The 230,686-nt window shown below is 61.3% G+C and carries 188 protein-coding genes and 19 pseudogenes (1 of these 207 cut by a window edge); 116 read left to right on the top strand and 91 right to left on the bottom strand.

Annotated elements, in window-relative coordinates; translation table 11 throughout:
- From H4I97_RS19095 to H4I97_RS19070, 6 genes are all read left to right on the top strand, one after another.
- Window positions 1-301, top strand: the end of a protein-coding gene (locus H4I97_RS19095; RefSeq protein WP_182308441.1) for an ABC transporter permease. The gene continues 707 nt to the left of window position 1, outside the view; the window shows 301 of its 1,008 coding nt (coding positions 708-1,008); its start codon lies off the left edge, out of view; it ends in the stop codon at window positions 299-301.
- A gap of 1 nt (window position 302) precedes the next feature.
- The gene (locus H4I97_RS19090) at window positions 303-1,436 is read left to right on the top strand and encodes an ABC transporter permease (protein ID WP_182308440.1); all 1,134 of its coding nucleotides are present in this window, start codon (window positions 303-305) and stop codon (window positions 1,434-1,436) included.
- 7 nt (window positions 1,437-1,443) lie between these two features.
- Window positions 1,444-3,117: an ABC transporter ATP-binding protein gene (locus H4I97_RS19085; protein ID WP_182308439.1), complete on the top strand. Its 1,674-nt coding sequence runs from the start codon at window positions 1,444-1,446 to the stop codon at window positions 3,115-3,117.
- Between the two features lie 23 nt (window positions 3,118-3,140).
- Window positions 3,141-4,514 carry an alpha-glucosidase/alpha-galactosidase gene (gene melA / locus H4I97_RS19080; RefSeq protein WP_182308438.1) on the top strand — a complete coding sequence of 458 codons (1,374 nt, stop codon included), beginning with the start codon at window positions 3,141-3,143 and terminating at the stop codon, window positions 4,512-4,514.
- A 256-nt stretch (window positions 4,515-4,770) separates the two neighbouring features.
- Complete coding sequence (locus H4I97_RS19075; RefSeq protein WP_182308437.1) at window positions 4,771-5,073, top strand: cupredoxin domain-containing protein; 303 nt, start codon at window positions 4,771-4,773, stop codon at window positions 5,071-5,073.
- Between the two features lie 328 nt (window positions 5,074-5,401).
- The gene (locus H4I97_RS19070; RefSeq protein WP_182308436.1) at window positions 5,402-5,890 is read left to right on the top strand and encodes a hypothetical protein; all 489 of its coding nucleotides are present in this window, start codon (window positions 5,402-5,404) and stop codon (window positions 5,888-5,890) included.
- 4 nt (window positions 5,891-5,894) lie between these two features.
- Here the strand turns inward: H4I97_RS19070 and H4I97_RS19065 are convergent, their stop codons facing one another.
- Together H4I97_RS19065 and H4I97_RS19060 are read right to left on the bottom strand one after the other, a co-directional pair.
- A complete protein-coding gene (locus H4I97_RS19065) occupies window positions 5,895-6,533 on the bottom strand; it encodes a response regulator (RefSeq protein WP_182308435.1) in 639 nt (212 codons plus the stop codon).
- Window positions 6,534-6,535: 2 nt separating this feature from the next.
- Window positions 6,536-7,876 (bottom strand): sensor histidine kinase, encoded by a 1,341-nt coding sequence (locus H4I97_RS19060; RefSeq protein ID WP_182308989.1) that lies wholly within the window; start codon window positions 7,874-7,876, stop codon window positions 6,536-6,538.
- 322 nt (window positions 7,877-8,198) lie between these two features.
- Here H4I97_RS19060 and H4I97_RS19055 point away from each other — a divergent pair, with 322 nt between their 5' ends.
- Complete coding sequence (locus H4I97_RS19055; protein WP_182308434.1) at window positions 8,199-8,804, top strand: hypothetical protein; 606 nt, start codon at window positions 8,199-8,201, stop codon at window positions 8,802-8,804.
- A gap of 207 nt (window positions 8,805-9,011) precedes the next feature.
- On the opposite strand, the gene H4I97_RS19050 is transcribed toward H4I97_RS19055, so the two are convergent.
- On the bottom strand, window positions 9,012-9,473 hold the full coding sequence (locus tag H4I97_RS19050) for a cupin domain-containing protein (protein WP_182308433.1): 462 nt from the start codon (window positions 9,471-9,473) through the stop codon (window positions 9,012-9,014).
- 108 nt (window positions 9,474-9,581) lie between these two features.
- Between H4I97_RS19050 and H4I97_RS19045 the strand changes: the two genes are divergently transcribed.
- The 3 genes and pseudogenes from H4I97_RS19045 (at window position 9,582) to H4I97_RS19035 (ending at window position 12,693) form a co-directional block, all read left to right on the top strand.
- Entirely contained in the window at window positions 9,582-11,141 is a 1,560-nt protein-coding gene (locus H4I97_RS19045; RefSeq protein ID WP_182308432.1) for a winged helix-turn-helix domain-containing protein, read from the top strand.
- Between the two features lie 168 nt (window positions 11,142-11,309).
- Window positions 11,310-11,444, top strand: a pseudogene (locus H4I97_RS24610) (putative inorganic carbon transporter subunit DabA); the annotation flags it as partial.
- Window positions 11,445-11,784: 340 nt separating this feature from the next.
- Window positions 11,785-12,693 (top strand): nucleotidyltransferase and HEPN domain-containing protein, encoded by a 909-nt coding sequence (locus H4I97_RS19035; protein ID WP_182308988.1) that lies wholly within the window; start codon window positions 11,785-11,787, stop codon window positions 12,691-12,693.
- A gap of 177 nt (window positions 12,694-12,870) precedes the next feature.
- Here H4I97_RS19035 and H4I97_RS19030 read toward each other — a convergent pair whose 3' ends face one another.
- The 11 genes and pseudogenes from H4I97_RS19030 to H4I97_RS18980 all read right to left on the bottom strand — a co-directional run bounded on the left by H4I97_RS19030 (window position 12,871) and on the right by H4I97_RS18980 (window position 19,074).
- A complete protein-coding gene (locus H4I97_RS19030) occupies window positions 12,871-13,293 on the bottom strand; it encodes a type II toxin-antitoxin system VapC family toxin (protein WP_182308430.1) in 423 nt (140 codons plus the stop codon).
- Entirely contained in the window at window positions 13,290-13,544 is a 255-nt protein-coding gene (locus tag H4I97_RS19025; protein ID WP_182308429.1) for a type II toxin-antitoxin system prevent-host-death family antitoxin, read from the bottom strand. Before H4I97_RS19025 ends, H4I97_RS19030 begins: the two co-directional genes overlap by 4 nt.
- Before the next feature lie 179 nt (window positions 13,545-13,723).
- Window positions 13,724-13,861, bottom strand: a pseudogene (locus tag H4I97_RS19020) (PIN domain-containing protein); the annotation flags it as partial.
- The gene (locus H4I97_RS19015; protein ID WP_182308427.1) at window positions 13,851-14,297 is read right to left on the bottom strand and encodes a helix-turn-helix domain-containing protein; all 447 of its coding nucleotides are present in this window, start codon (window positions 14,295-14,297) and stop codon (window positions 13,851-13,853) included. The pseudogene H4I97_RS19020 and the gene H4I97_RS19015, both read right to left, overlap by 11 nt.
- Before the next feature lie 169 nt (window positions 14,298-14,466).
- Window positions 14,467-15,251: pseudogene (locus tag H4I97_RS19010) on the bottom strand (protein NO VEIN domain-containing protein).
- Window positions 15,252-15,275: 24 nt separating this feature from the next.
- Entirely contained in the window at window positions 15,276-15,599 is a 324-nt protein-coding gene (locus tag H4I97_RS19005) for a helix-turn-helix domain-containing protein (RefSeq protein ID WP_182308426.1), read from the bottom strand.
- Window positions 15,550-15,829: pseudogene (locus H4I97_RS19000) on the bottom strand (type II toxin-antitoxin system RelE/ParE family toxin). The gene H4I97_RS19005 and the pseudogene H4I97_RS19000 overlap by 50 nt, the downstream one beginning before the upstream one ends.
- Window positions 15,830-15,878: 49 nt before the next feature.
- Window positions 15,879-17,089, bottom strand: a pseudogene (locus H4I97_RS18995) (hypothetical protein); the annotation flags it as partial.
- A gap of 194 nt (window positions 17,090-17,283) precedes the next feature.
- Window positions 17,284-18,426: a tyrosine-type recombinase/integrase gene (locus tag H4I97_RS18990; RefSeq protein WP_182308425.1), complete on the bottom strand. Its 1,143-nt coding sequence runs from the start codon at window positions 18,424-18,426 to the stop codon at window positions 17,284-17,286.
- A complete protein-coding gene (locus H4I97_RS18985) occupies window positions 18,416-18,835 on the bottom strand; it encodes a type II toxin-antitoxin system VapC family toxin (RefSeq protein ID WP_182308424.1) in 420 nt (139 codons plus the stop codon). Before H4I97_RS18985 ends, H4I97_RS18990 begins: the two co-directional genes overlap by 11 nt.
- Window positions 18,835-19,074, bottom strand: coding sequence for a type II toxin-antitoxin system Phd/YefM family antitoxin (locus H4I97_RS18980; RefSeq protein WP_182308423.1), 240 nt, complete (start codon window positions 19,072-19,074; stop codon window positions 18,835-18,837). Before H4I97_RS18980 ends, H4I97_RS18985 begins: the two co-directional genes overlap by 1 nt.
- A 181-nt stretch (window positions 19,075-19,255) precedes the next feature.
- Here H4I97_RS18980 and H4I97_RS18975 point away from each other — a divergent pair, with 181 nt between their 5' ends.
- From H4I97_RS18975 to H4I97_RS18955, 5 genes are all read left to right on the top strand, one after another.
- Window positions 19,256-20,398 carry an RHE_PE00001 family protein gene (locus tag H4I97_RS18975; RefSeq protein WP_182308422.1) on the top strand — a complete coding sequence of 381 codons (1,143 nt, stop codon included), beginning with the start codon at window positions 19,256-19,258 and terminating at the stop codon, window positions 20,396-20,398.
- 333 nt (window positions 20,399-20,731) lie between these two features.
- The gene (locus H4I97_RS18970) at window positions 20,732-21,520 is read left to right on the top strand and encodes a Hachiman antiphage defense system protein HamA (RefSeq protein ID WP_182308421.1); all 789 of its coding nucleotides are present in this window, start codon (window positions 20,732-20,734) and stop codon (window positions 21,518-21,520) included.
- Window positions 21,507-25,025: a DEAD/DEAH box helicase gene (locus H4I97_RS18965; protein WP_182308420.1), complete on the top strand. Its 3,519-nt coding sequence runs from the start codon at window positions 21,507-21,509 to the stop codon at window positions 25,023-25,025. Before H4I97_RS18970 ends, H4I97_RS18965 begins: the two co-directional genes overlap by 14 nt.
- Before the next feature lie 99 nt (window positions 25,026-25,124).
- The gene (locus H4I97_RS18960) at window positions 25,125-27,512 is read left to right on the top strand and encodes an AAA family ATPase (RefSeq protein WP_182308419.1); all 2,388 of its coding nucleotides are present in this window, start codon (window positions 25,125-25,127) and stop codon (window positions 27,510-27,512) included.
- Entirely contained in the window at window positions 27,509-29,416 is a 1,908-nt protein-coding gene (locus H4I97_RS18955; protein ID WP_182308418.1) for a UvrD-helicase domain-containing protein, read from the top strand. The genes H4I97_RS18960 and H4I97_RS18955 overlap by 4 nt, the downstream gene beginning before the upstream one ends.
- Before the next feature lie 27 nt (window positions 29,417-29,443).
- Here the strand turns inward: H4I97_RS18955 and H4I97_RS18950 are convergent, their stop codons facing one another.
- The 4 genes from H4I97_RS18950 to H4I97_RS18935 form a co-directional block, all read right to left on the bottom strand.
- Window positions 29,444-33,421 (bottom strand): tetratricopeptide repeat protein, encoded by a 3,978-nt coding sequence (locus H4I97_RS18950; protein WP_182308417.1) that lies wholly within the window; start codon window positions 33,419-33,421, stop codon window positions 29,444-29,446.
- A gap of 172 nt (window positions 33,422-33,593) precedes the next feature.
- Window positions 33,594-37,103, bottom strand: a complete 3,510-nt coding sequence (locus tag H4I97_RS18945) for a hypothetical protein (protein WP_182308416.1) — start codon at window positions 37,101-37,103, stop codon at window positions 33,594-33,596.
- 403 nt (window positions 37,104-37,506) lie between these two features.
- A complete protein-coding gene (locus H4I97_RS18940) occupies window positions 37,507-38,853 on the bottom strand; it encodes a hypothetical protein (protein WP_182308415.1) in 1,347 nt (448 codons plus the stop codon).
- Window positions 38,837-40,411, bottom strand: a complete 1,575-nt coding sequence (locus H4I97_RS18935; RefSeq protein ID WP_182308414.1) for a hypothetical protein — start codon at window positions 40,409-40,411, stop codon at window positions 38,837-38,839. Before H4I97_RS18935 ends, H4I97_RS18940 begins: the two co-directional genes overlap by 17 nt.
- A 408-nt stretch (window positions 40,412-40,819) precedes the next feature.
- Between H4I97_RS18935 and H4I97_RS18930 the strand changes: the two genes are divergently transcribed.
- A complete protein-coding gene (locus H4I97_RS18930; RefSeq protein ID WP_182308413.1) occupies window positions 40,820-41,494 on the top strand; it encodes an XRE family transcriptional regulator in 675 nt (224 codons plus the stop codon).
- Window positions 41,495-42,103, top strand: coding sequence for an RES family NAD+ phosphorylase (locus H4I97_RS18925; RefSeq protein WP_182308412.1), 609 nt, complete (start codon window positions 41,495-41,497; stop codon window positions 42,101-42,103).
- On the opposite strand, the gene H4I97_RS18920 is transcribed toward H4I97_RS18925, so the two are convergent.
- Entirely contained in the window at window positions 42,090-42,299 is a 210-nt protein-coding gene (locus H4I97_RS18920) for a transposase (RefSeq protein ID WP_244658867.1), read from the bottom strand. The genes H4I97_RS18925 and H4I97_RS18920 overlap by 14 nt on opposite strands.
- Before the next feature lie 296 nt (window positions 42,300-42,595).
- Between H4I97_RS18920 and H4I97_RS18915 the strand changes: the two are divergent.
- Window positions 42,596-42,730 (top strand): annotated as a pseudogene (locus tag H4I97_RS18915) (transposase domain-containing protein); the annotation flags it as partial.
- A gap of 85 nt (window positions 42,731-42,815) precedes the next feature.
- On the opposite strand, the gene H4I97_RS18910 reads toward H4I97_RS18915, so the two are convergent.
- Window positions 42,816-43,685 carry a DMT family transporter gene (locus H4I97_RS18910; protein WP_182308987.1) on the bottom strand — a complete coding sequence of 290 codons (870 nt, stop codon included), beginning with the start codon at window positions 43,683-43,685 and terminating at the stop codon, window positions 42,816-42,818.
- A 202-nt stretch (window positions 43,686-43,887) separates the two neighbouring features.
- Here H4I97_RS18910 and gcvA (H4I97_RS18905) point away from each other — a divergent pair, with 202 nt between their 5' ends.
- The 13 genes and pseudogenes from gcvA (H4I97_RS18905) (at window position 43,888) to H4I97_RS18845 (ending at window position 56,428) form a co-directional block, all read left to right on the top strand.
- Window positions 43,888-44,799, top strand: a complete 912-nt coding sequence (gene gcvA, locus H4I97_RS18905; RefSeq protein WP_182308410.1) for a transcriptional regulator GcvA — start codon at window positions 43,888-43,890, stop codon at window positions 44,797-44,799.
- A gap of 508 nt (window positions 44,800-45,307) precedes the next feature.
- Window positions 45,308-45,964, top strand: coding sequence for a GntR family transcriptional regulator (locus H4I97_RS18900; RefSeq protein WP_182308986.1), 657 nt, complete (start codon window positions 45,308-45,310; stop codon window positions 45,962-45,964).
- A 365-nt stretch (window positions 45,965-46,329) separates the two neighbouring features.
- Window positions 46,330-47,039, top strand: a pseudogene (locus H4I97_RS18895) (GntR family transcriptional regulator).
- Complete coding sequence (locus tag H4I97_RS18890) at window positions 47,036-47,947, top strand: dihydrodipicolinate synthase family protein (RefSeq protein ID WP_182308409.1); 912 nt, start codon at window positions 47,036-47,038, stop codon at window positions 47,945-47,947. The pseudogene H4I97_RS18895 and the gene H4I97_RS18890 overlap by 4 nt, the downstream one beginning before the upstream one ends.
- A complete protein-coding gene (locus H4I97_RS18885; RefSeq protein ID WP_182308408.1) occupies window positions 47,940-49,457 on the top strand; it encodes an aldehyde dehydrogenase in 1,518 nt (505 codons plus the stop codon). Before H4I97_RS18890 ends, H4I97_RS18885 begins: the two co-directional genes overlap by 8 nt.
- On the top strand, window positions 49,454-50,797 hold the full coding sequence (locus tag H4I97_RS18880) for an NAD(P)/FAD-dependent oxidoreductase (RefSeq protein WP_182308407.1): 1,344 nt from the start codon (window positions 49,454-49,456) through the stop codon (window positions 50,795-50,797). The genes H4I97_RS18885 and H4I97_RS18880 overlap by 4 nt, the downstream gene beginning before the upstream one ends.
- A 77-nt stretch (window positions 50,798-50,874) precedes the next feature.
- The gene (locus H4I97_RS18875) at window positions 50,875-51,726 is read left to right on the top strand and encodes a glycine betaine ABC transporter substrate-binding protein (RefSeq protein ID WP_182308406.1); all 852 of its coding nucleotides are present in this window, start codon (window positions 50,875-50,877) and stop codon (window positions 51,724-51,726) included.
- Between the two features lie 88 nt (window positions 51,727-51,814).
- Complete coding sequence (locus H4I97_RS18870; protein WP_182308405.1) at window positions 51,815-52,906, top strand: quaternary amine ABC transporter ATP-binding protein; 1,092 nt, start codon at window positions 51,815-51,817, stop codon at window positions 52,904-52,906.
- Between the two features lie 10 nt (window positions 52,907-52,916).
- Complete coding sequence (locus H4I97_RS18865; RefSeq protein ID WP_182308404.1) at window positions 52,917-53,765, top strand: ABC transporter permease; 849 nt, start codon at window positions 52,917-52,919, stop codon at window positions 53,763-53,765.
- A complete protein-coding gene (locus H4I97_RS18860) occupies window positions 53,762-54,619 on the top strand; it encodes an ABC transporter permease (RefSeq protein WP_182308403.1) in 858 nt (285 codons plus the stop codon). Before H4I97_RS18865 ends, H4I97_RS18860 begins: the two co-directional genes overlap by 4 nt.
- Window positions 54,620-54,642: 23 nt before the next feature.
- Window positions 54,643-55,647: a 4-hydroxyproline epimerase gene (locus H4I97_RS18855; RefSeq protein WP_182308402.1), complete on the top strand. Its 1,005-nt coding sequence runs from the start codon at window positions 54,643-54,645 to the stop codon at window positions 55,645-55,647.
- A 221-nt stretch (window positions 55,648-55,868) separates the two neighbouring features.
- Entirely contained in the window at window positions 55,869-56,120 is a 252-nt protein-coding gene (locus H4I97_RS18850; protein WP_182308401.1) for an antitoxin, read from the top strand.
- Window positions 56,117-56,428: a type II toxin-antitoxin system RelE/ParE family toxin gene (locus H4I97_RS18845; protein WP_182308400.1), complete on the top strand. Its 312-nt coding sequence runs from the start codon at window positions 56,117-56,119 to the stop codon at window positions 56,426-56,428. The genes H4I97_RS18850 and H4I97_RS18845 overlap by 4 nt, the downstream gene beginning before the upstream one ends.
- A gap of 110 nt (window positions 56,429-56,538) precedes the next feature.
- On the opposite strand, the gene H4I97_RS18840 is transcribed toward H4I97_RS18845, so the two are convergent.
- The gene (locus H4I97_RS18840) at window positions 56,539-57,321 is read right to left on the bottom strand and encodes a pyrroline-5-carboxylate reductase (RefSeq protein ID WP_182308399.1); all 783 of its coding nucleotides are present in this window, start codon (window positions 57,319-57,321) and stop codon (window positions 56,539-56,541) included.
- A gap of 2 nt (window positions 57,322-57,323) precedes the next feature.
- Window positions 57,324-58,043 (bottom strand): GntR family transcriptional regulator, encoded by a 720-nt coding sequence (locus H4I97_RS18835; protein ID WP_182308398.1) that lies wholly within the window; start codon window positions 58,041-58,043, stop codon window positions 57,324-57,326.
- Window positions 58,044-58,243: 200 nt separating this feature from the next.
- On the opposite strand from H4I97_RS18835, the gene H4I97_RS18830 reads away from it, so the two are divergent.
- The 12 genes from H4I97_RS18830 (at window position 58,244) to tpa (ending at window position 69,661) form a co-directional block, all read left to right on the top strand.
- Entirely contained in the window at window positions 58,244-59,077 is an 834-nt protein-coding gene (locus H4I97_RS18830) for a substrate-binding periplasmic protein (RefSeq protein WP_182308397.1), read from the top strand.
- 75 nt (window positions 59,078-59,152) lie between these two features.
- A complete protein-coding gene (locus tag H4I97_RS18825) occupies window positions 59,153-59,923 on the top strand; it encodes an amino acid ABC transporter ATP-binding protein (protein WP_182308396.1) in 771 nt (256 codons plus the stop codon).
- 12 nt (window positions 59,924-59,935) lie between these two features.
- On the top strand, window positions 59,936-60,604 hold the full coding sequence (locus tag H4I97_RS18820; RefSeq protein ID WP_182308395.1) for an amino acid ABC transporter permease: 669 nt from the start codon (window positions 59,936-59,938) through the stop codon (window positions 60,602-60,604).
- 11 nt (window positions 60,605-60,615) lie between these two features.
- Complete coding sequence (locus tag H4I97_RS18815; RefSeq protein ID WP_182308394.1) at window positions 60,616-61,284, top strand: amino acid ABC transporter permease; 669 nt, start codon at window positions 60,616-60,618, stop codon at window positions 61,282-61,284.
- Between the two features lie 36 nt (window positions 61,285-61,320).
- Window positions 61,321-62,199 carry a 4-hydroxy-tetrahydrodipicolinate synthase gene (dapA, locus tag H4I97_RS18810; RefSeq protein ID WP_182308393.1) on the top strand — a complete coding sequence of 293 codons (879 nt, stop codon included), beginning with the start codon at window positions 61,321-61,323 and terminating at the stop codon, window positions 62,197-62,199.
- A gap of 61 nt (window positions 62,200-62,260) precedes the next feature.
- Window positions 62,261-63,493, top strand: coding sequence for an NAD(P)/FAD-dependent oxidoreductase (locus tag H4I97_RS18805; RefSeq protein ID WP_182308392.1), 1,233 nt, complete (start codon window positions 62,261-62,263; stop codon window positions 63,491-63,493).
- 12 nt (window positions 63,494-63,505) lie between these two features.
- Window positions 63,506-64,204, top strand: a complete 699-nt coding sequence (locus H4I97_RS18800) for an SDR family oxidoreductase (RefSeq protein WP_182308391.1) — start codon at window positions 63,506-63,508, stop codon at window positions 64,202-64,204.
- 7 nt (window positions 64,205-64,211) lie between these two features.
- Window positions 64,212-65,681, top strand: a complete 1,470-nt coding sequence (locus tag H4I97_RS18795) for an aldehyde dehydrogenase family protein (RefSeq protein ID WP_182308390.1) — start codon at window positions 64,212-64,214, stop codon at window positions 65,679-65,681.
- A complete protein-coding gene (locus H4I97_RS18790; RefSeq protein ID WP_182308985.1) occupies window positions 65,678-66,709 on the top strand; it encodes a proline racemase family protein in 1,032 nt (343 codons plus the stop codon). The genes H4I97_RS18795 and H4I97_RS18790 overlap by 4 nt, the downstream gene beginning before the upstream one ends.
- A complete protein-coding gene (locus H4I97_RS18785) occupies window positions 66,706-67,458 on the top strand; it encodes an SDR family NAD(P)-dependent oxidoreductase (RefSeq protein ID WP_182308389.1) in 753 nt (250 codons plus the stop codon). The genes H4I97_RS18790 and H4I97_RS18785 overlap by 4 nt, the downstream gene beginning before the upstream one ends.
- Before the next feature lie 4 nt (window positions 67,459-67,462).
- Window positions 67,463-68,215, top strand: coding sequence for an SDR family NAD(P)-dependent oxidoreductase (locus tag H4I97_RS18780; RefSeq protein ID WP_182308388.1), 753 nt, complete (start codon window positions 67,463-67,465; stop codon window positions 68,213-68,215).
- 63 nt (window positions 68,216-68,278) lie between these two features.
- On the top strand, window positions 68,279-69,661 hold the full coding sequence (gene tpa, locus H4I97_RS18775) for a hypotaurine--pyruvate aminotransferase Tpa (RefSeq protein WP_182308387.1): 1,383 nt from the start codon (window positions 68,279-68,281) through the stop codon (window positions 69,659-69,661).
- Between the two features lie 497 nt (window positions 69,662-70,158).
- On the opposite strand, the gene larB is transcribed toward tpa, so the two are convergent.
- The 11 genes and pseudogenes from larB to H4I97_RS18720 form a co-directional block, all read right to left on the bottom strand.
- Complete coding sequence (gene larB / locus H4I97_RS18770) at window positions 70,159-70,869, bottom strand: nickel pincer cofactor biosynthesis protein LarB (RefSeq protein ID WP_182308386.1); 711 nt, start codon at window positions 70,867-70,869, stop codon at window positions 70,159-70,161.
- Entirely contained in the window at window positions 70,866-71,672 is an 807-nt protein-coding gene (gene larE, locus H4I97_RS18765; RefSeq protein ID WP_182308385.1) for an ATP-dependent sacrificial sulfur transferase LarE, read from the bottom strand. Before larE ends, larB begins: the two co-directional genes overlap by 4 nt.
- The gene (gene larC / locus H4I97_RS18760; RefSeq protein WP_182308384.1) at window positions 71,669-72,949 is read right to left on the bottom strand and encodes a nickel pincer cofactor biosynthesis protein LarC; all 1,281 of its coding nucleotides are present in this window, start codon (window positions 72,947-72,949) and stop codon (window positions 71,669-71,671) included. The genes larE and larC overlap by 4 nt, the downstream gene beginning before the upstream one ends.
- A 14-nt stretch (window positions 72,950-72,963) precedes the next feature.
- Window positions 72,964-73,494 carry a nickel pincer cofactor biosynthesis protein LarC2 gene (gene larC2 / locus H4I97_RS18755; RefSeq protein WP_182308383.1) on the bottom strand — a complete coding sequence of 177 codons (531 nt, stop codon included), beginning with the start codon at window positions 73,492-73,494 and terminating at the stop codon, window positions 72,964-72,966.
- Complete coding sequence (locus H4I97_RS18750) at window positions 73,494-75,278, bottom strand: hypothetical protein (protein WP_182308382.1); 1,785 nt, start codon at window positions 75,276-75,278, stop codon at window positions 73,494-73,496. Before H4I97_RS18750 ends, larC2 begins: the two co-directional genes overlap by 1 nt.
- 299 nt (window positions 75,279-75,577) lie before the next feature.
- Window positions 75,578-76,354, bottom strand: a complete 777-nt coding sequence (locus tag H4I97_RS18745) for an amino acid ABC transporter ATP-binding protein (protein WP_182308984.1) — start codon at window positions 76,352-76,354, stop codon at window positions 75,578-75,580.
- A 27-nt stretch (window positions 76,355-76,381) separates the two neighbouring features.
- Window positions 76,382-77,671 (bottom strand): amino acid ABC transporter permease, encoded by a 1,290-nt coding sequence (locus H4I97_RS18740; RefSeq protein ID WP_182308381.1) that lies wholly within the window; start codon window positions 77,669-77,671, stop codon window positions 76,382-76,384.
- 1 nt (window position 77,672) lies between these two features.
- Window positions 77,673-78,925, bottom strand: a pseudogene (locus H4I97_RS18735) (amino acid ABC transporter permease).
- Window positions 78,926-79,037: 112 nt separating this feature from the next.
- On the bottom strand, window positions 79,038-80,054 hold the full coding sequence (locus H4I97_RS18730; RefSeq protein ID WP_182308380.1) for an amino acid ABC transporter substrate-binding protein: 1,017 nt from the start codon (window positions 80,052-80,054) through the stop codon (window positions 79,038-79,040).
- Between the two features lie 114 nt (window positions 80,055-80,168).
- Window positions 80,169-80,642, bottom strand: a complete 474-nt coding sequence (locus H4I97_RS18725) for a RidA family protein (protein ID WP_182308379.1) — start codon at window positions 80,640-80,642, stop codon at window positions 80,169-80,171.
- A gap of 14 nt (window positions 80,643-80,656) precedes the next feature.
- The gene (locus H4I97_RS18720; RefSeq protein WP_244658923.1) at window positions 80,657-81,847 is read right to left on the bottom strand and encodes a MalY/PatB family protein; all 1,191 of its coding nucleotides are present in this window, start codon (window positions 81,845-81,847) and stop codon (window positions 80,657-80,659) included.
- Between the two features lie 159 nt (window positions 81,848-82,006).
- Between H4I97_RS18720 and H4I97_RS18715 the strand changes: the two genes are divergently transcribed.
- Window positions 82,007-82,894 carry a LysR family transcriptional regulator gene (locus H4I97_RS18715; protein ID WP_182308983.1) on the top strand — a complete coding sequence of 296 codons (888 nt, stop codon included), beginning with the start codon at window positions 82,007-82,009 and terminating at the stop codon, window positions 82,892-82,894.
- A gap of 109 nt (window positions 82,895-83,003) precedes the next feature.
- On the opposite strand, the gene H4I97_RS18710 is transcribed toward H4I97_RS18715, so the two are convergent.
- The 6 genes and pseudogenes from H4I97_RS18710 to H4I97_RS18685 form a co-directional block, all read right to left on the bottom strand.
- Window positions 83,004-83,684, bottom strand: coding sequence for a cupin domain-containing protein (locus H4I97_RS18710; protein ID WP_182308377.1), 681 nt, complete (start codon window positions 83,682-83,684; stop codon window positions 83,004-83,006).
- A complete protein-coding gene (locus tag H4I97_RS18705; protein ID WP_182308376.1) occupies window positions 83,671-84,711 on the bottom strand; it encodes an alcohol dehydrogenase catalytic domain-containing protein in 1,041 nt (346 codons plus the stop codon). Before H4I97_RS18705 ends, H4I97_RS18710 begins: the two co-directional genes overlap by 14 nt.
- Window positions 84,708-85,871 (bottom strand): flavin monoamine oxidase family protein, encoded by a 1,164-nt coding sequence (locus H4I97_RS18700; protein ID WP_244658866.1) that lies wholly within the window; start codon window positions 85,869-85,871, stop codon window positions 84,708-84,710. Before H4I97_RS18700 ends, H4I97_RS18705 begins: the two co-directional genes overlap by 4 nt.
- Before the next feature lie 14 nt (window positions 85,872-85,885).
- Window positions 85,886-86,095: pseudogene (locus H4I97_RS18695) on the bottom strand (hypothetical protein); the annotation flags it as partial.
- A 147-nt stretch (window positions 86,096-86,242) separates the two neighbouring features.
- Window positions 86,243-87,166 (bottom strand): transcriptional regulator GcvA, encoded by a 924-nt coding sequence (gcvA, locus tag H4I97_RS18690; protein WP_182308375.1) that lies wholly within the window; start codon window positions 87,164-87,166, stop codon window positions 86,243-86,245.
- 218 nt (window positions 87,167-87,384) lie between these two features.
- Window positions 87,385-88,419 carry a LacI family DNA-binding transcriptional regulator gene (locus tag H4I97_RS18685; RefSeq protein ID WP_182308374.1) on the bottom strand — a complete coding sequence of 345 codons (1,035 nt, stop codon included), beginning with the start codon at window positions 88,417-88,419 and terminating at the stop codon, window positions 87,385-87,387.
- 158 nt (window positions 88,420-88,577) lie between these two features.
- Between H4I97_RS18685 and H4I97_RS18680 the strand changes: the two genes are divergently transcribed.
- The 13 genes and pseudogenes from H4I97_RS18680 to H4I97_RS18620 form a co-directional block, all read left to right on the top strand.
- Window positions 88,578-89,552 (top strand): sugar ABC transporter substrate-binding protein, encoded by a 975-nt coding sequence (locus tag H4I97_RS18680; RefSeq protein WP_182308373.1) that lies wholly within the window; start codon window positions 88,578-88,580, stop codon window positions 89,550-89,552.
- Between the two features lie 103 nt (window positions 89,553-89,655).
- The gene (locus H4I97_RS18675) at window positions 89,656-90,705 is read left to right on the top strand and encodes an ABC transporter permease (RefSeq protein WP_182308372.1); all 1,050 of its coding nucleotides are present in this window, start codon (window positions 89,656-89,658) and stop codon (window positions 90,703-90,705) included.
- A gap of 10 nt (window positions 90,706-90,715) precedes the next feature.
- Window positions 90,716-91,714, top strand: a complete 999-nt coding sequence (locus H4I97_RS18670; protein WP_182308371.1) for an ABC transporter permease — start codon at window positions 90,716-90,718, stop codon at window positions 91,712-91,714.
- 10 nt (window positions 91,715-91,724) lie between these two features.
- Window positions 91,725-92,549, top strand: coding sequence for an ATP-binding cassette domain-containing protein (locus tag H4I97_RS18665; protein ID WP_182308370.1), 825 nt, complete (start codon window positions 91,725-91,727; stop codon window positions 92,547-92,549).
- 108 nt (window positions 92,550-92,657) lie between these two features.
- A complete protein-coding gene (locus H4I97_RS18660; RefSeq protein WP_182308369.1) occupies window positions 92,658-93,557 on the top strand; it encodes a sugar phosphate isomerase/epimerase family protein in 900 nt (299 codons plus the stop codon).
- A 10-nt stretch (window positions 93,558-93,567) separates the two neighbouring features.
- Window positions 93,568-94,593 (top strand): Gfo/Idh/MocA family oxidoreductase, encoded by a 1,026-nt coding sequence (locus tag H4I97_RS18655; RefSeq protein ID WP_182308368.1) that lies wholly within the window; start codon window positions 93,568-93,570, stop codon window positions 94,591-94,593.
- 30 nt (window positions 94,594-94,623) lie between these two features.
- Complete coding sequence (locus H4I97_RS18650; RefSeq protein WP_182308367.1) at window positions 94,624-95,796, top strand: Gfo/Idh/MocA family protein; 1,173 nt, start codon at window positions 94,624-94,626, stop codon at window positions 95,794-95,796.
- An 82-nt stretch (window positions 95,797-95,878) separates the two neighbouring features.
- On the top strand, window positions 95,879-96,820 hold the full coding sequence (locus tag H4I97_RS18645; protein ID WP_182308366.1) for a sugar phosphate isomerase/epimerase family protein: 942 nt from the start codon (window positions 95,879-95,881) through the stop codon (window positions 96,818-96,820).
- Entirely contained in the window at window positions 96,817-97,110 is a 294-nt protein-coding gene (locus H4I97_RS18640) for a putative quinol monooxygenase (RefSeq protein ID WP_182308365.1), read from the top strand. Before H4I97_RS18645 ends, H4I97_RS18640 begins: the two co-directional genes overlap by 4 nt.
- Complete coding sequence (locus H4I97_RS18635; protein WP_182308364.1) at window positions 97,110-98,039, top strand: sugar phosphate isomerase/epimerase family protein; 930 nt, start codon at window positions 97,110-97,112, stop codon at window positions 98,037-98,039. Before H4I97_RS18640 ends, H4I97_RS18635 begins: the two co-directional genes overlap by 1 nt.
- Window positions 98,040-98,055: 16 nt before the next feature.
- Entirely contained in the window at window positions 98,056-99,978 is a 1,923-nt protein-coding gene (locus H4I97_RS18630; RefSeq protein ID WP_182308363.1) for a bifunctional 5-dehydro-2-deoxygluconokinase/5-dehydro-2-deoxyphosphogluconate aldolase, read from the top strand.
- Complete coding sequence (gene iolD, locus H4I97_RS18625) at window positions 99,975-101,813, top strand: 3D-(3,5/4)-trihydroxycyclohexane-1,2-dione acylhydrolase (decyclizing) (RefSeq protein ID WP_182308362.1); 1,839 nt, start codon at window positions 99,975-99,977, stop codon at window positions 101,811-101,813. The genes H4I97_RS18630 and iolD overlap by 4 nt, the downstream gene beginning before the upstream one ends.
- A gap of 11 nt (window positions 101,814-101,824) precedes the next feature.
- Window positions 101,825-102,361, top strand: a pseudogene (locus tag H4I97_RS18620) (5-deoxy-glucuronate isomerase); the annotation flags it as partial.
- A gap of 278 nt (window positions 102,362-102,639) precedes the next feature.
- Here the strand turns inward: H4I97_RS18620 and H4I97_RS18615 are convergent.
- A complete protein-coding gene (locus H4I97_RS18615) occupies window positions 102,640-103,167 on the bottom strand; it encodes a DUF192 domain-containing protein (protein ID WP_182308361.1) in 528 nt (175 codons plus the stop codon).
- 380 nt (window positions 103,168-103,547) lie between these two features.
- On the opposite strand from H4I97_RS18615, the gene H4I97_RS18610 reads away from it, so the two are divergent.
- The 12 genes from H4I97_RS18610 to H4I97_RS18555 all read left to right on the top strand — a co-directional run bounded on the left by H4I97_RS18610 (window position 103,548) and on the right by H4I97_RS18555 (window position 118,435).
- Window positions 103,548-104,975, top strand: a complete 1,428-nt coding sequence (locus tag H4I97_RS18610) for a phospholipase effector Tle1 domain-containing protein (RefSeq protein ID WP_182308360.1) — start codon at window positions 103,548-103,550, stop codon at window positions 104,973-104,975.
- A gap of 106 nt (window positions 104,976-105,081) precedes the next feature.
- Entirely contained in the window at window positions 105,082-105,450 is a 369-nt protein-coding gene (locus H4I97_RS18605; protein ID WP_182308359.1) for a hypothetical protein, read from the top strand.
- Between the two features lie 1,008 nt (window positions 105,451-106,458).
- The gene (locus H4I97_RS18600) at window positions 106,459-107,124 is read left to right on the top strand and encodes a Spy/CpxP family protein refolding chaperone (protein WP_182308358.1); all 666 of its coding nucleotides are present in this window, start codon (window positions 106,459-106,461) and stop codon (window positions 107,122-107,124) included.
- A 66-nt stretch (window positions 107,125-107,190) separates the two neighbouring features.
- Window positions 107,191-109,608: a heavy metal translocating P-type ATPase gene (locus H4I97_RS18595; RefSeq protein ID WP_182308357.1), complete on the top strand. Its 2,418-nt coding sequence runs from the start codon at window positions 107,191-107,193 to the stop codon at window positions 109,606-109,608.
- Between the two features lie 218 nt (window positions 109,609-109,826).
- The gene (locus H4I97_RS18590; protein WP_182308356.1) at window positions 109,827-110,078 is read left to right on the top strand and encodes a DUF2933 domain-containing protein; all 252 of its coding nucleotides are present in this window, start codon (window positions 109,827-109,829) and stop codon (window positions 110,076-110,078) included.
- Window positions 110,075-110,755 (top strand): methyltransferase family protein, encoded by a 681-nt coding sequence (locus H4I97_RS18585; protein ID WP_182308355.1) that lies wholly within the window; start codon window positions 110,075-110,077, stop codon window positions 110,753-110,755. The genes H4I97_RS18590 and H4I97_RS18585 overlap by 4 nt, the downstream gene beginning before the upstream one ends.
- Window positions 110,752-111,459 (top strand): ABC transporter ATP-binding protein, encoded by a 708-nt coding sequence (locus H4I97_RS18580; protein WP_182308354.1) that lies wholly within the window; start codon window positions 110,752-110,754, stop codon window positions 111,457-111,459. Before H4I97_RS18585 ends, H4I97_RS18580 begins: the two co-directional genes overlap by 4 nt.
- A gap of 4 nt (window positions 111,460-111,463) precedes the next feature.
- Window positions 111,464-113,830, top strand: a complete 2,367-nt coding sequence (locus H4I97_RS18575; protein WP_182308353.1) for an ABC transporter permease — start codon at window positions 111,464-111,466, stop codon at window positions 113,828-113,830.
- Window positions 113,831-113,833: 3 nt separating this feature from the next.
- Complete coding sequence (locus H4I97_RS18570; RefSeq protein WP_182308352.1) at window positions 113,834-115,051, top strand: efflux RND transporter periplasmic adaptor subunit; 1,218 nt, start codon at window positions 113,834-113,836, stop codon at window positions 115,049-115,051.
- Window positions 115,052-115,726: 675 nt separating this feature from the next.
- Window positions 115,727-116,128, top strand: a complete 402-nt coding sequence (locus H4I97_RS18565; RefSeq protein ID WP_182308351.1) for a hypothetical protein — start codon at window positions 115,727-115,729, stop codon at window positions 116,126-116,128.
- A 26-nt stretch (window positions 116,129-116,154) separates the two neighbouring features.
- On the top strand, window positions 116,155-117,753 hold the full coding sequence (locus tag H4I97_RS18560) for an ABC1 kinase family protein (RefSeq protein ID WP_182308350.1): 1,599 nt from the start codon (window positions 116,155-116,157) through the stop codon (window positions 117,751-117,753).
- A 58-nt stretch (window positions 117,754-117,811) separates the two neighbouring features.
- A complete protein-coding gene (locus H4I97_RS18555; protein ID WP_182308349.1) occupies window positions 117,812-118,435 on the top strand; it encodes a methionine adenosyltransferase in 624 nt (207 codons plus the stop codon).
- Window positions 118,436-118,581: 146 nt separating this feature from the next.
- On the opposite strand, the gene H4I97_RS18550 is transcribed toward H4I97_RS18555, so the two are convergent.
- From H4I97_RS18550 to H4I97_RS24605, 10 genes and pseudogenes are all read right to left on the bottom strand, one after another.
- Window positions 118,582-119,637 carry a type II glyceraldehyde-3-phosphate dehydrogenase gene (locus H4I97_RS18550; protein WP_182308348.1) on the bottom strand — a complete coding sequence of 352 codons (1,056 nt, stop codon included), beginning with the start codon at window positions 119,635-119,637 and terminating at the stop codon, window positions 118,582-118,584.
- 4 nt (window positions 119,638-119,641) lie between these two features.
- The gene (locus H4I97_RS18545; RefSeq protein WP_244658865.1) at window positions 119,642-120,655 is read right to left on the bottom strand and encodes a hydroxyacid dehydrogenase; all 1,014 of its coding nucleotides are present in this window, start codon (window positions 120,653-120,655) and stop codon (window positions 119,642-119,644) included.
- A 142-nt stretch (window positions 120,656-120,797) separates the two neighbouring features.
- A pseudogene (locus H4I97_RS18540) lies at window positions 120,798-121,444 on the bottom strand (methyltransferase family protein).
- On the bottom strand, window positions 121,441-121,668 hold the full coding sequence (locus H4I97_RS18535; protein ID WP_182308346.1) for a DUF2933 domain-containing protein: 228 nt from the start codon (window positions 121,666-121,668) through the stop codon (window positions 121,441-121,443). The pseudogene H4I97_RS18540 and the gene H4I97_RS18535 overlap by 4 nt, the downstream one beginning before the upstream one ends.
- 17 nt (window positions 121,669-121,685) lie before the next feature.
- Window positions 121,686-123,758 (bottom strand): copper-translocating P-type ATPase, encoded by a 2,073-nt coding sequence (locus tag H4I97_RS18530; RefSeq protein ID WP_378144003.1) that lies wholly within the window; start codon window positions 123,756-123,758, stop codon window positions 121,686-121,688.
- Window positions 123,755-124,693 (bottom strand): ribose-phosphate diphosphokinase, encoded by a 939-nt coding sequence (locus H4I97_RS18525; RefSeq protein ID WP_182308345.1) that lies wholly within the window; start codon window positions 124,691-124,693, stop codon window positions 123,755-123,757. The genes H4I97_RS18530 and H4I97_RS18525 overlap by 4 nt, the downstream gene beginning before the upstream one ends.
- Window positions 124,690-126,198: a thymidine phosphorylase family protein gene (locus H4I97_RS18520; RefSeq protein WP_182308344.1), complete on the bottom strand. Its 1,509-nt coding sequence runs from the start codon at window positions 126,196-126,198 to the stop codon at window positions 124,690-124,692. The genes H4I97_RS18525 and H4I97_RS18520 overlap by 4 nt, the downstream gene beginning before the upstream one ends.
- A pseudogene (locus H4I97_RS18515) lies at window positions 126,195-127,576 on the bottom strand (MBL fold metallo-hydrolase). Before H4I97_RS18515 ends, H4I97_RS18520 begins: the two are co-directional and overlap by 4 nt.
- Window positions 127,573-127,938 (bottom strand): DUF5676 family membrane protein, encoded by a 366-nt coding sequence (locus H4I97_RS18510; protein WP_182308343.1) that lies wholly within the window; start codon window positions 127,936-127,938, stop codon window positions 127,573-127,575. Before H4I97_RS18510 ends, H4I97_RS18515 begins: the two are co-directional and overlap by 4 nt.
- 72 nt (window positions 127,939-128,010) lie before the next feature.
- On the bottom strand, window positions 128,011-128,568 hold the full coding sequence (locus H4I97_RS24605) for an EF-hand domain-containing protein (RefSeq protein WP_244658864.1): 558 nt from the start codon (window positions 128,566-128,568) through the stop codon (window positions 128,011-128,013).
- A gap of 451 nt (window positions 128,569-129,019) precedes the next feature.
- Here H4I97_RS24605 and H4I97_RS18500 point away from each other — a divergent pair, with 451 nt between their 5' ends.
- The 5 genes and pseudogenes from H4I97_RS18500 to H4I97_RS18480 all read left to right on the top strand — a co-directional run.
- Complete coding sequence (locus tag H4I97_RS18500; RefSeq protein WP_182308342.1) at window positions 129,020-129,784, top strand: hypothetical protein; 765 nt, start codon at window positions 129,020-129,022, stop codon at window positions 129,782-129,784.
- Between the two features lie 1,015 nt (window positions 129,785-130,799).
- Window positions 130,800-131,885 carry a copper-containing nitrite reductase gene (gene nirK, locus H4I97_RS18495; RefSeq protein ID WP_244658863.1) on the top strand — a complete coding sequence of 362 codons (1,086 nt, stop codon included), beginning with the start codon at window positions 130,800-130,802 and terminating at the stop codon, window positions 131,883-131,885.
- 577 nt (window positions 131,886-132,462) lie between these two features.
- On the top strand, window positions 132,463-132,810 hold the full coding sequence (locus H4I97_RS18490; protein ID WP_182308341.1) for an ATP-binding protein: 348 nt from the start codon (window positions 132,463-132,465) through the stop codon (window positions 132,808-132,810).
- A gap of 207 nt (window positions 132,811-133,017) precedes the next feature.
- Window positions 133,018-133,923: a tyrosine-type recombinase/integrase gene (locus H4I97_RS18485; protein ID WP_182308340.1), complete on the top strand. Its 906-nt coding sequence runs from the start codon at window positions 133,018-133,020 to the stop codon at window positions 133,921-133,923.
- A 1-nt stretch (window position 133,924) separates the two neighbouring features.
- Window positions 133,925-134,722: pseudogene (locus H4I97_RS18480) on the top strand (IS91 family transposase); the annotation flags it as partial.
- Between the two features lie 602 nt (window positions 134,723-135,324).
- On the opposite strand, the gene H4I97_RS18475 reads toward H4I97_RS18480, so the two are convergent.
- On the bottom strand, window positions 135,325-136,254 hold the full coding sequence (locus H4I97_RS18475; RefSeq protein ID WP_182308339.1) for a LysR substrate-binding domain-containing protein: 930 nt from the start codon (window positions 136,252-136,254) through the stop codon (window positions 135,325-135,327).
- Between the two features lie 135 nt (window positions 136,255-136,389).
- Between H4I97_RS18475 and H4I97_RS18470 the strand changes: the two genes are divergently transcribed.
- The 10 genes from H4I97_RS18470 (at window position 136,390) to H4I97_RS24590 (ending at window position 143,349) form a co-directional block, all read left to right on the top strand.
- Window positions 136,390-136,860 (top strand): TRAP transporter small permease, encoded by a 471-nt coding sequence (locus H4I97_RS18470; RefSeq protein WP_182308338.1) that lies wholly within the window; start codon window positions 136,390-136,392, stop codon window positions 136,858-136,860.
- The gene (locus H4I97_RS18465; protein WP_182308337.1) at window positions 136,857-138,155 is read left to right on the top strand and encodes a TRAP transporter large permease; all 1,299 of its coding nucleotides are present in this window, start codon (window positions 136,857-136,859) and stop codon (window positions 138,153-138,155) included. The genes H4I97_RS18470 and H4I97_RS18465 overlap by 4 nt, the downstream gene beginning before the upstream one ends.
- 76 nt (window positions 138,156-138,231) lie before the next feature.
- The gene (gene dctP, locus H4I97_RS18460; RefSeq protein ID WP_182308336.1) at window positions 138,232-139,221 is read left to right on the top strand and encodes a TRAP transporter substrate-binding protein DctP; all 990 of its coding nucleotides are present in this window, start codon (window positions 138,232-138,234) and stop codon (window positions 139,219-139,221) included.
- Window positions 139,222-139,294: 73 nt separating this feature from the next.
- Window positions 139,295-140,395, top strand: coding sequence for an NAD(P)/FAD-dependent oxidoreductase (locus tag H4I97_RS18455; RefSeq protein WP_182308977.1), 1,101 nt, complete (start codon window positions 139,295-139,297; stop codon window positions 140,393-140,395).
- Complete coding sequence (locus H4I97_RS18450) at window positions 140,370-140,675, top strand: (2Fe-2S)-binding protein (RefSeq protein ID WP_378143992.1); 306 nt, start codon at window positions 140,370-140,372, stop codon at window positions 140,673-140,675. Before H4I97_RS18455 ends, H4I97_RS18450 begins: the two co-directional genes overlap by 26 nt.
- A complete protein-coding gene (locus H4I97_RS18445; RefSeq protein ID WP_182308335.1) occupies window positions 140,668-142,077 on the top strand; it encodes an FAD/NAD(P)-dependent oxidoreductase in 1,410 nt (469 codons plus the stop codon). The genes H4I97_RS18450 and H4I97_RS18445 overlap by 8 nt, the downstream gene beginning before the upstream one ends.
- Window positions 142,074-142,421 (top strand): RidA family protein, encoded by a 348-nt coding sequence (locus tag H4I97_RS18440; RefSeq protein ID WP_182308334.1) that lies wholly within the window; start codon window positions 142,074-142,076, stop codon window positions 142,419-142,421. Before H4I97_RS18445 ends, H4I97_RS18440 begins: the two co-directional genes overlap by 4 nt.
- Before the next feature lie 146 nt (window positions 142,422-142,567).
- Window positions 142,568-142,711, top strand: coding sequence for a hypothetical protein (locus tag H4I97_RS24600; RefSeq protein WP_244658862.1), 144 nt, complete (start codon window positions 142,568-142,570; stop codon window positions 142,709-142,711).
- 47 nt (window positions 142,712-142,758) lie between these two features.
- Entirely contained in the window at window positions 142,759-143,088 is a 330-nt protein-coding gene (locus H4I97_RS24595) for an AAA family ATPase (RefSeq protein WP_244658861.1), read from the top strand.
- 63 nt (window positions 143,089-143,151) lie between these two features.
- Window positions 143,152-143,349, top strand: coding sequence for a hypothetical protein (locus H4I97_RS24590; protein WP_244658860.1), 198 nt, complete (start codon window positions 143,152-143,154; stop codon window positions 143,347-143,349).
- Window positions 143,350-143,380: 31 nt separating this feature from the next.
- Here the strand turns inward: H4I97_RS24590 and H4I97_RS18430 are convergent, their stop codons facing one another.
- Window positions 143,381-144,283 (bottom strand): LysR family transcriptional regulator, encoded by a 903-nt coding sequence (locus H4I97_RS18430; RefSeq protein WP_182308333.1) that lies wholly within the window; start codon window positions 144,281-144,283, stop codon window positions 143,381-143,383.
- Window positions 144,284-144,380: 97 nt separating this feature from the next.
- Here H4I97_RS18430 and hglS point away from each other — a divergent pair, with 97 nt between their 5' ends.
- The 4 genes from hglS to ydiJ are packed head-to-tail and all read left to right on the top strand — an operon-like array spanning window position 144,381 to window position 151,623.
- Window positions 144,381-145,781 (top strand): 2-oxoadipate dioxygenase/decarboxylase HglS, encoded by a 1,401-nt coding sequence (gene hglS, locus H4I97_RS18425; protein WP_378144440.1) that lies wholly within the window; start codon window positions 144,381-144,383, stop codon window positions 145,779-145,781.
- A gap of 25 nt (window positions 145,782-145,806) precedes the next feature.
- The gene (gene amaB, locus H4I97_RS18420) at window positions 145,807-147,336 is read left to right on the top strand and encodes an L-piperidine-6-carboxylate dehydrogenase (protein ID WP_182308331.1); all 1,530 of its coding nucleotides are present in this window, start codon (window positions 145,807-145,809) and stop codon (window positions 147,334-147,336) included.
- A gap of 12 nt (window positions 147,337-147,348) precedes the next feature.
- Entirely contained in the window at window positions 147,349-148,584 is a 1,236-nt protein-coding gene (locus H4I97_RS18415) for a pyridoxal phosphate-dependent aminotransferase (RefSeq protein WP_182308330.1), read from the top strand.
- Window positions 148,585-148,596: 12 nt separating this feature from the next.
- Window positions 148,597-151,623 (top strand): D-2-hydroxyglutarate dehydrogenase YdiJ, encoded by a 3,027-nt coding sequence (gene ydiJ / locus H4I97_RS18410; protein ID WP_182308329.1) that lies wholly within the window; start codon window positions 148,597-148,599, stop codon window positions 151,621-151,623.
- 36 nt (window positions 151,624-151,659) lie between these two features.
- Here ydiJ and H4I97_RS18405 read toward each other — a convergent pair.
- Window positions 151,660-152,081, bottom strand: a pseudogene (locus tag H4I97_RS18405) (saccharopine dehydrogenase family protein); the annotation flags it as partial.
- Window positions 152,082-152,714: 633 nt separating this feature from the next.
- Between H4I97_RS18405 and H4I97_RS18400 the strand changes: the two are divergent.
- The 5 genes from H4I97_RS18400 to H4I97_RS18380 all read left to right on the top strand — a co-directional run bounded on the left by H4I97_RS18400 (window position 152,715) and on the right by H4I97_RS18380 (window position 159,283).
- Window positions 152,715-152,972, top strand: coding sequence for a DUF4212 domain-containing protein (locus H4I97_RS18400; RefSeq protein WP_182308328.1), 258 nt, complete (start codon window positions 152,715-152,717; stop codon window positions 152,970-152,972).
- A 14-nt stretch (window positions 152,973-152,986) separates the two neighbouring features.
- Window positions 152,987-154,753: a sodium:solute symporter family protein gene (locus H4I97_RS18395; protein WP_182308327.1), complete on the top strand. Its 1,767-nt coding sequence runs from the start codon at window positions 152,987-152,989 to the stop codon at window positions 154,751-154,753.
- Window positions 154,754-154,844: 91 nt separating this feature from the next.
- Window positions 154,845-156,671 (top strand): DUF294 nucleotidyltransferase-like domain-containing protein, encoded by a 1,827-nt coding sequence (locus H4I97_RS18390; protein WP_182308326.1) that lies wholly within the window; start codon window positions 154,845-154,847, stop codon window positions 156,669-156,671.
- Between the two features lie 13 nt (window positions 156,672-156,684).
- Window positions 156,685-157,209 (top strand): hypothetical protein, encoded by a 525-nt coding sequence (locus H4I97_RS18385; protein ID WP_182308325.1) that lies wholly within the window; start codon window positions 156,685-156,687, stop codon window positions 157,207-157,209.
- Between the two features lie 13 nt (window positions 157,210-157,222).
- Window positions 157,223-159,283 carry a 3'-5' exonuclease gene (locus H4I97_RS18380; protein ID WP_244658921.1) on the top strand — a complete coding sequence of 687 codons (2,061 nt, stop codon included), beginning with the start codon at window positions 157,223-157,225 and terminating at the stop codon, window positions 159,281-159,283.
- An 89-nt stretch (window positions 159,284-159,372) separates the two neighbouring features.
- Here H4I97_RS18380 and H4I97_RS18375 read toward each other — a convergent pair whose 3' ends face one another.
- Window positions 159,373-159,579, bottom strand: coding sequence for a hypothetical protein (locus H4I97_RS18375; protein ID WP_182308323.1), 207 nt, complete (start codon window positions 159,577-159,579; stop codon window positions 159,373-159,375).
- A 93-nt stretch (window positions 159,580-159,672) separates the two neighbouring features.
- On the opposite strand from H4I97_RS18375, the pseudogene H4I97_RS18370 reads away from it, so the two are divergent.
- Window positions 159,673-160,645: pseudogene (locus H4I97_RS18370) on the top strand (3'-5' exonuclease).
- A 139-nt stretch (window positions 160,646-160,784) separates the two neighbouring features.
- On the opposite strand, the gene H4I97_RS18365 reads toward H4I97_RS18370, so the two are convergent.
- The 8 genes from H4I97_RS18365 to H4I97_RS18330 all read right to left on the bottom strand — a co-directional run bounded on the left by H4I97_RS18365 (window position 160,785) and on the right by H4I97_RS18330 (window position 174,278).
- Window positions 160,785-162,326, bottom strand: coding sequence for a hypothetical protein (locus H4I97_RS18365; RefSeq protein ID WP_182308322.1), 1,542 nt, complete (start codon window positions 162,324-162,326; stop codon window positions 160,785-160,787).
- A 54-nt stretch (window positions 162,327-162,380) separates the two neighbouring features.
- A complete protein-coding gene (locus tag H4I97_RS18360) occupies window positions 162,381-166,247 on the bottom strand; it encodes a hypothetical protein (protein ID WP_182308321.1) in 3,867 nt (1,288 codons plus the stop codon).
- A gap of 420 nt (window positions 166,248-166,667) precedes the next feature.
- Complete coding sequence (locus H4I97_RS18355) at window positions 166,668-167,756, bottom strand: ABC transporter ATP-binding protein (protein WP_182308320.1); 1,089 nt, start codon at window positions 167,754-167,756, stop codon at window positions 166,668-166,670.
- Window positions 167,757-167,765: 9 nt separating this feature from the next.
- The gene (locus H4I97_RS18350; protein WP_182308319.1) at window positions 167,766-170,012 is read right to left on the bottom strand and encodes a glycoside hydrolase family 2 protein; all 2,247 of its coding nucleotides are present in this window, start codon (window positions 170,010-170,012) and stop codon (window positions 167,766-167,768) included.
- A 12-nt stretch (window positions 170,013-170,024) separates the two neighbouring features.
- Window positions 170,025-170,840, bottom strand: coding sequence for a carbohydrate ABC transporter permease (locus tag H4I97_RS18345; RefSeq protein WP_182308318.1), 816 nt, complete (start codon window positions 170,838-170,840; stop codon window positions 170,025-170,027).
- Complete coding sequence (locus tag H4I97_RS18340) at window positions 170,837-171,733, bottom strand: carbohydrate ABC transporter permease (RefSeq protein WP_182308317.1); 897 nt, start codon at window positions 171,731-171,733, stop codon at window positions 170,837-170,839. The genes H4I97_RS18345 and H4I97_RS18340 overlap by 4 nt, the downstream gene beginning before the upstream one ends.
- Before the next feature lie 101 nt (window positions 171,734-171,834).
- Window positions 171,835-173,103: an extracellular solute-binding protein gene (locus tag H4I97_RS18335; RefSeq protein WP_182308316.1), complete on the bottom strand. Its 1,269-nt coding sequence runs from the start codon at window positions 173,101-173,103 to the stop codon at window positions 171,835-171,837.
- 134 nt (window positions 173,104-173,237) lie between these two features.
- Entirely contained in the window at window positions 173,238-174,278 is a 1,041-nt protein-coding gene (locus H4I97_RS18330) for a LacI family DNA-binding transcriptional regulator (protein WP_182308315.1), read from the bottom strand.
- Window positions 174,279-174,728: 450 nt separating this feature from the next.
- Here H4I97_RS18330 and H4I97_RS18325 point away from each other — a divergent pair, with 450 nt between their 5' ends.
- On the top strand, window positions 174,729-175,463 hold the full coding sequence (locus H4I97_RS18325) for a class I SAM-dependent methyltransferase (protein WP_182308314.1): 735 nt from the start codon (window positions 174,729-174,731) through the stop codon (window positions 175,461-175,463).
- 259 nt (window positions 175,464-175,722) lie between these two features.
- On the opposite strand, the gene H4I97_RS18320 is transcribed toward H4I97_RS18325, so the two are convergent.
- The 5 genes from H4I97_RS18320 to dsbD all read right to left on the bottom strand — a co-directional run bounded on the left by H4I97_RS18320 (window position 175,723) and on the right by dsbD (window position 179,713).
- Window positions 175,723-176,343 (bottom strand): DsbA family protein, encoded by a 621-nt coding sequence (locus tag H4I97_RS18320; protein ID WP_182308313.1) that lies wholly within the window; start codon window positions 176,341-176,343, stop codon window positions 175,723-175,725.
- A 1-nt stretch (window position 176,344) separates the two neighbouring features.
- Complete coding sequence (locus H4I97_RS18315) at window positions 176,345-177,049, bottom strand: L,D-transpeptidase (RefSeq protein ID WP_182308312.1); 705 nt, start codon at window positions 177,047-177,049, stop codon at window positions 176,345-176,347.
- Window positions 177,046-177,861, bottom strand: a complete 816-nt coding sequence (locus H4I97_RS18310; protein WP_182308311.1) for a TlpA disulfide reductase family protein — start codon at window positions 177,859-177,861, stop codon at window positions 177,046-177,048. The genes H4I97_RS18315 and H4I97_RS18310 overlap by 4 nt, the downstream gene beginning before the upstream one ends.
- Window positions 177,858-178,259, bottom strand: coding sequence for a thioredoxin family protein (locus tag H4I97_RS24585; RefSeq protein ID WP_244658859.1), 402 nt, complete (start codon window positions 178,257-178,259; stop codon window positions 177,858-177,860). The genes H4I97_RS18310 and H4I97_RS24585 overlap by 4 nt, the downstream gene beginning before the upstream one ends.
- A 98-nt stretch (window positions 178,260-178,357) precedes the next feature.
- Complete coding sequence (gene dsbD, locus H4I97_RS18305) at window positions 178,358-179,713, bottom strand: protein-disulfide reductase DsbD (RefSeq protein ID WP_244658858.1); 1,356 nt, start codon at window positions 179,711-179,713, stop codon at window positions 178,358-178,360.
- 106 nt (window positions 179,714-179,819) lie between these two features.
- On the opposite strand from dsbD, the gene H4I97_RS18300 reads away from it, so the two are divergent.
- Both H4I97_RS18300 and H4I97_RS18295 read left to right on the top strand, forming a co-directional pair.
- Complete coding sequence (locus H4I97_RS18300) at window positions 179,820-180,479, top strand: response regulator transcription factor (protein WP_182308310.1); 660 nt, start codon at window positions 179,820-179,822, stop codon at window positions 180,477-180,479.
- Window positions 180,479-181,903 (top strand): ATP-binding protein, encoded by a 1,425-nt coding sequence (locus H4I97_RS18295; protein WP_182308309.1) that lies wholly within the window; start codon window positions 180,479-180,481, stop codon window positions 181,901-181,903. The genes H4I97_RS18300 and H4I97_RS18295 overlap by 1 nt, the downstream gene beginning before the upstream one ends.
- An 86-nt stretch (window positions 181,904-181,989) precedes the next feature.
- Here the strand turns inward: H4I97_RS18295 and H4I97_RS18290 are convergent, their stop codons facing one another.
- From H4I97_RS18290 to H4I97_RS18280, 3 genes are all read right to left on the bottom strand, one after another.
- Complete coding sequence (locus H4I97_RS18290) at window positions 181,990-183,366, bottom strand: aspartate aminotransferase family protein (protein WP_182308308.1); 1,377 nt, start codon at window positions 183,364-183,366, stop codon at window positions 181,990-181,992.
- A 23-nt stretch (window positions 183,367-183,389) separates the two neighbouring features.
- On the bottom strand, window positions 183,390-184,886 hold the full coding sequence (locus H4I97_RS18285) for an NAD-dependent succinate-semialdehyde dehydrogenase (protein ID WP_182308307.1): 1,497 nt from the start codon (window positions 184,884-184,886) through the stop codon (window positions 183,390-183,392).
- A 181-nt stretch (window positions 184,887-185,067) separates the two neighbouring features.
- Window positions 185,068-185,550, bottom strand: coding sequence for an Lrp/AsnC family transcriptional regulator (locus tag H4I97_RS18280; protein ID WP_182308306.1), 483 nt, complete (start codon window positions 185,548-185,550; stop codon window positions 185,068-185,070).
- Between the two features lie 107 nt (window positions 185,551-185,657).
- Here H4I97_RS18280 and ehuR point away from each other — a divergent pair, with 107 nt between their 5' ends.
- The 10 genes from ehuR to doeB all read left to right on the top strand — a co-directional run bounded on the left by ehuR (window position 185,658) and on the right by doeB (window position 195,289).
- Complete coding sequence (gene ehuR / locus H4I97_RS18275) at window positions 185,658-187,043, top strand: MocR-like ectoine utilization transcription factor EhuR (RefSeq protein ID WP_449250810.1); 1,386 nt, start codon at window positions 185,658-185,660, stop codon at window positions 187,041-187,043.
- Between the two features lie 123 nt (window positions 187,044-187,166).
- Complete coding sequence (gene ehuA / locus H4I97_RS18270) at window positions 187,167-187,952, top strand: ectoine/hydroxyectoine ABC transporter ATP-binding protein EhuA (protein ID WP_182308305.1); 786 nt, start codon at window positions 187,167-187,169, stop codon at window positions 187,950-187,952.
- Window positions 187,953-188,014: 62 nt separating this feature from the next.
- Window positions 188,015-188,866: an ectoine/hydroxyectoine ABC transporter substrate-binding protein EhuB gene (gene ehuB, locus H4I97_RS18265; RefSeq protein ID WP_182308304.1), complete on the top strand. Its 852-nt coding sequence runs from the start codon at window positions 188,015-188,017 to the stop codon at window positions 188,864-188,866.
- A 100-nt stretch (window positions 188,867-188,966) separates the two neighbouring features.
- Window positions 188,967-189,626: an ectoine/hydroxyectoine ABC transporter permease subunit EhuC gene (gene ehuC / locus H4I97_RS18260; RefSeq protein ID WP_182308303.1), complete on the top strand. Its 660-nt coding sequence runs from the start codon at window positions 188,967-188,969 to the stop codon at window positions 189,624-189,626.
- 2 nt (window positions 189,627-189,628) lie between these two features.
- The gene (ehuD, locus tag H4I97_RS18255; protein WP_182308302.1) at window positions 189,629-190,291 is read left to right on the top strand and encodes an ectoine/hydroxyectoine ABC transporter permease subunit EhuD; all 663 of its coding nucleotides are present in this window, start codon (window positions 189,629-189,631) and stop codon (window positions 190,289-190,291) included.
- Window positions 190,291-191,076: an ectoine utilization protein EutA gene (eutA, locus tag H4I97_RS18250; RefSeq protein ID WP_182308301.1), complete on the top strand. Its 786-nt coding sequence runs from the start codon at window positions 190,291-190,293 to the stop codon at window positions 191,074-191,076. The genes ehuD and eutA overlap by 1 nt, the downstream gene beginning before the upstream one ends.
- Window positions 191,073-192,077: a hydroxyectoine utilization dehydratase EutB gene (eutB, locus tag H4I97_RS18245; RefSeq protein ID WP_182308300.1), complete on the top strand. Its 1,005-nt coding sequence runs from the start codon at window positions 191,073-191,075 to the stop codon at window positions 192,075-192,077. The genes eutA and eutB overlap by 4 nt, the downstream gene beginning before the upstream one ends.
- Window positions 192,074-193,063, top strand: coding sequence for an ectoine utilization protein EutC (eutC, locus tag H4I97_RS18240; RefSeq protein ID WP_182308299.1), 990 nt, complete (start codon window positions 192,074-192,076; stop codon window positions 193,061-193,063). Before eutB ends, eutC begins: the two co-directional genes overlap by 4 nt.
- 32 nt (window positions 193,064-193,095) lie before the next feature.
- Window positions 193,096-194,277, top strand: coding sequence for an ectoine hydrolase DoeA (gene doeA, locus H4I97_RS18235; protein WP_182308298.1), 1,182 nt, complete (start codon window positions 193,096-193,098; stop codon window positions 194,275-194,277).
- Window positions 194,278-194,281: 4 nt separating this feature from the next.
- On the top strand, window positions 194,282-195,289 hold the full coding sequence (gene doeB, locus H4I97_RS18230) for a N(2)-acetyl-L-2,4-diaminobutanoate deacetylase DoeB (RefSeq protein WP_182308297.1): 1,008 nt from the start codon (window positions 194,282-194,284) through the stop codon (window positions 195,287-195,289).
- 53 nt (window positions 195,290-195,342) lie between these two features.
- On the opposite strand, the gene H4I97_RS18225 is transcribed toward doeB, so the two are convergent.
- The 7 genes from H4I97_RS18225 to bglB all read right to left on the bottom strand — a co-directional run bounded on the left by H4I97_RS18225 (window position 195,343) and on the right by bglB (window position 204,403).
- Window positions 195,343-196,428, bottom strand: coding sequence for an ABC transporter ATP-binding protein (locus H4I97_RS18225; RefSeq protein ID WP_182308296.1), 1,086 nt, complete (start codon window positions 196,426-196,428; stop codon window positions 195,343-195,345).
- Window positions 196,429-196,437: 9 nt separating this feature from the next.
- Window positions 196,438-197,490, bottom strand: a complete 1,053-nt coding sequence (locus H4I97_RS18220) for a carbohydrate ABC transporter permease (protein ID WP_182308295.1) — start codon at window positions 197,488-197,490, stop codon at window positions 196,438-196,440.
- Window positions 197,487-198,509, bottom strand: a complete 1,023-nt coding sequence (locus tag H4I97_RS18215; protein WP_182308294.1) for a carbohydrate ABC transporter permease — start codon at window positions 198,507-198,509, stop codon at window positions 197,487-197,489. The genes H4I97_RS18220 and H4I97_RS18215 overlap by 4 nt, the downstream gene beginning before the upstream one ends.
- A 131-nt stretch (window positions 198,510-198,640) precedes the next feature.
- Window positions 198,641-199,909, bottom strand: coding sequence for an ABC transporter substrate-binding protein (locus H4I97_RS18210; RefSeq protein ID WP_182308293.1), 1,269 nt, complete (start codon window positions 199,907-199,909; stop codon window positions 198,641-198,643).
- Window positions 199,910-199,989: 80 nt separating this feature from the next.
- Window positions 199,990-202,473 (bottom strand): hypothetical protein, encoded by a 2,484-nt coding sequence (locus H4I97_RS18205; RefSeq protein WP_182308292.1) that lies wholly within the window; start codon window positions 202,471-202,473, stop codon window positions 199,990-199,992.
- A complete protein-coding gene (kduI, locus tag H4I97_RS18200; RefSeq protein ID WP_182308291.1) occupies window positions 202,470-203,306 on the bottom strand; it encodes a 5-dehydro-4-deoxy-D-glucuronate isomerase in 837 nt (278 codons plus the stop codon). Before kduI ends, H4I97_RS18205 begins: the two co-directional genes overlap by 4 nt.
- On the bottom strand, window positions 203,303-204,403 hold the full coding sequence (gene bglB, locus H4I97_RS18195; protein ID WP_182308290.1) for a beta-galactosidase BglB: 1,101 nt from the start codon (window positions 204,401-204,403) through the stop codon (window positions 203,303-203,305). Before bglB ends, kduI begins: the two co-directional genes overlap by 4 nt.
- A 110-nt stretch (window positions 204,404-204,513) precedes the next feature.
- On the opposite strand from bglB, the gene H4I97_RS18190 reads away from it, so the two are divergent.
- A complete protein-coding gene (locus H4I97_RS18190) occupies window positions 204,514-205,575 on the top strand; it encodes a LacI family DNA-binding transcriptional regulator (RefSeq protein ID WP_182308289.1) in 1,062 nt (353 codons plus the stop codon).
- A 67-nt stretch (window positions 205,576-205,642) separates the two neighbouring features.
- Here H4I97_RS18190 and H4I97_RS18185 read toward each other — a convergent pair whose 3' ends face one another.
- The 3 genes from H4I97_RS18185 to H4I97_RS18175 all read right to left on the bottom strand — a co-directional run bounded on the left by H4I97_RS18185 (window position 205,643) and on the right by H4I97_RS18175 (window position 208,177).
- Window positions 205,643-205,921, bottom strand: a complete 279-nt coding sequence (locus H4I97_RS18185) for a helix-turn-helix transcriptional regulator (protein WP_182308288.1) — start codon at window positions 205,919-205,921, stop codon at window positions 205,643-205,645.
- 17 nt (window positions 205,922-205,938) lie between these two features.
- A complete protein-coding gene (locus H4I97_RS18180) occupies window positions 205,939-207,261 on the bottom strand; it encodes a HipA domain-containing protein (RefSeq protein WP_182308974.1) in 1,323 nt (440 codons plus the stop codon).
- Window positions 207,262-207,421: 160 nt separating this feature from the next.
- Window positions 207,422-208,177: a DeoR/GlpR family DNA-binding transcription regulator gene (locus H4I97_RS18175; RefSeq protein WP_182308287.1), complete on the bottom strand. Its 756-nt coding sequence runs from the start codon at window positions 208,175-208,177 to the stop codon at window positions 207,422-207,424.
- Window positions 208,178-208,417: 240 nt separating this feature from the next.
- On the opposite strand from H4I97_RS18175, the gene H4I97_RS18170 reads away from it, so the two are divergent.
- The 8 genes and pseudogenes from H4I97_RS18170 to H4I97_RS18135 all read left to right on the top strand — a co-directional run bounded on the left by H4I97_RS18170 (window position 208,418) and on the right by H4I97_RS18135 (window position 220,416).
- Window positions 208,418-209,383, top strand: coding sequence for an ABC transporter substrate-binding protein (locus tag H4I97_RS18170; protein WP_182308286.1), 966 nt, complete (start codon window positions 208,418-208,420; stop codon window positions 209,381-209,383).
- 109 nt (window positions 209,384-209,492) lie between these two features.
- Window positions 209,493-210,509 carry a quaternary amine ABC transporter ATP-binding protein gene (locus H4I97_RS18165; RefSeq protein WP_182308285.1) on the top strand — a complete coding sequence of 339 codons (1,017 nt, stop codon included), beginning with the start codon at window positions 209,493-209,495 and terminating at the stop codon, window positions 210,507-210,509.
- Between the two features lie 67 nt (window positions 210,510-210,576).
- Entirely contained in the window at window positions 210,577-212,541 is a 1,965-nt protein-coding gene (locus H4I97_RS18160; RefSeq protein WP_182308973.1) for an ABC transporter permease, read from the top strand.
- Complete coding sequence (locus tag H4I97_RS18155; protein WP_244658855.1) at window positions 212,538-213,446, top strand: phosphotransferase family protein; 909 nt, start codon at window positions 212,538-212,540, stop codon at window positions 213,444-213,446. Before H4I97_RS18160 ends, H4I97_RS18155 begins: the two co-directional genes overlap by 4 nt.
- Window positions 213,443-215,884: a GcvT family protein gene (locus tag H4I97_RS18150; protein WP_182308284.1), complete on the top strand. Its 2,442-nt coding sequence runs from the start codon at window positions 213,443-213,445 to the stop codon at window positions 215,882-215,884. Before H4I97_RS18155 ends, H4I97_RS18150 begins: the two co-directional genes overlap by 4 nt.
- A 10-nt stretch (window positions 215,885-215,894) precedes the next feature.
- Window positions 215,895-218,312 carry a GcvT family protein gene (locus H4I97_RS18145; RefSeq protein ID WP_182308283.1) on the top strand — a complete coding sequence of 806 codons (2,418 nt, stop codon included), beginning with the start codon at window positions 215,895-215,897 and terminating at the stop codon, window positions 218,310-218,312.
- Complete coding sequence (locus tag H4I97_RS18140) at window positions 218,309-219,223, top strand: choline/ethanolamine kinase family protein (RefSeq protein WP_182308282.1); 915 nt, start codon at window positions 218,309-218,311, stop codon at window positions 219,221-219,223. Before H4I97_RS18145 ends, H4I97_RS18140 begins: the two co-directional genes overlap by 4 nt.
- Before the next feature lie 129 nt (window positions 219,224-219,352).
- Window positions 219,353-220,416 (top strand): annotated as a pseudogene (locus tag H4I97_RS18135) (YeeE/YedE family protein).
- A 1-nt stretch (window position 220,417) separates the two neighbouring features.
- On the opposite strand, the gene H4I97_RS18130 reads toward H4I97_RS18135, so the two are convergent.
- From H4I97_RS18130 to H4I97_RS18080, 11 genes and pseudogenes are all read right to left on the bottom strand, one after another.
- A complete protein-coding gene (locus tag H4I97_RS18130) occupies window positions 220,418-221,332 on the bottom strand; it encodes an MBL fold metallo-hydrolase (RefSeq protein WP_182308281.1) in 915 nt (304 codons plus the stop codon).
- Between the two features lie 28 nt (window positions 221,333-221,360).
- Entirely contained in the window at window positions 221,361-222,623 is a 1,263-nt protein-coding gene (locus H4I97_RS18125) for an NAD(P)/FAD-dependent oxidoreductase (protein ID WP_182308280.1), read from the bottom strand.
- Between the two features lie 95 nt (window positions 222,624-222,718).
- On the bottom strand, window positions 222,719-223,849 hold the full coding sequence (locus H4I97_RS18120) for a c-type cytochrome (protein WP_182308279.1): 1,131 nt from the start codon (window positions 223,847-223,849) through the stop codon (window positions 222,719-222,721).
- Window positions 223,833-225,103 (bottom strand): annotated as a pseudogene (gene soxC / locus H4I97_RS18115) (sulfite dehydrogenase). The gene H4I97_RS18120 and the pseudogene soxC overlap by 17 nt, the downstream one beginning before the upstream one ends.
- Before the next feature lie 20 nt (window positions 225,104-225,123).
- Window positions 225,124-226,815 (bottom strand): thiosulfohydrolase SoxB, encoded by a 1,692-nt coding sequence (soxB, locus tag H4I97_RS18110; protein WP_182308278.1) that lies wholly within the window; start codon window positions 226,813-226,815, stop codon window positions 225,124-225,126.
- A gap of 120 nt (window positions 226,816-226,935) precedes the next feature.
- The gene (soxA, locus tag H4I97_RS18105; protein WP_182308277.1) at window positions 226,936-227,799 is read right to left on the bottom strand and encodes a sulfur oxidation c-type cytochrome SoxA; all 864 of its coding nucleotides are present in this window, start codon (window positions 227,797-227,799) and stop codon (window positions 226,936-226,938) included.
- A gap of 30 nt (window positions 227,800-227,829) precedes the next feature.
- Window positions 227,830-228,159 (bottom strand): thiosulfate oxidation carrier complex protein SoxZ, encoded by a 330-nt coding sequence (soxZ, locus tag H4I97_RS18100; RefSeq protein WP_182308276.1) that lies wholly within the window; start codon window positions 228,157-228,159, stop codon window positions 227,830-227,832.
- 22 nt (window positions 228,160-228,181) lie between these two features.
- Entirely contained in the window at window positions 228,182-228,601 is a 420-nt protein-coding gene (soxY, locus tag H4I97_RS18095) for a thiosulfate oxidation carrier protein SoxY (protein ID WP_182308275.1), read from the bottom strand.
- A gap of 28 nt (window positions 228,602-228,629) precedes the next feature.
- Window positions 228,630-229,103: a sulfur oxidation c-type cytochrome SoxX gene (gene soxX, locus H4I97_RS18090; protein ID WP_182308274.1), complete on the bottom strand. Its 474-nt coding sequence runs from the start codon at window positions 229,101-229,103 to the stop codon at window positions 228,630-228,632.
- A 120-nt stretch (window positions 229,104-229,223) separates the two neighbouring features.
- Window positions 229,224-229,788, bottom strand: a pseudogene (locus H4I97_RS18085) (SoxW family protein).
- A gap of 18 nt (window positions 229,789-229,806) precedes the next feature.
- A pseudogene (locus H4I97_RS18080) lies at window positions 229,807-230,542 on the bottom strand (cytochrome c biogenesis CcdA family protein).
- Between the last annotated feature and the right edge of the window lie 144 nt (window positions 230,543-230,686).

Below are 230,686 nucleotides of genomic sequence, written 5' to 3'. Positions count from 1 at the left end.
CAAGGGACTTTCGGAAGGCGCCGTCATCCTGCGGCATGCCGTTCCGAATGCGCTCCATCCGCTGGTCATGTACCAGGGCGTCGTTCTGCCCTACATGCTGACGGGTGAGATCGAGACGGCGATCATCTTCTCGCTGCCGACGGTGGGGCCGGCAATCGTCGGCTCAATGGCGGTGGGGGATGTCTACGTCACTGCGACGTTCATGATGGTGCTGGCCGCGACCTTGATCGTCGGCAACATTATCGCCGACATGCTGCTGGCACTGCTCGACCCCCGCGTGCGCGAAACGGGGAGGGCGTGAGATGGCGGCACTCGAGGAAATCCGGCCCGATCCGGTCGCCGCGGAAACGGTTGCACGAACGAGTGGCAATGAGAGCTACTCGGCCCTGGTCTGGCGCCGCTTCAGGCGCTCGCTGACCGGTATGATCGGCCTGGTGCTGGTTGTGCTACTGATGATCACGGCGCTGTTTGCCGAATTCTTCTCGCCGATGAGCCCGATGGCGACGGATGCGAGCTTCTCGCCGCCCCAGACCATCAGTTTCCGGGACAAGGACGGGCGGCTCAGCATCTTCCCGCGGGTCTACGCGAACGCGGAGACCGAGGAACTGGATCCGGTCACCTTCCAGCCGATCGTCGGACCGGATTACGACAAACCGCGCTATCTCGGTTTTTTCGTCCGGGGAAGCGAGTACCGGCTTCTCGGCCTCGTGCCGACGGACCGGCACTTCTTCGGTTCGACCGATGGTGAGCCGGTGCATCTCCTTGGGACCGACAAGTTCGGCCGTGACGTGCTCTCGAGAGCGATCCACGGCTCTCGTGTTTCACTCGCCATTGCGCTCAGCGTGGTGCTGATCGTCACCGTCGTCGGCACAACTGTGGGGCTGGCGTCCGGCTATTTTGGCGGGGTCGCGGATGCCTGGATCCAGCGCTTCGTCGAGATTGTGCTCGCCTTCCCGCAATTGCCGCTCTACCTTGCACTTACCTCCCTCATCCCGGTCACGGCGCCGACCCATGTCTTTCTCACCTTCGTTGTCGTGGTGATGTCGGCGCTCGGCTGGGCCCAGATGTCGCGGGAGGTTCGCGGCAAGACGCTGGCGCTTGCCCGCATCGACTATGTGCGCGCGGCCATAGCGATCGGCGCGACGGATCGCCGGATTATCTTTCAGCATATTCTCCCGAACGTGATGAGCCATGTGATCGTAGCCGTCACGCTCAATATCCCGAGTGTGGTGCTCTTGGAGTCCTTCCTTGGCTTTCTTGGCTTTGCCGTCAAGCCACCGCTCGTTTCCTGGGGGCTGATGCTACAGGACACCGCGACCTATTCGGTCATCGGCTCCTATCCGTGGATCCTGGCACCGGTCGGTTTCGTGCTCGTGACGGTCTTTGCCTTCAACGCGCTCGGTGACGGGCTGCGCGATGCCGTCGATCCGTACTGAAGGGAGAATGGTCATGGCACTTGCGGCAATCGAAAATCATGCCCCGGCGATGCGCTTCGACAGCGTCGAGCGGTCCGACGCCCCGATCATCGATGCGCGCAATATTGGCGTGACCTTCCGGGTCGAGCACGGGTCGGTCGAGGCGGTAAAGGACATCTCCTTCCAGCTCTACCGCGGAGAGACCATCGCGATCGTCGGCGAATCCGGTTCCGGTAAATCGGTCACCGCCCGCACCGTGATGGGCCTGCTTTCGAAGCGTGCCGTGGTGTCTCCGGCCGCAAAGGTCGCCTTCAACGGCACCAATATCCTGACGTTCTCGCCACGCGCCCGCCGGGCGCTGCGTGGCGACCGGATATCGATGATCTTCCAGGAGCCGATGAGCTCCCTTAATCCGCTCCACACTGTCGGCAGCCAGATCGTCGAGGCGATCCGTGTGCATGCGAAGGTGAGCCGCAGACAAGCGGAAGCCCGGGCGCTCGAACTTCTGAAGCAGGTACAGATCCCTGAACCGGAAGCGCGGCTGAGGCAGTACCCCCACCAGCTTTCGGGCGGGCAGCGGCAGAGGGTCATGATTGCCATGGCTCTTGCGAACGATCCGGATGTGCTGATCGCCGACGAGCCGACGACGGCGCTCGACGTCACCGTTCAGGCACAGATCCTGAACCTCATCCGCACGCTCCAGCAAGAGCGCGGCATGGCTGTGGTGCTGATCACGCACGATCTGACCATCGTCCGCAAGTTCTCCGACTATGTTTATGTGATGCAGCATGGCGAGATGCGCGAGCACAACACCACGAAGCGCCTGTTCGAGGCGCCCCGCCATCCCTATACGCGGCGACTGCTCGCCTCCGAACCGCAAGGGGCTGCCATGCCGCTTCCGGCGAACGCCGAGCCGCTGCTGACGGCGCTTGATGTTCGGGTCAGCTTCACGATGCGCCATGGCGGCCTCTTCAGGCCGGACCTCAGGGAATTGGTTGCCGTCGACAGTCTCGGCCTGATGCTTCGCCGGCACGAGACACTCGGCATCGTTGGTGAATCCGGTTCCGGCAAGACGACCTTCGGGCAGTCGCTCCTGAGGCTGAATGAGCCGAGTGCCGGTGAGATCCGTTTCGACGGGGAGCGCATCGACGGGCGCTCGCGCAAGGAGATGCGCCCGCTGAGGTCGCGCATGCAGGTCGTCTTTCAGGACCCGTTCGCCTCCCTCAACCCGCGCATGACGATCGGGCAGATCATCGAGGAAGGGCTGATCGTCAACGGGCTCGGGCAAACGCGAGGTGAACGGCTCGACCGGGTCAAGGACGCACTCGATGCTGCCGGCATGCCGACGGATATTCTGTCGCGTTTCCCGCACGAGTTCTCCGGTGGGCAGCGCCAGCGCATCGCGATCGCCCGCGCCGTGGCGCTTGAACCCGAGTTCATCCTGCTCGATGAACCGACGTCGGCGCTCGATCTCTCGGTGCAGGCGCAGATTATCGAGCTCCTGCGAAAGCTCCAGGCGGAAAGGGGTCTCAGCTATCTCTTCATCTCGCATGATCTCAAGGTGGTGCGCGCACTCTGTCACCGCGTCATCGTCATGCAGCACGGTCGCATCGTGGAGGAGGGGCCGGTAGAGGATGTGCTCTCAAGCCCGAAGACAGAATACACACGGCGGCTCGTCAGGGCGGCCTTTGAAATCGCATGATTTCCCATTGCCGGAGGTAAGACATGGCAGGACATCCCAGGATCACATTCATCGGTGCGGGCTCGACGGTGTTCATGAAGAACATCATCGGCGACGTACTGCAGCGCCCGGCGCTCGCCGGCGCGACGATCGCGCTGATGGATATCGATCCGCAACGTCTCGAAGAGAGTGCGCTCGTCGTCAACAAGCTGATCGCCACGCTCGGCGTGAAGGCCAGGGCTGAGACCTACAGCGACCAGCGCAAGGCGCTCGCCGGTGCCGATTTCGTCGTCGTCGCCTTCCAGATCGGCGGCTACGAGCCGTGCACCGTTACCGATTTCGAAGTGCCGAAGAAATACGGGCTGCGCCAGACGATCGCCGATACGCTGGGCGTCGGCGGGATCATGCGGGGCCTGCGGACCGTGCCGCATCTCTGGATGATTTGCGAGGACATGCTTGCCGTCTGCCCCGACGCGATCATGCTGCAGTATGTAAACCCGATGGCGATCAACACCTGGGCGATCGCCGAGAAATACCCGACGATCCGCCAGGTGGGGCTTTGCCATTCGGTCCAGGGTACGGCGATGGAGCTCGCTCACGATCTGGACATTTCCTACGAGGAGATCCGCTACCGCTCGGCCGGCATCAACCACATGGCGTTCTTCCTGGAGTTCGAGCATCGGCAGGCGGACGGCAGCTACCGCAATCTCTATCCGGAACTCGTGCGCGCCTACCGCGAGGGGCGGGCGCCCAAGCCCGGCTGGAACCCGCGCTGCCCGAACAAGGTGCGGTACGAGATGCTGACGCGGCTCGGTTATTTCGTAACGGAGAGCTCCGAGCATTTTGCGGAGTATACGCCCTATTTCATCAAGGAGGGCCGTGAGGACCTGATCGAGAGGTTCGGCATTCCGCTCGACGAGTATCCGAAACGTTGCGTCGAGCAGATCGAGCGTTGGAAGGGGCAGGCGGAAGCCTACCGCTCGGCGGAGACGATCGAGGTCACCCCGTCGAAGGAATATGCCTCCTCGATCATCCATTCGGTCTGGACTGGCGAACCTTCGGTCATCTACGGCAATCTGCGCAACAATGGTTGCATTTCCTCGCTGCCGGATAATTGCGCGGTGGAGGTGCCGTGTCTCGTCGACCGCAGCGGCATCCAGCCGACGTCCGTCGGCGCACTGCCGCCGCAGCTGGCGGCCCTGATGCGCACCAACATCAACGTCCAGGAGCTGACGGTCGCAGCACTGATGACGGAAAACCGCGAGCACATCTTCCATGCCGCGATGATGGACCCGCACACCGCGGCCGAACTCGACCTCGACCAGATCTGGTCGCTCGTCGACGATCTCCTGCTCGCGCACCGGGATTGGTTGCCCGGCTGGACACAGTCTCCGGTGCGGCAGGCGAAGGCGAGCTGACGAGGCGCGTAGTCGGTGACAATGTATGAGCGGCCCATTTCGTTGGCCGCTCGAACTCTCCGGAAGCAAAGGACGAGATGAGGCTTCAGCACAGCGTTCGCTAATCGTGTGATCGCGATCCTACCGGAGAGGACGATTGAATGGTATTCTGCTCTGTACCAAGGGATAGCCCTGTGCTGTCGCCAAAGACATCTTGTCGAGGAATGAACCGGGCGGCGGGATATCGCAACCTCCCTGGACGAGGAGGAACACTCAAATGCGTATCGCTCTTACGATTGCGATGCTTGTCCTTGCACTGCCGGCCTATGCTGCCGGTCATTCCGTTGAAATCAAGGGGATGAGATTCAGTCCGGCGAGGCTGCAAGTTGCGGTTGGGGACACCGTCACCTTTACCAATGCAGATTCCGTCCGCCATACAGCCACGGCGCTGGACCGCTCCTTCGACACCGGAAGGCTTGCGACGGGCAAGACCGCGACCGTGAAGATCACCACGGTCGGAAAGCATGATTTCAGGTGCATGATTCACCCGTCGATGAAAGGCACGATCACCGTGAAATAGCGGTCTGACGGGTCGACCGGTTTCAGCTCTTGCACCGGCGGGTTCAATCGAACCGGCCTTGCGGGACAGTGTGGAGGCGCCCGGCACGGATGGTCGAATGGTGATTGCCTTGCTGCCGGACAAACAGCCAGGCCGCGTCGAAGAGGAAGCATTTGCCAAGGGAGGGTGGAGGCCCGCTGTCAGTTGCGACTGGACCTAGGTCCGAGGATGGCCGGACCAACGTCCGGACGACGGTGAGGAAACGTCCTACGACCGGCATTCGGGAAGACAGGGAATGGTCACTCGTGTAAAAATGACAGCCAAGTCTCGAGAAGCCAGGACCGGACGGATGTCGAAGCCTGAACACCTCCCGTTGAAAGATACCCGCCTGATCATCCGTCGAATGCCCGCTGTTGCCTGGCTCCGACTGGCAGTCGTTTATGTTGCCGTTACTGCCCCCATTACCCTTGATTTTTCGTCCTCCGGCATCGGTTTGACGCCAGCCGAGGCGAGCGCCAAGAACGGGGGCGGAAATGGCGGCGGTAACGGTGGTGGCAATGGTGGAGGAAACGGAGGTGGAAACGGCGGAGGCAATGGACACGGAAGTGAATCCCGATCTTCAGGGGGAGGCGGTCGCTCCGAGGAGGCAACGGGACAGGCGCAAGAGGCAGACGAGGTCGATCCTTCACTTCCCGCCATCGGGTTTCGTCACAAGCGAGGCATAATGGAAGTGGTCGTGAACGGGCGATATATCATGAAGGATGCACGAGGCCGAACGATCGTGAACCGGCTGGCAACCACCTCGGATAGACGTCGGATCGAAGCGCTCCTGCAATAGTCGGTCAGGTTTGGCGCGCGTCGCGCAGCGCCATTGCTGCTTCAGTGCGGTTGGTGACACCGAGCTTGGTCAGGATCTGGGTCATATGGTGTTTCACGGTCTTTTCCTGAAGATCGAGTTCGATAGCCACATGCTTGTTGCTCATGCCGACGGCGACCAATTCAAGGACTTCCATTTCACGGGGTGTGAGGCTTGCGATGAGCGCGGACTTGCTGGGCATCTCGGAGCGGGCGGAAATCAGCCGCGCTGACAATGTCGGTGCGACATAGCCGTCTCCCGCTGCGACCGTGCGGATAGCCTCGGCAAGGGTGAGAGCGCCCACGCCCTTCAGGACATAGCCGACCGCGCCGCGGGCAAGCGCCGTGGTGACGTCTTCGCTCGTCTCCGAGACGGTGAGCATGACGATCCTTTGCGCGGGCGCGACGTCCAGAATAGCGGGGATTGCGTCAAGGCCGCCGTCCGGCATGGATATGTCCATCAACAGAACGTCGGGCTGCAAGTTCTCGGCGATGCGGACCGCATCCGCGCCGGAACTGCCTTCAGCAATGATCTCGAACCCGTCGATCTCCGAAAGGCTTCGTGTCACCCCCTCCCGGAAGAGTGGATGATCGTCCACGACCGCGACGCGAATCCTGGTGTCCATGGCTACTTCGTTTCCTCAATGCTCGTCGTCAAGCGCAGGACGGTGCCGGCCTTAGACGAGGTGATTTCGAATGTTCCCCCGAGACTTTCGACCCGTTCGCGCAAGCCCGCAAGCCCGAGACTGGTCGGCCGGACCTGATCCAGATCGAAACCGGGGCCGCGGTCGGCAACTTCGACGATGAGGAGTCCGCCGTCGATACGCTGGGAGACAGCCTGCCCGATGCCGCCGGCATGGCGGTAGGCGTTGTTGAGCCCCTCCTGCACGAAACGGTAGATGCAGATCTTGGCGGCAGCCGAAAGGCGTTCGGGCGGTATCGAAACCGACAAATCCACCGATGTTCCGGTTCGGATCCGATGGGCCCGGATGGCTTCGCGCAGAATGTCGGGGAGACTTGCTCCTTCAATCTGGGGCAGCACGAGGCCGCCGCAAATCGTCCGGATTTCCTGCATGGCCTCATCGAGACTGGCCTTGATCGCGACGATTTCTTTCCTGCTCGGCTCGTCCGATCCGGTCGACCTTCGCAGGGCCTCACCGTCGAGGCGGAGGGCAGCATAGGCAAGAAGCTGGGCCGGGCCATCGTGCAGATCCGCCCCGATGCGGCGAAGATATCCTTCGTTGAGCGTCGTTGCGCGTTGTGTGGCGCGCTGCACGCGGTCCCGCAGGGCTTGGTTCTGCAACAGCGAACGGGAGAGATCTTCGACGCGTTCCTTCAAATCATGACGCTGGCGTTCGATCGTCCTGCTTCCGCGCAGCACGATTGCCGACAAGAGAACGAAGAAGACGAGGGTAAAGGCTGCAACGGCGAACCACGTGTGCAACCGGGTCCGGAAAAGACTCTGCTGGAACTCGTCGGCGGCTTCGTGGAATTCGGAGACGGCCACGACCTCTCCGGACCACGGCTGCAGGACCGGGTTGTAGATCTTCAGAACAGGCAGCGTCGGCCCACTCTGGCTGGTTTCCTCGCCTGCGGGTGCGAACTGCGCGACCATCTGGCCGGAAAAGGCCGTCTTCAGCATATCGCTGAGGACGTGCCTGGTTCCGGTAATGGCCGCATCGTTTGCATAGAGGACCGTTCCATCCGATCGCCAGAGGCGGAACAGAAGAAGGCGGTTGCCGAGGGCGCCTTGCCCGAGCGTTTCATCGAGTGCGCGTGTCGTGGTCTCGTCGAGGACTTCATTGCGCTGCATGTCCGGAAGAAGCGGTGCAATTACGCTGTCGACGTAGAGTGCCGTCGTTGCCGCCGCATTGCTGGTGACGGTATCCTCAATCCGGTCCGAAACGAAAGCTCCGATCAGGACCATGGCGCATACCGAAACGGCGCCGCCGATGCTGAGGAACTGCATGGCAAGCGATTGGGAATTCCAACGAGAGAGAAGATTGCTGATGCGCACCGGGTGCTCGAGTCGAGTGCCGAAACATGCGGAAAGATGATTGTTTGAGGTTAGGGGAGCTGGCTGCGACTGGCAAGACCTCTCCCTCTTTTCCGCCCCTCCTCCCGGCGCTTCCGGACCTTTGATCGGGGAGAGCCCCGGACTTAGGTCCGAGCCGGGGTGGTATTGGACGGGGGCCGATACCATGCGGGCGCGGCGGGGATTAGTCTCTTCGGAGTAGTTCGTGCCTCCTCACGAGGAACCGAACTATGTGATCAATTCGAGGAGATACCCAATGGCTATCAACAACACGATCGTTCGGAGTGTTCTTGCACTCGGTCTGGCAGTGGCCCCTGCGGCTGCCGGCATGACGGGGTTTGCGACCACTGCCTTTGCGAAAGGCGGCAACGGTGGCGGTAACGGCGGCGGCAATGGTGGTGGCAATGGCGGGGGACATGGCGGGGATCATGGCGGCGGAAGCGGAAAATCCTCGTCCGGACACTCGGGCGAACGCGGCAAATCCATGCAGAAGGGACAGCGCACCTCCAAGGTGTCCGTCACCAAAGACGTGGCGAAAACGCCCGGCTTGCGCTCGCTCAATCGCAACTATCACGCCTACCTGAATTCGAGCGACCCGCGCATGACGGCGGTAGCTGCCTATGCAATGGCCTATGCCGAGTTCGAGGCGACCTATGGGGTCGACGCAATCCCGACCGATCCCGAGCTGAGTGACGAGGCACTGCGCGAAGCGCTTGCCGGCTTTACCAAGGACGGGGTTGTCACCGATGCGATGCTGGATGAGGCGAAATCCATCCTCGGCGTCGGTCCTGAAGTCGGAAAGATCGATCAGATCCGCGACACGCTCCCTACCGACGAAGATGAACTGGAAACAACTGAGTGACGCAAATGCGGCAACCGCGCGCTTGCGGTTGCCGCAGCCCTTCGCGCGAGCGGCGGGAGGGGGGACGAGTGTTGGGCCGATGACGCTGCCCTTGACGCGCAGGCCGAGACGAACGAAGTGCGCGTCGCCGCAACACGGACAGTCAATGTCCAACATGTTCGAAAGCTTTACTGGAATCAGGCCTCGGCCTGGCGCTTACACTCAAGCCTACGTGCGCGTGGTTAAGGCTGAGAGCTGATCGGTGTCGTAGCGGTCTCGCAGATCGGCGAGCGCTTCTGGCTCCGGCGCGCCCTGTGCGGCAAGTTTCGCGAGTTCTTCGAAGTAGTGCTCATGGCCGGGCGGTGAGACTGTCATCAACACACGGGCAGGTTTGTCGCTCACATTGGTAATGTTGTGAGGCACGCCCGGCGGGATGAACAGATAAGTTCCCCGCGTCGCGCGGACCACCTTACCGCCGACATGCCACTCACATTCGCCCTCGAGCAAGTAGAAGGTTTCCTCTTGCACTCGGTGAACATGCAGCCCCGTGGCGAACCCCGCAGGAATCGTCCAGTCGAACATGCTCGTATACTTGGTATCTTCGCCGGTGACGAGGAAGTGCATGGGATGACCACGCAGTATGACCCCGCTCTTTTCTTCGGGCATGCGGATGATGGCTTTGACGCTCATTTGTTCCTCCATCGGCCAGGTGCTCGCTTGTGCAAGGACCTTTTCAAGATCGGTGCTCGACGTGGGAAAGTCGTGAAATCGTTCCTAAAAATCTGCTAAAAGTGTCGAATGACCAGTGGGAGCGACATCTACAAGTTTGGTCCGTTCCGCCTCGATCCAATTGCGGGTATCTTGTATCGAGGGGACGAACCTACCATGCTTGGGCGTCGCGCGGTCGCGCTGATGGGTCGGCTGCTCGAAAACGCCATGACACCCGTATCGAAAGACGCGCTGGTCGAGGCGGCTTGGGGCGGACTGGCAGTCGCGGATAACAACTTGACGGTGCAGATCGCGGCCTTGCGCAGGGTGCTGGCGAAAGAGGATGCCTCAACGTGGATCGAGACGATCCCGCGGCATGGTTATCGATATGTCGGACCAGCCATTGTAGCAAATGTTCCGGACACGTCAGCCACCGACCAAGGCGCATCGGCACTGGCACTGCCGGATAAGCCCTCCATTGCGGTTCTGCCGTTCTCGAACCTGAGCGGCGATCCGGAGCAGGAGTATTTCGCCGATGGAATGGTCGACGACATCATCACCGGCCTTGCACGCATAAAGTGGCTTTTCGTCATCGCGCGCAATTCTAGTTTCGCCTACAAGGGGCGCACCGTTGACGTGAAACAGGTCGGCCGCGAGCTTGGCGTGCGTTATGTTCTGGAAGGTAGTGTGCGCAGGTCTGGCGGCAAGTTGCGGGTGATCGGGCAGATGATCGATGCGTCGACCGGAGCCCATGTATGGGCCCAGCGCTACGACCGCAGCTTCGGAGATATTTTTGCGATACAGGACGAGATCGCGCTCTCAGCGGTGGGTGCGATCGCGCCGAGCATGCGAAACGCAGAGATCGAACGCGTCAGGCGGAAACGACCTGAGAGCCTTGGTGCCTACGATCTGGCGCTCCAGGCACAGCCCGACGTTGATTCAGGGATGCCGGAACAAGTCACAAGAGCGCTGACGCTTCTTGAGCGCGCCATTGCTGTCGAGCCTGCGTACGCGCTGGCGCACGGCAATGCCGCCATGTGTCATCACTGTTTGTTTCTTCGCGCCGGCTTACGGGAAGCCAACCGTGCCGCTTCGATCCGTCATGCCCGTTTAGCGATCCTTCATGGAAAGGACGATGCGGCCGCATTGACACTTGCGGGCTTCTCCATGGGCATGGACGCGCATGACCGCGCGGCGGCTTTCACTGCACTGGAAGCCGCGCTCGCTATCAGCCCATCGTCAGCGCTGACCTACATCCTTGGCAGCGTCATTCTGGGATGGGGCGGAGACGCCGAACGGGCGATCGAATGGAGCGAACGCGGTATGCGGCTGAGTCCGTTCGACCCCTGGGCTTTCGCTGCGTTTGACGCGCAGGCGATGAGTCATTTCCTGCGCGGCCGCTATGAGGATAGCTGTCGCGCGGCCTACAAGTCCGTCCAAGCCAATCCCGCACACAGCATTACTTATGTGCAGCTGGCCGCCGCGCTGGCCAGACTTGGCCGGTTGGATGAAGCAAGGGCGGCGGCCGCGCGGGTGCTTGAGCTTCAGCCGTCTTTTCGCTTCGGTCGGCAGTTTGCTGGCGTAAACTGTGCGCAGGAGCTCGCATCAACACTCGGCGACGCCCTGCGCGACGCCGGATTGCCGGAATAGCGTCGCGGCCTGCAATGCGGCCGCAGCTGCACGGAAGGCAAGAATACTCGGCACCGGTCCACGTGTCGTCGGTTCGAACCCTCGCGTTCCGATGTGTCTACCAGCGTCTTATTCCTTGCCCGCTCGGCGTTATGTTGTTTTTCAAAAACAGTATAACGCCGGAGTCGAGCCGCCGTCGTGGTTGCGGGCCGGATCAGCGTGCTTTGTTTCGGCTCCTCGGTCGCGCCGCAGTTATTCGGGGTCGGCAATAAGCTGTTGCACAACGTGATCGGCGGCTTTGGCGTGCTCAAAGGCAATGGCGGCAATTGGCCCGATGAACCCTGCGCATCGGGTGAAATGCTTCTTCCGGTCCAATTGCTCGGAATGGACGACAGCTCGGCATCGCTCAAGGGCCATCGTGATGCCGCGGAGCAGGCGGCGGCCCGACGGTGCTTCCTCGGATCAGCAGTTCATCTCTCTGGCGGAAAGGGAGATCCTGTGGGAACGTCAGACAGTTGCTGTTGCGACCTGCATTGTGCAAAACGAATGTGAAGGCGATTTTGCAAACCCTTCGTTGAAAGGTGCAGAGGCTTTTGGCACTGTGGCTTGCCGCGCAAGCCGGAAAAGCTATTCGAATCAGACACGGAAGGGGTGTTGATTGCTGATGAAGACAAGCATCGCCCACCTGCCGCCGGTCAAACAGCGCGAACTTGGCCGTGTGGTCGAGATCATTCTCGAGGAGTTCGAGGATGCGCTGAAGGGAGCCGTCTCCGAGGCGAAGAAGCGCGGACGCGTGCTGAAAATCATTCTGTTCGGTTCCTATGCCCGCGGCACGTTCGTCGACGAGCCGCATACCCGGAAAGGATACCGATCGGATTTCGATCTTCTTGTCATCGTGAACAATCGCAAGTTCACCGACTTTGCCGCCTACTGGAACAAGGCAGCGGATCGGCTGATGCGGGATCCGGGGATCAGTACGCCGGTCAGCTTCATCGTCCATTCGCGCAGGGAGGTGAATAGCTACCTGAAAGAGGGACAGTATTTCTTCTCGGATATCCGCAAGGAAGGCATCGTTCTTTATGAGCTTGACGACGAGCCGCTCGCCGAACCGAAGCCTCTGAAGCCCGCTGACCGTTTGCGGGTGGCGAGGGAGCATTTCGGCGAGCGATCATTATTATCGGCGACCTTCTTGAAAGGTGCTCAATTCTATCTTAGCGAAGGGCACGTACGCGTGGCTGCTTTCGAATTGCACCAGTCACTTGAACAAGCCTATTCCTGCGTTCTCCTGACGCTCACCAATTACGGCCCACCATCACACAACATCAAGTTCCTCCGCTCACTTGCTGAGGATCAGGACCAGCGTCTGGCGGACGCGTTCCCACGCGATCAGCACCGGGAGCGAGCCTGGTTCAACACGATCAATGAGGCTTATGTGAAGGCGCGCTACTCAAAGCATTTCGAGATCAGCGAGGAAGCGCTTGCGTGGCTTTTGGAGCGAACGGCGGTTTTGCTCGAACTGGTCCAAGGTGTCTGTTCTGAACATTTGGAACGCTTGGAGCGGGACGCCAGGTAGCCAGCCTTCGCCGACTTTCTGAGAAGTCCAGCCGCTCCCTGGTCCTTTTGACGATGATCCAACCTGCTCCGGCCGGAGCAAATGAGAGCGACAAGGCAATCTTATCATTCATTTTATGTCGAGGACGGGCGGTGCGGTTTGGCGTCCAAACTCCGGATAAAAGCGCTCCGCGCCGATTCAAGCCAGCCAGGGATCGACGACAATTACACCGGTTCCTTCGAAGTCCTTCACGTTGCGTGTAACGACCGTCAGGTTACGAACCAGGGCCGTGGCGGCGATCAGCGCATCGGCTTCATTGCGTCGGTCGGGAACGTGTAAATGCGCGCAACGGGTGGCGACGGCGTCGTCGATCGGCAAGATACGCCCGGAAAACTCGGGCCGGACGCGATCGTCAAGCCATGAGCGCAGACGCGCACCTTGTCTCGCGTCCCGACGCTGCACACCAAGCACGCCCCGTTCCAGCTCGAGAATGGTAATCGCCGAGATGTAGAACCGGATCGCATCCTCCGCTTCGATCCAGGCCAGAACGTTGGGATCAGCCTTGCCGTCTCCGATCTTGCGAAGCTCGGAGACGACATTGGTATCCAGGAGGAAAGTCAAGACAGGTCAACCTCGCGAGGTCTGATGGTGATCCGTGTGGGCGCAAACTCGATGTCGGACAGACCCGGCATGGAAAGGGCAGCAGTAAGGCTGCGACGCGTTCCGGAAAGGCGCTCGAACTCCTCATAGGTCATCAGGACGTGCGAGGGCCTGCCGCGATCCGTGATGATCACGGGTCCGCTCTGTGCCGCCTTCTTGGCGCTGCTGACATCATGGTTGAGCTCGCGGCTCGAAAGCGTTGTGACGGTCATCGCACACTCCGATGTAGGTATGTCACTACATATAGCACATTTGCCGGCCACGACAAGTTTCGGGGGACGAAATATCCGAGGCGGCAGGATGGAGGCGGGGTGGTCCATGGAGCGCGGTCGAGCCGTTTCGGTAAAGTAGAGGCGGGCATCAGCGCGAAGCTGCCTCACCGGACGCTTACCATCCACTCATCATGGATGTCGTCGGTCCAGCGTGCCTCGACGAGGTCGTCGAAGGCGCCCTGGATTAGGACGTTGCGCAGATGAAAGGGATAGAGGGCGCAGGCGTCGTAGACCGCGACGGGCGGTTTAGAGGCCATGGGTTTGGATCAGGTCCTCGGTGTCCTCGGCAAGCGCGTCCACCGCGGTCTGCCGGGTGTCGAGCCTGGATTTCAGCGCGAGCACGTCTTTCAAGAGGGCGCGGCGGTGTTTGCCCACATAGCGGAATGGCAGATCTCCCCGATCCATGCGCAGGACGACGAGTGGTCGCGAGATGCCAAGGATGGCCGAGGCTTCGGTCGGGCTCAGTTCCTGATCTTCGGTCAGTACGGCGACGCGTTCGCCGCGCAGCATATGCGCCAGAAGCGCTTCGACAGCCGCGGTGGCCGATGGCGGTATCGAGAGCGTCTGTTTCCTGCCACCTTCGTGACGAACGTGAAGTTCCAGCTTGTCGCCCGCAGCCAACTTCGGCAAGGGCGAGGCTGTCTTGCGGTCACGATCCGACAATCCGACGAAATGAACGATCTGGCTGGCCATGGCGATGTCTCCTTGATCGCCAATATAGTGCGCATCATCCGTAACTGCAATAACTGAAACCTTGATGAGCTGACACGTCTGGGGTGCCCGGGTCGCTAGGTCCCCCTGCCTCAATGATGTCGGCAATTTCCCAAAGGTGGTCCACAGGATCGCCGCTCCGTAGCGACCTTCAATTGAAGGCAGCTTGATATTGCGTTGCGATCAGCGAAGCATGGGCTTCGAGTGGGGGCCGGAGCTCGAATGCACGGGCTTCGCGGGAAAAGTCGAACAGACGTACCAGGCTCCATTCATTGCGCCGGGCATTCGAAACCTCGAGCTCGTTCCTTGAGATGTAAAAGGGCGTACGCTCCCACCCGTTTGTCGTCTTGACTTCGAGGAGCGAGCCGCCCCATTCGGGGCGAAACTGGCAATATCATAACCGGCGCCGTCACCGTCCTCCTGAGATACCCAACGGACTTTCGCGGCAAGATCTCTTCGACCTGAGGCTTGAAGATGGGCGCCTTCATGATGGAAAACGCGCTCTTCACCGGCCTTTCCAAGGGCGCGGTTTCTCTCATCCTTTCCCGCCACATCAAATCTGCGCGCGATTGCTTCGACCTGTGACAACTCGGACGGAGGTGGGGCATTCTGCAACGTCGGCGGCACACCGAAGAACAAGGGCGGCGCCTCAGCAAAATCTTGGACCAACCTGGCCGCGCCTGTTGCCTCGAACGAGGGGTTCTTCGCAAGCCGCCTCGAAATGGCCTCCGCCAGCGTCATCTGAAAGTTGAAGCGAGGCTGATACCCAATGATATACGGCAGTCCGAAGCCGACCAAGGCAGCCGAGATATTGCAGTTCTTGAACTCGATCGAACCCTTGGACCGGCCGAGCATCTGCTGAAGGCCTCTGTTGTTCATCGCCTTATTGTAGGTTCGACCAGCCAGATCATCTTTCAGCTGCTCAGGAGTTCGGATCTTTAGGCGCGGTGCGGGATCTCGTTATGCAAGTATCTGCAATCCGTGCTTCTGAACGAGCGACAGGAGCTTGAGCGCCGGCCCGCTCGGCCGCTTGGCCCCGGTTTCCCATTTCTGAACCGTCGATGGGCTCGTGTTGAGATAACAGGCAAAGACTGGCTGGCTGACATGGCTGCTCTCGCGCAGCGCCTTGATTTCGCCGGGCGTCAGTTCCTGCGGAACGACGAGGCAGTTCTCATCGAAGGTCCGCATCGTTTCCTTGTCGATGGTCCCAGCCGCGAACATGCCCTCGACCGCACTATGGATCGCCTCGAAGGCGTCGCTCTTGAACTTCCGTTTGGTCGCCATGGTCTATCTCCAACAGTGCGCGGGTCTCGATTTCCGCTTCCAGGTCGGGGTTCGTCTTTCGACGGTAAAGATCGGCGAGTCTCCGGAATGCCAGAAGCTCGTCATCTTCGATGTTCGCCCGGCCTGACCGAGGGCACCTGATGGATTGCCTTTGCCAGGGCATTGTCGGAGATCCGCGCCTTCTTCGCCGCCTTGGCGAACCACGCTGTCTTGAACACTCGTTCTGTCATTGGACTATATGGCACCAAGTGCTATATCCATCAAGGTTTGAAGGGAACGCTATGCTGCCTCCCATACCTGATTCAGAATTCGGGCCGCAAGGGCGGCCTTGTCCTGAGGCAGGAAGCGGCCGTAGTACTGCTGCACCACGTCGGGCGTGTCCTGGATCGCGTAGCTTGCCTGTTCGTAGGATCCGGTCTGCTTGAGGATATGGGTCGCCAGAATATCCCGAAGGTTGTGCGGGCCGTGCGGCAGCAGGCCGTTGATGGCGCCGCGACCGGTATAGGGATTATAGATCCCATAACGCTGGATCACAGTCCGCCATGCCTCGTAGAATTTGGCGGAGTCGTATGCTGCATCCAGGCTGGTCGTCTTCACGGTCTTGACGAACAGCGTGCCGGGATCCTTTGCTGGGCCGAGCGGGATACCGCGATCACGATCGATGTACGCTTCGAGGTATGTGTAGAGATCGAGCAGGTCCGGCAGGATCAGCCTAAACGGCTTTTGCCCGAAGAAGGATGAACCGGAATTCTTGAAGGCAACCGACGGGATGAGCACCTCCCATCCGCCTTCCCGATCGCTCCAGCGGAGCTCGCCGCATTTCATGTCTTCCAGCCGTCGCTCGGAGGTCGGGAAGTGGCCACGAGGGCAGACGCGAAGCTGGCGGAGATTCTTCTGCCGGAGACCCAGAAGCAGTCCGAGCCGAAGCAGCAGGAAGCATCGCACAGCCTCCGCGGCCGCCCGAGGGTAGCGATCTTCGTCCGGCATGCGCTTCACGATCTCGTCGGTGATTTTGCGATACTCCGCCAGTGGGCTGTCTGCCTCCAGGATGCACATGATCGGCTCAAAGGGATCACGGTGCACACGCATCACGCGCTGGATTTCCTTGGAGCGATTGGCGGCATGCCGATGGAAGGCGTCGCAAGCGCCGTGCCAGTCGCGGGATGCGAATTCGATCTCTTCCGGCGTGATCAGGCCTTCGATCGGCCTGACAGTGTTCAGAAGTTCCCGATGCTGGCGGACCCAGCCAACCTCCGAGCGCGTAAGGGCCTGTGCGACCGTCAACATGTCTTCTTCCCACTTGGTGTAGAAGCCACGTCGCTGCTCCCGCCATTGCAGATACCAGTCCAGACGCCCGGAAAGATCAGGAGGCCGAAGGTCAACTGGCTGAGCGGGATGCCGCGTCCCTTGACGGGCCCGGTTGGCGAGGCGGCCAAAGCCCCGAACATCAGACCGAGATGCTCGATCTTCTGCGACGCGGTCTCCTCGCCCAAACCGTGGCCGATAACCGCAGTATACAAGGATCGCGCCGATCAGGTAAAATCGTAAACCCCGTTGGTCGATGGTCCTTCTGATCGCGCGCTTGACGATGCTCTTTGGAGACCTGCTGTCTCTGCCGGCGGCGATGCGCTTCAATCCATGCAAGCCGGAAAAGCGATCATGGGCGGTGTTGGCAGCGCGGTCTTCAGAGCATCCTGGCGGCCTTGCCACTTCGCCGGGCCGCACTGTTATAGTAGCTCGACGCCTGCTGGGCCGATCGATGCCGCGACTGCTCCATCGCCTCGGGCAGGGGAATGCCGCGGTTGGCCGCTTCGGTGAGATAGCCGGAGCGAAGCCCGTGCGCCGAAAACTCCCGCGAATCCAGCCCAGCGTCTGTCGTCCGCTGCTTAACGATGTCGTTGACCGCCTTCGGATCGAGCGCCTGACGAGAGACGTTTCCCCAGCGGTCGATCGCCCGAAACACACTGCCGCCGCCGATATTTGCCGCCGCCAGCCAGGCGTTCAGCGCCTCGACCGGGCGTCCAGTCAGATAGACGACTTCGTCCTGGCTGGCGCCGGAATTCTTGGTACGGCCGAGATGGATCGACAGGGAGGGGAGGGGGACACCCTCCTCACCCTCGACAGGCGGCTCGATCGTCAGCTGCTCTTTGCGCAGGCCGGCCACCTCGCTGCGTCGGCGGCCGCCAGAAGCGAAGGCGACCATTAGGATCGCCCGGTCGCGGACGTCGCGTAGGTTGTCGCCGCCGCAGGTCGCCAGCAGTTTCGCCAGCACGTCGCCGGTGATTGCCTTGGCGCTCTTGCGCTTTCGCGGCCGCGGCACGGCGCGGACGGCCAGCCGGACGGCAGATTTCAAGGCAGGGGAGGCGAAGGCGCCGTCGAGGCGGCGCCATTTCGTCAGCGTCGACCAGCTGGCGAGACGCCGGCGCACGGTATCCGGTGCATGAGGACCGGTCGATCTCAGAAAGCCCTGGTCGCGAAGTCCTTGCTGGACATTGGCTGGCATGCCGTGGTCCGGATCGGTGTCTCGCTTTTTCGTGTCCCACAGATGGTGGGCGACGAATTTCAGGAGCAGCGCCTCGGGTGCCGGCCAGGGGAGGGGGCTTCCCGTTGCAGCGTATGACCAGGCTTCGAGATAGGCGAGATCGGATGTCAGTGCCCGCAGCGTGTTGGCGCCCATGCCCTGGTTGACCAGATGCCGCAGCGTTTCCACGTCTTGGTCGGTGAGGATCTCGGCAAGTTTGTCGCGCCGCTCCATCGGCAGCACGGCGGCGATCGTGTCCAGCGCCGCCACCCGTGCCGAGATCGGCGCTGGAAGATCAATGCTCATTCGCAGATGGTCCGAAGAGGGCAACGCCTTCTGCGCGTGCCGCTTCCGCCAATCGGCGGTCAAGCGTGGCAAGAGGCAGTTGCTCCAGCAGCGCGATGGCGAGATAGGCGGCGTCGTAGGAGCTCAGACGATATTTTCGCGACAGGCGCACCACCTCGGTGTCGTCGCCGGGACCGACAAGTTGCAACGGCAGTCCGCGAAACCGCGCCAGTGCGGAATGAACAAAATCGTCCGAAATCCGGCCGCGCTTTTCCGCGCTCAACAGAATGCTGCGGATCTCGTGGCGCAGCAGATCGGGTGCCACCGCGTCGTCTTCAGCCAGGCGCGCCATTGCTTCCTCGGCGAGTGCGTTTTCCTCGTCCGGCAATAGCCAGGCGCCGGCGACCGAGGCATCGACGATGAAGGCCATCAGCGACGGCCTTCCTGCTTCCAGTCCTGGACTTCTTGGCTGGTGACGGGCTTGGCTTGGGCGCGCAGCGCCCGCACCGCTTCGATCGCCGCCAGGCGCTGACGACGCTCGTCAATGGCGACCAGACGGGCGATGGGATCGTTGCCACGGGCGATGACGATGTCCTCGCCGGCCTCGACCCGCGCCAACAGCTCGGACAGATGGGTTTTGGCCTCGGCGACCTTGACTGTGACGGTCATGGCAATTCCTCTTTAAAGAACATCTTCAGCGCAGGATAGACGTGACGGCAGGGTTGGTCAATGGGTGGACTATCTCACTTCCGATAATGGTTACTTATCGGTGGTGAGGCCTCGTCTCGGCATCATCATGCTGTGACGGACTCTATTTATCATGTAGCGTCCGTTTAGCAAATCATTTACCATGTTTTCAATGCGTTACGATTTATCGAATTTGCCCATCGCAAGCCTGCTGCGACCGATTTCGGACGCCGCATCCGTTCTGTCGCGCCTCGACGAGCGGATCGCCCGCTCGCCGGTCGGCGTGGGCTGGATCGAACGCATGCACTTCACTGATGCCTGTGCCTCGCTGTGGATCGATGGCGAGCTCGTCCATCTCGAAGACGTGGTGCTGCACGATGCCAGCCATGACATCCGCACCCCGACCCATGAACTGACCATCGCCCGCGACGTCCTGCGCACCCGCCGGCGGATCGCGGCGCAGCCGCCCGGCTGGGCGCTCACCCCGGACGGTCTCCGCAGCCTGCGCGGGCAGGCGTGGCCTGCACCAATGCTTGGCGTCGACCGCACCGTAGCGACCACCGGCACGGAGCTGGACGCTGGTCCAGTCGGAGGAGGGGAGGGGGAAGAGGCCGAAGGCGGCACAAGCGCCCTCGACGCTGAGTTTGCCGCCATCGACGTGGTGCTGGCCCGATCAGAGGCTGCGATCGCGGAAGCGAGGACGCCGGGCCGGGTCGGCGCCCGCGAAAAGGATCCGCTGGTCTACGATCTCGACTGGGACGAGGACGCGCGGCTGGACGAATGGCGCGTCGTGCTGGCCGAGACCGAGCGAATACCACCGGTGCTGCGCGCCGCGCTGTTGCTCGATGCCTGGAACGAGCTGCAGGTTCTGCAGCACGCGCCCTGGCTGGGTCGGCTGTTGGCCGGCGCTGTATTGCAAGAAGAAGGACTCACGTCGGCGGCCCATCTGGCCACCATCAATCTCGGCTTAAAATCCATCCCCGTCGAGCGCCGCCGGCATCGCGCTCGCGACACTCGCCTGCTGGCGATCGTCCATGGACTCATTGCGGCGGCTGAGCTTGGATTGAAGGAGCATGATCGGCTGGCGCTCGCTCGGCAGATGTTGGAGCGGCGCCTGGTCGGCCGGCGATCGTCCTCCAATCTGCCGGGCCTGATCGAGCTGGTGATGACCCGGCCGCTGGTCTCGGCCGGCATGGTGGCCGAGATACTCAAGGTGACGCCGCGGGCGGCGCTCAGGATCGTCGAGGCGCTGGGCTTGAGGGAGATGACCGGGAGGGGGAGGCTTCGGGCGTGGGGAATATTGTAGTCATCTTGCAGAACGTGGCTTTCATTGGCAACCGGGTAAAGAACCTGTGATTTCCAGCGAACCAATGTGCCCCCGTGGGCGGATGTCTGCGGCTGAACGATTTGCCAATCTGCAAGGCATCCTCGAAAAGGTCCGCCAAGAGCGGGGAAGCAAGCAGGCCCTAATCTCTGGGGTTGTTTCAAAAGTCACTAAAGACGCGGAAACGTTGCAAGTATATACTTCGACGGGAATCAAAATCGGTCGCGGGGCGTTACTTTCTAACAACTGATACGACGTGGTCGTTCAAGTAGCGAAAGTAGAGTGTTTTCGTCGGCGCTATTGGGGAGGCGTGGCGTGGCGCTGTACGGAGAGTGGTGCGACACCACGAAAGAAAAGAACGAGCGCAAGGAGTATTGGTGCCTCGTCGAAAAGGCAGGTGGGCGCGACGCAATTCGTGAATCACTCGCGGAGACCGTCCGATCTCACTACGACCGCCTTGATCGGATAGCCGATGACGTCGCGCGTCTCGGGTATGCCGGCGCCGCAGAAATTCTCCGCGCAGAGCTTCCGCAAACGGATAGGGGCCGATCCGGCGATCTCGGCGAGATCCTTGCGACTGAGCTGGTCGAGGAGGAAATCGGTCTCCGCGTTCCTGTGCGCCGGCTTCGTTACAAGGACGGTCGCAATATGGCGATGCGGGGCGACGACTTCATTGGTGCTGGCTATGGCGGTGACGGTGACGATCGGGGCCTTTGGCTGCTAAAGGGCGAAGCCAAGAGCAACAGGGTGCTGGGGAGAGCAACCGTCACTGCGGCGCGGAAGGTTCTCAACCGCGATAGTGGCCGCTGCACGCCAGACTCGCTCCTATTTGTCGCAAATCGCCTGTTGGAGAGCACCGACGACGACGATGTCGCGCTGGGCCGCGCAATTCGCGACGAAGTAGGCCTCAAGGCGCTGCGGCCTGGCCGCATCAATCACATGCTGTTCACGATGTCGGGTAACGCGCCTCCTGCCGCCTTGAAAGAGGACCTCGACGCGGCAAGCACCAATCGAGATCAGTTTGTGGTGAACCTCCGCATTGAGGATCACCAGGACTTCATCAGGGAGATGTACGAAGAGGCGGAAGACCTTGGAGACGATTGACGAACTGCGGATCTTTCTGACCGCCGCGACCCAGGAAGGAATCTTGCGTCGGTTGCTTTACCGAGGCGCCGCTTGGTCGTTGATGCGGACCGATGGCGTGTTGCCGGCTGACGCGCCCGCGCTCGGCGCGACGATCGAAGTGGACTTGGCCGAGCACGGCTTTGCGCTGCTACGTGGCGCGATGGCGCTTCGCACCGGTGAAGGCGCATCGCCGCTAACCAGCAAGGCTTTCGAGCGAGCAGCCAATGCGTTCGAAGCCCTTATCCGCAACGGCGACCCCGAAGCGCCGGATCGTGGATTTCGCAGGACAATCGCGGCGGCCGCCTATCATCTCGCCGGCTATTCGGCAGTTGCGTACTCCCTGTTCAACGAGGTTCCCGGCGACCTCAACGTCGCACCCGGCGAGACCGCGGTCATGTTGCTCATCCTGCGCGACCTTGATCGGCTTCGCGCCTATGTCCGCGACTGGCTGAATGACGAAACGCATGGCGATGCGCAGATGTCGGCCGAGCTGCGCGGCGAGGAAGCCGATCGCGATGAGGTGCTGGCAACCATTCTCAACACCACGATCTGCCGCGCCTTGGCGCACTTCGAGTTCGCACTTGCCACCGGCGATGACGAGCCGCTGCAGACGGCCCGCAACCTCTTGGCCACGGCCGTCAGCCTAGCGGATAATGCCGAGAACGTGCCGCTCTGGTGGATTTCGAACCTCTGCCGTCATTTGATCGATGATCTGTGGGCACACTCGCTGCACCAGAATCTGCCGATCGATCCGCCGGACGGGGCTGAGGAGCGCTACCCGGAGCTTCGGCAGCTCTTCATCGGCTCCTTGTTCGCCCGCAAGAATTCCGAGGTTGAGTTATGGCCGTCTCAGCGTGAAGCGGCGCGTCGGTCGACGGACATAACCGACGATCTCGTCGTGGCGCTTCCGACCAGCGCCGGAAAGACGCGCGTCGCCGAGATCGCCGCGCTGATGACGCTATCCGCAGCGCGTCGCGTCCTGATCGTCACGCCGCTGCGCGCGCTGTCGGCGCAGACCGAGCGCTCGTTCCGGAAGACGTTCGCTCCTCTGGGGTTCAGCGTTTCGTCGCTCTACGGTGCAAGCGGATTGTCGGCCGGTGACGAGGATGCGCTCCGGTCGCGCGAGATCATCATCGCGACACCGGAGAAACTAGACTTCGCGCTTCGCAGCGATTCGAGCTTGATCGACGACGTCGGCCTCATTGTTCTCGACGAGGGGCACATGATCGGCCCGAGCGAGCGCGAGATTCGCTATGAGATGCTGGTTCAGCGGTTGCTACGGCGCGGCGATGCCGCCGATCGGCGGATCGTTTGCCTGTCCGCTATCCTTCCAAGTGGCGATGAGCTGGATGATCTGACCGCTTGGATACGCTCGGACCAACCCGGGGAGCCGGTGCGATCAGATTGGCGGCCGACGCGCCAGCGTTTCGGAATGCTGAAATGGCGCGGGCGTGATGCCCGCCTGACGCTCGATCTCACGGCGAACGGACCATTTATTGATCGATTTGTGGTCCAGAAGCCGCCGCTGGGCCGGGAGAAGAAGCCGTACCCGCGCGAGGCCGGGCATCTCACCCTGTTCGCGGCGTGGGAGTTTGCGGGTCAAGGCAAGCGGACCCTGATCTTCTCCACGCAGGCCAATTGGGTCGAGGGCTATGGCAAGCGTGTGGTTGACCTGTGCCGACGCGGATATCTGGAGCCGCTTCTCGACGACGAGGGCCCGATTGCAAGGGCGCTGGAGGTCGGGAAGGAATGGCTCGGCGAGGGCCATCCCGCCGTGGCCAGCCTGAAGCTCGGCGTCGCCATCCATCACGGTCGCCTGCCAAGCCCGTTTCTGAGGGAGCTGGAGATCCTGCTGTCGGAGGGTGTGCTGAAGGTCATCGTCGCATCTCCGACCTTGTCGCAAGGCCTCAACCTCAATGCCGCGGTTCTGCTTGTGCCTGCGCTTTACCGCTCGGGCGCGCTGATCACTGGGGAAGAGTTCGCAAATGTCGCCGGACGAGCAGGCCGAGCGTTCGTCGACGTCGAGGGTCTGATCGTCCACGTCATGCTCGACCGAGTAGACTGGCGCAGCGGCGAGTGGCGGCAACTGGTCGCCTCGTCGAAGGCGCGGACATTGCAGAGCGGGCTGATCCAGATCGTGGCCGAGATCCTTGAGCGCCTGACGCGCGAAGGCATTCTCGCGCGGGCTGATGCCTGGGAATACCTGGCGAATTCAAGGGACGGCTGGAAATCGGAGGCGGAGGAAGCTGCGGTTGCGGCCGAGCTGGCCGATCCTGGCGCTGACGAGGATGATGAAGATGAAGACGAAGAAGGTGATGGTGGCGGGGACGAAGAGGAGAACATCGAGGAAGAACCGCTGTCTCAACTCGTCGAGCGTCTTGATGCGACCGTCTTCGGTTTGATCGAAGCTCTCGACGCTGATCGAGCGGATCTGCCGCGGCTGCTGGATGAAGCGCTCCAGGGGTCGCTTTGGGCGCGCCAGATTGCCCGCGAAGGCGAAGCGACAGTGGCGCAGCACCGAAGGGTTTTCGAAGCCCGAGCCAATTTGATCTGGAGCGTCACCACGCCACACGCGCGCAGGGGGCATTTCGCTATGGGCGTCGGGCTTGAGGCCGGCCTGGCCATCGACACCATGGCTGACGAGTTGGGAGCGCTCGTCGATCGAGCCGACGCGGCGTCGCTGCCGGGTGATGTCGACGAACTTTCGGACGCGCTCGCCGGCCTCGCCGAGCGGCTGCTCGTCATGCGTCCGTTCATCCCCGACAAAAGGAATGCGCTCCCAGCAGATTGGCGAAGGATTCTCAGCCAATGGGTTTCGGGTGCGGAGGTGACCGAGATCGGTCCCGACAATATGCGCGTTGTCGAAGAGGCGTTCACCTATCGGCTTGTCTGGGCGCTCGAGGCGATCCGCACGCGTCGTCTCTCGCTCGGGTGGGCGCCAGACATTATTCCCGGCGGCGGAGCGGCAGCTTTGGAGACGGGCGTGCCGCGCTTCATGATGTCGATGCTGATCCGCGCCGGTCTACCGTCGCGCCGGGCTGCGATAGCCGCCATCGATAGCACCGAGCCGGTCTTTGTCACGCCAGCCGAGATGCGAGCTTGGCTGGAGTCCGACGAAGTCACCGCCTTCACCGATCTCGGCGATTGGCCGACGCCGGATACTGCGGCGTTATGGGCGCGATTCAGAACTGAAGCCCTGAGCGGCGGCATTCAAAAATGGAATGTCGAGCCCAACAAGCGCCTGCTCGATGTGCCAGCTGGCGCGCGGGCGCCCGGGCCGGGTCTGTATCGGATCATCACAGATGCCGGCGACGGTCAGACCTGGCTCGCAACACCGGACTATCGACGGCTGTTCGCGTTCAAGAAATCTGCTGTCGATCCGAAGCCCAGCTTGTTCTCGGGTCGGGTTCCGGGCCGGACGACGTTGGTCGACGTGCTGCGAATTGGACGAGGCAAGATGCGATGGCCACGCGCCGACGCTTAGCCAACGACTAAGCGACTGCCGCTGTCGGTCAAAGACAAGTATAACGCGTAAGCGACCTGCGGGTAATGATACCGCAGACAGGGATTGGGGGCGCTGGCAGTGCATATTGAGTTCTTAGAGATCGCCAATTTCAGGAAGTTATTGTCGACGCGGGTCGACCTTTCTAACACGACTACACTTTTCGTGGGAGCAAACAACAGCGGCAAGACGTCGGCGATGCTTGCACTACGACGATTCTTGTCGCCGCGCCGCTGTCCGTTCGAGATGCATGATTTCACGTTGTGCCATTGGCCCACGATTATCGCCTTGGGCGACGCATGGATAGCTGCCCGGAACGCGGAGGAGATCGTCGACCTAGTCGTTGATCCCTGGGTTAGCGCATTGCCGACTCTGGACCTGTGGCTGCACGTCGAAGCGGGGGAGATGCACCACGTTCGTGACCTCATCCCGACCTTGGATTGGGAAGGGGGAAGACTCGGCGTCCGGCTGCGCTACGAGCCGAAGGACCTTGCGCTATTGTACAAGGAGTTCATGGGTGCGGTGAGCGATGCGGAGACGATGCTGGCGGCAGCCATCGCGGCCGCCGCGGCGGATAATCCCGACGCTGATCCACCTGCTACTCCGCCCAAGCTGACGATCTGGCCCGAAAGTCTGATCGATTTCCTGAGCAAGCGTTTGTCGACGCACTTCACCATTCGTGCCTATTCGCTGGATCCAGGTCAGCTCGTCGCTCCTGCAAAATCTCTGGCGCGGGCGCAGGCCCTTCCGGTCGGATCTCGGCCGATCGAAGGTGACCCGCTGAGCGGCTTGATCCGTGTTCATGACATACCGGCGCAGAGGGGCTTCGGTGAGGAGCAGCAGGTCGCGGAGAATGATGATGCCCCTGTGTCGGCAAGCGGCAGTCGGCTGTCCGATCAGCTCAGAAGCTATTACGCCAAACACCTCGACCCGACGAAGGGCCCTGATCCGAAAGACCTCGGCGCGTTGCAGGCGATAGAAGCCGCCCAGGACGCTTTTGACAAGCGGCTGACCGAGAGTTTCAAGGCGGCGTTCACCGAGGTCGAGGGTATGGGATATCCTGGCGTGACCGATCCACGTCCGCGCGTCTCGACGCGCTTGAAAGCTATCGACGGTCTCAACCACAATGCGGCGATCAGCTTCGAGGTAGACGTCATTGCCGAGGACGGCGTGACGACGCCCGTGTTGCGGTTACCCGAGGCAAATAACGGCCTCGGCTATCAGAACCTGATCTCGATGATATTCCGGTTGATGAGCTTTCGTGACGCCTGGATGCGTGTCGGGAAGGCGTCAACCGGCGCGACGGTGACCACGACCGAGCCGCTCCATCTCGTCCTGGTCGAGGAACCGGAAGCGCATTTGCACGCGCAGGTCCAGCAAGTCTTCATCAAGAAGGCTTATGCGGTGCTGCGCGCGCACGAGGACCTCGGCGACAGCCAAAAGCTGCGCACCCAGTTGGTTGTTAGCACCCATTCGAGCCATGTCGCGCACGAGACGTCGTTCTCGTGCCTGCGCTATTTCCGGCGACTGCCCGCGGGTATGGCCGCGAAAGTGCCGGTCTCCACTGTTATCAATCTGTCGGAGGTTTTTGGCCCGGGCAGTGAGACCGAGCGTTTCGTGACCCGATACCTTCGGGCCCAGCACGCGGATCTGTTCTTCGCCGACGCGGCCATTTTGGTGGAGGGACCGGCCGAACGCATGCTCGTCCCGAATTTCATCCGTGCGCACTACGACGAGCTCAACCAGTGCTACATCACCCTGCTTGAGATCGGAGGAAGCCACGCGCATCGTCTCAAGCCTTTGATTGATCACCTCGGCTTGCTGACCCTGATCATCACCGACCTAGATACGCTGGATAAAACGGGCGGTGCCTCCGTCCAACCCGCGAAAGGCGCCGGTCAGAAAACCAATAATGCGACGTTGAAGACATGGGTGCCAAAGCTCGACGACGTCGATGAGCTGATGCGAGCTGATGGCGCGACGAAGACGCTGCATGAAGACGACGACCCGCTATTTGCTGTGCGTGCCGCGTATCAGATCCCAATGGGTCTGACGTCCCCGGGTATTATCGGGCCGGAGGTCGCATATCCGTATACGTTTGAGGACGCGCTCGCGTTCGACAACCTCAGCTTCTTCGCCGAACTGGATGGGACCGGCCTGGTCCGCAAGTTTCGCGACGCGATCGCTGATGGTGGCGGGGCGGCCGCGATCGGCGGGAAAATGTACCTCGCTCTCAAGAACGGCAAGAAGGCTGAGTTTGCGCTCGACGTGATGGAGGTTGAGAATTTCGACACGATCGTCGTGCCGCGCTACATCGCCGAGGGACTTGAATGGCTACTCGCGCAGCTCAAGAAAAAGCAGGTAGAGATCCTGCCTCTGGCCAAAGAGGCGCCGCCAGAGGAGGAGGTCGAGGCTAACCCGCCGGTCGAAGAGCATGCCGTCGCCGAAATCGAGGGGGCTGACGCATGAGCGCGGTCGACGACAAATTCGATTCCGAAGCCGATGAAACGATCCTCGCCTGCCTGAACATCGAGAAGCCGAGGAGCTTCTTTCTGTATGCCGGCGCCGGATCGGGCAAGACGCGGTCGCTCGTCGAGGCGATCCGGACGGTGTGTAAGGAGCAGGGCAGGCGATTGTCGCTATCCGGTCAGAAAATCGGGGTGATTACCTACACCAATGCCGCCTGCGACGAGATCAAGCAACGGCTCGAGTTCGATCCTCGCGTAGAGGTGTCGACCATTCACGCGTTCGCGTGGTCGCTCATTGCCGGCTACGACGGTGACATTCGAGGGTGGCTTTCGACACGGCTCCTAGCAGATATCGCAGACCTGGAAGAAGCACAGGCGAAGGGTCGGGCAAATAGCAAAGCCGCGTCGGACCGCGCTCGCTCGATAGAAAGCAAGCGGCGGCGTCGCGAGAACCTCGCCGAAATTACGCGATTCGTTTACAGCCCGACGGGCGACAACCGCACGAGGGACTCTCTGAGCCACGCAGAGGTTATCGCCATGACCGCCGATTTTCTCGGCGCGAAGCCTGGTTTACGCCGGCTGCTGGTGACCCGCTTCCCCATTCTGCTTATCGACGAGAGCCAGGACACGAGCCGGAGGCTCATGGACGCGCTGCTCGATGTCGAGGCGGGATACCGGGAAGCCTTTTGCCTGGGGCTCTTCGGCGATACGATGCAGCGCATTTACGCCGACGGTAAGGAGCGTTTAGCGGAGGCGATCCCGCAGGCCTGGGCTAGACCGAGGAAGCGGATGAACCATCGTTGTCCCAGACGAGTCATCACGCTCATCAATAAAATTAGACGAGATGAGGATGGCGAGGAACAGCAGCCGCGGAGCGATGCGGAGCAGGGCGTTGCTCGGCTGTTCGTCGTCTCGCAGGCGATCGCCGACAAGAGCGCAGCCGAGGCCGCCGTAGCTGCACGGATGGCGGAGATCACGGGCGATCCGAGTTGGGCGGAGGGAGCCGAAGCGATCAAGACGCTGGCGCTGGAGCACCTGATGTCCGCGCGCCGCTTTGGCTTCGAACAATTCTTCGAGCCTCTGTACGCGGTCGAGCGCATCCGCACGAGCTTTCTGCAGGGGACAGGCGCGGGCATCGGACTTTTCACACGCGAGATATTGCCGCTGGTCGCGGCCCTGCGTGCGGGAGATCGATTTACCGTCGCGGCGGCCGTTCGTCGCACATCGCCACTCCTCGAGCGCAAAGCGCTTGAAGCTGCCGGCGAGAAGCAGGTCGAGATTCTCAGCAAGGTCAAGGCTGCCAGCGATGGGCTGCTGGCCTTGGTGAATGCGGATGAGAAGCCGACTGCGCGTTCGGTCTTGCGCTATGTCGCCGAAACGAACCTCTTCACCATCCCCGAGGTGTTGGCCCCGTTTTCCGTCGCCGATGCCATTGTCCCGGAAGGCGATGCTCATGCGGCCGGTGACGCCGGCGACCAGGAAGAGGAAGTCGACGTCAAAAGCGAGTTGGGTGGTTGGCGGCTGGCGCTTGAGGCGCCCTTCGACCAAATCGAGCGATATGATCGCTACGTTCGTGGTGTATCGCAGTTCGACACGCACCAGGGGGTGAAGGGGCTGGAATTTCCTAGGGTAATGGTAGTCGTTAGCGATGATGAAGCGCGTGGCTTCATGTTCGCCTATGACAAGCTTTTCGCAACGAAGGCGAAGAGCAAGGCGGATATTGAGAATGAAGCGGCCGGAAAGGAAACGACCATCGATCGGACTCGGCGACTGTTTTATGTGACCTGCAGCCGCGCCGAGCAAAGCCTTGCCGTTGTGTACTACGCTTCGGATCCAACGCTGGCACGCGACGCGATGATACGGCAGGAGTGGTTCGAACCTGACGAGATAGAACTGATCGCCTAAAGGCGGCGGCAACCGTTCTAGCCGATCCTATCGGAGGCCCTGAAGCATGCTGACGAGCTCTCCATCCAGCGGAATGGCCACGTGCTGACGCATTGCCAGCGTCAGTTCCGCAAGCCCGCGTGTGCCGGATCGGCCTAGCTTCTTGAGAGCCTCGATCGTCTCGAGGGCTGCGTTCGGACTTCGCAGGCGAAATCGTTGGGATTGGACGGCGTTTTCCCACTGGGCCATGGCCCACTGATACGCCATTTCCATGATCTTGCCGGAGGCGTCGGCCGCCCGCATACCGATCAATCTGATCACGATCATGAACAGGTCGTCTGCCGAGAGCGGGCATTGGTTCACGGCCGCCGAATACACTACGCCCATGGCATTGCTCTCGTTGTCGTTATCGGGGCGCGTGATCCTTTCAGCGCGGAATTGTTCAACGTCCTCCGGCGCAAGTGCTGGCGGCGTGAAGGAGGTCTGTAGCTCAAGAAATTCCGGAACTATCGCGTACCGCCCGGCAAAGATTTGGTACCCGATAAACATCAGCGCTGACGACGTCAGGAAGCGTTGGCGCTTAGTAAGTGCGCTAGTCGCCAGAGGCGGGACACGCCCTCGGGGAGAGTTATGCGGATTGATTTGGAACGTTAGAGAATTCATCCAAACGCGCCCAGCGGCGACCTTGTGAACAGCATCGCAGAATAGCGATGCGTCGCCCCGGACAAAGCTCAGCTTCAACCGTTCCTCATTGAACACATAGTCCGCGAGGGTTGGGATTCTCTCATCCCATTGCGATGATCTCAGGCGGTCACTGATCGCCGAGCCTGCGTCCAATTGGCCTTCAAGCTGCGAAAGCAACAACCAGACAAAGTCCAGCGGGCCGCTGGTGAGACCCTGGATGCCCGGGTGAGGGCTCGGGTTGCTGTTGAGACCCGGCACCATAGCGTATTCGAAATTGGGATCCGGGCCTTCCGGCCGCAGTCGATCCAGCATGGTGGCAACCGTATGGGGGATGGAAGCACGCAGCGCCTTTTGCCGAAGTCCCGCGTTTTCGTCGACTTCCTCCAGTTTCGACATCGACCGATCGAGAAGGTCGATGACCCGAGGTCCGTAACGATCGTAGAATGCTTCCATTGCTGCATCGGCCAGCAGTCCGGTCGACATGAGCTGGAAGTCGGGCTGCTCAATCTCCGCAGCGATCCCAGCGGCCTCCTCAAAATACCGGCTTGCGGCTTCGTGGCGCCCCAAATGCGAATTGCCCATGGCGATCTCGCGCAAGAGGTGGGCCATCTCGACATCCCGCTTCTGAGTACCAGTTAAAAGGGCATCTGTTATTTCCAATTGCTCTTCATACCGACCTACTCGATACAGAATCCTTGCCCGGTTCCTCTGGATTGACCACCAGTGGCTGGGTAAGGCCTCGAATGCTTCCGCTAGAACCTCGAGACCGCGCTCGGCATCGCCGACGTCTTCATCGCTGATTGTCGCAGCGGTTTCATACGCCGCGGAGGCCACATCAAAATCACCAAGTTCACGAGCTTTTGCGGCCAACTCCAGATATTGCGACACCATGGGCGCAACATCGCGCCCGCCGTTCGAAAGGGCGAACCGCCAAGGCCCACGGACCGCGATCGCCTTATCTCCAGGCGTGGAGGTAACTTCGGTGAGGAAGAACCGCCTGTCCTCGGGCTCCAGTTCAGCCATTTCGTCCAGCATCCTGAACAGGCTTTCCATGTTCTGAATCAGTGTGATTTGGAAAGCGAACAGCGATCTAACTATGTCGTCGGCGGTCCTCGGCATTCCCTTCGCATGTTCAAAATTGGTCTCGACCTGCCTCAGGACCGCGCTGCTATGACGGAGGGAGGCAATACGAGCGACCATGCCCGGCAATTTGTCGAACGTTCCTTGTGCGATTGACAGCTTTGTCAATACGCCGAGATAAAGAATGCTAGCGTAATCCTGGTCGGGGAGATCGCGCAGCTCCTCTTCCAGAGCCACTAGGGTCGGCGCCAGCTTCTTTTCATCACGTTTCGCTGCCAGCAAAATGACCTGCAGGGCTCTCAAACGCGCGGAAACTTCCGGTGCCTTGGGATAGATCTTCCGATCGACCCCATGGACGAGCAATACTCCGCACGCGAGAGCAATCCGTGGCAATTCCGATCGGGGCGCTGAGAATGTGGCAGCGAAAATGGCATTGAGGATATCCTCGGCTTGTCCAATCAGGGCGTTAAGCAGCGCTCCTTCCACCACATTGACGTCAATCATAGCGGTTGAAATTCGTAATCGCGCGATCTCGGCGTTCAAGCGAACGACCACATCCGGATCGAATGTGTCCGTTCCCAATCTCGAGACGAGCGACGAGGCTCTGAACGTGTCCAGAGCGATCGTATCGATCCAAGGGCCGATGAGGCGATCAAAGGCGTTGCCGGGGCTGGATAGTGGAGGTTTCTTTCCGCCAAGGGAGATTGCAAACTGCCGTGAGAACGGTCCGATGCTTAGAGTGAGCCGCGCGAGGAGATTCAACGCGTCCTGCGGCAGCTCTCCGAGCAGTCGAATGCGGATTTCCTGTCGGAGGCACTCGATGTCAGAATCCGTTCCGGAGAGCGCCGCGAGGTTAACCACGTCTTCCTTCGGCCACCCGCGTTGGCGAAGCCCCAATACTAACGCGTGCGCAAGCTGTGGGTGGCCGGCTGTTGAACCAACATAGGCGTACCTGCCGAAGACGTTGGGGTCGCCACCTTCCATTGCCACAAGGTCGTGCACCTCTTGCTCGGCGAAATCACCGACGGCGACCAGAGCCTCTATATCCAAGCCAAGCTGAGCCAACCGTATAGATGTCGGAACATGATGGGACGTAATGATGACCCTGGTCCCGCTTCGACGTGCCGCCGCCATCAAAGTCTGTAGTGCACCTTGCACTTCAGGCGACGCTACATAGCCGAGGTCATCGAGGATGACGTCGGAAGAAACTGAGCCCGTCAGCTCTGTAGCCACGCGTCTGATCTTGGCGCCGGTGGCGGTCGCGTCTAAATTGGTGAGGCGGGCGACCTGCCAATTGCTGCCTGATCCGGCGGCGCTTATAGCGGCCAGTGTGCTCTTGCCGTAGCCTGTGCCCGCGTGAAGCCAGGCAGCCCCATGACTCTCCAAACTGCTATGCACGGCAACGACCAGCGCTTCTCGGGCCACCGCTTGGTAGAGTGGTTGAGAGACTGGTTCAAGGGGCTCCGATCTCGCTACGAGCTTCGTAGAACCGTCGTTGAATGCCCCCTCCAGCATTCGGTTCAACAGAACGGTCGGAACACTGGTCTTCACAACTGAATCGAAGAGCAGGATCAGATCCGCTTTTGTCAAAGGTGGGCGTGGCGCGCTAACGACGGTGTCTAGTATGCGGCTTATGATCTTCGTCGCGAAGGTATCGGCGAACTGGGTGGGTTCGTTTTTCTCATCGCATCGGTAGACGGCAAATTCGAGTAGGCTTTGCTTCAGGTCGTCAAGCGGCGGCTCGCCGCATCGCCAATAGATCCTCTCGAGCAAGCCCGACCGCAGTTCGTCTGCCGACGCAGTGTTGAGGAAGGCCTGGGCAGCTAGCTTCAATGGCAGTTGCCTCAAGCGGGCGCGAAGTGGCTCGACATCGGCGCCGGCTGCGGCTTCCTGCCAATACAAAAGCCCCGGCATGTCCGAAACTAAGTCTTTGTTGGCGGCCTCTCGGCCGATTGACGCAGTGGTAAGGTATTCAATTGTGAGCGACTTGCCGGGATTTCTAGTCTTGAGATCGAAGAAGGAATCGATCGTGTCGATCACCGCCTTCGAATTGAGGGTTATCGACGCCGTCGTCGCCTTCACCTGAACCGAATTGAGCCGGTTGGCGGCCAAGGTTGCGTAGTCCTCGGCTACTTCGAGATAGAGGAGCCCGTTTTGCGACAGCGTCGTCCATGCGAGTGCGCTCGCATAGAGCTGGTATGCGTATCCACGCAGACTCTCGACTGCTTGCTTTGTAGGATTTCCCTGTACGAACTCGTCCATACCGCAGTTAGACTCGCGTGCACCCAACATCCCATTCTACACGCGAGCTCGGCTGCAGGTCATAGTTGCTGGGGCCAATTCACAGCTTTGCTGCAAATATCCGCCGGAGACGCGCACGATAGCAACCGTTACTACGCATTTGCTATGGTCCGCTTGGTTTAGATGACTTCTATCATTCGGCCGCTTTCTTCCTTCCACGTTTGGCAGGTTTAGGCGCCACGTCTTTCTCGCCGGCCGCAGGTGCCGGGTCGTTCTTGGTAGGCGGAGGCGCCGGGTCCTGCCTTGCCTGCTTAGGGTGGCCAGCAAAGACGTGCATTCTGCGGTGCCTGTCGAGATTGACTTGGCGCTGCCATTCCAGTGTCAGTGTGCCTCTATCGGGAAATTTTTCACTAGGCTCATAAGACACTTCAATTGGAAGTGCATTCGGGTATCTATGAAACGAAACCTCTGTCAAGATTTCCTTCGGAAAAAGCCACACCTCGCTCGAGGCGAGGTCGAACTCATAAACCGGGGTATCGTTCACGTGGAAGACGTACGGGCCGGGATAAGGCTTTTCTCTGATTTCGATTGCCACTCCAGAGGGCAGTGAGCTTTCCTTCAGCCAACTGGATCGCCGCCATTTTTCGAGAAATTCGATCTCGCCGAAAGAGGGTACGACGAGCAAAGGTGAATCGCCCTCGGCCGATATTGCGCGGGAGCTGCGGAGGAACTGATCGACGAAGTCCTGCTCGGTGGCGAAATCGGTTCGTACGATGAGATCGATTGTTCGGGCGCTGTCGTAGATCGCGCCCAGCAGGTTTTCGGCCACCCCTGGTGACAGGTACTCTCCCCAATCGGTGTCCGAAGAATGCCCGGTGGTGTCATCAAGTTCTACGAGATCCAGCTTTGAGAAATTGCCGACGCGAAAACGTGCTTTCGTCAGCGTATCTTCGGTCCAGCTCAAGGACTTGAACGGTGCCAGCGGAAATTGCGAGTTCTCTTTGGAAAACGGGCTGATTGACGAAGCCCTGGCTATCGCCCGAAGACGTTCGTTCGATATCTCGAGCGTCCGTATCAGGTCTGTTCGATGAGTGTCGGCTTCCGCGGATAGTCTTGACAAGAGCTTTCTCAAGGCGTCGAGGCGGTACTTCAGTTCGCCCTCGATTTTCGCGTCAGGTGTTTCAGTGACAACTGCGAAGACACCCGCTACCTTGGCCGGATCGATGCCTTCGATTTCCGCAACAGCGGAGCCTGCGGCATTTTTAAGCCGCTCGACCGCGTTGAGATCTTTCAGGAACGGCTCAAACCGCGCTATCGCGGCGGCAATCACATCGTCATCCCCGTTGCAGCGGCTTGCCGCGAACACCAGTTCTGCGATCGAGACGACATCGATGCTGGCGCCCGATCGAACATAAGAGCGGCCTGGAATCATGGGATTACTTGTGTGAGAATCAAATCTATCAGCGATACTTTCGAGCGTCGATCTGTAGGACGCCTTGGCACGTGGCTGCCGGATATGGGAGCGGACGAAGTAGCCGAGGTAATCACCCATATCAGTCATGAACGCCCCGCCGCGCGAACGCTCTCCATCGGAGGAGCGACCTCCGCGCATCATCCTCTTTGCTGCTTCCAAGGTACTGGATTCGCCGGGAGGCGCTGCATGGAGGCTCCATTGAAGGAGAAAATCTAGCGCAAGCACGCAAGTGTCTCGCCACAAGTTGAGCAAGACATGCCGAAATACTGCATCCTCCGTAATCGCCTCGTTTGGTTCGCCGTGTTCGGCGAGAAGAGACGAGACCGATGGCCAGTCCATTTCGAGGAGTGGCCGGGATAGAAGAGCCCGTTGCACCGGGTTCCAAAACGCGTGTCGACCCCCGCGGTCGTCGATTCCGGAATTCCACCGAAGCAGTTCGTCTACCCAATGTTCCACTCCGTCGCGGTCGCCGCGGATGCTGGCCTGTAGTGCGAAATCGGCGGTGAGAAGCAGATGCTGATGAAAGCCCGGGAAGAGCTTTCCGAGTTCAGTCCAAGTCGTCGAAGCCTTTGCCTTCGGCGAGAGGCGATAATTCAAGAGAGAGGTCCACGATCCGACGAAGGTGCGGAGGTGGTCGAGATAGAGATCCCGCTTTGGCTGCTTGAGGATAGCGCCCTGCTGGGCGCCGTGCTCCAGGCCCTGTTCATCGGCTTGCAACGACCACCAGTCAGAAAGCCTGAACACGAGGACGCCTTGCGTCGTAATAACTTCATCGAGGGTAGCTTTTGAAGGAAGGGCCAGCACTGAATCGAGAAGTCCGCCGCCGATGTGCGCGATCGCGGAGAACGCCACGCGGTCTTGCTCAGCAATGCGGAGTACCTCCTCGAACGCAGTGTGAAAGGAGCGCGTCCAGCGGGTGAAGACCCGGACGCCGAGGCCCTTTTCAAGCAGCGCGTAGTTGATCGGCTCACCGTTCAAGTCGACGGTCTCGGCCAGGGAGAGCAATTCTCCATAGAGATCGGCGACACTCTCCAGATTCTTCTGGAACGTCCTGGAGTCCCCTCCCCTTAGGTCGGCTATCGCGTTGGTAATGAGCGCCGCCAGTATCTCCGATGTGTCAGAGATAGGCGTGTCCTGAAGTGCTGGACGGAAATCAAAAGCACGGGAGACTGCCCACCTCTCAGCAGTGCTGAGATCCTTGCCGTGTTCGATTGTCACGACATCGACGACCCCCTCATACCACTGTCCAAGATGCGGGGATACCCACAGATGGGGCACATCGCGGTGCCGATTTTTTCGACCTCGGAACTTGGGTTGCTGCAGCCGCCACACTTTGAACAACTGCAAGAGAACTCTCGAGTTGACGTCCACAAGTTCGGAACGCGTCGGGACGGTGACCTGAGCTTGGACCTTTCCGCCATCGTGGCGCCACATACTGATTTCCGGTTCCGATCCAAAGGTGTCGTCGGTTTTGTCCTGCCACCCCAGGCCCATGAATTTGTAGATGGCGAGGTCCGAGCGGAGCTCACCTGGAAAGATATCGAGGAAGGTCTGCCGCCGGATGGCGGCCTCGAAATTGGGGCGATGTAGAAGCACGTATACCTGCTGCATGAACGCGCAGATCACGATGAGGTTGAAAACGAGCCATACGACTTCTATCGCGCCAGCAAGCGGCGGAAGTTCTATGCCCGCAAGCACCGAAACGGCTTCGTATCCTACAACCCATATGAGATAGAGTGCGGAACTGAGGGTGATTAGGACGACGCGGGTTTCCTCCATGAAAAAACGCGCCGTGTTTTCTGCCAGCTTCTTGCCAGATAGGACAAACTCGTGAAGGACCACAGCAAGCGGAATGATCAACGCGAGGACCGTCGCTTGCACAGTTGCGGATATCGCGTGAAAGTCCGAAATGTCTAACGGATCTTCTGGCGAAACGTCGAATGTCGATGCTACCTTCCAAGGGTTGACGTAGGGCCAGAACGCAGTTCCGGCGGTAGCAAGGAAAATCACGATAACGTAAATTTTTCTATGGCGGTCGATGTGCCCTAGAATGCTGCGCCATCGACCATAGCGATAGAGTGCGTAGCGCTTGTTTTTGCGTTGAAGCGACGCGATCTCGAGAGCGGCTGCTCCGCGAATTGAATGCCGTCCCCAGGGAAGGATCGCATAAACGATCAGCAGCGCGACGTTATAGCCGATGACCAGTGCGTGCCGCGCCTTGTTCAACATGCTGAGGGGCTCCTATGGAATGATTCCGCAAGTTAGAAGTTCGGCGCCTGCTGGTCTATCAAGTTGCTTTTAGCGGTGCACACACAAAGTGAGAGACTCGGCGCCGAGGAGACACTTGTCGTGATCAGATAGGCGGCTATCGCCCTCCCTTATCCGCGAAGGACGACCTCGGAACGCTACTAAAAGGTATTTCTGCATTTCAGTTGGAAGTCTCAATTGATATTAAAAAACTGCCTGCTTGAAGGCCAGGGTAATAGCGGGTCGATGGCTCTGCTCCCATCAAGTCCTTTTGAGGACTTGTTCGTTCGTGCCGTCGAGATTTCATTGAGTTGTACTTTTTTGACGGGACACGCTTCTCTGAAGTCGAGCGCTTCAAAAGCTCCAAAAATCTATAGCGCTGAAGTTAAACCCAAGCGTACCTGAGATCGTGGTTCCACAATATTTCGGTCAGCCCTAGCCGAATGGCATGGGCTGCGGCAAGCGCCAACGCCTGATAATGTCCCATGCGAAGGTTCGTCGCTAAAACCTCTTCGTTACCGTCCATCATGTATCCGATATGCGCCAAGTCGTTCTTTTCATCCTGGCCGATTAGTTCCACCTGGACCCAGACAAATCGTCGAGGGAGCTTTTTTACGGTCTTGGCATCTCTTGCTGCGTGAACCAGCCTGCTTGCCTTTGCTCCGTAGGCTTCATTGGCAGCGTGCCTCAAGGATTGCGTTCCCGTGAAATCGGGGTGACGGCGTTTCCACGCCTCCCAACGGCCTCTTGAGATATCAATAGGGACTACAGGTTTGTCGGGCGTACCGGTCGCCATGGCCTCTGCAATATGGGTATTCCAGGTTTCGAGATCCTTGAGCAACGGCTCATCTCTCAGTGCGGGTCGAATACGGCGATACTCGGACTGGGAGAGGCAAGGAACTGTAACTGCAACGCCTTCGACCTCGTTGAAGGTAACGCTATTGCGGCGGGGGCGGTGTTCACCATAGAATTCACTGTGCGCTCCCATTGACACGGCAGGCTTCACGTAGGTACGCCCATCCCAATTGAACACGGCATCCATTTGGGCCACCTTCCCGGCCGCTTGCCCATGCTTGCCTTGAACAAACTCGGTCATGTGGCGTTCGGCGAGATCGTTCCAACATTCTCGGAGCGTTTCAAACTCGCGAAAAGGTCGCTCACTATGCATAGTCACACAGTCAATTGGCCACAGGGCGTAAGTGTCGAAGCCATCGCTGTGCAAATAGCATCCTGCCACAACCACCGCATCGATCTCGTTCGTATCATTTTTCGCTCGCCCAACAACGTGATCAAGTAACTCCTCATGACCCATCGTCGTCAGCCCGTTGTTGATGACAAGCATAACCGTTGTTGCGCTCGGGTCGATTTCGCTTTTTGTCTGCTTTAACTGGCCGCTTGCCGATCGCACCGCGTTCTTGATTGGCGCACGCATGATATTGGCGTAGGTGCGCCGTCCGCTATCGTCTAGTTTCGTCGGATCAACGACGATGACGGGCTTGTCGATATCGAGGGGCCGAAAAAGCTTGGCAATCTTGGCCTGTGCCTCCGGCTTATCCAGCCGCTCGTCCTCAAGAAGCTTGAGCTCAATGATCGAGTTTCCCAAAAGGTAGTCAGAGTTTCGAAGAGCTCTGCGATCTTCATCGGGATGGGCCCGCTTTCCGCCTGCAGACATCACGACGAAATCGATGTCGGCCTCTTCGGATAGTGGTCGTATTCTAGGTAGGTTGAGCATGGCGTTCCACCTCCAAGAGGCGACTCATGATCATCGTCGAACCATCTGCGAGGTCTTTGATATACGTTTCGTACCGTTCGGGCGGGAGGATCGTCAATTCCCGCAAATCGAGCCGTGTCGAAACGAAGCGGGACCGTCCGTCCGATGTTTCCCGTTTCATATCCGCGTCGACCACCCAAACGATGATCTGAGATGCCAGCAACACATAGTTCGCGTGCACCGCCTGTATCTGGTCGCCGACATGCGCCGGCAGATCACCCTCCACCTCAAACCCGAGAGGCGTAAGCAACTCCTCGTCGGTCAAAAGGGTATAAACCGAACCGATTTCCTCTACTTGAGAGAGAAGATCAGAGAGACTGATTTTTGGCTCATCTGCCACCCCAATATGCTTGACCACGGTAGTCAACATGCCGGAAGCAGTCAGTCCCTGAAGGACAAAATCGCGGGGAGCGCCGTTCACGTTGCCCGAGACCCGATGTCGGATCGTTCCGATCGCAGCGGTCCCCGGACGGATCTCGATCGTGGCATCCTTATGCACAAGCGCATCTGCCATGAGGAAATAATTCCGCCATTCCGTTGGGCTTAAAAGGGGTGTGTCGGGCTTCATCGTCTGCGACTGGAAGCTGAAGTTGCTACCACGTATGACAATCTCAAAGCCATCCGTCACGATCCGTGCGGCAAGATCATCGGTCTTCTGCGACGGGGCGAAGAAGATCTCGCCATCGAAAACGGCAGGTTCGGCGAAGCGATCGCGGCGGATCGTTAGGACGCAGGTATCAGCCCGCTCCGGCTGAATTTTGACCTCGCCTTCTTCTGGAATGTCATCCTTTTCAAGAGTGATCCCGAAACGGGTCGAACTCACCTTCACGTCTCTTACCTTGACGGGGATAATGCCAAGGAAGACATCGGCCAGTTCGTTCTTAGAGTTCACGTCAAAGGTGAGATTAATTTTCCCGCCTTCCTGGCCGAGCACGCACAGCTCCTTGTGTTTTGCCGCCTCGTAAGCAGTTACGCTTGGGCCGATGGCATCGAGAAGCGCCTGCTTGAAGCTCTCGCCATCTGTGCCGATCGTTCGACCCTCGCCACTGGCGGTAAGATACAAGGTGGCACGATTCACCTGAAACCGCTTGGCGGCGTGTTCCTCGCGCAGCTTTTTGAGCACCTTGGCGAGGGCATCGCCGCGCATCTCGATAAGATGGGCCGAGGTCGCCTCTAGGGTCTCCTTGCTGATCTTCAAAACGTAGATGAACGAAGGCCGGCGGTCCTTGGCCAGCCGCTCGATTGAGGACAGGCGAAGCTTGATGCGGTCATTGGAGTCCCACATCGTCTTTTGCTGGACAACGCAGGAAATCGGGTTGCTTCTGGCATCAAGGATGCCGGGATTTTTATGGTCGAGATTGAACTCGACGATGAAATCCCACCCACTGCGGTCGCGATCAGCCTTATTGCAGATTAGTTTTGCATCCGAGCAAAGGGCCTGGAAGGTATGCTCGCCTTTGTTTCCCAACTCATCGCTGTTGAGTGGATTCTGCTCGTCGTCGTCATCTTCGTTATTCATGAGGCCTCAGCAAATCACACTCGTACCTGAAATCTTGGGAAAGCAGTATCGTCCCCAAGCCGCAGCTCAATCAAGCCTTGGTCAACGGCGTCGACTCTGATTGGCTGCCTGTCGGCGATACCATTGGCGGCGGTACCCGACTTCGCACGCCATCTAGAGAACAAAAACGCATGACAAGAATATCCAACGCTTCGAATTGAGCCCATAAAACAGTTGGTTAATCGAACTTTCCAAGGCGTCCTAGGTTCATATCCCTTCAAGGCGGGGGTGCAACGGATGCCGAAACACGAGGCCGTTTCGCGAAAGACCGCTGCGTGGATGGAAAAGTCTTATGCATCTTTACAAACTTAACAAACTTGACCAGTTGTCTCGTGTCGCCTATCTTTAGATCACGGAAGGTTGGTTGTCATGCCCGTCACGAAAACAACAGCAAGCGAGCTCAAAGGCGAAGCTCCTAGCATCGCATTCTCGATGAAATTACCCCGGAAGGCGGATTTCGAGAAAGCCCTCCTCAAGCAGTATACCAAGGCTGTCGAACTCAGCCAGAAGGCTGGTCACCAAGTTAGCTTCCGCGTCGTTGTTGATCCACTCGCCGGGGCGCAGACGATTTCGATTGTCGAGGAAGACCCGTCGGAAGCGGAACATGCATTTCCGGTGGAAGAGGCTTCCAAACCGGACGAAGAACTCGCCGCTGCTTTGGCAGCTGCGCGGGAACGCGGTCGCCGTCGTGTCGCGGAGATCCTGAGCGATGATGATATGCTGAGCGCAGACGCGTTTTCGGATCTCTTGGGCGTTTCGCGGGTCACGGTCAACACGAAGCGTCAAAGCGGACAAGTGCTTGGCCTGGACGGTGCCAAACGTGGTTTTCGTTTCCCGGTGTGGCAACTCGATGACGACGGTCGCCCTTATGCCGCGCTACCAAGACTGCATGAAATCTTGGCAGGATCTTGGGCGGTCTACCGCTTTCTAGTCTCGCCACATGGGGCGCTTGACGGTCGCACGGGACTCGATGCCTTGAAGCGAGGTCGGGACGCCGATGCGATTGCCGCAGCCGAAAGTATCTCCCGCGGTGACTTTCGCTAAATGACCGGTATCAAGCCGCCTGCCGGTTTCGAACATTCGTCGCTCGATCTCGAAGTCGTTCTTCCAGGGTCTCGTTTCGGCCGGATCTATGCGAGCGCCTTTCCCGACCCGTTGGGTTTTGGAAAGACGCCGAGCCGATTCAGCGATCCACGCCGGCGGGACGCCGCAGGGCGGTTTGGTGTGCTCTATTTGGGCGATACACTCAAAGTGTGCTTTCTGGAGGCCGTGCTTCGCGACCGCCGCGACGGTCTGATTGGAGATCTCCCGATTGAGGAGAACGAAATTCATGCACGGCGGTTCGCTGAGATCGAAGCGACAGAACAACTTCGACTTGTCGATCTACGCGATGATCATGCTGTCAGAATGGGAGTTCCGACAGACGTCGCGAAATCCTCGCGCCAAAGCTTGGCGCGTGCGTGGTCGCTGGCGTTTTACGAGCACAAGTCCCTACCAGACGGTATCATCTATCCTTCGCGGCTCAACGGACACACGAACATCGCGGTATTCGGACGCGCCGTTTCAAAACTCGCTCCGGTACGGATCGTGCCCCTAGTAGGAGCGACGGGCCTTGCCGCTGTGATCCATGACCTACGGGTCAGCTTGGTTTGAGAAACCAGCGACAGAGGCGCCAATATAGCGCGGCGACAGGAAGAGACGGCAGGATCCCGATTTCCCGCGCAAATGCCGAGACGTTCACGCTCGGCTGACAGGCTTGCTCGACCGCAGTGGCCTTGAACTCGTCCGACCAGAACCGCCGCAGCTGCCGCGGAGCACCATCAAGGCGACTTGGCACTGCCTCGATCATTCGTATCATTCCAAGGCTAGCCATCGACCCAGACATAGATCCTCACAGTCAGAGAAGTCGTATGTCCGAAATACTTCGCTCAGCATCACCCGCGCCAGATGGGGTCTCCTTGCCGCTCTGATGTCCGCTGTCAACGTTGCAGACGTGTCGAGTCGCTCGTTCCGTAGGAACGCTTGCGGTGGATAGCTTGCGCATTGGTGGAGGCGGAACTGAAAGACGTCGGTGATCAAGCTCTGATACGCGGGTTGCCGTCCCTGTCAGAAGACGCACTCGGCATAGTTCGTCGGTCGGAATAAACCTGCAAGCTCAACGCCGTCGATCCGCTGGCTTATCTTACCGCTACACTCACTGCCGTCGTGAATGGACACAAGCAGGGCCGGATTAAGGAGCTGCTCCCTTGGATGCACAAAAGCCGGGAACGTCGGGTCTAGGGGCTCAGACAAAAAAAGACCCGCCACGAATGGCGGGCCAAGCGCCGCTCCTGGGAGTCCCAAGCGGCGGGGGATGGTTTCGACGTCAGACCGGAACCGGTTCGGATTTGCTCCGCTTTCCAGAGGCTGCCAGGGCAAGCCCCACCAGCACGAGAGCTACGCCTGCTGCAAACATCACGCCCAGCGGATCGCCGAACAGGAAGGCGCTTGCGGAGATGCCGAAGACTGGTTGCAGGTACTGGACGCTGGCCGCGACGCGGGCGGGGACGACCTTGAGAAGATAGAGCCAGAGGATCAATCCGACGACCGTCACCATCACACCGAGGTAGACGATGGCGAGCACCGAATGGGGTGTAAGTTCGATAGAGTGATCCGTCATTTCCCATGCTGCGAGTGGAAGCATGGTCACGAGCCCGGCCAGCATGTTCCAGGCTGCGACAGGCATGAGGCCGTAGCGGTTCGTAAGCTCCGCGCTCCAGATGTAGTAGATCGCAATGCCAACGGCCGAGACAAGCATCCATATCACGCCCGACGCTGTCGTCCGGGACATGTCATCGACACCGGGACCACTGCCGACGGCCACAAGGGCGAGGCCTCCGAAGGCTGCCATCAGACCGCACCAGTGCACCCAAGTGACCGGTTGCTTGAAGCGTATGGCAGCCAGAATGACCATAAAGATCGGAATGGTCGCGGATAGAATGGTGCCGACCGAGGCGGAAGTTCCCTGAACACCAAAAGACTGCGCGACGTTGCCAAGCGTAATGCCCATAACACCGAGACCCACCACGGACGGGATGGCCTCCCTTGGCAGTTTCAGCTCCTTGCGTGCGAGGAACATGAAGAGCGGCACTGCGACCATGAAGCGGAGGGAGGTGAAGGTCATTGGCGGGATTGTGCCAAGGCCGAGCTTGGTGATCGGTATAGACAGCCCCCACATGAGGGCAAGAAGCAGCATGGCAAGCAGGCTCTTGCCCGAGATCGAGTAGCTCGGCGCATATGTGTTTGCGATGACGACCGCTTCACTCTGGACGTGTGACAAAGGCTGGACCCATAACAGGATTGGTGTGTGTTCAACCAACGTGTAGTGTTCCTGACACGCTTCGAACAAACCATTTGTTCTCACAGCACGCGTGAGCGTTGGTCACCTATGGATTATCATGTCGGACAATCTTCCTCCTTTGCAGACACTTCGCGCCTTTGAAGCGGCCGCTCGACGCCTCAGCATGACATTGGCGGCTGAGGAACTGCATCTGACCCACGGTGCGATCAGCCGGCAGATCAAGTCGCTGGAAGACGATCTGGGCGTGCCTCTTTTCCGCCGTCTGACCCGTCGGATCGAATTGACCGAGGTTGGGCAGTCCTTCTACGGCACCGTCACGCGGCTCCTCTCCGAACTCGGACGCGAAGCCGAAGAGATACGGCGCAGAAGTGACACAAACCGTCTTGTCATCAGTTGCGGCATTTCCTTCGCCAGCAAATGGCTCACACCGCGTCTTCACCGGTTGATGGCGGAGCATCCGCATCTCGATGTCCATCTCGAAGTGACCGACGCAGCCGCCGACTTCTCGTCCGGGCATGTCGATGTCGCGCTGCGCTATGGTGCCGGGCAATACCCCTACGCCTCCGCCGAGCGTGTCATGAATGAATACGTGTCTCCCGTCTGCTCCCCGGATTGCCGTGAGAAGATGGGCGGGTTGCACCGCGTCGAGGACATCGCAAGGTGCCAGCTTATTCATGAGATTGGGATGCTCACGACTTGGGAGCGCTGGTTTGCAGCGATGCGGCTCCCGTTTCCGGGCACGCGCGGTCCTGGCTACAGCCATGGCAGCATGTCGATTGACGCTGCCATCCGGGGTGCCGGTGTCGCACTCGGACGCAGTGTTCTTGTTGCCGAGGACCTTGCCGCCGGAAGGCTCGTGTCGGTGTTCCCGCAGGCAAAGCTGGATGTCGAATGGGGCTATGATCTGCTCTACAGGACTGGCAACCGAGACCATCCGAAAGTGGCGGTATTTCGCGACTGGATCGACGGAGAGGTTCGCCTTTCTTCTGGCCTTGAATCTCAGCGTTAGAGTTTATCGCAGCGAAGAGAGACACGCCCGTAGACCGTTTGGGAACATGGCCATCATACTTAAGGTGGCGGTGGAACACCGCTCTGACGTCCGTTGTCAATGCTCTGGGCGTGTGCAACCGCTCGTTTTGACGAACGACTATTCATGGTGATGATCGCGTATGGGTGGAGGCGGAACTCAAGGATGTCGGTGATCAAGCTCTGATGCGCGGGTTGGATACCGCATTCCCGATTGTGCGTCCGGATACGCGTCGGCGGCGAGCAACGCTTCCAGCATCTGCAGATATTCATCACGGCTGAGGTGGGCTTCGAGTTTTCTGTCGACCTCCTCATGTGATGTTCTCGATTGTTCCTCTATGACACGCTTGGCTTTCGGTCGTGCCGCCGTGGGCGAGACTCATTGATGTTCCGGTCCGAAGCCTGTGTACTTTCCATACACGCCGATTTGACAGCCCTTTGTCCTCATGCCACGAGCTACCTTGATGGTTCTCTGGACTGGAGCTTCGGGTTTGAAGGGTGGAAAGAGCGGTCTGTACGAAGATCTCAAACGACAGATTCTGACGATGGAGCTGGATCCGGATCAGGATCTGGATGAGGCCAGCCTGAGCGAGCAGTACGGATTGTCGCGGACGCCGGTTCGGGAGATTTTCCGCACGCTCGAGGGCGAAGGGTATATAGACATCCGCGCCAATCGCGGGGCGCGCGTGAGCCCGATGAGCCACGAAAGTCTCAGGCAGTTTTTCATGGTCGCTCCGCTCGTCTATGCGGCGATTGGGCGACTGGCTGTACAGAATTTTCGGCCGAAGCAACTGGATGAGCTTTGCGCGACCCAGGAGCGATTCCGAGCCGCCAGCCAGAGTGGCGACGCGACAGCGATGGTCATCGAGAATAACAGATTCCACGAAATCATCGGCGAGATGTCCGGCAATCCTTATCTGCAGCCTAGTCTTCGTCGTCTGCTGATCGATCACGCACGGATTGGCAAAACCTTCTTCCGTCCCCGAAACGAGGACATGCAGGAGCGGTTGCGCCTGGCGGTAGAGCATCATGATGCATTCATAGAGGCGATACGCGAGCACGACGAAGACCGTTTTGTGAAGCTGGTATTCGATCATTGGGAACTTTCAAGAGCCAACATGGAGCTCTTTGTGGCCCCCGGGAGCTGAAGGCGGACTTCTTGCCTGAGGCAGCTCCACAGTCTTAGTGGCTTCTCCGCGCATCCGCGTTCGACAATCGATCTTCCTAAATTACTCCCTGAAGTCGGGCGGCTGAAGAGGCGCGCTCGGCTTCTCGGTGGGCGCAGTCCAGTGCCAGAACTCCGATTCTGCGCCCGGGCTCCGGCCAATCTACCTGATGGGCCGTCGTTCGCAAGTGATGGAAAATATTGCTCTTTTAGATTTCCTGTCTAGGGATCCTGAGATTGAGTTTTCTCGAAATACTATTTGTGTAATCTGCGTATACAATTCTATTGACTCGTGACGGGTCTCGTGAGAGCTTTTTCTCGAAGGGGAAATTCACTCGGGAGGCTCGGATGAATGGCAGCAAACACGGGCTCTACGAGGAGCTCAAGCGCCAGATTTTGACGCTCGAACTTGAGCCCGACGATGTGCTCGACGAAGCGAGCCTGAGTGAACAATTCGGCCTCTCCCGTACACCGGTTCGCGAAGTCTTCCGGCGTCTTGAGGGGGAGGGGTATGTCGACATTCGCGCCAATCGCGGTGCGCGCGTCGCGCCTATGAATCACCATGCTCTGCGCCACTTTTACCTCGTGGCGCCGATGGTCTACTCGGCCATTGGCAGACTGGCAGTCCAGAACTTCAAGCCTCGGCAACTCGCTGATCTGCGCGAAACGCAGGAGCGCTTTCGGCAAGCTCATCTCGAGGATGATCCGCTCGCACTGGTTCTGGAGAACAACCGCTTTCACGAAATCATCGGCGAGATGTCGGCGAACACATACCTGCTCCCCAGCCTCAAGCGCCTGCTCATCGACCACGCCCGGGTCGGATACACGTTCTTCCGCCCCGCGACGACGAAATGCGAACTCGACTGATTACAGCCGTTGAGCATCACGACGCATTCATTGAGGCGATTGCCTCTCATCGAGAAGACGCCGTCGTCGAGCTGGTGTTCGCGCACTGGGAGCTGTCCCGCGGGAACTTGGGAATGTTCGTGGCGGCAAATGCAATCGAGGCCGACTTCGGCAACGAAGGTTCAGCCGTGTTCATGGAGAAAGCGTCTTGAAGTTCGAAGGTATCTACACGCCTGCCATCACGCCCCTGACGCCTGACGGCGAAATCGATCGCCCCGCCTTCGCGGAGGTTCTCGAGTCGCTGGTGGAGGCGAAAGTCCACGGGATCATCATTGGAGGGTCCACGGGAGAATACTACGCGCAGTCGCCGCAGGAGCGTCTGGATCTCGCAGCCTATGCCAGGCAGGTGCTCGGCTCCCGCCTTCCACTGATCATCGGAACCGGAGCAACGCGGACCGAAGATTCGGTCATGTATGCGGCAGCAGCCCGGGAAATCGATGCCGACGCGATCCTCGTGACGTCTCCGCCTTATGCCTTGCCGACGGAGAAGGAGAACGCCGTCCATGCGCTGACGGTGGATCGCGCGGCGAACCTTCCCATCATGCTTTACAACTATCCGGCCCGAATGGGCGTCATGATGGGCGACGAATTCTTCGCCCGGGTCGGCAAGTCGAAGAATGTGAAGGCAATCAAGGAGAGTTCGGGCGAAACCTCGAACCTTCACCTCTTGGCGCGGAAGTACCCCCACATCGCACTCTCCTGCGGATGGGACGATCAGGCTCTTGAGTTCTTCGCATGGGGAGCGCGTAGCTGGGTTTGTGCCGGCTCGAACTTCCTGCCGCGTGAGCATGTCGCCCTCTACGAGGCCTGCGTCCTCGAGAAGAACTTTGACAAGGGAAGGGCCATCATGTCGGCCATGCTGCCGCTGATGGACTTCCTGGAGACGGGCAAGTTCGTTCAGTCGATCAAGCATGGCTGCGAGATCATCGGCCTCAAGGCTGGTCCTGTCCGTGCCCCACTGCGCGGCCTCACCTCCGAAGAAAAGCGAACCCTCCAGACAGTCGTCGCTACCGTGAAGCGTACCGTCGCCCAGATTACCTCGGGAGCCAATTATGCATGAACCCTTGACCGCGGCCGAATACAAGGCAATCGCTGCCACCCTTCAGTTCCCGTCGGGGGCCTTCATCGACGGCGCGTCCAGGCCCGCCAGCTCGGGCAAGGTTTTCGAGACCACAAACCCGGCGACAGGCGAAGTGCTGACCGAAGTCGCAGCCTGCGGCGCAAGCGATGTCGATTTCGCCGTTTCGAAGGCGCGTGAAGCCTTTGAAGATGGCCGTTGGCGGCAGCAGTCGCCCGCAGAGCGGAAGGCCGTGCTGCTTCGTCTGGCGCGCCTTCTGGAAGACAACCGCCACGAACTTGCGGTGATGGAAAGCCTCGACAGCGGCAAGCCCGTCCGCGAGTGCCAGACAGTCGATATCCCGGATACCATCCACACCATCCGCTGGCACGCCGAGCTGATTGACAAGATCTACGACAACACGGCGCCGGTGGGCGCAAACGCGCTGACCATGGTGGTCCGGGAGCCGGTTGGCGTCGTCGGCTGTGTCCTGCCGTGGAACTTCCCCCTGCTCATGCTCGCATGGAAGATCGGTCCGGCACTGGCCTCCGGCTGCTCGGTCATCGTCAAGCCGGCTGAGGAAACCTCTCTGACGACCCTGCGGGTTGCGGAACTCGCGATCGAGGCGGGCCTTCCGAGCGGTGTCTTCAATGTGGTGACGGGCGGCGGCAAGGAGGTCGGGGAACCGATCGGCATGCACATGGATGTCGACATGGTGGCCTTTACCGGGTCGACTCCGACCGGCAGGCGCTTCCTGCGCTATGCGGCAGACTCCAACCTAAAGCGCATCGTGCTCGAATGTGGCGGCAAGAACCCGGCCGTTGTCCTGGCCGATGCCGAGGACCTCGACCTTGTTGCCGAGCAGGTCGTGAACGGTGCTTTCTGGAACATGGGGGAGAATTGCTCGGCAACCTCGCGGCTCATCGTCCAGGAAAGCGTAAAGGACGAACTGCTGAAGCGGATCGGCGAATACATGCGCGAGTGGAAGACAGGCGATCCGCTCGATCCGGAGAACAGGATCGGCGCGCTGGTCAGCAAGGCGCACTTCGACAAGGTGTCTTCGTTCTTTAAGGACGTGAAAAGCGAAAGCCTGGCGGTCGCACATGGTGGGCAGACGCTTGAAGGCCGTTACATCGAGCCCACTATAGTCGACGGTGTTGATCCGCAGAGCAGGCTGTTCCGGGAAGAGATATTCGGACCGATCCTGTCCGTGACGACGTTCAAAACCGTTGCCGAAGCCGTCGCGCTCGCCAATGACACAAACTATGGGCTGACTGCGTCTGTTTACACCGCCAGCCTGAAGAATGCGATCCGGCTGTCACGGGAGATCCGGGCCGGAGTGGTGACCGTCAACTGCTTCGGGGAGGGCGACGCCAGCACTCCGTTCGGCGGCTACAAGGAGTCCGGCTTTGGCGGGCGCGACAAGTCTGTCTTCGCGCATGACAACTACTGCGAACTGAAGACCATCTGGATCGATCTTTCTGACCGCGCGGTGGACGAGACAATCCGATGAGCACTCACCCCGTAAAACGTCTCCCCATTGAAAATGGCAGGTCCGGGTGGGAGGCGATCAGCAAGCGGTTCTTACCCATCCGGAGCCTGGAAGGAGACGTCACTGCGGACTGGCTGATCGTCGGAGCAGGCTATGCGGGACTTTCGGCGGCCCGGCGTCTGCGACAGATCAGGCCTCAGGACCGGATTGTCATCTTGGAGGCGAGCGAGGTGGGAAAGGGCACCGCCGGACGCAATTCGGGCTTCATGATCGACGTGCCGCACAGTCTGTCTTCCAGCGAGTATTCGAACGGGGGCCTCGACGCGACGCGAATCGAAATGCAGCAGAACCGTGCTGCCATCGCATTTGCCACGGAAGCGGCGGAAGAATACGGGATGACCCGGGAGACGTTTGATCCCGCAGGTAAAATCAATGCGGCGGCCACTTCGCGCGGCATGAAACTGAATGCGAGTTTTGGTGAATCCTTGCGATCAGCGGGCGAGAAGCACTCCTATCTCGACGCGCGGCAGCTCCGGGAAATCACCGGAACGGATTACTACCTCGGAGGAATCTACACCCCAGGCGCCGTACTCATTCAGCCAGCCGACTATGTCCGGGCCTTCGCCGCCGGCCTCTCGACAGACGTGACAATCCTCGAGAACTCCCCTGTGCGATCACTGACACGTTCGGGTGCGAGCTGGGTTGCGGCATCCGATCGAGGACGTGTTTCCGCACCGAAGGTCATCCTCGGCGTCAACGGACACATCACTGACTTCGGCTTCTATCAAGGGCGGCTGATGCACATCTTCGCTTACGCCTCGATGACAGCAGCAATTCCGGAGGATGTGGCCAGGAGAGTCTGCGGGCAGGATCGCTGGGCTCTGCTCCCCGCAGACGCCATGGGAGCAACGGTGCGCAAGATCACCAGCGGTGGCCAGTCCCGCATCGCACTGAGGACCAAGTACACCTACGAGACAAAGTTGGAGACGCCCGACTGGCGGATGCTCCGCATGGCCGAAGCGCATAAGAAGGCGCTTGTTGCACGCTTTCCGGGTCTCGCGACCATTCCGCTCGAACACAGTTGGTCCGGGCGGCTGTGTCTCAGCGTCAACCACGTCCCGGCCTTCGGCGAAATTGAGGAGGGGCTCTTCTCCGCCTGCTGCGAGAACGGGCTCGGTACAGTGAAGAGCACGCTCGCGGGAATGCTGGCGGCAGAGCTGGCGACGGGAACCGGGTCTCGGCAACTTGAGGAATTCATGGATCACAAGGTGCCCCGGCGTCTCCCGCCGGAACCGCTTGCATGGCTCGGCGTCAACTCGGTGATCAGATTGCAGGAATTGCGTGCAGGGCGCGAGGGATGACCCATCGCCGCGCAATAAGTGGGGCTAGGCGCTGGACCAGCCTTCAGAACAACGGGAACTAAATGAGGAGAATGACGATGAAGGGTGTGTGGAGGGCGCTGAGCGCCGCTGCAATGATTGGCATGACAGTGTTTTCCGCTCAGGCGGAAGAGAAGTCGATCAAGGTCGGAACGATGTCCTGGGAGGACCTGACACCGATCACTGGCATTACGAAGAAGGTGCTTGAGGACGCTGGCTACTCAGTCGACGTCGTCTCCTTCTCGGAATGGGGCATCGCCTACGCGGCGCTCGCCAAGGGCGACGTTCAGATGCTTGCATCCCAGACCGACTATGTCGCTCAAGACTACTGGGACAAAAACAAGAACAAGCTCGAGAAGATCTCGCCGGTTTCCCATGGTCTGTATCAGGCGATCGCCGTGCCGACTTACGTCGACATCAATTCGCTGGAACAGTTGAACGAAAATGCTGACAAGTTCGGCGGCAAGATCGTCGGCATCGAGCCCGGTTCCGGTTTGATGCGTGATGCGTCGACTGCGGTGAAGGAATACGACCTCAAGCTCCAGCTCGTCGAGGGTAGCACTGCGGCGATGACTGCAGCGTTGAAGGCGGCCTATGATCGCAAGGAATGGATCGCTGTGACGGTCTGGGAGCCATCGTGGATGGTTCAGAAATATCCGGTCAAGTATCTCCAGGACCCCAAGGGCGTGTTCCCGCCGCCGCAGAGCTATTACTGGATCGGCCAGAAGGGCTTCTCCGAAGCCTATCCGCATGCACGCGAGGTGATCGCCAGCGTCTATGTCCCGCTCGCCGACATCACTGCGATCAACGGCGCGGTCAACGATGGCAAGACCATGGACGAGGCCGTTGCTGATTGGACTGCAGCCCATGCCGACCTGCTGAAGCGCTGGGGCAACATCAAGAGCGAATAATGCGTATGTATGCGGGCCGGAACACTCCGGCCCGCATCCGCAAACCTGAATTTTGAAGGTCGGCTAGAGCCGGACCCAGGGGAACGCGATGATCAACGCAACCAAAGATGCGGGCGAAGTGCTCGTAGAATGCCGGAACGTCTGGAAGATTTTTGGCGGGCGTGCGGCTCAGGCCGTCAAGGCCGTGGAGGAGCGTGGGCTCTCGAAGCGACAGATACTCCAGGACTTCGACTGCGTCGTAGGCGTTTCGGATGCAAACTTGCAGGTTCGCCGGGGCGAGATCTTCTGCATCATGGGCCTCTCCGGGAGCGGCAAGTCCACCTTGATCCGCCTGCTTAACCGTCTCATCGAGCCAAGCATGGGAACCATCACCGTCAAAGGTCGCGACGTTGCGAAACTGAACGCAGCGGAGCTGCGTGAGATGCGCGCGCGAAACATCGGCATGGTCTTTCAGAGTGTGGCTCTTCTTCCTCACAGAACGGTTCTGGAAAACGCAGCCTTCGGTCTGGAAGTGCGCGGTGTGCCGAAAGACAAGCGCAACAGCATCGCCCAGGCCGCGCTTGAAAAGGTCGGCCTCGCGGACTGGACGTCGAGACTGCCGCGGGAACTCTCCGGCGGCATGCAGCAGCGCGTCGGGCTGGCGCGTGCACTTGCTGCGGATCCCGAAATCATCCTCATGGACGAGCCGTTTAGTGCGCTGGATCCCCTGATCCGGCGGCAGTTGCAGGACGAGTTCCGTGAGTTGACGAAGTCGCTGGGAAAATCGGCCGTATTCATCACCCACGATCTCGAGGAGGCGATCCGCATCGGCGATCGCATCGCGATCATGAAAGACGGCGTCATCGTGCAGGTCGGCACTGCAGAAGATATCGTGACCAGCCCCGCTGACGACTACGTATCCGAATTCGTTGCAGGCATCTCCAGAGTTCACCTGGTGAAGGCGCATACCGTCATGCTGCCCGTTGCAGAATTTGCGAAGTCTCATCCCGACGTCGACATCGAATCACTCCTTACGGCCTCGCCGGAAGCAGATATCGGGTCGCTGATCGACCTCACGATGCAGTCTCCGCGAGACGCCCTTGCTGTCGTGGAAGACGGAAAACCAGTGGGTATCGTCACGGCAAGAAGTCTCCTCCGCGGCGTCGCTGGCACCCCTGACAGCGCTTGCGGCGAGGTGTGAGGGCTGGACCATGGAAATCGAAACGATCACTGACGCATTCGACACGTGGACCGACAATGCCCTGAGCTGGATCGGTGACAACGCCGAATGGTTCTTCGACTCGATCCGGGCGATTCTGGAAGGTACTTACGACGGCATACTCTGGGTACTGCAGCTTGCGCCGTTCTACGTCCTCGCGGTTCTCGCCGGACTGCTGGCGTGGCGTGTGATGAACCTGCCTGCTGCCATCCTGACGACCTTGGGTCTCCTCTTGTGCGCCATCATGGGCCTATGGCCCGAGACGATGAGCACTCTGGCACTGGTGGCGACCGCAACTGTTCTCGCTTTGGTGGTGGGCATTCCCGTCGGTATCCTCGCGGGGTTCGCCACGTCTCTTGATCGGTTCCTGGAGCCGATGCTCGACTTGATCCAGACTTTGCCGCCCTACATCTACCTTCTGCCTGCAATCGCATTGATGGGATATGGACCCGCGACGGCCTTGGCCGCCACCTTCATTGTCGCCATGCCACCTGCCATTCGACTGACTTCGCTCGGGATCCGCATGACACCGCCCGTGTTCATCGAACTCGGACATGCCAGTGGCATGACTTGGTGGCAGATGTTCGTGAAAATTCGACTTCCCTTTGCCTTGCCCAGTATCATGGCAGGCGTGAACCAGAGCCTGATGATGGCCTTTGGCATGGTCGTTATCGCTGGCATCGTCGGGTCCGGCGGACTTGGCGAGACGATCTATGGTGCCGTTCGAACGCTCGACATTGCCACTTCGATCAACGCTGCGATCGCGATCGTGGTCGTAACGATGGTGCTGGATCGCCTCACGCAGAGTGCGGCGAGAGAAACGAAGGCAGGTGCACGATGAACCCGGACGTCTTGAAGTTCTCTCCGGGATCATATCTGGCGCCTGGCGTAGACTGGCTCAATGCGAACTTTCACCCGCTGTTCAGCGCAATTACCCGCTTGATCGAAGCCGTGCTGGGCACGATCGAAGCAGCACTTCTGTTCGCGCCGGCTGCCGTTGTCATTGTCCTCGTGGCACTTGTGGCCGGATGGCTTGCCGGCTGGCGGCTGGCGCTTGTCGCTGCTGCCTCGCTCGGCTTCTGTTATCTGTCAGGACTCTGGCTCGCATCCATGCAAACGCTCGCGCTCGTAACGGTATCTGTAACCTTGTCGGTCGCGATCGCATTTCCGCTCGGCATCCTGGCGTCACGCTACAAGGCGCTTGAGGTTTCCCTGCGTCCGGTTCTCGACATCATGCAGACCGTGCCGCCCTGGGTTTATCTTATTCCGGCAGTGATGATTTTCAGTCTCGGCAGGGTTCCTGCGATCATCGCGACCATCGTCTACGGCGTGCCGCCGATGTTGCGACTGACGACGCTCGCCTTCAAGCAGGTACCCCGTGATCTTCTGGAACTCGGTCAAGCGATTGGGGCACCACCGCGCGCGATCCTCGTCAAGATCGAGATACCCGCTGCGACGCCCACACTCTTGGTCGGTCTGAACCAGTGCATCCTTCTGTCCTTGGCGATGGTGGTGCTGGCTGGACTTGTTGGAGCAGGCGGACTGGGTGCAGAAGTCACTCGCGGCCTGACGCGGATGGAGATGGGACTTGGCCTGCGCGCCGGCCTTGCAATTGTTGCGGTCGCCATTCTGCTTGACCGGGTGTCCAAGGGAGCACTGCAGGGCCGGACGACGAGAGCCGTCAGCCCTGCCTGAACGACTGTGAAAGCACATCCGTCATGCGCCACAGCTTTTTCTGCATCGATGCGCACACCTGCGGCAATCCGGTGCGTCTCGTGGCGGGCGGGGCTCCGCTTCTGCCACATCTGCCGATAGCGGAGCGCCGCGCCATCTTCGTCCGCGAACATGACTGGATCCGTCAGGCCTTGATGTTCGAGCCACGGGGGCACGACATCATGTCGGGGGCGATCATTTATCCCGCCTATCGGACCGACTGCGATTTCGCCGTGATCTTCATTGAAGTCAGTGGCTGTCTTCCCATGTGCGGAGCCGGCACCATGGGCCTGGTGACGGCGGCCCTCGAGGAGGGGCTGGTCACCCCACGCAATCCGGGACGGCTCTCGATCGAAACGCCAGCGGGCCGCGTCGATATCACTTATGATAAGCCGGGAGACTTTGTCGAAAGCGTTCGGATGTTCAACGTAGCGAGCTATCTGCACGCCGCTGACGTCGAGGTCGAGGTGCCAGGTCTCGGCCGACTGACCGTCGATGTGTCCTATGGCGGAAACTACTACGCCGTCGTCGAGCCGCAAGCGGCGTGGCCCGGGTTTGATGGCGTGAATGCGAGCGACATCGCCGAGTTCAGCCGCCGGCTTCGCACCGCCTTGGCTATGGTTTGTCATCCTACCCATCCGGAGGATTATACCATTTCCGGTGTGCACCACGTGTTGTGGTTCGATGTGGCAAAGAACGCCGAAGCAGACGGGCGCGGGGCGGTCTTCTATGGTGACAACGCCATCGACCGATCGCCAGGCGGTACCGGAACATCCGCGAGGATGGCCCAGCTTTTCGGGAAGGGCCGGCTCATCGTCGGTGAAACCTTCCGCCAGGAGAGCCTTATCGGGACAGTGTTCGAGGGACGCGTGGAAGCCGAAGTCGCCGTCGGCGAGTTCAAGGGTATCAAACCGAGCGTCGGCGGATGGGCGCGGATCACTGGCCACAACACGATTTTCGTCGATGACCGCGATCCGCTGGCTCATGGTTTTCAACTGAGCAGAATGTAATCGGAAGCGTCCGGGTCTGATCGGATCTTTGTTGGAGTGCGCCATAGAGGGAATCGCATGAGAAGGAAGTGGGCTGCATGTGTTTTGGGCGGTTGAAGGGTTCAGATCAATTGTTCGAAATAGCAGATCCCTCCAAGCGACAGCGGATCAGAGCGTCGCGGCGGTGGCCACATACCCACATATGTGCTAATGTGGGCTTCCTCAGTTCAGGAGCACGTTAGATGAGCCGATTGACGATCGATATAACAGACCAACAACATCAAAGCCTGAAGGCGCTGGCCGCTTTGCAGGGCAAGACAATCAAGCAGTATGCACTTGAGCGCCTCTTTCCCGGTGACATAGATGGAGAACGAGCCTGGGAGGAGTTGAAGACGTTGATGAACACACGCGTCAATGAGGGGCTCGCCGGAAAACTGTCGACCAAAACCTTAGGTGAGATCCTCGACGAGGAGATTGCCGAGGGTCGCGCTTGACGGCCTACATTCTTACCGTAGAGGCGGAATCGGATCTACGTTCGGTAATCCGCTACACGCGTGCGCAATGGAGCGTCGCCCAAGTACGCCGCTACGTCTCGGCTTTGGAGCGAGGAATCGCAAACCTTGCCGAGGGCAAAGTTCCTTTCAAGGATATGAGCGCGCTTTATCCGGCGTTACGGATGGCGCGATGCCAACATCATTACGTCTTCTGTCTGCCTCGAGAGGATGCGCCCGCCCTCATCGTGGCGATTCTTCATGAACGAATGGATCTCATGAAGCGTTTGGCTGATCGTCTGAACGAATGATGTTTCGACGAAGGGGAATTTAGCTGAGCGCGAGAACGATAAACCGCTCTTATCACGTGGCTAAAAAGGGGGCGCCAGTTCTGTTCCCTTCAAGGCGTGAGAACTTAAGCTCAGCTTGAAATTCGTTCCAGCACTTGCCCTAATGCCCGCTTCAGGGCGCCCGTGCCGCCGTTGCGATCGAACTCCTGAAACACCTGCTCGTTCAGTCCACCCCCGGTCGCAAACTCGCGACTGAGATCGATGTAATGGCGGTCCTTGCCGGCAAGAACGGCAGTCTCGGAGAGGCTGGCGAAGAGCGGCGCAAGATAGGCGCGGCCCTTTTCCTCCGGCAAGCCATTTTCCGCGAGCCATTCGGTCGTACGGTGCATGATCCCGAAATACGTGGCCATCAGGGCACTGGCTGCGGCAAGCAGGTCGTATTCCTTCTTGGTCTCGCATTCAACGGCGTTACCGAGCACGTTGAAGAGGGCGGCGGTATCCACGTCCGGCGGATAGACGGCGGTGACGCCCTTGCGGCGCGCGACGAAGGGCAGGGGGATCGCCTGCGAGAGGCGGACATCCGCGCGGATCCAGTCGAAAAGCGTCTCCCGGCTCGTTGCCGCGATCACGCTAATCACCTTCTGCCCATCGCGGAACGCCAGGGGGCGGATGACCTCGTCCGCGATCTGCGGGCGGATCGCAAGCACGACCGTGTCGCAGCTGTCGACAATCGCCTGATTGTCGCCTGAGACGAGCACCTGCGGGAAATCAGCGGCGAGTTTCGCCGAAATATTCGCGCTGCGGTGGGACACCATGACGTGCGGCACGGCGGCAGGTTCCGTGAGCAGGCCGCGCACCATGGCATCGGTGATGGCGCCGGTCCCGATAAACCCGATCTTCTGGGGCAGGGGCATGGCTATTCCGCTGCAACTCGAGAGCCAAGGGAAACGTCGGTCGTGTAGTTTTCGCGCAGAAAGCGGATAAAGTTGTCCTGGAATTGGCGCGTATGGGAATGCGCCAATTCGTCTGCGCGTTCTACATCCTTTGCGCGTATGGCCTCCAACATCAAACTATGCTCGTCGGTAAGCAGATAGCCATCGCCGGTCCGCTCAAGATATTCGAAATGCAGGTGGAGCATGCGTTGGCCCTGGTTCAGGAGTCGCTCGTAGAACGACGCGAGATAAGGGTTCTTGCCGGCATAGGCGATCGCCATGTGAAACTGCTTGTTGGCCTCCGACATTTTCAGATGCACATTGGTCTTCACTGCCGTCTCGAAGTCCTTCTGGCGTTTTGCGATAATCTTCACGTCCGCGTCGGTACGCAATGCTGCGGCGAGGCGCGTGTTCATACGCTGGGCTACGTCGAGTGCCTCGACGTACTTTGGAAAGCTCGCCACTTCGATCGGTGCCACGATCGTGCTGCGATTTGAAAGCGTTACCACCAGGTCCTCGCCTGCCAGCCGGATCAAGGCTTCCCTCACCGGCGAACGCGACATGTCGAAGCGTTCCGCCAGCGTCGTCTCGTCAAGGAGCTGGCCGGGTGGCAGGGTCAGCGCCAGAATCTCCGCCCTCAGCGTATCGTAGACATTTTTCCAGCCGGTGCCCCGCACCCGCTTCATTTCAATTTCGTCAGACACGTACGTCCCCTTTCAGAGTTCGCGGTCATTGGGCCAGAAAAACAACGTGTCGGCAATTTAAAATTTCCGCTTGACTTTGTCGACTACAAGACGACATATTTTTGTCAGTCGACATGGAGCCGACATTAAAAAGACTTGAAGACCGGCCGAAGCCGACGGGTGGAACCGCGCGTCTCACGCGCTCAAAATGGGGAATGCATATGCTCTCGAAGATGATCACGTCCGCTCTGCGGGCGACGGCCGCGCTCGCTCTAGTGGCGGGTCTTTCGACCACGGTGGCCTCGGCGCAAACAGCGGAAGGATACTGGCAAGGTGTCCAGAAATCGGGCACGCTGCGCTGCGGCACCGCCGTTGCTCCACCCTACGTCATGCGCGATCCTGCAAGCGGCGAATACTCTGGCTTCTTCGCAGATCTCTGCCGCGAATTTGCCGACGTGCTGCAGGTCAAGGCTGAGTTCGTCGACACCACCTGGGACAATATCGTGGCCGGTCTTCAGGCCGGAAAGTGGGATCTCTCCCTTGCCCTGAACCGTACGCCGACGCGCGCCATGGCGGTGCAGTTCTCCATCCCCGCAATGGAGTACCAGATCTCGCTCGCCTACAATAAGGAGAACCCCAAGATTCCGGCGGGCGCCGCCTCGGTTGCCGATATCGACAAGGAAGGCGTAACGCTCGCCGTCATGTCGGGTACCGCTCAGGACAAGGCGATTTCCGCCGCTGTCAAGACGGCGACAATCCTGCGCCTTCCGACCAACGACGAAACGCGGCTTGCGGTCGTGTCGCGTCGCGCCGACATCCTCGTCGATGCTTCCGACACGAACCAGCTCTTCACCCAGTCGAACCCGGATTGGGCGGTGGCGATGAACCCGACGCCGGCGCTTGCGAAGCAGGGTGTGGCCTTCGGCCTGCCGCATCAGCTTTCAGCGGCGGACGTCGAAGTGGTCAACATCTTCCTCGAAGAACGCGTCGCGACCGGCCACGTGGATGAACTGATCCGCAAGGCGGTTGATGAGGTCCTAAAGGCCGGCAACTGAGCCCGGCAAGTGAGCCATGTGGGAGCCGCCGCGGGGCGGCTCCGCTTCCCTGTCTCGTGGAGGAGAGTTTAGGCGATGTCGGATACAGCGGCGCTGGTGAAGATCGAAGGACTGCACAAGAGCTATGGCGGCGTCATAAAGGTGCTGCAGGGGCTGGACATCGAGATGAAGGCTGGCGACCGCGTCGTCGTTATCGGTCCTTCCGGCGGCGGCAAGTCCACTTTGCTGAGAGTGCTCATGGGACTCGAAAAGATCGACCAGGGCACGATAACCTTCGGCGGCAAACCTTACATTTCGGCAAACGGCAGCGGCAAGACCGCGATCGATACCAAGGTCCGGCGCTCGATCGGCATGGTCTTTCAACACTACACGCTGTTTCCGCACCTCGATGTCATCGGCAACCTGATCCTGGCGCCGGTAAAAGTCAGGGGCGAAAGCAAGGCCGCCGCGCGCGAACGGGCGATGGCGCTGCTCAACCGCTTCGGACTGGCCGCGAAGGCCAACGCCTATCCGGCCCAGCTCTCCGGTGGACAGAAGCAGCGTGTGGCCATCGCCCGCGCGCTGATGCTCGATCCGAAACTCATGCTCTTCGACGAGGTGACCTCGGCGCTCGATCCCGAACTCGTGGCGGAAGTCGAACAGGTGATCCTGCAACTTGCTCAGCAGCAGATGCCGATGGTCATCGTGACCCACGACATGTGGTTCGCAAAACATATTGCCTCTCGCGTGATCTTCTGTGCCGGCGGCGTAGTGGTCGAAGACGGTCCGCCCGAACAGGTGCTCGGTGCGCCGAAGGAAGAGCGCACGCGCGACTTTATCGAGCGAGTCTTTCACATCAAGCATTGAGGGGGGTGGACGATGAACTACAGTTTCGACTTCGCGTCTGTCTTTCGCAACTTCGGACCGCTCTGGGACGGTCTCTTCGTTACGATCCAGCTCACGATCGCGGCCAATGTCATCGGCTTGACGCTCGGCTTCCTGCTGGCGTTGCTCGTCATGAGCCGCTGGGCGGTGATCCGGCTTCCGGTCACGCTCTTCATCGAATTCTTCCGCTGCACGCCGGCGATCATCCAGATCGTCTGGTTCTTCTACTGCGTGCCAATACTGTTCAACGTGTTCCTCGGTTCGGTCACGATGGGCATCCTGGCACTCGGCCTTAATCTCGCGGCCTTCAATGCCGAGGCCTATCGGGCTTCGATCCAGGCAGTTCCGCGGGAGCAGCTCGATGCCGGAATCGCGCTTGGTTTAAACCCGTTCCAGCGCATTCTTTACATCGTCCTGCCGACGGCGGTCCGCAACTCGATCCCGGTCCTGCTGACAAATGGGATCGGCATCTTCCAGCAAAGCGCGCTGGTCGCCATCGTCGCCGTCCAGGAGCTGATGTACCAGGGCAAAACGCTGGCCACCCAGACCTATCGCCCGATCGAGACCTTCACCATCGTCGCGCTGGTCTATTTCGCCGTGTCATTCCCGGTCTCGCAGATCGTCGGCTATCTCGAACGCCGACGCGAAGTAATAGCTAGCTGAGGAAACGCGCAATGATGACCTTCAACTTTGCCATCGTGCTCAGGTTCCAGGAAGCACTTCTTCTCGGCCTCTGGACCACACTCAAGCTCACCCTGATCTGCATCGTCCTCGGCTGCGTACTCGGCTTCATTCTGGCGCTTGCGCGAACCTCGAAGAGCGCCATCCTGCGAGGCGTGTCCAGCGTCTATGTCGAGTTCTTTCGCGGCACGCCCGTGCTTGTACAACTGTTCTGGATATTCTTCTGCCTGCCGCTCGTTCTCGGCGTCGAGCTTTCGAACATGGCATCGGGTATCATCGCGCTGACGCTCTATATGGGTGCCATCAGCAGCGAGACCTTCCGGGCTTCACTCAAGTCCGTCGGACGCGAGCAACTGGACGCCTGCGTGGCGCTAGGGCTTTCACCCTGGGTGCGGACGACAAGCGTCGTGTTACCGCAGGCGGTGCTGCGCGCCGCGCCGACACTGCTTTCCAACTGTGTCAGCCTCTTCAAGGAAAGCGCGCTCGTCTCGGCCGTCGGCATGGCGGACCTGATGTTTGTCGGCCAGAATATTTCCAACAATACGGCCCGGCCGGTCGAAGTGCTGACGATTGTCGCCCTCATCTACTTCGTCATCGCCTTCCCGCTGACGCGCGCCGTCACGGTCATTGAACAACGCATCCTCAAGCGGCTGGCCGTCTGACCTGCCCGCCAACCGAACACCCGAATGGAGAAATAAATGAAACTCTCTGGCGTTATGCCCGCTCTCGTCACGCCCTTCGACCAGAACGGCAAGATCGACTTCAAGGCCTTCGAGAACCTTCTTGTCCACCTGCGCGAAGCAGGCGTGACCGGCTGGGTGCCGAACGGGTCGACGGGCGAATATTTCAGCCAGTCGACTGACGAGCGCCGCGAGGTGCTGCAGTTCGTCAAGGACTTTGCCAAGCCTGGTGAAATACTGATCGCCGGCACCAACGCACCCGCCACGCGAGAAGTCATCGAACAGACCGCCATGGCAAAGGAGATCGGCTACGACACGGTCCTGCTCGCGCCACCCTTCTACACACGCCCGACCCAGGAAGAGCTCATCAAGCACTACGAGACCGTGCTTTCCGCAGTCGATGTCAATCTCGTGCTCTACAGCTATCCGGCCAAGGACGGCTCGGACATTTCCTTCGAGCTGATGGATCATTTCGCCGACAACCGCCGGGTAATCGGCATCAAGGAAAGCTCGGGCGTTCTGCAACGGGCGATCGACATTGCCAGCCGCTATGAAGGCAAAATACAGCTGGTCAGCGGCTCGGACGACATCGCACTCGACTTCATGTTCTGGGGAGCGGAAAGCTGGATCTGCGGCCCGTCTAACTGCATGGCCAAGGCCTGCTGCGATCTCGACCGGACCTACAAGGCCGGTAATCTCGGCAAGGCCCGCGAGATGATGATGACACTCTACCGCGCGATGAACATCCTCGAGTCCGGCAAGTTCGTCCAGAAGATCAAGTATGGCTGTGAATTGCAGGGATTGCCGGTCGGCGAATGCCGTGCGCCGCTTGGGCCACTGACGGACGACGAAAAGGCAGAATTCCGCGCCGCCATGGAACCGATCCTCAATTGGTAAGCCGCGCGGCCGGGCGGTGAAACGCCGTCCGGCCATGACCAGCACTATGGAGAGAACCAGCATGACCACTGTGGTCGTCGGCGCAGGCATTATCGGGACCACCATCGCGTACGAACTGCAAAGGCGGGGGCGACGGGTAATCCTGCTCGACAAGGGCGAAATCGGAGGCGGTGCGTCCTACGGCAACATGGCCTCGATTGCGGTCACCGAGTTCATGCCGGCCTCGCGGCCGTCGATCTGGAAGCAAATCCCCGGCTGGATGCTGGACCCGGAAGGCCCGGTCCGTGTCCGCCCGGGCTATATGCCAAAACTTCTTCCCTGGTTCGCCCGCTTTGTCGCGGCGTCGCGGCCAGGAAAGCTGCGCCAGCTCGAAGCCGACGGGGCTGTACTGTGCAAGCGCGTCTACGACGACCTGCTGCCGCTGTTGCGCGAGACCGGCCTGGAAGGGGAACTGACCGAGGAGGGCTGCCTGTCGCTCTACAGCGACGAGGCGGAGTTTCGCGCCGATCGCGAGCATATCGAGATCCTGGAGCGTTTCGGCTTTCCGTTCAAGCGCCTGACGGGTTCTGAGGCACGGGAACTGGAACCGGAACTGTCGGAAAATATCGGCGTAGCCGTGCACTTTCCCGAAAACCGCAGCCTGCGCGACCCGCATCGACTTGTGCAGGCCCTTGCTGATCGCTTCCTCGCACGCGGTGGCGAATTCCGCCGCGGCGCAGTGGCGGGCTTCGACCGCTCCGGCCGCATCACCGCCGTCCGCCTTGTCGGAGGTGACCCGATCGCTGCCGATGAGGTCGTGATCTGCGCTGGCGCCTATTCCGGCCTGTTGTCGAAGATGCTTGGCGAGCCGATACCGCTCGAGACCGAGCGCGGCTATCACACCCAGATCATGTCGCCCGGCATCTCGATGCGTCACTCGATTATCTGGCCTGCTCGCGCCTTCATGGTCACGCCGACGGCGGGCGGTATCCGCGTCGGCGGCACGGTGGAGATGGCTGGGCTCGATGCAGCACCCGATTACCGCCGTTCGAAGATAACGGTGCGGCGTGCGCAGGCGGCCTTGCCGAACCTGCGCTGCGAGGATTTTTCCGAGTGGATGGGTCATCGTCCTGCCTTTCCGGACACCGTTCCCGTGATGTCCGCCTCGGCGAAGGTGCCGGGTGTGTTTTACGCCACCGGGCACGGCCATCTCGGCGTCACCTACGCGGCAACGACCGCACGCCTTATGGCCGATCTAATCACCGGGGCGACGCCACCCATCGACATGCGTCCCTATCGCATCGACCGCTTTTGAAAGGAGCTCTCCATGACAAAAAAGGTTTGTCTGATCACCGGCGGCGGTAAGGGCATGGGCGCGGCCGTTGCGCGCGAAATGCATGCACGCGGTTATAAGCTCGCCCTGATGTCGCCGTCAGAGAACTGCGAGACACTCGCCGCCGAACTGGGCGGCGTCGCGCGGCGCGGTGTGGCCCAAAGCGGCGATGATCTCAAGGGCATTTTTGATCTGGCGATGTCGACGCATGGCAGGATCGACGCGGTGCTCAACCACACGGGTCATCCGCCGAAGGGCGACCTCCTCGACATTACCGACGAGAACTGGGATCTCGCCAACGACATGATCGTCAAGTCGGTCATTCGCATGGCTCGCCTGGTGACGCCGGTGATGGAGGCGCAGGGCGGCGGCTCCATCGTCAACATCACCACCTACGCGGCATTCGAGCCTTCCCTGTGGTTCCCTGCCTCCTGCGTCTACCGAGCCGGCGTCTCGTCATTCACCAAGCTCTATTCCGATCGCTACGGCCCGAAGAACATCCGGATGAACTGCCTGCTTCCAGGCTTCACCGACAGCCTCGATGTCGGAAAATTCGCGGATCTGACCGCGCTGAAGCGCATTGGCAAGGTCGAGGAACAGGCCAAGGCCGCAGCTTTCCTGCTCAGCGATGATTCAAGCTACATCACCGGCCAGAGCCTTCGGGTCGATGGCGGTCTAACGCGTCACATGTGAGGATAGCATGCAGAACAAGCTTTTCATCGATGGCCAGTGGGTCGCGCCTGCAGACGGAACCATGCTCCCGGTGATCGATCCGGCAACCGAAGAGGTCTTTCACCATATTCCCGCCGCCGGTGCGGCCGAGGCCGAGGCGGCCGTGAAGGCGGCCCGCGAGGCCTTCGATAACGGGCCTTGGCCGCGTCTTTCCGGCAAGGAGCGCGCAAAATATCTGCGCGCTATGGCGCAAGGGATCCGCGACCGTCTGCCGGAACTGGCGCGCCTGGAAACCCGTGACAACGGCAAACCGCTACCTGAATCCGAATGGGACCTGGCAGACGCAGCCGGCTGTTTCGATTTTTATGCCGATCTTGCCGAGGAACTGGATGGCGAGGTCGAGGAGGTCAAACTGGCCGATGCGCGCTTCGTCTCGAAGGCCGTGCGCGAGCCGCTCGGCGTTGCCGTCGCCATTGTTCCCTGGAACTATCCGCTGCTCATGGCCTCGTGGAAGGTCGCGCCCGCGCTTGCGGCCGGCTGCACGATGATCCTGAAGCCCGCCGAGACCACGTCGCTGACGGCGCTGGAGCTTGGCGCGATCGCCGAGGCCGCCGGGCTGCCGAAGGGCGTCTTGAACATCCTGTCCGGCAAGGGGTCGGTCGTCGGCCAGGCGCTCGTCGATCACCCGCAAGTCGACAAAGTCGCTTTCACCGGTTCCGGCCCGGTCGGCTCGCGCATCATGGCCGCTGGCGCCAAGGATATCAAACGCATCAGCCTCGAGCTTGGCGGCAAGTCGCCCTTCGTCGTCTTCGCCGACAGCGACATCGAGAAGGCCGTCGAATGGATCATGTTCGGCATTTTCTGGAACCAGGGCCAGGTCTGCTCGGCCACCTCACGAGTTCTTGTCGAAGCGCCTCTCTACCCGAAGCTGTTGGAGCGGCTGATCGAGGAAGCGAAGAAGATCAAGATCGGCAACGGTCTCGACGAAGGCACGCTGCTCGGCCCGCTCGTCAACAAGGGCCAGTACGAGGATGTCCTGCGTCACATCGATCGCGCCGTCGAGCAGGGTGCGACGGTCGCCTGCGGCGGCAAGCACGAGGGATTTAACAGAGGTTTCTGGGTCGCACCGACGATCCTCACCGACATGGCGCTCGACAGCGATGCTTGGGTCGAGGAGATCTTCGGCCCCGTCGTCTGCATCCGTCCCTTCGAGACGGAGGACGAGGCGATCCACCTTGCCAACGACAGCCGTTTCGGCCTTGCCGCTGCGGTCATGTCGGACGACGACGCGCGCGCCGAACGCGTCGCGGCCGCTTTGCGCGCCGGCATCGTGTGGATCAACTGCTCGCAGCCGACTTTCACCGAGGCGCCGTGGGGCGGCTACAAGCAGTCCGGCACCGGCCGGGAACTCGGTCGCTGGGGCCTCGACAACTATCTGGAGACCAAGCAGATCACTCGCCTCGTGAGCGATGAGCCTTGGGGATGGTATCTGAAATGACCTTCGACAAGGCGCTCGATATCCTTCTTGTCCATTGCCAGGGCGAAAGCGGCAATGTTCTCCTCGGTGGCGCGCCCGATGTTCCGGGCGCAACCATTCTCGACAAGCTGAACCATCTGAACAATGTGGATCCGACCCTGCGGCTATTCTTGACGCGCGAGCCGCGCGCCCAGGTGGTCCACACGACCAACCTGCTTCTGCCACCGACCCGGCCGGATGCCGATGCAGCTTTCATCGTGCTGCAGCCGGATCGTGCTCACCCGATGTCGGGCTCCAACTGCATCTGCGTGGTGACCGCGCTTCTGGAAACCGGCCGCGTCGTGATGACGGAGCCGGAAACCATCGTCCGGCTTGACACGGCGGCCGGGCTGATTGTCGCTCGGGCGCGGTGCGAAAACGGCCGCTGCCTGTCGGTGAGCCTCGACAACGTCCCGGCCTTCGTCCATCAGCTCGATGTCGTCATCGAGACACCGAAGTGGGGCCGGATCATTGGCGATATCGCCTTCGGCGGCGTCTTCTATGCGCAGATCGACGTCGATCAGGTCGGGCTGAAGATCGTGCCGGAATCGGCCCGTGCGCTTGCGGAGGCGGGCACCGAAATCAAGGCGCTTTTGGCGGAGCAGGTCAAGGTAGAGCATCCGGAAATTCCCGGCCTGAACGAGATCGCCTATGTGATGTTCCGCGACTATCAGCCGGATGGCTCAGTCGTCACTTGCACGACGCTCAAGCCGGGCAGGGTGGATCGATCGCCCTGCGGCACGGGCTCGTCGGCCAATTTGGCAATCTTGCATGCGCGAGGTCAGGCCAAGACCGGCGACAAACGAATCTCGCGCAGCATTATTGGTGGCGAGTTTACCGCCGAAATTCTTGGCGAGACGATGGTCGGAGGTCATCCTGCCGTTCTGCCCCGGATTACCGGGCAAGGCTATGTCTTCGGCCGTCAGCAATTGCGGCTCGATCCGCAGGACAGTTTCGCAGAAGGCTTTGCCCTCTCGGACACCTGGGGCCCGCAGGTGGGTGAGCTATGAATTTGTCTGGCCAATCCATCCTCGTGACCGGTGCGACCGGTGCCATTGGTCAGGCGATCTGCCGCGCGCTCGTGGCCGATGGTGCGAATGTCGTTGTTCACTATAGTCGAAATCAGGCCGCCGCAGAGGCGCTGGTCAGGGCACTGAACGGGCGAGGCTCGTGTATACAGGCGGACTTAGCGGCCCTCGAGGGCCCCGCGACCCTCTGGGATCGGGCCATAGGCATTGCCGGCAAGCTGACAGGTCTGGTCAACAACGCCGGCATTCGCTCTGAGGTCTCCGTGGATGCGTCGATGGATGAATGGCAGCAGGTTTGGGCGCGTGAAATGCGGGTCAATTTCCTGGCGGCCGTTGATTTATCGAAGCTTGCAATCGGTCATTTCCGCAGGCATTGCGGCGGACGGATCATCAACATCGCGAGCCGTGCAGGTCAGCGCGGTTACGCCTCCAGCTCCATGGCATACGGCGCTTCGAAGGCTGCTCTGATCAACCTCACCAAATCGATTGCACAAAGCCACGGACATGAGGGCGTGACGGCGGTGGCTCTGGCCCCCGGCTGGGTACGCACCGACATGGCTGGAGCGTATATCGCCGAACACGGCGAAGCAGCTGCGCTCGCCGGCATCCCCGTCGGTCGGCTCGCCGAACCCGATGAGATCGGTGAACTCGTTTCATTCGCCTTCCGACCTTGGCAGGTATCGCTCAACGGCGCGGTGCTGGACATGAACGGCGGCAGCTATCTGAGGTAGATCCATGCGCTTCAAAAATAAGGTTGTCGTTGTGACCGGAGGTGCGGGTGGTATCGGAAGCGCAATCAGCGCGCGCTTTGCGTCCGAGGGTGCGCACGTCATCGTCACCGACATGGACGGCAAGCGAGCAGATGCGACGGCAGGAGAGATCGTGGCGAAGGGCGGCAAGGCGCGAGCCTTTGCGAGTGACATCTCCACCCCCAGCGGTTGCCTGGCCATCGTGGACAACATCATGGCAGCCGAAGAACGTATCGATGTCCTCTGCAACAATGCCGGCATCAACCGTCGTGGCAGTCTGCTTTCGCTGACGCCGGACGACTGGCGTCTGAGCTTTGCCGTCAACGTCGACGCGATGTTCCACCTCTGTCAGGCGGCCCTTCCGCATATGATCGAGGCCGGCGGCGGCGCGATCGTCAACACCGCGTCGCAATGGGGTCTTCACCCGGCGCCGGACCATATCGCCTACAACGTGACGAAGGCGGCGGTGGCAAGCTTTACGCAGAACCTTGCCCGCGATTACGCACCATACAAGATCCGTGTCAATGCTGTCTGCCCCGGCGAAATACACACCCCCATGCTCGAGGCAGGGGTAAAGCGCTCCGGCCGTACTATCGCGGATCTCGACAAGCTCGTGCCGTTCGGCCGCATCGGCCAGCCCGAAGAGGTCGCGGCTGTCGTCGCCTTTCTGGCCTCCGACGAAGCTGCCTTCATGTGCGGCTCGCTGGTGGAAATCACTGGCGCACAAGCGGTCGCCTGACCAATGCAGTTGGGGCAGCGGCCTCGATTGGACTCATCGCTCGAACGAAGCACGGAGGCTTCCATGTCCCTCAACCTGAAGCAAAACGACCTTTCTCACGTGGTTGCCGCCGACCGCGAGCATGTCTGGCATCATCTGAGCCAGCACAAACAGTATGAAACTGCCGATCCAAGGGTGTTTGTCGAGGGGAGGGGCCTGAAGCTCTGGGATGCGAATGGCAAGGAATATCTCGACGCCGTCTCCGGTGGCGTCTGGACGGTCAATGTCGGCTATGGACGTGAGAGCATTGCCAATGCTGTGCGCGACCAGCTTATCAAACTGAACTACTACGCCGGGGCGGCCGGCAATGTGCCTGCAGCACTCTTCGCACAGAAGCTGATCGAAAAAATGCCGGGCTTGGCCCGCGTCTATTATTCGAACTCGGGTTCTGAGGCCAACGAGAAAGCCTTCAAGATGGTTCGGCAGATCGCTGCGCGCCATCACAACGGCAAGAAGTGGAAGATCCTCTACCGCGAACGGGACTATCACGGCACGACCATCGGAACGCTCGCGTCGTCTGGCCAACCGCAACGGGCCGAGCAATATGGTCCCTATCCTGATGGTTTCATCATGGTTCCGCACTGCCTCGAATACCGCAAACAATGGGATGTCGAAAAGTATGGCGAACGGGCCGCGGATGCTATCGAGGAGGTAATCCGACGTGAAGGACCGGATACAATCGGCGCGATTATCCTTGAGCCAGTGACTGCGGGTGGTGGGGTCATTACGCCGCCCGAAGGCTATTGGCAACGCGTCCAGGAGATCTGCCGGAAACACGAGATTCTGATCATCATTGACGAGGTGGTCTGCGGCTTGGGCCGCACGGGCTCGTGGTTCGGCTATCAGCAATACGACATCAAGCCGGATATCGTGACGATGGCAAAAGGTGTGGCATCGGGTTATGCGGCGATCTCCTGCACGGTCACGACTGAACGCGTCTTCGAGATGTTTAAGGACGCGCCGCAGGATTCGATGAGCTATTTCCGTGATATCTCGACGTTCGGCGGTTGCACGGCCGGACCAGTCGCAGCTCTCGAAAACATGCGGATCATAGAAGATGAAGGGCTGCTGGAGAACACCACGCGCATGGGCGAGCGAACCTTGGCGAACCTCAACGCACTGATGGAAAAGCACAGTGTGATCGGCGATGTGCGCGGTAAGGGCCTCTTCTGCGGTGCCGAACTCGTTGCCGATCGACAGTCCAGAGAACCGGCGGATGAGAAGCTGGTCCAGGCCGTCGTCGCGGATTGCCTCGGCCAAGGGGTTATCATTGGCGCGACAAACCGTTCTTTAAATGGGCTCAATAACACATTATGCCTGTCGCCGGCTCTGGTCGCGACGTCCAACGATGTCGACCGCATCACCGACGCTATTGACCGTGCATTGACAAATGTATTCGGCTGCTGAAAAGCAAACGAACCGGCATGTTCATCGATCGATATGAGAGAAGTGCGTGCCGCTGTCGGCCCATCATCAGAGACGGAATTCGGGTCGGCCGCTTGAAAGGTCGGCAGACGTCGTCGCCATGATCGCTACGTGGAAACCCGTTCCGCCTGCACGAGCGGCATCATCGAATTCGCAAGCCGGATTGTGGCGCGGAGCGGACTCTTCGCCATGGCCGACGAATACGAAATAGCCCAATCCTATGATGTCCGTTCATGCGATAGATGGCAATCGAGGCGATCGAACTCCCGAGAACGTTCCTGACGAGCGCTGAGCCGAGGTTCTCGATCGCCACAAAATGATTGACGTCAAATGCATAACGGACACCCAGTACATAGGCGATCAAGAGCGTGCCAAGCAGGGTGGGCCTATCGGAGAGAGGTCCAAGTCCCTTTCCAGGATATTAGCCGCGACCAAAGGCATGGACAGTGGCAATGTTCGTTTTGGCGCAAAAGGGCTGGTCATCGAAAAGGCCACGCATGCGAACGTACCTCGCGCTCTTGGACCGCCGCTTGGCGGATCATGTTGAGAGCGCGAAACGCGGCACAGGCCGCGCCGTAGCCATTGTCGATGTTGACGACCGTCAGTCCCGGCGCGCACGAGGCCAGTGCAGCATGCAGGGCAGTCTCGCCTCCATTGGAAACGCCGTAACCGGTCGAGGTCGGCAGGCAGATGATGAGACCCGGCACGAGACCGCCCAGGACGCTCGGAAGCGCGCCGTCCATGCCTGCGACGGCCACCATGACGGGAAAGGTCCGCAATTCCTCGACCCGCTCCAGGAGCCGCCACAGACCTGCCACGCCGATGTCGATGAACTGTTTCGTCGGCGCGCCGAGATAGGTCAGCGTGCGTATGGCCTCGGCCGCTTGCGGCATGTCGGAAGTGCCGGCCGATATGACTGCGATCTGGGGCGCTTCCTGTTCGGCCGGTGGGTTCCAGTTCAAGTATGCTGTCCGGGAGATTGGATCGTAGTCCAATCGTTCGAGATAGGCGGGCGCGATGCGGCCGAAGACCTCCGCCTCGAGCCTAGTCAACAGACACCGCGTGCCGCGCTCCAGCACGTGGTCCATGATCGTGGCAAGCTGCGCATCGGATTTCCGGGCGCAGAGTATCGCTTCATCGAAGCCCACGCGCTCCGGGCGCTGGAAATCCAGCCGCACTTCTTCGCTCATGCATTTCGCTCCCGCAAGAAAGCGCTGCCGCGGGCATATGCCTGGAAGTCGACCGGCTTTGAGCCTCCGAAAGCCTCTGAAATGCGGCTCGCCAGGCGCGCGCGACTGCCGTCCGAGAGTTGCGACAGCGTCGGTTCATCCAGTTCGACAACCACGCCGGCCTGCCGCACCCGGCAACGGACCGTGTCCGGTGAGAGCTCGCGCCGCAGCAGCATCTCGACCTCGTCCACGGCTTGCAAGATCTCCGGTTCGATCCTGAGAGCCGTTTCAATGCGACTCGAAAGGCAGGGCGCCGAAGGCAGTTCGGCGAGATCGGCAAGATTATGCGCGGCCGCCATCGCCCGGACATCAGCTTTGGACATGCCGGCCTCCACGAACGGATGGCGCACGCTGTTGGCCTCGGCCGCCTTGAGGCCGGGGCGCCAGTCGCCGAGATCGTCCGTGTTCGTTCCGGAGAAGAGCTGGGCGTCCGAGAGCGACGACAGGGCGCCGTAGAGATCTGATTTGCAGAAGAAGCAACGGTTGGAGGGATTGGCGAGATAGCGTTCGTCGGCAAACTCCCCCGCATTGATGATCCGCAGGTCCCAGCCATGGAGGACTGCATAGTCTTTGACCCGCTGCGTGGCGCTCACTGGAACGGCGGCCGAGGCGGCGTGGAACATGGTCACATCAGCGCACATCCGACGATGGGCCACGAAGGCGAGCGTCATGCTGTCGACTCCGCCAGAAACCGCGATGGCAGCCGGACGGGCGCTGTCGAACACGGCATTGAGGCGGGCGATTAAGCTTTCTGTTGTGGTCATGCCTTTTGCTCCAGCGCCTCGGCCTCGGCCCGGCGGCGCAACTCGGCGCGAGCTTTGTGGCTCTGATCAAAGGTTTGCGCGTCGTCCATTTCCGCTTTGGCCGTCGGCCCGCCGGGCCGGTCGGCAAGCTTCACCCTTATGCCGTCGGTGGTCGTCACCGCTCGCCGCGGCAGGACCGTGCGCGTATCGATCCGGCTGCGCAGGCCGAGCGTCGTCGTCTGCCGGAGGCAGAGCAGGCCGATCACGTCGATCGCATCGGGGCGCACGAGAACCTGAACCGAGGCCATAATGCGGCCCTTCTTGCCGAACGTCGGCGTCTGGGTCACGTCGATGACGCCGTCGGCCGCGCGAATATGGTCGAGGGCGACCGCCAGTTCCTCGCCGGTCTGGTCGTCGATCTCGAACTGGATGACGCCGACCTGTTGCTGGGCTGCTTCATTCGAAAAGGCCAGCACGCGCAGCACATTGCTCATGCCGGGAAGGCGCCTTGTGCCGAAGCCGATGCCGGTGCGATCGAGCACACGGGGGGAGGGGCCGGTACCGGACGAAGGCGCAAGATAGCGCAGGATCGCCGCGCCCGTCGGTGTGACGCGTTCTCCATGGCGGCCGTCGTCATGGAAAGCGAACCCGCGCAGCAGCAGCGTCGTAGCGGGAGCTGGAACGGGCAGCCGGCCATGGTCGGTCTCCACCCAGCCGCGTCCAAGTGGCAGCGATCCGACCGACCAGCTTTCGGCGCCTACGGCCTCGATCAACGTCGCTGCCGCCACAATATCGGCAATCGAATCCCAGTTGCCGACTTCGTGAAAGGTCACGTCGTCGACATCTGTGCCATGCACCGCAGCTTCGGCCTGAGCGAGCTCCTGGAAGATGGCAATGGCTGCACGCTTCACGTCCTCGGGCAACGCGCTGCCATCGAGCATGGCGCGAAGGTCGCGCCAATGGGTGTGGTGGTGACCGTGATCGTGTCCTTGGTGGTCATGTTCGTGATGATGGCCATGGTCGTGAGCATGATGGTGGACATCTCCGTGCCCGCGATGATGGTGATCGGCGTGAGCACGAGGATTCTCCTGTTCGGAGCCGACGTTTCTTACGTCAAAGCGGCTGCCGGTCAGCACGCCGTCGTCGTGAGCCAGGAAAGCGGCTTGCACGTCCGCCTCCAGGCCGGCCAGACGTAGGTTCGTCTCTACGGTGTCAGCCAGCTCGGGCCATGCGCCCAACATCGCGGCGACGAACATATCGCCGGCAATGCCGCCGAGGACATCAAGATGGATATGCATGAGACCCAACTCCTTCATCGTTCCGAAAGCTGCCACGCGGACAGGTCGACGCCCAGGGTCTCGCCAGGTTCCTCCGATCCGACGGCGGTCTCGATCGCTGCCTTCAGGACCGCGATCGATATCGGCAGACGGTCCTTCATCTGCTCTGCAATCGCCACAAGGTCATCATGCTCGGCTTTGGCCCGCATGAACACGCCCTCGTTCAGGATGCGTTTGAGGCGCAGTGGAAAGCTTTGTTCGCCGCCGCTCCACATGAGTTGAAGTTGGGTTCGATAACGCCTGATGTCGAAGTGTTTGTGCTGGGAATCAAGAATCCGATAGCCCCAGATTCCAAGATCGCCGACCAGAAGGCCGGCGAATTCCGGTTCGTCTTCAGCCTTGATGTCGACCAGCAGGACATAGGACGGGCGTCCCTTCTTGCCGAGGCTGGGAAGGAGCTGGACATTCTTGGCGCCCATTTCGGTCATCTTCTCGATGACGTGCCCGAGCAGTTCGCCGGGCGCGTCGTCGATCTGGGCCATCAGGAGGATGACGTCGGATGCCATCAGAGCGCCATCGTTTCGACCGCGACCAGTGCGGCGGCCTCGGCCTTGGCCTTGGTGCCGGGGATGCCGGCTGAAATCAGTCCGGCCGATTGCGCTTCGCTCGCGGCATCCGAAGCGCTCATCTTGCCCATCGCGGCCGCGACCACGGCCGGGATGGTGACGTTCATGATCACATTGCCCGCGAGCAGCAATTCGCTGGCGATCGGGGCAAGCGTCGTCAGGAAGGGGGCGCGTTCCTTGCCGATCCCCTGCGCGACCTCGGGAATGACGGTGTCGATGATGCCTTCTATATGGATTGTCTGGTCGCCAACGGTGACTTCGGCGTCGAGCGCCGGATCGAAGGCAAGCCAGCGCGCCGCCATCTTGCTTGAGCGCCGCGCACCCTTGTCAATCTTCGTGAAATGAACCTTGATATTGGTGCCCTTCACCCTGCTCAGGAATTCCGATCCACGCGTCTCCACTAGAAGCTGGCGCTCCTCGTCCATGGCACGGACGATGTCGCCGACGGACTTACCTGCCATGAGATCGTCATAGCTGCGTGCCGCGCGGGCATGGAGCGCCTTGGTGACCATCGGGGTGGATGACATGATCAGCGCATCGGTGACCGGTCCATTGCAAATCTGCGTCGCCTTGCGGGCAACGATGTTCATCGCCACCATCGCGGTTTCAGGGTCGAAGCTGAAGCCTAGGCGCCGCTTCCGCAGGGCATGCGCCACACTCAGTTCGGTCGAGCCGTCCTGCAACAGACACATGAGCGCGATGACCGCGTCACCGCAGATGTGGCCGAGCGGCGGATTGACCGGGCCGGCGCCGCCACCGCATATGCCCTCCTCGAACACCGAGATGATTTCATCGAGCGCCATGATACCAATGACGGTCGGGCCGCCGATATCCTTGAGGATGAGGCCTAGATCACCGATCAACCTCGCGGTCTCAACCTCCTTTCCGGTAATGCGGACATGCAGTTTTTCCGGCAGACCGGCAGTGCGAACGGCGGATCGTCCGGCGACGAAGGCGCTGGTGACCTTGCCGTAAGGACCGTATTCCTCCGCCACATCCGCGTCCGGGTGGATAATCTCCAGGATGGCAGCAGCGCCGAACAGTGCCGAGAGGAACTTCTGGCTGGGCATGCCGGCGCCGGACATGGCATCCATCATCGCCTTGGTGCCGACGGCTGCGCCCCGTTCGGCCATGCCGGGAAAGATGAAGTCCTCGCCAAGGGCACCGTGGCCGACCATCACGCCGCCACCCACACCTTCCGGGATGTCGCGACCCTGGATCGGGGAGAGCTCGCCCTTCATCATCGCGTCATAGACGGCGGCAACGGCGGCGAAGCCGGAGATCTTATTGTTCATCTTCGCCGTCGGCACGGCAGCAAGACCCGAACGGCTGACGCCTGCGATCATCCGTGCTGATGAGCCGAGCTTCCGGTTGCCAGCCGGAATGCCGACCTGAGCATTGGCGCCGCAGAGATAGAGCAGTGTTGCGGCGATCAGCGCCGCATTCGCGCCATCTGCACCCGCTGCCTTGGCCATCCCGATGGCCTTGGCTAGAAGATCGTCTATCGGCTGGCGTACGGCGTCGGCGAACTTGACCTCGGGGCTGATGCCGCGACGCAGTTCGGTAGCGATGACATTGCAGACCGCGACGACCGGAATATTGAGCATGCCATGCCCGCCGGTCAGTGCCTCGACGCGGTCGCTGGTCAGCCAGCCCGGATTGGTATTGGCGGCCATCACCGAGGCCAGGATTACCTTCTCGCGTTCAGCCGACGATGCCGACATTGTTCTTCTCCCTTGTTGTTCCTGCCGGAGGGTGATCAGGATCCACAACAGCCACGCGCTAAACCGTTGGGGTTGGGCACGTTCCCTTTGAAGGCGACGCCGTTGCGGGCTATCGTCCTTCAATGCACCGGACATCACATCCTGCAGGGCCCACCGGCGCCTCAGGCAAATATCACGACATCATTATTGCGATAAGTGGCAGTAATTCATCGATCCATGAGCATTGCTCATAATGCTTCCTAAGACACGACCCTTTCGATTGGCGGCCCTTCCCGCATGTTCACCTTCCGCAAAGTGTTTCAATGCCCGAGGATCTGGCCGAGAAACATGCGCGTGCGTTCCGACTGTGGCGCGCCGAAGAATGTCCTGGGCTCGTTCTCCTCAACGATCTGCCCCTGATCCATGAAGATCACCCGGTCGGCGACAGCCTGGGCAAACCCCATTTCGTGGGTGACGCAGAGCATGGTCATGCCCTCGTCGGCGAGCGCAATCATGGTATCGAGCACCTCCTTGATCATCTCGGGATCGAGGGCCGAAGTCGGTTCATCAAACAGCATGACGCGGGGCTTCATGCACAACGCCCGGGCGATCGCCACGCGTTGTTGCTGCCCGCCCGAGAGCTGGCCCGGATATTTGTGCGCCTGATCGGGGATCCTCACCTTCTCGAGGAAGTGCATGGCGAGATCCCTGGCCTCCCTTTCCGGCACCTTGCGGACCCAAATCGGGGCGAGGGTGCAGTTCTCAAGGATGGTCAGGTGCGGGAAGAGATTGAAGTGCTGGAACACCATCCCGACTTCGCGACGGACTTCCTCGATCTTCTTCAGGTCATTGGACAGTTCGATGCCGTCGACGACTATCTTGCCGGACTGATGTTCCTCGAGCCGATTGATGCAGCGGATCATCGTCGATTTGCCGGAACCGGACGGTCCGCAAATGACGATGCGCTCTCCACGCCGCACGGTCAGATCGATGTCGCGAAGCACATGGAACTCGCCGTACCACTTGTTCATGGCCGCGATTTCGACGGCAATATCTGCAAGCCTGAGCGGGTCGTCGTGGAAGGACGTCGTTTTCATCACGGTGTTGGTCATTGTGCGATCCTCCTACCGATGGTCCGTTTTCAGCCGGCGTTCGAGATACATCGAGTAGCGCGACATGCCGAAGCAGAAGACGAAAAACACGGCGCCGATGAAGATGAAGAGTTCCCAGTAGATCCCTTGCCAGTTCGTATTGGCGCGGATGGCTGCGGCGAGGGCGATCGGGTCGAGCAGGCCAATGAACATGACGAGAGTCGTGTCCTTGAAGAGGCCGATGAAGGAATTGACGATGCCGGGGATCGAGATCTTGAGCGCCTGCGGCAGAATGACGAGCCGCTGGGATTTCCAGTAGTCGAGGCCGAGCGCTTCCGCCGCTTCGTACTGGCCTTTCGGTAGCGCGGCCAGACCGCCGCGAACGACCTCGGCCATATAAGCGCTGGCAAAGAGCGTCACCATGATCACCACGCGCAGGATCAGGTCGAAGTTCGTGCCGGGCGGCAGGAAATAGTTGAGCAACAACGAAGCGGTGAACAGAAGCGTGATCAGCGGCACGCCGCGGATGAACTCGATAAACGTGACACTCATCAGATGGATGAGCGGCAGGCTGGAGCGACGCCCGAGTGCGAGCAAAATCCCAAGCGGCAGCGACATGGCAATGCCGGTCACGCCGATGATGATCGACAGCAGGAACCCGCCGACGTCGCGGGAGGCGACGGCGTCAAGCGACATGGGAAGGGCGATGTTGAGGCCCGACGAGACTGGCTGGACGGCATAGATCCACCAGAGCGCCGCGCTCAGGATGGCGATGCCGACGGCGAGCCCCTGGCCGGTGCGTGCCGCGCAAGCGAAGACCAGAGCGGCAAGCGCAAAGCCCAGATAGACGGCAACCGGAAACCAGAGGCTCCCACCCCAGATCAGCCAATAGGCGAGACCGGGATAGAGGGCTGTAAATGTAAGCAGACGCTGGGGCACCCCACGGAAAAGGATCGGTGCCAGCGCCGCAAAGAGCAGCACGAAAGCCAGAACTGGTCGCCAGTAGAGATGCGCGGGAAAAAAGCCGAACAGAAGCTGTGGCCACCGGTCGCGGATGACGCCCCAGCACGCGCCGGGCGCATCACCCAAGAGTTGACGACATTCGGTGAGCGAGTTCGCCCTCCAGATGGAGTTGCCGAGCCATGGTGCGACCGCCAGCCCAAGCCAAGCGACGACAAATACGGACACCAACGTCAGACAGGTACTGAGCCAGCCGTTGAACAGGTTCTTTCTCATCCAGGCCAGCACACCGCCCTGGCCGCCGGGTCTTGGCGATGGGGCTACCAGCTCCTGGCGCACCCAGGAAGCGTTATGCATGTTCATCTCAACGCTCCTTCACCCTGACGCGATTGTTGTAGATGTTCATGACGCTGGAGATGATCAGGCTGATGGCGACATAAATCAGCATCATCATCAACATGCCTTCGAGCTCCCGCCCGGTCTGGTTTATCGTGATGCCGCCGAGTGTCGAGCGAAGCTCCATATAGCCGACAGCCAGCCCAAGCGACGTATTCTTGGTGATGTTGAGATATTGCGAGATCAGCGGTGGCACGATGATCCTCAGCGCCTGCGGAAGGATCACCAGTCGCATTGTCCGGCCGGCCGAAAGTCCCAAAGCATACGCCGCTTCGGTCTGCCCGCGGGAAATCGCAAGGATGCCGGAGCGGACGTTCTCCGCGATGAAGGCGCCGGTATAGACGCTGAGCCCGATCCAAAGGGCGATCAGCGAGTTTCGCAGTTGCAGACCACCCGTGAAGTTCAAGCCTTTCAAAGCCGGATAATCGAGGTGGAAGCCGAGAGCGTAGATGAGAGTGATCATCGGCAGTGCGAATAGGCACAGGCTCTTCCACCAGGTCGCCGGACGCTGTCCGGTTGCGCTTTGGAGCCGTTGCGCCCGCTTGACCAGCCCCGATGGGCCAGAAACGAAAACGCGAGCACGCCGAGGATCGCCAGGTAGTTGAGGTCGAATGAACCGAGGGCGGAGCTTGCTTGACCGGGGCTGCGGGAGAAGTCGGGGACGGGCAGATAGATGCCACGATTGGTGACCGCGATACTGTCCCAAAACAACATCGAGGCGGTGGCATTCTCGCCGCGAAATGCATTTGGTGCCGGCATCGCTTCCGACATGACCGCAGCGACGACGATGATCCAGAGCAGGGCCGGCACGTTGCGGAAGCTCTCGACATAGATGGTCATCAGCCGGGCGACGATCCAGTTGTTCGACAGCCTGAGAACGCCCGCCAGCACGCCAAGAACCGTCGCCGTGACGCAGGCCATCGCAGCAACGATCAGCGTGTTGAGAAGTCCGACCAGCGCTGCGCGGGCATGGGTGCTTGTGCTCGAATAGTCGATAGCGTGTGGCGCGATGTCGTAACCGGCTGTGCTCCACAGGAAGTCAAACGAAAAGTCTTTTCCCAGTGCCGCGAGATTGCGGATCGTGTTGTCGACCAACCAGGCGGCCGCAAGCAAGAGTGTGCAGAAGGCGATGACCTGGATTGTCCGGGCTCTGTACCGGGCGTCATTGAAGAGCATGCTCAGATGAAACGGCTGGCGCGGAGCGTCGCTGGCGATAGTCATGGGTAATCTCCCTCGATCTTCACCGTGCAAGTTTCGGCGCATCGGCTGCGGTCGCGGCAAACGAGAACGGGAAAGGAAAGGGCGCGGGACCAGCCCGCGCCTGACGGCGCTCTTAACGGAGCGGCAGCCCGTACATCAGGCCGCCATCGGTCCAAAGGGCGTTGAGACCGCGGGCAAGTGCGATCGGCGTCTTGTCGCCGAGGTTTCTCGCAAACATCTCGCCGTAATTTCCCTCGGCTGCGATTGCGCGCCTTGCCCACTCGCCATCAAGGCCGAGCATCTCGCCGAGCTTGTCTTCCCTGCCGAGCAGGCGATTGATGTCCGGATTGTCGGATCCGTCGGAAAGCTCGTCGACGTTCTCAGCGGTAATGCCGAGTTCTTCGGCAGAAATCAGCGCGTTCAAAGTCCAGCGAGCAACGTCGACCCACTGGTCATCGCCCTGGCGGACCAAGGGACCCAGCGGTTCTTTTGAAATGACTTCCGGAAGGATGATGTGATCCTGCGGTGTTTTGAAGCTCGAGCGCGTGGAGGCGAGGTCCGAGCCGTCGGACGTGTAGACATCGCAGGCGCCGGCCAGATATTTCTGCTGGACATCGGCATTGTTTTCGACCGGCACCGGTTCATACTTCATGTTGTTCTTGCGAAAATATTCCGCAAGATTGAGCTCGGTGGTGGTGCCGGTTTGAATGCAGACCGTAGCGCCATCCAGATTCTTCGCGCTTGTGATGCCAAGCGATTTCGGCACCATGAAAGCCTGACCGTCGTAGTAGTTTACGCCGGCGAATGAAAACTTGAGGTCCACATCGCGGGAAAAAGTCCAGGTGGTGGTGCGCGACAGAATGTCGATTTCGCCGGAGGCAAGCGCGGTGAAACGCGTTTGTCCCGTCGTCGGGATGAAATTGACAGCGTTTGGATCCTTCAACACGGCTGCGGCGATCGCCCGGCAGTAGTCGACGTCCATGCCGTGCCAGGCGCCGGAGGCGTCGGGGGCAGAAAAGCCCGCCTGGCCGCCTGTCACGCCACAGTTGAGCTTACCGCGCGCTTGAACATCGGCCATCGTGCCGGCAAAGGCCACACCCGACACCAATGTCGCCGCGGCAACCGTGGTCAGCAACAAAGTCTTCTTCATTCCCATTCTCCCAGTTTGTGACCCAGAGGACGGCGGCCTTCTTGCCGGTTCTCCGCCCGTGGATCGGTTAAGTTCCCGATGTCGTCATGGCCCGTCGGGCCCGCGCTCAAGCGCTTATTGTTCTTGGTCGATCTCGAGGATGGCCTCGATCTCAACAGGTGCATTCATGGGCAAAGCGGCAACGCCAAGAGCGGAGCGCGCGTGTTTGCCTTTGTCGCCAAGAGCGTCGACCAAAAAGTCCGACGCTCCGTTGGCAACGAGGTGTTGTTCCGTGAAGTCTGGAGCCGAGGCCACGAAGACGGTGATCTTGACGATCCTTGCGATGCGCTCGAGGCTTCCGAGATAGGTCCGAGCCTGGGCGAGCACGTTCAAGGCACACTGTTTTGCCGCGAGCGCCCCGTCCCCGACGTCGAGGTCCCTTCCGAGAAGCCCCGTCGCAATCAGTTTGCCGTCCGCCAACGGCAGTTGACCGGAGGTGAGGACGAGACGTCCGGTTCCGATCACCGGCAAATAGTTGGCCACCGACTTCGCTGCGGCGGGAAGCTCGACGCCCAGTGCCGCCAGTCGTTGTTCGATCGTCTGAGACATCTGTCTTTCCCCGCTTAGAGTTCTGCGACGGCGGCTGTGATGCGCCGGATGGCTTCGTCGACGGTCGAGCGCGGGCAACCGAGGTTCACGCGCATGAAGCCATGTCCCTCGATGCCGAACTTCTGACCCTTGTCGAGCCAGACGCGAGCCTTGGTCAGCATGAATTTGTCGAGAGCGACCGCATCCATTCCCAAGCCGCGGCAATCCATCCAGGCCAGGTAGAGCGAATCCGCCGGCAAGACCTTCAGACGAGGATCGACGTTGTTGATCGCACCGGCAAAGTGCGCGTGATTTGTGCGGAGGTAGGTGAGCATCTCTTCGAGCCAGGGCTCGCCACACGCATAGGCAGCCTCTGCCGCCACCATGCCGAGGACATTGACGAGTTCGAACACGTTGCGCGCATACTGGCGCTGCAGTTCGTCGCGGATCCGCTTGTTCGGCACGAAGACGTTGGCGCTCTGAAGACCGGGCAGGTTGAACGTCTTGCTCGGCGCCGTGCAGGTGATGCTGTTTTCGGCAAACTCTTCGCCGAGGGAGGCGAACGGAATATGCTTCTTCGCGGGATTGAGGATCAGGTCTTCGTGGATCTCGTCGGAGATGACCAGGACTCCATTGCGGGCGCAGATTTCGCCCATCGTCCTGAGTTCGTCCTCGGACCAAACATTGCCGGTCGGATTATGCGGGTGGCTGAGGATGAAGAGCTTGGTATTGGACCGGATCGCAGCCTCAAAGATCTTCTCGTTGAAGCGATAACCGTCGCCAGTGAATTCGAGTGGCGCATAGGCTAGGTGCCGGCCGTTCAACAGGACGTCGTTATGAAAGTGCGCATAGACCGGCGGCTGGATCAGGACGCTGTCGCCCGGCGCCGAGAACGCCTGCACGGCAGTCTTCAGCGTTGTGATGATGCCGGAGGTTTGGAGAATCCATTCCTTCTCAATGTTCCAACCGAAGCGCCGCTGCTGCCAGCCGACGACGGCATCGAGATAGGGCTTGGTCGCGCCTCCGGGATAACCGAAGACGCCGTGAGCGACGGCCTCATGAAGCGCATCGATGACGGCCTGCGGCGCCTTGAAGTCGGTGTCGGCAACCCACATCGGCAGGGGATCGGCGGCCGCTTCGTCAGGCGACAGCAACTTTTCGGCATAGGCCCATTTCATCGAGTTGCTGGTCTTGCGGTCAATGATCTCGTCGAAGATCGATCGCATCGGATCGGCGTCGGGATGTCGTGCAGTTGCCAGCTTCGTCACAGCGGTTTCCTTTTCGTCTCGGCTGCCGGGGCAGGATCTGGATTGACGAAGAGGTTACCTGCGATACATTATGAACGGAAATGGTAATATTTCATGCAAACATGAATGGACGACATAATGCTTGACCGGCAGCACCTATCGATCCTCCGGGAAGTCAACCGCCGCGGCAGCGTCACTGCCGCGGCGGAGAAGCTCAACGTCAGCCAGTCTGCGCTGAGCCATACGATCGCCAAGTTCGAGGAACGGCACGGCGTCAAGATCTGGATGAAAACTGGCCGTGGCCTGCGCTTGACGCAAACGGGCGAATACCTGCTTTCCGTCGCCGAGCGCGTCCTGCCGCAGATGGAGCACGCCGAACGGGTTCTCAACGACTTTTCCCTCGGCAGGAGGGGCGCGCTTCGAGTCGGCATGGAATGCCATCCCTGCCAGCGATGGCTGACGAGAATGGCGACTCCCTATCTGACGCGGTGGCCCGACGTGGATTTCGACGTGCGGACCGCCTTTCGCTTCGATGGGGTCGCCGCCCTCCTCGGCTACGAGATCGATCTCTTGATCACGCCCGACCCGGTCGAGATGCCGGAGTTGCAATTCACACCCGTGTTTGACTACGAATTGGTCTTGATGGTGCACGAGGCGCATTCTCTCGCCGGCAAGGGCAAGGTGCAACCGCAAGATCTGCTTGATGAGGAACTGATCACCGTTCCCGTCACACTGGAGCGCCTCGACATCTACACGCAGTTTCTGGTTCCCGCGCATTGCCGGCCCCGTCAGCACCGCACGGCCGAAACCGTCGACCTTATGCTGCAACTCGTTTCGGCGGGCAGGGGGGTGACGGTTCTTCCGGACTGGCTGCTCAAGGAGGATGCGGCGGGGATGCCAATCCGAGCGCTCAGTCTCGGAGATGCCGGCATACAGAAGAGCATCAATCTCGGCGTCAGGCGTGGCGAGGAGACGATCTCCTATATCGATGGATTCCTCGAGCTGGCCCGGGAGATGGGGCGTTGATGCTTGCCGCGAGCTTTCTGTTGTTCGCCCACATTCATGCTGCTGCAGAACGATGGCTCGACACTCCCCTATGCGTGTCCCTTGAGTCGCTTAGCTCTCGGCGCGTTGGCTACGAGGGCATCTCCAGCACATCGGTGTGCTGAAGAGGGGCGTCCTTGGTCCAGATTTCGGCACCGTTCGGGCCCGTGATCGCCTCAAGCGAGCTGCCTGCCGGCAACCTGCCCCAGCATTGCGGCTCTAGCATCTCGCCCTGAAAGGTCAGGCTGCCGGACAGGACCAGAAATTCGAGGCCACGGCGATTTTCGACCGCTATCACAGAACGTGGCCGCCACTCTTCGATCGAAACACGTTCCTTCCCGTCATCGAATAGGACACGCGCTGCGTTGGCTCCTTCGCGCAACGGTGCCGCACCAACCTCACCAGGTTGGCGGACAATCTGCGCGGTGTCACCCTCGCGAAACTGCCAGAGCCGTACGAAAATCGTGCAGCCGGTGTCGGAGGCGGGCACATGAGAGGTGCCGGGCGGGTTGCGGAAATAGCTTCCTGCCGGATAATCCCCATGCTCATCCTGAAACGTTCCTTCGAGCACGAGAATTTCCTCGCCGCCGCTGTGGACATGGCGCGGAAAGGCGCTGCCCGGCGCGTAGCGCACGATCGACGTCGCGCGAGCGACCTCATTGCCGATGCGGTAGAGCATCCGCCGGTCGACGCCGGCGGCGGGGCTTGAGATCCAATCAAGTCGAGTGGAGTGAACGATGACCGGCTTTGTCAGATCGTCATTGATGCGCATTCGATCGGTCTCCCATTGTCAGCACGATCCGGAATTTCGCGTCGCCGGATCTCATTCGTTCGACCGCTTCCTGGGCGCGCTCCAGCGGCATGGTTTCGATCATCGGCCGCACGCCGGCCAAGACGCTGAAAGCAAGCGCTTTCTCGTTTTCGAACGGCGATCCGGTGATCGAGCCGATGACGCCGCGTTCGGCGCCCACCAGATATCCGCTCGAGACCGGCAGCGGATCCTCGCCGACGCCAAGCACGACGAGGCGACCCGCCGGCGCGAGGCCAGGGATCAAAGCCGCAACGGCGTCCGGGCTGGCGATCGTGGTCAGGATCGCCCTGGCGCCGCCCAACGTGTTCAGAGCCTCGCTAGCGTTTTCCTTGTTCGTATCGATGTAGCGATGGGCGCCAAGCGCGATCGCATCCCGAGCAATGTCTTCGCCCCGGCCCACCGCCACGACCCTAAAGCCCATGTTGCGGGCATATTGCAGCGCCATGTGCCCGAGCCCGCCTACTCCAAGAATGGCGACGGTATCGCCGGCCTCGGCGCCCGACTTCTTCAAGGCATTGAACGTCGCAATACCAGCGCACAGGATGGGTGCTGCCTCCTCGGACGAGAGCTCGCCCGGGATGGAAACGAGGCCCGTCGCCGGTGCGATCATCATGTCGGCATATCCACCGTCGCAGGAGGATCCGAGGACGGGTTGGTTGCGGCAGAGGTTGAAACGGCCGCGGCGGCACTCGCTGCACTCGTTGCAATGGCCGCCGAGCCGGCCGACGCCGACGCGCTGGCCGCGCTTCCAGATCGACGGTGCATGCGGACCGAGCGCGACGATGCGGCCCACGACCTCGTGTCCGGGAACGCGCGGGGGCTGTAAGGCCCGGTCTGCCCTGTCGATGTCGCTGGCGTCGGCCCCGCAGACGCCGCAGACCTCGACCGCAATCAGCACCTCGTTGTCGCCCGGCACGGGCGTTGGCCGCTCCACCAGTTCAAGTTTGCCCGATGCTGAGATCTGCATCGCCCGATAGGTTGTTTTCATGACCTGCTCCTATCCACGCATCCCAAATCAAGCGATGAACGATCTCCGTCTCGCCTGCTGATCAGGGTCATGGCCGCGCCTTCACCAGCTTCGATGGCGCCAGCCAGATAACCGGGATCGTTGATTGCCGTTTCGCTGCCGGCCAAACTGATCCAGTTCCGCCAAGTCTGATCGACCCATTCGCGCCGACCACCTTGAGGGTGATCGCCAGCGATTTGGTCCAAGGGCGTGGCAGTCAGCGGATCGTCGGCCCAATCCTTGATAAGCGTCGAAATCGGATCCAGGGCTTCTGGGCCGAAAAGTTGGGCGAGCTGCGCGATCGAGGCATTGATGATGGCGTCGCGGCCCGCCTGGTTTCGAGTTGGTGCCGCGACGCCGACGAAGCCAAAGAGGGCCGCTTTCCCGGTCGACGTCGTCGCATCGTGGATCTCGACCAGCGGGCCGACCATACTGCGCGCCGCGCCCGAAAGCCCGGCTTCGCGCCAGAAGGGCCGATCATAGAGAGCGAAGACCTTCGCATGCGGCGCCATCCAGGTCGGCGTGTCGCGCCAAAGCTTCTGAACCTGATCCGTCGGTACGGGATCGAAAATAATCGTCTCGGCGAGCAATCGAGGCGGCAGCGCCAGGACCACATGACAAGCCTCGATGTCGTTGGCCGAGCCGTCTCCTCCTCTGAACCGCACCTTGACGCCAGCTGCAGTTTTCTCAATCCGGGTCACTTTCGTGGCGAGCCGCAATGATGCTCGCGGCAAGCGGCCGGCCAAGGCCGAGACGACGGCTCCGATACCGCCGGCCAGCCGCATCGAAATCGGCGGTTGCCGCATTGTGTCGTAACGCTCGGGTGCCGTCTCGCGAGAGCGCTGAAACACCATCGCGCCATCGGAATATTGGGGAAAGAACGGGAGCTCCAACTTGCGGGCAAATTCACCCACCGCTGGATTTATATCGGGCCAGAACCAGGACGGGCCGAGATCGAAACCGTCTTGCGAGACATCGGTTTTCGGGTCAGCCGTGAGGATACGGCCGCCCAGCCGATTTCGGGCCTCGACCAAAGTGAAGTCGAGCCCGTTGCGATGCAGGTGGTAAGCTGCCGTGAGTCCCGCTAGGCCGCCGCCAACGATGACAACTGCGTTGGACGGCATTGCGGTCATTGGAGCCATAGGTGGTTTCCTGTGAGTGCGCTTTCGAGATAGGCCTTTGCGTCATCCACGCTGTTGAACCCATGGAGAACCTGCACGGCATCGTCGCGGATCAGAAGCTCCTTCGAGCTTGCTCCGGCGACTTCGGTGAGGAATGTCTCCTTGTATTTCTGATAGACGCCCACGGCAGCGCGGCGGTTCTCGACGGCAATCTGAAGGGTAATTTCGAGATAAGCCACGGTCATCCTTTCGGGTTTCGCTTGGCGCATGTGGCGAGGAGATCTCCTCGCGAGAATGCTCACGCGCCGTTTGATGCGCCCGCGTGGCCGGTTTGACAAATGAGAGTTTCTTGCGCGCGGCAAAGAAAATCTTTGGCGCTCCGTCGCGACGCCTCAGGGTCGCGCAGCGCCGGCCTCTTCTAGCAGCCAGTCGCGAAAGGCCTGCAGCTTCGGCAGCGATGCATACTGCGCCCGGTAGACGACGTAGTAGGCAAGCTTCGAGGGGACGGCTACTTCAGGGAAGAGCCGCTGGAGCCGCCCCGCAACCAGATCGTCATGGGCCAGGATGCTGCGCGCCAGAGCCACGCCACGTCCCTCGATCGCGGCTTGCAGGACGGCAGCGGAATTATCGATCCTCATTCCCCTGTGCGGCTGGGTGTCGAATACGCCGGCGGCCCGCAGCCAGAGGTCCCATGTCACGAAACCAATCGCCGGATCCACGGACAGATCGTGGATGAGCGTTTGACGCGTGAGATCGGCGGGGACGTCGAGTCTCCCATTTTCTGAAAAGCTGGGCGAACAGACCGGAAAGACCTCCTCGTCCATGAGCTTCCCGGCGATCAGGTCCGGCCAGGTTCCGTCTCCATAGCGCACGCCAATATCTATGCCGTGCGCCTTGTAATCGACCAATCTCAAGCTCGTCTCGAGCCGGATGTCAGTCTCCGGACATCTCGCCTGGAAGCGGTCGATACGGGGCAGCAGCCATTTGGCGGCGAAAGCAGGACTGACAGTTACGTTGAGGATGCCGCTCGTTGCGGACTCACGAAGGCGCTCCAGCCCAATAGCCAGCTGGTCGAGCCCCGCCCTGATGTCGGGCAGGGCACGCTCGGCTGCTTCTGTCATGGTGAGCCTCGCCTTTCCCGTGGTGCTGCGGTGAAAGAGCGGCAATCCCAGCCAGTCCTCCAGCCCCCGCACCATCTGTCCAACTGCGGCCGCGGTGACGCTGAGTTCTTCGGCTGCGCCAGCGAAACTGCCATGTCGCGCACTCGCTTCGAAGGCGCGTAGGGCGTTGAGATAGACTGGGGATTTCCTGTTCAAGATGCCTTCTTAGGTTTTGAGAGCGAGCGTTGCCGAAGGATATAAGCCACCTATTCGTCCGGCGCTATCCGCCGGATCCCATCGTGTCAACGCCGGGTCAGACGGGTAGGATTTGGGAAACCGCCAACGGCCACAAACGACTAAGTGAGACGACTCGTGGTGCCGGTGCTTTACGGCTGAATCTGTGTAACATTATGATTTTTGGAGATTTCGGAATTTTAAATGTTTTCTGGCGTCACGATGTCGAAACCAACTGTGCGATGGATCGTGCTACCTGCAACATCCTGATTGATCGTCTCGATCATCGTCTGGACGAGGGTTGCGGACGTTTGCTCCAGCGGATGGCAAAGGGCCGCGGTAATAAGACCTTCCGATAGGCCCTTTCGTGTCTCCGGACCGATATCCCGGCACACTAGACGAATACTACGGCGCCGCTCCTGGGGTGCTTCTCTAAGTGCCCGCAAGATACCGGAGATGCCGCCGCCGACAATCAGTATGCCCGTGAGGTCATCGGTTGTGGCCAATAATTCCTTAACCATCCGGTAGGCCTCGTTCGGCTCCTCATGCGTGGGGCGGCTGTCCTCGATTGTAAGATACGGTGCATGTTCCCGTATGTACGACCGGAAGCTTGCGTCAGCGACATCCTGACATTGATAACGGTGGTTGCCAATGAAGACGGCGATCCGCCCGGGATCAGGGGTCATATGCGAAATAAGCCATGCCGCCGTCCGCCCCATTTTCCAGTTGTCAGCGCCAACATAAGCGGCTTTGTCGCGCGCCGACTGATCGGTAATATAGGCGGTGACCGGCTTGCGCTTGTCATGCAACTCACTGATGGCCTGGGCGATAACCGGATGATCGGCGGCAATCACAGCGACGGCGTCACAATCCGCGCCGAGGGCTTTAAGCCGACCTGCGATATTTTCTGGCGTTAACAGATCCACGAAATCGATGACTGGATTGACGACTTCGTCACGCCTGGCATGGCATGCTTCGACGATTTTCTTGCCAAAGAGTTGGTAAAGCTCACGGCTGGATTGCTGCAGCAGAAAGCCAAGGCGGTATTTCGGGGCTGATTTGCGTAGCCGATCCTCGATCGCGCCTGCGGCGTAGAAGCCTATTCGCTCTGCCGCAGCCTGGACGCGTTGCATTGTCGTCCCTTTGACCGAGGCACTTCCAGCAAGAATCCGGTTCACAGTCGCGATGGACACGTCCGCCTCTTTAGCAAGATCGGCGATGGTTGGTCGACGCATGATCGTTCCTCTTTTGCCACAGTAGTTATATCATTATGAATGATATGAAGTGACACTTTTTGTATGCTCAGTATGATTTGCCGTTCCCGGAATTTCAAGCAGTGATATGTTTCTCCTCACGGTTACGCCAGGGGGCGCGACCATGGGAGGAGATCGAAATGACGAAATTTCGCCGTCTTGCGGCAACGGTGTCAGCTGCCGCCATCATTACCTGCACTGCAACGGCTGTCATGGCGGCCAACATTTTCGTTGTCGGCGGCAAGCCGGACGATCCGTTCTGGTCGATCGTAAAGCGCGGCGCCGAGGATGCCGGCAAGGTCGTCAAGTCACAGGGTGGCAAGGTGACCTGGCTCGGACCGCAGAACTATGACAATCTTGGCGTCGATGCGGCGGAATTGATCCGCCAAGCCATCGACCAGGGAGCCGATGCGATCGTTGGTCCGGACTGGGTGCCGGAGGCGATGGATCCGGCGTTCAAAGCCGTTGTTGAAAAAGGCATTCCGCTGGTCATATACAACGCTGGCGGCATCGAGGCCGCAGGCCGTCTCGGAGCGATGAACTATGTCGGCTCCAACGATTACCTGTCAGGCAAGGCTGCTGGTACGTATTTCGCCAAGCACGACCTGAAGAACGCCGTCTGCCTCAATACGCTGCCGGGTGCGGCAAACATCGAAGCTTTTTGCAAGGGCATGATCGACGGCGTCACGGAGGGTGGCGGTGCCGGCTCGGCATTGCCGTTGCCGGCAACATCCTTCGGCTCGGCCACGGCGGTGGCGCAGGCGCTCAAGGCGCATTTGCTGCAGAATCCGGAGATCAACGCCGTGTTCGCCATCGGCAACGTTGACACGAATTCGGCGGTCAACGGGGTCACGCAGGCGGGCAAGAAGGATCAGGTCAAAGTCTGTGGCATGAACATGGACGAAACAATCCTGAACAACATCAAGAACGGTACCCAGCTCTGCGCCATCGACCAGCAGGGATATCTGCAGGGATATCTGGCGGTGTCGATCCTGAACGGCAATGTCAACTACGGTCTTACCGTGCCGACCCGCGAAATCCTGACCGGCCCCGGCGTGATTGACAAGGAAAACGTCGATGCAACCCTTGCAGGAGTGAAGGCCGGCGCCCGGTAACGGTTGGCGATCGTCGCGAAGCTGCCGGCAGTTGGGTCGGCAGCTTTCATTCTCTCAACCTGTCGATCGTCATCCATCGTTCGGCTTCATTTGGTGGTATCAAATGAACACGACAAACAGTGTCCATGCCTCTGCGGTTCATTCCGGTGGCGAAAACATCAGGGCGTCGCTTGGGCAGTTCTCCCGCCGCCCGGAGGCGGGATCGCTTCTGGGATTGATTGCCGTGTTCGTCTTCTTCGCGCTCGTCGGCGGCAAGGTCTTTTTGTCTGCTGCCGGGTACGCGAGCTGGCTTAACGTCGCGGCCGAGATCGGCATCGTCGCGCTGCCGATCGGGCTTTTGATGATCGCAGGCGAAATGGACCTCTCGATCGGCGCGGTGATCCCCGCGTCATCTCTCACCGTTGCGATAATTTCCGGCCATTACGGCCTGCCCGAGATTGTCGGCATTTCCGCCGGCCTGGGCGTCGGGTTGATTGTGGGTTTTTTCAACGGTCACCTGGTCAATCATACCCGCGTACCGTCTCTGATCGTGACGATCGGCTCGATGTTCGGCGTGATGGGCATTACGTTGGGTTTCACCGTGCTCATCGCCGGAAGCACGGGCGTGTCACTTGTGCCGAGCGCGACCACCAAGGCGCTACTTGGCGATTTCATCGGCGGCATGTTCCAGGTGACGATCTTCTGGTGGGTTCTGTTCGTAGTGGGCTTCTTCTACCTCCTGCACGTCTCTCCCGTGGGCAACTGGGTATTCGCCCTCGGAGGCGACCAGATCTCGGCCCGCAACGCCGGTATTCCGACGGAAAGACTGACGGTCGCGCTCTACATGCTGTCGGGCTTTTCGGCTGCCTTCGTCGGCGTCAGCCAGGTGCTTGTCTACCAAAGCGCGCAGGTGCTTGCCGGGCAGTCGTTCATCTTCAATTCGATCATGTGCGTGGTCATTGGCGGCGTGCTTTTGACCGGTGGTGCAGGGTCGGTCGTGGGCATCGTCCTCGGCACGCTCACCTTCGCGATCGTCAATCAGGGGATATATTTCACCGGCATCGACCCGAACCTCGGCAGCGTCATCATTGGTGCGCTCCTGCTGCTCGCGGTCATGATGAACGACAAGTTCCGGCTGATTGCGATGTCCTATGCCGCGAAAAAGAAGAAGTGAGGGTGGGAAGATGAATGGATTTTCCCTTGGATCAATTGTTCGCCGCCCGGAATTCGGCGCCGCGCTGAGCTTCGTTGTGGTGATTGCCTTCTATGTCGCCTTCGGTGGCGTGAGTTTGGGCACGCTCTTTGGCTCAGCAAGCTGGATCAACTTTGCAGCCAATCTCGGGATTGTCGCCTTACCCGTTGGTCTCCTTATGATTGCTGGCGAACTCGATATTTCGATCGGCGCGATGATCCCGGCCGGCTCGATGACGATCGCCATTCTGTCAGGCTATTACGAGTTGCCGATTTTGATCGGGGTATTCGGGGCGCTTGCTCTCGGTATCGCGGTGGGATTGATTAACGGTTTGCTGGCTGTGCGTACCAGCGTGCCGTCGCTGATCATCACGCTCGGCACTCTGGTCGCTGTTCAGGGTCTCGTGCTTGCCGGCTCCGTCATTCTCACAGGGGCCGCCTCCGTTCCGCTTAATGCGCCGGACTGGGCCAAAATGATCTTCGGCCAACTTATCAACGGCAAATTCCAGGTGATCATCCTGTGGTGGCTCGGGCTGACGGTAGTGTTTGGTTTCATGTTGCACGCCACGCGCTACGGCAATTGGATCTTCGCGATGGGCGGAGACGAGATAAGTGCGCGCAATGCCGGGATCCCGACCAGACGGCTCAAGATTGCCCTCTTTGTCCTGTCGAGCACTGCCGCTTCTTTCGTCGGTATGTGCGGAGCGATCCTGTTCAATTCGGCGCAGGTCTCCGGCGGGATGAGCTACATCTTCAACACAATCGTTTCGATCGTCGTGGGTGGGGTGCTGCTCACCGGCGGTTTCGGTTCTGTTGCCGGCGTCTTCATTGGCGCTTTGACCTTCGCCGTCGTCAATCAGGGGATCTATTTCACCGACATCGACCGCAACTGGTCCAACCTCATCATCGGCGTGATGCTCATGGCCGCGGTCCTGATGAACAATACCTTCCGGCAGATGGCGCTGAGCTTCGCGCCGAAGAAAAAGAAGTGAGTGCTCTACCATGTCTGAGAATGCTCCCATCCTGGAACTCCAAAATGTCGACAAGAGCTTCGGTCCAATCGACGTCCTCCAAGACATCTCGCTCCAGGTCCGCGCAGGGGAGGTGCTCTGCCTGCTCGGCGACAACGGCGCCGGCAAATCGACGCTCATCAAGACGCTTGCCGGCGTTCACAAACCGACGCGCGGCACCATCCTGATGGACGGCCAGCCGGTCGAATTCAGCGGACCGCGCGAGGCACAGGAAAAGGGTATCTCCACCGTGCATCAGTTCGGCGGCACCTTTCCGCTGATGTCAATCGGACGTTCCTTCTTTGTCGGCGCCGAACCCACCAAAGGCTGGGGTCCCTTCAAGATCTATGATCGGAAGACAGCCAACGAGATTGCCGTCAGGGCCGTGCAAAACTTCGGCATCACCCGCATCGATGATGGCGATCGCCTCGTTGGGGGGCTTTCAGGCGGCGAACGCCAGTCGCTTGCGATTGCCCGTGCCGTGCATTTCGGCGCGCGTGTTCTGATCCTTGACGAGCCAACCGCCGCGCTTGGTGTGAAACAAGCCGCACATGTGCTCAGGATCGTCAACGAGGCGAAGCGACGGGGCCTGGCGGTGATTTTCATCACGCACCAGGTCATGCATGCAATGGCGGTCGGTGATCACTTCGCCGTGCTCATCCGTGGGGCAATCGCCGCTGATTTCCGCAGAGGCGAAAAGACCCGTGAGGAGATCACCGACTTGATGGCGGGTGGGGAAACTATGGCGGACCTCGAGGCCCAAATCGAAACCTATATGTCGACCCACGAGGGTCAGCCGCCGCCGCCAGCGCAGTAGACGCTGACGGCACCACAAACGAATTGCGCAACGCGCCCGGCTCCGACGGCGGCTCAAAGCTCCGCTTTCGAAGAGGGGAGAATTGCGTCCAGAATTCTGGAGATCAAAATGAAGATTGCACTGGACCCTTTCATGCATCGGCATCTCTCACTCGAGGAGCTGCCCCGTAAAGTCAAGGAACTCGGCTACGACTGGATCGAGCTGTCGCCCCGGGCCGATTTCCTCGAGTGGTTCAAGGCGCCTCGGGTCTTCCCGGAGCGTATCCGGTCCTTCAAGCAGGCCCTTAGAAGTGCCGAGGTCGGCATCGCTTCACTGCTTCCGATGTACCGCTGGGCCTCGAACGACGAGACCGAGCGGCAAGCGGCGGTGAAGCACTGGAAGCGGGCGATCGAAATCGCCGTCGAGATGGAAGTCGACACGATGAACTCGGAGTTCGGCCGCGGGCCGCACCCCGACAAGGGCTCGTGCTACTGCTGCCATACCGGTTCGATGATCGAGGCCTGCGAGGATGCCTGGTGGCGCTCGATGGAAGAGCTCGTTCCGCTCTTCGAGCGCGAGGGCATCAACCTGCATGTCGAGCCGCATCCGGAAGACTGGTGCGAGACGCTGCAGCCGGCGCTCGACATCATCCGCACGGTCAACTCGAAGAACGTGAAGTTCCTCTACTGCGCGCCGCACACCTTCTATTTCGGTGACGACACGAAAGCGATGCTGCGCGAGGCGAAGGACGTGCTGGCTCATGTGCATGTCGGCGACACCTTCAACCACAAGGCCTCGTCCGGTCTTCGCTACATCGTCAACCCGCCGGGCTCGACCGCCCGCGTGCACCAGCACCTCAATATCGGCCAGGGCGAAGTGCCATGGGACGACTTCTTCGGCACGCTCGCCGAGATCGGTTTCGACGGCATCATGACCTCCTGCGTCTTCGCCTGGGAGGACAGGGCCGACGAGTCCGGGCGGTTCATGTGCCGGGAAATGAACAACTACATCGACAAGTATAAAAAGTGAGGCTTTTCCAATGACTTTACGGGTCGGCGTCATCGGCACGGGCATGATCGGGCAGGATCATATCCGCCGTCTTACGGAGGTTCTCTCCGGGGTCGAAGTGGTGGGCGTTACTGATATCGATCAGGCCCGGGCCGCTGCGGCGGCCCCCGGTGGGGCAGAGGTGTTCGCCAATCCTTCGGCGCTCATCTCATCCAGTAACGTACAGGCCGTGGTCATCTGCTCCTGGGGCCCGGCGCATGAGGAGCAACTGCTCGCGGCAATCGCCGCCGGCAAGCCCGTTTTCTGCGAAAAGCCTTTGGTGACGTCAGAAGCCGCTGCGCTTCGCGTCATGGAAGCCGAAGCGGCCCATGGTCGGCGGCTCGTGCAGGTAGGCTTCATGCGTCGCTTCGATGCGGACTATCGCCGCCTCAAAGCAGTGATCGACGGCGGGAGGCTGGGCGCGCCGCTGATGTTCCATTCCGTGCACCGCAATGCCTCGGTGCCCGGGGGGCTATACACGTCCGACATGCCGTTGAACGACACGCTAGTGCATGACGCGGATATCTCCCGCTGGCTCCTGTCCGACGAAGTTGCCGGCGTGGAGGTGCGTGTGCCGCGTCGTTCCTCGCGTGGTGGCGAATTGCGTGACCCGGTGTTCGTGCTTTTGCACATGGCGTCCGGTGCGCTCGTCGATGTCGAGATTTCGGTAAACATCGCCTATGGCTACGACATCCGCGGCGAAGTCAGCTGCGAGACGGGCGTGGCCGCGCTGCCGAACCGCCCGGCCACTGTGATTTCGGATGCCAACGGCATCCGTCAGGCGATCCCCGAGGATTGGCGGGAACGCTTCATCGAAGCCTACGACCAGGAGTTCCGGGAATGGATCCTGGCGGCCTCGCATGGCACCGCAACCGGTCCCTCGACCTGGGACGGCTACGCGGCCACGCTGGTGGCCGATGCTGCCCTACGCGCTGCCTTCAGCAACAGCTTTGAAGCGGTCAAAATGATCGCGAAACCCGGCCTTTATGGGCCACCGGCCGCTTTGGCGGCGGAATGAACGGATAGGCTATTTCAGGAAGATGATCGCATGATCAATGGAGAAAGAACGATTGCCCGTCCCTTGCGTTGGGGCATGGTCGGTGGAGGCCGTACCGGACAGGTGGGCTACAAGCACCGAACGGGCGCCCAACGAGACGGCACATACCAGCTCGTCTGCGGAGCCTTTGACCTAGATGCCGAGCGTGGACGCGACTTCGGCACCAGGCTGGGAGTGGCCGGGGACCGTTGCTACGCCGACTATAAGGCTCTGATCGCGGGTGAAAAAGCACGCGAGGACGGCGTCGAAGTCGTCTCGATCGCGACGCCGAACTTCACCCACTACGAGATCACCAAAGCCTGCCTGGAGGCCGGCCTAAACGTGATCTGCGAAAAGCCGCTGTTCTTCACCGTCGCCGAATGCGAGGAGGTTGAGAGGCTTGCCGCCGAAAAAGGCCTGATTGTCGGTGTGACCTACGGCTTCACCGGTCACCCACTGGTTCATCAGATGGCCGCGATGGTCAGGAACGGCATGCTCGGCGAGATCCGCATCGTCGACATGCAATACACCCATGGCTTCAACGCCGGCGACGATGTCGGTGCCGGCGAGGCCGTGAAATGGCGCACGAACCCCAAGACGGCCGGCCCGACTTTCGTTCTCGGCGATATCGGCACGCACCTCTACTATCTCTCCGAGGTGGTGCTACCGCACATGAAGGTTGAAAAGCTACTCTGCGACCGCAAGGCGTTCATACCGACCCGTGCGCCGCTCGAGGATCATGCGACAGTCCTGATGCACTATGACAATGGTGCGCGCGGCCGTCTCTGGGTTTCGTCCGTCAACGCCGGCAATATGGGGTCCCAGCGCTACCGGTTCGTGGGCTCCAAGGCCAGCGTCGAATGGTCGGACAGCCACCCTGACCAGCTGTTCTACGACGTACAGGACGAGCCGAACCGCATTCTTCATCACGGCATGCCGTATCTCGAAGAGGAAAGCCTTGCCGCCGACCGCATGGGGGCGCTGCACACCGAAGGCCTCGGCGACAGCTGGGCGAACATCTATCTGTGGATCGCCCAGGCGATCGACGCGAAGACGCGCGGCGACGAAGCGTTCCTGAAAACCCATCACTACCCGGACATCAAAGCCGGCACCGAAGGTGTCCGCTGGCTGGAGAACTGCGTCCGTTCGGCTGACGCCGGCGCTGTCTGGGTCGATTTCAAGTGAGTTACTGCGGGGGCGCGCGAACCTCCTCCAACTCCTCCCGAGCGCGCTCCCTCTTTTTCTCGAACCTCAGAAAGACGACACCATGAAACTTTCAATTTGCACCGACGTGATGGGCAATCTCTCCTTCACCGAGATGCTCGACAAATGTGTCAAACTCGGCGTCGAAGGCATCGAAATGACCGGTGGCGGCTGGTCCCGCGCGCCACATTTCCGGGCCGACGAACTCCTTGCCGATAAGGGACTGCTCAAGTCCAAACTGAAGGAAATCGAGGCACGCGGCCTTGAGATCGCTGCCCTCAATTGCTCGGCCAATCCCCTCGATCCGGGCGAGATGGGAAAGCGCCATCGAAGGGAGATGGAGCAGACGATCCATCTCGCTGGTGAGATCGGCGTGAAGACCATCGTTACCATGTCCGGCCTGCCGGAAGCCGCTCCCGGCGACATGGTTCCGAACTGGCTAGTCTACACTAAGAGTTGGCCGGAAGAGATGCCCGAACGCGACCGGTATCAATGGGAGGACCGAGCCTTCCCGCTGTGGCACGACTTGGTGAAGCTCGCCAAGGAAGTCGGTGTAGAGAGATACGCGCTGGAGAACTTCTCGGCGATGCTCGTCTGGAACCCCGAAACGCTGTTCCGTCTGCGCAACGAAGTTGGCCCGACCGTCGGCATGAATCTCGACCCGAGCCATTTGTTCTGGAAGGGCGCCGATCCGATCGCGTCCGCCCGTGCGCTCGGCAGTGCTATTCACCATTGCCATGGCAAGGACACACGTATCGAGCGCGGGCTCGCCGACGTTAACGGTCTGCTGGAACTCAAGGATGTGACGGACGTCGCCAACCGCACCTGGAACTACGTCGCCGTCGGTGCAGGCCATGACCTGCAATGGTGGAAGGAGTTCTTCTCTGTCGTTCGCATGGTCGGCTACAACGGCTGGGTCAGCCTTGAGATGGAAGATTTCACGATGTCGACGGACGCCGGCATCCAGTCTTCGATCGATGCTTTGCAGGCAACGATCAGCCGATGACAGGACCGTACAAGTTCATTGTCACGATCGAACTTGTTCCGGGGACGCGGGACGAGATTCTCGCCCGCGCTCCGGAGGTGCAGGTCGCTACAAGGGTGGAGGACGGTTGTCTTTCCTTTGATTGCTTCACATGCACTGATGATCCGAACCGGCTCGTTTTCATCGAGGCCTGGAAAGATGAAGACGCCTACGCGCATCATCTTTTGCGGGATCATACCCAACGCTTCCTTGAGTTTTGCGAACCACTTCACCGTTCATTCACTTTTGAAACAATTGCGGCCACAACCTGATGTGCAACCCGATCACCATAACAACCGCTCCCTGCTGCTGGGGTGTCGATGATGTGAGAAATCCGCATCTGCCGAGTTGGGAAAAGGTGTTGGATGAGGCGAGGGGTACTGGATTCGGAGGTCTGGAGCTCGGGCCATACGGCTATCTGCCGCTTGACCTCAACCTTGTCTCGGACGCGCTCAATAAGCGGGATTTGACGATCGTCGCCGGCACCATCTTTGATGATCTCGTATCGCTGTCGAACCGCGAGAACCTGCTGCGCCAGACGGATGAGATCTGCGCACTGATCACCCAACTGCCGAAACCCCAAACCCATGCCGGGCAGCGCTTCGCCGCTCCCTACCTGACGGTCATGGACTGGGGCCATGACGAGCGCGACTACGCGGCCGGGCACTCGGAGTGCGCCATGCGCCTCGATCGTACCGCAAGGCGCGGGATGGTGGAGAATATCCGGGCTATCGCGACACTGGCGCGCGATCGATACGGTGTCAGAGCGACAATCCATCCGCACGCTGGCGGTTTTATCGAGTTTGCCGACGAGCTCGAACTCATCGTCAATGACATCCCGGCCGATCTGGCTGGCCTGTGCCTCGACACAGGCCACATGGTCTATTCCGGTATGGACCCGGTGGCGACGTTGCGGCGCTATTGGGACCGTGTCGACTACATCCACTTCAAGGATATCGACGCCGACGTCTATGCGGAGGTCATGCAAGAGCACATCCGCTTTTTCGACGCCTGCGCCAGGGGCGTGATGTGCCCGATCGGCCGCGGCTCGATCGACTATCCGGCGGTCCGGACGCTTCTCACCGAACTTGGATACGCCGGCTACATCACCATCGAGCAGGAGCGCGACCCGCGCAATACCGGTAGCATCCTCGATGACCTGGCCGCGAGCCGGGCATTTCTCTCAAGAACTGGTTTTTGAAAAGTAGGAGTTCGAGATGAAATCGCTCGACGTAATCACCATCGGCCGATCCTCAGTCGATCTATACGGTTCGCAGATTGGAGGCCGGCTCGAAGATATGGGTTCCTTCAATAAATACATTGGGGGCTCGCCAACCAATATCGCCTGCGGCGCCGCGCGCCTCGGCCTCAAATCTGGTCTGATCACGCGCGTCGGGGATGAGCGCATGGGTCGCTTCATCCGCGAGCAATTGATCCGCGAGGGCGTGGATGTCGGCGGCGTGGTGACCGACCCGGAGCGACTGACCGCGCTGGTACTGCTCGGCATTCGCGACGAGGATACGTTTCCGCTGATCTTCTACCGCGAAAACTGCGCCGACATGGCGCTCAGTGAGGCCGACATCCAGCAGGACTATGTCGCCTCTGCACGGGCTGTCGTGGTGACTGGCACGCATCTGTCCAATCCGCGCACCGAGGCTGCCGTCCTGAAGGCACTTGGTTTTGCGCGAGATAGTGGCGCCAGAACCGCGCTTGATATCGACTATCGACCCAATCTCTGGGGAGTCGCCGGTCATGGAGATGGGGAAAGTCGGTTCGTCGCCAGCCGCGCCGTTACCGAGAAATTGCAGTCGACGCTGCACTTTTTCGACCTGATCGTCGGTACGGAAGAGGAGTTCCACATCGCCGGCGGGACGACGGATACGGTCGCAGCCCTCAGAGCAGTTCGATCGGTATCTTCCGCTACCTTGGTCCTGAAACGGGGCGCCAAGGGGGCAGTCGCATTCGAGGGCGCCGTCCCGGACAATCTGGATGATGGCATCTCGGGCGAAGGCTTTCCGATCGAGGTCTTCAATGTCCTCGGCGCCGGCGATGGCTTTTTCTCCGGCCTTTTGAAAGGCTGGCTTGATGGCGAGGGCTGGGAGACTTCTCTCAGGTATGCCAACGCCTGCGGCGCGTTTGCTGTCTCGCGCCACGGCTGCACGCCCGCCTATCCATCATTGAAGGAGCTTGAATTCTTCCTGGAAAGAGGAATCAAGCGCGCGGACTTGCGCAACGATGCCGCTCTCGAGCAGATCCATTGGTCGACCAACCGGCATCGCAATCACGGCGAAGATCGGCGGGACTATCGCATATTCGCGTTCGACCATCGCGTCCAGCTTGAGGAGATGCCGGGCTACACTTCGAAGCGGGGCGGTATCTTCAAGGAGCTGTGCCTCCAAGCTGCACTTCAAGTTCAGGCCGGGCAACCCGGCTACGGCATTCTTTGCGACAATCGCATCGGCAGAAGGGCCTTGCACGCAGCCTCGGGCAGCGGCTTGTGGATTGGACGGCCCTGCGAGTGGCCGGGGTCACGCCCCCTGACACTGGAGCCCGAACTCGGGAGCGACTACGGGGGCTTGAGTGAGTGGGCGCGCGACAACGTCGTCAAGGTCTTGTGCTTCTGCCACCCCGATGATGATGCCCAGACGCGAGCAGCTCAGGAAGCGACCGTCAAACGACTATTCGAAGCATCACGGCGCAACGATCTGGAATTCCTGCTGGAAATCATTCCGTCGAAAGTCGGTCCGGTCAACGACGAGACCGCCGCCGTTCTGATCCAGCAGTTCTATGACATCGGCGTGTATCCCGACTGGTGGAAACTCGAACCGATGACGACGTCCGCGGCATGGTCAAACACCACAGCGGCAATCGGAAGGAATGATCGATACACGCGCGGAATTGTCGTGCTTGGTCTCGATGCGCCGGAGGCGGAGCTCGCCGAGAGCTTTGAAGTTGCTGCCGGATTTGATCTTGTTCGCGGCTTCGCCGTCGGACGAACGATCTTCGGCGATGTGGCGCGCGCCTGGATGAAAGATGAAATTGAGGACGCGGACGCGGTCGCGGAGATGGCAAAGCGCTATCGGCGCTTGTCCGCAATCTGGGACGAGGCGCGGGCCGCCGCACGGGAGAAAGCAGCATGACAAAGACAATCAAGCTCACGGCAGCACAGGCACTCGTCAAGTGGCTTTCGGTGCAGATGACGGAAGAGGGCGACCGGTTCATCGAAGGCGTCTGGGCGATTTTTGGCCATGGTAATGTCGCTGGTCTGGGCGAGGCTCTGCACGGCATCGGCGATGCCTTGCCGACATGGCGCGGTCAGAACGAACAGACCATGGCGCACGCGGCAATCGCCTATGCCAAGACAAAAAAACGAAAGCGGGCGCACGCCGTCACCTCCTCGATCGGGCCCGGTGCCACCAACATGGTGACAGCGGCAGCCCTTGCGCACGTCAATCGCCTGCCGGTCCTGTTCATTCCTGGCGATGTCTTTGCCAGTCGCCGTCCAGATCCGGTCCTTCAGCAAATCGAGGATTTCGATGACGGCACAGTGAGCGCCAATGATGCGTTCAAGCCGGTGGTGCGCTACTTCGATCGCATTGCCCGACCGGAACACCTGCTGACGGCGCTGCCGCGTGCGCTCTCGGTGATGACCGATCCCGCCAATTGCGGCCCGGTGTGCCTTGCGTTCTGCCAGGATGTACAGGCTGATGCATTCGACTATCCGGAAAGCTTCTTTGAGCCGAAGGTGTGGCGCATCCGGCGTCCTGAACCGGACCCACGCGAACTTGAAGACGTCGCCGAACTCATCCGCCATGCCAAATGCCCTGTTATCGTTTCGGGCGGGGGCGTTCTCTATTCTGATGCCGAGGAGACGCTCACGGCATTTTCGAGAAAGCACAATATCCCGTTCGTCGAGACCCAGGCCGGCAAAGGCGCGAATGCTTGGGACAACGAATTCAACTTCGGTTCGCCTGGTGTGACGGGGTCGGAATGCGCCAATCGCCTATGCGAGAACGCGGACCTCGTCATCGGCGTTGGCACTCGTTTCCAGGACTTCACCACCGGGTCCTGGGCACTGTTTAAGAAGGAGCATCGAACGCTCATCTCCGTCAACCTTCATGGCTATGACGCGACCAAACATGGCGCGACGCCAGTGGTCGGAGACGCACGCGGTTCTCTCGAAAAACTCTCGGCTCTGCTGGCAGACCACAGGGCTCCGTCATTCGACATGAAGTCGCGACTTGCCTGGCACGACACGGTCAGGTCAGTGACGGCTGCTCCGGAGTCCGGATTGACCAATTATCTGCCGACCGACGCGCAGGTCATCGGCGCCGTTCAGCGTGTTGCGACGGAAAAGACCGTGGTGATGTGCGCGGCTGGCACCATGCCCGGCGCACTGCAGGTCCTGTGGCAGTCGGTTAAGGGAGGCTACCACATGGAATATGGCTATTCGTGCATGGGATACGAGGTCGCCGGCGCCATGGGTATCAAGCTCGCGGCGCCCGAAAAGGAAGTCATCTGCTTTGTTGGAGATGGCTCCTACATGATGGCGAATTCAGAGCTCGCAACGGCCGTGATGCGGCACGTTCCCTTCACGGTCGTGCTGACCGACAATCGCGGTTACGGCTGCATCAACCGCCTGCAGATCGAATGTGGCGGGGCCGAGTTCAACAATATGTACAAGGATAGCAATATCGAGGAGATGCCGGAACTCGACTTCGTCGGTCATGTCCGTTCCATGGGTGCTCATGCAGAGAAGGCGGCCGATATTGCCGACCTCGAGCGCAAGATCGTCGAAGCGCGGTCTCGCAGCAAACCAACAGTGATCGTCATTGATACGGATGCGGTTCCAGGTACAGGGGCGGGCGGCCATTGGTGGGATGTCGCCGTGCCGCAGGCTGGCGGCCCCGATAGGCTCGAACGGGCACGAGAGCACTATAATATGAATGCACGCGATCAGCGGACCTTCAACTGAGGACGGAATAGCTGGCCGATCTTCTGCGCAAGCCCTTCGGAAGTCATGGCAAGGTCCACGAGATCACTCCGCAATCAGCCGGTTGGCGCTTTGTCGGTTTCTCCCTCTATCGGCTGCGGTCGGGAGAGAAGGTCGGAGAGGCGACCGGCGATCGCGAAGTCATCCTTGTCGTCGTCGAGGGCAAGGCGGCTTTCCGGGGAGGCGGCAGAGATTGGGGCACACTCGGCGAGAGGATGAGCGTCTTCGAAAAGACGCCTCCGCACTGCTTGTATGTTCCCAACGGTAGTGACTGGCAAGCAACGGCGGAGACGGACTGCATCATTGCCGTCTGCTCAGCGCCGGGGAGGGGAGGTCATCCTGCGCGACGGATCGGTCCCGTCGGGATTTCGCTGACCTCCCGGGGTAAGGGGACTAACACCCGCCACATCAACAATATCGCAATGGAAAACGACGACTACTGCGACAGCCTTCTTGTAACTCAAGTCTTCACCCCCGCCGGGCATTGGTCGTCTTGTATCTCGTCAGTGCAGTATACGGGCGACGACTGGTGTTCGGGTTCGGGCGGGCGCAGTTTGTAACCGGGGAGTTAGCAGGGCACCATCCTGAATAGGCTCTATTAGCCGCGAGGTGGGCCGGCATCGGATAGGTAAGAAGTCAGCGCCTCGCTGCGACGCCAGCATTTGAATGCTCCCGCGCAGTTCCATAGATGGCTTTACGCCTCAAATCATTGATTTCGTTGAAGTGGCGGCTTGTTTCGTGAGGGTCGCTGGTTCAAATCCTTTCGAGGCGATTTTTCTACGATCCCGTCTTGTCCGTACAGCGCGCTTCACGCAAGCGTCGACACGGGCTCCTCAGTCTCTGCCTCGCCGCCGCGACGCCTGGTGCCAATGGCATTTGAAGCCACTATTTTGCTGCCCGCTCGTAGTCCAAGATCGGCTGAAGCTCCATCATTCAACTCGATCACATATTTGATAGGTTCACTCGACATGACGACTGTCTCGCTATCCGGGGCAAGATGCGGTCTTACTTCTTGAACGACGCCCTCGTCGTCGACAAAGAGCATGTCAAGCGGCAGAGGCGTATTCTTCATCCACATTTTGGCGACACGGGGCTCGGGAAATACAAAGATCATCCCCCACCCGTTGGCCAGTCGCTTGCGAAACATCAGACCGAGGGCTCGCTGCTTTCGTGATGCCGCAACTTCCAGAGTGACGCGGTGTATTGGACCCTCGGTGTTGACGATGGTCGCCTCAGTTATGCTGGGATCGAAAGTCTCGCTGGACGCGGCCAGATAACCAAGGACAAACGATGTTGTTGCAAGGACAATCTTGAGAGCGCAATCCAATATCTTCATCTGTTGATCGCTGTGGCTGCAAACGTGGATTCGGCAACATAACATCGTATCGGATGGTCTGCAGCCTCCCCCAAGAGGAGACGATACCCTGAGCGGCATCTAGAGATCGAGCGAACGGTGCATCCGCCGCGGCGGATCCGAGAAGACGGTCATTGTCAGCCTTCACCTATGTATTTGTTGGTCAAGGTGGTCGAAGCTTTCGCTGACAAAGAGTGCCGCGCCGTCGGTCCGAATCCTTTCAAGACCTTCTCTCTTTTGAAAGTCGGAACCAGCGAATCTTGGACTATTCGCTCAAATGAATTCCCATAATATAGCTATGTAACTGAAAATTATTTTGGAAATATGGCAATAGGAAAACTTGCGGCGATAGTGGGGCGACGATGGGGAAGAGAATTCTGATATTTTCCGATGGCACGGGTCAAATTGGTGGCATGCGCCCGGATCAACGTTTGTCCAATGTTTACAAGATGTACCGTGCGATGCGGTCGGGGCCGGATTCTCCGATTTCGCCAAAGGAGCAGATTGCTTTCTATGACGCAGGATTGGGAACTGGTGAGGTGGTGGGGGGTCTATTTACCAAAATCCAGCGTGCGCTGGGTGCTGGGGTGGGCAATGGGATCGATGAAAACATCATCGACTGCTACGAGAAAATCATCGCTTACTACGAGCCCGGTGACGAAGTGTTGCTCTTTGGATTTTCGAGAGGGGCCTACACCGTTCGTTCAGTTGCGAACGTCATGAATCTCTGTGGTATACCAACGAAAATGAAGGACGGTTCACCCATCCCACGCTATGGTGACGAACTGCGAAAGATTGCTTCTGATGCAGTGAAGTATGTCTACAACCACGGCGCGGGGCGTCCACGCGGTGAAGAGCCGTATTATTTCCAGCGAGAGGAAAAGGGTCGTCGGTTTCGTGAAAAATACGCGTGCTCGGCGGAAGGTGCGAAAGCCTGCGAGCAAGGAAACGTGCAGCCGACTTTTGTAGGTGTTTACGATACTGTCGCAGCGCTGGACAGCAAAACGATAAAGACGTTGGCCTACGGGGCAATTTGGCTGCTTGGTGCTGCACTGGCTTATAGCATTTGGACAGGATGGCCGTGGTATATTACGGGCGTGGTTGGTCTGGCATTTCTATTCTTTCTTTACCGAACGATTGCCATCTGGTTTGCCCAGTGGAAGTATTTTTCTCGTGACCCGAATAAACCGCGGAAGATCACCAACCCGCTCGATTGGTGGGCGATTTGGCGGAATGGGCACTGGGCCACTTGGAGCAAAAAGAACTACGATCGCTATTTGGATTCCGATGTGCAGTTTGCGCGACACGCATTGTCAATTGACGAAGCAAGAGCCGACTTTCCCAGGGTTGCCTGGGGCAGCAACGAGGAGATGTCCAAGGCGGAAGGGAGAAACCCCGCGTGGCTGAAGCAGGTGTGGTTTGCTGGCTGCCACAGCCATGTGGGCGGCAGTTATCCTGAAGATGAATCCCGCTTGAGCGATATCCCATTGGAATGGATGGTTAGCGAGCTGAAGGAGTGCCTGCCGAGTATCCAGATTCGTGAAGACCTGCTGAATTGCTGGCCAGACGCAAAAGGACTTCAACATGCTGAAGTCTATTTTTTCAAGCTGGGACCGATCAAAATCAAATGGCGGACAAGGGTACGTAAGATTGCGAAGGGCGCGGCGCTGCACTCATCTGTACTTGAACGACTCAAGGCGGACAACGTGCCGCAACTAGGAGTCTCAAAGCTCTATCGGCCTAGTGAACTTGCTGAGCATTCGGAGGCGGGCTCATTCTTCACAAAGTGACGGCGGCCATCGGTCAAAGACCACGTCTTTTCGGTCATAAGGCTCGTAGCGACCTGGCCGCTGACGTGATATTGTCACTCCATCGCATGAGCCACGGGAGGGGTGAATGCGCCGATATGCGATCGCATTTTTTGCCGGATTGCCGTTGGCGTTCGCTGCAAAGGCAGTGGAACCGGTGATTTTCTACACCGCGCATTTCAATGACAATACCGTCGTCAGCCTTGGTCTCGTCAGCAATCGCACCGCTGAACGGGCCGGGTATGATTTCGATGTCATTATATCTCTTTCACAAGGCGGCTCTGCAGCCGGAACTGTATACCGGGATCCCGGAAGGCATCGTGCCTTCGTGAAATGCAGCGACCCCGCCAAGGTGTCCGTTCGAGGCGTCGACTATCCGATCCGCTTGTCCGGCGCAGCGGCGGCGGACTGGAAGGATCGTCTCTGGAGAGCAATCTGTACACCGCCTGTCTCGTAAAAGGCCGTTCCCCAGTACATCTGGCCAATTTTCTCGATCGCGAGCGCGGGCCCGATCGACATTGGAGCGAGGCTCCCTCAGTTTGATCTAGGACAAGTTTGGCTGCGTGTATTCTGGCTATTTTATAACGTATAGCGTTTGTAGGCGTGGGCAAGAGGATCGGATCTTTGGATCGGAATTCTATCCAGCTGTGGGTCAACCGTTTACGGAGAGGATCTCCGGCAACCGGTGCGTGCCGATGGCTTGCCCTGGTCATGGCCATCGTGATCGCGGCGTTCCCGGCCGACTTTGCAGGCCGGCATGCGGATGCCTCGATCTTGGATGACGCCCGTCTTGCGGTTGAGTATCAGCTCGATGCAGCGATACAGCATGGCCATGGAACCCCATGCAACGATGAGGGCTCCGCGGATCACAGCCGAAGCTGCTGCCTCTCGGTTTCCTGCTGCCTCTATTGCCTGCCCGTCCCGACGCACTCGGTTGCAGGTCTCCTGCATCGCGAACCTGTCGCGCCTGCCTCGTCCGTCATTTCGCAGCCCGGTGAAGCGTCACTGGAGTTGCGCCCTCCCAAACGCCGCATGACCGCCTGAGCGCACGAGACTCAAGTTCGTGTGCTCCGCTATCGGCCGGTCCGGCCCTCCGAGTCACGAACACAAGAGTTTGACATGCAAGAGATTTCCCGCCACCGGAATCCGGCTTTGAGCGCAGCTCCCGCCGTCGCACAACCGACGGTAGCCAAAGCGGCCATCCACCCGGAAATATGCCTAAACGAGGCCGCAGGCCGCGTCGCGACCGTGTTCCGGCTCGCCCGGACGGACGGCGCACGCGGGTTGTGACGGAAGCCGGTAGATCAGCAGGGGCGAGCGTGTGTTCCTTCGAAAGCCGCACCGTCCTTTAAACCTATCGCGTCGGCAAGGGTTCGAACGGCACCACCTTTCCGACGCCGAAGCGACAGTCCGCCAAAGCCGCGTGAACCAGGTGCCAAACCCAAACACTAAGGAGAAGAGAGTCATGAAACGTTTGAGCACGACCATCCTCGCAACCGCGATGATCTTCATACCCGCAGCCGGCTTCGCTGAGGACACGCACCACCCGCCCGCAGGTGCAGCGACAGAGCCCGCCGCACAATCGGCTGCTCCGGCACCCGCGCCACAGGTCACCGTACCTGGCAATGGCATGTCGCCGGGCGGCATGATGTCCCCGGACATGATGCGGATGATGATGGGCATGATGGGCGGCGGGATGATGGGTGGCGGCGCGATGGGTGGCGGCCAGCCCATGGCCAGCCCGATGGGCCAGATGATGTCGCCCGAATATGTCGAAGGCCGCATCGCGTTCCTTGCTGCCGAGCTCAAGGTGACCGACGCTCAGCGTCCGCTATGGGAGGCCGTGGCCGAGGCGTTGCGCGCCGGCGCCGCTTCGACGAACGACATGATGGCCGGGATGGGGGGCGGGATGATGCCCAACGCCGATACGCAGGCTGGTGTTGCTCCTTCGGAGGCGGCATCGGCGACACCCCTTCAGAGGATCGAGCTTCAGGAAAAAGTGCTTTCCGCACGGCTCGATGGCCTGCGCAAGCTGAAAGCCGCGCTGGAGCCCTTCTATGTGTCGCTGGACGAAACGCAGAAGGCGGTGGCCGGCAAGCTGCTTGTGCCCGCTCCGATGGGGATGATGTGAATGCCCGGCGGCCGCCGCAGGCAGTTGCGGCGGCCGCGAACCTCGTCAACGGCAAGGATCGGAACGATGCAGACTACCACCGTCAACGTCAGCGGTCTTACGAGTGTCCTCGACCCGCTCGGCGTGGAAAAAAGACTTCGCCAGCTTCCGGGCATTAGCGCGGCTGCCGTCAACTTCGTCTCAGGCACCGCAACGGTGACCTATGACGAAGCCCGGACGGATGTCGAAGCGATCCGTGCCGCCATTTCCGAGTGCGGCTTCCGTTGCCGCGGCGAAGTCGTACCACGCCATGTCTGCGAGCCTGGCTCGACCACGGTTGAGCCGGCAAATCCGCATGCACCGGCCGCCCACGCCGGCCACGGAGCACACGACCACGCGGCAATGGACCGTGTCGCCCCCGCGACCGCCCCTCATGAGATGGCCCATGACGCAATGGCTCACGAGATGGGTCACGGACCGGGCATGGATATGCAGGCGATGGTGCGCGACATGCGCAATCGGTTCTGGGTCGCGCTTTTGTTCACCGTGCCGATCTTCATCTACTCGCCGATGGGCGGAATGTTCATCGCGCCAGCGCCGCCGTTTGGGCTGGGCCTCGAACTGTGGCTGTTCCTCCTTGCCAGCGCTGCGGTGCTTTATCCGAGTTGGCCTTTCTTCGCCGGTGCGTGGCGGGCGCTCAGGAACGGCGTGCTGAACATGGCGGTGCTCGTCGTGCTTTCCGTCGGTACGGGCTATTTCTTCAGCGTCGGTTCGACATTCTTCTTTCCCGGCGTGCAGTTTTATGAGGCGGTGGCGGTGCTGCTTGTGTTCATCCTGCTGGGGCACTGGCTCGAAATGCGCGCCCGCGCCGGGGCATCCGCAGCAATCCGGGCACTGCTGGACCTCGCGCCGCCGATGGCGACCGTGCTGAGGGACGGTAGAGAGGTCGAGGTTCCGACGGCCGACGTCCAGGTGAATGAGACGGTCGTCATTCGTCCGGGCAACAAGATTCCGGTCGACGGCGAGGTGCTCGAAGGCGATTCGCTCGTCGACGAATCCATGCTGACGGGCGAATCCATGCCGGTGGGGAAGGCGCCGGGTGATCGGGTGATCGGGGCGACCATCAACAAGAGCGGCAGCTTCCGGTACCGGGCGACCAAAGTCGGCGCTGATACGGCGCTCGCACAGATCGTCAAGCTGGTGCAGGAGGCGCAGAACTCCAAGGCGCCGGCCCAGCTCCTCGCCGACCGGGCCTCGCAATGGCTTGTCCTGATCGCGATCGTCATTGGGCTGGTGACCTTCGGCGTGTGGTTCTGGTGGATCGGCGCGCCCCTGCTCTTTGCGTTGACCCTGACGATCACGGTCTTCGTCATCGCCTGCCCGGACGCGCTTGGACTCGCGACCCCCATGGCGGTCATGGTCGGCACCGGTCTCGGCGCGATGAACGGCATCCTGTTCAAGAACGCGGGAGCGTTGGAAGACGCCACCAAGCTTGAAGTGATCGTTTTCGACAAGACCGGCACCCTGACGATGGGCCAGCCGCGGGTGGTGGATGTGCTGGCGGCCGAAGGCCGGTCGCATGAGGAGGTGTTGCGGGTGGCTGCAGCGGTCGAGCGGGGCTCCGACCACCCGCTCGCCGTGGCGATCGTCGAGCGCGCCGCCGGAATCGAAATCCCGGATATGCGCGCCTTTCTCAATTTGGAAGGAAAGGGCGCCCGCGCCGAAATCGACGGCGAGGAGGTATTCATTGGCAACCGCCGGCTGATGGATGAAGAGAAGATCGATCTTGGTGTCCTCGCCAAAGAGGCGGATCGCCTGAAGGGTGCTGGGCGCACCGTCGTGCATATCGCACGCGGAGCCAGGGTTCTCGGTCTCATCGCGATCGCCGATGCGCCCCGCCCGAGCGCGAGGGCAACGGTCGCCAAGCTGCGCGCGCGGGGCGTGCAGGTTGCGATGCTGACCGGCGACAATGAAGGCACGGCAAAGCGCATCGCAGATGAACTCGGCATAGACATCGTCCTTGCCGACGTGCTGCCAGGGCAGAAGGTGGCGAAGGTCAAGGAGTTGCAAGCCGATGGCAAGCGCGTCGGCATGGTCGGCGATGGCGTCAATGACGCGCCTGCGCTCACCCAGGCGGATGTCGGTTTCGCCATCGGGGCCGGAACCGATGTCGCCATGGAGAGCGCCGATGTCGTGCTGATGAAGAGCGATCCATACGACGTCGTCGGCGCGATCGAACTATCGCGTGCGACGCTACGCAAGATGCACCAGAATCTCTTCTGGGCGGTCGCATACAATGTCGTCGCCTTCCCGATGGCCGCTGGTGTATTCTACCCGCTGCTGGTCAGCCCGGAAGTGGCGGCGCTCGCCATGTCGGGGAGTTCCGCGCTGGTCGCCGTGAACGCCCTTCTGTTGAAACGGACCCGTCTCGAAGGGATCGGTCCGGGTGGCACCCTATCGGCTCTGTCCGTCGATGCAACTCAGGCGGAGGCCGCCGCACGATGAGCGAACAAGATTTCTTTCGGGGGAAATCGCCGCACGGCTGCGGTGCTCCCGGCTGTCGCCGGATCGCTGCCGCAGATGCCCGCTTTTCTCGCCAGCTGTACCCGCTTTGGTGCGATATCGGTAGCGATGGTTCTCGCATCCAATTTCTAGTGGCTGTTTGTCGGCAGGCTACTCTGCTGCATCTCTCCGGCCGTCTCACTGTCGAATAGGAGGATTGCATGTCGATGCATCATCACCAAGACCACGAAGACCATCAAGACGAACCGCGAGGCCCCTTCCTGGCGTCGCGAACGGGGCTGGTCCTTCTCGGATTTCTGGCAATCGGAGGCTTCCTGCTCTTCACGGAGCATCGCGCTCACCTGCTTGGAGCCGTGCTCTGGCTGCTGCCGCTCGCCTGTGCGTTCATGCACATGTTCATGCATGGCGGGCATGGGAGCCACAGCAAATCCAACGAAAGGAAGCCGTCATGAGCACCGATGCACCGGCCTACGGACTCTGGAGCCTCGTGATCGTCAACTCGATCATCTTCGTTCTGTTCGCCTACAGCTTCTTCAAACCGCAGACGGGACGCGACTGGCGCTCGTTTGGGGCTTTCAGCGCATTTCTCGTCGCACTGTTCACCGAGATGTACGGGTTTCCCCTGACCATCTACTTCTTGTCGGGCTGGTTTCAATCCCGCTATCCGGAGATAGACTGGTTCTCGCACGATGCCGGCCATCTCCTCGAGATGATGTTCGGCTGGAGAATGAATCCGCACTTCGGGCCATTCCATGTCCTGAGCTTCATTCTGGTCGGCGGCGGATTCTGGATGATCGCTGCGGCGTGGAGGGTGCTTTTCGAGGCACAGCGGCAGCGGAAACTGGCGAAGACCGGGCCCTACAGCTACGTTCGTCACCCGCAATATGTCGGCTTCGTCCTGGTCATGCTCGGGTTTCTCGTACAATGGCCGACGCTTCTGACGCTCGCAATGTTTCCGGTGCTGGTCTTCATGTACGTGAGGCTGGCGCGAACCGAAGAAAAGGAGGCGATTGCCTCGTTCGGCGACACCTATCGGTCCTACATGGCCGCGGTACCGGGCTTCATTCCGCGATGGGGCAGGTTTTTCGGGTCCGGCCCAGCCTCCGACGAGACCAACCGCAGGCCATGAGCGACGCAGTCTTCATAGCACGGTCTCTTGTCAAGACGTATGTCTCCGGTGAGACCGAGGTGCGTGCGCTTCGCGGCGTGGATCTCGAGATCGCCGCAGGCGAGGTGGTCGTGTTGCTCGGCCCGTCGGGAAGCGGGAAGTCGACACTTCTCAACATCATGGGCGGGCTCGATCAAGCCACGAGCGGCCAATTGTTCTTCGACCATCTGGAACTGACTGGCCTCGACGACAAAGGGTTGACGACCTATCGGAGGCAACACGTCGGATTCGTATTCCAGTTCTATAACTTGGTGCCCAGCCTCACGGCTTATGAGAATGTCTCGCTGGTCACGGAGATATCCGACAATCCGATGCGCCCCGACGAAGCTCTTGCAATGGTCGGGCTCGAAGAAAGAATGCACCATTTCCCGGCTCAGCTGTCGGGTGGCGAGCAGCAGCGCGTCGCGATCGCGCGCGCAATCGCAAAGCGTCCCAACGTGTTGCTCTGCGACGAGCCGACCGGAGCGCTGGACTCCAAGACGGGAATCCGGGTGATCGAGGCGTTGCTGAGCATCAACGCACAGCTTGGCACGACGACGCTCATCATCACGCACAACGCCAGCACCCAAGACGTGGCGGACCGTGTGCTGTTCTTCACCGACGGCCAGATTTACAATGTTCGCAAGAACGAGACGCGGCGGGCCGCCGCCGAGCTCAACTGGTGATCTCATGCGCGCGCTCGACATCAAGCTTCTTCGCGACTTTGTACGGCTCTGGGCTCAGGCGCTTGCCATCGCGCTCGTGGTGGCCGGCGGAGTGGCGACGCTCATTCTTGCTGTCGGCTCCCACCGGTCTCTCGACGAGACGCGTGCCGCATACTACGAACGCTACAGGTTCGCCGACGTGTTCGCCACGGTGACGCGCGCGCCCAGAGCTCTGCTTGACCAGATTGCCGAGATACCCGGCGTCGCGGCCGTCGACGCACGCATCACGAAACTGGCACTGCTTGATATCCCGAATTATTCGGAGCCCGCGACCGGGGAAGTCATTTCGCTGCCTGAGATTGGCGAACCCGTCCTCAACCGGATCTACATGCGCGCGGGCCGCCTGCCGGAGCCCGAGCGGGCCGAAGAGGTCGTCGTCAACGAGGCCTTCGCCAATGCCCACGGCTTCGCGCCTGGATCTCGGTTTTCGGCTATTCTGAACGGCCGCAAGCGGGAGCTGCAGATTGTCGGCGTAGCGCTCTCTCCCGAATTCATCTATGCCGTCGGGCCTGGCGACATCATGCCGGACGATCGCCGTTTTGGCGTCATCTGGATGCCGGAAAAGGCGCTCGCCAGCGCCTATGACCTCGATGATGCGTTCTCGTTCGTCGCTGTAAAGCTGTTGCGGGGGGCCTCCGAGCGCGAAGTCATCGCGAGGCTCGATTCGATCCTCGAGCGGTACGGTGGCGGGGCGGCCTATGGACGAAGCGACCACAGATCGCACGCATGGGTCGATCACGAGCTCGATATGCTCAAAAGCGTGAGCCGCACGCTGCCGCCGATTTTCCTGCTGGTGTCGGCGTTCCTGGTCAACCTGACGCTCAGCCGGCTCGTCGCGCTCGAACGCGAACAGATCGGGCTGATGAAGGCGTTGGGATATCGCAATGCCGACATCGTTGCGCATTATCTGAAGTTCGTCATCCTGATCGTGATCGCCGGCCTCGTAATCGGGGGAGCGGCAGGAACGTGGCTCGGCGCCTACGTCACCGATCTGTTCGGGGGGCTGTTCTTCCACTTTCCCTTCCTCGTCTTTACCAGGAGCCCCGATCTCTACGCGATCGCGGCCGCGCTCAGCCTCGTTGCCGCGGTCATCGGAGCGTTCCGCGCCCTGCGGGAAGTCGTGATCCTGCCGCCGGCCGTGGCGATGCAGCCGCGGGTTCCTCCGCGCTTTCGCCGGCCGCTGCCGGCGGCGTTTACCGCCAGCCGGTTCGTCTCGCAGTCGACCGTAATGATGCTGCGGAACATTACCAGTCATCCCGTCAGAGCGGCGTTGACGACGCTCGGGTTGGCGCTCGCGACCGCAATCCTTGTCGTTTCGCTGTATATGCGGGATACGATGGAACAGCTCGTCGACGTGACATACTTCCTGGCCGACCGTCAGGACGCCACCGTGAGTTTCGTGGAAAGGCGTCCGCAGAATGTCGTCATGCAGATCGCACGGCTCCCAGGGGTCCTCGCCGCCGAGCCCTTACGCGAGGTGCCCGCCCGCATCAGGAACGGCAACATAGAACGTCGCATACTGATCAGTGGCAGGCCGCGGGAGGCAGACCTCAACCGCATCATCGGCGCGGACTTGCGACCGGTGAGGTTGCCGGAGTCGGGTTTGGCGATTTCCAGCATGCTGGCGCAGATCCTCGACGTGGACGTCGGCGATTCCGTCGAGGTCGACCTGCTCGAGGGCGCGCGGCGCACGCTCTCGCTGCCGGTGGCCGCGCTGGTCGAGGATTATTTCGGGATCAGGGGCATGATGGATGCCGAGGCGCTGGCGCGTCTGATGCGCGAGTCTCCTGCCGTAAACAGCGTCAACATCAGTCTGGATCAGAACATGCGCGACATGTTCTATCGGGCCGTCAAGGCCATGCCGGTCGTCAGCGGCCTTGCCTTGCAGCGGGTTTCGCTCGTCAATTTCCGCGAGCTGATAGCCATATTCATCACCACGATGGCGGGCATCTACACCGGCCTTGCAGCGGTCATCACGTTCGGCGTCGTCTATAACAGCGCCCGAATTTCGCTGTCGGAACGTGCGCGGGAACTGGCGAGCCTGCGTGTTCTCGGCTTCACCCGCGCGGAAGTGCTGCGCATCCTGCTTGTCGAACTTGCCCTGCTGACCTCGATCGCGCAGCCGCCCGGCTGGATCATCGGCTATGGCCTCGCCTGGGTGATGGAAACGCAGCTCGCCGGCGAGCTGATGCGGGTGAGGGGGACTGTCGTCCCGTCGTCGTACATCCTCGCCAGCGCGTTCGTGCTCGCTGCGGCTTTGCTCTCGGCGTTTGTTGTGGGCTGGCGCGTTTACCAGTTGGACCTTGTCACCGTTCTCAAGACGAGAGATTGAACCATGCGCACAAATCGGATGAAGCAAATCCTGGGATTGGCGGTCTTGGCGATGCTGGCCGCGGGTGCGGTGTGGTTCGCTTGGCCGCAACCAATCGCCGTAGACATCGCGCTGATCGCCAGAGGTCCCATGGAAGTCTCGATCGAAGATGAGGCGAGGACGCGTGTCCGTCACATCTATACGGTGTCGGCGCCAATCGCGGGCAAGGTGCTGCGAATATCTCCGCCCCTCCATGTCGGAGATGAGGTGACTGCGGACGAGACCGTCGTGGCGCTGATGGAGCCAGCGGTCCCGAGTTTTCACGACGCCCGCACTCACGAAGAGCTCCAGGCGGTGCTTGCGGCAGCCGACGCCGCAATGAGACTTGCCGAAGCCGAAATCCGTCGGATCGATGCCGCGCTTCGGTTTGCGCGCGCCGACTTGCAGAGGGCCTCCGCGCTCGCCCGATCCGGAGCGGGATCACGGAAGGCTTTGGACCAGGCGACGCTGGATGTCGATGCCAACGAAGCCGCGCTGGCCAGTGCAAAGGCCGAACTGGAGGTTCGAAGGAACGAGCGCGCGAGCGTCGCGGCGAGGCTGAGTGAGCCTACCGACGCGTCTTCCCGGCCGAACCGCGGCTGCTGCATTCGGCTCAAGGCCCCGGTGACGGGCCGCGTCCTGCGGATCATCCAGGAAAGTGAAGGAGTGGTGCCGGCCGGTGCATCATTGATCGAAATTGGTGATCCGCGCGATCTTGAGATCGTGGCGGATCTCCTGTCGACCGATGCCGTAAGGATCCAGCCGGGATCTTCCGTTCAGATCGACGGATGGGGCGGATCACCGGTCCGGGGAAGGGTCGCGCGGGTCGATCCGGCGGGCTTCGTCAAGGTCTCCGCGCTCGGCATCGAAGAGCAGCGCGTGCGCACGACTATCGACTTCGTCGACCCGCCCGAAAAATGGTCGTCGCTCGGCCATGACTACCGTGTGATCGTCCATGTCGCGATTTGGAACGCGGGAGACGTCCTGACAGTGCCAGTCGCGGCCCTGTTCAGGAAGGGGGAGAATTGGGCGGTCTTTGCGGTCAGGGACGGGCGCGCACGGATAACCGTCGTCGAGGTCGGCCAAAGGAACGGGCAGGTGGCCGAGGTACAGTCCGGTCTTGCCGCCGGGGATCGTGTGGTGCTGCATCCAAGCGATAGGATCATGGACGGCGTGACGGTCGCAGAACGGGAGATCCGCTAGGCCTGGACTGTCGTGTGCTGCCCGGCAAGGCCTTCGAGGGACATTTCGGGTGAGGGTGCCAAGCGGGGGCTCTCGCAGTTCGAGACCATTGACGATGAGCTGGATAGCAGCGCGACACAAGCAGAAGCAGCATTCGGGACCCTTGAACCCGAACCATCCGTGAGGTGAAGCGACTGCATCGCGAACAGGTGATTTCCCCAACGACAGGCTGGTCGCTGGCAGCGTGGGGCGGGCCAGTAATTGATAGAGATCAATGTCGCGCTCCTCCGATAGGTGCATTTTTGAAATTGTTTGCACTGGAGGGGTGCAAGGGAGTTCGGGCCATGCCGCACAGGCAAACGATACTGCCCCACGCTCGTGCCGGCCAGGCTTTCCTGATCGGCCTCAAAGCTCGGTCGCGACAGGTTCGGTCGCATGTCGAAAATGGTTGTGTTGGCCGAGTGGCGTGCCGAATGCGAAGTCCTTCCGGCAGGACTTGGTTCCATGAGGGCCAATGCGGGATGACGCCGGATCTTGCGAACGAGGAGAACGGCCATGTTTGGTTCAGCAGCATCTGGGTTTGAAGCGACGGGAGCCGCTCCGATATCAAGGCGTCGGCCGGCGTGGGGGCGAAGCCTGCTGACGCTCCTCGCCATCCTATGTCTGGCTGTGTTCGCAACATCTCCAGCAGCGGCCGTGTCGGACGAAGAGAACTACCGGGTCGCTGAGGATCTGGGCGTCTATCTCGGGACTCTGCCCGCAGCCATCGTGCGCGGCCATCCGAAGACGCATGCCGAGGGAAGCATGCATGGCGGCGCACCGGATGGAACGGATCAGTTCCATGTCGTGGTCGCGATCTTTGACACCCGCAGCGGGGATCGGATCGAGAATGCGAAGGTCAAGGCGACGATATCGGCATTCGGCCATATCGGCACGAAAACCATAGATCTCCAACCGATGGCGATCGCGGGGACTGTGATCTACGGCAACTTCGTCGCACTACCGGGCACCGATCGCTACGATATCTCTGTCGAGATCACCGCGCTCGGCCGGCAACACCCGGTCCGAGTCAATTTCCAGTATCAACATACGAGATGAGGCGCGGGCAACCGATTGAATGCTAGATGCTGATATTCCGTCTGCTTCACATCGTCTTCGTGGCCGTGAAGTTTATTCTCGGATCGGCCTTGCGCGGACTTCATCTTCTTCCGTCGACGCCGCCTTCCGCGGAGCGTTTTCGGCTCGGCCTCGAAGCCCTTGGGACGACGTTCATCAAGTTCGGCCAAGCCCTTAGCATACGCCGGGACGTTTTACCCGATGAGTATGTCGCCGCCTTGCAAAAATTGCAGGACCATGTTTCAGCCTTCCCCACGAGCGTTGCCGTGCAGGAGGTCGAACGCGGCCTGGGTCGCCCCGTAGCGACGTTGTTTGCCGAGTTCGGGGAGACGCCGCTTGCTGCGGCGTCCGTTGCTCAGGTGCATGATGCCAGGCTCCCCGACGGTCGAAGCGTGATCGTCAAGATTCGCCGACCTGGCCTTGACCGGCAGATTGACCAGGACATGCGGTCACTTTTGTGGCTGGTGCGCGTTGCGACCGTCATCGTGCCGCTGCTCAGACACTACCAGCCTCTACGCATCGTCAGGGAGATATGGGGCAATCTCAAAAAAGAGATCGACTTTCGTCGCGAGGCGCGAAACATCAAGTGCTTCGTTACGGCCTTTTCGGAGTGGCCGACGCTCGAGATTCCAGATGTGATCGACGATCTGGTCTGCGAGACCGTGATCGTCCAGGAGCGAAGCAACGGCTTGCGGATCGACGATCCATCCTTGAGGTCGGACGGCCCCCGCCTCGCGGGGGCCTTCGTCGACGCCTACCTGCATCAAATTTTTGTGCTGGGGGTCTTTCATGGCGATCCCCATCCGGGCAATCTCTTCATCACCGAAGATGGGCGGATCTGCCTTCATGATTTCGGTATCGTCGGATTTCTCGATAGGGCCATGCGCCGCAAGCTCGCTGCCTTCGCCATGGCCTTCGTTCGCCAGGACGCCGACTGGCTCCTCGAGGCTGCGATTGATCTCGGCATTCTGGGTGGAGACCTGGATCGGAGCGAGTTTCGCCGCGGCCTGGTGGAGATCATTAGCGATTATGCCGCGCTGCCGCTCAAGGACTGGTCGCTGGCCGAGGCATTCTTGCGCGTGACGCGGTTGGGGCAGGCGCAAAATGTCTTTGTCCCGCTGGACCTCCTGATCCTGATGCGGGCGATGTTTCTGGCCGAGCACACCGTGCGCGTCCTCGATCCAGATTTCCGGCTTCTTGAAAGCCTGCAGACCAAAGCCCCGGGCGTGTTGGAAACGGCGATGAAGCAGGCCGATTGGACAAGCACGATCAACCGCCTGAGGCTCGATGCAGCGGCCGCAGCACGCGACCTGCCGTCGATGCTCAGCACTTGGGTCGGGCAGCTTGTCGAAGAAGGTAGCGGCCTGGGACTTAGTCTGCATGTGCGCGAACTCAAAGGCCTGCATGAGACGCTCGACCGGAGCAGCAATCGCTTGGTGCTCGGCCTCATCGCGGCCGGTCTCTTCGTATCCGGCTCGTTGCTGATGGAAGCCGGCGGCCCACATATCTTCGGCGATATCCCGGTATTCGCGGCATTAGCCTTTGCTCTCGGCCTTTGGTTCACGCTTCGTCTCATGCGGGCGATCGCTCGCTCCGGCAAGCTCTGACCCAAAAGCTCGTGGGAGTACGTGCCGCGACGCCGAGCCAAGCGAAAGGAGATCAGCCATGCTTGCGCTGACGCTGTCGGACCTCATTACCGGAGAAGGTGCGATCGAGATCGTCGAACGGAAAGGTTTGGGCCATCCGGATACGATATGCGACGCCCTTGCCGAGACGCTTTCCCGCAACCTCTGCCGCTTGTATCTGCAGCGCTTCGGTCACATTCTCCACCACAACGTCGACAAGGCGCTCTTGTGCGGGGGGCGCTCCACCCCTGCTTTCGGCGGTGGCGCTGTCGATGCGCCGATCGTTATCTATCTTGCTGGGCGGGTAACCTCGCAGATTGGCGACGACGACATCGCTATTGATGAAATCGCGACCGAAGGTTCGCGGTCATGGCTGCGGTCCAACCTGCATGCGCTCGACGTGGATCGGCACGTTCAGATCCGCACCCTGCTGCGACCCGGTTCGCAAGACTTGCAGGCACTCTTTTCCCGCGATGAGCGGACGCCCCTCGCCAACGACACCTCGATCGGTGTGGGCTATGCTCCGCTCAGCGCTCTCGAACGTCTCGCGCTTGCAGTGGAACGCGACATCAACGGGCGCGACCGCAGCCAAGACCATCCGGCCTGGCATAGGTTCCGCATACGTTCTCAAACGTCGGATAGATTGGCCTCACTCGTGTCGTGACGCCTTAGTTGTAACGGCCGACGACTGCCGGTCCCTCAGAGGCCCTTTGGCAATCCACTGAGGCCGCCCGAGCAGGTCCGGCGTCATCTCCATCGACAAGTAGGCGATGCGCCGCCGTGGCCGGAACGAATCGATCTACGCCTTGCTCAGCCGCGACCGAGCGAGTCGGCCACCATGCCGATCCCGAGGGCACGGTTCGTGGCAGCGATCGAGCGCGCAGCATCGTGCTCGCGTCCGGTGAGCGCCCGGATGGCGTCGATCGTCTCGGGGATCACGATGGCCTGGTTGTCGACTATGTACGCATAGAACAGCTCGTCACCCTGGACCATAAGCATGTCGGCCCAGAGCGCAACTTCGTACAGGTTGTCGTGCGGGCGCCCGAGATCGGCCATCATCTCCTTGACCGCGTTGATCGCTGAAAGGCCGTCGCCGATCTCGATCAGCGCGATCCGTGACGAAGCGCGGAAGGCGTCGAGCAGTTCCGCCTTGCTCGCCTCCCGCGTCAGCTGAACGCTCCAGTAGTGCAGGTGCGCCAACGTCTCCGGAACCTTCACCGCCATCGTCACCACGTCGAGCTCGGGGTCGACGCTCTGCGCGTCGGGTCCCTGGTGGCTCGGAATCTCGGGCTCGGGAACGAGCGTGTTCATGATGCCGCCGAGATGGCTCTCCCACGGATCGGTGGCGCGCCGCAGCAGCGTGCCGCGGGCGCGGCGCAGCAGCCCGGCCCGTTTGAGCGCCGTAAGCGTGCGGACTGTCGAGGTCGTGTTGCACGAGACGACCCGCGTGCACTTCCGGTCGATGGCGCTCTCGTAGTTTGCCTCGGCAACGAAGGAGTGTCCGGTGACCTCGTGCTTCTCGCCCCCTTGCAGAATGAATCTGAGGTCTTTTTGCCGGTAGATCTCGACGTTCTTCGCGGCCACCTTCTTCGGTGTGCAATCAACAATCACGTCGACGGCCCCGAGCAGGTCATCGAGGGTGCCGTTGAGGTCGAACCCGGCCTCGCGCATCGGAGCGGCCCGATCCTCGGTCGAGGCGTAGAGCGCGTAGTCCTTGCGCGCCGCCATCTTCAACCGCCAGTCTGCCGTGATGTCTGCGACGCCGGACAGGACCATGTCGTCTTGAGCGGCGACTGCATCTGCGACGCGCTTACCGATGACGCCGTAACCGTTCACCCCGACGCGAATTCTCGATCGTTCGGTCATGTTCTTACTCCTTTTTCTTCGGTGTAACTGCGACCGATACCGCCACCAGGTTCTGCGGCCGGCCCTCGGCGAAGGCGCGGATGTTTGCGACGGTTATCTCTGCGATCCGCTGAACCGCCTCCTGCGTGTTGAAGGCGCTATGCGGCGTCACGACCACGTTCTTCATGCGCAGCAGCACATGGTTGGCGACCAGGTCGCGCAAATCGTGCTGCTTACAGTAGATTGAGCAGATGAGTTCCGCTTCCTCCCGGATGAGGGGTTCGTCTGGGAGCACGTCGAGGCCCGCCGCCGCGACTTTGCCGCTGGTGAGGGCCTGGATGAGCGCCCGTGTGTCGATCAGATCGCCGCGTGCCGTGTTGATAACGACGACGCCGTCCTTCATCTGTGAAAAAGCCGCCGCCGATAGCATGTGGCGTGTCTCTGGCAGCGAGGGGACGTGGAGGCTGATGACGTCTGCCTCACGGTAGAGCGTTGGCAGGTCGACATATTGGAACCCGAGCTCGGCCGCGAGCCGCGGCTGCGGCGCCGCGTCGTTGGCCAGCACCCGCATCTGGAAGCCGCGGGCGATGCGGATAACGTGCTGGCCGATCCGACCGGTACCAATGACTGCAATGGAGCGACCGGCGAGGTCGAAACCCTGCAACCCCTCGGGCGAAAAATGTCCACGCTGCGCCCGCTCTATGGCCTCGGGCAGGCGATGGCTGATGGCGAGAAGCAACGCGAATACGTGCTCAGCAACAGTGTTCTCGCCGTAGGTCGGCACATTCGCTACGGCGATACCATGCGATGCGCAGTACTCCAGGTCGATGTGATCGAAGCCGGTAGATCGGGTTGCGATCAACCTGAGTGCCGGCATCTGCTCCAGAACCTGGCGGTCGAGTCGGGAAAAGATAAAGGTCGAAACGACCTCTGCGGCCGCATACGCTCCCGCGTTCTCGCGGTCGAGTGGCTTATCCGTATGCGTGAGGGAATGATCCTTCGCCATGCCTTCGAACACCGGAAACTCGCGCAACTCCATTTCGAATAAGACGACTTTCATACGCTGCCTCCGTGAATGCCAGCAGGGCTCCGCGCCGAACGGGCAATATCGTCCCTCTTGAGCCGTAGCGCCGCCTTGCCGCCGGCCCTCAGGCCCGGCGATACTGGCTTGCTCGCGTCGTTCATGCGTTTTCCACTCGCGTCAGACGCGGCACGAAAGCGGGCACCTCCGCTGCGTAACGACGCCAGACCGCGCCGAATTCGGCCTCGGCCCCCGCTCTTCACGTCGGGCGAGACGAATGTACATCCAAACCAGGATGGGGAACATGGCAAGCGTCAGCAACGTTGGCCACTGGAGGAGAAAGCCGAAGAGCACGAAGACGAAATCAACATACTGCGGATGCCGGATACGCGCATACGGACCGACGGTCACAATCGTGCCTGAGCGTTGCGCGGCATAGAGAACCCGCCACGCGGCGCTGATCAGCATGAAACCAGCCCCGACGAACAGGAAGCTGAAAATATGGAAGGGCCCGAAATGCGGGTTCGTCGTCCACCCGAAGAGCATCTCGAGCAGGTGGCCCGCGTCGTGGTACAGCCAGTCAATCCCGGGATAGCCGCTCTGCAGCCTGCCCGAGAGCAGGTATATCGTCAGCGGGAAGCCGCACATCTCGGTAAAAAGGGCGACGATGAAGGCGCTGAAGGCGTCGAACGAGCGCCAGTCGCGCGCCGTGTGCGGCTTGAAGAAGCTGAATGCGAAAACGATGAAGATCGCCGAGTTGACGATTACCAGAACCCAGAGGCCGTAGGCGGGAGCGGCGTAGTTCATCTGTCGCCTCCGCCGCCGTGGCCGCCATGCCCGCCGTGCATGAAGAGGTGCATGAGGAAGGATCCGATCAGCAACAGAACCGTGAATGCATCGCCTGCGAAAAGATGTAGCCCGTGCTCCCAACCGAGCAGCAATGCCGCGACGCCGAGGAAGGCGAGAAGGGTGACACCCGTCCGCGATTTCCAGAACGCAGCCGTTGGCCCGGGCTCATCTCGTTCGGTCATTGTCTTGCCTCCGGCGTTCAGTTTTCAGTGAGGCCGAGCGCCGCGATGTCCTTGCGGCGGCGCTCTAGCAGGTTGGCGTTGATCGCGACGATGACGGTGCTGGCCGACATGAGGGCCGCCCCGACGGCAGGCGTCAGAACGATGCCCCAGGCGTAAGCGACGCCGGCGGCAAGCGGGATCGCGACGACGTTATAGCCAGCGCCGAGGACGAAGTTCTCTATCATCTTGCGGTAGGTGGCACGCGACAGTGCCAGGATAGCAGTAACGTCGCGCGGGTCGTTGCGCACGAGCACGATGTCGGCCGACTGCACCGCTACGTCGGTGCCGGCGCCGATGGCGATGCCGCAATCCGCCTGGACCAGTGCTGGCGCGTCATTGACGCCGTCGCCAACCATCGCCACGGATTTTCCGCGACCCTGCACCTCGCGCACCTTTTCCGCCTTCTGGTCGGGCAGGACCTCGGCGAAATAGTCATCCAGTCCGAGATCTGCGGCAACGCTCTTCGCCACCGCGCGGGCGTCCCCGGTCAGCATCATGCATTCGATGCCCATCTCCTTTAGCTTCCCGACTGCGTCGCGCGGCTCCTTGCGGACGATGTCGGCCAGCGCGATGGCGCCGACCAGCGCGTCGTCGACGAGGACATAGACAACAGTCTTGCCCTGCTCGTTGACGCGCTCGACATCGCTGCTCTCGACAGCGATGCCGCGGCGGCGGAGGTAGCCAGGGCTGACTATCTTTACGTCATGTCCGTCGACGATGGCCTCTGTGCCTTCGCCGGTCAGATTGCGGAAGTCCCGGACGGATCTGAGCCGGAGGCCCTTTTCCTCGGCTGAACGCGTGACGCCGCGGGCGATCGGATGCTCGGACTGGCTCTCGATCGCAGCGGCCCAGGCCAGAACGTCATCTGTCGATGTCTTCCCGAGAGGGATGACCTCCGAAACGCCGAACCGGCCTTCCGTCAGTGTCCCGGTCTTGTCGAAGATCACTGCGTCGAGGTTGCGCGCCCGTTCGAAGCTCGCCCGGTCCCGGATCAGAAGACCTGTCGTGGCGCTCAATCGGGTGCTCACCGCGACCACCAGTGGCACCGCCAGGCCAAGTGCGTGCGGGCAGGCGATGACAAGGACGGTGACCGCGCGTGCGATGGCGAATTCGAAGGGGGCGCCGAGGGACAGCCAGACGACAAGCGTGACTGTTCCGGTCGCGATCGCTGTGTAGGTCAGGATGTTTGCTCCGGTGTCGGCCAGGTTCTGACTGCGCGAGCGCGACTCCTGAGCACGCCGGACCATTTCGATGACCTGTGCGAGGTAGGTTTCGCTCCCGGTCGTGCGGATCTCAATCGTGATAGCGCCCTCGCCATTGACGGCGCCGCCGATCACTTCGTCGCCCTCGGTACGCTCGACAGGCTTGGATTCGCCGGTCAACATGGACTCGTCGAGGCTGGTCCGGCCCTTGATGATCACGCCGTCGGTCGGCACCTTGGCGCCCGGCCGGACCAGCACCCGATCACCGGCCATGAGTTCAGTGACCTGCACTTCCTCGGTGCTGCCATCTGGCCGGAGCCGGTCCGCCGTTGCGGGCATGAGCTTGACCAACGCTTCAAGCGCCGCCGATGCACCCATGACCGAGCGCATCTCGATCCAGTGACCGAGCAGCATCACGTCGATCAGCGTGGCGAGCTCCCAGAAGAACGGCTCGCCGGCAAGACCGAAAACCGTGGCGGTCGAGTAGAGGTAGGCTACGCCTATCGCCATTGAAATCAGTGTCATCATGCCGTTCTGGCGCTTCGTGATCTCCCCGACGAAGCCTCTCAGGAAGGGCCATCCGCCATGGAAGAAGACGATCGACGACAGCGCGAGCAAGACAAGACTGGATCCGGTGAAACGCAGAGTCTCGTCGAGCCCCAGGAGGTCCTGGATCATCGGCGACAGCAGCAGGATCGGGACCGTGAGGGCCAGCGATACCCAGAAGCGGCGCTTGAAGTCGGCGATCATTGCACCATGGTCGTGCCCGCCTGCCGTGTGTTCCGTATGATCCTGCATCATCGCCGCGTGGTCATGTTTGCCGCCCGCGCGGTGTTCGTGCCCTGTCATTTCCACAACGCTTCTTTCCCTGACAGATGTTGGAGGCTGCCTGTGCCCGTCGTGGCGGGATCAAGCTCCGCGATTGCACGGGCGATCACTCCCGCCGTACCGATGCCGTTCGTGGGGTGCGGAACCGTATCGGTGGTCACTATGCGCCGAGCTCCCGCGGCAGAGAGGTCCACGAAGGCGCTGCCTGCGAAAATCCCATGAATGATCAGGCAGAGTGGCTTGCCCGTCCCCGCCATAATCAGCCGCTCGACGGCTCGAACCATTGTGCGACCCGACGATGCGATATCATCGAGGATGACCGGCGTGCCGTGACCCAGGGCGGCGCTCTCGGGCACACTGACCTCCACCGCCCGGTCGCCCGTCCGGCGCTTCTTCAGCACTTCGTAGGGCCGGTCCGCCAGCCGCGCGACCTCGGCAACCCATTGTTGACTCTCGCTGTCCGGGCCAAGAAGCACCGCGTCAGGAACGTTGTCGCGAATCCATTTCGCCAGGAGCGGCGCTGTAGCGACACGTGTTGCAGGAATTTCAAAGGCTTCCCCGAGGTTTGAGATGCGATGGAGATGTGGATCTACCGTAACAAGCCAGTCGAAGCTCTCGCTCAGGAAGCCCGCAAACAGCAGGGCGCTGACGGACTGTCCCGGGTGGAACCGGCCGTCCTGCCGCATGTAGCCGAGATACGGCGCGATCAACCCGACGCGACGCGCGCCCATCTCCCGCGCCGTGGCGGCGGCGAAGCGGAGCGGAAGCGCTAGGCGGTCGGGGTCCCGCAGGGTCGCAACGATGGCGATACCCTCGCCCGAAAGCCCATCGGGCATCGTCACCAGGCTTTCGCCATCGGGAAAGTGATGCCAGTCCAGGGGGCGAGAAACGGTGCCGAGATGCGATGCGATCCCTGTCGCGAGCGACGTCATCTCCGGGAAGGGAACCAGAATCATCGCGGCCCCTCCGCGATCAGGAACACATCCGCATGGCGTTCGGCGTAGCTCCGCGCCCACGCAGCCTCCCCCGGGGAAGCTGCGTGGATCTCGTAGAGCGGTTGGCCCTTGCAAACGCGATCCCCGACCTGTGCCACCAACTGTACGCCAGCCACTTTCTGCCGCGGTGCGCCTGCAAGCTTGGCAATGCGCGCGATCACCCGGTTGTCGATCGAGGAGATCGTACCATCCGACTGCGCCGGAATCTCGACCCGATGCGGGGCACGTGCAGGTTCGGTGAAACCGCCCTGAGCTGAGCAGATCGCAAGAAATTTTGCCTCTGCGGAACCGCTGTCCAGCATTTCCACCGCCCTCGCATGTCCGGTTCCCGGCACACTGCCGGGCGCAAGATCAAGCAGCTTCCCGGCAAGATCCAGGGCCTTCTCGCGCAGATCGTTCGGCGCATCGGCCTCACGCCTGAGAACCGCGAGCACGTCCGATGCCTCGAGTGCCGGTCCTATACCGCGCCCGACCGGAGCAGAGCCGTCGCTCAGGTGCACCGCCAGCCGGAGGCCGATGGGAGCGCTAACCTGAAGGAAGCGCGCTACCAAGGCGTCGGCGGCCTCGGCAGAGCGGACTTTCGCGGTCGCACCGACTGGTATGTCGATCAGCACATGGGTGGAGCCGGCTGCGGCCTTCTTGGACAGGACGCTTGCCACCATCTGACCGGTCGAGTCAAAATTGAGCGGGCGTTCGATCTGAATGAAGTGGTCGTCAGCCGGGCTGAGGTTCAGAGCCCCGCCCCAGATCACGCATCCGCCTTCGGCCTCCACCACCCGGCGGAGCGCTCGTTCGTCGAGTGTCACGGGCGCCATGACCTCCATGGTATCTGCCGTTCCTGCAGGCGATGTAATGGCGCGGCTCGACGTCTTGGGGATCAACTCGCCAGCGGCCGCAACGATTGCAACGACCAGGGGCGTTGTCCGGTTGCCGGGTAGTCCCCCGACACAGTGCTTGTCGAGCACCGTCCGGCCGCCCCAGTCGAGCGTCTCGCCGGCCGCTTGCATCGCCCGCGTCAGCGCCACGGTCTCGGCATCAGCCAGCCGCTCGCCCGCACAAGCCGTAATGAAGGCGGCGAGTTCGAGATCGGTCAGCCGATGCTCGAGCGTGTCACCGATGATCGAAGCGAAATCCGCCTCGCTCAACCGTTCACCATAGGCTTTTGCCCGGATCCTCGACGTAGATAAGGCAGGCTCGGGATGGGAGAAGCGGGCGCGGTCCCCTGGCCGAGCCAGAAGTGCCGACCATGCGGAAACGGAGAGTGCCGCACTATCCGCCGTCAGCCATCCGGCCCGTCCCACGACGTTCAGCGTTGCGATGACCCACCGATCGCGTAGGTCGATGCGGACCCGTGTTTGAGCTGCGAAGCCCTCGGCACGGCAGATGTGGCAATCCTCGTGCATGTAGACGACTGGTTGGCGGTACGTATCGATGCCAGCGGGCAGAAGTGCGAGCGTGTCGGTCATATCGGTCTATCCAGATGCACTGTCTCGAGATGATCCGGGACGCGGACCGCTCGGACGAGTTCATGCGCCACACGTTGGCGCAGCGTATCCGCTGCAGTCGGCTCGCCGTGAGTCAGGTAGGTGACGCGCGGTGCGGGACCGGCTGCCATCCACCGCAGAATCTCGTCGGCATCCGCGTGGCCGGAGAAGCTTTGGAGCTGGACGACCTCGGCTTCGATGGGGAAGTCGCGACCGAACATCCGCAGCCTCCGAGCGCCGTCGACCAACGCGGCGCCTCGCGTCCCTCCGGCCTGGAACCCGGAAAGAAGGATGGTGTTCCGCCGATCGCCCCCGAAACTCGCCAAGTGATGCAGGATGCGCCCCCCGTGAGCATTCCACTGGCCGAGACGATGATCATCGGTCCCTTTTGCCTGTTGAGTTCCTTCGACGCGTCGACCGAGGTCACGCGCGTTGAGATGCGGAACATGGCCACGCAGTCCTCGCGAGAGACGTGGTGTTCGTTGTGATAGCGGTGATAGATCTCGGTCGCGTCGATCGCCATCGGGCTGTTGAGATACACGGGAACCGTGGGGATCTCGCCCCGCGCCATGAGCCGGGCGACATGATACATCAGCCCCTGCGCACGGCCGACCGCGAAGGCGGGGATGAGGACTGTCCCGCCTCGCGCGAAGGTGCGCTTGAGCACCGGCGCGAGTTCCGCCTCGGGGTCGATGTCCGGATGGCGCCGGTTGCCGTAGGTCGACTCGCAGACCAGCAGGTCTGCACCTTCGAATGGCGCGGGCGGTCTCATCAACGGATCTGGATCGTGGCCGAGATCGCCGCTGAAATGGACGGTCGTGCCGCCAATCTCGAGTCTGATCTGCGCCGCGCCGAGCAGGTGGCCGGCGGGAATGAAAGTCGCGGCGATGCTGTCGCCGAGATCAATCCGTCGCCGAAATTCCATAGGCTCAAAACGCTCTAACGCCTTCTCCGCATCCTCCAGCGTGTAGAGTGGGGTCGGGCTTCGATGCTTGGAGAATCCCTTTTGGGTGGCAAAGCGCGCTTCTTCCTCCTGCAAATGGCCGCTGTCGGGCAGGATGAGACCGCAAAGCTCTGCCGTGGCTTGAGTGCAAAGGACGCGTCCTTCATAGCCGGCGCGGATCAGAGCCGGAAGATACCCGGAGTGGTCGAGATGAGCGTGAGTCAGCAGCACCGTGTCAATACCTGCGGGGCTCGTCGGGAATGGCTTGCGGTTGCGGTCGCGCAGCGTCTTGAATCCCTGGAAGAGTCCGCAGTCGATCAGAATGCGCCGCGGGCCCGCCTCAATGAGGTAGCGTGATCCCGTGACGGTGCCGGCGGCCCCCAGGAAGCGGAGGATGGGACGAGCAAGCGAAGTCATGCCGGCCTCCTCCGCGCGACGAGCGCGTTGTAGATGCCGCCGAACACCAGTGCGACATACCAACCGTAAAGAAAGCTCTCCGCCAGGCCGACCGCGAAGCCTGCCGGGGTGAGCCACCTGAAACCGGGTAGCAGCCCTTCCCAGGTCTCGTACATCGCATAGCCGGGCAGCAGGAGATCGAATGCGACGCAGACCAAATAGGTGATCGATAAAAAGAGGCTCAAGGCCCAGCCGAAATCGAGGATCGGAAGGCCTGTACGACTCGCGACCCCTGAATGTCCCATCACGCGGCTGCCGCAGGAAAACCGCAGGGCGAAGAACAGGAGTGCGGCGATCCCCGCAAAATAGAGAATTGGCATCATGGTTTGGTCTCCTTTCCTTGGGAACCCGACCCGGCACAACGTGCGCGGGTCGGGACGCATTCTTGGGCTGGGTCAGTTGCCGGACGGCATCTGGCCCCCCATCGTTCCCGGCGATCCGGGCATACCGCGACGCATCTCCATCCGCCGTGCCGGCGCCCCCATCTCGGTCTCGGTGATCCGGCCGTCGCCATCAGCATCGACATGCTGGAACCGATCGACCGTCATCTCACGGATCATGGCCGTGTGCAGGGCCTCGAACTCGGCCAGAGTGAGACTGCCGTCGTTATCGGCGTCGAACTCTGAGAGCCGGCCAAGCATCATTGCCCGCACAGCCTCGGGTTTCGGCGAGCCCACCACACCGGCTCCCATCATGTCCGCTCCCATCATCATGCGCATCATGTCGTCGTCCATCATCGCCGTACCGCTGCCTGGGCCAGAGCCCATCATCTGGCCGTGCATCTGCATCATCATGCGCATCATGTTCTGCATCATGTCGCCCTGACCGTCAGATGACATGTTATCGTTCATCAGCGGGCCGTTTCCATGGCCGTGATCGCTTCCGGCGGTTGCGTATCCCGCACCGGCAAACGACAGCATGAGCACGGCTGCGAAGGTAGTGATCGTCTTCATTCTGGATTCCTTCAATCTGTTTGATCTGGCGCGGTGGGTGGACAAGCAGCGCAACCCGACGCGTGCCGTTCAGAGTTCTCACCGTAGCTTCCGCAGGCGGTGCTCAATCCGTATTTCACGGTCTTGCCGACCTCTCGACCAGTCGAGCGCGAATGGTGACTGGAGGCCGCATGCCCTGAAGCCGCGGACGTTCTCGTCGTTACCGAGCAATAGACCTCGTGAAGACGACAGGTTCGTGTGCGGATAGGCTCTAGGCTTGCCGGGGCGGGCGCAGGAGGCCGAAGGTTGGCGATGGCGGTACGGCGCGCCCGACTATCGGGAAATACATGCGACCAACGTCGGGGATCGGCAGGCTTGTCGTTGCGGATGGAAGAGCCGCAACACAGGAGGGGCCGCTGCCGCAGTGCGTTGCCGGAGGCGCGTGCGGCACGGTTGCATGATTGGAACCGTCATGACCAAGATCGGCAAGGATGCGGGTCTGAGCCGGCGTCTCGTCCGAGTACGCGCCGTGAGTGTGGATAGGAGGGGCGAACCAGACGGCAAGCACTATGGCGATTGGCGCAAGAGCGCTGATCGCAGCATAGAACAGGCCAAGGGGATTCCGCCCAAACACACTGAACTCCACTTTTCTTCACCGGACATCATAGTTAGGCTTCTCTGCAGACTGCACTTTGATGCAGATCAACTAGTCCGCCATTTGCACGATGATGAACTTTCTGAGATTGCCATGACTCAGCCGAGAGAACAAACAGTTTCCGTCGAGGTTGATCTCCTATTCCTGTCCTTCCTCGGTCATTTCACATGGGAGAATCTTCAAGCGCCACTCTTCTCCAGCCTTGAATCCACTACGCATTTCGCGGGAATTCTTATCTGTCTACGCGCCACGCTCGGCGATATCGGGATTGCACTTGGAGCCTTCTGGTGTACCGCATGGCTCGGAGGTGGCAGGTATTGGGTGGCGCGACCGACCTTCGGAGCCACGTCCCTCTTCATCGGCATCGGTCTGGCCGTGACCATCGGCGTCGAGTTTGTCAGCACGGATGTTCTGAACCGATGGTCCTACGGACCGGCGATGCCTCGCGTGCCGATCGTCGGCACGGGCTTAGGACCGCTGATGCAGTGGCTGGTCGTTCCAATGTTTGTATTATGGTATCTGAAGAGGCTTGCGAATACAGATCAGCGGGCGATGAGGGAAAAGCCGAAGCGGTTTCTGTAACCGAGTGAAGGCTACCTGCACGCCTTCGCCTTCTTGAACACCAAAGAGCAGTCGGCTGACAATCTTCGGGATCGCTCATTTCTGACCTCATCCCTTAGGTCCGGAGAGACTGAATGGTGCTCGGAGGGGCTCGCGTTGCGAACGAGCCATGAGACCGCAGGATCGTTCGGCATCAATCCGCTTCGCGCTTTGCACTCACGTGGCCGGCCGGCATATTCCGGCGAGCGTACCGGTTGCGCGTTTCGGGGAGGCTATCGGCGGAGATCCCAGACGAACGACAGGGACTGTGTTCGGCCTCAGTCTTGAGACTGGACTGCGGCCAATTGAGCAGCGATGCACGAGAAAGCGGATGGGGAGAGCGCTGCGGTGCGATGCCGCGCCCAGCGCGGGCAATATCCCACCGTGGCAAGTCGGCGCGACGTGGGATCCTTCTCCTGCACAGCCGATGCGCAGTCGGTGCCGGTGCCGATCTCCGATGAGTTTGCGCTCAGACAAAGACAAGCCGGAAACCGCGGTGTCATTGACGGACTAACGAACCAAGAGAGTCGGACTTGCGGCAGCAACTCATATTTGCAATCGAACGTCTGGGCCGAACGGTTCTGACGTTGGCAATGATGGTGGCTTTGGCCGTACCACCAGTCGGCCTGGTGTCGATGTCGGGGAAGGCAAGTGACAACGCCTCGTTGGTGCACGCGCCTGCGTGCGGCGATTCCCTTGCCCGCGAGAGCTGTCATCATTCGAGCAAAGTATCCGTTTGCGGCGTGATGATTAATTGTGCGGGGGCGAGGTGCTTCGAAACGGCTATCGCGTCCGGCCCTCAAGTCTGTTTGCGGCCGATCAGGGACCTGTTCGCGCCCTCACTATCGGACCGCATTATCGTTGCACAGACTGGAGCTCCGCCGTTTCGACCTCCCAGAATCTGATCTCCGTCAGAATATCTCTTTTTTGACAACAGAGCGCGGCCTGCCGGCCTGACCGGCTGTTGGCTGCAACGAGACCAGTAGGGAAAAATACCATGATTACCAAATTTCTGTCTGCCTTTACGCTCGTCGGCGTTATGGGCCTGAGTGGCGCGCCTGCCTATGCAGATGGTGGCGCCGGCTCGTCGGTCCCGGGCCAAGCCGAGGGGATGCACAACATGCATCCCGCTATCCGGGGTACCGATGAGGCTCCACTCGATGTCGTCCGCGATCCGTCAGACTTGCCGGCGTCTCCGACATCCACCGGGCCCGGGCCGATCCAGGTGGATTTGCAGTCCGTCGAGGTGAATGGGCGGCTCGCCGATGGTGCCGTCTATCACTACTGGACGTTCGACCAGAAGGTTCCCGGTCCACTTGTCCGCGCGCGCGCGGGCCAGACGATCAACGTGAACCTTACCAACGTACCCGATGCCATGATGAACCATAGTGTGGACCTCCACGCCGTGAACGGTCCCGGCGGCGGAGGCGTCTTCACCCAAGCCAAGCCTGGCGAAACCAAGGGATTTACCTTTAAGGCACTCAGCCCGGGACTCTACGTCTATCATTGCGCCACCCCACCGGTCGCCGAGCACGTTGCGAGTGGCATGTACGGACTCATACTTGTTGAACCCGAAGGCGGGCTACCCAAGGTCGACCGCGAATTCTACGTGATGCAAGGTGAGATGTACACCAAAGAGTCCTTCGGCTCTAAAGGGGAGCTGAGTTTCAGCCGTGACCGCCTCCTGGCGGAAGCGCCGGAGTATTTTGTATTCAACGGTGCCGTAGGAGCCCTCTCGGTGGACCAACATTCCTTGAAGGCCAAGGTGGGCGAGACCATCCGCATCTATTTCGGAAATGCAGGGCCTAACAAGACGTCGTCCTTCCATGTGATCGGTGAAGTGTTCGACAAGGTCTACAACCTTGGCTCATTGAGCAGCCCGCCGATTACAGACGTGCAGACGGTATCGGTGCCGTCCGGCGGAGCGGTTGCTGTCGAGCTCCGGCTCAATACGCCGGGGGACTACCTCATCGTTGACCACGCGCTTGCACGCCTCCAGCGTGGGCTCGTCGGCACGCTCAAGGTCGATGGTTCCGCCGATCCAAGCATCTTCAGCGACCGCGCTCCGGCGGGTACCCGATAAACGCTTCAAGAACGGCATCAGCCTAACCCGCGTTAATTCCCACAGGGGGGAAGCCTGCAACACAATACGGGTGCGCCAGCCGGCGCACCCGACGATCAGGTTATTAGACGAGGCTTGATGTAGCTGCCGCAGCACACGACCTGCCGTCGATGCTCAGCACATGGGTCGGGCAGCTTGTCGAAGAAGGCAGCGGCCTAGGACTTAGTCTGCATGTGCACGAGCTCAAAGACCTGCATGGGACGCTCGACCGGAGCAGCAATCGGTTGGCGCTCAGGCTCATCGCGGCCGGTCTCTTCGTATCCGGCGCGTTGCTGATGAAGGCCACCGGTCCATATATCTTCGGTGACATCCCGGTATTCGCGGCATTAGCCTTTGCTCTCGGCTTTGGTCCACGCTTCGCCTCCTGCGGGCGATCGCCCGCTCCGGCAAGTCATGATCCAAACGCTCGCGCTCGGCAACGAACTCGATATTCATGCCGTCCTTCAATTTCTCGTGCAGGGCCGGTGTCCGCCCGAGGTGCACGACGCGCAGCGCCCGCGCGATTCTTCAGGGTCGAAAGTACGGTCTGGGGTGTCTTTTGATCACGCAGCGCACGGCTAACGTGACCAAAACCATCCTCAACCAGTGCAACACGATATTCGCGATGCGTACTTTCGATGATACGGGCAAAGACTTCCTGTCCAACTACATCGGTAGCGATTATGCCGGCGTACTACCAAGCCTTGAAGCTCGTCACGCCGTCATTTTCGGCAAGGCGTCATCGTGCGAAAATCCTGTGCTGGTCCGCCTTAACGACCGGAATGCGTTCCTGGCCACGTTTAGGGCAGATCATCCAGTTCCGCCACTGCCCGCGCCTCTGGCGGCCCAGATCGCTGTTGAGCAGCAGGCCGGTCCAGATGAACTGGACGACGAAATCCCGTTCTGAGCGGCGCATTTTGGTCTGTTTCAACGCAAACCCATGTCTGCTTTCATGGGTTCGCTCCTTCGAAGCCGATGGTCCCCCAACGGCCCCAAGCACGAACCCGCTTCGCGGGAAGGAGTGCGCGGCGAGGTTGGTGTGATTATCTGAGGTTCTAGGCAGGCTGTTGGTGTTGCCTGACCATGACGTTCCCTTCAACGAGAGGAACGTTCAATGGCCAGTTTTCAACACGATGCCCCGACCACCGCGCTTCGCCAGCGCATGCAGGAAGACATGCTGATGCGAGGTTTGGGATCCCACACGCGGCAGGACTACATCCGTCACGTCCGACGCTTCGCTACGTTTATTGGGCGTGCCCCCGACATCGCGACGGTCGAGGACATACGACGTTTCCAGTTGCATCAGCATGAGAACGGTGTCGGCGCTGCGACGATCAACAGTACGGTTTCGGCACTCCGTTTTCTGTTCACGGTGACACTGAGGCGGCGGGATCTGGCGCGAGCGCTGGTGATCACGCGCAATCCACGCAAGCTACCGGATGTGCTGAGTATTGAGGAAGCCGCCCGCTTGCTCGAGGCAGCACCTGGCATCAAATATAAGGCGGCGCTCGGCGTGGCCTATGGTGCGGGCTTGCGCGTCTCCGAGGTCGCCCATCTCAAGGTCGATGACATCGACTCCAAACGCATGCTGATCCGGGTTGAACAAGGCAAGGGACGCAAGGATCGCAATGCCATGCTTTCTCCGCAGCTCCTCGAACTGCTGCGGCTGTGGTGGCGCGAAGGCAAGCGACGCGGAGTGATGCTGCCTCATGGCTGGCTTTTCCTGGGACGTAGCCGCACCGATCCGATCTCGTCGCGGCAACTGCATCGTGCGGTTCAGGAAGCTGCAGATGTCGCCGGCATCCACAAGCGCGTCAGCCCCCATACCTTGCGGCACAGCTTTGCCACCCATCTTCTGGAGGACGGCACTGACATCCGTGTCATTCAGGTTCTGCTCGGACACAGCAAGCTGGAGACGACCGCTCTCTATGCGAAGGTCTCCACCCGAACCATTCACGCGGTCGCGGGACCTCTTGATCGGCTGATGGCGCTGATGGAAGGCAAGTCGCCAGACGGCTGAGCTGTTGCGCACCTCAATCGAGGTCGCCGATATCCTCCGTTCTGCCGGGCCGAACTATCGTAAAGTCCATACGGGACATCTCAGCTTGAGCCAGCTCAAGGTTATGTCGGCGGTCGAGCACTGCCGCACAGCAGCACTGGGCGGACATGTCGAGGCCTGCGAGGATTGTGGAGAGTGGCGCATCGCCTACAATTCCTGCCGCAACCGGCACTGCCCGAAGTGCCAGGGCGCCGCTGCACGCACATGGCTTGCCGAACGGGAGGCCGATCTCCTGCCTGTCGGATACTTCCACGTCGTCTTCACATTGCCAGCAGAGGTCGCCGCCATTGCCTTCCACAACAAGGCGCTGGTTTACGATCTGCTCTTTAAGGCCGCATCCGAGACGATGCTGACAATCGCCGCCGATCCGAAGCATCTCGGCGCGCGCATCGGCATCACTGCCGTCCTGCACACATGGGGATCGGCCATGACACATCATCCCCATGTTCACATGATCGTGCCAGGCGGAGGTATAGCCCTCGATGGATCACACTGGATATCGTCACGTCGGGCATTCCTCCTGCCGGTTCGTGTGCTCGGCAAGCTCTTCCGACGCTTGTTCCTGACACGGCTGCTCCAATTCCACGATGCCGGGCGGCTCGCCTTCTTCGGTTCGGCTGCGCCTCTGGCTGATCGCCGGGCATTTGTAAGATACCTGTCGCCAGTCCGCAGGAAGCGCTGGATCGTCTATGCCAAGCCGCCCTTTGCGGGGCCGGAAGCAGTGCTTGCCTATCTGTCGCGCTACACGCACCGGGTCGCCAAGATCGCTTATTGAGCGCCGCACCAAGTCGGCCGGCGAGATGTCGAAGGCAGGTTGCCATCGTCACCTTCTCGATCATCCGTAGCCGCCTTGCCTAAAAGAACACGCAGAGGTTCTTGCTGAGCTTTCATGATGGGGTGCAGGATTTCGACGCTATCGGGCTGCCGCTGGTAGCCACATTCCCGGCAGACCATTGGAGACTTGTGAATCCTGGCAAGTTCATTGCAGTAAATCCCGAAAAGCATGCGACGCAACGAGCCGGTCTGGCGTTGCTCCTTGCATGAACGACACGAGGAGAGGGTAGATCGTGACGAGGGAAGGGCCCATATGACACCTTCGCACTACAGATCGAGACAATATGAAGAACGAAGGTTACAGTTCTTCTACGCCTCCGGGCTCGGCTGTATTCCCGGCTACCTTGTAACCGGGAACGATCCTGCATCCGTCACCGAACACCACACCGTCGCGGAGCTTAGCTGCCGGAGGGGTCAGATCTGACAGTCGAAAGGGTACTACTCGGCAGGGAGTTATGACCGAACGCCGAGGGGTCAGCGTGGTTGGGTGCCGGAATGAAATCCTGCCGGGCTTGAGGGTGTAATCCCTCACTCTCCTTCCCCGCTGCCCGTCTCCAGCAGCTTAGCGATCTCGCCGCGCAGCGTGGTGACGAACTGCCCGGCCAGCATTGAGGGCGGCCGGTTGGCGGGAACCATCACGGCCATAGAAAGGGTAAGTCGCGGTTCGAACGGCCGGAAGGCGACGCCGCCCTGCGCTCCGAAACTCCGTTCGTGGCTGGTGGCCGAGAGGCGCTCGCAGATCGTGTAGCACAGCCCTTCGGAGACAAGCTGCAGGGCGGGCATGAACGTCCTGAGTTCGAAGCGGCGGTTGAGCCTTACGCCACTTGCCGCAAACGCTTTCCGGGTCTGCATGCTGATGATGTGTTCGTCGAACAGCATGGCCAGCGGCTTGCCGTCGAGGTCTTGCGGCGTGATCGTCCGCTTCTTTGCCAGTGGATCGCCCTTCGGCAGCGCGCAAAGGCAGGGAAAGTCAAAGGTCTCCGCGCGGATCGTCTGGCGTGGCTCGGGCGTTTCGCCGAAGCCCACGTCATATTGCTGCGAGGCGATCCAGTCAGTGACGACGGGCGAGGACCGCATCATCAGTGAGGCCTCGATTTGCGGCTTGTCCTTCAAAAAGACGGCGAGAACCTTCGGCATGAAAAAGCTGGAAGCGGCCGGATTGCACGCGATCTTGAGCTTGCCGCGGTCCAGGTTGCCGATGTCCTGCAGCGTCCTCGCCGACCGGGTCAGGCGTTCCTGCAGAAATTCGGCTTCTTCCAGGAAGTAATAGGCTTCCGGTTTGGCGATCAGGCGCTTGCGTTCGCGCTCGAACAGTGGAAAGCCGATTTCCCGTTCCAGCCCGGCGATCATGGCGCTGATGGCGGGCTGCGTCCGGCCAAGCGTGCGGCCGGCTTCGGATACCGATCCGGTGCGCATCACCTCCACAAAGGTCTGCAATTGGCGGAAGGACAAGTTCATGAATGGCTCATAAAGTCACTCTATGAAAATAGCAATATTTTCGATTTGTCTTTATGTCACAGCCGCTTCAGACTTCAAAAAAATCACATAACGCACGGTCCTTGCGAGAGGATCGTAATGTCTTGGGGAACAGCTTTGGAACGCTTCGTGCAGTGCTTGCTGACGGCATTGATTTGCTGTGTGGCAATCGGACAATTCGTGCAGGTAATAACCCGCTACGTTGTTCAGGCCCCGGTCATGGGCCTTGAGGAAACAGTCATGTTTCCGACGCTCTGGCTCTATATCCTGGGAGCCGTCAGCGCGTCGCGGGACAATACGCATATCCGCGCAAACGTCCTGGAAATCTTTCTGAAAACACCGCTCCAGCACACGGTCCTCGCCATTATAGGCGAAATCGTCAGCCTGGTCGTCGGCTTTTGGCTGCTCTACTGGGCTTGGGATTATACCCGCTATGCGTGGCGCGTATGGCGCGAAAGCCCGACGCTTTATATCCCCACCTTCTATGCTGATGTGGCGTTGTTCACCGGTCTTGCTCTGATGATCGTCTACACATTTTCGCACCTCTCCCGCCATGTCCGTTCTCTGGCAACGGGAGAAGCAAGATGATCGAGATCGCTTTTCTAGCCATGGGCGTCCTGGTCGCGACGCTGACCCTCGGTGTACCTCTACCGTGGTGCTTCGGCGCCGCGCTGATGGTGATGTATTTCATCGGCGGCGTGACCATGAAGGGCATGATGATCTGGGGCTTCCAGCAGCTCGGCAACCCCGTCCTGCTCGCCATCCCTCTATTCGTGCTGGCCGGCACGATCATGTCGGAAAGCGGCATCGCCGCCTCGCTGCTGCGCTTCGTCAACGCCTTTATCGGCCATGTGCGTGGCGGGCTTGGCGTGGTCGCAGCGGTTACCTGTGCGGTCATCGGTGCGATCTCCGGCTCGGGCCTCACGGGTGTGTCGGCGATCGGCCCGTTGCTCATTCCGGAAATGGAAAAGCGCGGTTATCCGCGGGAATACGCCACCGCCCTGATTGCCAATTCATCAATCCTCGGCCTGCTCATTCCGCCGTCGGCCACCATGATCCTGTTCGGCTGGGTCACGGACACCTCGATCGCCGCCTGTTTTCTGGCAACGCTGGGGCCGGGCCTGCTGATCATGGTCAATTTCTGCATCGTGAACCTGTGGATGTCGCGCAAGTTCAACCTGGTGCTCGACGAGAAGCCTGCCTTTTCCGAGTTCGCCGGTGAGATCACCAGGCGCGGCATCAACGCCTTCCCGGCACTGCTCATGCCGGTCATGATCCTTGGCGGCATCTATGGTGGTATCATGACGCCGACGGAATCGGCCGCGGTCGCCGTAATCTACGCCATCCCGGTCGGCTTCCTGATCTACAAGGGACTGCGCTTCAGCAACTTCTTCAGTGCCGGCAAGGAAGCGGCAACCGCCGTCGGCGCCATCATGCTGATGATCCTCTTCTCGATGATCCTCGGCCGGATGTTCATCTACGAAGGTATCCCGCAGCAGCTCGTCAGCGTCATCTTCGGCATCACAGAGAACAAGATCCTGCTGCTGATCCTGATCAACGTCCTGTTGTTCCTGGTCGGCATGGTGGTCAACGACGCCACGTCGATCCTGCTGGTCGCGCCGCTGCTCATGCCACTGATGCAGGCGATGGATGTCAGCCCGGTGCAGTTCGCTGCGATTATGGGGGTCAACACGGCCATGGGAGGCGTCACTCCGCCCTATGCCTCGATCCTCTATCTCGGAGCACGCATCGGCAAGGTGAAGGTCACCAAGGTCATCCCGCCGGCCATGGCTTTGATCGTACTCGGCTACGTGCCGGTGGTCTTCCTGACCTCCTTCTGGCCGGATCTTTCGCTCTATCTGCCGAGACTGTTTGGTTACTAAACCACTCCGTCCGATCCCGAAGGAGCAACCAAAAACAAAAACGGAAGCAATCATTATGTCTGGAAAGGGGAACACAATGACGAAATTCTTAAGTTCGGCCGCACTTGCAGCATTCCTGGGGACTACCGGCCTCGCCCAGGCGGTGGAGTTCAAGATGAGCCATGTCCGTCCGCAGGGCGCGACGATCGACCTGGAGCTGAAGGCCTTCTCCGATACGGTCAAGGAAGCGACAGGTGGCGATGTCGACATCAGGATTTTCGCTGCCTCCGCGCTTGGCGACTACACAGTGGTTCAGGAAAGCATTTCCGTCGGTGCCGTCGAAATGGCAACTCAGCCAGCCGCCACAGGAACGGACCGCCAGATGCAGATCGCCTCTTTCCCGTATCTCGCCTCCAACTGGAAGGAGGCCCGCAAGGTCTACGGTCCGGAGGGGGTTCTGCACGAGACGATGGCCGAACTGTATCAGAAGCAGGACATCACCATGCTAGCCGCCTATCCGGTCTATTTCGGCGGAATCTCGCTCAACCGCGAGCCGATGACATCGCGATCGACCGATCCGAACGGCATCAAGGTCCGCGTGCCGGGCATCAAGAGCTTCCAGCTCACCGGCGAGGCGCTCGGCTATATCCCGGCCCCGATCCCGTTCTCGGATGCCTATACGGCGATCCAGACCGGCGTAGTCGATGGTGTGATCGGTTCCGGCGCGGAAGGCTACTATGCTTCGTTCCGCGATGTGACCAAGACCTACATCCCCGCCAACACCCATTTCGAGGTTTGGTATATGATCATCTCCAACGAGGCGCTGAACGGTCTCGATGCGGAGGACCAGGCCGCGTTGAAGAAAGCCGCCGTGGACTTCGAGACGCAGCGCTGGGTCGTCGCCGAAGAGGACCAGGGCAAGTGGGAAAAGCGTCTCGCCGATGAACTGGGCACGACGCTCGTGACGCTGACCAACGCCGAGCTTGCAGCCATGGCGGCCAAGGTTCGCACTGATGTGTGGCCGCAGATCCTCGGCGATATCGGTCAGGAATGGGGCCAGTCCATCTTGGACAAGGCTCTGAATTAAGAGACCTCCCCGGCGCCGGGCGGTGCAGTCATGCCGCCTGGTGCAACCTCAAAAAAGACCTGAGAGTATGAACATGGAAGCGGACTACGCCATCATTGGTGGGGGCGTCGTAGGGCTGTCTGTTGCCTGGGGCCTCTTGAAGCGCGGCCTCAAGGTGGCGGTCATCGATGGTGGTGACGGCAGCTTTCGCGCTAGCCGTGGCAATTTCGGACTGGTCTGGGTGCAGTCCAAGGGCATCAACCAACCGGAATATGCGCGCTGGTCGCAGCGGTCGGTGGCCGAGTGGCAAGCGTTCGCGCAAGAGCTCGAGGAGAGCAGCGGATACAACCTCGCCCTCGAGCAGAGGGGCGGATACGACTTCCACTTCTCCAACGAGACGTTGGCGGCGACGGTCGAGAAATATTTGAGGCTGAAGGCAAAGCTGGACGGCAACTATCCGTTCGAGGTTCTGTGCCACAACGAATTGCGCAAGGAAGAACCTGAAATCGGGCCGCAGGTCGTGGGCGCGATCCTGCATCATCAGGATGGCCACGCCAATCCGCTGAAGCTGCTGAAGGCCTTGGCCGGCGACGTCCGCCGCCTCGGCGGGCACATCCTCAACGGCATGACCGTGTGTTCGGTCAGCCTCAACGGGCAGTTCAGCATCGCCTGCGAGGACGGCACAGTCATTGAAGCCGGCAAGACGGTTCTTGCCGCGGGTCTCGGCGCGGCCGTGCTCGGCCCGAAAATGGGCTTCAAGGCACCTGTCCGCCCGCAGCGCGGACAGGTGCTGATTACCGAGAAACTGCCGCGCTTCATGAACCGACCGTCGCTCATCGCCCGCCAGGTCGACGAGGGCGGCGTTCAGATCGGCGCGACCAACGAAGAGGTCGGATATGATGATCAGGTCACGGTTGAAGGCCTTGCTGGCCTCGCCAAAACCGCCCTTGCCGCCTACCCCGTTCTTGGCAAGGCGCAGCTCGTCCGCAGTTGGGCGGCGCTGCGCATCCTCTCGCCCGACGGATACCCGATCTACCAGCAAAGCCCGGTGATGCCCGGTGCATATCTGGTGACCTGCCACAGCGGCATAACACTTGCGGCCGCCCATGCGCGCTTCCTTCCCGAATGGCTGGAAGGAACCTCGAAAGCGCCCGATCTGGAGGTGTTCGGTGAAGACCGGTTTGCACATGCTTGAACATTTGATCGATGTCCGCAGGGTTCGCGTTCAGTTCGCGGGCTTGGAACTGGAGCTGCGGGAAGGCGAAAACCTTGCCGCCGAGCTGCTGGCCGCCGGCATCGCGCCTTTCCGCAAGACCCCGGTCTCCGGTGCTCCACGCAATCCCTATTGCATGATGGGGACCTGTTTCGACTGTCTGGTGGAGATCGGCGGGGTGACCCGCCAGGCCTGCATGAGTGAGGTCAGCGAGGGCATGATCATCTCGCGGCCGGCCGCGGGGGAGGCTGATCATGCCTGACTTCGATCTCGCAATTGTCGGTGCCGGTCCCGCCGGCATGGCGGCGGCCCGCGTCGCGGCGGATGCGGGCCTGTCCGTCACCCTGCTCGACGAACAGCCACGCGCCGGCGGCCAGATCTACCGCGACGTGGAGCGTGCGGCGGAGGTGCGCGGCACCATTCTCGGGCCCGATTTCACGAAAGGTGTGGCCCTCGCCCGCGGCCTGCATCACCCGAATATCACGCATATCTCAGGCGCGACCGTCTGGCAGATCGAGGACAGGACCCGCGTCGCCTTCACGGCTGACGGCAAGGCTTCTCTCACGACGGGCAAACGCCTGCTGATCGCAACTGGAGCCCTGGAACGACCTATGCCGGTGCCGGGCTGGACGCTGCCCGGGGTGATGACGGTCGGTGCCGCGCAAATTCTTCTCAAACAGTCCGGAATGGTGTTCGAGGACGCCGTTCTCTGCGGTACCGGACCGCTCCTCTATCTGGTGACAGCCCAGATGTGCCGCGCCGGCATTCCTCCCCGGGCGCTGGTGGAAACCCAGTCCATGGCGGATGTCTTCTCCTCCGCCCGTTATGGGCTGGGGGCCATGAGGGGCTGGCGCATGCTCGCCAAGGGTCTCGGGCTTCTCGCCGAAATCCGTAAGGCGGGCGTCAAACGCTACACGGGCGTTTCCGCGATCGCGATCGAGGGGCGCGACCGGGCCGAGGCAGTCCGCTTCGTTTCGGGCGGGCGGGAACACCGCCTCGCCAGCGGCACGGTGCTGCTGCATCACGGCGTCGTTCCCAACACCCAGACCGCCCGGTCCATGGGGTTGCCGCACGCGTGGCACGAACAGCAGCGCGCCTTCGTGCCGGAAAAGGACTGTTGGGGGCGCACGCCCGTCCGCGAAGTCTTCATCGCCGGGGATGGCGCGGGCATTGGCGGCGCTGACGCGGCCGTGACCGCAGGCCGGATCTCAGCGCTCGCCATCGCCTGCGATCTCGGTGCGCTTTCCGAAGCCGAACGCGACCGGCACGCGCGCAATCTCCACCGCAAACTGCGGGGTGAAATGGCGGCGCGGCCGTTCATCGACCGAGCCTATCCGCCCTATGCCGAGGCGCTGTCTCCGGCGGATGGGACCATCGTCTGCCGCTGCGAGGAAGTCACCGCCGGCGATATCAGGCGCTACGCCCGCCTTGGCTGCCTCGGCCCCAACCAGGCGAAGGCTTTCGGACGGGCCGGAATGGGCCCCTGCCAAGGGCGCTATTGCGGACTGACCGTGACCGAGCTGCTCTCCGGAGAGAACGGGCAGACGCCCGACGAGACGGGCTATTTCCGCATCCGGCCGCCAATCAAGCCGGTGACCCTTCAGGAGTTGGCGAGCCTTGCCCGCAAGCACAGCAACAACGATGACAAGGAAGCTGCCGAGTGATTGAACGCATGGACACCGCCGCACGCATGAGCAAGATCGTCAAGCACAATGGCACCGTCTATCTGTGCGGCCAAGTGGGAGAGGGCGAGCCCGTTGCCGACCAGACCCGTGAGTGCCTGTCGCGCATCGATGCGCTGCTTGAAAAAGCCAGTTCGTCACGCGAGCACATCCTGCAGGCGATCGTCTGGCTGGCCGATATCAATGATTTCGCCGGGATGAATTCCGTCTGGGATACTTGGGTGCCTCAAGGCCACGCCCCCGCACGCGCTTGCGGTGAAACGAAACTCGCCCGGCCGGACCTCAAGGTCGAGATCATTATCACAGCGGCCGTCAAGGACGCGTGAGGGGTTGGATTTCGACTGCCCACAAACGCCGGCTCAGATCCGCTCCACATTCAAGTGACGGTAAATCGAACCTCCGATTTGAGATTTACGGCACGATTGTTTCACGATCTCAACTGGAATCGGCCCTTCGCAAGGCGCTGTCGCGTGTGCTTGCCGTTGCCCTGATCGGCGCGCGGCAGGTTGGTGAGTCGACGCTTGCCTGCAAGCTGGCGAAGGATATCGATACCAGGCTTTATCTCGATCTGGAACGGACGGCGTACCGCCGTAAGCCTGAGGATGCGGAAGCCTAGCTGCAGGCCCAGTCTGGCACCTCACCATCCTTGACGCGGTTCAATACGTGCCGGAGATCTTCATCGAACTCCACGGCGTCGTCGACGACCGGCGCGCCAAAGGCGAGCGCAGCGCGGAATTCCTGTTGCTTGGGTCCGCCTCCCTCGATCTGATCCAGAAAGCCTCGGAAACGCTCGCCGGGCGCATCATCTATCTCGAAATGCCGCCAATCATGGTCGAGGAAGGGCTGGACGCCGGGACGATGCTGGTGAACGCCCAAGGAAGCACCCTCAACGGCGCCCGGCTGGCGCAGGAGATCGGCGTGTCGGCGCAGATGATCAACCGCTATGTCGACTTCTTGGTCGACCTCATGTTGGTCCGCCGCCTGCTGCCCTAGAGCGGCAATTTCGGCAAGCGCCTTGTCAGTTCGCCGAAGATCTATGGGCGCGACAGCGGGTTGGTGGATGCGCTTCTCCAAATCGGAACGCTCGACCAGATCTTGGGGCGCCCGGTCGTTGGATCGAACTGGGAAGGATTTGTCATCGAAACGCTGATCGGCGCTAAACACCTAAGAGAAACGCTTCGATCGTTTCGGTTGAGTCCACCCAACGGCATATCTAACAATTTGAAATTGCTGCCTAAGACAAATAGCAAGTGACACGCCCTGGGGGTCGTATCCCATCAGGCCCTTAGGCTGATGCTGCTACCTCTTGCAGAAGCCACGCCTCGAAATCTCGTGCCGCCGCCTGGGTTCTTTTGTTCTCCGGCCGGACGACGAAATAGGCGTTTTCCGTTTGCATGGGCAGGTTGGCCAGCGGCTTGAGAGCACCGGATTGAAGTTCGCTTTCGATGAGATAGGTCGGCAGGAGGGCGAAACCCAGACCTGCGGCGGCAGCTGAAATCAGCATGGAGAACTGGTCGAAGCGCGGCCCCTGATAGGCTTGCGGGAGGCTGACACCGTGATGCTGCGACCAGTCCGACCAGAGCTTGGGCCGGGTGGTCAGATGCAGGAGCGGGATGTCGTCGAAGGAACCCTCAGAACCCTGCGCGATGCTCGCCGAAAGGGCCGGACTTGCGACCGGCAGAACCGTCTCGTGGCAGAGGAAAGTCGACGATGCATTGGCCCAGGTCGGTTGTCCAAAATGAATCGCGAGGTCGAAATTCTCCTCTGCGAAGCTGAACTGGGTCGAGCGTGACTCGATCGAAATTGCCACCGTCGGATGGCGGACGAGGAAGCGACCAAGCCGGGGGACCAGCCACTTTCCGCCAAATGTGGGCAGCGTCGCAATCCGCAAGGATGTCGCCATCTGCCCTGTCGCCACCGCGCCGATCATCAGCCGCTCTGCCTGCGCGAGCAATTGCCTGACCTCCGGAAGCAGCCTCTCGCCTGCGTCCGACAGGATGACGCGCTGACGGACCCGTTCGAAGAGTCTCAGGCCCGTCTGCTGTTCAAGATCGGCGATCTGCCGGCTGATGGCGCTCTGGGTCAGGTGCAGCTCTTCGGCCGCCCGCGAGAAATTCTGATGCCGCGCCGCGCATTCGAAGGCTTGCAGGTTGATGAAGTCGGGAGTCAGGCTTCGACGTATGGTCATTCCATTTTCGCATCAATTTAGCCGAAATCGTCACAACCCAGCCGTTGCCTATCGGATATGGTGCCATTTCAGAATGATCTCGCATATTTCAGAGGAAATGGCCATCATGAGCCTGAAGGTTTCTCCAGATGATATCCGCGCTCGCTTTTCGAGCGCCATGTCGGCGATGTACCGCGACGAGGTTCCCGCTTACGGAACGCTGATGGAGCTGGTCGCCCGCGTCAACGACGAGACGCTTGCGGCCGAATCCGGTCTCAAGGCCCGGTTCGAGGCAACTGACACGCTGGAGCGGATTTCCGAGGAGCGCCACGGCGCGATCCGTCTTGGTACAGCGCAGGAGCTGGCCACGATGCGCCGCATCTTCGCGGTGATGGGCATGTATCCGGTCGGCTATTACGATCTCTCCACCGCCGGCGTACCTGTCCATTCCACGGCCTTCCGCCCGGTCGGCGAAGAGGCGCTGAAGCGCAATCCCTTCCGCGTCTTCACCTCGCTGCTGCGGCTCGATCTCATTGCCGACGAAGCTTTGCGCGCGGAAGCAGCGGCCATTCTCGCCGCGCGACAGATCTTCACGCCCAAGGCGCTCGAACTGACGGAGAAGGCCGAAAAGAACGGCGGGCTGGACGAGAACGATTCCGCCCGTTTCGTGGCCGAAGTGCTGGAAACCTTCCGCTGGCACGACAAGGCCAATGTCGCGCTCTCCATGTATCACCGCCTGCATGATGCGCACCGGCTGATCGCCGATGTCGTGTCGTTCAAGGGCCCGCATATCAACCACCTGACGCCGCGCACGCTGGATATCGACAAGGTGCAGGCTCGCATGCCCGATTACGGCATTGCGCCGAAGGCCGTCGTCGAAGGTCCGCCGACCCGCAAATGCCCGATCCTGCTGCGCCAGACCTCGTTCAAGGCGCTGGAAGAGCCCGTCTCCTTCCACGATGGCAACGGCGGCTGGCAGGCAGGCACACATACTGCGCGCTTCGGTGAAATCGAGCAGCGCGGCGTGGCGCTGACGCCGAAGGGCCGTGCGCTTTACGACAAGCTGCTGGACGACACCCGCAAGATCGTTCGCCCGGCTGCCGATGGCTCCAATGCCAATGCCTACGAGGCCGCGCTTGCCGAGGTCTTCAAGGCGTTTCCGGATAACTGGGCAGATATCCGCGCAGCCGGTCTTGGCTATTTCAGCTACTCGTTGACGGAAAAAGGCAGACAAGGCGTCGCCTTTTTCGATGATCCGGAACAGCTGATCGCCGAAGGCTATATCTGCTTCGATCCCATTGTTTACGAAGATTTCCTGCCGGTCAGTGCTGCGGGCATCTTCCAGTCAAACCTCGGTGACGGCGCGCAGCAGGAGTTTGCCGCGTCTCCGAACCAGAAGCGTTTCGAAGCCGATCTCGGCGCCTCTGTCCTCAATGAATTCGACCATTATGCCGGCATCGAAAAGGCCTCGCTGGAGAGCTGCCTTGCAGCGCTCACCCAGCGGCCCGCCGCCGAATAAATCCTCTTTCCCGGAGCAGAAGACGATGAATATCGCCGTAAAGACCACCGTCGCCGCTGAGGCAACCGCCATTCTCGAACGCCTTGGCGTGGACAAGGCCGCCTATACGGGCGGCGACATGAAGGCCTTCTCGCCCATCACCGGCGAGCAGACCGGCAGCCTGAAGACCGTTTCGGCGGAAGAAGCCTCTGCCGCCATCGAACGCGCCGACGCGGCCTTCCGCGTCTGGCGTCTCGTGCCTGCACCGAAGCGCGGCGAGCTGGTGCGCCTCTTCGGCGAAGAACTACGCGCCGCCAAGGCCGATCTCGGCCGCCTCGTGTCCATCGAGGCCGGCAAGATCCCGTCGGAGGGTCTCGGCGAAGTGCAGGAAATGATCGACATCTGCGATTTCGCCGTCGGTCTCTCGCGCCAGCTCTACGGCCTCACCATCGCCACCGAGCGCCCCGGCCATCGCATGATGGAAACCTGGCATCCGCTCGGCGTCATCGGCATTATTTCGGCCTTCAACTTCCCCGTCGCCGTCTGGGCCTGGAATGCCGCACTCGCACTCGTCTGCGGCAACAGCGTCGTGTGGAAGCCTTCGGAAAAGACGCCGCTGACGGCGCTGGCCGCACAGGCCGTTCTCGACCGCGCCCTGAAGCGCTTCGGCGATGCGCCGGAAGGCCTCTCCCAGCTGCTGATCGGCGACCGCGCCATCGGCGAGGTTCTGGTGGACCATCCCAAGGTGCCGCTCGTCTCGGCCACCGGCTCCACCCGCATGGGCCGCGATGTCGGTCCGCGTCTGGCCAGGCGCTTTGCCCGCGCCATCCTGGAACTCGGCGGCAACAATGGCGGCATCGTCTGCCCCTCCGCCGATCTCGACATGGCGCTGCGCGCCATCGCCTTCGGCGCGATGGGCACGGCGGGTCAGCGCTGCACGACGCTGCGCCGCCTGTTCGTCCATGACAGCATTTACGACCAGCTCGTTCCGCGCCTGAAGAAGGCCTATGCCAGCGTTTCCGTCGGCAATCCGCTGGAGGGCTCGGCACTCGTCGGCCCGTTGATCGACAAGCTGGCTTTTGACGCCATGCAGAAGGCTCTCTCGGAAGCCAAGGCCCATGGCGGCGCCGTCCATGGCGGCGAGCGGGTGGAGACCGGCAGCGCGGATGCCTATTACGTGAAGCCGGCGCTGGTGGAAATGCCTGCGCACACCGGTCCGGTTCTCGAAGAAACCTTCGCACCGATCCTCTACGTGCTGAAATACAGCGACTTCGATGCCGTCCTCGCCGATCACAACGCGGTGGGTGCTGGTCTGTCCTCGTCGATTTTCACGCTCGACATGCGAGAAGCCGAGCGGTTCCTGGCAGCAGACGGTTCCGATTGCGGCATCGCCAATGTCAATATCGGCACGTCCGGCGCTGAAATCGGCGGCGCCTTTGGCGGCGAGAAGGAAACCGGCGGCGGCCGCGAGAGCGGCTCGGATGCATGGAGAGCCTATATGCGCCGCGCCACCAACACCATCAACTATTCGAAATCCCTGCCGCTGGCGCAGGGCGTTTCCTTCGACATCGACTGAGGCGAGGCAGCCATGACAATCGCGATGAAAGTGGATGAGGCGGCCTTCCGGCCCGCCTCGCGGATCGCCTCTGTCGGCGTTTCCAAGATCCTGCAAATCGGGGCAAAGGCTGCGGGGATGAAGCGCGACGGCCTTCCTGTCATCATCCTCGGTGCCGGCGAGCCGGATTTCGACACGCCCGACCACATCAAGCAAGCCGCCAAGGCCGCCATCGACGCGGGTGAAACCAAGTATACCGCGCTCGACGGTTCGCCCGCGCTCAAACAGGCGATTGCCGCGAAGTTCAAGCGCGAGAACGGCATCGATTACGCGGTCGATGAAATCACCGTCGGCACGGGTGCCAAGCAGGTCCTGTTCAACGCCTTCATGGCCACCATCGATGCGGGCGACGAGGTGATCATCCCGACGCCCTACTGGACGTCCTATTCCGACATTGTCGAAGTCTGCGGTGGCAAGTCCGTTCTGGTCTCCTGCAGTGCCGAGGCCGGGTTCCGCCTTCAGGCCGAGCAGCTTGAAAAGGCGATTACGCCGAAGACCCGTTGGGTGCTCTTGAACTCTCCGTCCAACCCGTCAGGGGCCGCCTATAGCGCTGCCGACTATCGCCCGCTGATTGAGGTTCTGCTGCGCCATCCGCATGTCTGGCTGATGGTGGACGATATGTATGAGCACATCGTCTATGACGGCTTCGACTTTGTCACGCCGGTGGCGTTGGAGCCGCGCCTGAAGGAACGGGCACTGACGATCAACGGCGTGTCCAAGGCCTATGCCATGACCGGCTGGCGGATCGGCTATGCCGGTGGGCCGAAGGCCCTGATCAAGGCCATGGCCGTGATCCAGAGCCAGGCGACCTCCTGCCCCTGCTCGGTCAGCCAGGCCGCCGCGATTGCCGCGCTGAACGGGCCTCAGGATTTTCTGAAAGAGCGGCAGGCGAGCTTCAAGCGCCGCCGCGATCTGGTGGTCGGCCGCCTGAATGCCATAGCCGGCCTCGAATGCCGCGTACCGGAAGGCGCCTTCTACACCTTCTCCGGCTGCGCGGGCGTGCTCAACAAGGTCACGCCGAAGGGCAAGACCCTGTCAAGCGATGCCGATTTCACCGATTACCTGCTCGAAGAGGCGCATGTCGCCGTCGTGCCGGGCTCGGCTTTCGGTCTTTCGCCCTTCTTCCGGATTTCCTATGCGACATCGGAAGCCGAACTGGTAGAAGCGCTGAACCGCATCGAACGAGCCTGTGCGGCACTGAAGGACTAAAACGCACTCGCCATGATCCCACGCCTCGATCGCCCGGCATCCGTTGCCGATGCACCGCCCAGCTTCTTTGAGCGCCTGATCGAGGCGGGGTTTCGCGGCGATATCGAAACGCGCGCGGGCTCCCGTATCGTCCATGCAACGGACAATTCCATCTATCAGATGGAGCCGCAGGCGGTGCTTTTTCCCCGCGGGGCGGAAGACCTGCAAATCATTGCGCGGACGCTGTCCGAGCCGGCATTCCGCAACCTCACCGTGGCTCCGCGCGGCGGCGGCACCGGCACCAACGGCCAGTCTCTGACCCATGGCATCGTGATCGACTGCTCGCGGCACATGAACCGCATCCTGCACATCGATCCGGTGCGGCGGATCGCGCGCGTTGAGGCAGGCGTGGTCAAGGACGCACTGAACCGGGCGCTGAAGCCGTTCGGCCTCTTCTTCGCGCCAGAGCTTTCCACCTCCAACCGCGCGACAATCGGCGGCATGATATCCACCGACGCCTGCGGCCAGGGCTCCTGCCTCTATGGCAAGACCTCGAACCATGTGCTGGCGCTGCGGACCGTGCTGATGGACGGAACGGATTTCTGGTCGCGTCTGCTGGAGGGCGCCGACCTTGAGGCAGCGCTTCAGCGTCAGGACCGGATCGGCGACATCCACCGTGTGGCAGAGCGCATCACGCGGGAAAAGCAACAGCGCATCAAGGAGGTCTTCCCCAACCTCAACCGCTACATGACCGGCTACGACCTTGCCCATGTGCGCCGGGATGACGGGCGTTTCGACCTCAACGCCATTCTCTGCGGATCGGAGGGCACGCTGGCGATGATTGCCGAGGCGGAGTTGAACCTCCTGCCGCTGCCGGCCGAGGTCGCGCTGGTCAATATCCGCTACAACGACTTCAACGCCGCCCTTGAGGATGCCCGCAATCTCACGGCGCTCAAGGTCGCCTCCGTCGAGACCGTAGACGAAAAGGTTTTGGGCCTCGCCAAGGGCGATATCGTCTGGACCGCGATCAGCCGCTTCTTCCCCGACGATGAGGGCACGGCTGCCAACGGCATCAACATTGTCGAGGTCCTGGCCGATAACGAGGCGGAGCTGGAGCAGAAGCTGGCGGCCGTGACCGGCGCACTGGAAAACGCGGCAAACCCGAACCGCCTGGGCCATACCGTCGCGCGCGGCCACAAGGATGCCGAAGCCATCTGGACCATGCGCAAGCGGGCCGTCGGTCTTCTCGGCAATGTCGAAGGCCCCGTGCGGCCGGTGGCCTTTGTCGAAGACACCGCCGTGCCGCCGGAACATCTGGCGGCCTATATCCGCGAGTTCCGCGCGCTTCTGGATAAGGCCGGCGTGGCCTATGGCATGTTCGGTCATGTCGACGCCGGCGTGCTGCATGTGCGCCCAGCGCTCGATCTGGCACGGCCCGATCATGTGCCGCTGGTGCGCGAGATCAGCGATGCCGTCGTGGCGCTCACCCGCAAATATGGCGGCGTGCTCTGGGGCGAGCATGGCAAGGGCGTGCGCTCGGAATATGTGCCGGAGTTTTTCGGCGACCTTTATCCCTGCCTTCAGGAAATCAAGCGCGCCTTCGATCCGGAAAATCGTCTCAATCCCGGCAAGATCGCCAGCGCGGATGCAACGCCCCTGCTGAAGATCGATGAAGTCCCCCTGCGGGGCGCTCTGGACCGTGCCATCGGCAACGACATCCGCGCCGCTTTCGACGATGCCGCCTATTGCAACGGCAACGGGGCCTGTTTCGATTTCGACGAGACGAGCCCCATGTGCCCCTCCTACAAGGCGAGCCGCGACCGCCGGCTCTCGCCCAAGGGGCGCGCCTCGCTGATGCGCGAGTGGTTGCGGCTGATCGCGGAAAAGGGGCTCGACCCACGCCGCGAGCTGATGAAGCCCAGCCGTTTCGCCCTGCCGCGCCGCGCTCTGAACACTCTCAATCCGGCCAATCGCGAGGATTTTTCCCACGAGGTCAAATCGGCGATGGATAGCTGCCTATCCTGCAAGGCGTGCGCAGGACAATGTCCGGTCAAGGTCAGCGTTCCCGCCTTCCGGTCGAAGTTCCTCGCTGCCTATCACGGGCGATATCTGCGTCCGCTGAAAGATCCGCTGGTCGCCTCCATCGAGACCCTGCTGCCTTTGATGGCGCGGCTTCGCCCGGTCTATAACGCCGTGGTGGAGACGAAGCCGGGCAAGGTGCTAATGCGTCTGATGGGGCTGACCGCCTTGCCTGCATTGCCGGAGCGGTCGCTGGACAACCAGGCGTGCCGGCTGAATGTGCCAGTGGCCGATCCAGAGGCATTGGCAAGGCTCGCCCCTGAAGAGCGCAAGGCTGTCGTGGTCTTAGTCGTGGATGCCTTCACCGCCCATTTCGATCCGGCAGTCGCCGTCGCAGCCGTCAGCCTTGCGCGCAAGCTGGGCTTCAATCCCATGTTGGCGCGCGGTCATGTCAACGGCAAGGCCTTGTATGTGCATGGCTATCTCGCCCGCTTTGAGAAGGCGGCGCACCAGACCGGAGCCTACCTCCAGAGCCTTGCCGATCTCGACCTTCCTCTTGTAGGGCTCGATCCGTCCATGACGCTCGCCTTCCGCAGCGAATATAAAACGCTGCCCGGCAATCCGCTGAAGGCGACCGTCGCCTTGCCGGAGGAATGGCTCGTGAGCATCGGTCTGAGGAACATTGCCAGCACGGCCATACAGGGGAACGTCTCACTGATGGTTCACTGCACGGAACGAACCAATGCCGCCGCGTCCATCGGACAATGGAAGGCCGTGTTCAAGGCCTTCGGGCTGACGCTTGAGATGGTCGATACCGGCTGTTGCGGCATGGCGGGAACCTTCGGCCATGAAGTCCGCAACCGGCCCATGTCCGAAACGCTCTACGCTATGAGCTGGGCCGAGACGGTGAAGCGCCAGCAACCCGAGGATATCCTGATGGCCAGCGGCTATTCCTGCCGCTCGCAGGTCAAGGCCATTGATCGTCGCAGCCTGCCGCATCCGCTTCAGGTTCTGGACCGGCTTTTCCCGGCGAACTCGTAACAAAATGGGGCAGCGCGAGCGCTACGCCTTGACGCTTCAACCAGTCAATACCCGCCAGACAGCATCCTTCAGGCGCGACACTATCGGGTCGTAGGCGCGGCCGAAGCGATTTTGCAGCACATCGTCCAGCGTGATTTCTTCCTGCCGCACGAAACCCTTCTCCGGCAACTGGCGGCGAGATGGCCGAGAACGGTGGTAAGACCGGCCGCCGCCGTAATGTGGATGAAGCTCCTTGCGCCCGGCGACGACACCGGCATAGACTTTGTTGGCATAGGTTTCCTGAATATAGCGTCCGTCCTTCCAGCCGCAAACCATGACGAATATCACCACCACGTCCTGCATGGTGGCGGGCAGGGCGGTCTCGAAGAAGTCCTTCAGCACGTCGCGGCGGTACTTGAGGTTGAGATCATTCAACAGCGCCTTGGTGATGCCTGATGACCCGGATAGCAGATCGTGCGTTATCTGAAGGTACTCGGTGACGAGATTGCTCTGATACAGAATGGCGATCAACGGCGGGATCCAGCGGGAAGGCGAGGTGGTGCAAATGGCCGCCCAGCAGCTCCTCGATCTTTCGGCCGACCTGTCGAGCCTTGCCGCGCGCGACGGACCCGTCCGGCCATCAGTGAAGCGTAGGGCAAATGTTCAGACCTGGCTGTACGGCGAGGCGAACTCCCAGCTCGGAAATGCGGCGGTGACTACGTCTTGTTTAGAGCGCATCGCCTCTGAGGCGACAACGTCGGTCAGCTCGAAATTGATTTGCGATTTCAGACTGCCTTTGGTCTGTGTCTCAGCGCCTTTTGCGGTCGGTTCCGCTCGCGACATAGCCAGGGCCCGAACCGACTTAACAATCGTTGACGAGCTGTTCAAACATACCGAGCCGGCTCTGCGGACCTGTCGCCTCAGACTTTGGTCTTACGACCAATCGTGGGCTTGGAAGTTCCCTTTGGCAGGCTAGTCTGACCATGCTGCGGGGGGAGTCCGTATTACTGAGGAGCGGTTATACGGCCGACGACGCGATGCTCGTCCGGTCCTGCGGCGTGGTGGAGGAGTTCAGGCACAGTTGATGTCTGAACGCAGAGGGAGGACCATTCATGACGGACAAGTCGTCCAATGCCTATTGGGCAGCGAATATTCGCGTTATCTACATATGTCTGGCCATCTGGGCGATCGTATCTTACGGATTCGGCATTCTGCTGCGTCCCATGCTGTCCGGCATACATGTCGGCGGCACTGACCTTGGTTTCTGGTTCGCCCAGCAAGGTTCGATCATCGTCTTTATCGCGCTGATTTTCTATTACGCGACGTACATGAACAAGATCGACCGCGAATTCGGCGTCGACGAGCAGTAAGGCGGACATTTCATATGGATCAGTATACCCTTAATCTGCTGATCGTGGGCGCGTCGTTCGCGATCTACATCGGTATTGCAATCTGGAGCCGAGCTGGTTCCACCGCTGAATTCTACGCCGCAAACCGCGGCGTTCATCCCGTGCTGAACGGCATGGCGACTGCAGCGGACTGGATGTCTGCGGCTTCGTTTATCTCCATGGCCGGCCTGATCGCCGGCGTTGGTTATGCCAACTCCACCTACCTGATGGGCTGGACCGGCGGCTACGTGCTGCTCGCGCTGCTGCTGGCGCCTTACCTGCGCAAGTTTGGCAAGTATACCGTGCCGCAGTTCATCGGCGATCGTTTCTACAGCCAGAGCGCGCGCCTTGTCGCGGTCATCTGCCTGATCATTATCTCGACCACCTACGTTATCGGCCAGATGACCGGGGCCGGCGTCGCATTCTCGCGCTTTCTTGAAGTCGAGTCCTCGACCGGTCTTTGGATCGCTGCGGCCGTCGTCTTCGCCTATGCGGTTCTCGGCGGCATGAAGGGTATCACCTACACGCAGGTTGCCCAGTATGTCGTGCTGATCATCGCCTACACGATTCCGGCGATCTTCATCTCGATGCAGCTGACCGGCAATCCGTTGCCGTGGCTCGGCCTGTTCTCGACCCATACCGAATCTGGCCTGCCGCTGCTGCAGAAGCTTGACCAGGTCGTCACCGACCTCGGCTTCAATGCTTACACCGCACAGGGCTCCATGCTGAACATGACCCTGTTCACCTTGTCGCTGATGATCGGTACCGCGGGTCTGCCGCACGTCATCATCCGCTTCTTCACCGTTCCCAAGGTCTCTGACGCACGCTGGTCGGCTGGCTGGGCACTGGTCTTCATCGCGCTGCTCTATCTGACGGCTCCGGCTGTCGGCGCCATGGCACGCCTGAACATCATCAACACCATCTTCCCGAATGGCCCTCAGGCCGAGGCCGTCCTTTACGACGAACGCCCCGACTGGATGAAGACCTGGGAGGTCACCGGTCTTCTGAAGTTCCAGGACAAGAACGGCGACGGCCGTATCCAGTACTACAACGACAAGGCTGCGGGCTTCGCCGAAACCGCAACCCAGCGTGGCTGGACCGGCAACGAACTGGATATCAACAACGATATCCTGGTTCTGGCAAACCCGGAAATTGCACAGCTTCCGGGCTGGGTCATCGGCCTCATCGCCGCCGGCGGTCTTGCCGCTGCTCTGTCCACCGCAGCGGGTCTTCTGCTGGCCATCTCGTCGTCGATCAGCCACGACCTGATCAAGGACTGGCTCGTTCCGGGCATTTCGGAAAAGAACGAGCTCATGGTCGCTCGTGTCGCTATGGCGGGCGCGATCCTGGTGGCAACCTTGCTCGGTCTTCACCCGCCGGGCTTCGCCGCTCAGACCGTGGCCTTGGCCTTCGGCCTTGCCGCAGCGAGCATCTTCCCGGTCCTGATGATGGGCATCTTCTCGAAGCGCATCAATTCGACCGGCGCGACCATCGGCATGCTCGTCGGTTTGATCGTGACCTGCCTCTATCTGTTCACCTATCTCGGCTGGTTCTTTATCGCCGGCACGAACATGCTGGAGAACGTTCCTGCCAACTACCTGTTCGGCATCCCGCCGGCAGCCTTCGGTCCGATCGGTGCACTGCTGAACTTTGCGGCAGCCTACATCGTATCGATGGTGACCGCAGCACCGCCGGCTCACGTACAGGAACTGGTGGAATCGATCCGGGTGCCGCGTGGCGCGGGTCAGGCAACCGGTCACTGAGATCGCATAGACAAACGAACGGGCGGCGAAGGCCGCCCGTTCACTTTCCTCAACCAAGGTTCGACCGCACGACCGGTCCGTTGGGGTCCTGATGGCTGCAGCCACCTCTGATATCCTGAAGTTTCTCGAGACCGTTCACCCCTACGACAGCCTGCCGCGTGCTGAACTCGAGCGTGTCGCCGGATGCTTTATTTGCAAGAAGCTGACAGCCGGCGCGGAAGTGTATGCCCAGGGTGAGCATCTACCCGGCCTTTTCCTGGTGATGGATGGCAGCGTCGAGGTAAGGGATTCGTCCGGCACCGTCATCTCGCAGCTTTCCCCCCGCAATTCCTTCGGTGAACGTGGACTGATGGTCGACGGGCGCGCCGTGACCAGCGCATGGGCGCTGACAGATCTTCTCCTGCTGATCCTGCCGGCGGGCGAATTCAAGCGGTTGATGAGCGAGCAGCCGGTCTACGCCCGGTTCTTTACCCGCGGTCGGCTCGCCGACGTCAGGCGTAGCGAAATGGCGCTGCGCAAGATCGGCGACCTCATGTCTAAGCCGGCGCTCGTCTGTTCGCCTGAAGACAGCGTCCGTCAGGCCGCCGAAGTCATGCGGGACCGGAAGGTCTCCAGCCTCGGAGTGGTGGAGAAGGATCGTTTTGTCGGTCTCATCACCACCCGTGACCTCGCGTCGCGGGTCGTCGCCGAGGGCCTTGATCCGGCCACGACACCCGTCTCGGCGGTGATGACGCGACAGCCGCTCGGGCTGACCGAAGACGCTCTCGGTTCGGATGTGCTCAATTTCATGCTGGAGCATGGCGTCGGACACCTGCCGGTGGTGAACGGCGATCGTTTGGAGGGGATCGTCACACAGACCGACCTGACTCGCTTTCAGGCGAGAACGTCGGCTCTGATGATCGGCGAGATCGCAGCTGCCGAACACGTGTCCGAATTGCGCCAGATCACCGACCGCATCCCACAACTTCTGGCGCAGTTGGTCGGCGGGAACCAGGCCCATGAGGTAGTGACACGCCTGATTACGGATGTCGCGGATGCAGTGACCCGTCGTCTGATCGTGCTCGCCGAACGCGAGCTTGGTCCTCCGCCGGTCCCCTATCTCTGGCTTGCCTGCGGCAGCCAGGGGCGCCAGGAGCAGACGGGCGTCAGCGATCAGGACAACTGCATCTTTATCGACGACAGTTTCGTCGAGAGCCAGCGGCCGTGGTTCGAGAAGCTTGCCCGCCGGGTCAGCGACGGTCTCGATGCGTGCGGCTATGTCTATTGCCCCGGCGACATGATGGCGACCAATCCACGCTGGTGCCAGCCGGTGCATGTATGGCGGGGCTATTTCTTCGGCTGGGTCGAGGCTCCGGAACCCATGGCGCAGATGCTCGCAAGTGTGATGTTTGATTTGAGACCCATAGCTGGCACGGGAACACTGTTCCATGATCTGCAGGCGGAGGTTCTCGACAGGGCCAGTCGCAATTCGATCTTCGTTGCCCATATGGTCAGCAATTCGCTGAAGCACGCGCCGCCCCTCGGCCTTTTGCGTGGCTTTGCCACGATCCGGAGCGGAGATCATCGCAACCAAATCGACATGAAGCACAACGGCGTCGTGCCGGTCGTCGATCTGGGGCGGGTCTACAGCCTCATGGCGCGGTTACCGCCGGTCAATACGCGTGCCAGGCTGTTGGCGGCCGAGGCAAGCGGCGTCATCTCCAACGCGGGTGCACGCGACCTGATTGCCGCCTATGACCTGATCGCCGAAATGAGACTGCGTAACCAGAAGAACCAGGTTAAGGCGGGCCTCAAACCGGACAACTATCTCGCGCCCTACGACCTCGGAGACTTCGAGCGCTCCCATCTGCGGGATGCGTTCGTCGTTGTCAGAACAATGCAATCGGCGCTCGCCAACAGCGGACGAGCGCCCGCATAAAGGATCTACTATCGTGTTTTTCGAGTTGATTGCGGCTGTCGTGGCAGGTGTGGCGGTGGCTGGCGTTGCAATGGGGTTGCGCTGGATCAGCCGTGGCCTCCTGCCGAAATGGATCGTGCCTGCGGCGGCGGGTCTCGGCATGCTGAGTTATGCGATCTGGAGCGAGTACAGCTGGTTCGAGCGCAATGTTGCAACGCAGCCCGCCGGAGTGATCGTCGCCTGGAACAATGAGCAACGTTCTTTCTGGAGGCCGTGGTCCTACTATCGTCCGGTGGTGACGCGATACAGCGCCGTCGACACGAGAACCGTGCAGCGCCATCCCAAACTGCCCGATCAGGTGATGGTCGATCTCTTGCTCGTGGCGCGCTGGGAACCGACTGCGCGGATCAAGGTCCTGTTTGACTGCGCCGGCGGTCGGCGAGCGGATCTCATGGGGGAAGATGTAAAGGTTGCCGAAGACGGCACGATCAGCGGAGTGACCTGGACGGATCTGCCGCCTGGCGATCCACTTCTGGGCATCGCCTGCAAACGGAGTTGATACGGCAGTGATCATGAGAATCGGACTGCGCGGCCGCGTTCTTCTTTTCTTCGTCGCTATTGCGTTCGGCTCGGTTGCGGCGCTCGGCATCGGCCTGTGGTTCGGATATCACCGGCAGGGCAGCCCCGATATGCTCAATGCCTTTGTCCAGGTCGCGGTGGTCGCCGTCTTTGGCATCGTCGCGCTCGTTGCCGGCATCTGGCTCCTGTTCGATACGTATCTGGCGCGTCCCATGGAGCAACTGGCCTGGGCCTTGCGCGTGCGCACGCACGCGGATGTTGCCGACGAAATCGACGCGGCTCAGGCACGGTATTTGGGTGATCTGGCTGAGGCCGCGGCCTCGGCCACGGAGACGCTTTCGAAGAACCGCAATTCGCTTGCCGAGACAGTGGCGCGGGAAACGGCCCGACTTGCATCGGACAAGAACAAGCTCGAACACCTGCTATCCGATGTGCCGCCCGCTGTGCTCCTGTGCACCGGTCGGCATCACATCGTCTTCTATAACAGTGTGGCCCACCGGATGTTGTCCGGGCCGAAGACCCCAGTCTGTCTCGGAAAGAACCTCTTCGATTATCTGAACGATGGCGCCATTCGCCAGGTGCATCAGCGCCTGCTCGAATCGGCGCTGCCGGGCTCCATCGTTGAGTTCGTCTGCAACAGCCCCTGCGGCTCCAGGCGCCTGGCCGGGCGGATGCGACTTGCCCGCGACAACGGCGGGGACGCCGCGGCCTATGTCATGACGCTGCGCGATGTAACGGGAGAGGTCGAAGCCTATGCACGGCGCGACGCGTTGCTGAGCGAGATATTCGAGCGGGTTGGCCCGACCGTCAGGGCGCTTGCGGCCCGAATTGGAGCCGACGACGACGGAACGCTTTCGCTGGCAGCGATGAAGGATGAAATTGAGTGGCTTGATGCGAACCTTGCCGATCTCGCGAGCCGGTTCGACAGCTGTCGTGTCGACGGTTGGCCTATGGCACCGGTCGACGCCCGAGAACTGGCGGCGAGCCTTCACAGGCTGCTGTCGTCTGACGACATTCCCTTTGCTGTTGATGCAAGCGCTCTTGCGTTCCGCTGCAATGCCTTCGACATGGTCTCGCTGCTTGACCATATCGCCCGGAAGGTAGCGGCCGAGGCCAATGCCGGGGAGCTTCGGCTGGTAATTCGCGAGGTTGGCGATGCAGCCGAGATCCGTCTCGGCTGGCAGGGGCGAGCGCTCGCCGAGAGCGAGCTGGAGCGTTGGCTCGCCGAACCGGTGGATGGAAGCCCGGGCGGGCTCTCGGCAAATGCGATCCTGGCCGCGCATGCGACGACACTTGCACCGGGTGGGGAGAAAGATAATGCCTCGGTCAGCCTCTTCCTGCGACCGATCCAGCAACGTGAAGCGACTCCCGCCGACACACCCTTCTCGGTGGTCTATGATTTCGATCTGCTGTCGCGCGAGCAGTCGGAGCGGATGGCAGAGGCACGCATTGACGATCTCGCCTATGTTGTCTTCGATACCGAGACGACTGGTCTCTTCCCCGAACGCGGCGACGAGATCGTCCAGATTGCCGCCGTGCGGATCGTCAACGGCAGGCGTGTCCCGGGCGAGGCCCTCGATCTGCTCGTCAACCCGGGGCGTCCTATCCCGCGCGCGTCCTCAGCGATCCATGGTGTGACCGATGCCATGGTCGCCGACGCCATCAGCGTCCAGGAAGCGGTCGAGCGATTTCATAGTTTCGCCGAGGGCGCCGTTATCGTCGCCCATAATGCGCCCTTCGACATGGCCTTTCTTTCGCGACGGGAAGCGGAGCTCGGCATCCGGTTCGTCAATCCGATCCTCGACACGGTGCTACTGTCGGCGGCCGTCTTCGGGCTCAGCGAAAATCATACGCTTGACGATCTGGTGAACCGGCTCGGAGTCGACCTTCCGTCGAGCCAGCGTCATACGGCGATGGGCGACACCCTGGCTACGGCTGAGGTTTTCCTCAAGCTCAAGCAGGTCCTCCAGGCCCGGGGGATCGAGCGTCTCAACGAGGTCCTCACGGAAGTAAAGCGCTATGACAGGCTCTTGCAGGCGGGAAGCCAGAGGTAGCGCTTGTCTCTTCTCTTAGGCCGCAAACAAGGTTTGCTGAACAAAAGGGATTGAAGGCGTTCGCTTGCGTTTGGCTCGCACACCCAGCGCTATTCATCTATCAGGCCATCAAATACTTCCAACATCGCGTCACTGATGGCTTTGCCAACCGCGGTCGCCGTACTCACAAGCGCCTCCTCGTCCATCTCGCGAGCGGCCATCGCAAAAGCGGCTCCTTCGGACGTTACGATTTCTCGCGCCCGCTCGATTGCCCATAAGGCGAAGTCGCTGCGGTTGTTGATTTCTACGGTTTCCATGTTTGCTCCTGATTTGTCCGAGCGAATGGTTTATACCGATTTTCCGTACAATGCAGTCTGGAGAGTTCGTTTTGAGGTGAGCGTGAGAAACGCGTGACGCAGCAGTTCGATCTATTTGTTTCACGCGAGGCGGCTTCCGCGAAGGCCACTACTTCATTGCTCCCGAAGCGCCAGCCATCTCCTGCCTTGAGTGAGGACGACATGGTTCGGCAGCTTCAGGCCACCGGCCGATATCGTATCCTGAAAAAGCTTGAGCCCCGGACAGTCACGGCAACGGCGCGCCCCGGGGTTTCCGCTGAAGGGCGTCGTTCTCGACACCGAAACGACCGGCCTCAACCATCGCAAGGACGAAATCATCGAGATCGGCACTGTTGCCTTCACCTTCGATGATCTCGGCAATATTGGCGATATCATCAGCGTCTACGGGGCGCTCCAGCAGCCGAGCATTCCGATTCCCGAAGAGGTCACGCGCCTGACCGGCATAACCGACGAAATGGTGATCGGTCAGACCATCGACCTAAGTCGACTGCGCGCACTCCTTGACGGCGCCGATCTCGTCATCGCCCACAATGCGGGATTCGATCGGCCATTCTGCGAGGCCTTTTCGCCCATATTCGACGGCAAGGCGTGGGCCTGCTCGGTTTCGGAAATCGATTGGGTATCACGTGGCTTCGAAGGAACCAAGCTTGGATACTTGATCGGGCAGGCGGGCTATTTTCACGAGGGGCATCGAGCAGTCGATGATTGTTTTGCTCTGCTCAAAGTTCTGGCAGGAGCTGGTACCGTTGGCGGACAAACGCCGTTTGCCGAACTCTACCAAGCCAGCCAGCGTACTCGTTTCCGAATATTTGCCGAAAACAGTCCATTCGAGATGAAGGAGCACCTGAAAGCACGTGGATATCGCTGGTCGGATGGCAGCGATGGTCGCCCAAAATCCTGGTGGGCTGAGATTGCAGAAGAAAGTCTCGACGACGAACTTCGCTATTTGCGCTCGGAAATTTATCGATGGGAAGAGGCCGATCCCCCGATTAGGCGGCTTACCGCGTTTGATCGCTTCAAAGCATAATGGCGGCCAGTATAGAGCCACTCGAACTGTTCGAGCACGACGCCGAACATCCGGAGCGTGCTTGGTTCAAGACGACCAGTTAGTCCGGCGCTTACGGCATCGAGGATCGCAAAACAGGTACAGGCACAATGAAGATATCCTATTTGGTTTCCAGCTCTATCGTTCTGACCAACAACTCGATCGCATCCGAGGACGACCATACCGTATTGGTACCGCGCTCAATACGACGGATGTCTTCAAGGATGACAGAGTTTTCATATCCGAACGATTTAACGAGGTTCTTTTCGGAAACTGCGAGGAAGGGGTTGTCGTTCACCCGCGTCTTGTGCTCCAGCGTGACGGCCTGCGTCGAAATCGTCTTCTTCCCGTTTTCGATTTTCTCAACAAGGAAAGTCGGAGCGTTCTTGCTCATGTCTGCGCCAGCGTCTTTCCATTGCTGCCTGACCTTGGGATCCTCCCAATAGAGATCCCGCACTTTGTTGTAGAGTTTCCGAGCCGGCTCTCGCCATTTCTTCACAAGGTTATATGCCTTCTGCCTTTGCCCGGCCTTGATCGCTTGCAAAACTTCGGCGTGCCCCTCTGCCATTTTTCTGAGAAGAGTCGTCTCTGCTGCGTTGAGTTTGCCGATCGCCCTTTCCCAGGCATTGACGTCGAGGCCCTTCTTCAGCAAAGCGGAGACCTTCTTGAGGTCGACGGCCACGTCCGCCAGACCGCCCAGTGCTTTACGGACGATTTTGCCCTCCCCCTTGAGCTTGCGAATATCCTTGACGCCCCTGATCAGCGAAAGCGCATCGAGCGGACTGTTAAATCCGGTGAATTCAAAGCCTTGGTCGTTGAACTCCGTGAACGGGACTGGGTTGTATAGATTGCCGAGCTTTTGGAAGACTCCCGCCCAGGCTCTGGCCGCCTGCATCTCGCCGTACCGCTCCTGCGACACCGTGTTGGCGTTGAGGTCGCGAAGGTAGGTGCCTTGAACCGCAGCGATCCCAAGCCAGAGCTCGTATCCGCCGACATTGGAGACCTTGATTGTAGGCTGGATCTTTCCCGTGGTGTCGGGCAATTGCGTCGTCTCGACCTTGGCCTTGGCGTTCGTCTTCCTAAGCTCTTTTGATAGGTGCTCGGCGATCACCCTCATCGCCTCAGGCTTGTCCTGAATCGACCCGGAGATGACGATGAGATGATTTCCTGCGTCGTCGGGTACTGGTGCGCCGATCTCGATCGGGCCGACACTAACCGAAACGTCAGGCCTCCTCGGGACTGTCTTAGGTGGAGGCGCCGCCGCGCCGGGCCGGGCCTTGCGAACTCCGCGGCTCGGCGCTGAGGACGTACCGAGACCGCGCCCGCCTGAGTTGAGCCCAGCGTCGTTGCGCCCGATTCGATTGTGTATACGGGTCAGCAGGTCATTGCTTAGCGATGTACTCAGTTCGAGCTTGAGGAGCCGACTGAGGCCGGATTTGCTGTCGCCGAGCTTTGCTGCGATCTGCTTCAGGTCACCACCCGGGGCACCCGCTACCAGGGTCTGAAAGTCATGCACGCGCTTGCTGATTCCTGCTCGGTCGTTTGCATGGATCGGAAGCGCCAGGAGACGTATGAGTTCCTTTTCGGAAGGCAAGGTAGCCGCGCTCGTGGCCTTGGCGTAGGCAGCGGACCACTCAGTGCTCTTCGACACATTGCCTGGCATTGGGTAGCGCTTTCATCCGCACCTCCAACCACGGATCATGGCGATTGACCAGGATCATTCCTCGCCATCGTGCGGCGCGGGTCCGTGATAGTAGACGTTCTTGACCGCCTCGATGTCCGGGTCGCCGAGGTCGTCCTTGATGATCATCTCAGCCCGGCGAATAGCGTTGAGCCCCTTGATCCTGAGGTCCTCCTGGGCACTCTTCACGTCGATGATGCGATGCAATTGCTTGAACTGCTCCATCGCTGAATGGGTCCCGGGCAAGACTTCGATATAGAGCCCGTCGTCGCACGGGATAACAATGTCCTCGTTCCGCCGGGATGACTGGAGCAGCTTCTTCAACGCTTCGCGCAACTCGGGCTTTAGCTCGTCGAAGGTTTCGGGATGGCCTTCGTGCTGGTAGTGCTTTTTCAGGCAACACACATAGTCGGCGAACTCCTCAAGGGTCATGTTGCCGATCGGGTCGGGATCGGACACGCCATATTCTCCTTCTGCAAGCTTGACGTAAGGCTCCATCATGAAATCGGTGAGTGGGTTCGCTTTGTCCATTGGGAAAACGAGGTAGTTACACCACGCGCCCAAGCGCTTATAGATGTTGGCCACCTGCGACAGAGGAACAGTCTTGATCTTGTCCGCCTCCTCGATCGGGGGCTTGCTGACGCCAAGCCCGCCGGTCGCATGGACCCATCTCGTCTCTACTGCGGCGATGTCAGTGGCGGCTGCGAGAACCGTGGGATTGACCCTTATTGGCCTCGTCTTATCCTTCAGGAAAACCGGGACCGGCACGTCCTTGAGTTGCAAGAAGAGTTGATCGTCCGGAATATGCGACCAGATCGCCTGCATGTAATAAAGGATGTTCTGCCAGACATGGTCAATTAGCCGATGCACCTGGCCGAGTTGGGAGAGGTGCCGAGACAGGCGGTCGGTGTAATCGTTCTGCATCGATTCCAACGTGGAGATGGCACCGAGGACGCGTGACGCAAGATCCTGTCCCTCCTGTTGCTCACGCTCGTATGCATCGCGGGCTGCACCCTCGCGCAACTGATCAGCTTGGTTGGCTTCGCCCTCGCCCGTGATCATGTCAAGGGCGCCCTCGACAAGCCCGCCGACAATAGGCACGCCTCCTGCGATGTCACCCACCGCTCCGACGATATCGCCCAGAATACCGCCTCCTCCCTCCGAGGACTTGGCGGTGCGTTCGATTTGTTTTTGAAGGGCGGCATAACGCAACCCAGCAAGTGCACGGCGTTCAGCGAGATCCTGCTTTAGTTCCTCGACCAGTTTGCGCTGACGAAACAACGCCTCGCGCATCTCGCGAAGCGCAACATCATCGCTGATCAATGTGGTCGAGACATAGCCCAATGCCGGCGCATAGGACGGATCGAGCAATACCCGACTTAGGATCCAATCGTGCCTGATCAACCAAGTATGGTTGATCTCACTCGGTTTGGGCACCTCCATTGCCACAAACACGACCGACTGCAAGGCATGGAGCTTTTCCTCGATCCCGATCCGACGCTCGAGCTTGTAGAACAGGTAGGTGCAGGCGATCTGGTTGTTCGGGTTCTTCATGATCCCGGACTGCGTTACCTCCTCTTCGAACGTTTCCTCGGTGGAGATTTCGGTCTTCAGCTCGTTCTTGACCTCCTCCGTCGCCTTTCGAATTGCCTCGTTGAACTCCTTTTTGACCGAACTCGAGTGCTTTTCTACGTCTCGGCTGAAAGTAGTGGTGCTAGACCCGCTTATCCCCATCCCGCCACCGCTGGACTGCTCGCCGCCGCCGCCGCCGCCCGCACCGGCGCCGTAGCTCACGGCGCCAGTCGAAGTCATGGCGAAATTGGTCTTGGCTGTGGCGCGCTGGAGAATCTCGGATTCCACCCGCGAGGTTGACTGTGTCTCGCCGGTGCGGCGCTCAAAGCGCGATTCGACTTCCTGAATGGCGCGCCGAGTCTTGCGGGCCGTTCGGCGCGTATATCTGCGTTCCTCCTCGGGTGCCAGCGGGATCGCACTGACCAGTTCGCCTACCTGGTAAGCCTTTAGGGTCCAGACCTGCTTATACGTGACGAGCACACCGAAATTGACGCTTCGGTGCTGTTGGCTCGCCGCAAAGTGGCGGAATGGGTAAGCCCGGCTGTGCTGGGCCTTCAGCTCTTCAATGATGGTGTGGGTCGGGCGGAACGGCCGAGTCGACTCTGCCTCGAGCACCAGCCGTCTCGCTAAAGAGACGATAGCATCGGCATCTGCTTTCATGAGTTGGAGCTTGGCGCGAAGCTCCAGCGTCTCAGGCCGTAGGAAGGGAGTTAGGCCCGCCTGGACCAGCGACGACGTGGTCAACTTTCCGATCAGCAGGTCAAAGAGGTCGCGGCTGCCGTCGATGCTGTCGATGATGTCGCCACGCAGCTGCAAAATCTCGCCGGCGATCCGCTTGAGATGCGTTCGAGCCGGCTGAGGCAGCGCGGCCCATTCTTCTCGTGTGATGATTACCGCGCTCGACACTTCGTCATAACCGGTATCGGCAACTGTGCCGATATCGAGCAACTCGTTGAGGAACAGGTTGGCATCGAAGATTCCTGAGAATAGCCCCCAAAAACGCTTGACGGCCGGCGCACCGCCGCGTTCCACAAATTTATCATAAGCCGCCTCTGCGTCTTTCAAGAAGCGGTCGTCTAGCGCCTCCTGCCAGATCGGCTCGAACGCGACCTGCAAGTCGTTGAAGAAATGAACCGACGGGACCTCGGCCGGGCCTGGCGCAAATGTTAGCTTGGCCAGGGCGCTTGAGACGCCTTCGGCGGTTAGGACGGGTTCGAGTAACTGGTCCTTGCCTGTCGAGTCAGGACCGAAGATCAAGCCGTCCTCCGGCGAGGCTTGCCGTTCCATCAATTCGCTGATCGCCCGGCGACTGTCGTAGGCGGGCGAGCTTTCCTCCCCGTTCTCGGGCTCGTGTGGTTCGGCGCCGACACCGCCGGTTGCCGGCTCTTCCTCGTCGTCCTCATGCCCTTGATCGTGATCTGCGAGGCACGCCTCGGCCTCTGTCTTCGGCCGGCATGGGTCGTCCACCGGCAAGCGGCGGAAGATCGAGGCGGGTTTGTCGAGGGAGATCCCGAGCAGATCCTCGAGTTCTGCCTCGGTCAACAGCGCCTCCTGGTTGCCGCCGCCGGGGAGCTTGGCAATTTGTTCTTTCGTGAGCACCAGCCGCGCCGTGCGCTCTGCCGCCATTTTCTCGCCGACCTCAGGTTCCAGCTTGCCCAAAAGCACACCGAGATCAGTCTTCAGCACCTTTTCGGCCACGTCCGGAATGATTTCCGGTGCTGCCGCGAAGCGGCCGCGCGTGCGCTCCGCCGGTGTAACCGTCGAGAGACCCTTCGATAGCGCCGGGGCGACCTTGTCGCGGAACAGGTCGCGCCGAGCCTTGATGTCGGTCAGTTGTTCGTCGAACACCTCTTCCTCCGCCTTGCGCATGGCAGCACGTTGCCGGCGCTCGGCCGCGGCGTCCAACCGGGGCCTCCGTTCTGACTGGTGTGTGGTGACGCTGACCTTCGCGAGTAACTCTTGTGACAGCTCGATCAGAAAGTATTCTCGTGGCGCCGCATTTTCGCGAACTTCCGTCTCAAACAGCAGCCGTTGCTGCCGTGGAACGTTCGGGCGGTCGGGTGCGTAGAGACGCAACTGAAGATCGAGCGAGCGGCTGGCGGCCCCGCATTCAACCGGAAGAGGGATGGTGAAAGCACCCGAAGCCTCGACCGAAGACGACCCCAGCCGGACCAGCTCATCGCTTCTTCGCACGTCGAGCGCTTCAACGATCAATCCGCCGATGCCTGTACCATTTTCCAGGATTACTCGGCCGGAAACGATGTAGTACCTGCCGGGCACCTCGCCCTTCGACGCATCGCCGATGGGAGATTGGATCGCCGAAGCCGCCATCGAACGTCTCCTTTCTCGCCTGCCGAAGAGTGGAAACGAAAAAGTCGACTACAAGCAGGGGATCCCTACCCAACCCCATCAAGCGTTGCGCCGACATTCCAAATTGTGCGGTCCAGGAACCGGCATCAGAGGACTGCACTCGATAGTCGCATCCGTCTCTCTCATCCGCGAGTATGGTACATCTCAAACGCTTTAATGGGAAGATGCATTGCTCCCTTGGCTGGTTGGACCTCTAACGGTGTCTTCGTCATCTCGAGCGTGGTCATCGTAAAACTAGAAGTTGATGTGGCGAAACCTGATGAACGACCAAATTCGAAGGGTACTCCGTCGACTCGAACAAAAGGCATGGCGATCGTGCAAGGCCGGGAGAACGAACCGCCCAAAGAGGTGGGTTTTGCTTTTTCGGTCCGGACATGAGACTCACCGAATTCGCACTCCACTCGCGTCGAAGAGGAAACACTTACCGAGGTCGAGACCCACTGTCAGTTGGCTGCAGTCCTCTTCAAACCGAAACCCTTCCTGCTCGACGATGATGCGCTCGTCAGGCAAAAGATCGGCATAGATGTAGCTCGTATTGCCGAGATGCTCGGCCACGTCGACATCGATCGTCAGGTCGGCATCGCCTTCGCCGGCGGGAAGAAAATGCTCCGGCCGAATACCGAGGCTCACCGCCTCGCCGACGGCAACCACGCCTGCGCCGACGGGAAAGTCGAGCCGCATATCGGGTCGGCTTGCAAGCGCAACCGTCACATGGCCGTTTCCAGTCGCAGCGACCTGGCCTTTCAGGAAGTTCATTCGTGGAGAGCCGATGAAACCGGCGACGAAGGTGTTGGCAGGATCGTCATAGAGTTCGAGCGGCGCGCCCACCTGTTCGACGACACCGGCGCGCAGGACAACGATCTTGTCTGCGAGCGTCATCGCCTCAACCTGGTCGTGGGTGACGTAGATGACGGTCGACTTCAATGCCTTGTGCAGCTTCGCGATCTCGACGCGCATGTGCACGCGAAGTTCCGCATCGAGGTTGGAGAGCGGCTCGTCGAAGAGGAAGACGTCCGGGTGGCGGACGATGGCGCGACCGATCGCAACGCGCTGGCGCTGGCCGCCGGAGAGCGCCTTTGGTTTCCGCTCCATCAGGGGGTCGAGCTCGAGAATGCGGGCCGCGTCGTCGACGCGCCGGTCGATCTCCTGCCTGTCCATGCCGGCGAATTTCAGGGCAAAGCCCATGTTCTCGCGAACCGTCATATGCGGGTAGAGCGCGTAGGACTGGAAGACCATGGCGATGCCGCGCTTCGACGGATCGACATTGTTCATCGCCGCGTCGCCGATCGTCAGTTCGCCGGAGGTGATGTCCTCGAGCCCCGCGATCATGCGCAGCAACGTCGACTTGCCACAGCCCGACGGCCCGACGAAGACGACGAATTCGCCCGCGCCGATCGTCAGGTCGACGCCCTTGATGATTTCGAGGGCGCCGAAGCGCTTGCGTATGTCGGTGAGGCGAACATCGGCCATGACGGGACCTCAGCTGACGGTGAAGGTGACGGATTGAGGGACGAAGCGGCGGCTCGCGACGACAAGTTCGATGCTGCCTTGCTCGTCGCCGGCTTCTACCCAGAACCCGGTGGCACCGCCCTTCAACGTATGGTCCGCGGGGCCGATGATGCGGCCCGGACCCGAAAGGGCAAGCGAGACCGGCTCCTCGAAATAGGGAAGCAGGTTGCCACACTGGTCCAGGGCGCGCACGACGACGCGCACCGCATCCTTTTCACCGGCGCGGAGCTCCGTGTCGTCCGCCTTGACCTCCAGGGTCGTCGGAACCGGATCGGCAGGCAGAACCAGCGTCTCGACCACCTTGCCGTCGAGATAGCCGGTGATCGTTCCCTCGCGCCAGACGCGGCCCCAGGAGCCGAATTCCTCCTGCGTGACGGTCCGCAGGTCGAGGACGACCGGCGGGTGAGGAAGATGCGGATAATTTTCCCGGTCGGGATAGATCCGCTTTGCCGGCCATTCGCCGAACTTGACGTCGACATAGTCGCAATTGGTGAGGACGATCAGCGGCAGCACGCCGCCGATATTGCGTTCTCCGCGCGCCCAGAAGGTGACCGGCTGCAGCACGACGTTGTCTGCCGGATCGCCCTGGCTCGCATAGGCATAGGCCGCGAGTTTCGGGATGCGGTACATGTCGAGGACGCCGTGATAGCAGATGCGGTCGCCCGAACCGAAATCCTTGTGGGTGTTGTAGTCGAACATGCACCAACCGGTGGAGCCGGCGATGTTGCCGTCGCCTGCGGCTGCGTTGAGCACCAGAAGGTGACGGGTCACATGCTCGGCCTGGCGTTGCTCTTGGTCGAAGCGCTTGGTCGGGTACATGTGGCCGTTATATTCGGTGATCATGTAGGGTATCGGCCTGGTGATGCCGGTCGTCTCCACCCTGTCGCGCAGGACGACGCGCCCGCGGTTGTTGCCGGGCAGTTCCTCGTTGCCGAGGATGAAGTCGTTCATTGTGTAGACGTCTTCGAGCAGTTCCGAATTGGTGATGAAGCGCACGCCGCCGGTCTGGCGCGTTGGGTCGAGTTCGCGGGCGAGCCGGTTCGTCTCGGCGTAGAAGTCGTGATTGTCCTGGCTCTCGTTGATCCGCACGCCCCAGATGATGATCGACGGATGGTTCCAGTCGCGTTCGATCATGCGGCGGACGTTCTCGATCGATTCCTGCTGCCAGGCCTTGCCGCCGATATGCTGCCAGCCGGGGATTTCCTCGAAGACGAGGAGGCCGATCTCGTCGCAGCGGTCGAGGAACCACTTCGACTGCGGATAGTGCGAGGTGCGCACGATATTGCAGGCAAGCTGGTGCTTCAGGATGTCTGCATCCTTCTCCTGTCCGCGCCGGCCCATGGCATAGCCCGTGTGCGGCCAGGACTGATGGCGGTTGAGGCCGCGAAGCTTGAGCGGCTTGCCGTTGAGCAGGAAACCCTCCGGGGTGAAAAGCGCAGTGCGGAAGCCGAAGCGCTGCGTGACTGTGTCGCTGCCATGCTCTGTCTCGATCGACAGGGAGAGCGTGTAGAGTGCCGGATTGTCGATGTCCCAGAGTACAACACCGTCGAGATCGGAGAAGCTGAGGATTGCCTCCCTGCCATCGAGCGCTGCAGACGCAGACGCAACCTTGGTTCCGCTCGCGTCGGCGATGGTCGCGATTAGTTTACCTGAGAAGTTCCGTTCTTCCGGGTTGGCTAGGAAGACGCGTGCGGTGACGCTCTTCTTTTCCGCGAGCGCATCGGGTGTCTCGATCTTGACGTTTCCGATCGAGACGGGGCTTGCGACCTTCAGCCAGACGTCACGGTAGATGCCCGCATAGCAGAGATAATCGATCTGGCCGCCGAAGGGCGGGATTTCGGGGTTCTCCGAGCCGTCGACCTTGACGGTGATCAGGTTGTCGCCGGGCACGAGGTGGGAGGTGAGCCGCGCCTCGAAGGGTGTGTAGCCGTCCTTGTGGGTGACGATCTCGCGCCCGTTCAGATAGACGACGCTGTCGGCCATGGCGGCATCGAAGACCAGCGAGACCTCGCGGCCCTCGAATTCACGTCGCCAGGCGAGGACCTTCTGGTAGGTGAACGGCTTCTGGTATTCGGTCTCGTCGAAATAGTTGTACGGCAGTTCGACGGCGCTGTGCGGCAGACGAACGGTCTCGCCCTCCTGCAGGGCGGAGACGCGTGCCGGCTCGAAGCCGTGGCGAAAGAGCCAGTTGCCGTTGAAATTCTCGATGATGCGCATGGACCGATATTCCTATTTCACTGAGCCCAGCATGCCCTGCACGAACTGGCGCTGCATGAGGAAGAAGATGATCAGGGTGGGAAGCGTGGCGAGGATCGTGCCGATCATGACCACGCCGTAGTCGGGGTAATAGGCCGAGGCGAGCGAGGACACGACGAGGGTGATCGTCTTGGTTTCGTTCGATTGCAGCACGATCAGCGGCCAGAGATAGCTGTTCCAGTTCGTCATGAAGACGATGACGAGGGCGGCCGCGTAAGTGGAGCGCATCACCGGCACGTAGATATAGAGAAAGATCTGCCACTCCTTGAGGCCGTCCACCTTTGCCGCGTCGCGCAGCTCCGTCGGGAAGGCCTTGGTCGACTGGCGGAAGTAGAAGATGATGAAAGCGGAGGCGACTGTCGGCAGTACGATCGCGACATGGGTGTTGATGAGGCCGGTTTTGGCCATCATCATGAAGAGCGGGATCATCAGCGCCGCAAAGGGCACCATCAGCGTCAGCAGCACAAGCGAATAGATCCGGTCGCGCGCCTTGGACTTGAACATCTCGAAGCCGTAACCGGCCAGCGACGAGACGATGATGGTGGAAAGCGTGGCGAGGACAGCCACCTTGGCCGAGTTCCAGAAGACGAGCGGCACGTCGACCAGCGTGAAGAAGTTCGTGACGTTCGTCCCGAACGCGCCACCGAAACTCGTTTTGCCGCCGATGATGTCGATCGACGTGTTGGTCGCGCTGATTACCATCCAGAAGAACGGGAAGAGCGAGAGAAAGGCGGCGACGCCGAGAAAGACGTATTGCAGCGTGGCTGCAGTGAGGCGCGAGGCGTTCATGAACGGTCCCTCGCGGCATAGAACTGCAGGAAGGAGAAGAGCGCCACCATGATGACGATGACATAGGAGATCGTCGCCGCGTAGCCGAAGCTCGGCATGAAGCGGAAGGTGAGATTGTAGATGTAGAGCGAGAGCGTCAGCGTCGCGTTTGCCGGACTGCCACGGCCCTCGGTCAAGTTGTAGACCTCGTCGAAGAGCTGGATCGTGCCGATCGTCGAGATGATCGTCGTGAAGAGGATCACCGGTTTCAGCATCGGCACGGTGATATAGACGAAGCGGGCCCAGGCCGGCACGCCGTCGATCCGAGCCGCCTCGTAAATCGACCTGTCGATGTTCTGCAGCGCCGCGAGATAGAAGATCATGTTGTAGCCCGTCCAGCGCCAGGTGATGGCGAGGATCACCAGCACCTTTGCCCAGAAGGGCTCGGTCAGCCAGCCGATCGGTGCGTCGGTCAGGTGAAGGGCCAGCAGTGCCTGGTTCACGACCCCGTCGACGGAAAACATGCTCTTGAAGAGCACGGAATAGGCAACCAGCGAGGCGACGCAGGGCAGGAAGATCGCGGTGCGGAAGAAGCCGATGAACTTCAGGCGGTCGTTGTTGAGCACGGCGGCGAGCAGCAGCGCCAGCACGATCATGATCGGCACCTGCACCACGAAGAAGGTGATCGTATTGGTGAGCGCCTGAAGGAAGACGGGATCGTTCGAAAGCCGGACCACGTTTCCGAAACCGGCAAACTTCATCATCATGCCCTTCCCGGAGAAGAAGGACAGATAAAGCGAGCGCAGGATCGGATAGACGAGAAAGATCGAGATGAGCAGGATCGACGGGGCGATGAACAGCCAGCCGTTCAGATCGTGATAGCGTTTCAATCCGCCTGCTTTTCCGGCAGCCATGGGAATACCTTCATCGCCAGGAACAAGGGCCGGAACATCCCTTCGCGAGGGAAGGGACGTTCCGGAAGGTGGGGCGGTGTCCGCCGCCCGCCGGGGAGGAATTACTGGATCTGGCCCTCGGCCTGGCTCTGGATGGCCTTCAGGACCTCGTCGACATCGGCACCACTGGCAAGATCGGGAAGGTGGGCGGTTACGGCCGTATCCACCTCGTTGGTGAAGATGCCGTAATTGACGGAGGGAACCTTCGCGAGCCAGTCGGAGAAATTCTGCCAGACCTTCTCGCCGCCGAAGAACGCATCGGCCTCGCCGTAGGCCGGGCCTGTACGGGCGGCAAGGAGCGAACCGACGGCGCCACGTTCGGTCAGGATCTTCTGGTAGAAGTCGACGTCCTTGGCATAGATCTCGTTGAGGAAGTCGATCGCTTCGTCTTTTTCTGCCGAGCTGTCGATGACATACCAGCTGGAGCCGCCGAGGTTGGAGGCATTCGAAGTGCCCTCGACATTGAGCTTCGGGATGGGAGCGACGCCCCACTTGCCGGCCTGGTCGGCCTGGGCCTTGACCGTGCCGGTGATCCAGACGCCGGTGGTGACGGTTGCGACATCGCCGGAGGTGAAGGTCGAGACCCACTCCGTCCAGCCGGCGGCGGGCTTGTGGAGATTGGCCTGCAGGATCTTCTGCTCGGTTTCGAGCGCGGCCTTCAGCGCGGCGTTGCCTTCGATTGAGAGATTGCCGTCCTTCTCGAAATACCAGCTGCCGGCCGACTGCATCAGGATACGCACGAAGCCCGCATCATTGACGTCGAGGCCGAGCATCTTCTTGCCGGTCTTCTCCTCGACAGCCTTGCCGATCTCGATGAAGCGGTCCCAGGTGAGATCCTGCATGTCCTCCGGCTTGAAGCCTGCCTGTTCGAGATAATCCTTGCGGTAATAAAGACCGGTGACGCCGGAATCAAAGGGCACGCCGTAGACCGCGCCGTCGAGCGTCATCAGCTGAACCTTGTAGGGGGCGAAGCCGGAGTAGTCGATCTTGTCCGAAAGGGCGGCAAAGGCGCCGGGAAAGGATTGCAGGTATTTCTGTGCGCCGTAATCCTCAATCAGGACGATATCCGGCAGCGCGTCGGTAGTGCCGGAGGAGAGCGCCGTCTGCAGCTTCTGCTCGACGTCGGCCTTGGCGAAGTCGACGACGTTGAAGGTGGTTTCGGGGTGCTTTGCGGTGTAGCGGGCGCCCGCTTCCTTCATGATCGCGACGTTGAAGTTCGGGTCCCAACACCAGATGGTGATCTCGCCGGCGAATGCTGCGGTCGATGCGAGAAGGCTTGCGCCGGCAAGTGCGCCGGCCGCAAAGCGAGACAGAATCGTCCTGTTGTCCATTGTTTCCTCCCAAGAAACCGATGCGGCAGGTTCCCTCTCTGCCGTCAGCGCAAGATTTACCGAAATCGGAGGTCCGTGCAAGGAAAATTTAGTAAATATTTATCTCGGCAGCGAATGGCACAAATCGCCCGGGTTCACCCTGGCTTGCGGCAGCTGTCGCGCCAGATCAGCTCGGTCGCGATGCGCACCTGCTTGCCGTAATTGCGTCCGGAAAGGCGTTCGAGCAGCAGGTCGACGGCGGTCTCGCCAATGTGCTCACTGTGGATGCGAACGGTGGTGAGCGGTGGGGTGAGGAACTGGGCGACTGGGATGTCGTTGAACGAGACGACGGCGATGTCGTTCGGAATGGAAAGTCCTGCCTCCTGGAGCGCCCGGTAGGCGCCGATCGCCATGTTGTCGTTGGAGGTTACGATGACCTCCGGCCGCTGGGCCAGTGCGAGCAGCTCGCGAGCGAGACGATAGCCGGTTTCCAGCCGCAGGCTCTGTCCGGTCGAACAGTCGGCGAGCGCAAGTAGGTCGGGCTCGAAAGTGCCGTTTTTTCTCTGCCAGTCTATATAGGCCGCACAACGCTTTTCTGCGAAGCGTTGTACACTTTCGTTGAGCTTCTCATGGCTCCCGATGAAGCCGATGCGGCGGTATCCTGCGGCCGTGAGGCCGTCCAGAACCTTCGTCGTTGCGAGTTCCACGTCGGAGAAGACGCTGTCGAGTCCATCGTCCTTCGGGTCGAAGTCGGCAAAGACGAGGTGCCGCGCATGCTGCCTCAGCCAGGCGATCTCGTTGTCGGAATGCTTGCCGATGACGATTACGCCTGATGCACTCGCCAGGAGGTCAGCCTCGGGCAGAGCATCGGAATGAAAGACCTTGACGATCTCCGTCCTGAGATCGCGGCAGCGCGTCTCGATCCCCAGTCGTACGCCGATATAGTAGGGGTCGGCAATTTCGTCGGACGGCTCGAGGAAATGCACGATGACGAGTTTGGTGAGCAGGCTTGGTGCCGTCTGGCTCGTGGTCTTGTTGCGGTTGCGCGGCGTCTCGTAGTTCAACGCCTCCGCCGTTTCGACGATCGCCTGCCGCTTGGCGGGAGAAATCGACAGGGCAGGGTCGTAATTCAGCACCCGCGACACGGTCGCGGAGGAGACGCCCACGGCCTTGGCGATTTCCTTGATCGTTACCATCCCGTCATTCCGTTCTTTTCGGGTGTTCTGTCTCTCGCCGACCCGCAGCTTTCGACATTGTTTTAGTAAATATTTATTTCGGAAAATGCAATGATGGGTTCGGGACGTTGAGCGAGTGGATCGGGAGGAGAGCTATAGCCAACGAGTAGATTCCGCTCAAGGCATTCGGGAGACGTAGTCGGTCCGCGAGACTCAACGACCGCGGCCATGCCGTTACGGGATTGGCGGTGTCGTGAGCTTGACAATCCGGTATCGCTAAAACAGAATCCCGTCATGGTCGAAGAGGATACTCATATCGTCTCCCGTTTCGCCCGCATCCCAACAGGCGGGATGCGGGGATCTCGATCGCATTGATACGACTGCGGTAACGATCCTCTGGCCTCGCCACTCGTGGACGAGGCCTTTCGCATGACCTGTGCCTCGTCCGCTTAACCATGGATGGACTATCAAATGGCACAGAATATCTACGACGATCCCAACTTCTTTTCAGGCTACAGTCAGCTCCCGCGGCAGGTTCATGGCCTTGCCGGCGCTCCCGAGTGGCCGGCACTATGCGCGATGTTTCCCGATGTGACAGACCGACGTGCCCTCGACCTTGGCTGCGGCTTCGGCTGGGTCTCCCGATGGCTGCGCGAACACGGCGCCCGCTCGGTTCTGGGTGTCGATCTTTCCCGGAATATGATTCTGCGGGCACGGGAAACGACCACCGACCCGGCAATCGACTATCGAATTGCCGACATCGAGACAATTGAGCTGCCGGTTGGAGCCTTCGATTTCGCCTTCAGTTCCCTGACCTTCCATTACATTCGGGATTTTGCCCGCCTTGCACGAATGGTCTATCGAGCGCTTATGCCGGGCAGTCATTTCGTCTTCTCGATCGAGCATCCCATCTTCATGGCCGCCGCAGATCCGCACTGGATCGTGGATGAGGATGGGCGAAAGACATGGCCGGTCAACCGCTATGCGCTGGAAGGAGAGCGCCGCACGAACTGGCTTGCGGCGGGAGTAGTGAAGCATCACCGCACCATTGCAACCACGTTGAACGCATTGATAGGCGCTGGGTTCGCCATCGAGGCGGTGAGTGAGTTCGCGCCGACAAGCGAGCAGATAAGGGAAAACCTGGGTCTTCAAGAGGAACTCGAAAGGCCGATGATGTTGCTCGTCTCGGTGAGGCGGCAGGCGTAAGTTTCGTCGGTGGGCACCCTCTCTCGTGGCGGAGCGAAGAATGCGTAGCCGCAACGACCGGCAGGTGGCGGGTCTCAGGCGGGGACGGACGGTGGCGTGAATTGAAGAGACGGTGGAGCCCGGACGAGCGCCGGGCACCTGACGCCGGACCGCTCGTGCGTTCACCTGAAATCCGTCACCTTGACCCATGAGATCTGAGTGTGACCACGCTGGGCCTCATTGCCGGTGGCCGCCTTGACAAGGTTCGCGGTCGATGAGGTCATCCAGCCTTTGCTGCCCGCGCTTCGGCGATCGCCGCCTTGAGGCCCTTTTCGTCGAGAACGCCGCCGAAGGTTGTGCGTCCGATAACGAATGAGGGCGTGCCGACGAAATTGAAGGCCAGCGCCTGGTTGTAGTTGCGGTCGAGCAGGCTGGAGATCTTGCTCGTATGCTTGTTCACCGAGGCGGCGATCTCCTTCATCGACAGGCCGGCGCCCGTCAGAACCTCGTCGACATCGTCATTCGTCAGTCTGCCGGCCGTCTTCATCAGCGCTTCCATCGCAACCTCGTATTTGCCGATCTGCGCAGCGCCCAGAACGGCCTGGGCGGCGAAAATCGACGCATCGCCGAAGACCGGCCAATCCTTCATGACCAGACGGACATTGCCGTCTTCCTTGATGACCTTCTCCACCGTGGGGTGGATCTTCTTGCAGTATGGGCATTGATAATCGAAGAATTCCACCACGGTGACGTCGCCCTTGGGATTGCCGAGCACCGGCGCGTCCGGGTCGAAGAAGACGGTTCTCTCGGTGATTTCCTGGCTGAAGGCAAAGCTGGGTGCCAGCGCCACGAAGGCGCCAGCGCCAGCGGCGGCGGTGAGCAGGTCTCTGCGGGTGATCATTTCAGATTTCTCCTATTCCTGTTTCTTCCGGGCCCAGCACCACGACCTTCGATCCTTTCGGAACGCGGCGATGCAGGTCGATGATGTCGTGGTTGAGCAGGCGGATGCAGCCGGACGAAACCGACTTGCCGATCGACCACGGCTCGTTGGTGCCGTGGATGCGGTAGAGCGTGTCTCTGCCGTCCTGATAGAGATAGAGGGCGCGCGCACCGAGAGGGTTCTTGATGCCGCCAGGCAGTCCGGCCGCCAAGGGGGCGTAGCGTTCCGGATCTCGCTTGATCATGCTCTGGGTCGGGACCCAGCCGGGCCACTGCGCCTTGCGCGCGATATCGGCCTCTCCCTTGAATTCCATGCCGGCCTTCGCGACGCCGACGCCATAACGCATCGCCTTGCCGTTCTCCATGACGAGGTAGAGGAAGCGGGCGTAAGGGTCGACGACGATGGTCCCGGGCGGATAGCCCGTCTTGTAGTCCACGACCTGACGGACGTTCTTCGGATTCATTTTCGAGACGTCGATACCAGGCACCGTCTCCTCGCCATCCTGCATGGGCGCATACATGCTGGCGATGCTTTCAGCCACCTTCGGCGTTTCGATTTTCGGGCGCACCGGATCTGTCTGCGAGCAGGCGGATATGCCTGCGGCGAGCAGCAAGAGGGCCCCGAGCCGCAACCCCGATCGTGTCAGGGTGGCATTGGCAGGTGTCATTGCAAGTTTCCTTCTCGGTCTGTCAGTCGTTCAATTTGCTGGATGAGAACCTCGCGAGAGATTTCGCCGAGATGGGAGGCCATCACCGTTCCGTCATCTGCGAGAAAGAGGGTCGCGGGCAGTCCGACCGCACTGTAATGGCGGCTGAGCGTCATCTGCGTGTCTAGAACGACCTTGCGGAGCGTCAGGCGCTGGCCCCGGAGATACCTGTCCACCTGCGCCGATTGCTCCCCCTGATTGGCAAAGAGGAAATCGGCGCCGGTCGCCCCGTCGGCAATCTCCGCCATCATTGGCAGTTCGCGCCGGCATGGCGGGCACCATGTGGCCCAAAGGTTGAGAACGATCGGCCGGCCTCCGCCGCCGATTGTGATCCGATCTCCTGTGAGGCTCTGCAAGGTGACGTCAGGGGGTGGAGCATGCGTCCGGGAGAGCGTCAGGAAGGCGGTCGCCCCCGTGATTGTGACCCCTGCAACGACACTTGCCGCCGCCCAGGTAAAGAGCCGCCGGTCCCGGATGAACAGGATGACCATCATCGTGACAACGGCCCCGGCTCCTTCGGCCCAGGAAAAGCCGCCCTGCCAAAGGGCGAAGATCCGCCATGGTTCGGAGAGGAAACCGTCCAGGTGCTGCAGCACATGCACCGCCCGCGCGCCGGCCACGCCGGAAAAGGCGGTCCATGTCGACCAGCGGGCGAGTTTGTCGTCCACGCGCCAGGCGAGAAAAGACGTCAGGCCGAGAAACGTGACCAGACCTGCAATGGCGGCGAACCGTTCGGCATCGAAGACGAGAGGACCGATGGCGACGGCATTCATGGCGCGCGTTCCATGATGTTGCCCGCCGAGGCGACGACGGCCTCTGAGGAGATTTCGCCGACGAGACGCGTCGAGGGCTTTTCACGGAGGTCGTTCGAAAGGAACAGCATTGTCGGGGGCCCGACGACCTGCAGCTCCTTCATCAGGGATCGCTTCTCGTCCGTGAGGTTCGTGAGATCGACGGCGACGAGACGGACATCCCGAAGGGCGTTCGCAACCGCGGGCGCCGGAAGGACGGATCGCTCGATCGCTCTGCAAGTGACGCACCATTCGGCCGTGAAGTAGACGAGCGCCGGCCTCGCCCGAGCATCCGCGGTTTGCGTGAGGAGCGATGACAGTTCGGTGGAAGAACCGACCTCCTGAAAGGATGCCTTGCTGATCTCGTCCGGTTTCGACAAGACGTCCGCTGGTCTTGCCGTAAAGGCTGCCAATGGATTGAGAGGGTTCGCCGAACCCGAAGCGGCGCCGACGGCAAGCAGGAGCCCGTAGAACCCGGCTAGAATCCCAGCAGCCTTCGCAAGACGGGGACCGCCCCGGCATCCGGTGGCAATTGGTCGAAGGTTCCGATGAAGACCGCGAAAGTGATGAGCAGCGCCGACCACAGCGCCAGTCCGATACCGGGCGGCAGTAGATGGTCGACGAACCAGAGTGAGGTTCCAAGAAAGATGAACCCGAAGACCTGGCGGACGCGCTCCATCCATCGCCCTGCGCGTGGCAGCAGGCCCGTGCCGAAAGTGCCCATGAGGATCAGCGGAATACCCTTTCCGATGCCCAGCGCAAAGAGAGAAGCCGCTCCGAGTGCCACGTTGCCGGTCTGGGCGATATAGAGAAGGGCGCCGGCAAGCGGTGCGGTTACACACGGGCCGATGACGAGAGCGGAAGAGAAACCGAGGGCCGCTGACGAGACGAGGGAACTCCGGCCCGTGCGCTGTTTTCCAAAGGCACTTCTTACGGAGGCCGGAAGCTGAAGTTCGAACAGTCCGAAATTCGACAATGCGAGCGCCACGAAGAGGGCGGCCAGCAGAATGGTTGCGGTCGTTGACTGGAGCGCGGCCTGAAAGTTCTGACCCGACCATGCCGCCGTCACGCCGAGGATACTGAAGGCTGCGGCAAGCGCGACGACATAGCTCGACGACAGTGCAAATCCCCGGCCGGCCGAGAGCCTCTCACCCTCGCGCGCGAGCGTGGCGGCGAGGATCGGATACATCGGAAAGACGCACGGGGTGAAGGCGAGGAGGACTCCGAAACCGAGGAACCCGGCCAGAAGCAGAAGAGTGCCGCCCCGATCGAGGAGGGCTCCGACCATGCCGCCGGACGGGGCGTCAGCCACGCGGATACCCGTCCCGGTCGACGGGAATGACGCAACATCGGGAACCGATTGAAAAACGGCCTTCGTCTGTGGTGCAGAGATTGCCAATTCTCGACCCGGTTTGCTGGTCGAGGCTGAGAGCGGAAGCGCCGACGGGTCCAGCTCGACGGTGGTCGGAGGATAGCAGAGACCACCGTCCTGGCAGCCCTGATAGGTCACCTTCAACGTGCCGGCGGGAGGCTCGACGACGGTTGCATTGACGTTTCCGTAATAGACCTCGGTGCTTCCGAAGCCCGGATCATCCTTGATAACGCCCGACGGCGTTTCCACCTGAGGCGACGGGCCGTCGGCAATCACAGTCAGGTATTCGCGATAGAGATAATAGCCGTCTTCGATCTGCCAGTTGAGTACGACGTCGCCACGATCGCGATGGGCGCTAAGCCGGAAGGCCCGCTCCATGGGCAGGGGCGCCCCCACGGGACTTGCGAGCGCCGCGGTGGCGAACGCAAGGATGAGACATGAAACCGACAGAAGAACGCGCAAACTCTCTGCTCCGTTGCTGATGTGCGCAGGCGGTCTCCCCCGCCAACCTTAAGGCAGCCTTAAGGTCGGTGGTGCACGGAGGCCGGAGAACGAGAACGAGGATCGAATGCGCCTGCTGGTCGTTGAAGACGACGAAATCCTGCTGGACGGGCTCAAGGTGGGCCTGCAATTGTGCGGCTTCACCGTCGATGCCGTGACGACAGCTGCCGACGCGGAGGCCGCCGTCGCCGCCGACACATTTGATGCGGTGATCCTCGACCAGATGCTTCCCGACGGTTCAGGGCTGGATGTCCTTTCAACGATGCGTGCCGCGAAGGATCGCACGCCCGTCCTTCTCCTGACTGCAAAGGACGAGGTGAGGGATCGGATCGCCGGATTGGACGCGGGCGCTGATGACTATCTCGGCAAGCCGTTCGATCTCGACGAGGTGGCGGCAAGGCTGCGGGCCATCGTTCGCCGCGGCCAGGGGAGAGCAGAGAGCACTCTTAGCTGGAACGGAGTGGCGCTCGATCCCGCACGAATGATCGCCACAAGGGAGGGCGCGACCGTCTCGCTCTCCCGACGGGAGTTCGTCATCCTTCAGGCGCTCATGGAGGCGCCGGGTGTGATCCAGTCGAAGTCCCTGCTGGAGCAGAAACTCTATGGCTGGCAGGAAGAGGTGGAGAGCAACACGATTGAGGTTCACGTGCACAAGCTGCGATCCAAATTGGGCGCGGACTTCATCGAAACCGTCCGGGGTGCCGGGTATCGACTGAGGGCGATCTGATGAACTCGATGCGGATCCGGCTTTTCACTATATTGCTTGCGACCACCAGTGCCGTCTGGCTCTTTGCCGCGGTCTGGATCTATGCCAGTACCCAGGCCGAGGTCGAGCGAGTACTGGACGCCCGGCTGATGGAGGCGGCCCGGATGGTGAGTTCGCTCATCTCCGACCACAGGGTCGATGCCGCCGCGGCTGTGGGTGTTGCCACGGACAAGCCACTTCCGGCGCCGTTCGAAAAGGCGAGTGGCAATTATAGCCGCCAACTCTCCTGCCAGATCTGGTCGCTGGAGGGCAGTCTCGTCAGCCGATCCGAAAGTGCCCCCGAGACCTCGTTGGCCGACCACACCAGCGGCTTCAAGGAGACCGAAATCGACGGACAGCGTTGGCGCGTGTACGCGGTGGTGAACCCGGCACTCGGCGTGCGCGTGCTTGTCGGCGACAGTCTGGAGATCCGCGAACGCCTGATCGGCGACGTCATGAAGGGGCTCCTCTTGCCGGGGATTATCATACTGCCCGTTCTGGCGCTGCTGATCTGGCTGAGTGTCGGTCGCGGCCTGGCGCCGCTCACGCGCATTGCCGTAGGTTTGTCCGGGCGATCGGCGACCGAACTGCATCCGATCGACGACAGGGCCGCCCCGGGCGAGATCCGGCCCGTCCTCCATGCGCTGAACAGTCTGTTCGGGCGGGTCGCTGAGGCGCGCGAGCGGGAGCGGAGCTTCACGGCTTATGCCGCGCACGAGCTGAAGACGCCGCTTGCCGGATTGAAGACCCAGGCCCAGATCGCCCTGCGTACAGACGATCCGAAGGTCCAACGCGATGCGCTTTCCCGGATATCGACGAGCGTCGACCGCACCAGCCGAATGGTCCGCCAGCTCATCGATCTCGCCGCGGTCGACTCCGCGGTGTCGGCGCCTGTGGACGATGCCGTCGATCTTCATTCGCTGCTCAGCGAGATTGCCTCGGACCTCGAGCCTCTCCTGACTGCAGGCGAGGTTCGTGTCGCCCGCGCGTGGGGCGAGCACGATCCTACGGCAGTGATGGTAAAGGCGGATCGCACATTGGTGCAGCTGGCGCTCCGCAACGTTATGGAGAATGCAATCCAGCATTCACCGCGCGGGAGCGAAGTCAGCTGCAAGGTTTTTCGGAGCGGAGACGACGCCGTCGTCGTAATCACGGACCAGGGTCACGGAATCTCCGCCGCGGAGGAGGCACGTGTGACGGAACGCTTCTTCAGGGGCGCGCATCCCGCGGGCCATGGTAGCGGTCTCGGGCTCTCGATCGTCCGGATGGCACTTGACCGCCTGGGCGGCGACATGGCGTTCGAGAAGACGGCTGAGGGATTCGTGGTCAGGATGCGCTTCCCGCATGATCGGCCGGTGCCCGATGCTGGTCCCGGTCGGCAGGCAGCCGCCGGCGAGAATTTGTAGTTGCCCGCCGCGGGCGGAGGCATCGCGACGGGCTTCGAAAAGGAGATGGGGCCCGGACGAACGCCGGGCACCACGACACCATATGGTTAGCGGCCAAGCACGCTGCCGATCGCGTCCGCCGTCGCCTTCACGACGGTATCGGCTTCCTCGCGTGTCAGGCAGAGCGGCGGGGCGAAGCCGAGAATGTCGCCTTCCGGCATGGCGCGGCCGATGACGCCGCGTTCGAGGAGCGCTGCCGCGATCTGCGGGCCGACCTTCGCTGCCGGGTCGAAGAACTTGCGGTCGTCGCGGTCCTCGACGAATTCCACGGCAGCCATCAGGCCGTCGCCGCGGACTTCCCCGACGTTGCGGTGGTCGCCGACGGCCTTCTGCAATTCGGCACGGAAATAGGCGCCGGTCGAACCGGCATTTTCCACAAGGTCGAGCTCATCGATGAGCTCGAGATTGGCAACGCCGGCCGCGGCGCAGATCGGATGCGCCGAATAGGTCCAGCCGTGGCCGATCGGCCCCAGCTCGTCCGATCCCTTCACCAGCACCTGCCAGACCTTGTCCGACACGATCGTGCCCGATAGCGGCGCGTAGGCCGAGGTCAGGCCCTTGGCAATGGTGATGAGGTCGGGCGTGATGCCGTAATGATCCGAGCCGAACATGGTGCCGAGGCGACCGAAGCCGGTGACGACCTCGTCGGCGACGAGCAGGATGTCGTATTTGCGAAGGACCGCCTGGATCTTCTCCCAGTAGCCCTTGGGCGGCGGCACGATGCCACCGGTGCCGAGGATCGGCTCACCGATGAAGGCGGCGATCGTGTCGGGTCCTTCCGCGAGGATCATCTCTTCCAGCTTGTCGGCGCAGTATTGCGCAAATTGCTCTTCGCTCATCGAACGATCAGGGCGGCGGAAGTAATAGGGTGCCTCCGTGTGCAGGACTGGCGCGCGCGGCAGGTCGAAGGCGTTGTGGAATAGCCGGAGCCCGGTCAGCGAGCCGGTCATTACGCCCGAACCGTGATAGCCGCGCCAGCGCGAGATGATCTTCTTCTTCTCCGGGCGGCCGAGGATATTGTTGTAGTACCAGATTAGCTTGATGTTGGTTTCGTTGGCGTCCGAGCCGGAAAGCCCGAAATACACGCGGCTCATGCCCTCCGGCGCCCGGTCGATGATCATCTTGGCAAGGCGGATCGATGCCTCCGTGCCGTGTCCGACATAGGCGTGATAATAGGCGAGGTTCTTCGCCTGCTCGGCGATGGCATCGGTGATCTTTTCGCGTCCGTAGCCGACATTGACGCAGTATAGGCCGGCGAAGGCATCGAGGCTCCGCTTGCCGGTCGTGTCGGTGATGTAGACGCCGTCTCCGCCGCCGATGACGCGGGTCGGGGTTTCACCGCGCGCGTGCATCCCCATGTGGGTGGAGGGGTGGAAGAAGTGATCACGGTCCCAGGCGGTGAGTTCGTTGCTTCGTTCGAGCATGGTCTTTCCTTTCGTAGTCCGGTTCAAGCGGCGGTGTCGATGCAGAGGTATTTGAGCTCGGTGAAGGCCTCCATGCCGTGGCGCGATCCCTCGCGTCCAAGGCCCGACTGTTTCCAGCCTCCGAAGGGGATTGGTCCCCCGGTAATCTTCACACGGTTGATTGCCACCATTCCGTATTCGAGCGCGCGGGCAAGCCGCATCTGGCGCGCTCCGTTTTCGGTGACGACGTAGGCGACGAGGCCGTATTCGGTGTTGTTGGCGCGGGCGATGACCTCGTCCTCGGTATCGAAGGCGGTGACGGCGGCCACGGGGCCGAACGTCTCCTCCCACATTACGAGGGCATCGTCGGGCACATCGGTCAGCAGCGTCGGCTGGAAGAAGAGCGGCCCCGCGGGATGGCGCTTGCCGCCGACGACAAGCTTCGCCCCTCTTTTCAACGCGTCGGCTACGTGTTCTTCGACCTTGGCGATCGCGCGCTCATGCATCAGTGGTCCGATATCGGTATCTGGCTCCAGGCCCGAACCCGTCTTGAGGCGCGCGATCCGCGCGGCGAAGGCCTCCTCGAAAGCCTTGAGAACGGGGTGCTCGACATAGATGCGGTTGGCGGCGAGGCAGTCTTGCCCCGAGGTCGCAAACTTGGCGGCAATCGCGATGTCGGCCGCCTTTTCCACATCGGCGTCGGCGAAGACGATCAGCGGGGCGTGCCCGCCAAGTTCCATGACGAGGCGTTTCATGGTCGGTGCGCACTGGCCTGCAATCAGCCTGCCGATCTCGGTCGACCCCGTGAAGCTCATGGCGCGGATGCGGGCATCGCGGCTCATGTGCCCGACGATCGTCGCGGCATCGCCGGTGAGAACGTTGAAGACGCCGGCCGGAAGACCCGCCCGTTCACCGAGTTGTGCCAGGGCGAGTGCGGAAAGCGGTGTTTCGGAGGACGGGTGCGCGACGACGGTATTGCCCGCAGCAAGCGCTGCGGCCGCCTTGCGGGTGATCATCGCGGACGGGAAGTTCCACGGAGTGACGATCCCGACGACGCCGAGTGCCTCCCTACGGACGAACATTTCGGCTCCGGGGAGATGGCTCGTCACGCTTTCGGCGTTGAGCCGCTTACCCTCCTCGCCATACCATTCGAGGAAGGACGCGGCATAGTCGATCTCACCGCGCGATTCAGCGAGTGGCTTGCCCTGCTCGAGCGTCATCAGCAGGGCGAGATCGTCCTTGGCGGCATGCATCAGGTCGTGCCACCGACGAAGGATCGCGGCGCGTGCCTGTGGGAGCATGTCACGCCAGGACTTGAAAGCCTGTTCTGCAGCGTCGACGGCCTCTGATACCTGGGCGCCGTCGAGTGCCGCGACGAAGGCGAGAGTCGCACCGGTCGAAGGATCGCGGACTTCCCGCGTCCTCCCGGCTTCGCCGGCGACCCAGCGTCCACCGATATAGGCGAGTTCCCGCAGCAATTGCGGGTCGCTCAGGTGTTTAAGAGCGTCGTGAAAGGCTGTGCGCGCAAAGACGGCGGTCATCTCGTATCTCCTCGACTTGGTGCGGGAAGATTGCCACGCTTGGCGCGAGAGATTGTCCAATCAGCTGTGCGTGGAGAGAGACTTTGACCAAAGTTGCCCGGATCGTAAGAGAGATTGTCTCGGCATGAGAGCGCCCGACACGGCTGACACGGTGCCGGTGCTGTGGGTGGCCCGGTCGATCTTACCCGGCTTGCGGCAACAGCGTGGCGAGCGGCAGGATGGTCTCGTCTTTCACGGTCTTCGTGACGATGTAGGTGAAATAGCGGTCGATGCCGAGCTCGCGCGCCAGCAGTTCGTCGACCAGTCGCTGGTAGGCGTCGATATCGCGGGTCATGAACTTCAGGATGTAGTCGACACCGCCGCCGACCGACCAGCAGGCGACGATTTCGGGGATTGTCGCGACCACGCGCTCGAAGCGGTCGAAATCCGCCTGGCGGTGATTTGCGAGCGTGACCTCCATCATGACGTTGGTGACGGGCGCAACCTGACGCACGGCAACGCGTGCATGATAGCCGGTCACGATACCGGCTTTTTCGAGTTTCCGAAGCCGCATCCAGCAGGGTGTCGGTGACAGCCCGACGCGTTCGGCGAGCGCCAGCTTGGTGATCCGGCCGTCGGCCTGGATCGCCTCAAGGATGCGCAGATCGATCGCGTCGAGTTTCATTCGGGAGTGCCTTCTATCGAGCTTCGGTCGCGTCAAAGTCAGGGAAAAGACATTGGGTGTTCACTTTTGCGTTGTCAATTGAGCTGATTTTGATCACTGTCGAAATCATGACAAATTGGATGCCCGACACAACACTTCTGCGCCGCCCTGCCTATCTCTCCCTGGCCGATCAGTTTGCCCGCGCGATCCAGGAAGGGAAGCTCCAGAACGGTGCGCGACTTCCGACCCATCGAAAGCTTGCAGACGACCTGAAGTTGTCGGTGCAGACGGTGAGCCGAGCCTATGACGAACTCATTCGACGCGGGCTGATCTCCGGGGAAATCGGCCGCGGGAGCTTCGTGCAGACCCGCCCGTCCGAACCCGAGCCGCCATACCTGCCGGAGCGGTTGGGCGAACTGATCGATCTTTCGATCCTCAAACCGGTCTGCGAGCAGATCCATCTCGAAAAGATGCGGCAGGGTTTTGCCTGGCTCGCCGAGAACCTGCCGGCGAGCTCAGCCCTTTCCTTCCGGCCGAACATGGTGTTCCCCCGCCATCGCAACGTCGCAGCACAATGGCTGTCACAGTGTGGGCTCGACGTGTCGCCGCTCAATATCAGCCTTACCAACGGTGCTACATCCGCCATGACGGTGGCGCTGATGAGCGTGGCGCCGCCCGGTTCGACGGTTGCCACTGAGGCGATCAGCCACCATACGCTCGTGCCGCTCTCGAGCTATCTTGGCATCCACCTCCAGGGCTTGCCGATCGATGAAGACGGCATGATTCCAGAAGCGCTTGACGAGGCTTGTCGCAAAGGCGTCATTCGCGCGATCTTCCTGCAGCCCTCAGTCATAAACCCGACGGCGACGTTGATGAGCGTCGAGCGCCGAGCGGCGCTTGCCGAGGTCGCGCGACGACACGACCTCGCCATCATCGAAAACGACATCCTCGGGCCGCTCGTGGATGAAGGTTTGCCGCCGGTTGCGGCACTTGCGCCGGAACGAACCCTTTATGTGACCAGCTTCACGAAGATCACGGTGCCCGGCTTGCGGATCGGCTATCTGGCGGCGCCGGATCGCTACGTGGCCGCCGTTGCCAACCGCCACCTAGTGTCAAACTGGATGGCGACTCCGTCGATCGCCGAGATCGCAACACGCTGGGTGAGCGACGGCACGGCGACTGAGCTCGTGAACTGGCAGCGCCGGGCGCTGGCCACGCGCCACGCAATTGCCGAGGAGACGCTGGGCAGGCTTCCCCACCGCAGCCATCCGCAGGGCCTGCATGTCTGGCTGCCTCTGCCCGAGGGCCATCTGGAGGACGCATTCGTTTCCCAGGCGAGACTTCGCGGCGTCGCAATTGCTCCCGGTGCGTCATTCCGGACGGCCGACAGCGGCTGGCACCCCGCTGTCCGGATATCGCTCGGCTCGACGACGGAGCAGGAACTGAGGACGGGGCTGGGCATTATCGCTTCGCTGGCGCTCGGTGATCCGGAAGCGCTGCTGCTCGCGATCTGACTTGGGCGCCCATGATTTGGGCGTTCTCACAATAATTGTCATGATATTATTATTATAATTGACATGATTTGAGAGGCGCATCATCGTTAGGTCATCATCTGTCTCAAAGGGAGAGAGACACGAATGCCCGAGCCGATTATCCGCATCGACAATATCGTGAAGAGGTACGGTCATCTGACGGTGCTGGATGGGCTCTCGATGGAGGTCATGCCCGGTGAAAAGCTCGCGCTGATCGGCCCCTCCGGCTCTGGCAAGACGACGATCCTGCGCATCCTGATGACGCTCGAGAGCATCAGCGGCGGCTTCATCCAGGTCGAAGGCGAGCAGCTCTATCACATGACGAAGGGAGATGGCCTCGTTCCCGCCGATGAGCGCCACCTGCACAAGATGCGCGAAAAGACCGGCATGGTCTTTCAGCACTTCAATCTCTTTCCCCACAAATGTGTGCTCGACAACGTGACGCTCGCGCCGATGCTGACGAAGGGCGTTCCGCGGGCCGACGCCGAAAAGCGGGCGATGGAGCTGCTCGACATGGTTGGGCTTGCCGACAAGGCGAAGAACATGCCGGCGCAACTGTCCGGCGGGCAGAAGCAGCGCGTTGCGATCGCGCGCGCACTGGCGCTTTCCCCGAAGATCATGCTGTTCGACGAGGTGACCTCCGCGCTCGACCCTGAGCTCGTCGAGGAGGTGCTGAACGTCATGCGCAAGCTGGCGGATGAGACGGACATGACCATGCTGCTCGTGACCCACGAGATGGGGTTCGCCCACGACTTTGCCGATCGGGTGCTCTTCTTCGACCGCGGCAAGATCGTCGAGGAAGGAAAGCCCGAGGACATCTTCCGGCACCCGACCCAGGAGCGCACCCAGGCCTTCCTGCACAAGATCATCGCGGCCGGGCATCGCGTCTGAGCATCTACTCAGTGCGTGCCTCACGCATGACCACCAAGACAACAACAGAGGAGACGGGAACAATGAAACTGAGAGACTGGATTTCTGTCGCGGCAGGTGCGACCGCCTTGATCGCAATGGCGGCTGCAACGCCCGCCACTGCGGACGACAACAAGCTGGAGGAGTTGAAGGCGCAGGGCTTCGCGCGCATTGCCATCGCCAACGAGCCGCCGTTCACGGCCGTCGGTGCCGACGGCAAGGTTTCGGGGGCTGCGCCGGACGTCGCCCGCGAGGTCTTCAAGCGCCTCGGCGTTGCAGACGTCGTTGCGTCGATTTCGGAATATGGCGCAATGATCCCGGGCCTTCAGGCCGGGCGTCACGATGCCATCACCGCCGGGCTTTTCATGAAGCCGGAGCGTTGCTCGGCCGTTGCCTATTCCGAACCGATCCTTTGCGACGCGGAAGCCTTTGCCCTGAAGAAGGGTAATCCGCTTGGCCTGAAGAGCTACAAGGATATCGCTGACAATCCCGATGCGAAGATCGGTGCGCCGGGCGGCGGCACTGAGGAAAAACTGGCGCTCGAAGCCGGCGTGCCGCGCGACCGTGTCATCGTCGTGCCGGATGGGCAGAGCGGCTTGAAAATGCTTCAGGACGGTCGCATCGACGTCTATTCGCTGCCTGTCCTCTCGATCCACAGCCTGATCGAGAAGGCGAATGACCCGAACCTTGAGGTCGTGGCGCCGGTCGAGGGTGCCCCGGTCTACTGTGACGGTGCAGCCTTCAGGAAGGGTGACGAGGCCCTGCGCGACGCCTTCGACGTCGAGCTTGCCAAGATGAAGAAATCGGGTGAGTTCGCGAAGATCATCGAACCCTACGGCTTCTCGGCAAAGGCGGCGATGTCGACATCGCGCGAGAAGCTCTGCGCAGCCAAGTAGTCGGCGTTCTCAGCATCGGCAGCCTTCTCTCCGCCGCGGCGGAGGGGAGGCGCCCGGTGCCGCCGATGCCAAAACCGAATTCGACGGGAACGTTTGAACAATGATCGACTGGTCCGGTTACATCGGATTGATCCTCGAGGGCGCATGGGTAACGGTGCAATTGACCCTCATGGGTTCGGCGCTCGCGCTGGTGGCGGCCTTTGCAGCCGGGCTCGGACGGCTCAGCCGGTTCATGGCGGTGCGTATGCTCGCCACGACCTACATCGAGTTCTTTCGCGGCACCTCCATCTTCGTCCAGCTCTTCTGGGCCTATTTCGTGCTTCCGTTTGCCGGCATCACGCTGACGCCGCTACAGGCTGGCGTGCTGGCGCTCGGGCTCAACGTCGGCGCCTACGGGGCCGAGGTCGTGCGCGGCGCGGTCAAGGCGATCGGACGCGAGCAGCGGGAGGCGTGCATTGCGCTTAATCTCACCCGCGGCCAGGCGATGCGGCACGTGATCCTGCCGCAGGCCTTGCCGCTGATGCTGCCGACCTTTTGCAACAATGCGATCGAACTCCTGAAGGGAACGGCCGTCGTCTCGCTGATCTCGCTCACCGACATGACGTTCCAGGCCCAGGTGGTCAGGGCGCAGACCGGCAGCACGCTGATTCCGTTCGCGACCATCCTGGTGCTCTACTTCATCATGGCTTCGGTCATCTCGTCCGGCATGCGCTGGCTCGAGCGGCGCGCCACCCGCGGTCTCGATGGTGTGAGGGCCTGACCATGGAATGGGATTGGGAATTCGTCCGCCAGATCATGCCGACGCTCCTCGAGGGCGCGAAGATCACCGTCCTTGCGACCGTTCTCGGCGCGGCCGTCGCTGCGGTGCTCGGGCTCCTTTTCGCGGTGCTGCGGATGGCCGCTCCGGCGCCGATTGCGCGCACGACCAGTTTTGCTGTCGAGTTCATTCGCGGCACGCCGCTGCTGGTGCAGCTCTATTTCATCTTCTACGTCCTTCCGGACATCGGCATCCGCCTGCCGGCGTTGCTTGCCGGCGTCATCGGCCTTGGGATTCACTACGGCACATACGCCGCGGAGGTCTATCGAGCGGGGATCGAAAACGTTCCGCGCGGCCAGTGGGAGGCGGCCAAGGCGACGAACCTGACGGAGCGTCAGACCTGGATCCACGTAATCCTGCCGCAGGCGATACCGCCGATGATCCCGGCGCTCGCAAATTACCTGATCGCCATGTTCAAGGAGACGCCGCTCCTTTCCGCAATCACGGTGCTGGAGCTCATGAACCAGGCCAAGAGCATCGCCAACAGCAACTATCGTTACATCGAACCGATGACCTTGGTCGGCGTGTTCTTCTTGATCATAAGCCTGATCTCCGTCGTCTTCCTCCGCTCTCTAGAAGAGCGCTACGCACGGGTGGAGGAACGATGATGACGAACCCGGTTCCGATTTCGCTTGCCACGCGCGCGCCCCGGCTTGATACGCGACCGCTCGACAAGCGCGTCGGCCTCATCATCCTGGCGACGGATCACACGACGGAAGTGGATTTCCAGCGTCTCGTCGCATCCGACCGCATCGGCGTCTACGTTGCCCGCATACCCTACGCCAATCCGGTGACGCCGGAGAACCTGAGGGCGATGCAACCCTCGCTAACGGCGGCGGCCGCTCTGATCCTCCCCGACGAGACGCTCGATGTCGTGATGTATTCCTGCACCTCGGCTTCCGTGGTGATCGGTGACGCCGAAATTGCTACGGCCTTCAATGCCGCCAAGCCCGACACTCCCGTGGTTACCCCGACGGCTGCGGCGGTGCGGGGGCTGAAGGCGCTCGGTGCCAGACGGATATCGGTGCTGACGCCCTATACGATCGAGACGAGCCGGCCGATGGCGGACTATTTCTCCGCGCTCGGCTTCGAGATCGACCGCTTCACCTGTCTCGGGCTCACCGACGACCGGGAGATGGCACGTATCGCGCCGTCGGAAATCGTTGCTTTCGCGAAGGAGGCGATGGCGCCGGAGTCGGACGCACTCTTCATTTCGTGCACGGCTGTTCGTGCAGCCGGCGTGATCGCCGAAATCGAGGCTGCGATCGGCAAGCCTGTCGTCAGCAGCAACTATGCAACCGCCTGGGCGTGCCTTCGTCTCAGCGGCGACAACGAGGCTCGCCCTCAACTCGGTCGGCTGATGGCGTTGCCGCTCGACGGAGCCTGGACATGACTGCCGCGCTTCCCGTGGGCATTGAGGAAATCGAGGTTGCCGCCCGGCGCATTGCCGGCCGCGTGCTTCGCACACCGCTCGTCTTCTCGTCGGCGCTCAGCGAGCGCTGCGGCGTGCCGGTCGGTCTGAAGCTTGAGCATCACCAAACGACCGGCAGCTTCAAACTTCGCGGTGCGAGCAACGCGGTGCTTTCGCTGTCACATGATGAGCGGGCACGCGGTGTGGTCGCCGCCTCGACCGGCAATCACGGCAGGGCGCTTGCGCACGCCGCGAAGGCGGAAGGGTCGATTGCGACGATCTACATGTCGCACCTCGTTCCCGAGAACAAGGTCTCCGAAATCCGCCGGCTCGGCGCAGATGTCAGGATCGTCGGAAAATCTCAGGACGAGGCCCAGGAGGAGGTCGAGCGGCTCGTCGCTGAAAGAGGTCTCGTCATGGTTCCGCCCTTCGACCACCCGGCCGTAGTGGCAGGACAGGGGACGCTCGGACTTGAGATCGTGGAGCAGATGCCGGACGTGGCGACCGTGCTCGTGCCGCTCTCAGGGGGTGGCCTCGCTGCCGGCGTTGCGGCCGCGGTCAAGGCCCGCAAACCGACGGCGCGGGTGATCGGGATCACCATGGACCGTGGTGCTGCGATGAAGGCGAGCCTCGAGGCCGGAAAGCCGGTTCTCGTCGAGGAATATCCAAGTCTCGCGGACTCGCTCGGTGGCGGCATCGGGCTCGACAATCACGTGACCTTTCGCATGTGCCGCGAACTGCTCGACGAGGTCGTCCTGCTGACCGAGGCGGAAATCGCCGCTGGCATGCGGCATGCCTATGCGCAGGAACGTGAAGTCGTCGAAGGCGCGGGCGCCGTGGGCATTGCGGCAATTCTCGCCGGACAGATCGAAATCGACGGACCGATCGCGGTCATCATCTCCGGTCGCAATATCGATATGGGCCTGCATCAGCGGGTGATGAACGGTGAAGACGATCCGTTCCGCAAGGAGGCCGCGGCGTGACACGCATGATAATCCTGACGGAGGCGGAGTTGCGGAGGATCGTGCCGCTCGACCGCGAAGCTGTCGCCTGTGTCGAAAATGCCTTCCACGCACTTGCAACGAAGGCGGTGGCGATGCCGCCGATCCTGCGTCTGGACATTCCCGAGCATCGCGGCGAGGTCGACGTGAAGACCGCCTATGTGCCCGGCCTCGACAGTTTCGCGATCAAGATCAGCCCCGGCTTCTTCGACAATCCGAAGCTCGGCCTGCCGAGTACCAACGGAATGATGGTGCTGTTGTCGAGCCGTACCGGTCTCGTCGAGGCACTGCTGCTCGACAACGGCTATCTGACCGACGTGCGAACGGCGGCCGCAGGAGCGGTCGCGGCAAGGCATCTCGCCCGCGAGGACGCCGCCGTGGCGACGATCTTCGGTGCCGGCATGCAGGCCGGACTGCAGCTCGAAGCTCTGACCCTCGTTCGCCCGATCCGCGAGGCGCGTCTCTGGGCGCGTGATAAAGGTAAGGCGGAAGCCACTGCTCGCGTGCTCGCCGACAGGCTCGCGATCCCGGTGCAGGCCGAGAGCGATCCTGAAGCGGCAGTCGACAGTGCCGACATCATCGTCACCACGACCCCGTCGGACGTCCCGGTTCTGAGAGCAGAATGGCTGCAGCCGGGGCAACACGTCACGGCCATGGGCTCGGATGCGGAACACAAGAATGAACTGGATCCGCGGGCGATCACACGGGCTCTCTATGTTGCCGACAGCCTGAAACAGACCCGACGACTCGGCGAGTTGCATCATTCCATTGCAGCAAGCCTCGTGGCGCCCGAGGCGGAATTTGCCGAGCTCGGACAGGTGATCGCAGGTCTCAGGCCCGGGCGAACGAGGGCAGACGACATCACAATCGCCGACCTGACGGGGACCGGCATCCAGGACACCGCCATTGCCACGCTCGCCTTTGCGCGCGCGCGCGCCGCAGGTGCGGGAACGACTTTCGAAAGCTGAACAACGGCACTGCCGGACAAGAGGGACGAGACATGACCCAAGCGAGACTGAAATTTTCCCTTGCAGAATACGAGGCGCGGCTGCGCAAGACGCGTGAGGCCATGGAAGCGAAGGGCGTCGACTTGCTGATCGTCAGCGATCCGTCCAACATGGCGTGGCTGACGGGTTATGACGGCTGGTCCTTCTACGTCCATCAGGCCGTGATCGTGCCGCCGTCCGGCGAGCCGATCTGGTTCGGCCGAGGGCAGGATGCCAACGGGGCCAAGCTGACGGCCTATCTCAAGCACGACAACATCATCGGCTATCCGGATCATTACGTGCAGTCGACCGAACGGCACCCGATGGATTATCTCTCCGGAATTCTTTCCGATCGGGGCTTCGGCGCGCTCAGGATCGGCGTCGAGATGGACAATTACTGGTTCTCGGCTGCCGCCTTCGCCTCGCTGCAGAAACATCTGCCGAATGCGCGCTTTGTCGACGCGACAGCGCTCGTCAACTGGCAGCGCGCCGTCAAGAGCGAGACGGAGATCAAATACATGCGCAATGCGGCCCGCATCGTGGAGGCCATGCACCAGCGTATCTTCGACAAGATCGAAGTCGGCATGCGCAAATGCGATCTCGTCGCCGAAATCTACGACGCGGGCACACGCGGCGTCGACGGCATCGGCGGCGACTATCCGGCGATCGTTCCGCTTCTGCCTTCCGGCGTGGAGGCGTCCGCTCCACACCTGACCTGGGACGACCGGCCGATGAAGCGCGGGGAGGGCACCTTCTTCGAGGTCGCGGGCTGCTACAATCGCTACCATGTGCCGCTGTCGCGCACGGTCTTCCTCGGCAAGCCCACCCAGGCCTTCCTCGACGCCGAAAAGGCGACGCTCGAAGGCATGGAGGCGGGGCTTGCCGTCGCCAGGCCCGGCAATACCTGCGAGGATATCGCCAATGCCTTCTTCGCCGTCCTCAAGAAGTACGGCATCGTGAAGCACAACCGCACCGGCTATCCGATCGGGCTCTCCTATCCGCCGGACTGGGGCGAGCGCACGATGAGCCTTCGTCCCGGCGACAGGACCGAACTGAGGCCCGGCATGACCTTCCATTTCATGACGGGTCTGTGGCTCGAGGACATGGGCTTCGAGACGACCGAGAGCATCCTGATCACCGAAAGCGGGGTCGAATGCTTCGCCTCGGTGCCGCGCAAGCTAATGGTCAAGGACTGAGTTCATGGGCATACAGCATTTGCGACGATCGCCGATCAGCGCCACGGTCGATTTCGACGCGCACGGGGTGCAGCACGGCTTTCTCCGTCTGCCCTACAGTCGGGACGACTCCGCCTGGGGATCGGTGATGATCCCGGTCACCGTCGTCAGGAACGGGGAAGGGCCGACGGCCCTTCTGACCGGCGGCAACCACGGCGATGAATATGAAGGGCCGGCCGCGCTCTTCGACCTTGCTCGGAGGCTGGTGGCGGACGAGGTTCGGGGCAGGGTGATCATTGTGCCGGCGATGAATTATCCCGCATTCCTCGCAGGTACCCGAACCTCGCCGATCGACAGGGGGAACATGAACCGCAGCTTCCCCGGCAGGCCGGACGGAACCGTCACCGAGAAGATCGCCGACTATTTCCAGCGGGTACTTCTGCCGCTCGCGGACGTGGTGCTCGACTTCCATTCGGGTGGCAAGACGCTGGATTTCCTGCCCTTCTGCGCGGCGCATGTTCTCGCGGACCAGGCGCAGGAAGCAAAGGCCTTCGAGTACGTCAGTGCCTTCGGAGCTCCCTATTCCATGAAGATGCTGGAGATCGACGCCGTCGGCATGTACGACACCGCCGCCGAGGAGATGGGCAAGGTCTTCATCACCACGGAACTCGGCGGCGGCGGTACGGCGACGGCAAGGAGCATTGGCATCGCCAAGGCCGGCGTTGCCAACGTGCTGAAGGCGGCCGGCATTCTGAAAGGAAGTGCGGCACCGGCAGAGACCATTTGGCTCGACATGCCGAACGGCGACTGCTTCGCCTTCGCCGAGGACGGAGGGCTCATCGAGCCGATGGTCGATCTCGGAGACCAGGTCGAGGCCGGCGACGTCGTCGCACGCATCTACCCCGTCGGCCGGACCGGTGCCGCGCCCTCGGAGATCTGCGCGAAGATGAGCGGCATCCTGTGCGCCCGTCATTTCCCCGGCCTGGTCAAGGCGGGCGATTGCGTCGCGGTCATCGCGGTCGTGGTCGGCTGACCTGCTCGAGGCCGGCACTGACCGCAGGCCCGCACACACCGGACCCCGACCGACTAACGCGCGGTTTCGATGCGTCGCCCCTCTTCGTCGAAGAGATGGACCGGTGCGCCTGCAAACGAGAGATCGATCGTTGCCCCCGGTGCGAGTGCATGCTGACCCGGGGCGACGACGAGGATCTTCTGGCCCGCGAGGTCGGCATGCAGCACCGTCTCGGCGCCGAGTGCTTCGACGAGCGTCAGTTTCACGGGAAGACTGCTTTCACTGCGGGCGATCGTGATGTGCTGGGGTCGCACGCCGACCGTGACGCGCGAGCCAGCCTTCCCGGCGGCGCCGGCCACGGGAAGTTCCAACCGCTGACCGCCGGCGAGGGAGATGACGGTCCGCCCGGGATCGCACGCTTCGATCGTTCCCTCGAGAAAGTTCATGTGCGGCGAACCGATGAAGCCGGCGACGAAGCGGTTTGCGGGGTGATTGTAGAGCTCGAGCGGAGTGCCTACCTGCTCGATGCGGCCCGCACGCAGCACGACGATGCGGTCTGCGAGCGTCATCGCCTCGACCTGGTCGTGCGTCACGTAGATCATCGTTGCCGAAAGCCGTGCGTGGAGCGCCGCAAGCTCGGCGCGAGTGGAACCGCGCAGCTCGGCGTCGAGGTTCGACAGCGGTTCGTCGAGCAGAAAGGCGACGGGGCGCCGGACGATTGCGCGGCCGATGGCGACCCGCTGGCGCTGGCCGCCGGAAAGCTGGCCGGGGCGGCGATCGAGATAGGCCTCGATTTCCAGCATGCGTGCTGCTTCCGCGATCCGCTCGGCGATCTCGGCCTTCGGCATGCGGGTGTTTTCCAGCCCGAAGGCGAGGTTTTGCCGCACGCTCATATGCGGATAGAGCGCATAGGACTGGAAGACCATGGCGAGGCCCCGGTCGGCGGCGGGCACCTTGGTGACGACCTTTCCGTCGATGGCAATCTCACCGCTCGACGGCCGGTCGAGACCGGCGATCATGCGCAGGAGGGTCGATTTTCCGCAGCCCGAGGGACCGACGAAGACGACGAACTCGCCGTCCACGATTTCCAGGTCGATGTCGTGGATCACGTCGACGGCGCCGAAAGACTTCTTCACGCTGGTGAGCCTGATATGTCCCATGGTGCTCCCCTATTTCAGTCCGGTGCCGGCGATGCCGGTGGTGATGAAGCGCTGCAGAAAGATGAAGACCAGCACGACCGGGATCATGGTCACGACGGTCATGGCGAGGATGAAGTGCCATTGCACGTTGAGCTCGCCCGAATAGATGCTGAGGCCGACCTGGAGTGTGTAGAGTTCCTTGCGCGAGAGCACGATCAGCGGCCACAGGAAGTCGTTCCAGCGCCAAACGACGGAGAAGATCGCAAGCACCGCAAGTGCCGGCGCCGTCAGCGGCAGGATGATGCGCCAGTAGATCTGCCATTCCGACGCCTTGTCCATCCGCGCCGCGTCCACCAGTTCGTCGGGAATGGTCAGCATGTACTGGCGGAGGATGAAGACGCCCGTCGGGGTCGCGACGGTGGGCAGGATCACGCCCCAGAGGCTGTTGAAGAGGCCAAGCGCTGAGACGATCGAGTAGAGCGGCACCATGATGACCGAGAGTGGGACCATCAGGGTGGCGAGAATCAGCAGCATGGCGAGCGCCCGGCCACGGAATTCGTATTTGCTAAGCGCGAAGGCGGCCATCGAATTGACGACGAGTGTGATCAGCGTCGCTGTGACCGTCACGAAGACGGAGTTCCAGAGATAGCGGACGAAATCGAAATGGGTGAAGGGCTCGGAGTAGTTTGTCGTGGCGAACGACATTTCCCGCACCGGCTGCCGCTTGGCGATATTGACCTTGATGATCTCGCCGGGTTTTGCCGGATCGATCATCTGGCTGACGATGCCGATGCGCCGCACTTCGGCGAGCACCGCCGTGCTGCCGTCTTCGAGCGTCGCCTCGTAGAGATCGAGCGGCTTGTCGTAACCCTCGACCGTCACCTTCTGGGTGACGTAAGGCAGGATGGTCGGCGGGAATTCGGCGAGGGCCGCCGGAGATTTGAAGGACGAGCCGACCAGCCAGACGGCCGGGCCGAACATGATGAAGAGCCCGCCGATCAGCCAGACCCAGGTGACCACGTCGGTCCAGTGCCAGCCCTTGCCGCCTCTCCGGCGCGTGAGGAAACGGATGATCCCGCTCATTTGCGGCCTCCCTTCTTCTCGCCGGAACGGCCGAGCCCGAGTTGGACGAGGGTTAGGACGACGAGCACGGCGCCCATCAGGATCGAGGCGGCGGCAGCAAGTCCGGGATTGCGCAACTGTGCCGCAAAGCCGGTCTCGTAGATGTATTGGGTGAGGTATAGCGTGCTCGTTCCCGGCCCGCCGCCGGTCAGGACATAGACCTCGTCGAAGATCTGCACCGCGCGGATGAGCACGAGGACGACGACGACGAGCAGGTTCGGCATGAGGAGCGGCAACGTGATGCGCCAGAAGGCACGCGCCGGACGGGTGCCGTCCATTTCGGCTGCCTCGTAGAGGTCTTTCGGGATCGCCTGCAGGCCTGCGAGCAGGATCAGGGTGTAGAAGCCCATATGCGCCCAGATCGACACACCGATGGTGGCGGCGAACGCCCAGTTGCGGTCGTTGAGCCAGACATAGGGATCGAAACCGAGGCCGTAGAGACCGAAATTGAGAAGGCCCTGGCGCTGGAGGATCCATTTCCAGATAAGCCCGACGACGACCGGCGACAAGAGGACGGGGAAGAAGAAGACGGCCCGCCAGAAGCTGCGCGCGGCAAGGTCGCGATTGAGGATCAGCGCGGTGACGAGGGAGACCAGGATCATCAAAGAGACCTGGAGCACGACGAACGCGGCGGTGTTCCAGACTGCCGTCCAGAACGTGTCTTCGACGCAACTGCCCGGGTCAACATAACTTCGGCAGTCGAAGAGGCGCGCATACTGGTCCGCGCCGACGAAGGTGCGATCGGGTAGGAAGAGCGCCGTGCCGCCGGTCATCGAATAGGCGAAGTTGATGAAGAATGGCAACAGCACGAAGATGCCGAAGATCAGCATGTTCGGCATCAGGAAGAAGGCCGCCATGCCGCCGGTCCCGCCCACCCGCTGCAATCTGCGCAACGGCATGTCGAGAATGCCCATGACGACGTGGACCGGCGCCGTGACGATCGCGCTCAGTCCGGCTCTACCGGTATCGTGCGTTCTCATGCCTCTCCTCCCAGGCCGGCCGTGGATACCCGTCCGGCGCGGACGAATGTCCCCTGCGGCGCGCAGCGGGGCAAGCCCCGCGGCGACCGGCATCGTTTGGCCGTGGCAAGTTTGCCGACGGCGCTACGACCTTACAGGCCGGAATCCTTCACCTTGGCTGCGATATCCGCATCGATGCGGGTGAAGGCCTCGTCGACGGGCATCTCGCCGGCGGCCGCCTGGCTGACGCGGGTGACGAGTGCGCCATAGAAGGTGTCGGACCAGAACCAGCCCGGCAGCTTCTGGGCAAGCTCGGAGAGCGAGCCCGTGGCCGAGACGAACGTGTTGAGGGCCGCCTTCGCCTGCGCGTCATCGGTCTTGAAGTCGAGTCCCTTGGCGAGCAGGCCCTTGTGGGCCGGCAGGAACAGCGTGCGTTCGGAGAACTCCTTCACGATGTCCTCGCGGGCGAGGTAGTCCATGACCTTCGCCACTTCCTTCGGGTTCTTGGTGTACTTGATCGCCACGAGGCCTGCACCACCCGGCATGCCGGTGCAATTGGCCGGACCGCAGGGGCTGCCGGTCGCGACCCAGTCGAAATTCGAACCGATCTTGGTCGAGAAATTCGGCACCTGCCACGAGCCGGAATAGTAATAGACGAGTTGCCCGTTGATGAAGTCGTCGGCGGCCGCACGGTAGGTGGAGCCGGCGGCTGACACCCAGACATCCTTGCCCATCGTGCCGTCTTCGATCCAGCCGACGAACTTCGTCAGGAAATCCTTGGCGCCCTGGTCGAGCGGAGCGGGCTTGCCGTCGGCGCCGACATAGTTCCCGCCATAGGAAAGGATGGGGCCGGTCAGGCGATGACCGGAACGGTCGAGTGCCATGGCGAAGGGCACCTGCTGGCTTTCGGCCACCTGCTTGGCGGCCTTTGCCCAGTCGTCCCAGGTTGCGTCCTTGCCGGGTATGGCGACGCCGGCCTGATCGAACAGCGTCTTGTTGGCAAAGCCGCCGGTGAGTGTGATCTGCGTCATGAAGCCGGAGATCTGGTTGGAGCCGTCCGGGCGCATCCAGTCAGCCTGCGCACCGAAATTTTCGTCCCAATAGGCCGGATCTGCGACGAGCGGGCGGAGATCGAGCCAGTGCTGGCTCTGCGCCTTCAGGTTCGTCACACGGGCGATGTCGGGACCTGCGCCCGCTTCGAGCTGCACGGGTAGCTGTTCGCGAACGACACTGTAGGCGACGTTGTCGAGGATGACGTTGATCCCCGGGTTCTCTTTCATGAAGCGGTCGAGCAGATCCTTCAGAACCTCGCCCTCGACACCGTCCGAATACCACATGATGCGCACGTCGCCGGCGAGCGCCGACGTGGATGCCAAAAGCCCGACGGCGAGCGCCGCCAGCATGGTTCTTGTCTTCTTCATGGTCGTTCCTCCTCCTTCAAGCGGGTCTCCCGCCCGCCGTGTTCGAAACCCGCCGGCCTCATGCAGGCGGGGCATGCCGGCTAGCGAGCCGGTAGCATCGTCGCCACACCGGCGACGGTGAATGTCTCGGGCACGATGGTGCGGCCCTCCGCCTCCGCGGACCCGTCGGACCGGAAGCGCACGATGCCGTATTCAGGGTCGTCGAAGATGAGCGTGCCGTCCGCCTCTTCCCGCACCGCGAGGCCGGCGAAGCGCGCCTCGACGCTTGCAAGGTCGGCGGCCTCACAGACGCGGACGATCCATCGGGTGTTGTGGCCGCGCTGACGCAGTTCCGCATCGGCCGACGGTCCGTCGACGACGCGCTCGAACGGCACGCTGCCGCGCAGGAGCACGGCGCCGGCGCCGCTACGGGCGAGGGCGAGATTGCCTTCGACGCGGCTCTCGTCGAACTCCGCGACGGGGAACCACGCATGCGTGAAGTCCACCTGTTCATCGACCGTCTGGAAATCGAGGACCGCAAGCCCGCGATACTGGTGGGTGCGCGGGACCGCGCCGCAGCCGCCCCAATAGGACGGACGGCCGTAGCCGAACTGGATCGTCTCGCCCGGATGATTGATCCAGATTGCCGCCTCTGGCCGCTCGCCGAGCCTCAGATGCAGCACGGTTTCCTGGTAGCCCCAGTCGCGCCAGCGATAATGGGCGACCGACCCCAGGGCAAAGGCGCGGCTCTTGTAGTGATAGAGCGCGGCGAAACGGTTCTCGCCCTGGGCGAAGATCCATTCATGGTGCTGCTCAGAGCGATAGCTCGCGATGTCGGCGAGAGCCTCCGGCACGACGAGACCGTGGTCGCGCAGACAGACGGCGAGTTGTGGCAGGGCATGGACGCGCCGGCCGTACCAGCCACGGCCCCAGAGCAGTCGCGCGACGCCGGAGAGCTCGAGCGATCGGCCGGCGCAAAGCGTATGCTCGTAGGATCGGCCCTGCGCGGCGGTCAGCATGCCGTGATGGGCCGAACGCGCGACGATCTCACAGAGGCGGACGATGCCTTTCCGGGCGCGCGTCGCAATATCCGCGTCGGGCGCGAGTGCTGCGAGTGCCGTCAGGCCCTTGAGGTCGATCGGGAAATAGGGGGCGGAGTTGAATTCCGCCATCTCCCAGGCCTCGAAATGGTCGAGCCATGCGCGCACCCGGGCGGCGCCTACGGCGCGCTGTTCGGTACCCTTGCGGCCGGAACGCAGGAAGGTTTCGTGAGGAAAGAGCGTTCCGGCGAGATAGGCCGAGGTATGGAAGAGAAGCGCATGGTTCTCGGAAAAGTACCACTGCACGTCGTTGCCCGGCTCGTCCATCCAGAAGCGGAAACCGAGGATGGCGCGGTCGATGCGCGCGCGGGTGGCCGTGCCGATATCCTCGCCCCAGGTGGTGCGCGACCAGATGAGTGGCACGAGAGAGAAATCGGCGCAGTCGTGGCAGTCCTCGATCGAGGGCAGGATCTCCTCGATCATCGCGTCGGTGTCGGCGCCGCCGCGGCCGCTGGCGAGCCGCGCGAAGGCGCACACAGTGTCACGCTCGGAAAACTCGGAGATCTCCTCGAGTGTTTCGTCAATGCGGGCGGAGAGCGTTTCCGGCGCTTCGCCCTGCCGGGTAGCGTGGCAGATCTCGGAGCCGATCGACCGGGCGGCCACGAAACCGTTTGCATCGAGTGTCACCCGGAAATGGCGGAAGTCGGCGGGCATGGCGCTCGACGGGCCAACGACGAGGCGGGTCTCGCCGGCCTTGAGCTCGAAATCGTAGTCGAAGCGTTCGGTCGACATGAAGTCACCTTCGACTGCGACCGCGACCCTGACGTCCACCGGCAGGGGTGAGCCGAAGATTAGAGTCACGTCGCCTTCGAAATAGGCGGGTCGGTCGAAGTGCATGCCGTCGAGGGCGGTTTCGACGGCGTCTGCCGTGGACGGTGCGCAGGGGACAGACAGGGCGACCGCGGCCTTGGGACCCGACAGATAATCGAGCTGGATGAAATAGCGGGCGTCGCGTTCGGCGAGGTCGTCGAAGAACAGGATGATCTCGTTGAGGCCTTCCTGAAGCGGAAGATCGAATTCCGCCTTGGCTTCCAGATTGCGGCTATAGGGCGCCATCCAGCCTGCTTCCTCGCCGTTCAGCCAGAGCACGGCGCCGCCGCAGGTGCCGAGACGAACCCTCGCCGTTCCGGCCGCGTCCGCGTCGATGAAGGTTCGTGCCCAGGTGGCAAGACGCGTCGGGCGGAACCAGAAGCCGGAGAGATCGAGCCGTGGCGAACCGAACGGCAGCCACCAGCGGGTGGCCTCGAAGGCGTGGCGAACGTCGGGACGGCTGCCGCGATAACGCTCGGCGAAGAGCGTGCGGCAGGGATACTCGTGCGGAATGAAGTTCTTGTGCTTGGTCAGGAAGAAGAAGGGATCCATCTCGCCCTTCATCGGCTGGTCCGGTACGTCGAAACGCTCTTCGGCGATGGCACCGAGCTGCCAGTAGCGAATGGCCGCTCCGGCCGGCAGGTCTTTCTTCATATGGAAGGTCGTTTTCGTCATTTGAGATCAGCCACGGCTACGGGAGTGACGTCGTTGTATTCCTGGTTTTCGCCGGTCATGCCCCAGACGAAGGCGTAAGATCCCGTACCGGCGCCCATGTGGATTGACCAGGCGGGGGAAAGGACCGCCTCACCGTTCGCGACGATCAGGTGGCGGGTCTCCTCCGGCCGTCCCATCACGTGGATGACCCGGTCCTCGGGCGAAAGGTCGAAGTAGCAATAGGCCTCCATCCGCCGTTCGTGCAGATGCGGCGGCATGGTGTTCCAGGCGCTGCCCTCGGCTAGGTCGGTGATGCCCATGAGCAGCAGGCAGGACGGGGCGACCTCCGGGTGGATATACATCGCGAGCCGGCGCCTGTTCGAGCGGCGCGTATCGCCGAGATCGAGGGGCTTTGCTTCTCTGCGGGCGATCAGCCGGTGCGGGATGTCGGCCCCGGCGGGCACGGAATTCATGTAGAAACGGGCGGGTCTCTCCGCCGAGAGGCTGGAGGCGTTGATCTGCCGGGCGCCGCGGCCGACATAGAGCACGTCGCGGTTTTCGAGCGTGAAGCGCTGGCCATCCACCTCGATCGTGCCGGCGCCACCGAGATTGGCGATGCCCATTTCCCGGGCGGAGAGCAGATAGGGCGTGCCGATCTCCGCGCCGGAGCCGAAGGTGAGGCTCGTCGTCACCGGCACGGCCCCGCCGAGGATGAGGCGATCGACATGGGTATAAGTGAAATTGACCTGGTCGTTCGCGAAAAGGTCGCTCAGCAGGAAGGCGTCCCTCAGGCGCTGCGTGTCATACCCTTTTACGTCCTGCGGCGCGGCGCCGTAGAGTATATTCATCGTCATGCCGCCTGTCCCTCCGCTCCGACATGGTTGAGCGCCTCGGAGAGGCACAGGATCGCAAGCGCCTGGCCGTAGCCGGTCGGCTGGATCGGGATGTCCTTGTAGAACTGCAGGTCGTGACCCATGCGGGTGCCGTACGAGACGTTGAGCACGGTTCCGCTTTCGTCGATGTTGCGCATCACCGCCTCAAGCGCCCGAAGACCGGCGCTTCGCCAGGCCGGCGTGCCGAGGCCGAGTCGGTAGCCCTTCAAGAGGCCGTAGCCGATGCCGGCCGTCGCGGAGATTTCTTCGTAGGACGTCGGATCGTCGAGCAGCGTGCGCCAGGCTCCGGAGGGCGCCTGAAGTCTCAGCAAGGTGTCGACCTGTGCCACGAGAACGCCTTCGAGGAAGCGCCGCACGGGAGGTGCGAGTTCGGCGAGATCGAAGAGGTCGAGCACGCCCGCGGTAATCCAGGCATTGCCGCGCGCCCAGCGGGCGCGGGCGAAATTGTGCCGCCCCTCGAAGGTCCATCCGTGGAACCAGAGGCCGGTCTCGGGATCGGCGAGGTAGCGTGCATGGACGAGGAACTGGAGCGAGGCTTCGTCGACGAGTTCGCGCCGGCCGCTCGCCTGACCGTAGGAGGCGAGGAAGAGCGCCACCATGTAGAGCGTGTCATCCCAGAGCTCGTTGTCGTTGATCCTGTCGGAGACGTGATGCTCGAAACCGCCCTCCGGCGTGCGGCCCATTTCGGAGAGCACGCGGTTCGCCCAGGCGTCGAGGACCGGCTGCCATCGCGGGTCGCGGGTTTTCGCCCAGAGGACCGAGAGACCGAGCATCGGCGCGGTGGTGTTGACGTTGAGGCCCGGCAGGCCGTCGGCGATCTGGGAGGCGTACCAGTCCTCGACGAGCCTGCGCAGATCCTCGCGACCGGTCAGCAGCCACAGGCGTACAAGGCCATAGAGGCCGACACCCTGGGGCCATTCCCAGCTGTCGAAGCTGATGTAGTCGCCGGCGGACCCATCGAGGTTCGGTTCGTGAAAACGACCACTGTGCTTGAGGCCGGTCATGCCGGCGACAAGGCGATCGAGTCCGGTGCGAATGTCGTGGCCAGTCAGGCCCATGGTGCTCCTCCCTGCGGTCACCGATGGACGAATTTCACTCGATAATGCATGATGATTTTTCTTGCGCAATCTGAAAATTTTTCTCATGCTGGCGCGTAAAGAGGTGAAACGTGACCGCAAAACCGCTCCCCGGCAAGCGGGGGAAGAAGAGCAGGAAGGTCCGCCTGGAGGACATCGCCGAGCGCTGCGGTGTCTCGCTGAGTACGGTTTCGCGTGCGCTTACAGGCGAGAAAGGCGTTCGGCCGGAGATCCGTCAGCAGATACTGGAGGCGGCAAAAACGGCGAACTACGTCGTGCCAACCGCCGTCGCGGGGCGAAAGGTCATTCTGGCCGCGTCCAGCGCGGCGATGATCGACTATGTGCGCAATCAGTTCACGCTCTACGTGCTGGACGGGTTGAAGGAGCGGGCGCAGGCGCTCGGCCTCGAGATCATCACGCGACCGATCGCCGACAAGGCGGAAGAGTTGACGCTCCTCGAAGAGGCGAAAGACGACCCGGAGATCCTCGGCCTCCTGTTCCTAACCGTTGACGACGAGGCGCTGCTTGCCGCAACGCGCGGCTTAGCAAAGCCGGTGATACTGTTGAACGGCGACGATCCCTTCATGCGTCTTTCGAGCGTCACGCCCTGCAACCGGTCGAGCGCACGCCTTGCCGCCGATCACCTGATCGGCCTCGGCCACCGTCGCATCCTCTTCCTCATGCGGCCGGGGCGTCGCACAATCGAGCGGCGTTATGAGGGCTGGCGCGACGCGCTGCTCCACCACGGCCTTGCTGCCGATCCGGACCTCGTCGTGCCGGTCGACGACTGGCTGCCGGAACTGGCAACACAGGCGATCGTCTCACGCATCCGGGAGCGTGGGCTGGATTTCACCGCCGTTCTGGCGGCCGGCGACAGCCTCGCGGTCGGCGCAATGCTGGGTGTGCAGCAGATGGGCTATGCCGTGCCGCGCGACGTTTCTGTGATGGGCATGGACGACCTGCCGCAAGCCGCCTTCCTCAATCCGCCACTGACGACCATGCACATTCCGATGCGGGAGATTGGTTCGGCCGCCCTCGACCTCTTGACGGACAGCCTGTCCGGCATGCCGTTTCCACCACGCCGGCTGGAACTCGCCTGCCATCTTGTGGAAAGGTCGTCGACGGCCAAGAAGGCGACCAAGGCGGACGCTTGAGTGAAATCGGAGAGCCGTGTCCAAAAGGACTAGACAGGCGGCGAGCCCCCCAAGGGTTTCACCTCCGTCAGTTTCCCTTGGGGACGAAGCCGATGGAGAACCCGAACAGGCGGCCAATCTTGACCAGCGTCTCAAGCGTCGGGTTGGCAGCGCCCGTCTCTATTTCGGCAATCTGACGTCTGGTGAGACCAAGCATTCTGGCGAATTCTTCTTGCGTCATGCCGAAGCCCCTGCGGATTTCCGCGACGGCTTCAGGCAAGCGCAGGTCCCCGGTTCGAGCACGCTCCGCCAGTGTTTGCCGGTTTTCGAGAATCTCTTCTTTCGTGGGTTTCTTCCAGCGAGCCATTTAGCTGTCCTCCAACATCACTGGCACGCCGCTAGAACACTGTCCGTGATTTCCATGCAGCGTCCCATTGCGCGCTGCAGAAGTGCCGGAGACGCCCCCATATCATTCGCCATGTCCGGTGCAAGCCGAAGGTGTCCGGCGAATGCGTAGAGCGCAGACGCTAAAGCTCTCTGCTCAGCAGGATCAGGAACCAGTTCGCCACAAATGCGCTTCCAATCAGGAAGATGATCGCGACCACTGTCATGCATCATGGCCCAGCGAGTGGAGCGAACGATCCCCTCTTTTGCGAGGCGCATGGGCGCAAAATCAAAGAGTGGAGACAGTCGGATCGTGCCGTCCGGGTGCTTGCGCAGCGCGGAGTTGCGGCCGTGATTGTCCGGATTGCCAAACGCCAGGTTGGCGATATCGCGCTTCAGGTATTCGACTATGTCCGAGAAGGGATCGGCCGAATATTGGCGCAGAACGTCGAAATAGGCCTCATGCGTGCCGACATGGCCGAAATCGGCAACGCCGATCGCGGACACGAGGCTTTCCTGGCCCAGCCGGACGGTTCCGCCACCTTCTCTTTTTTTCCGGTCGAAACGGGGAATGATCAGGACGCCTTCGGCATAGGTCGACGGTTCGCTGACATTCAGACCAATCTCTTGAGCGATCCGTGAATAGAGGGCTTCGCCTTCGAGGATCAGGCGGTCCACAGGCTCGTTGCTACGCACCAGCTTTACGATGACGTGGCGCATGGCTTCATCATCGGTCACGAAGCTGTCGGGATAATAGAGCCCGTCGTTCGCCTGGGTCATCGAGACCTTCGGCCATTCGCCTTGCAAACCGCTTGAGCCGGAGGCGAGCATTCCAAAGCGATCGGCGACTTCCATGAAGCGATCCGACCGCTCAAGGATTTCGGCCTCTGTAACCCCTTGACGCTCAACGCCGCGCAGCCGTTCCGTTTCGGCCTCGGCCGCTTCCTTGATCCGGACATTGCCAATGCCGCCCGTCGCCGATCGCAAAAGCAGCGGCAGATCAGAAGCGCGCGAGCCTTCAGCAAGGCCGAGGTGATCGGCAAGCTTTCGCCTCGCATGTCCTTGGGGCATAAGATCCAAGAGGAAAGGCGGCCAACTGCGGCTGTATCGATTTTCGAGATCAACGGGATAGCGGACGGACAACGCGCGATGGTCGCGAACGGTTTTTCCGGCCGCAAACTCCGCCGATGCCACAGTGACGAAATAGTCGAGATCGTAATCGACGATCGACGCGCCCTGGAAACCGGCCGCGTCGTCCTTGAGTTCTAGCGTTGCGGCGTGATGCCACTCACCATCGAAATGGGTTTGGAGCGTTAAGTGCATTAATTGACCCTCATAATGGTTCAAATAATGCATCTTTGGAACTTATTCAACCCATCACAATGGTTTGAATAATCGCTGGCGCCAGATCTTTCAGATGCCCTTGATCAAGGATCTCTCTGACTCGGCCGCATGCTTCTCGCTTGTCTCTCCCGCTCGCCCCTCACGCCAGCAACAGTTCGGCGCCTGCCGCGGAAAGCGCTTCGGCGATGTCCGGCGGCGGGGCCTTGTCGGTCGCAAGCTCCGTGATTGCGTCGAAGCCGCTCACTCTCACCAGCCCATCTCGCCCGAACTTGCTGTGGTCGGTCACCACTAGGGCGCGTTTGCCGCGCGTCAGAACCATGCGGGCGAATTCGGCTTCTTCCAGGTCGAAATCCATCATGCCCCCGGCGTTCACCGCCCCAGTTGAGATCACCGCGTGGGTGACGGCGAAGCGGCTGACGAATTCGATCGCGGTCGTGCCGAAGGCAGCGCCGTTGTCGCTGCGTAGTTCCCCACCTGCCATGTAGACCCTGTTGTCGTTGACAGTCGCGAGCGTGCGGGCGATGTCGGAGGAGTTCGTCACGACCGTCAGGCGGCGATGGCCGAGCAGTTCACGTGCGAGAAAACTCGTCGTCGTGCCGGTATCCATCATGATGGAGTCGCCGTCGCGGATGGTCGCGGCGACGGCCGCGGCGATCGCCCGTTTCGCGCCGCTGTTTTCGCGCATTCGCTTCTCGAACGGAGCTTCCCCAACGACGGAGGGAAGGCTGACCGCGCCGTGCAGCTTGATCACGCTCCCGTTGCCGGCAAGCGGCTTGATGTCCCGGCGGATCGTCTCCAGCGAGACGTTGAGCTTCCGTGCAAGTTCCGCGACAGCGACGGTGCCGTCGCGTTCGAGCAGGCGAAGAATATCCCTGTGCCTTTTCGAAGGAGCCATGATTCCAACCACTCGTTCTGCACTGTCGTCATAGCGCAGCCGAGCCACGACGGCAATCATCGGCCACAGAAACGGGCATAAAAACACAAAAAACCACAAATTGGCGTTGACAAGCGATCTTGTCTGACATGAGATTGCCGCCACGCACTCCCGTCTCGAGATACGAAAAGTACGGGGAACGACGGTCGGGTGCCTTGCCAGTTCATCACTCTTTCAACGGGCTCTACTGGGAGAACTCGAATGCTTGATCTTGCGCGCCTGCCGCGATTGTCCGCGGCCGTTCTTCTCTTGTCGGGCGTGGTCTTGGCCACGCCGTCGATGGCACAGGAATCCACAGATCCGATCAAGCTGACCCTGCACGACTGGACCGGTCAGCTGATCACCACCAACATCATGGGCGAAGTGCTGAAGAAGGCCGGATATTCCGTGGAATATGTCCAGGCCGACTATCTCGCGCAGTTCGCGGGGCTGGAGACGGGAGACCTTCACGTCGCCATGGAAATCTGGGCGACCACCGGACAGGAGGCGCTCGATAACGCTGTTGCGACCGGCAAGGTCGAAAATCTCGGCGAGACCGGGATGCAGGCGAAGGAGGAGTGGTGGTTTCCGGATTACATGAAGGAAAAATGCCCGGGCCTGCCCAATTGGGAAGCGTTGAAGGAACCGGCCTGCGCAGAAGCCTTTTCCACGGCTGAGACTGCACCGAAGGGTCGCTATCTCGGCGGCCCTGTGACCTGGGGTGGCTTCGACGACGAACGCGTCGAGGCTCTCGACCTGCCCTTTGAAGTCGTGCATGCCGGCACGGACGCCGCCCTCTTTGCGGAGCTCGAAAGCGCCTATCAACGCCAGGCGCCGATCATGCTGTGGATCTACGCGCCGCATTGGGCGCCTGCCAAGTACAAGGGTGAGTGGGTCGAGTTCCCCACCTACACGCCCGAATGTTATAACGACGCGAGCTGGGGCTCCAATCCCGACATGGCCTACGACTGCGGCAAGCCCTTCGGCCCTATCTGGAAGGCCGGCTGGGTGGGCGTGAAGGACAAGTGGCCGGGCGCGTACAAGGCGATCAAGGCCTTCAACGTCAACAACGACGAAATGGGTGCGATGATCACCGACGTCGACGTCAACGGCAAGAAGCTCGAAGACGTCGTGGCGGCCTGGATGGCCGCCAACGAGGCGCGTTGGTCCGATTGGATCAAGAAATAGCGCTCCCCGACCACGGCCATCCATGACCACCTTTCTCAACATGGGTGCCCGCGTTCCTGTCGTGACCGTCTAACGGCGCCAGTCGTCCATGCGAGCCTGCGGAACCCTCATGTCCTCTGAAGCCAAACTCGTCTGCCGCAATGTCTGGAAGATCTTCGGTGCAGGTGCGCGGGAGGCGCTCCGTGCGTCGGGCGGAACGCCGGGCATGGAAGATCTCGCAGAGGCAGGACTTGTCGGAGCCGTCCGCGACGTCAATCTCGAGGTAAGGAGCGGGGAGATTTTCGTCATCATGGGGCTCTCCGGCTCGGGAAAATCGACGCTTGTGCGGTGTCTGTCACGACTGATCGAGCCGACCTCCGGCGAAATCCTGTTCAACGGCGAAAACCTGCTTGCGGCGAGTGATGCCCGCATGATCGAGATCCGACGCCACCAGATGGGCATGGTCTTCCAGCACTTCGCGCTGCTGCCCCACCTGAGCGTTCTCGCCAATGTCGCCTTTCCGCTCGAAGTCCAGGGCGTCGAACGGTCGAAGCGCGAGGAGCGTGCCCACAGAATGATCGAGCTTGTCGGGCTCGCCGGCAAGGAGAATGTCTTCCCCCGCCAGCTCTCCGGCGGACAGCAGCAAAGGGTGGGGATCGCGCGTTCGCTCGCCGTCGAGCCGGAGCTCTGGTTCCTCGACGAGCCGTTCTCCGCTCTCGATCCGCTCATCCGCCGCGAGATGCAGGACGAGTTCATGCGCCTGCAGTCGGTCCTGAAGAAGACCATCGTCTTCATCACACATGATTTCGACGAGGCGATCAGGCTTGCCGACCGCATCGCCATCATGAAAGACGGTGAAGTGGTACAATCCGGCACGCCGGAGGAACTCGTGCTCAATCCGGCAACGCCATACGTGGCCGAGTTCACCCGCAACGTGGCGCGTGCCAAGGTCATCAAGGTTGCTTCTGTCATGAAGCCCGAGCCGGGCGCATCTGCCGCGACAACCGTTGACGCGCGCACGACAGTGGCCGAGGTAGCGCCCTTGTTTGCCGGATCCGGCGGACCGATCGGCGTCACCGGCCCGGACGGCGGGGTGATCGGCTCCGTTCACCGCGACGATGTCGTCACTATCATGATGCAGGGGTGATCCGATGTCCGCGCCGCTCGCATCGACAGAACCCCTGGCGCCCGGCCACGACCGGGCGGGTAGCCGAATGGGCCGCCTTCCCGATCTGCTCGTCGCGCTCACCGCGTTCGCCTCATTGATCGCCTGGTGGATTGGTCCGGCGATCGCCAAGTGGGCGTTCGATTACCCACGCGCATGGCAAATTCCCGCGGCACGTCATATCGGGGGATGGACCAAGTGGCTGGTCAACGAGGCGAGCTTCGGGCTCTTTTCGTTTACTGATCTCACCCGTTTCGTCGCGACCGTCATCGACGTTCCCTACACGCTGGCGCTCAGCCTGCTGTCAACCGGATTTCTGTCCGGCCAGGGGTCGGCCGCGGTTCAGCTCGTGCCGCCGGTCTCCTTTCTCGGGGTCATCGTCCTCGTCGGCCTGATGGGCTATTACGCCGGCGGCCGAAAGCTCGCTGCGCTGGTCGGCGTCTGTTTCGCGTTTCTTGCCGTCTTCGGGCAGTGGAGCAGCGCCATGGTGACGCTTGCCTCGATCGTCGTGGCGGTGCCGATCGGCGTCGTGCTCGGCCTACTGCTCGGCCTTGCCGGCTACCGCTGGCCCCTGTTCGAACGGGCTCTGACGCCGCTGCTCGATCTAATGCAGACGATCCCGATCTTCGCCTATCTCGTGCCGATCCTCTATTTCTTCGGCTTCGGCCCGACGGCGGCGATCGTCGGCACCCTGATCTACGCGATGCCGCCAATGGTGCGGATCACCATTCACGGGCTGAGGGCCGTACCGTCGGAAATTCGCGATCTCGGGCATATGGTCGGCTGCTCCCGGCGACAGATGACATGGAAGGTCATGGTACCTTCCGCCTCCGACGCGCTCATGGTCGGCGTCAACCAGGTCATCATGCTCTCGCTCAATATGGTGATCATTGCCTCGATGATCGGCGCCGGCGGTCTCGGCTTCGACGTCCTTGCGGCACTCCGCCGGCTCGACATCGGCGCGGGTCTGGAAGCGGGCTTCGCCATTGTCGCACTTGCCGTCGCACTCGACCGGTTGAGCCAGGCCTATGCGAGAAAGGCAGGGGCGCCTTCGCCGGCTGTCACGGGCGGAAATGTCGTTGGGCGTCACCCTTATGTGGCAGCTGCGGTCGGTATTCTCGCGACAAGCCTCGTCGCCAGCGTGGTGGCGCCGGCTCTTGAAGCCTATCCCGAAGGCCTGGTGCTCTCGACCGGCGGCTTCTGGAACGACGTCGTGAAATGGATCAACCTCAACTTCTTCGATGCGCTGGAGGCTCTCCGCACGACGTTGCTCCTCGGCCTTCTCGTTCCGGTGAAGCGCTTCCTCGGTGAATTGCCCTGGGTCGGCGTCGTGGCCCTGCTTGCGCTTACCGGCTATCGGCTGGGCGGCTTTCGCCTGGCGTTGACGGCCGGCGTACTCTCTTTCCTGATTGCCGCCACCGGCCAGTGGGAGAAGGCGATGGTCACCGTCTATCTCTGTGGTATCTCGGTCGTCATCGCGAGCCTGATCGGCATTCCCGTCGGCATTCTTGCGGCCGAGCGTGAACGGCTCTGGCGCTGGTTGCAGGTGGTGATCGACACGCTGCAGACGCTTCCCTCTTTCGTCTACCTGATGCCGGCCGTCATGCTGTTCCGCGTCGGCGACTTCACGGCGCTGATCGCCATCGTCGCCTATGCCGTCGCGCCGGCGATCCGCTACACGGTCCTCGGCCTCCGGCGCGTTGATCCGCGCGTGATCGAGGCGGGCAAGGCGATGGGCTGCACCCCTTCGCAGATCCTTGCCAAGATCAAGCTGAAGCTCGCGCTTCCGGAAATCATGCTCGGCCTCAACCAGACGATCATGTTCGCCCTCTCAATGCTCGTCATTACGGCGCTCGTGGGCACCCGTGATCTCGGCCAGGAGGTCTATATCGCGCTCACCAAGGCGGATACGGGGCGCGGCCTCGTTGCGGGGCTTGCCGTCGCCTTCATCGCCATCATCGCCGATCGCCTGATTTCGGCCGGCGCGGCACGGGTGAGGGAGCGGATCGCATGAGTGTATCGACGATGCCGCGTATGTCTGAGGACCGGATTGCCGATCTGCCGTGCTGGAAAGGGGCGATCGAGATCGAGCCGCTGAAGGGTGGCCTGAGCAATGAGAGCTTCGTGGTGAAGGACGCCTCGGGCCGCCATGTCGTCCGCTTCGGCACCGACTATCCCTTCCACCATGTCTATCGTGACCGGGAACTAATGACGGCGAGAGCGGCCCATGCGGCAGGGTTCGCACCGCAGATCGAGTATGCCGAGCCCGGTGTCATGGTGTCAGCGTTCCTCGACGCGAAGACCTTCTCCGCCGCCGATGTCGCCGCTGAACGGGAGCGCGTGGCCAGGCTGCTACGCCGGTTCCACGAGGAGATGCCGCGCCACGTGTCGGGCGCCGGTTTCATGTTCTGGCCCTTTCACGTCATCCGCGACTATGCCCGCACGCTCGAGGCGGGCGGCAGCCGGATGATCCCGGAACTCGGACGCTATCTCGTGGTCGCCGGGGGGCTGGAGGCCGTGCAGGCGCCTCTGCCGATCATCTTCGGGCACAACGATCTCCTGCCGTCGAACATCCTCGACGACGGCGAAAAGCTGTGGCTGATCGACTACGAATATGCCGGCTTCTCGACTGCCATGTTCGATCTCGCCGGCGCGACCTCGAATGCCGGGCTGACGGCGGAACAGTCTGACGAGTTCCTCCGGGCCTATTTCGGTGGCGAGCCTTCGCCGGACATCCGCCACTCGCTCGCGGCCATGCAATGCGCCTCGCTGCTGCGCGAAGCGATGTGGAGCATGGTTTCCGAACTCTACCTCGATGCGCCGGGAGCCGACTATGTCGACTACACGGCCGACAACCTCATGCGCCTTCAAAAAGCGCTCGATCGTTATCAATCAGTCTACGGGAAACACTCGTCATGACCCTGCCATCCCATGCACAGATCGTCGTCATCGGCGGCGGCATCATCGGCTGCTCGACCGCCTACCACCTGGCCAAGGACCACAAGGCCGACGTGCTGTTGCTGGAGCAGGGGACGCTCACCTCCGGCTCCACCTGGCATGCCGCCGGGCTCGTCGGGCAGCTTCGATCCTCGGCCTCGATCACGCGGGTGCTGAAATATTCCGTCGACCTCTACAAGGGGCTGGAAGCAGAGACCGGCCTTGCCACCGGCTGGAAGATGACGGGCTGCCTGAGGCTTGCCACCAACCAGGACCGCTGGACGGAGTTCAAGCGCCTCGCCACCACCGCCGGCAGCTTCGGTATGGACATGCATCTCATCTCACCGGAAGAGGTGAAGCGGATGTGGCCGCTGATGAATGTCGACGATCTCGTCGGCGCAAGCTGGCTGCCGACGGATGGGCAGGCGAGCCCCTCCGACATCACGCAGTCGCTTGCCAAGGGTGCACGCATGCACGGCGCGAAAATCGTCGAGAACGTTCGCGTCACCGGCTTCGAGATGAAGGACGGTCGTGTCACGGCGGTGAAGACGACCGAAGGAGATGTCGTGTGCGAGAAAGTCGTCAACTGCGCTGGTCAGTGGGCGCGGCAGGTCGGCGACATGGCTGGCATCAACGTGCCTTTGCAGCCCGTGAAGCACCAGTACATCATCACCGAGAAGATCGACGGCCTCTCGACCGATGCGCCGACGATCCGTGACCCGGATCGCCGCACCTATTTCAAGGAGGAAGTTGGCGGCCTTGTCATGGGTGGGTATGAGCCCGATCCGCAGCCGTGGCTCACCGGCGACCTGCCGAACGACTGGGCCTTCCGTCTGTTCGACGACGACTTCGACCATTTCGAGCAGCACATGATGCAGGCCATGGAACGCGTTCCGGCGCTGGAGAATGTCGGCGTCAAGCAGATGATCAACGGCCCGGAGAGCTTTACGCCCGACGGCAACTTCATCCTCGGCGCAGCACCCGAATGCAAGAACATGTTCGTCGGCGCCGGGTTCAATGCCTTCGGCATCGCGTCGGGTGGCGGCGCCGGCTGGGTTCTGGCGCAATGGGTGATCGACGGCGAGGCGCCGCTCGATCTCTGGGTGGTCGACATCCGCCGCTTCGCCGGCATGCACCGGGATCGCCAGTGGGTGTGCGACCGAACGCTTGAAGCCTATGGAAAGCACTACACGATCGCCTATCCCCATGAAGAATATGAAAGCGGCCGCCCGCTTCTCGTCTCGCCGCTCTATGAGCGCCTGAAGAAACACGGCGCCGTGTTCGGCTCCAAACTCGGCTGGGAGCGTCCCAACTGGTTCGCCCCGGCCGGCACGGAGCCGAAGGACGTCTATTCGATGGGCCGCCAGAATTGGTTCGAACCGGTCGGTGACGAACACCGGCATGTGCGCGAGGCGGTCGGCGTCTTCGACCAGTCCTCTTTCTCGAAATACGAGCTTTCCGGTCCGGACGCGCTCAAAGCTCTCGACTGGATCTGCGCCAACGATGTCGCAAAGCCGGTCGGTCGCCTGACCTATACCCAGCTTCTCAACACCCGCGGCGGCATCGAGGCGGACCTGACCGTTGCCCGCATCGCCGACGAGAAATTCTACATTGTCACGGGCACCGGCTTCCGCACCCATGATTTCGGCTGGATTGCGGACCATATCCCCGATGGGCTCGACTGCACGCTTGTCGATATCACCGAGGAATGGGGCACGCTCTCGCTGATGGGGCCGAAGGCGCGCGACGTGCTCGCCGCCGTCACGTCTGCCGATGTCTCGAACGCGGGCTTCCCCTTCGGCCATGTCCGCGAAATTCCGATCGCCGGCGCAACCGTCAGGGCGCTTCGCGTCACCTATGTCGGCGAACTGGGCTGGGAGCTGCATATCCCGATCAGTGCGCTCGGCGAGGTCTACGACGCTCTGATGGCGGCAGGCAGCGACCACGGAATCCGCCCGATCGGCTACCGCGCGCTGGAATCGCTGCGGCTCGAAAAGGGCTACCGCGCCTGGAGTTCGGACATCACGCCGAACGACACGCCCTTCGAGGCCGGCCTCGGCTGGGCGGTGAAGCTGCGCAAGAACACCGATTTCCTCGGCCGACGCGCGCTGGAAGGTCTCGCCGGCAAACCGCCGAAGAAGCGGCTGATGGGCTTTACCGTCGATGATCCGAGCGTGGTTCTGGCCGGTCGCGAGACGATCTTGAGAAACGGCGAACCGGTCGGTTACCTCACCAGCGGCGGCTACGGCTATACCCTCGAGAAGAACATCGGCTACGGCTATGTCCGCAGCGCCGACGGCGTCAGCGACGAGTACCTCAAGTGCGGCACTTACGAGCTCGTCGTTGCGGCGGAGAAGACGCCGGCGACCCTTCACTTCGCGCCGCTTTACGACCCGTCCATGGACAAGATCAAGGCTTGAGGTTTCCGAAATGTCATTCCGTGCGGATCGTCACGTCCACATTCTCATCATCGGCGGGGGTGCGATCGGCACCTCCGTCGCCTACCACCTTGCTCGCGATGGGGCGAAGGACGTCCTGCTGGTCGAAAAGGCCATGCTCACCCACGGCTGCACCTGGCATGCCGCCGGCCTCGTCGGCCAACTTCGGGGAAAGCGCAACCTCACGCGGCTGATGCAGAATTCCGTCGCCGTCTTCGACAGATTGGAAGAGGAGACCGGGCAGCACATCGCTTGGAAGAAGGTCGGCTCATTGCGGCTCGCCGGCAGTCCGGAGCGCTGGAGCGAGATCCGCCGCTCGATGACCCAAGCCAAGAGCTTCGGCGTCGAATGCTACTCCCTCTCCGCCGACGAGGCCGCGAGCCGTTTCCCTTACATCGTCAAGGACGGCATCGAAGGCGCCGCCTTCATCCCGGGCGACGGCTATATCGACCCGTATTCGCTGACCATGGCCTATGCCAGGGGCGCGCGCATGAATGGGGCGAAGATCGAGGAAGGCGTGACAGTCGAAGAGATCGTCATCGAGAACCGCCGTGCGGTCGGTGTCGTCACCAATGGCGGGACGATTTCCTGCGACATCCTCGTCAACTGCGCCGGCCTCTGGGCCAAGCGCGTCGGCGAGATGGCCGGCGTGCCGCTCGCGGCCGGCGTGGTCGAACACCAGTATTTTCTCACCGAGAAGAAACTGACGCTGCCCCCCGACCTGACGACGCTGCGGGATCCCGACAACAATTTCTACCTAAAACCGGACACCGGCTCGTTTGCCATCGGAGGATGGGAAGACGGCACCAAGGGCTGCTGGCGCGGCAAGCCGCCCATCGATTTCGGCCGAGAACTCTTCGAGCCCAACTGGGAGCGCCTGGAGCTCTTTGCCCTTCCCACCGCGACCCGTATTCCGGCCTTGAACGAGATCGGCATTCAGACGGTTATCAACGGCCCGATCCCGGTTTCCTTCGACGGCGAGCCGATCATGGGGCTAGCACCGGAGCTCGACAATTTCTATATCGCCTGCGGCTTCACCGCCGGCATCGCGGCCTCGGGCGGCGCCGGCTTGGCGCTCTCGAACCTCATTCTCCATGGCGATGCCGGCATGGATCTCTGGCCCTTCGACGTGCGCCGCTTCGGCGCCGTCCACGCCCAGGGACGCTATCTCGAAGAGCGGGCCATCGAGGCCTACGGCGCCTATTACAAGGTCCATTGGCCGGGCGAAGAGGCCCACGCCGTGCGCGGGCTGCGGCGCTCGCCGCTGCACGAAACGCTTGCGAAGAACGGCGCCGTGTTCGGCTCCAAGTTCGGCTGGGAGCGCCCCAACTGGTTCGCACCGAAAGGCTCGCACGACAAGGACGTTCCCTCCTTCGAAGGAAAGCCGAACTGGTTCGATGCGGTCGGCGAGGAGGTGAAGGCGATCCGCGAGCGGGCCGCGCTGATCGACCAATCCTCCTTCTCCAAGTTCGAAATCAGTGGTGCCTGCGCATGGGAGGCGATGCAGAGGATCGCCGCCAATGATCTTTCCGGTCCTCCTGGCAAGGCCGTCTACACCCAGCTTTGCAACGAGCGGGGCGGGATCGAGGCGGATGTCACCATCGTCCATCTGGCGGATGATCTTCTCTATCTGGTCACCGGCTCCGGCTTCGGCGTGCGCGACGGCAACTGGGTTTCGCGTCACCTGCCCGACGGCGTCAGCCTGCGGGACGTGACCAACCGCTTTGCCACCCTCAACATCTGCGGACCCCATGCCCGCGACATCCTGCAGAGCGTATCCGACGACGATCTGTCCAACGACGCCTTCCCGTTCCTGTCGGCGAGGCGGATCGAGGTGGGCGCCGCCACTGCACTCGCCGTGCGTATCGGCTATGTCGGTGAACTCGGCTACGAACTCTACATCGACCAGGAGTACGCCGCTCACGTCTACGATACGCTGAAGACAGCCGGCGAGCCGTTCGGCATCGCTGATGCCGGTTACCGCGCGATCGACGCGGCCCGGATGGAGAAGGGCTATCTCTACTGGTCGGGCGACATCACGCCCGATTACAACCCTTACGAGGCGGGGCTCGGGTTTTGCGTAGCCCTCGAAAAGGGTGATTTCATCGGTCGCGATGCCCTGGCGGCGATCAAGGCGGAAGGGGTGAAGCGCAAGCTCGTCTCCTACACCGTCGAAGGCTTCGCGCCCTTCCACGGCGGCGAGGCGGTCCTGCTCGACGGCAAGGTCGTAGGCTCCACCGCCAGCACCGGCTACGGTTACACGCTCGGCAAGACCATCGCCTTCGGTTACCTGCCGGCGGAGATCGCCACAAAGGAAGACTTCGAGATCGAGGCGTTCGGCAAGACCTATCAGGCGCGCCGGGGCGCTCGGACCCTCTACGATCCCAAGATGGAGAGGCTGAAGGCATGAGCGAAGACGCCGACATCGCGCTTGCCCGCGTGACGCTGAAGACGATCCCGCTCCTCAAGGCCTATGAAGGCCCGATCGAGCGGTTGGGCGGGCTCACCAATCTCGTCTTTCGGATCGGAGACTATTGCCTGCGCATCCCCGGCAGGGGCACCGAAGAATATATCGACCGCGTAAACGAGATGATGGCGACCGAAGCTGTCGCCAGCGCCGGCGTCGGCCCGGAAATCCTGTTCGCCGACCTCTCGAGCGGTGTCTTCGTTTCCCGCTTCGTCGGAGGCGCGGTTACCATGACTCCCGAAGGGTTTCGCTCGATACCGGGCGCGCCCACTCGCGCCGGAAAGGCCTTCCGCAAGCTGCATGACAGCGACGCCGTCTTTCCGGCTCGTTTCGAGCTGTTTTCGATGATCGACGGCTACCTCGGCGTGCTGTCGACGAAAGACGTCGCGTTGCCGGAAGGCTATCATGAGGTGCTGGACGAAGCAGAAAGTGTCCGTGCTGCCCTTTCCGCCCATCCGCTCCCCTCCGTCGCCTGCCATTGCGACCCGCTTTGCGAGAACTTCCTCGATACCGGCGAGCGCATGTGGGTCGTCGACTGGGAGTATTCGGGCATGAACGATCCGATGTGGGATCTCGGCGATCTCTGTGTCGAAGGCGGTTTCGGGCCGGAGCAGGAAGCGGAGATGATCCGCGCGTATTTCAGCGGTGAACCCGCGCCCGCCGAGCGCGGCCGCATCGTCATCTACAAGGCGATGTGTGACCTACTCTGGACGCTCTGGGGCCTGATCCAGCTCGCAAACGGCAATCCCGCCGACGATTTTTGCGCTTATGCGGAAGGTCGTTTCGCCCGATGTCGCGCACTGATGCAGACGGACGCATTCGCAGACGCCGTTTCAGTGGTTGCAAAGGGATGATGTGCTCCGGTCCTGACGCGCGGGTCTGCGTCTCACCGCCGCAGATCAACGAGGGAGATGTGCCCGGGAAGATTTGAGGGTATGATCGCACGCAGTTGGGCCACGGAAGGGATAATCGAGGGGCGCTGAATGGATTTGACATCGCTGCTCGACCTGTTCGACGAGTCGCAGCTGGCTGCGCTCTTCGGGCTCGTGACGGGCGGTATTTTCGGCTTTTCGGCGCAGAAATCCGCCTTCTGCCTCAGGGCCGCGACCGTCGAATTCTCGCGCGGTCACCTCGGTCGCAGACTTGCCGTCTGGCTGCTCACCTTCTCCACGGCGTCGATCTGGGTCTGGCTGGCCGGGCAATCCGGCCTGTTCCGTCCGGCCGATGCGCGGGTGATGGCGATTACCGGCTCCTGGTCGGGGGCCGTCATCGGTGGGCTGGTGTTCGGGGCAGGCATGGTGATGGCGCGGGGCTGTTCGGGGCGCCTCCTGGTGCTTGCGGCGACCGGGAACCTGCGCTCGGTCGTCGCCGGACTGGTCTTTGCCGTCAGCGCGCAGATGTCGCTTCGCGGCTGGCTCGCCCCACTTCGACAATGGCTGGCGGGGCTCTGGACGACACCGGCGGGCCAGAACGTCAATCTGCTTGCGCTTCTTCATCTGCCGGCCTGGTTCGGTCCCCTGTTGGGCTTCGCGACCGCGGCGCTGGCGCTCTATCTTTCGATCAGGGAGAAGATTGGCTGGAAGATCCTCTTCTTTGCCTCCGGTGTCGGATTTTCGGTCGCTGTCGGCTGGGTGCTGACCTGGTCGCTGTCGACCGCGGCCTTCGATCCGGTGAACGTGACGTCCATCACATTCTCCGGTCCGTCCGCGTCGACCCTGATGTTCTTCCTGACGAGCGATCCGGTGCTCGATTTCGACATCGGGCTGGTTCCGGGTGCGTTCGGGGGGCCTTCCTCGCCGCGGCGATTTCGCGCGAGTTGAAGTTCCAGGGTTTCGATGGGGAGAGCCAGATGCGCCGGTCGCTGAGCGGTGCCATGCTTATGGGCTTCGGGGCCATGCTCGCCGGCGGTTGCGCGATCGGCGCCGGGGTCACCGGTACATCGGTCTTCGCTGCGACTGCCTGGCTTGCCCTGTTTTCCATGTGGGTCGGTGCGGTCGCGACCGACTGGCTGGTCGACCGGCCGCGTTCGGCGGTCTCGCCGACCTGACTTACATCGATACGAAGCGGTAGGCGTTGCCTTTCCGCTCGACATGACCGATGCCGCTGTCCGGCAGGTGGTAGCCGATCAGGGGAATGGCGGAAGTGGCGATCTCGTCCATCAGTTTGGTGCGGGTACGCGCCGCGAGTTCCGGGTCTTGATCGGAACCCGTCGCCCAGTCCGGCTTCTCGAACGCCACATGGTGATTGCCGATCGCGTCGCCGACCACCAGGACGCTGGACGAGCCGGAGCGGATTTCGAAGGAAAGATGTCCCGGCGTATGGCCGGGCGTGAGCCGTGCGGCAACGCCTGGGAGAACCTCTTCCCCGTCGCTGACCCGCCGCACCGTTTCGGCGATGACGCCGAGCCGGCGGGCGGCACCGGCCGCGAAGGTCTTGCGGGCATCGCCGATCGTATCGACGGTGCCCGGATCCATCCAGTAGTCGAACTCGGCCGCGCCGATCATGTGCTCGGCATTGGCGAAGACCGGTTCATCAAATTCGTCGAGCAGCCCCCAGAGATGATCCGGATGGCCATGGGTGAAGACCACATGTGTTACGTCGTCGGGGCTCACGGCGAGCGCCTCCATGGCTGCGGACAGCTTGCCTGCAGTCGGCTGGAAATCGGGGCCGGCGCCGAGATCGAAGAGAACGGTGTTTGTGCCGTCGCGCAGGAGCGTGACGTTGCAGGGTGGCGTCATCTGACCACCCGTGACGCCGTAGGAGGCGAGGATGGTGTTCGTTTCGGGCTGCGGCATTCCGGCCGTGATAAAGTCCGCGGGCAGCACGAGATTTCCGTCGGACAGCGTGTCGATCTGTACGTTGCCGAGCGTCAGCGTGGTCGCGGCGAAGACTTGCCTTGGCAAGAGCACGGCGCTGGCTGCGAGCGCAGCGGTTGAGGCAATGAAGCGGCGGCGGGTTTGCATATCGAATCCTTCTCCCGATTGGTCCGGATCAGCCGAAGATCTGAGCCGTGATGGTGTTGTACCAGTCCAGGCTCTCCTGGTAGGTCGCCGCGCGCGTGGCCGCATCTTCGTCGGCCTGCGAAACGTATTTTTCAATGCTGGCGATCTTTCCGTCGGCGGGCTTGTAAGTGCCGCCGTCCTTCACCGAATCTCCCGGCGCAAGGGCCGACCAGCAGGCGTTGGAATAGACCGGTTCCGGTATTGCCCGGCCGGTCAGGTCTCCGATCACGGTGGCCGCCGCGACCTCGGCCTGCGAGCGGGCGGATGTCGCCGATTTCGGCATGTCGCCCTGCTGCGCGCTGTCACCCAGCACGAAGACGCGGTCGTCGACACGCGAGCGCATCGAGAGCGGGTCGACGGGCGCCCAGCCGCTCATTTCCGTCAGCCCGGCGAGGTGGGCGATCTTTCCGGCCTTCTGCGCCGGTATGACATTGCAGCAATCGACCTTCATCACCTCACCGTCGACGGAGATTTCCATCGCGTCTGGCGAAACCGAAAGGTCGCGGCTACCGAAATCGGGTCCGATCCACTCGATCATGCCGTCATAGTATTTGAGCCACGCGTCCTCGAAGAGCTTCTGCAGCGTGAACTCTTCCTTCGGATCGATGATGATGATCTTCGCAGTGGGGTTCTTCTTCGTCAGGTAATGGGCGATCATGCTGACCCGCTCATAGGGACCCGGCGGGCAGCGGTAAGGCTCGGGCGGTGCGATCATGGCGAATACGCCGCCCTGCGGCAGAGACTCGATCATCTTTGCCAAGAGAAGCGTCTGCGGACCGGCCTTGTAGGCGTGCGGCATGCGATCGGCCGCCTCCAGATCCCAGCCCGGCACAGAGCCCTCGACGAAATCGATTCCCGGCGCGACGACCAGCCGGTCGTAGGGAAGATGCCCGCCGCCTGCGAGCACGACACGGCGCTTCTCCCGGTCGATCGCGGCGGCAGTGTCCGCGACCACCTGGACACCGGAGCGGATCAGCCGGTCATAGCCGTGCTGGAGGCTTTCGAAGCTGCGGATTCCGCCGAGATAGAGGTTTGAGAAGTAGCAGGTCGTGTGAAGCGCGTTCGGCTCGACGAGCGCAACTTCGATTTGATTGGGCGCATCGATCGCGATCTTGCGAGCGATGCTTGCGCCGCCGGCGCCGCCACCGACAACGACGACCTTTGCCCGCGCCCGGCCGTGAACGGACGGCGCCGCAAGGGCGGCGCCAGCGCAAGCAACCGAAATCATGAAACGGCGACGGGCAAGGCTCATAGCTATTCCGGGTCAGGTAATATCAGGTCTTCGCCGCCGCGTTTCAACGCGGCGGCGATGCAGAGCACCGGGAGGGACGGTGCACCGCGGGCCGGTCATTTGCCGGCGCTCTTGAGGTAGGCGATCAATGCCGAACGCTCGTCTTCCTTCTTGAGGCCGGCGAAGGTCATTTTCGTCCCGGCGGCGAAGGTCTTCGGGTTCTCGAGGAAAGCGGCGAGGCGCGCGTCATTCCAGACCTCGCCCGCGACCTGCATCTTCGCAAACGCCTTGGAGTACTTGTAGCCTTCAACGGAGCCGGGAACCCGTCCGATGACTCCGTTGAGATGTGGTCCCGTGGCATTCTTGGCGCCATCGCCGATCTTGTGGCAAGACTGGCACTTCTTGAAGACTGTCTTCCCGGCCTCGGCGAGTTCGTGATCCCCATCCTCGGCGGATGCAGTCTCGACGGTGGGCTCGGCCTCGGGTGCCGTCGCGGCGGGAGTGACGGCAGAGGCCGTATCGGTCTCTGCTGCGGGTTCGGTCGCTTCGGATTTCTGCTGCACCGGCGCCTGGCCTGTGAGGTCGGGCAAGGTTCCGGCCGGTTTCCCGTCAGGGTCCGTCGGGGTCACCTTCAATTCCACGGCCCTCTTGGTGACCTTGACCGGTCCCCGGCAGTCCTTCATGCAGGGTTCCTTGCTGAACAGCGGGTATTCCGCCTCCGAACGGTCATCCGCGTAGAAGCCCTGGTTGTTCGGCAGCTGAACCTCGCCGAAATTCTCCTTCGAAAGCACGAAGTCCTCGTCGACCAGTCCGTTCGAATAGAGAAGGAAGGCGGTGATCGCGTAGGTCTCGTCGACGGAAACGGTCTGCGCACTTCCGAACGGCATGGAACGATGCACGTAGTCCCAGACCGTCGAGAGATGCGGCCAGTAGCTGCCGATCGTCTTGACCGGGCGCCGATCTTTCAATGAACCCTGTCCGCCAGCCAGCACCGGCCAGGCGTCGAGCCCTTCCGCGAACTCGCCGTGGCAGGCTGCACATTTTTCGCCGAAGACCGCTTCGCCGGTGGTGACATCGCCGGAGCCCGGACGAAGTCCCTTGCCGTCCGGAAGCACCGTTACGTCCCACGCGTCGATTTCTTCAGGCAGGGCCGGACGGCCGAGGCCAAGTTTTTCTGCAAGGACCGGAGTTGCACCGAGGGATACGGCGAAAAGGGCGGAAAGGACAAGTTTACGCGATTTCGACATTTTCGACCTCTCCGTCCGCTCTCAGCCACCAGGTCTGGATGGAATTGTTGTGATAGACGTTGTTGAGCCGCGGATCGCGCGCAACTCGTCCTTCGTCGGCTGGACATAGCCGGTCTCGTCCGTTGCGCGGGACTGCAGGAACATCTCCGAGCCGTCCCAGTCGATATCGAGGTGGAAGCGGGTGAGTGCCTTCGACCTGACATCGCCGGTGAGCCGCGCCTCCTGCCAGTTCCGGCCGCCGTCGAGCGAAACGTCGACACGGGTGACCTTGCCGTGGCCCGACCAGGCGAGCCCGGTGATGACGAGCGGACCCTTGCCGTGCCGGATCGGAGCCTGGGGTGAAGGTGACGTAATGACCGACTTCGCATCCATGACCCAGGTCCATTTGCGGGCGCGCCCGTCCGGCATCAGGTCGGTGTATTTCGAAGTTTCCTCACGGCTCTCGACGGCTTGATCGTAGACGCCGATGCGCCGGACCCACTTGATCCACATGTTGCCTTCCCAGCCGGGAACGACGAGACGGACGGGATAGCCGTGCTCCTTGCGCAGCGCCTCGCCGTTCGCGATGAAGGCGACCAGCACGTCGTCCATGGCCTTGTCGAGCGGCATCGAACGTCCGTTCGAAGAGGCGTCATGGCCTTCGGCGTAGATCCACTTGCCTTCAGGCTTCACACCCGCCTCTTCGAGGAGGAGGCGCAGCGGCACGCCGACATACTCCATGTTGTGGATCATGCCCTGAGTGAACTGGCAGCCTTCGAGCTGGGCGCCGCCCCATTCCATCCCGCCATTCGCGGCACATTCCAGGAAGGCGGTTGCCGTCGCGCGTGGAAAACGGGTCAGGTCCTCGAAGGTGAAGACGAGGGGCTTCTCGACGAGGCCGTCGATCATCAGACGATAATCGGTCTTCGACATTTCGATCGCGCCCGAATGGTGACGTTCGAATGCGCAGCCCTGTGGTGTGATCGTGCCTTCGAGAGCATGGATCGGCGTGAAGTTGATCGAGGAGACGGGGCTCTCCGTCAGCCACGAGACGTTGCGGCGCACCACATGGCTCTCGAACTGGATCGGCATGCCGTACGGCGTCGCGTCGACAGGGTCGCCGAAAGCGGAAGCCCAAGGCTGCACTTCGGTGATCAGCGGGTCTGGTTGGGCTGCACGGGCGGTTCCGGCCCCCGCGACCAGTCCGGCCGCGGTGAGGGCCGAATTGCGCAGGAAACCGCGTCGTGATGTGCCGTTTGCGGGTTCGTCGGACATGGCGAACGCTCCTTATTCTCTCAGATTCCAGCAATTTTGACGGAGGAGTCGGGTGTGACCTTCACGGTCCCGAGTTTTCGGACATGGCTTTCGATCACGTCCCAGATTTGCGGACCTTCGGTGCCCTGGTTGACGGAGGCCCAACCGGCGACCGTATAGCTCTTGCCGGCCTCGACGGCCGTTCCGCTGTCGGAGAGCACCATGTCGGAGATGCGGTTGCCGATCGGCTGGCCGATGTCGATGGTGAAGCCGATGCCGCCGACACGGACCATGTCGCCCCCCTGTTGGTAATAGGGATCGGTGTTGAACAGGTTGTCGGCAACGTCTTCCAGAATGGTCTTGAGCGTCTCGCCGGTCATCTCGGTCCGGTAGCAGGCGCCGTAGGTCATCGAGGTGACATTGTGGATGTCCTCACGGGTGATCGCGTCACCGGGCATCAGTGTCGTGCCCCAGCGAACGCCGGGCGACATCGCGATCTCCGCATCCCGCTCGGACCGGATCGCATCGCAGATGAGGTTGTCCCAGGTCCCGTTGAAATTGCCCCGACGGTAGAGCAGGCTCTCGGTGGTCCCGATCTTCTCTTCGAGCTTTTCCTTGTGTGGTGCGCGTTCGTTGTCGACGAGCGCCGCCATCTCAGGATCCGGGGCGATGACGTCTGCGAAGATCGGAATGAGCTTGTGGCGATAACCCATCATGCGTCCGTCGCGCACGTCGAGATCGACGCGGCTGACGAATTTTCCGTTCGAGCCGGAAGCGATGAGGATCGTTTCCCCGATGACCACCGGCTCGGGCACCGCGTCATGCGTGTGACCCGTGAGGATCACGTCGATACCCTTGACGCGGCTCGCCATCTTGCGGTCGACGTCAAAACCGTTGTGGGAGAGGCAGACGACCAGATCGGCGCCCTTGGATTTGACCTCGTCGACCATCTCCTGCATGCGCTCTTCGCGAATGCCGAAGGAGTATTCCGGGAACATCCAGCCCGGGTTTGCGATCGGCATGTAGGGGAACGCCTGGCCGATCACGGCAACCTTGGCGCCGCCACGCTCGAAGAACGTGTAGGGCTCGAAGGCCGGTTCGTTCCACTCGGCGTCAAAGATATTGGCGCCGAGGAAGGGGAACGGCAGGGTGTCGACGATCTCCTTCACCCGTTCGGTGCCATAGGTCCATTCCCAGTGGCTGGTCATGGCATCGACCTTGAGCGCGTTCATGATGTTCACCATGTCCTGGCCCTTGGTCAGCAGGGAGGTCATCGAACCGTGCCAGGTATCGCCACCGTCGAGCAGGATGGCTTCCGGACGAGCAGCGCGGATCGCCTTGACGACGGTCGCCACGCGGTCCATGCCGCCCATCTTGCCGTAGGTCTTGCCGAGAGCCACGAAATCTTCGTAGGTCAGCGCGTAGGCGTCGGCCGAAGCCGGCTTGATCTTGAACGCCTCGATGAAATCCTTACCCGTCAGGTGCGGCGGACGACCTTTCGCCTCGCCGACGCCGAGATTGATCTCAGGTTCGCGAAACCAGATCGGCTTCGTTTGCGCGTGAATGTCGGTGATGTGGATCAGCGTGACGTTACCGAAGTCCTCGAAGGCCAGCAGGCTGTTCTGGGTCATCGCCTGCTGCGCTGCGAGCTTCGACCAGTTTCCGAAGCCTGAGAGGCCGTATATGGCGGAGACCGCCACCGATGCCTGCAGAAATTCGCGCCGGTTGATCATGTCCGTTCCTCGAAAAATGCGCAGCAAAACCCGTCCGGAAACCAACGCGCCGGAGCCTTGCCGTGTTGAATACGAATGTTGGTGCGGGACCGCCGCCTTCAGGCGCGGCGGTCCACTCCGTCAGGGCCTGACACCGACGCCTTCGATCGAGAGACCGTTGCCGCGGGAGGCGACATAGAGTTCGAGTGCCTTGAACTCTTCGGAGCCCGCCTTGAAGGTCTCTGCTCGGGTGTCGCGGACGCAACCGACGAAACGTTGCTGCGCCGTGACGAGCCCGGCATCCTTCAGACGATAGACCGGGAAGCCGGAAACTTGTCCCTGGCTCAGGTGGTCAGCCCGGATGAACTTCCCGTAGTTGTTCTCGTGACAGCTCGCACAGGACATCTCGAGCTGGCCATACCGGGTGTAGTACATCTCCTTGCCCTTTTGCCAATAGGAGGCAGCCGGTCCATCGATCGCTACATTCTGGATGACGCCGCGCGACTGCAACGAAATCAGTGCCAGCATATCCTTCATCTTGCTCGAGGTCGGTCCCCACTTCTCGAGGCCCATGCGTTCCGTGACGCACTGGTCGACGTAGTCTTCCATGATCATCAACTTGCCGGACTTTTCGTCGACGCGCGGAAGAACGGCGCGCAGACCTTTCATGCTTTCCGGTCCGTTGTGACAGCTGGCGCAGGACTCGCCTTTCGTCCCCATCGACTGGTTCCACAAGTCCCGTCCACGGTCGGCAAAGACCATACCGGGGTTGTCGAAGTCGTCCTTTTCCATCGCGCGGGTATCGTCCTCGCGGAAGTGCCAGCCCGACCAGATCGTATCGAAGGCACCCTTGAGATGGTCGGGCGCCGGCGCGCTGGTCACCAGGGTGACCGTGCCGTCTTCCGTCTCAATCTCCAGCGTGTCTTCGACCGGGTCCGCACCGGCCGGGCCGGCAAGACAAAGACCGAGAACGGCGGCGAGTATCGCATTGCTGAAACGTGGCATGTCTGTCTCCTCCCTAGATCAACATGCGGCTCAGGCAACCCCGATCGACTTTTTGTCTTCGTAAACCGAACCGTCGTCGTCGTACCAGGTGAACTTGAAGTCGCCCGCAGCGTCTACCTTGGCGGCGAACTCGAAGTACGGGTTGGTCGAAACGGCCGGATCGATCGCGACGTCGACGACATTGTTGCCGTTGAAGTCGCAGGTGAAGCGATTGATGATCGAACGGGGAATGATCTTGCCGTCGGCATCCTTGCGCTGGCCGGATTCCATCTTGTGGCTGATAAGCGCCTTGATCGTCACGATCTCGCCAGCCTTGGCTGATTTCGGCACTTTCACGCGCGGTTTTGCATCGGAAGCCATGTTGTCTCTCCTCCTCTATCGATCAGCCGCCGCAGCCGCCGATGGTGACCTTCACGGTCGATTGTGCCTTCTTGATCGAGCCGTCCGCCATCTTTGCATAGGCGATGACGTTCTGCGTCTTGGCGAGGCGGATGCGGGTTGCCAGCGACTGGCTGCCGGCTGCCGGGCCGAACTTGAACGTCGCAACGGCCGGTTCCGGGTTGCCTTCGGCAAGCAGCAGGATCGCCACCGCACCGGGAGCGTCGACCGACACGGGAACGGTATTGCCGTTTTCCGCGATCTCGGGAGCCGTCAGGGTGATGCCGTCACTGCCGGCCTCAGCGCCGCCGGTAAAGTCCTTGGTCAAGGCCTCGATTGCGGCCGCTGCCGCGGGCAGCGGAAGAGCCAGTGCAGCGATCCCGCCGACGCCGGCCAAAAGAATGTTTCGTCTCGTAAGGTTCATTTTTCACTCCTCTCGAACGTCGCCTGCATCACTCTTTGAGCGTGAGCAGGTACGCCACCACATCTTCGATCTGTTGCGCATTCAGGATTGGCGGCAGGGGGCCTTTGGGTGCCTTGCCCGTATAGCCGTTGCCGGGCCGGACGTAGCCGTCGGTCTTGTAGAAGGCCGGCATGAAGCTTCCCTGGAACGTCATCTTCGCATTGGCCACGATTCCGCGGAGCTGCGCTTCCGAATAGCGCTCGGCGACGCCGTCGAGCGGTGGGGCTATGTTGCCCTGGAAAGACACCTCCGGCAGCTTGCTGATTTGATGACAGGCCACGCAATTGCCGAGGGCATTGGTGGTCATCACCTTCACGCCGGCGACCGGATCTCCCGGCTTTCCGGACAAAGACATCTCGATGGCGCCTTCATGGAACACTGCCGCAGATGGCGCGGTCTCACTAAAGGCGGGCGTGGCGGCGGATATCAACACCGCCGATGCCAGACAGAACTGCCATTTCATCCTCTCCTCCCTCTTCTCTCCTGATGCAGGTTAGCTCGACCGGCAACCCATAACAATAGCCCTATATATATATTTTTGAATAACCTTATAACGATTTGATATTGATCATATTTTTCGGTGTTAAGGATTGACCTGACGGGCAAGAAATTTCTGAAAGTGCTCACCGGACGCGTAGCCGTGATCGCGAATCCAGGTGAGCAGGGCGCCGGTGGTGCCCTTGCCGAAGGCGCCGGGCATCATCGCGACGGCGGCGCTTGCGGCAGTCTGATCCACTTTTACGGCTTCCGGCAGGAAGATGAGCGTCGGTGTGAACATGACGCCCCAGCGCACGGCCATTTCCTTCTCCGGCAGGACGGTTCCGTCGAAGTCGGTTACCTCGACATCGCCGAAGAGGTTCATCTGCACGACGAAGTAGTTGTCGCGGATGAGCTGATCGATCTTCGGGTCGGGAAACACTTCCTCGTGCATCCGGGTGCAGTAGATGCATCCCGCTGCTCCACCATGATGAGGAGTCTCTTGCCTTCCGGTTGGCCTCGGCGAGGTCATCGCGCAAATCCTTGAACGTCTCACGCAACCAGGTCGGCTTGTGCAGTCCGTCGTCTCCCAGTTCCACGGCAGCGACCGGCGCGGAGACGAAGCCGAGGGTCAACAATGCGAAGGCGAAAAGCAGTCGTATCGGGTGCATGTGTCATTCTCCTCGTGATTACTTCAGCGTCGCGGACCAGTCGAAGTTCCGGATCAGGGCATCTGCGATCAGGTTGACGGAATTGGTCGCGATCAGGATGCCGAAGATGATCAGCATCAGGCCCATGAGTTTCTCGACATGCCCGCATGAGCGCGCGGTGGCGGCCGACGAAAGCCAGGAATGGTCGTGCAAACAGAGCCGCGACGACGAACGGCAACGTCATACCTATGCCGTAGGCGAGGAGCAGCAGTCGCCGCGCCAGAGGTCCCCCATGCCGCTCGCGACCATCAGGATCGCTGCCAGGGCTGGTCCGAACGCAGGGCGTCCAGCCGAAGCCGAAGGCAAGTCCATCAGATAGGCGCCACCGAGCGTGGTCGGGTTGGCCGTCGATTGCACCCGTGCTTCGCGGTAGAGAAAGCTGATGCGGAGACGCCGAGGAAGTGCAGCCCGAAGACGATCAGTACCGCCGCGCGATCCAGGAAAGGGTCTCCTTCCATTGCAGGAAGAGGTGGCCGAGGGCCGTGGCGCCGAGCCCGAGCAGGACGAAGATCGTCGTCACACCGAGCGCGAATGCGACGGCCTGTACGAAGAGCCGCCGCTGCGCGCCGGCCGCAATCTGCTCGCCGTCCCGCAGCTCCTGCATCGAGAGCCCCGCCATGTAGGAAAGGTAGAAGGCACCATCGGTAGAATGCACGGCGACAGGAAAGACAGGAGCCCCTGCCGCGATGGCCCCGCCGTAACTGATCTCCAGCATGGCTTCCTCCCAAGCGCCGCCCAGACCTATAGAGACTCCGCGATCACAAGCTTGCTTTCGCGCGAGTTTGAAATTAGAATATCTCTATATTTATATGTGGTCTGTCAATATGTTCCAGCGACGCTTCCTGTTTATGATCGGCCT

The sequence above is a fragment of the Ciceribacter thiooxidans genome (assembly GCF_014126615.1).
In the GTDB taxonomy this organism is placed as follows: Bacteria; Pseudomonadota; Alphaproteobacteria; order Rhizobiales; family Rhizobiaceae; genus Allorhizobium; species Allorhizobium thiooxidans.
This window is presented reverse-complemented; position numbering and strand designations above follow the sequence as displayed.

Bases quoted from the DNA above. Each gene is read 5' to 3' on its own strand.
- H4I97_RS19090 (WP_182308440.1), top strand. From the start codon at position 303: ATGGCGGCACTCGAGGAAATCCGGCCCGATCCGGTCGCCGCGGAAACG.
- H4I97_RS19085 (WP_182308439.1), top strand. From the start codon at position 1,444: ATGGTCATGGCACTTGCGGCAATCGAAAATCATGCCCCGGCGATGCGC.
- melA (WP_182308438.1), top strand. From the start codon at position 3,141: ATGGCAGGACATCCCAGGATCACATTCATCGGTGCGGGCTCGACGGTG.
- H4I97_RS19075 (WP_182308437.1), top strand. From the start codon at position 4,771: ATGCGTATCGCTCTTACGATTGCGATGCTTGTCCTTGCACTGCCGGCC.
- H4I97_RS19070 (WP_182308436.1), top strand. From the start codon at position 5,402: ATGTCGAAGCCTGAACACCTCCCGTTGAAAGATACCCGCCTGATCATC.
- H4I97_RS19065 (WP_182308435.1), bottom strand. From the start codon at position 6,533: ATGGACACCAGGATTCGCGTCGCGGTCGTGGACGATCATCCACTCTTC.
- H4I97_RS19060 (WP_182308989.1), bottom strand. From the start codon at position 7,876: ATGCAGTTCCTCAGCATCGGCGGCGCCGTTTCGGTATGCGCCATGGTC.
- H4I97_RS19055 (WP_182308434.1), top strand. From the start codon at position 8,199: ATGGCTATCAACAACACGATCGTTCGGAGTGTTCTTGCACTCGGTCTG.
- H4I97_RS19050 (WP_182308433.1), bottom strand. From the start codon at position 9,473: ATGAGCGTCAAAGCCATCATCCGCATGCCCGAAGAAAAGAGCGGGGTC.
- H4I97_RS19045 (WP_182308432.1), top strand. From the start codon at position 9,582: ATGACCAGTGGGAGCGACATCTACAAGTTTGGTCCGTTCCGCCTCGAT.
- H4I97_RS19035 (WP_182308988.1), top strand. From the start codon at position 11,785: ATGAAGACAAGCATCGCCCACCTGCCGCCGGTCAAACAGCGCGAACTT.
- H4I97_RS19025 (WP_182308429.1), bottom strand. From the start codon at position 13,544: ATGACCGTCACAACGCTTTCGAGCCGCGAGCTCAACCATGATGTCAGC.
- H4I97_RS19015 (WP_182308427.1), bottom strand. From the start codon at position 14,297: ATGGCCAGCCAGATCGTTCATTTCGTCGGATTGTCGGATCGTGACCGC.
- H4I97_RS19005 (WP_182308426.1), bottom strand. From the start codon at position 15,599: ATGGCGACCAAACGGAAGTTCAAGAGCGACGCCTTCGAGGCGATCCAT.
- H4I97_RS18990 (WP_182308425.1), bottom strand. From the start codon at position 18,426: ATGAGCATTGATCTTCCAGCGCCGATCTCGGCACGGGTGGCGGCGCTG.
- H4I97_RS18985 (WP_182308424.1), bottom strand. From the start codon at position 18,835: ATGGCCTTCATCGTCGATGCCTCGGTCGCCGGCGCCTGGCTATTGCCG.
- H4I97_RS18980 (WP_182308423.1), bottom strand. From the start codon at position 19,074: ATGACCGTCACAGTCAAGGTCGCCGAGGCCAAAACCCATCTGTCCGAG.
- H4I97_RS18975 (WP_182308422.1), top strand. From the start codon at position 19,256: ATGTTTTCAATGCGTTACGATTTATCGAATTTGCCCATCGCAAGCCTG.
- H4I97_RS18955 (WP_182308418.1), top strand. From the start codon at position 27,509: ATGAGCGCGGTCGACGACAAATTCGATTCCGAAGCCGATGAAACGATC.
- H4I97_RS18950 (WP_182308417.1), bottom strand. From the start codon at position 33,421: ATGGACGAGTTCGTACAGGGAAATCCTACAAAGCAAGCAGTCGAGAGT.
- H4I97_RS18945 (WP_182308416.1), bottom strand. From the start codon at position 37,103: ATGTTGAACAAGGCGCGGCACGCACTGGTCATCGGCTATAACGTCGCG.
- H4I97_RS18940 (WP_182308415.1), bottom strand. From the start codon at position 38,853: ATGCTCAACCTACCTAGAATACGACCACTATCCGAAGAGGCCGACATC.
- H4I97_RS18935 (WP_182308414.1), bottom strand. From the start codon at position 40,411: ATGAATAACGAAGATGACGACGACGAGCAGAATCCACTCAACAGCGAT.
- H4I97_RS18930 (WP_182308413.1), top strand. From the start codon at position 40,820: ATGCCCGTCACGAAAACAACAGCAAGCGAGCTCAAAGGCGAAGCTCCT.
- H4I97_RS18925 (WP_182308412.1), top strand. From the start codon at position 41,495: ATGACCGGTATCAAGCCGCCTGCCGGTTTCGAACATTCGTCGCTCGAT.
- H4I97_RS18920 (WP_244658867.1), bottom strand. From the start codon at position 42,299: ATGATCGAGGCAGTGCCAAGTCGCCTTGATGGTGCTCCGCGGCAGCTG.
- H4I97_RS18910 (WP_182308987.1), bottom strand. From the start codon at position 43,685: ATGCTGCTTCTTGCCCTCATGTGGGGGCTGTCTATACCGATCACCAAG.
- gcvA (WP_182308410.1), top strand. From the start codon at position 43,888: ATGTCGGACAATCTTCCTCCTTTGCAGACACTTCGCGCCTTTGAAGCG.
- H4I97_RS18885 (WP_182308408.1), top strand. From the start codon at position 47,940: ATGCATGAACCCTTGACCGCGGCCGAATACAAGGCAATCGCTGCCACC.
- H4I97_RS18880 (WP_182308407.1), top strand. From the start codon at position 49,454: ATGAGCACTCACCCCGTAAAACGTCTCCCCATTGAAAATGGCAGGTCC.
- H4I97_RS18875 (WP_182308406.1), top strand. From the start codon at position 50,875: ATGAAGGGTGTGTGGAGGGCGCTGAGCGCCGCTGCAATGATTGGCATG.
- H4I97_RS18870 (WP_182308405.1), top strand. From the start codon at position 51,815: ATGATCAACGCAACCAAAGATGCGGGCGAAGTGCTCGTAGAATGCCGG.
- H4I97_RS18865 (WP_182308404.1), top strand. From the start codon at position 52,917: ATGGAAATCGAAACGATCACTGACGCATTCGACACGTGGACCGACAAT.
- H4I97_RS18860 (WP_182308403.1), top strand. From the start codon at position 53,762: ATGAACCCGGACGTCTTGAAGTTCTCTCCGGGATCATATCTGGCGCCT.
- H4I97_RS18855 (WP_182308402.1), top strand. From the start codon at position 54,643: ATGCGCCACAGCTTTTTCTGCATCGATGCGCACACCTGCGGCAATCCG.
- H4I97_RS18850 (WP_182308401.1), top strand. From the start codon at position 55,869: ATGAGCCGATTGACGATCGATATAACAGACCAACAACATCAAAGCCTG.
- H4I97_RS18840 (WP_182308399.1), bottom strand. From the start codon at position 57,321: ATGCCCCTGCCCCAGAAGATCGGGTTTATCGGGACCGGCGCCATCACC.
- H4I97_RS18830 (WP_182308397.1), top strand. From the start codon at position 58,244: ATGCTCTCGAAGATGATCACGTCCGCTCTGCGGGCGACGGCCGCGCTC.
- H4I97_RS18825 (WP_182308396.1), top strand. From the start codon at position 59,153: ATGTCGGATACAGCGGCGCTGGTGAAGATCGAAGGACTGCACAAGAGC.
- H4I97_RS18820 (WP_182308395.1), top strand. From the start codon at position 59,936: ATGAACTACAGTTTCGACTTCGCGTCTGTCTTTCGCAACTTCGGACCG.
- H4I97_RS18815 (WP_182308394.1), top strand. From the start codon at position 60,616: ATGATGACCTTCAACTTTGCCATCGTGCTCAGGTTCCAGGAAGCACTT.
- dapA (WP_182308393.1), top strand. From the start codon at position 61,321: ATGAAACTCTCTGGCGTTATGCCCGCTCTCGTCACGCCCTTCGACCAG.
- H4I97_RS18805 (WP_182308392.1), top strand. From the start codon at position 62,261: ATGACCACTGTGGTCGTCGGCGCAGGCATTATCGGGACCACCATCGCG.
- H4I97_RS18800 (WP_182308391.1), top strand. From the start codon at position 63,506: ATGACAAAAAAGGTTTGTCTGATCACCGGCGGCGGTAAGGGCATGGGC.
- H4I97_RS18795 (WP_182308390.1), top strand. From the start codon at position 64,212: ATGCAGAACAAGCTTTTCATCGATGGCCAGTGGGTCGCGCCTGCAGAC.
- H4I97_RS18790 (WP_182308985.1), top strand. From the start codon at position 65,678: ATGACCTTCGACAAGGCGCTCGATATCCTTCTTGTCCATTGCCAGGGC.
- H4I97_RS18785 (WP_182308389.1), top strand. From the start codon at position 66,706: ATGAATTTGTCTGGCCAATCCATCCTCGTGACCGGTGCGACCGGTGCC.
- H4I97_RS18780 (WP_182308388.1), top strand. From the start codon at position 67,463: ATGCGCTTCAAAAATAAGGTTGTCGTTGTGACCGGAGGTGCGGGTGGT.
- tpa (WP_182308387.1), top strand. From the start codon at position 68,279: ATGTCCCTCAACCTGAAGCAAAACGACCTTTCTCACGTGGTTGCCGCC.
- larB (WP_182308386.1), bottom strand. From the start codon at position 70,869: ATGAGCGAAGAAGTGCGGCTGGATTTCCAGCGCCCGGAGCGCGTGGGC.
- larE (WP_182308385.1), bottom strand. From the start codon at position 71,672: ATGACCACAACAGAAAGCTTAATCGCCCGCCTCAATGCCGTGTTCGAC.
- larC (WP_182308384.1), bottom strand. From the start codon at position 72,949: ATGCATATCCATCTTGATGTCCTCGGCGGCATTGCCGGCGATATGTTC.
- larC2 (WP_182308383.1), bottom strand. From the start codon at position 73,494: ATGGCATCCGACGTCATCCTCCTGATGGCCCAGATCGACGACGCGCCC.
- H4I97_RS18750 (WP_182308382.1), bottom strand. From the start codon at position 75,278: ATGTCGGCATCGTCGGCTGAACGCGAGAAGGTAATCCTGGCCTCGGTG.
- H4I97_RS18745 (WP_182308984.1), bottom strand. From the start codon at position 76,354: ATGAAAACGACGTCCTTCCACGACGACCCGCTCAGGCTTGCAGATATT.
- H4I97_RS18740 (WP_182308381.1), bottom strand. From the start codon at position 77,671: ATGAACATGCATAACGCTTCCTGGGTGCGCCAGGAGCTGGTAGCCCCA.
- H4I97_RS18730 (WP_182308380.1), bottom strand. From the start codon at position 80,054: ATGAAGAAGACTTTGTTGCTGACCACGGTTGCCGCGGCGACATTGGTG.
- H4I97_RS18725 (WP_182308379.1), bottom strand. From the start codon at position 80,642: ATGTCTCAGACGATCGAACAACGACTGGCGGCACTGGGCGTCGAGCTT.
- H4I97_RS18720 (WP_244658923.1), bottom strand. From the start codon at position 81,847: ATGCGATCGATCTTCGACGAGATCATTGACCGCAAGACCAGCAACTCG.
- H4I97_RS18715 (WP_182308983.1), top strand. From the start codon at position 82,007: ATGCTTGACCGGCAGCACCTATCGATCCTCCGGGAAGTCAACCGCCGC.
- H4I97_RS18710 (WP_182308377.1), bottom strand. From the start codon at position 83,684: ATGCGCATCAATGACGATCTGACAAAGCCGGTCATCGTTCACTCCACT.
- H4I97_RS18705 (WP_182308376.1), bottom strand. From the start codon at position 84,711: ATGAAAACAACCTATCGGGCGATGCAGATCTCAGCATCGGGCAAACTT.
- H4I97_RS18700 (WP_244658866.1), bottom strand. From the start codon at position 85,871: ATGGCTCCAATGACCGCAATGCCGTCCAACGCAGTTGTCATCGTTGGC.
- H4I97_RS18685 (WP_182308374.1), bottom strand. From the start codon at position 88,419: ATGCGTCGACCAACCATCGCCGATCTTGCTAAAGAGGCGGACGTGTCC.
- H4I97_RS18680 (WP_182308373.1), top strand. From the start codon at position 88,578: ATGACGAAATTTCGCCGTCTTGCGGCAACGGTGTCAGCTGCCGCCATC.
- H4I97_RS18675 (WP_182308372.1), top strand. From the start codon at position 89,656: ATGAACACGACAAACAGTGTCCATGCCTCTGCGGTTCATTCCGGTGGC.
- H4I97_RS18670 (WP_182308371.1), top strand. From the start codon at position 90,716: ATGAATGGATTTTCCCTTGGATCAATTGTTCGCCGCCCGGAATTCGGC.
- H4I97_RS18665 (WP_182308370.1), top strand. From the start codon at position 91,725: ATGTCTGAGAATGCTCCCATCCTGGAACTCCAAAATGTCGACAAGAGC.
- H4I97_RS18660 (WP_182308369.1), top strand. From the start codon at position 92,658: ATGAAGATTGCACTGGACCCTTTCATGCATCGGCATCTCTCACTCGAG.
- H4I97_RS18655 (WP_182308368.1), top strand. From the start codon at position 93,568: ATGACTTTACGGGTCGGCGTCATCGGCACGGGCATGATCGGGCAGGAT.
- H4I97_RS18650 (WP_182308367.1), top strand. From the start codon at position 94,624: ATGATCAATGGAGAAAGAACGATTGCCCGTCCCTTGCGTTGGGGCATG.
- H4I97_RS18645 (WP_182308366.1), top strand. From the start codon at position 95,879: ATGAAACTTTCAATTTGCACCGACGTGATGGGCAATCTCTCCTTCACC.
- H4I97_RS18640 (WP_182308365.1), top strand. From the start codon at position 96,817: ATGACAGGACCGTACAAGTTCATTGTCACGATCGAACTTGTTCCGGGG.
- H4I97_RS18635 (WP_182308364.1), top strand. From the start codon at position 97,110: ATGTGCAACCCGATCACCATAACAACCGCTCCCTGCTGCTGGGGTGTC.
- H4I97_RS18630 (WP_182308363.1), top strand. From the start codon at position 98,056: ATGAAATCGCTCGACGTAATCACCATCGGCCGATCCTCAGTCGATCTA.
- iolD (WP_182308362.1), top strand. From the start codon at position 99,975: ATGACAAAGACAATCAAGCTCACGGCAGCACAGGCACTCGTCAAGTGG.
- H4I97_RS18615 (WP_182308361.1), bottom strand. From the start codon at position 103,167: ATGAAGATATTGGATTGCGCTCTCAAGATTGTCCTTGCAACAACATCG.
- H4I97_RS18610 (WP_182308360.1), top strand. From the start codon at position 103,548: ATGGGGAAGAGAATTCTGATATTTTCCGATGGCACGGGTCAAATTGGT.
- H4I97_RS18605 (WP_182308359.1), top strand. From the start codon at position 105,082: ATGCGCCGATATGCGATCGCATTTTTTGCCGGATTGCCGTTGGCGTTC.
- H4I97_RS18600 (WP_182308358.1), top strand. From the start codon at position 106,459: ATGAAACGTTTGAGCACGACCATCCTCGCAACCGCGATGATCTTCATA.
- H4I97_RS18595 (WP_182308357.1), top strand. From the start codon at position 107,191: ATGCAGACTACCACCGTCAACGTCAGCGGTCTTACGAGTGTCCTCGAC.
- H4I97_RS18590 (WP_182308356.1), top strand. From the start codon at position 109,827: ATGTCGATGCATCATCACCAAGACCACGAAGACCATCAAGACGAACCG.
- H4I97_RS18585 (WP_182308355.1), top strand. From the start codon at position 110,075: ATGAGCACCGATGCACCGGCCTACGGACTCTGGAGCCTCGTGATCGTC.
- H4I97_RS18580 (WP_182308354.1), top strand. From the start codon at position 110,752: ATGAGCGACGCAGTCTTCATAGCACGGTCTCTTGTCAAGACGTATGTC.
- H4I97_RS18575 (WP_182308353.1), top strand. From the start codon at position 111,464: ATGCGCGCGCTCGACATCAAGCTTCTTCGCGACTTTGTACGGCTCTGG.
- H4I97_RS18570 (WP_182308352.1), top strand. From the start codon at position 113,834: ATGCGCACAAATCGGATGAAGCAAATCCTGGGATTGGCGGTCTTGGCG.
- H4I97_RS18560 (WP_182308350.1), top strand. From the start codon at position 116,155: ATGCTGATATTCCGTCTGCTTCACATCGTCTTCGTGGCCGTGAAGTTT.
- H4I97_RS18555 (WP_182308349.1), top strand. From the start codon at position 117,812: ATGCTTGCGCTGACGCTGTCGGACCTCATTACCGGAGAAGGTGCGATC.
- H4I97_RS18550 (WP_182308348.1), bottom strand. From the start codon at position 119,637: ATGACCGAACGATCGAGAATTCGCGTCGGGGTGAACGGTTACGGCGTC.
- H4I97_RS18545 (WP_244658865.1), bottom strand. From the start codon at position 120,655: ATGGAGTTGCGCGAGTTTCCGGTGTTCGAAGGCATGGCGAAGGATCAT.
- H4I97_RS18535 (WP_182308346.1), bottom strand. From the start codon at position 121,668: ATGACCGAACGAGATGAGCCCGGGCCAACGGCTGCGTTCTGGAAATCG.
- H4I97_RS18530 (WP_378144003.1), bottom strand. From the start codon at position 123,758: ATGACAGGGCACGAACACCGCGCGGGCGGCAAACATGACCACGCGGCG.
- H4I97_RS18525 (WP_182308345.1), bottom strand. From the start codon at position 124,693: ATGATTCTGGTTCCCTTCCCGGAGATGACGTCGCTCGCGACAGGGATC.
- H4I97_RS18520 (WP_182308344.1), bottom strand. From the start codon at position 126,198: ATGACCGACACGCTCGCACTTCTGCCCGCTGGCATCGATACGTACCGC.
- H4I97_RS18510 (WP_182308343.1), bottom strand. From the start codon at position 127,938: ATGATGCCAATTCTCTATTTTGCGGGGATCGCCGCACTCCTGTTCTTC.
- H4I97_RS24605 (WP_244658864.1), bottom strand. From the start codon at position 128,568: ATGAAGACGATCACTACCTTCGCAGCCGTGCTCATGCTGTCGTTTGCC.
- H4I97_RS18500 (WP_182308342.1), top strand. From the start codon at position 129,020: ATGACCAAGATCGGCAAGGATGCGGGTCTGAGCCGGCGTCTCGTCCGA.
- nirK (WP_244658863.1), top strand. From the start codon at position 130,800: ATGATTACCAAATTTCTGTCTGCCTTTACGCTCGTCGGCGTTATGGGC.
- H4I97_RS18485 (WP_182308340.1), top strand. From the start codon at position 133,018: ATGGCCAGTTTTCAACACGATGCCCCGACCACCGCGCTTCGCCAGCGC.
- H4I97_RS18475 (WP_182308339.1), bottom strand. From the start codon at position 136,254: ATGAACTTGTCCTTCCGCCAATTGCAGACCTTTGTGGAGGTGATGCGC.
- H4I97_RS18465 (WP_182308337.1), top strand. From the start codon at position 136,857: ATGATCGAGATCGCTTTTCTAGCCATGGGCGTCCTGGTCGCGACGCTG.
- dctP (WP_182308336.1), top strand. From the start codon at position 138,232: ATGACGAAATTCTTAAGTTCGGCCGCACTTGCAGCATTCCTGGGGACT.
- H4I97_RS18455 (WP_182308977.1), top strand. From the start codon at position 139,295: ATGGAAGCGGACTACGCCATCATTGGTGGGGGCGTCGTAGGGCTGTCT.
- H4I97_RS18445 (WP_182308335.1), top strand. From the start codon at position 140,668: ATGCCTGACTTCGATCTCGCAATTGTCGGTGCCGGTCCCGCCGGCATG.
- H4I97_RS18430 (WP_182308333.1), bottom strand. From the start codon at position 144,283: ATGACCATACGTCGAAGCCTGACTCCCGACTTCATCAACCTGCAAGCC.
- hglS (WP_378144440.1), top strand. From the start codon at position 144,381: ATGGCCATCATGAGCCTGAAGGTTTCTCCAGATGATATCCGCGCTCGC.
- amaB (WP_182308331.1), top strand. From the start codon at position 145,807: ATGAATATCGCCGTAAAGACCACCGTCGCCGCTGAGGCAACCGCCATT.
- H4I97_RS18415 (WP_182308330.1), top strand. From the start codon at position 147,349: ATGACAATCGCGATGAAAGTGGATGAGGCGGCCTTCCGGCCCGCCTCG.
- ydiJ (WP_182308329.1), top strand. From the start codon at position 148,597: ATGATCCCACGCCTCGATCGCCCGGCATCCGTTGCCGATGCACCGCCC.
- H4I97_RS18400 (WP_182308328.1), top strand. From the start codon at position 152,715: ATGACGGACAAGTCGTCCAATGCCTATTGGGCAGCGAATATTCGCGTT.
- H4I97_RS18395 (WP_182308327.1), top strand. From the start codon at position 152,987: ATGGATCAGTATACCCTTAATCTGCTGATCGTGGGCGCGTCGTTCGCG.
- H4I97_RS18390 (WP_182308326.1), top strand. From the start codon at position 154,845: ATGGCTGCAGCCACCTCTGATATCCTGAAGTTTCTCGAGACCGTTCAC.
- H4I97_RS18380 (WP_244658921.1), top strand. From the start codon at position 157,223: ATGAGAATCGGACTGCGCGGCCGCGTTCTTCTTTTCTTCGTCGCTATT.
- H4I97_RS18375 (WP_182308323.1), bottom strand. From the start codon at position 159,579: ATGGAAACCGTAGAAATCAACAACCGCAGCGACTTCGCCTTATGGGCA.
- H4I97_RS18365 (WP_182308322.1), bottom strand. From the start codon at position 162,326: ATGCCAGGCAATGTGTCGAAGAGCACTGAGTGGTCCGCTGCCTACGCC.
- H4I97_RS18360 (WP_182308321.1), bottom strand. From the start codon at position 166,247: ATGGCGGCTTCGGCGATCCAATCTCCCATCGGCGATGCGTCGAAGGGC.
- H4I97_RS18355 (WP_182308320.1), bottom strand. From the start codon at position 167,756: ATGGCCGATGTTCGCCTCACCGACATACGCAAGCGCTTCGGCGCCCTC.
- H4I97_RS18350 (WP_182308319.1), bottom strand. From the start codon at position 170,012: ATGCGCATCATCGAGAATTTCAACGGCAACTGGCTCTTTCGCCACGGC.
- H4I97_RS18345 (WP_182308318.1), bottom strand. From the start codon at position 170,840: ATGAACGCCTCGCGCCTCACTGCAGCCACGCTGCAATACGTCTTTCTC.
- H4I97_RS18340 (WP_182308317.1), bottom strand. From the start codon at position 171,733: ATGGCTGCCGGAAAAGCAGGCGGATTGAAACGCTATCACGATCTGAAC.
- H4I97_RS18335 (WP_182308316.1), bottom strand. From the start codon at position 173,103: ATGGACAACAGGACGATTCTGTCTCGCTTTGCGGCCGGCGCACTTGCC.
- H4I97_RS18330 (WP_182308315.1), bottom strand. From the start codon at position 174,278: ATGGTAACGATCAAGGAAATCGCCAAGGCCGTGGGCGTCTCCTCCGCG.
- H4I97_RS18325 (WP_182308314.1), top strand. From the start codon at position 174,729: ATGGCACAGAATATCTACGACGATCCCAACTTCTTTTCAGGCTACAGT.
- H4I97_RS18320 (WP_182308313.1), bottom strand. From the start codon at position 176,343: ATGATCACCCGCAGAGACCTGCTCACCGCCGCCGCTGGCGCTGGCGCC.
- H4I97_RS18315 (WP_182308312.1), bottom strand. From the start codon at position 177,049: ATGACACCTGCCAATGCCACCCTGACACGATCGGGGTTGCGGCTCGGG.
- H4I97_RS18310 (WP_182308311.1), bottom strand. From the start codon at position 177,861: ATGAATGCCGTCGCCATCGGTCCTCTCGTCTTCGATGCCGAACGGTTC.
- H4I97_RS18300 (WP_182308310.1), top strand. From the start codon at position 179,820: ATGCGCCTGCTGGTCGTTGAAGACGACGAAATCCTGCTGGACGGGCTC.
- H4I97_RS18295 (WP_182308309.1), top strand. From the start codon at position 180,479: ATGAACTCGATGCGGATCCGGCTTTTCACTATATTGCTTGCGACCACC.
- H4I97_RS18290 (WP_182308308.1), bottom strand. From the start codon at position 183,366: ATGCTCGAACGAAGCAACGAACTCACCGCCTGGGACCGTGATCACTTC.
- H4I97_RS18285 (WP_182308307.1), bottom strand. From the start codon at position 184,886: ATGACCGCCGTCTTTGCGCGCACAGCCTTTCACGACGCTCTTAAACAC.
- H4I97_RS18280 (WP_182308306.1), bottom strand. From the start codon at position 185,550: ATGAAACTCGACGCGATCGATCTGCGCATCCTTGAGGCGATCCAGGCC.
- ehuR (WP_449250810.1), top strand. From the start codon at position 185,658: ATGACAAATTGGATGCCCGACACAACACTTCTGCGCCGCCCTGCCTAT.
- ehuA (WP_182308305.1), top strand. From the start codon at position 187,167: ATGCCCGAGCCGATTATCCGCATCGACAATATCGTGAAGAGGTACGGT.
- ehuB (WP_182308304.1), top strand. From the start codon at position 188,015: ATGAAACTGAGAGACTGGATTTCTGTCGCGGCAGGTGCGACCGCCTTG.
- ehuC (WP_182308303.1), top strand. From the start codon at position 188,967: ATGATCGACTGGTCCGGTTACATCGGATTGATCCTCGAGGGCGCATGG.
- ehuD (WP_182308302.1), top strand. From the start codon at position 189,629: ATGGAATGGGATTGGGAATTCGTCCGCCAGATCATGCCGACGCTCCTC.
- eutA (WP_182308301.1), top strand. From the start codon at position 190,291: ATGACGAACCCGGTTCCGATTTCGCTTGCCACGCGCGCGCCCCGGCTT.
- eutB (WP_182308300.1), top strand. From the start codon at position 191,073: ATGACTGCCGCGCTTCCCGTGGGCATTGAGGAAATCGAGGTTGCCGCC.
- doeA (WP_182308298.1), top strand. From the start codon at position 193,096: ATGACCCAAGCGAGACTGAAATTTTCCCTTGCAGAATACGAGGCGCGG.
- doeB (WP_182308297.1), top strand. From the start codon at position 194,282: ATGGGCATACAGCATTTGCGACGATCGCCGATCAGCGCCACGGTCGAT.
- H4I97_RS18225 (WP_182308296.1), bottom strand. From the start codon at position 196,428: ATGGGACATATCAGGCTCACCAGCGTGAAGAAGTCTTTCGGCGCCGTC.
- H4I97_RS18220 (WP_182308295.1), bottom strand. From the start codon at position 197,490: ATGAGCGGGATCATCCGTTTCCTCACGCGCCGGAGAGGCGGCAAGGGC.
- H4I97_RS18215 (WP_182308294.1), bottom strand. From the start codon at position 198,509: ATGAGAACGCACGATACCGGTAGAGCCGGACTGAGCGCGATCGTCACG.
- H4I97_RS18210 (WP_182308293.1), bottom strand. From the start codon at position 199,909: ATGAAGAAGACAAGAACCATGCTGGCGGCGCTCGCCGTCGGGCTTTTG.
- H4I97_RS18205 (WP_182308292.1), bottom strand. From the start codon at position 202,473: ATGACGAAAACGACCTTCCATATGAAGAAAGACCTGCCGGCCGGAGCG.
- kduI (WP_182308291.1), bottom strand. From the start codon at position 203,306: ATGACGATGAATATACTCTACGGCGCCGCGCCGCAGGACGTAAAAGGG.
- bglB (WP_182308290.1), bottom strand. From the start codon at position 204,403: ATGGGCCTGACTGGCCACGACATTCGCACCGGACTCGATCGCCTTGTC.
- H4I97_RS18185 (WP_182308288.1), bottom strand. From the start codon at position 205,921: ATGGCTCGCTGGAAGAAACCCACGAAAGAAGAGATTCTCGAAAACCGG.
- H4I97_RS18180 (WP_182308974.1), bottom strand. From the start codon at position 207,261: ATGCACTTAACGCTCCAAACCCATTTCGATGGTGAGTGGCATCACGCC.
- H4I97_RS18175 (WP_182308287.1), bottom strand. From the start codon at position 208,177: ATGGCTCCTTCGAAAAGGCACAGGGATATTCTTCGCCTGCTCGAACGC.
- H4I97_RS18170 (WP_182308286.1), top strand. From the start codon at position 208,418: ATGCTTGATCTTGCGCGCCTGCCGCGATTGTCCGCGGCCGTTCTTCTC.
- H4I97_RS18165 (WP_182308285.1), top strand. From the start codon at position 209,493: ATGTCCTCTGAAGCCAAACTCGTCTGCCGCAATGTCTGGAAGATCTTC.
- H4I97_RS18160 (WP_182308973.1), top strand. From the start codon at position 210,577: ATGGGCCGCCTTCCCGATCTGCTCGTCGCGCTCACCGCGTTCGCCTCA.
- H4I97_RS18155 (WP_244658855.1), top strand. From the start codon at position 212,538: ATGAGTGTATCGACGATGCCGCGTATGTCTGAGGACCGGATTGCCGAT.
- H4I97_RS18150 (WP_182308284.1), top strand. From the start codon at position 213,443: ATGACCCTGCCATCCCATGCACAGATCGTCGTCATCGGCGGCGGCATC.
- H4I97_RS18145 (WP_182308283.1), top strand. From the start codon at position 215,895: ATGTCATTCCGTGCGGATCGTCACGTCCACATTCTCATCATCGGCGGG.
- H4I97_RS18140 (WP_182308282.1), top strand. From the start codon at position 218,309: ATGAGCGAAGACGCCGACATCGCGCTTGCCCGCGTGACGCTGAAGACG.
- H4I97_RS18130 (WP_182308281.1), bottom strand. From the start codon at position 221,332: ATGCAAACCCGCCGCCGCTTCATTGCCTCAACCGCTGCGCTCGCAGCC.
- H4I97_RS18125 (WP_182308280.1), bottom strand. From the start codon at position 222,623: ATGAGCCTTGCCCGTCGCCGTTTCATGATTTCGGTTGCTTGCGCTGGC.
- H4I97_RS18120 (WP_182308279.1), bottom strand. From the start codon at position 223,849: ATGTCGAAATCGCGTAAACTTGTCCTTTCCGCCCTTTTCGCCGTATCC.
- soxB (WP_182308278.1), bottom strand. From the start codon at position 226,815: ATGATCAACCGGCGCGAATTTCTGCAGGCATCGGTGGCGGTCTCCGCC.
- soxA (WP_182308277.1), bottom strand. From the start codon at position 227,799: ATGCCACGTTTCAGCAATGCGATACTCGCCGCCGTTCTCGGTCTTTGT.
- soxZ (WP_182308276.1), bottom strand. From the start codon at position 228,159: ATGGCTTCCGATGCAAAACCGCGCGTGAAAGTGCCGAAATCAGCCAAG.
- soxY (WP_182308275.1), bottom strand. From the start codon at position 228,601: ATGAACCTTACGAGACGAAACATTCTTTTGGCCGGCGTCGGCGGGATC.
- soxX (WP_182308274.1), bottom strand. From the start codon at position 229,103: ATGAAATGGCAGTTCTGTCTGGCATCGGCGGTGTTGATATCCGCCGCC.